This is a genomic window from Flammeovirga sp. SJP92, assembly GCF_001583495.1.
GTDB lineage: Bacteria > Bacteroidota > Bacteroidia > Cytophagales > Flammeovirgaceae > Flammeovirga.
The window spans coordinates 1-230,686 of sequence record NZ_LQAQ01000015.1 but is presented as its reverse complement, the minus strand read 5'-3'; the positions used below and the strand labels follow the sequence as shown (position 1 = coordinate 230,686).

General features: G+C 34.7%; 160 protein-coding genes (1 of these 160 cut by a window edge). 105 read left to right on the top strand and 55 right to left on the bottom strand.

Features of this window, described 5'->3' with window-relative positions; translation table 11 throughout:
* From AVL50_RS02285 to yidC, 3 genes are all read left to right on the top strand, one after another.
* A protein-coding gene (locus AVL50_RS02285; RefSeq protein WP_172826746.1) for a DUF72 domain-containing protein crosses the window boundary here: on the top strand, positions 1 to 68 show its final stretch. The gene continues 844 nt to the left of window position 1, outside the view; 68 of the gene's 912 nt are visible here — the last part of the coding sequence; the start codon falls outside the window, past its left edge; its stop codon occupies positions 66 to 68.
* Between the two features lie 87 nt (positions 69 to 155).
* Positions 156 to 1,802, top strand: coding sequence for a CTP synthase (locus AVL50_RS02280; protein WP_062614857.1), 1,647 nt, complete (start codon positions 156 to 158; stop codon positions 1,800 to 1,802).
* Positions 1,803 to 1,985: 183 nt separating this feature from the next.
* On the top strand, positions 1,986 to 3,794 hold the full coding sequence (gene yidC, locus AVL50_RS02275; protein ID WP_063850512.1) for a membrane protein insertase YidC: 1,809 nt from the start codon (positions 1,986 to 1,988) through the stop codon (positions 3,792 to 3,794).
* A 108-nt stretch (positions 3,795 to 3,902) separates the two neighbouring features.
* Here the strand turns inward: yidC and AVL50_RS02270 are convergent, their stop codons facing one another.
* The 5 genes from AVL50_RS02270 to AVL50_RS02250 all read right to left on the bottom strand — a co-directional run bounded on the left by AVL50_RS02270 (position 3,903) and on the right by AVL50_RS02250 (position 8,725).
* Complete coding sequence (locus AVL50_RS02270) at positions 3,903 to 4,499, bottom strand: hypothetical protein (protein ID WP_062614855.1); 597 nt, start codon at positions 4,497 to 4,499, stop codon at positions 3,903 to 3,905.
* Between the two features lie 70 nt (positions 4,500 to 4,569).
* Positions 4,570 to 6,456, bottom strand: a complete 1,887-nt coding sequence (locus AVL50_RS02265) for an amidophosphoribosyltransferase (RefSeq protein WP_062614854.1) — start codon at positions 6,454 to 6,456, stop codon at positions 4,570 to 4,572.
* A 148-nt stretch (positions 6,457 to 6,604) separates the two neighbouring features.
* On the bottom strand, positions 6,605 to 7,711 hold the full coding sequence (locus AVL50_RS02260) for a leucine-rich repeat domain-containing protein (protein ID WP_062614853.1): 1,107 nt from the start codon (positions 7,709 to 7,711) through the stop codon (positions 6,605 to 6,607).
* A gap of 98 nt (positions 7,712 to 7,809) precedes the next feature.
* Positions 7,810 to 8,220 (bottom strand): thiol-disulfide oxidoreductase DCC family protein, encoded by a 411-nt coding sequence (locus tag AVL50_RS02255; RefSeq protein WP_062614852.1) that lies wholly within the window; start codon positions 8,218 to 8,220, stop codon positions 7,810 to 7,812.
* Between the two features lie 4 nt (positions 8,221 to 8,224).
* Positions 8,225 to 8,725: a hypothetical protein gene (locus AVL50_RS02250; protein WP_157491109.1), complete on the bottom strand. Its 501-nt coding sequence runs from the start codon at positions 8,723 to 8,725 to the stop codon at positions 8,225 to 8,227.
* Between the two features lie 68 nt (positions 8,726 to 8,793).
* Between AVL50_RS02250 and AVL50_RS02245 the strand changes: the two genes are divergently transcribed.
* From AVL50_RS02245 to AVL50_RS02225, 5 genes are all read left to right on the top strand, one after another.
* The gene (locus AVL50_RS02245; protein WP_062614850.1) at positions 8,794 to 9,738 is read left to right on the top strand and encodes a D-2-hydroxyacid dehydrogenase; all 945 of its coding nucleotides are present in this window, start codon (positions 8,794 to 8,796) and stop codon (positions 9,736 to 9,738) included.
* 167 nt (positions 9,739 to 9,905) lie between these two features.
* On the top strand, positions 9,906 to 13,679 hold the full coding sequence (locus tag AVL50_RS02240; RefSeq protein ID WP_062614849.1) for a caspase family protein: 3,774 nt from the start codon (positions 9,906 to 9,908) through the stop codon (positions 13,677 to 13,679).
* 55 nt (positions 13,680 to 13,734) lie between these two features.
* Positions 13,735 to 14,463 (top strand): YgcG family protein, encoded by a 729-nt coding sequence (locus AVL50_RS02235; RefSeq protein ID WP_062614848.1) that lies wholly within the window; start codon positions 13,735 to 13,737, stop codon positions 14,461 to 14,463.
* Between the two features lie 279 nt (positions 14,464 to 14,742).
* Positions 14,743 to 17,370: a valine--tRNA ligase gene (locus AVL50_RS02230; RefSeq protein ID WP_062614847.1), complete on the top strand. Its 2,628-nt coding sequence runs from the start codon at positions 14,743 to 14,745 to the stop codon at positions 17,368 to 17,370.
* Between the two features lie 198 nt (positions 17,371 to 17,568).
* On the top strand, positions 17,569 to 18,348 hold the full coding sequence (locus AVL50_RS02225; protein WP_082795623.1) for a DUF4292 domain-containing protein: 780 nt from the start codon (positions 17,569 to 17,571) through the stop codon (positions 18,346 to 18,348).
* 80 nt (positions 18,349 to 18,428) lie between these two features.
* Here AVL50_RS02225 and lpxB read toward each other — a convergent pair whose 3' ends face one another.
* The 5 genes from lpxB to AVL50_RS02200 form a co-directional block, all read right to left on the bottom strand.
* Positions 18,429 to 19,559 (bottom strand): lipid-A-disaccharide synthase, encoded by a 1,131-nt coding sequence (gene lpxB, locus AVL50_RS02220; RefSeq protein WP_062614845.1) that lies wholly within the window; start codon positions 19,557 to 19,559, stop codon positions 18,429 to 18,431.
* Positions 19,560 to 19,701: 142 nt separating this feature from the next.
* Entirely contained in the window at positions 19,702 to 20,121 is a 420-nt protein-coding gene (locus AVL50_RS02215; protein ID WP_062614844.1) for a 6-carboxytetrahydropterin synthase, read from the bottom strand.
* Between the two features lie 88 nt (positions 20,122 to 20,209).
* On the bottom strand, positions 20,210 to 21,628 hold the full coding sequence (locus AVL50_RS02210; RefSeq protein WP_172826745.1) for a PD40 domain-containing protein: 1,419 nt from the start codon (positions 21,626 to 21,628) through the stop codon (positions 20,210 to 20,212).
* A gap of 110 nt (positions 21,629 to 21,738) precedes the next feature.
* Positions 21,739 to 22,791 (bottom strand): tetratricopeptide repeat protein, encoded by a 1,053-nt coding sequence (locus AVL50_RS02205; protein ID WP_062614842.1) that lies wholly within the window; start codon positions 22,789 to 22,791, stop codon positions 21,739 to 21,741.
* Positions 22,792 to 22,894: 103 nt separating this feature from the next.
* On the bottom strand, positions 22,895 to 24,055 hold the full coding sequence (locus tag AVL50_RS02200) for a PorV/PorQ family protein (protein WP_253764243.1): 1,161 nt from the start codon (positions 24,053 to 24,055) through the stop codon (positions 22,895 to 22,897).
* Positions 24,056 to 24,274: 219 nt separating this feature from the next.
* Between AVL50_RS02200 and AVL50_RS02195 the strand changes: the two genes are divergently transcribed.
* Both AVL50_RS02195 and AVL50_RS02190 read left to right on the top strand, forming a co-directional pair.
* Positions 24,275 to 24,769, top strand: a complete 495-nt coding sequence (locus AVL50_RS02195; protein ID WP_063850511.1) for a histidine phosphatase family protein — start codon at positions 24,275 to 24,277, stop codon at positions 24,767 to 24,769.
* Between the two features lie 168 nt (positions 24,770 to 24,937).
* Positions 24,938 to 25,924: a YhdH/YhfP family quinone oxidoreductase gene (locus AVL50_RS02190; RefSeq protein ID WP_062614840.1), complete on the top strand. Its 987-nt coding sequence runs from the start codon at positions 24,938 to 24,940 to the stop codon at positions 25,922 to 25,924.
* A gap of 45 nt (positions 25,925 to 25,969) precedes the next feature.
* On the opposite strand, the gene AVL50_RS02185 is transcribed toward AVL50_RS02190, so the two are convergent.
* The gene (locus AVL50_RS02185) at positions 25,970 to 26,485 is read right to left on the bottom strand and encodes a GNAT family N-acetyltransferase (protein WP_172826744.1); all 516 of its coding nucleotides are present in this window, start codon (positions 26,483 to 26,485) and stop codon (positions 25,970 to 25,972) included.
* A 100-nt stretch (positions 26,486 to 26,585) separates the two neighbouring features.
* On the opposite strand from AVL50_RS02185, the gene truA reads away from it, so the two are divergent.
* The 3 genes from truA to AVL50_RS02170 all read left to right on the top strand — a co-directional run bounded on the left by truA (position 26,586) and on the right by AVL50_RS02170 (position 29,147).
* A complete protein-coding gene (truA, locus tag AVL50_RS02180; RefSeq protein WP_062614838.1) occupies positions 26,586 to 27,383 on the top strand; it encodes a tRNA pseudouridine(38-40) synthase TruA in 798 nt (265 codons plus the stop codon).
* Positions 27,384 to 27,902: 519 nt separating this feature from the next.
* Entirely contained in the window at positions 27,903 to 28,814 is a 912-nt protein-coding gene (locus AVL50_RS02175; protein ID WP_062614837.1) for a hypothetical protein, read from the top strand.
* A gap of 3 nt (positions 28,815 to 28,817) precedes the next feature.
* A complete protein-coding gene (locus AVL50_RS02170) occupies positions 28,818 to 29,147 on the top strand; it encodes a tRNA-binding protein (RefSeq protein ID WP_062614836.1) in 330 nt (109 codons plus the stop codon).
* A gap of 51 nt (positions 29,148 to 29,198) precedes the next feature.
* On the opposite strand, the gene AVL50_RS02165 is transcribed toward AVL50_RS02170, so the two are convergent.
* The gene (locus AVL50_RS02165) at positions 29,199 to 29,519 is read right to left on the bottom strand and encodes a DUF3467 domain-containing protein (protein WP_062614835.1); all 321 of its coding nucleotides are present in this window, start codon (positions 29,517 to 29,519) and stop codon (positions 29,199 to 29,201) included.
* A 384-nt stretch (positions 29,520 to 29,903) separates the two neighbouring features.
* On the opposite strand from AVL50_RS02165, the gene AVL50_RS02160 reads away from it, so the two are divergent.
* The 8 genes from AVL50_RS02160 to AVL50_RS02125 all read left to right on the top strand — a co-directional run bounded on the left by AVL50_RS02160 (position 29,904) and on the right by AVL50_RS02125 (position 41,170).
* Complete coding sequence (locus tag AVL50_RS02160) at positions 29,904 to 30,986, top strand: nucleoid-associated protein (protein WP_063850510.1); 1,083 nt, start codon at positions 29,904 to 29,906, stop codon at positions 30,984 to 30,986.
* Positions 30,987 to 31,148: 162 nt separating this feature from the next.
* Complete coding sequence (locus tag AVL50_RS02155; protein WP_044201675.1) at positions 31,149 to 31,856, top strand: response regulator transcription factor; 708 nt, start codon at positions 31,149 to 31,151, stop codon at positions 31,854 to 31,856.
* A 128-nt stretch (positions 31,857 to 31,984) separates the two neighbouring features.
* Positions 31,985 to 32,461 (top strand): hypothetical protein, encoded by a 477-nt coding sequence (locus tag AVL50_RS02150; RefSeq protein WP_062614832.1) that lies wholly within the window; start codon positions 31,985 to 31,987, stop codon positions 32,459 to 32,461.
* A gap of 50 nt (positions 32,462 to 32,511) precedes the next feature.
* Entirely contained in the window at positions 32,512 to 32,820 is a 309-nt protein-coding gene (gene nuoK / locus AVL50_RS02145) for an NADH-quinone oxidoreductase subunit NuoK (RefSeq protein ID WP_062614831.1), read from the top strand.
* A 25-nt stretch (positions 32,821 to 32,845) separates the two neighbouring features.
* Positions 32,846 to 34,897, top strand: coding sequence for an NADH-quinone oxidoreductase subunit L (locus AVL50_RS02140; RefSeq protein WP_082795622.1), 2,052 nt, complete (start codon positions 32,846 to 32,848; stop codon positions 34,895 to 34,897).
* 33 nt (positions 34,898 to 34,930) lie between these two features.
* Positions 34,931 to 36,679 carry a NuoM family protein gene (locus AVL50_RS02135; RefSeq protein WP_062614829.1) on the top strand — a complete coding sequence of 583 codons (1,749 nt, stop codon included), beginning with the start codon at positions 34,931 to 34,933 and terminating at the stop codon, positions 36,677 to 36,679.
* A 10-nt stretch (positions 36,680 to 36,689) separates the two neighbouring features.
* The gene (locus tag AVL50_RS02130; protein WP_062614828.1) at positions 36,690 to 38,150 is read left to right on the top strand and encodes an NADH-quinone oxidoreductase subunit N; all 1,461 of its coding nucleotides are present in this window, start codon (positions 36,690 to 36,692) and stop codon (positions 38,148 to 38,150) included.
* A 23-nt stretch (positions 38,151 to 38,173) separates the two neighbouring features.
* The gene (locus tag AVL50_RS02125) at positions 38,174 to 41,170 is read left to right on the top strand and encodes an ATP-binding protein (protein WP_062614827.1); all 2,997 of its coding nucleotides are present in this window, start codon (positions 38,174 to 38,176) and stop codon (positions 41,168 to 41,170) included.
* On the opposite strand, the gene AVL50_RS02120 is transcribed toward AVL50_RS02125, so the two are convergent.
* Together AVL50_RS02120 and AVL50_RS02115 are read right to left on the bottom strand one after the other, a co-directional pair.
* On the bottom strand, positions 41,167 to 42,489 hold the full coding sequence (locus AVL50_RS02120; RefSeq protein WP_062614826.1) for an AarF/ABC1/UbiB kinase family protein: 1,323 nt from the start codon (positions 42,487 to 42,489) through the stop codon (positions 41,167 to 41,169). The two genes, AVL50_RS02125 and AVL50_RS02120, sit on opposite strands and share 4 nt — an antisense overlap.
* A 2-nt stretch (positions 42,490 to 42,491) precedes the next feature.
* Positions 42,492 to 43,130, bottom strand: a complete 639-nt coding sequence (locus AVL50_RS02115; RefSeq protein WP_062614825.1) for a hypothetical protein — start codon at positions 43,128 to 43,130, stop codon at positions 42,492 to 42,494.
* 375 nt (positions 43,131 to 43,505) lie between these two features.
* On the opposite strand from AVL50_RS02115, the gene hemL reads away from it, so the two are divergent.
* Positions 43,506 to 44,798 (top strand): glutamate-1-semialdehyde 2,1-aminomutase, encoded by a 1,293-nt coding sequence (hemL, locus tag AVL50_RS02110; RefSeq protein ID WP_082795638.1) that lies wholly within the window; start codon positions 43,506 to 43,508, stop codon positions 44,796 to 44,798.
* A gap of 373 nt (positions 44,799 to 45,171) precedes the next feature.
* Positions 45,172 to 46,809 carry a S8 family peptidase gene (locus AVL50_RS02100; protein WP_062614823.1) on the top strand — a complete coding sequence of 546 codons (1,638 nt, stop codon included), beginning with the start codon at positions 45,172 to 45,174 and terminating at the stop codon, positions 46,807 to 46,809.
* Positions 46,810 to 46,877: 68 nt separating this feature from the next.
* On the opposite strand, the gene panC is transcribed toward AVL50_RS02100, so the two are convergent.
* Complete coding sequence (gene panC, locus AVL50_RS02095; RefSeq protein WP_062614822.1) at positions 46,878 to 47,735, bottom strand: pantoate--beta-alanine ligase; 858 nt, start codon at positions 47,733 to 47,735, stop codon at positions 46,878 to 46,880.
* A gap of 131 nt (positions 47,736 to 47,866) precedes the next feature.
* Here panC and AVL50_RS02090 point away from each other — a divergent pair, with 131 nt between their 5' ends.
* The 4 genes from AVL50_RS02090 to AVL50_RS02075 all read left to right on the top strand — a co-directional run bounded on the left by AVL50_RS02090 (position 47,867) and on the right by AVL50_RS02075 (position 52,887).
* A complete protein-coding gene (locus tag AVL50_RS02090; RefSeq protein ID WP_062614821.1) occupies positions 47,867 to 48,682 on the top strand; it encodes a glycogen/starch synthase in 816 nt (271 codons plus the stop codon).
* 198 nt (positions 48,683 to 48,880) lie between these two features.
* On the top strand, positions 48,881 to 50,302 hold the full coding sequence (locus AVL50_RS02085; RefSeq protein WP_062614820.1) for a DUF4270 family protein: 1,422 nt from the start codon (positions 48,881 to 48,883) through the stop codon (positions 50,300 to 50,302).
* Between the two features lie 37 nt (positions 50,303 to 50,339).
* On the top strand, positions 50,340 to 52,178 hold the full coding sequence (gene glmS / locus AVL50_RS02080; RefSeq protein WP_062614819.1) for a glutamine--fructose-6-phosphate transaminase (isomerizing): 1,839 nt from the start codon (positions 50,340 to 50,342) through the stop codon (positions 52,176 to 52,178).
* A gap of 49 nt (positions 52,179 to 52,227) precedes the next feature.
* Positions 52,228 to 52,887, top strand: coding sequence for a DUF4290 domain-containing protein (locus AVL50_RS02075; protein WP_062614818.1), 660 nt, complete (start codon positions 52,228 to 52,230; stop codon positions 52,885 to 52,887).
* Between the two features lie 9 nt (positions 52,888 to 52,896).
* Here the strand turns inward: AVL50_RS02075 and AVL50_RS02070 are convergent, their stop codons facing one another.
* The 8 genes from AVL50_RS02070 to AVL50_RS02035 all read right to left on the bottom strand — a co-directional run bounded on the left by AVL50_RS02070 (position 52,897) and on the right by AVL50_RS02035 (position 57,962).
* On the bottom strand, positions 52,897 to 53,883 hold the full coding sequence (locus AVL50_RS02070; RefSeq protein ID WP_062614817.1) for a sodium:calcium antiporter: 987 nt from the start codon (positions 53,881 to 53,883) through the stop codon (positions 52,897 to 52,899).
* A gap of 9 nt (positions 53,884 to 53,892) precedes the next feature.
* Complete coding sequence (locus AVL50_RS02065) at positions 53,893 to 54,684, bottom strand: amidohydrolase (protein WP_063850509.1); 792 nt, start codon at positions 54,682 to 54,684, stop codon at positions 53,893 to 53,895.
* A gap of 1 nt (position 54,685) precedes the next feature.
* Positions 54,686 to 55,171 (bottom strand): hypothetical protein, encoded by a 486-nt coding sequence (locus tag AVL50_RS02060; RefSeq protein ID WP_157491107.1) that lies wholly within the window; start codon positions 55,169 to 55,171, stop codon positions 54,686 to 54,688.
* A gap of 54 nt (positions 55,172 to 55,225) precedes the next feature.
* Positions 55,226 to 55,786 (bottom strand): peptide deformylase, encoded by a 561-nt coding sequence (gene def, locus AVL50_RS02055; RefSeq protein ID WP_062614815.1) that lies wholly within the window; start codon positions 55,784 to 55,786, stop codon positions 55,226 to 55,228.
* Positions 55,787 to 55,803: 17 nt separating this feature from the next.
* On the bottom strand, positions 55,804 to 56,220 hold the full coding sequence (ruvX, locus tag AVL50_RS02050; protein ID WP_062614814.1) for a Holliday junction resolvase RuvX: 417 nt from the start codon (positions 56,218 to 56,220) through the stop codon (positions 55,804 to 55,806).
* On the bottom strand, positions 56,220 to 56,570 hold the full coding sequence (locus tag AVL50_RS02045) for an arsenate reductase family protein (protein ID WP_062614813.1): 351 nt from the start codon (positions 56,568 to 56,570) through the stop codon (positions 56,220 to 56,222). The genes ruvX and AVL50_RS02045 overlap by 1 nt, the downstream gene beginning before the upstream one ends.
* Positions 56,570 to 57,463: a bestrophin family protein gene (locus tag AVL50_RS02040; RefSeq protein WP_062614812.1), complete on the bottom strand. Its 894-nt coding sequence runs from the start codon at positions 57,461 to 57,463 to the stop codon at positions 56,570 to 56,572. Before AVL50_RS02040 ends, AVL50_RS02045 begins: the two co-directional genes overlap by 1 nt.
* Before the next feature lie 91 nt (positions 57,464 to 57,554).
* Positions 57,555 to 57,962, bottom strand: coding sequence for a MaoC family dehydratase (locus AVL50_RS02035; protein WP_062614811.1), 408 nt, complete (start codon positions 57,960 to 57,962; stop codon positions 57,555 to 57,557).
* 390 nt (positions 57,963 to 58,352) lie between these two features.
* On the opposite strand from AVL50_RS02035, the gene sufC reads away from it, so the two are divergent.
* Together sufC and sufD are read left to right on the top strand one after the other, a co-directional pair.
* The gene (gene sufC, locus AVL50_RS02030; protein WP_062614810.1) at positions 58,353 to 59,111 is read left to right on the top strand and encodes a Fe-S cluster assembly ATPase SufC; all 759 of its coding nucleotides are present in this window, start codon (positions 58,353 to 58,355) and stop codon (positions 59,109 to 59,111) included.
* A 14-nt stretch (positions 59,112 to 59,125) separates the two neighbouring features.
* Positions 59,126 to 60,421 carry a Fe-S cluster assembly protein SufD gene (gene sufD, locus AVL50_RS02025; RefSeq protein WP_062614809.1) on the top strand — a complete coding sequence of 432 codons (1,296 nt, stop codon included), beginning with the start codon at positions 59,126 to 59,128 and terminating at the stop codon, positions 60,419 to 60,421.
* Positions 60,422 to 60,495: 74 nt separating this feature from the next.
* Here sufD and AVL50_RS02020 read toward each other — a convergent pair whose 3' ends face one another.
* Positions 60,496 to 62,685: a glutamine synthetase III gene (locus AVL50_RS02020; RefSeq protein ID WP_062614808.1), complete on the bottom strand. Its 2,190-nt coding sequence runs from the start codon at positions 62,683 to 62,685 to the stop codon at positions 60,496 to 60,498.
* A 267-nt stretch (positions 62,686 to 62,952) separates the two neighbouring features.
* Here AVL50_RS02020 and AVL50_RS02015 point away from each other — a divergent pair, with 267 nt between their 5' ends.
* Complete coding sequence (locus AVL50_RS02015) at positions 62,953 to 66,090, top strand: hypothetical protein (RefSeq protein ID WP_062614807.1); 3,138 nt, start codon at positions 62,953 to 62,955, stop codon at positions 66,088 to 66,090.
* Positions 66,091 to 66,397: 307 nt separating this feature from the next.
* Here AVL50_RS02015 and AVL50_RS02010 read toward each other — a convergent pair whose 3' ends face one another.
* From AVL50_RS02010 to AVL50_RS01990, 5 genes are all read right to left on the bottom strand, one after another.
* A complete protein-coding gene (locus tag AVL50_RS02010; protein WP_062614806.1) occupies positions 66,398 to 67,852 on the bottom strand; it encodes a rubredoxin in 1,455 nt (484 codons plus the stop codon).
* A gap of 39 nt (positions 67,853 to 67,891) precedes the next feature.
* Entirely contained in the window at positions 67,892 to 71,401 is a 3,510-nt protein-coding gene (locus AVL50_RS02005) for a nitrate reductase (protein WP_062614805.1), read from the bottom strand.
* Positions 71,402 to 71,760: 359 nt separating this feature from the next.
* Positions 71,761 to 72,447 carry a response regulator transcription factor gene (locus AVL50_RS02000; protein WP_062614804.1) on the bottom strand — a complete coding sequence of 229 codons (687 nt, stop codon included), beginning with the start codon at positions 72,445 to 72,447 and terminating at the stop codon, positions 71,761 to 71,763.
* Between the two features lie 57 nt (positions 72,448 to 72,504).
* Positions 72,505 to 74,298 (bottom strand): ATP-binding protein, encoded by a 1,794-nt coding sequence (locus tag AVL50_RS01995; protein ID WP_062614803.1) that lies wholly within the window; start codon positions 74,296 to 74,298, stop codon positions 72,505 to 72,507.
* 97 nt (positions 74,299 to 74,395) lie between these two features.
* Positions 74,396 to 76,828 (bottom strand): ATP-binding protein, encoded by a 2,433-nt coding sequence (locus tag AVL50_RS01990; protein WP_062614802.1) that lies wholly within the window; start codon positions 76,826 to 76,828, stop codon positions 74,396 to 74,398.
* A gap of 173 nt (positions 76,829 to 77,001) precedes the next feature.
* On the opposite strand from AVL50_RS01990, the gene AVL50_RS01985 reads away from it, so the two are divergent.
* The 9 genes from AVL50_RS01985 to AVL50_RS01945 all read left to right on the top strand — a co-directional run bounded on the left by AVL50_RS01985 (position 77,002) and on the right by AVL50_RS01945 (position 88,262).
* A complete protein-coding gene (locus AVL50_RS01985; protein WP_062614801.1) occupies positions 77,002 to 77,595 on the top strand; it encodes a HupE/UreJ family protein in 594 nt (197 codons plus the stop codon).
* Between the two features lie 4 nt (positions 77,596 to 77,599).
* A complete protein-coding gene (locus tag AVL50_RS01980; RefSeq protein WP_062614800.1) occupies positions 77,600 to 78,082 on the top strand; it encodes a hypothetical protein in 483 nt (160 codons plus the stop codon).
* Between the two features lie 70 nt (positions 78,083 to 78,152).
* Positions 78,153 to 79,763 carry a PAS domain-containing sensor histidine kinase gene (locus tag AVL50_RS01975; protein ID WP_157491106.1) on the top strand — a complete coding sequence of 537 codons (1,611 nt, stop codon included), beginning with the start codon at positions 78,153 to 78,155 and terminating at the stop codon, positions 79,761 to 79,763.
* 13 nt (positions 79,764 to 79,776) lie between these two features.
* Positions 79,777 to 81,147: an MATE family efflux transporter gene (locus AVL50_RS01970; RefSeq protein WP_062614798.1), complete on the top strand. Its 1,371-nt coding sequence runs from the start codon at positions 79,777 to 79,779 to the stop codon at positions 81,145 to 81,147.
* Entirely contained in the window at positions 81,140 to 82,051 is a 912-nt protein-coding gene (locus AVL50_RS01965) for a hypothetical protein (protein WP_062614797.1), read from the top strand. The genes AVL50_RS01970 and AVL50_RS01965 overlap by 8 nt, the downstream gene beginning before the upstream one ends.
* 538 nt (positions 82,052 to 82,589) lie before the next feature.
* The gene (locus tag AVL50_RS01960) at positions 82,590 to 83,483 is read left to right on the top strand and encodes a hypothetical protein (protein ID WP_062614796.1); all 894 of its coding nucleotides are present in this window, start codon (positions 82,590 to 82,592) and stop codon (positions 83,481 to 83,483) included.
* 932 nt (positions 83,484 to 84,415) lie between these two features.
* Positions 84,416 to 86,989 (top strand): T9SS type A sorting domain-containing protein, encoded by a 2,574-nt coding sequence (locus tag AVL50_RS01955; RefSeq protein WP_157491105.1) that lies wholly within the window; start codon positions 84,416 to 84,418, stop codon positions 86,987 to 86,989.
* A 263-nt stretch (positions 86,990 to 87,252) separates the two neighbouring features.
* A complete protein-coding gene (locus tag AVL50_RS01950) occupies positions 87,253 to 87,606 on the top strand; it encodes a hypothetical protein (protein WP_062614794.1) in 354 nt (117 codons plus the stop codon).
* A gap of 278 nt (positions 87,607 to 87,884) precedes the next feature.
* On the top strand, positions 87,885 to 88,262 hold the full coding sequence (locus AVL50_RS01945; RefSeq protein ID WP_062614793.1) for a hypothetical protein: 378 nt from the start codon (positions 87,885 to 87,887) through the stop codon (positions 88,260 to 88,262).
* Positions 88,263 to 88,548: 286 nt separating this feature from the next.
* Here AVL50_RS01945 and AVL50_RS01940 read toward each other — a convergent pair whose 3' ends face one another.
* Positions 88,549 to 89,649: a DUF4476 domain-containing protein gene (locus tag AVL50_RS01940; RefSeq protein ID WP_082795621.1), complete on the bottom strand. Its 1,101-nt coding sequence runs from the start codon at positions 89,647 to 89,649 to the stop codon at positions 88,549 to 88,551.
* A gap of 701 nt (positions 89,650 to 90,350) precedes the next feature.
* Between AVL50_RS01940 and AVL50_RS01935 the strand changes: the two genes are divergently transcribed.
* From AVL50_RS01935 to AVL50_RS01895, 9 genes are all read left to right on the top strand, one after another.
* On the top strand, positions 90,351 to 90,794 hold the full coding sequence (locus AVL50_RS01935; RefSeq protein ID WP_062614791.1) for a DUF3592 domain-containing protein: 444 nt from the start codon (positions 90,351 to 90,353) through the stop codon (positions 90,792 to 90,794).
* A 127-nt stretch (positions 90,795 to 90,921) separates the two neighbouring features.
* Positions 90,922 to 91,524: an ankyrin repeat domain-containing protein gene (locus tag AVL50_RS01930; protein ID WP_062614790.1), complete on the top strand. Its 603-nt coding sequence runs from the start codon at positions 90,922 to 90,924 to the stop codon at positions 91,522 to 91,524.
* A 656-nt stretch (positions 91,525 to 92,180) separates the two neighbouring features.
* On the top strand, positions 92,181 to 92,906 hold the full coding sequence (locus tag AVL50_RS01925; protein WP_062614789.1) for a hypothetical protein: 726 nt from the start codon (positions 92,181 to 92,183) through the stop codon (positions 92,904 to 92,906).
* 16 nt (positions 92,907 to 92,922) lie between these two features.
* Entirely contained in the window at positions 92,923 to 96,276 is a 3,354-nt protein-coding gene (locus tag AVL50_RS01920) for a hypothetical protein (RefSeq protein ID WP_157491104.1), read from the top strand.
* A 25-nt stretch (positions 96,277 to 96,301) separates the two neighbouring features.
* Positions 96,302 to 103,555: an RHS repeat-associated core domain-containing protein gene (locus AVL50_RS01915; RefSeq protein WP_062614787.1), complete on the top strand. Its 7,254-nt coding sequence runs from the start codon at positions 96,302 to 96,304 to the stop codon at positions 103,553 to 103,555.
* The gene (locus AVL50_RS01910; protein ID WP_062614786.1) at positions 103,539 to 104,006 is read left to right on the top strand and encodes a hypothetical protein; all 468 of its coding nucleotides are present in this window, start codon (positions 103,539 to 103,541) and stop codon (positions 104,004 to 104,006) included. Before AVL50_RS01915 ends, AVL50_RS01910 begins: the two co-directional genes overlap by 17 nt.
* 178 nt (positions 104,007 to 104,184) lie before the next feature.
* A complete protein-coding gene (locus AVL50_RS01905; RefSeq protein WP_157491103.1) occupies positions 104,185 to 105,858 on the top strand; it encodes a hypothetical protein in 1,674 nt (557 codons plus the stop codon).
* Between the two features lie 45 nt (positions 105,859 to 105,903).
* Positions 105,904 to 106,356, top strand: coding sequence for a hypothetical protein (locus AVL50_RS01900; protein WP_157491102.1), 453 nt, complete (start codon positions 105,904 to 105,906; stop codon positions 106,354 to 106,356).
* Positions 106,357 to 106,512: 156 nt separating this feature from the next.
* Positions 106,513 to 107,037 carry a hypothetical protein gene (locus AVL50_RS01895; RefSeq protein ID WP_157491101.1) on the top strand — a complete coding sequence of 175 codons (525 nt, stop codon included), beginning with the start codon at positions 106,513 to 106,515 and terminating at the stop codon, positions 107,035 to 107,037.
* Between the two features lie 719 nt (positions 107,038 to 107,756).
* Here AVL50_RS01895 and AVL50_RS01890 read toward each other — a convergent pair.
* From AVL50_RS01890 to AVL50_RS01875, 4 genes are all read right to left on the bottom strand, one after another.
* A complete protein-coding gene (locus AVL50_RS01890; protein ID WP_062614782.1) occupies positions 107,757 to 108,875 on the bottom strand; it encodes an NAD(P)/FAD-dependent oxidoreductase in 1,119 nt (372 codons plus the stop codon).
* 3 nt (positions 108,876 to 108,878) lie between these two features.
* On the bottom strand, positions 108,879 to 109,574 hold the full coding sequence (locus tag AVL50_RS01885) for a methyltransferase domain-containing protein (RefSeq protein ID WP_062614781.1): 696 nt from the start codon (positions 109,572 to 109,574) through the stop codon (positions 108,879 to 108,881).
* 1 nt (position 109,575) lies between these two features.
* A complete protein-coding gene (locus AVL50_RS01880) occupies positions 109,576 to 110,625 on the bottom strand; it encodes a type III polyketide synthase (RefSeq protein ID WP_062614780.1) in 1,050 nt (349 codons plus the stop codon).
* A gap of 109 nt (positions 110,626 to 110,734) precedes the next feature.
* Entirely contained in the window at positions 110,735 to 111,634 is a 900-nt protein-coding gene (locus tag AVL50_RS01875; RefSeq protein WP_062614779.1) for a UbiA family prenyltransferase, read from the bottom strand.
* 140 nt (positions 111,635 to 111,774) lie between these two features.
* Between AVL50_RS01875 and AVL50_RS01870 the strand changes: the two genes are divergently transcribed.
* The 3 genes from AVL50_RS01870 (at position 111,775) to AVL50_RS01860 (ending at position 113,275) form a co-directional block, all read left to right on the top strand.
* On the top strand, positions 111,775 to 112,368 hold the full coding sequence (locus AVL50_RS01870) for a YtfJ family protein (protein ID WP_062614778.1): 594 nt from the start codon (positions 111,775 to 111,777) through the stop codon (positions 112,366 to 112,368).
* A gap of 106 nt (positions 112,369 to 112,474) precedes the next feature.
* Complete coding sequence (locus tag AVL50_RS01865) at positions 112,475 to 113,020, top strand: sigma-70 family RNA polymerase sigma factor (protein WP_062614777.1); 546 nt, start codon at positions 112,475 to 112,477, stop codon at positions 113,018 to 113,020.
* Positions 113,021 to 113,032: 12 nt separating this feature from the next.
* Positions 113,033 to 113,275, top strand: a complete 243-nt coding sequence (locus AVL50_RS01860; protein ID WP_062614776.1) for a hypothetical protein — start codon at positions 113,033 to 113,035, stop codon at positions 113,273 to 113,275.
* Positions 113,276 to 113,440: 165 nt separating this feature from the next.
* On the opposite strand, the gene AVL50_RS01855 is transcribed toward AVL50_RS01860, so the two are convergent.
* The gene (locus tag AVL50_RS01855; protein WP_062614775.1) at positions 113,441 to 113,695 is read right to left on the bottom strand and encodes a hypothetical protein; all 255 of its coding nucleotides are present in this window, start codon (positions 113,693 to 113,695) and stop codon (positions 113,441 to 113,443) included.
* Positions 113,696 to 113,916: 221 nt separating this feature from the next.
* Here AVL50_RS01855 and AVL50_RS01850 point away from each other — a divergent pair, with 221 nt between their 5' ends.
* From AVL50_RS01850 to AVL50_RS01820, 7 genes are all read left to right on the top strand, one after another.
* Entirely contained in the window at positions 113,917 to 118,218 is a 4,302-nt protein-coding gene (locus AVL50_RS01850) for a T9SS type A sorting domain-containing protein (protein ID WP_062614774.1), read from the top strand.
* A gap of 53 nt (positions 118,219 to 118,271) precedes the next feature.
* On the top strand, positions 118,272 to 120,449 hold the full coding sequence (locus tag AVL50_RS01845; RefSeq protein WP_062614773.1) for an IPT/TIG domain-containing protein: 2,178 nt from the start codon (positions 118,272 to 118,274) through the stop codon (positions 120,447 to 120,449).
* A gap of 332 nt (positions 120,450 to 120,781) precedes the next feature.
* Entirely contained in the window at positions 120,782 to 122,398 is a 1,617-nt protein-coding gene (locus AVL50_RS01840; protein WP_062614772.1) for an ABC-F family ATP-binding cassette domain-containing protein, read from the top strand.
* A gap of 166 nt (positions 122,399 to 122,564) precedes the next feature.
* A complete protein-coding gene (locus tag AVL50_RS01835; RefSeq protein WP_157491100.1) occupies positions 122,565 to 123,464 on the top strand; it encodes a hypothetical protein in 900 nt (299 codons plus the stop codon).
* Between the two features lie 153 nt (positions 123,465 to 123,617).
* Positions 123,618 to 124,454 carry a hypothetical protein gene (locus tag AVL50_RS01830; RefSeq protein ID WP_157491099.1) on the top strand — a complete coding sequence of 279 codons (837 nt, stop codon included), beginning with the start codon at positions 123,618 to 123,620 and terminating at the stop codon, positions 124,452 to 124,454.
* 171 nt (positions 124,455 to 124,625) lie between these two features.
* Entirely contained in the window at positions 124,626 to 125,483 is an 858-nt protein-coding gene (locus tag AVL50_RS01825) for a hypothetical protein (RefSeq protein WP_157491098.1), read from the top strand.
* Between the two features lie 53 nt (positions 125,484 to 125,536).
* On the top strand, positions 125,537 to 126,490 hold the full coding sequence (locus tag AVL50_RS01820) for an AraC family transcriptional regulator (protein WP_062614768.1): 954 nt from the start codon (positions 125,537 to 125,539) through the stop codon (positions 126,488 to 126,490).
* Between the two features lie 63 nt (positions 126,491 to 126,553).
* Here the strand turns inward: AVL50_RS01820 and AVL50_RS01815 are convergent, their stop codons facing one another.
* Entirely contained in the window at positions 126,554 to 128,905 is a 2,352-nt protein-coding gene (locus AVL50_RS01815) for an arylsulfatase (protein ID WP_062614767.1), read from the bottom strand.
* Between the two features lie 204 nt (positions 128,906 to 129,109).
* Here AVL50_RS01815 and AVL50_RS01810 point away from each other — a divergent pair, with 204 nt between their 5' ends.
* The gene (locus AVL50_RS01810) at positions 129,110 to 130,108 is read left to right on the top strand and encodes an AraC family transcriptional regulator (RefSeq protein ID WP_062614766.1); all 999 of its coding nucleotides are present in this window, start codon (positions 129,110 to 129,112) and stop codon (positions 130,106 to 130,108) included.
* A gap of 28 nt (positions 130,109 to 130,136) precedes the next feature.
* On the opposite strand, the gene AVL50_RS01805 is transcribed toward AVL50_RS01810, so the two are convergent.
* A complete protein-coding gene (locus AVL50_RS01805) occupies positions 130,137 to 132,500 on the bottom strand; it encodes an arylsulfatase (RefSeq protein ID WP_062614765.1) in 2,364 nt (787 codons plus the stop codon).
* A 186-nt stretch (positions 132,501 to 132,686) separates the two neighbouring features.
* Here AVL50_RS01805 and AVL50_RS01800 point away from each other — a divergent pair, with 186 nt between their 5' ends.
* On the top strand, positions 132,687 to 133,460 hold the full coding sequence (locus AVL50_RS01800; RefSeq protein ID WP_062614764.1) for a hypothetical protein: 774 nt from the start codon (positions 132,687 to 132,689) through the stop codon (positions 133,458 to 133,460).
* Between the two features lie 308 nt (positions 133,461 to 133,768).
* The gene (locus AVL50_RS01795; protein ID WP_062614763.1) at positions 133,769 to 134,752 is read left to right on the top strand and encodes an endonuclease/exonuclease/phosphatase family protein; all 984 of its coding nucleotides are present in this window, start codon (positions 133,769 to 133,771) and stop codon (positions 134,750 to 134,752) included.
* A 117-nt stretch (positions 134,753 to 134,869) separates the two neighbouring features.
* Here AVL50_RS01795 and AVL50_RS01790 read toward each other — a convergent pair whose 3' ends face one another.
* The gene (locus AVL50_RS01790; protein ID WP_062614762.1) at positions 134,870 to 138,181 is read right to left on the bottom strand and encodes a glycoside hydrolase family 38 C-terminal domain-containing protein; all 3,312 of its coding nucleotides are present in this window, start codon (positions 138,179 to 138,181) and stop codon (positions 134,870 to 134,872) included.
* A 405-nt stretch (positions 138,182 to 138,586) separates the two neighbouring features.
* Here AVL50_RS01790 and AVL50_RS01785 point away from each other — a divergent pair, with 405 nt between their 5' ends.
* From AVL50_RS01785 to AVL50_RS01710, 16 genes are all read left to right on the top strand, one after another.
* On the top strand, positions 138,587 to 140,929 hold the full coding sequence (locus AVL50_RS01785; RefSeq protein ID WP_062614761.1) for an amylo-alpha-1,6-glucosidase: 2,343 nt from the start codon (positions 138,587 to 138,589) through the stop codon (positions 140,927 to 140,929).
* 120 nt (positions 140,930 to 141,049) lie between these two features.
* Positions 141,050 to 141,874, top strand: a complete 825-nt coding sequence (locus AVL50_RS01780) for an RDD family protein (protein WP_062614760.1) — start codon at positions 141,050 to 141,052, stop codon at positions 141,872 to 141,874.
* A gap of 165 nt (positions 141,875 to 142,039) precedes the next feature.
* Entirely contained in the window at positions 142,040 to 143,653 is a 1,614-nt protein-coding gene (locus AVL50_RS01775) for a sulfatase-like hydrolase/transferase (protein ID WP_062614759.1), read from the top strand.
* 243 nt (positions 143,654 to 143,896) lie between these two features.
* On the top strand, positions 143,897 to 144,364 hold the full coding sequence (locus AVL50_RS01770; protein WP_062614758.1) for a nuclear transport factor 2 family protein: 468 nt from the start codon (positions 143,897 to 143,899) through the stop codon (positions 144,362 to 144,364).
* A 2-nt stretch (positions 144,365 to 144,366) separates the two neighbouring features.
* On the top strand, positions 144,367 to 145,326 hold the full coding sequence (locus AVL50_RS01765; protein WP_062614757.1) for an SDR family NAD(P)-dependent oxidoreductase: 960 nt from the start codon (positions 144,367 to 144,369) through the stop codon (positions 145,324 to 145,326).
* A gap of 1 nt (position 145,327) precedes the next feature.
* Positions 145,328 to 146,926, top strand: coding sequence for an NAD(P)/FAD-dependent oxidoreductase (locus tag AVL50_RS01760; protein ID WP_062614756.1), 1,599 nt, complete (start codon positions 145,328 to 145,330; stop codon positions 146,924 to 146,926).
* 99 nt (positions 146,927 to 147,025) lie between these two features.
* The gene (locus tag AVL50_RS01755) at positions 147,026 to 147,322 is read left to right on the top strand and encodes a putative quinol monooxygenase (protein WP_062614755.1); all 297 of its coding nucleotides are present in this window, start codon (positions 147,026 to 147,028) and stop codon (positions 147,320 to 147,322) included.
* A gap of 138 nt (positions 147,323 to 147,460) precedes the next feature.
* Positions 147,461 to 148,249, top strand: coding sequence for a DUF3050 domain-containing protein (locus tag AVL50_RS01750; protein WP_062614754.1), 789 nt, complete (start codon positions 147,461 to 147,463; stop codon positions 148,247 to 148,249).
* A gap of 11 nt (positions 148,250 to 148,260) precedes the next feature.
* Entirely contained in the window at positions 148,261 to 148,785 is a 525-nt protein-coding gene (locus AVL50_RS01745; RefSeq protein WP_062614753.1) for a DUF4269 domain-containing protein, read from the top strand.
* 53 nt (positions 148,786 to 148,838) lie between these two features.
* Positions 148,839 to 149,684: a hypothetical protein gene (locus tag AVL50_RS01740; RefSeq protein WP_062614752.1), complete on the top strand. Its 846-nt coding sequence runs from the start codon at positions 148,839 to 148,841 to the stop codon at positions 149,682 to 149,684.
* A gap of 6 nt (positions 149,685 to 149,690) precedes the next feature.
* Entirely contained in the window at positions 149,691 to 150,410 is a 720-nt protein-coding gene (locus AVL50_RS01735) for a class I SAM-dependent methyltransferase (protein WP_172826743.1), read from the top strand.
* A 316-nt stretch (positions 150,411 to 150,726) separates the two neighbouring features.
* Positions 150,727 to 152,076, top strand: coding sequence for a hypothetical protein (locus AVL50_RS01730; RefSeq protein WP_062614750.1), 1,350 nt, complete (start codon positions 150,727 to 150,729; stop codon positions 152,074 to 152,076).
* A gap of 42 nt (positions 152,077 to 152,118) precedes the next feature.
* Positions 152,119 to 155,271, top strand: a complete 3,153-nt coding sequence (locus AVL50_RS01725; protein WP_062614749.1) for a hypothetical protein — start codon at positions 152,119 to 152,121, stop codon at positions 155,269 to 155,271.
* An 11-nt stretch (positions 155,272 to 155,282) separates the two neighbouring features.
* Positions 155,283 to 156,347 carry a porin family protein gene (locus AVL50_RS01720; RefSeq protein ID WP_062614748.1) on the top strand — a complete coding sequence of 355 codons (1,065 nt, stop codon included), beginning with the start codon at positions 155,283 to 155,285 and terminating at the stop codon, positions 156,345 to 156,347.
* Between the two features lie 22 nt (positions 156,348 to 156,369).
* Positions 156,370 to 157,563: a hypothetical protein gene (locus AVL50_RS01715; RefSeq protein ID WP_062614747.1), complete on the top strand. Its 1,194-nt coding sequence runs from the start codon at positions 156,370 to 156,372 to the stop codon at positions 157,561 to 157,563.
* A 214-nt stretch (positions 157,564 to 157,777) separates the two neighbouring features.
* Complete coding sequence (locus AVL50_RS01710) at positions 157,778 to 170,617, top strand: PKD domain-containing protein (protein ID WP_062614746.1); 12,840 nt, start codon at positions 157,778 to 157,780, stop codon at positions 170,615 to 170,617.
* A gap of 54 nt (positions 170,618 to 170,671) precedes the next feature.
* Here the strand turns inward: AVL50_RS01710 and AVL50_RS01705 are convergent, their stop codons facing one another.
* Both AVL50_RS01705 and AVL50_RS01700 read right to left on the bottom strand, forming a co-directional pair.
* On the bottom strand, positions 170,672 to 171,361 hold the full coding sequence (locus AVL50_RS01705) for a pseudouridine synthase (RefSeq protein ID WP_062614745.1): 690 nt from the start codon (positions 171,359 to 171,361) through the stop codon (positions 170,672 to 170,674).
* Between the two features lie 5 nt (positions 171,362 to 171,366).
* A complete protein-coding gene (locus tag AVL50_RS01700) occupies positions 171,367 to 172,527 on the bottom strand; it encodes an acyl-CoA dehydrogenase family protein (RefSeq protein ID WP_062614744.1) in 1,161 nt (386 codons plus the stop codon).
* Between the two features lie 186 nt (positions 172,528 to 172,713).
* On the opposite strand from AVL50_RS01700, the gene AVL50_RS01695 reads away from it, so the two are divergent.
* On the top strand, positions 172,714 to 173,127 hold the full coding sequence (locus AVL50_RS01695; RefSeq protein WP_062614743.1) for a DUF3127 domain-containing protein: 414 nt from the start codon (positions 172,714 to 172,716) through the stop codon (positions 173,125 to 173,127).
* A gap of 428 nt (positions 173,128 to 173,555) precedes the next feature.
* A complete protein-coding gene (locus AVL50_RS01690) occupies positions 173,556 to 175,214 on the top strand; it encodes an AarF/ABC1/UbiB kinase family protein (protein WP_062614742.1) in 1,659 nt (552 codons plus the stop codon).
* A gap of 36 nt (positions 175,215 to 175,250) precedes the next feature.
* Here AVL50_RS01690 and AVL50_RS01685 read toward each other — a convergent pair whose 3' ends face one another.
* Entirely contained in the window at positions 175,251 to 176,147 is an 897-nt protein-coding gene (locus tag AVL50_RS01685; RefSeq protein WP_062614741.1) for a cation diffusion facilitator family transporter, read from the bottom strand.
* A 391-nt stretch (positions 176,148 to 176,538) separates the two neighbouring features.
* Here AVL50_RS01685 and AVL50_RS01680 point away from each other — a divergent pair, with 391 nt between their 5' ends.
* From AVL50_RS01680 to AVL50_RS01665, 4 genes are all read left to right on the top strand, one after another.
* Positions 176,539 to 177,381 carry a formate/nitrite transporter family protein gene (locus AVL50_RS01680; RefSeq protein ID WP_063850507.1) on the top strand — a complete coding sequence of 281 codons (843 nt, stop codon included), beginning with the start codon at positions 176,539 to 176,541 and terminating at the stop codon, positions 177,379 to 177,381.
* A gap of 104 nt (positions 177,382 to 177,485) precedes the next feature.
* On the top strand, positions 177,486 to 179,753 hold the full coding sequence (pflB, locus tag AVL50_RS01675) for a formate C-acetyltransferase (protein WP_062614740.1): 2,268 nt from the start codon (positions 177,486 to 177,488) through the stop codon (positions 179,751 to 179,753).
* A 316-nt stretch (positions 179,754 to 180,069) separates the two neighbouring features.
* Entirely contained in the window at positions 180,070 to 181,122 is a 1,053-nt protein-coding gene (locus AVL50_RS01670; protein ID WP_062614739.1) for an FUSC family protein, read from the top strand.
* 243 nt (positions 181,123 to 181,365) lie between these two features.
* On the top strand, positions 181,366 to 181,992 hold the full coding sequence (locus AVL50_RS01665) for an outer membrane beta-barrel protein (RefSeq protein WP_062614738.1): 627 nt from the start codon (positions 181,366 to 181,368) through the stop codon (positions 181,990 to 181,992).
* A gap of 42 nt (positions 181,993 to 182,034) precedes the next feature.
* Here the strand turns inward: AVL50_RS01665 and AVL50_RS01660 are convergent, their stop codons facing one another.
* A complete protein-coding gene (locus AVL50_RS01660) occupies positions 182,035 to 182,580 on the bottom strand; it encodes a 1-acyl-sn-glycerol-3-phosphate acyltransferase (protein ID WP_062614737.1) in 546 nt (181 codons plus the stop codon).
* 193 nt (positions 182,581 to 182,773) lie between these two features.
* On the opposite strand from AVL50_RS01660, the gene AVL50_RS01655 reads away from it, so the two are divergent.
* The 3 genes from AVL50_RS01655 (at position 182,774) to AVL50_RS01645 (ending at position 186,937) form a co-directional block, all read left to right on the top strand.
* Entirely contained in the window at positions 182,774 to 183,604 is an 831-nt protein-coding gene (locus AVL50_RS01655; protein ID WP_062614736.1) for a phosphate ABC transporter substrate-binding protein, read from the top strand.
* Between the two features lie 19 nt (positions 183,605 to 183,623).
* Positions 183,624 to 186,197: a SpoIIE family protein phosphatase gene (locus AVL50_RS01650; protein WP_062614735.1), complete on the top strand. Its 2,574-nt coding sequence runs from the start codon at positions 183,624 to 183,626 to the stop codon at positions 186,195 to 186,197.
* A gap of 212 nt (positions 186,198 to 186,409) precedes the next feature.
* On the top strand, positions 186,410 to 186,937 hold the full coding sequence (locus AVL50_RS01645; protein WP_157491097.1) for a hypothetical protein: 528 nt from the start codon (positions 186,410 to 186,412) through the stop codon (positions 186,935 to 186,937).
* A gap of 838 nt (positions 186,938 to 187,775) precedes the next feature.
* Here the strand turns inward: AVL50_RS01645 and AVL50_RS01640 are convergent.
* The 3 genes from AVL50_RS01640 to AVL50_RS01630 all read right to left on the bottom strand — a co-directional run bounded on the left by AVL50_RS01640 (position 187,776) and on the right by AVL50_RS01630 (position 192,546).
* The gene (locus AVL50_RS01640; RefSeq protein ID WP_062614733.1) at positions 187,776 to 189,335 is read right to left on the bottom strand and encodes an arylsulfatase; all 1,560 of its coding nucleotides are present in this window, start codon (positions 189,333 to 189,335) and stop codon (positions 187,776 to 187,778) included.
* Positions 189,336 to 189,662: 327 nt separating this feature from the next.
* Complete coding sequence (locus AVL50_RS01635; protein ID WP_062614732.1) at positions 189,663 to 191,753, bottom strand: T9SS type A sorting domain-containing protein; 2,091 nt, start codon at positions 191,751 to 191,753, stop codon at positions 189,663 to 189,665.
* 496 nt (positions 191,754 to 192,249) lie between these two features.
* Positions 192,250 to 192,546 carry a GNAT family N-acetyltransferase gene (locus AVL50_RS01630; RefSeq protein WP_062614731.1) on the bottom strand — a complete coding sequence of 99 codons (297 nt, stop codon included), beginning with the start codon at positions 192,544 to 192,546 and terminating at the stop codon, positions 192,250 to 192,252.
* 295 nt (positions 192,547 to 192,841) lie between these two features.
* Between AVL50_RS01630 and AVL50_RS01625 the strand changes: the two genes are divergently transcribed.
* A complete protein-coding gene (locus tag AVL50_RS01625; protein WP_062614730.1) occupies positions 192,842 to 193,861 on the top strand; it encodes a bestrophin family protein in 1,020 nt (339 codons plus the stop codon).
* Between the two features lie 271 nt (positions 193,862 to 194,132).
* Here the strand turns inward: AVL50_RS01625 and AVL50_RS01620 are convergent, their stop codons facing one another.
* From AVL50_RS01620 to AVL50_RS01585, 8 genes are all read right to left on the bottom strand, one after another.
* A complete protein-coding gene (locus AVL50_RS01620; RefSeq protein ID WP_062614729.1) occupies positions 194,133 to 195,026 on the bottom strand; it encodes a DnaJ C-terminal domain-containing protein in 894 nt (297 codons plus the stop codon).
* An 840-nt stretch (positions 195,027 to 195,866) separates the two neighbouring features.
* The gene (locus AVL50_RS01615; protein WP_062614728.1) at positions 195,867 to 196,805 is read right to left on the bottom strand and encodes a TIGR01212 family radical SAM protein; all 939 of its coding nucleotides are present in this window, start codon (positions 196,803 to 196,805) and stop codon (positions 195,867 to 195,869) included.
* A 21-nt stretch (positions 196,806 to 196,826) separates the two neighbouring features.
* Entirely contained in the window at positions 196,827 to 198,062 is a 1,236-nt protein-coding gene (locus tag AVL50_RS01610; RefSeq protein ID WP_062614727.1) for an MFS transporter, read from the bottom strand.
* A gap of 373 nt (positions 198,063 to 198,435) precedes the next feature.
* Positions 198,436 to 199,479: a class 1 fructose-bisphosphatase gene (fbp, locus tag AVL50_RS01605; RefSeq protein WP_062614726.1), complete on the bottom strand. Its 1,044-nt coding sequence runs from the start codon at positions 199,477 to 199,479 to the stop codon at positions 198,436 to 198,438.
* A gap of 174 nt (positions 199,480 to 199,653) precedes the next feature.
* Positions 199,654 to 200,046, bottom strand: coding sequence for a phasin family protein (locus tag AVL50_RS01600; RefSeq protein WP_063850506.1), 393 nt, complete (start codon positions 200,044 to 200,046; stop codon positions 199,654 to 199,656).
* Positions 200,047 to 200,235: 189 nt separating this feature from the next.
* On the bottom strand, positions 200,236 to 201,138 hold the full coding sequence (locus AVL50_RS01595) for an alpha/beta hydrolase (RefSeq protein WP_082795619.1): 903 nt from the start codon (positions 201,136 to 201,138) through the stop codon (positions 200,236 to 200,238).
* A 15-nt stretch (positions 201,139 to 201,153) separates the two neighbouring features.
* A complete protein-coding gene (locus AVL50_RS01590; protein ID WP_062614724.1) occupies positions 201,154 to 201,579 on the bottom strand; it encodes a thioesterase family protein in 426 nt (141 codons plus the stop codon).
* Between the two features lie 426 nt (positions 201,580 to 202,005).
* On the bottom strand, positions 202,006 to 202,950 hold the full coding sequence (locus tag AVL50_RS01585) for an alpha/beta hydrolase (RefSeq protein WP_082795618.1): 945 nt from the start codon (positions 202,948 to 202,950) through the stop codon (positions 202,006 to 202,008).
* A 159-nt stretch (positions 202,951 to 203,109) separates the two neighbouring features.
* Here AVL50_RS01585 and AVL50_RS01580 point away from each other — a divergent pair, with 159 nt between their 5' ends.
* The 4 genes from AVL50_RS01580 to AVL50_RS01565 all read left to right on the top strand — a co-directional run bounded on the left by AVL50_RS01580 (position 203,110) and on the right by AVL50_RS01565 (position 210,661).
* Positions 203,110 to 204,864, top strand: a complete 1,755-nt coding sequence (locus AVL50_RS01580) for a M14 family metallopeptidase (RefSeq protein WP_253764242.1) — start codon at positions 203,110 to 203,112, stop codon at positions 204,862 to 204,864.
* 12 nt (positions 204,865 to 204,876) lie between these two features.
* Entirely contained in the window at positions 204,877 to 205,305 is a 429-nt protein-coding gene (locus AVL50_RS01575; protein ID WP_062614722.1) for a YkvA family protein, read from the top strand.
* A 604-nt stretch (positions 205,306 to 205,909) separates the two neighbouring features.
* The gene (locus tag AVL50_RS01570; RefSeq protein WP_082795617.1) at positions 205,910 to 209,002 is read left to right on the top strand and encodes a TonB-dependent receptor; all 3,093 of its coding nucleotides are present in this window, start codon (positions 205,910 to 205,912) and stop codon (positions 209,000 to 209,002) included.
* 15 nt (positions 209,003 to 209,017) lie between these two features.
* Complete coding sequence (locus AVL50_RS01565) at positions 209,018 to 210,661, top strand: RagB/SusD family nutrient uptake outer membrane protein (protein WP_082795616.1); 1,644 nt, start codon at positions 209,018 to 209,020, stop codon at positions 210,659 to 210,661.
* 88 nt (positions 210,662 to 210,749) lie between these two features.
* Here AVL50_RS01565 and AVL50_RS01560 read toward each other — a convergent pair whose 3' ends face one another.
* A complete protein-coding gene (locus tag AVL50_RS01560) occupies positions 210,750 to 211,454 on the bottom strand; it encodes a hypothetical protein (protein WP_062614719.1) in 705 nt (234 codons plus the stop codon).
* 63 nt (positions 211,455 to 211,517) lie between these two features.
* Positions 211,518 to 213,131 (bottom strand): aminopeptidase P family protein, encoded by a 1,614-nt coding sequence (locus AVL50_RS01555; RefSeq protein ID WP_062614718.1) that lies wholly within the window; start codon positions 213,129 to 213,131, stop codon positions 211,518 to 211,520.
* Positions 213,132 to 213,528: 397 nt separating this feature from the next.
* Between AVL50_RS01555 and AVL50_RS01550 the strand changes: the two genes are divergently transcribed.
* From AVL50_RS01550 to AVL50_RS01485, 14 genes are all read left to right on the top strand, one after another.
* The gene (locus AVL50_RS01550) at positions 213,529 to 214,233 is read left to right on the top strand and encodes a FadR/GntR family transcriptional regulator (RefSeq protein WP_062614717.1); all 705 of its coding nucleotides are present in this window, start codon (positions 213,529 to 213,531) and stop codon (positions 214,231 to 214,233) included.
* A gap of 307 nt (positions 214,234 to 214,540) precedes the next feature.
* A complete protein-coding gene (locus tag AVL50_RS01545; RefSeq protein ID WP_062614716.1) occupies positions 214,541 to 217,645 on the top strand; it encodes a TonB-dependent receptor in 3,105 nt (1,034 codons plus the stop codon).
* 5 nt (positions 217,646 to 217,650) lie between these two features.
* Positions 217,651 to 219,018: a RagB/SusD family nutrient uptake outer membrane protein gene (locus AVL50_RS01540; RefSeq protein ID WP_062614715.1), complete on the top strand. Its 1,368-nt coding sequence runs from the start codon at positions 217,651 to 217,653 to the stop codon at positions 219,016 to 219,018.
* Positions 219,019 to 219,128: 110 nt separating this feature from the next.
* Positions 219,129 to 219,890, top strand: coding sequence for a PKD domain-containing protein (locus AVL50_RS01535; protein WP_062614714.1), 762 nt, complete (start codon positions 219,129 to 219,131; stop codon positions 219,888 to 219,890).
* Between the two features lie 173 nt (positions 219,891 to 220,063).
* Positions 220,064 to 222,298 (top strand): polysaccharide lyase 6 family protein, encoded by a 2,235-nt coding sequence (locus AVL50_RS01530; RefSeq protein WP_062614713.1) that lies wholly within the window; start codon positions 220,064 to 220,066, stop codon positions 222,296 to 222,298.
* Complete coding sequence (locus AVL50_RS33600) at positions 222,298 to 222,924, top strand: hypothetical protein (RefSeq protein ID WP_062614712.1); 627 nt, start codon at positions 222,298 to 222,300, stop codon at positions 222,922 to 222,924. The genes AVL50_RS01530 and AVL50_RS33600 overlap by 1 nt, the downstream gene beginning before the upstream one ends.
* Positions 222,899 to 224,527, top strand: a complete 1,629-nt coding sequence (locus AVL50_RS01520; protein WP_371258980.1) for an alginate lyase family protein — start codon at positions 222,899 to 222,901, stop codon at positions 224,525 to 224,527. The genes AVL50_RS33600 and AVL50_RS01520 overlap by 26 nt, the downstream gene beginning before the upstream one ends.
* Positions 224,528 to 224,548: 21 nt before the next feature.
* A complete protein-coding gene (locus AVL50_RS01515) occupies positions 224,549 to 224,902 on the top strand; it encodes a cupin domain-containing protein (RefSeq protein ID WP_062614710.1) in 354 nt (117 codons plus the stop codon).
* Positions 224,902 to 226,221, top strand: a complete 1,320-nt coding sequence (locus AVL50_RS01510) for an MFS transporter (protein ID WP_082795614.1) — start codon at positions 224,902 to 224,904, stop codon at positions 226,219 to 226,221. Before AVL50_RS01515 ends, AVL50_RS01510 begins: the two co-directional genes overlap by 1 nt.
* Positions 226,222 to 226,309: 88 nt before the next feature.
* A complete protein-coding gene (locus tag AVL50_RS01505) occupies positions 226,310 to 227,062 on the top strand; it encodes an SDR family NAD(P)-dependent oxidoreductase (protein ID WP_062614709.1) in 753 nt (250 codons plus the stop codon).
* A gap of 1 nt (position 227,063) precedes the next feature.
* Positions 227,064 to 228,098 (top strand): sugar kinase, encoded by a 1,035-nt coding sequence (locus AVL50_RS01500; RefSeq protein ID WP_063850505.1) that lies wholly within the window; start codon positions 227,064 to 227,066, stop codon positions 228,096 to 228,098.
* A 1-nt stretch (position 228,099) separates the two neighbouring features.
* Entirely contained in the window at positions 228,100 to 228,789 is a 690-nt protein-coding gene (locus tag AVL50_RS01495) for a bifunctional 4-hydroxy-2-oxoglutarate aldolase/2-dehydro-3-deoxy-phosphogluconate aldolase (RefSeq protein WP_062614707.1), read from the top strand.
* 13 nt (positions 228,790 to 228,802) lie between these two features.
* On the top strand, positions 228,803 to 229,702 hold the full coding sequence (locus tag AVL50_RS01490; RefSeq protein ID WP_157491095.1) for a polysaccharide lyase family 7 protein: 900 nt from the start codon (positions 228,803 to 228,805) through the stop codon (positions 229,700 to 229,702).
* Between the two features lie 449 nt (positions 229,703 to 230,151).
* Positions 230,152 to 230,686: carbohydrate binding domain-containing protein (locus AVL50_RS01485; RefSeq protein ID WP_172826742.1), on the top strand; the 535-nt coding region annotated here is incomplete at its 3' end.

The following is a 230,686-nucleotide window of genomic DNA, read 5'->3' as shown; positions in this document are numbered from 1 at the left end:
AGTCACTTGATCCCAACATTATTTACCCAATTCTTAGAGAAAAGACAGAACAACGATCACTTTTTTGATCTAGTTACAAGCATTGACATACTTTATTTGCTAATTGAGAAGAACTCCTTTAGCTTTGCACAAACAAAATGTGAAATCTTCGAAGTATGTCTTCTCGTACACAAACAAAATTTATTTTTGTCACAGGTGGTGTGACATCATCCCTTGGAAAAGGAATCATTTCTGCGTCTCTTGGCAAACTATTACAGGCAAGGGGCTATTCCGTAACCATTCAGAAATTTGATCCATATCTAAATGTCGATCCAGGTACTATGAACCCTTATGAGCACGGTGAGTGTTATGTAACGGATGATGGTGCTGAAACTGACTTGGATTTAGGTCACTATGAGCGTTTCTTAAATGTTCCTACTTCTCAGGCGAATAATGTAACAACGGGTAGAATCTATCACAATGTTATCTCAAAAGAGCGTGAAGGGGCATATTTAGGAAAAACAGTTCAAGTAATTCCACACATCACAGATGAAATTAAAAATAATTTCTACAAAGTAGCTGAAAATGGCGAATATGATATCGTTATTACAGAGATCGGTGGTTGTGTTGGTGACATTGAGGCCTTGCCATTTATTGAAGCCGTTCGTCAAGCAAGATTAGAGCTTGGAGCTTCAAGATCTATGGTTATTCACCTTACGTTAGTTCCTTATTTAAGAGCTGCAGGTGAGTTAAAAACAAAGCCTACTCAGCATTCAGTAAAACAATTATTGGAAGCAGGTGTACAGCCAAACATCTTAGTTTGCCGTACTGAGCATCATATTCCAATGGACATGCGTCGTAAGATTGCATCGTTCTGTAACGTTGATCTTAATGCAGTAATTGAATCATGTGATGCATCTACAATCTATGATGTGCCATTATTGATGCAAAAAGAAAAGCTTGATGAAATCGTATTGATGAAATTGAGTTTACCAGCTTTCCAAGACCCAAATATTGATAATTGGTTAAGCTTCCTTCAGAAATTAAAGAATCCAAAGGATACTTTAAGAGTTGGTTTAGTAGGAAAGTATGTGGAATTGCCAGATGCTTATAAATCAATCGTAGAAGGTTTTGTTCATGCTGGTGCTGTGAACGAAGTAAAAGTGAAGTTGGAATACATCAAAGCAGAAGAGCTACTGGATAGAGAAGAAGCTGTGAAGATTTTGACAAGTTTAGACGGTGTTCTGGTAGCTCCAGGATTTGGTGAAAGAGGTATGGAAGGTAAAATCAATGCTTGTAGTATTGCAAGAGAAGAGAAAATTCCTTTCTTCGGTATCTGTCTTGGTATGCAGTCAGCAGTTATTGCATTCGGTAGAGATAAGGTTGGTTTGTCAAGTGCTAATTCATCGGAGATGGATGAGACGACAACTGAGCCGGTAATCGACTTGATGGAAGACCAAAAAAATCTTTCTCAAATGGGAGGTACGATGCGTTTAGGTGCTTATCCTTGTGAATTAAAAGAAGGATCTAGAGCACAAAAGGCGTATAAAACTTCAAAAATCTCTGAGCGTCATAGACACAGGTATGAGTTTAACAACGAGTATTTGGAGCAATATGAAGCAGCTGGTATGATTGCAACAGGTTTTAACCCTAAATCAGGCTTGGTAGAGATTGTAGAGATTCCTGATCATCCTTATTATGTGGGTGCACAATTCCACCCAGAATATAAGTCTACAGTAGAAAATCCACATCCTTTATTCGTTTCTTTCGTGAAAGCGGTGAAGGATTTGAAAGATAGCAAAGAATCAATTGTAAGTGCTTAATTACAATTGATTTAAGAGTAAGCCCATAGATATAATTATCTATGGGCTTTCGCTTTTATAATTCTTTTATTGTCTTTTTTCAAGATTAAGACAATAAAATTCGTAACTTTGCACGCATTTTAAGTACAAAAAGAACGAAATCATCAATAATATTTATTGATGTCGTAAATTAATAAGAGTAAAATGGATAAGAATCAAACGACAGGTTTTCTGTTGTTATCCGCACTATTAGTAGGGTACATGTTTTTCTTTCAGCCGGAAACTCCGCTGGAAGAGCCTACTCAGACGCAAGAAACTACTGCACCTGTAGTAGAAGGACAAACAGAAAATCAAACTTTTCAAACAGCTCAAGTTGAAAGTGACTCAGTATTAATGCAAAAATTTGGTGTGTTCGGCAGTGTAATGAACGGAACATCTAAAGAAGTTGCGATAGAAAATGAAAGTGTAAAGATCACTTTTGATACTAAAGGAGGTCACGTTACTGATGTATTGTTAAAAACTTACCAAACATACGACAAACAACCTTTACATTTAGTTGATCCAGCACATTATAAAGTTGAAGAGAAAATACCTACACAATATGGGGTAATTGATATCAATACATTAAAATATACTGCAAACGTTTCTATTGCTGGTGATAAAGTAGAAATGATTGCAAAAACTGCTGAAGGAAATGTTCTTATTAAGAGAACATACTCTTTAGAAGGTGAAGATTCTTATGTAGTGGATTATGATTTGGACCTTTCAGGTGTTCAGCCATTCATCCAAGGGCAAGATATCTCTTATGTGTGGCATCAAGATATGAAAGCAGTAGAGAAGGACATGAAAACTTCTCGTCAGAAAACTACTGTAAATTACTTCACGAAGAAGGACGACTTTGATTACTTGTCAATGACTTCAACTTCAAAAGAAGAAGAGGCAATTCAAGAACCATTAGCGTGGGTATCTGCAAAGCAAAAATTCTTTAACGTTGCATTGATCACAGATCAACAGTTCAACAGAGCAAATCTTATCTCTGATTACAACGAAGACAATACTGAAATTGTAAAGACTGTTGATATCGCTTTCCAAATTCCTTTAAATACGCTTCAAGCAGCAAACCTTAGATATTACTTCGGACCAAACGATTACCGTGTTTGTGAGGCTGTAACTACAGGTTTTGAAGATAACGTATACTTAGGTTGGGCTTGGACTACTCCACTTTCAAAATACATCTTTATTCCAATCTTCGAATTCTTAGAAGAATTTGAGTTAGGTTACGGATTGATCATCTTTATTATGGTGGTATTGGTGAAGTCAGTACTTTACCCACTTACTTTCAACTCTTACAAGTCAATGGCGAAAATGCGTTTGTTGAAGCCAGAGATGGATGAGTTAAAAGAGAAGTACGGTGATGACCAAATGAAGATTCAGCAAGAAACAATGAGCCTTTACAGAAAGGTAGGAGCTAACCCATTATCAGGTTGTATTCCTATGCTGGCTCAGATGCCTTTCTTCGTAGCACTTTATAACTTCTTCCCTAATGCCTTGCAATTAAGAGGGCAATCGTTCTTATGGGCAGATGATTTATCAACTTATGACTCAATCTTAGATTTACCATTCAGCATTCCTGCATATGGTGATCACGTGTCATTATTTACTTTACTTTGGGCGGTTTCAATGTTAGGTTACACTTACTTCCAAAACCAGTCACAAGTACAGTCAAACCCTCAGATGCAGATGGTATCTTACATCTCACCTGTATTCTTCTTATTCTTCTTCAACAGCTTCGCAGCTGGTTTAACGTACTACTACTTCGTGTCGAACTGTATCACGATCGTTCAGCAAATTGCTTCTAAGAAATTTGTAAACGAAGAGAAGATTCGTGCCGTCATGGAAGAGAATAAAAAGAAAAATGCCAATAAGAAAGCAGGCGGATTTGCTGCACGTTTAGACGAGGCAATGAAAGCACAGCAAAAGGCACAACAAGAAAATAAAAAGAAGAATAAATAATTCTCTTTTAGCGATAAGAAAAGCCCATCAGATTTAGTTTTGATGGGCTTTTTTGATGCTTTAAATTTTATGTTAACAACTTCGATGAAAATGCCTTTCCGGCCAATATTATGAAAAGAACCCTTTAATCTTATCCCAAATCGTTTCTTCGACTTTATTAATCTCCCCAATAGTAACAGGTGGATGATTTCCTTTCTTCCCTTTTGGAGGTAATGGAATGGGGTTATTAGAAAGCCTTTTAAACCATTGTCTTTGTTCTATTTGAAGTAAATACTCTTCCAAAGGCATATCCTGACCCCACATTCTTTTTAGTTTATTGACTCTGCTTTCAACGTCTTCTTTTGAAATATCAGTACGGGCTGCAATGGATTCAATAGAAAGTTTTTGATTGAAATAAAGTTGAAGCAAAAGAAGGTCTTCATCTCTAAATTTAATTTCTACTTCTTCAATAATAAACTCTTCAGTATTTTCTGGAAAATGACTTAATAAAATGTCTTTAAATTCTATTTCCTGATTCAAGCTTCCATAGAGTGTGAGTGTTAAAGCCTTACAAAAGCCTCTCTGGAATAAATATTTATCTTCTATATCCTTTTCCTCTAAAATAGGATAGAAGAAGTCATTGTAGGCTCTCTGAATAATTCTTTCTTCTTTATTCTGAAATCCTAAAATATATCTTGATGAGGGGAGTAGTATTCTTTCTTTCATAGTTTAAAATTAAAAACAAAAAGGCTAAGATCTTTCAATCCTAGCCTTTTGTTGAGAAGAAAAGTTTTGCTTAGTAAGCTCTAACTTCTTTTCCTTCCATATAATTTACAAAAGCTTTGTGTACAACTCTCATACCTCCTTTTGTTGGGAAGTTTCCAGTGAAGTACCAATCACCTAAATGATTAGGACAAGCTTTGTTTAAGTTTTCTACAGATTGGTAGATTACCTCTACGTCTGCCTTAATATGATCTAACTTGATGATGTTTGCAATTTCCTCGCTGATTTCATCATCTGTAAAGTTATTATAAAGCGACTGAACATGGTTTGTTTCAAAATCTTCAGCACGTAAGATTGATTTAGAACGGTAGTAAATCTCGTCCAATAAATCTTCCTTGCCTGTTTTTTTCATCAAGTTCACCATTGCTCTGAAAGCAACGAATTCCTTCATTTTCGACATGTTGATGCCGTAACAGTCAGGGTATCTGATTTGAGGGGCTGAAGAAACAACAATGATACGTTTTGGTTCCAAACGGTCTAACATGTTGATGATAGACTTTTCAAGTGTAGTACCACGTACAATTGAGTCATCCAATACCACAAGAGTATCTACTTTCTTTTTGATTACTTCGTACGTAGTATCGTATACGTGAGCAACCATATCATCTCTCATCGTATCATCAGCAATGAAAGTACGTGCTTTGACGTCTTTGATTACTAATTTCTCTTGACGAGGTCTGAAAGTCATCAATTGTTCTAACTCTTCTCCAGAAACACCTTTTTCTACTGCTTCCAAACGTTTCTTCACTAAGTACTTATCAATACCAGCCATCATTCCAAGGAAAGCAGTTTCTGCAGTATTTGGAATGTATGAGAACACTGTATTTTCAAGATCATAGTTCAACGTTTCAAGCACTTTTGGAACTAATAGCTCACCAAGTTTCTTTCTTTCGCTGTAGATCGCGGGGTCAGTACCTCTTGAGAAGTAGATTCTTTCGAAACTACAAGAAAGCTTTTCTTTTGGAGTTAAGTACTCTACTTCTTTGTAGTTGGCATCCTTGTCGATGATCAAAGCATTACCAGGACCGATCTCTTTGATTTTATCATATTCAGCATTAAATGCCGTCTTGATCGCTGTTTTTTCTGAAGCGACAACAACAATTTCATCATCAGCATAATAGTACGCTGGACGGATACCATTGACGTCTCTTGCAACAAAACCAGCACCATGACCTGTAAGACCCATGATAGCATAACCACCATCAAAATCTTTACATGAACGAGAAAGCACTTTTGAAAGATCAAGTTCTTTTTCAATACGTTCAGAAATGGCAATATTATCTAAGCCTTGTTCTTTGTATTGTTGAAATAAGTCTTGAACTTCAAGGTCAAGGAAATGACCAATTTTTTCCATTACAGTTACCGTATCAACATTTTCCTTAGGGTGTTGTCCTAAAGTCACCAATTTGTCGAATAACTCGTCTACATTGGTCATGTTGAAGTTTCCAGCCATGATTAACTGTCTGCTTCTCCAGTTGTTGTTACGCATGAAAGGGTGGCAATGTCCAATAGTGTTTTTACCATGAGTACCATAGCGGAGGTGTCCCATGTAAACATCGCCCATGTAAGGAATGTTTTCTCTTAAATAATCTGCATCAAGATACTTTGAAGTGTCTTTGCTTATCTTGTTCAGTTTCTTTCCTACCTTTTTAAAGATGTCATTGATAGGATCAGCTTCAATCGACCGAGCTCTGTCAATAAATGGATTGCCTGGCTTCATATTGAGTTTGATACTCGCAATACCGGCACCATCTTGACCACGGTTGCGCTGCTTTTCCATCAATAGGTACATCTTGCTGATAGCATATGTCGGAGTGCCATATTTCTCAATGAAATAAGACAGCGGCTTCCTAAGTCGTAGCATTGCAATGCCACACTCGTGTTTTATGACTTCACTCACTGGAGTATAGAGGTTAAATTAAATCCACTGCAAAAAAAGTCTTATTTCTATCTATTACCAAATTACCATCAATAAAATATTAAGGATATGTGATATAAAGATGAAATAAGACTTTTATTATATCTCTTTTACAAGCGTTTGAAATCCTTTAGAAGAAATCAGTTTCAACTTCAGGTCTAGCCTTTTTGAAAGCTTCTACATTCTCCGGACTCACTTGAGAGTCTCTGAAGTACATTATAGTGAGTGGCTTCACTTGTTCCATTGGCTTTACGTCCGCTACTTGAGATCCTGTAATAATCAAAATACTCAAAGAAGGTAATTCAATCAATGGACTAAGATCTGTGACAGGAGTATTAGAGAATGTAAGCTCATTTAAACCAACTGTTTTAGCCAATACCTCAATGTCAGTCACTTTACTATCAGAGAAGTAGAATGTATGTAGGTTTTTTAATTTTTTCAAAGCCGAAATTTCCTCAATCTCGGTGTTGCTGATATTGAGGTGCTCTAGTTTTTTTAACTTCTTAATAGCGTTTAAGTCAGTTACTTTCGTTTTTTGAATCTGAAGTAACGTTAGACCTTTAATTTTTGATAGGGGGGTTAAGTCCTCAACAGCTGTGTAAGACAATTTTAATTCCTTCAAGTTCTTTAATGAACTGAGGAATGATAAATCATTGACTCTAGTTTCATCCAATGATAAATATGACATAGATTCAAAGGCAGAAAGTGATACCCAATCTTCAAAGGCTTTATTCTGGAAAAGATCCAAAGTTTGAAGTGGAATATTTGCCAATGGTGCTAAACTCTTTACTCTAGTACCTGATAAGAATATCTCATGGATTGTAGTAGAGTGGTCAAGTGGTGAAAGGTCATTTACTCTAGTGTAAGCTAGGTTCAGTCTTTTAAGATGGTGCATATTTTTTAGAGGAGTAAGATCTTTTACTCTTGTGTAAGAAATATCAACATCTTCAAGAAGTGTCAGAGTTGCAATGGGGTCGAGTTTTGTGATAATTCTTTCATCTCCAAAATCATCATAACCAGAAGCGTTAATTGCTGTTAAATTCTGAATCCTTAGAAGCCCTTCTTCATTCATGTCATCTTCTTGCCACATAATTTGCGACATGAAAATTCCCTTCCAGTACTGATCTAATCCGTTCCACCATTCCATTGTCAGTTTTTCTTGTGCGAAGGAATATGTAGAGGAAATAAGTAGTAATCCTAAAAAGAGAAGGTTCTTTTTTAAAGTTATTAATTTCATTTTTTTGAAAAATGTTCAATTTCGTTGTTTTAAGGAAGCGGAAAACTAATAAGCCTTCAATTTTAATACGATCATTTTGGTTTCATATTGTGCTTCACTTATAATTCTGTAGTGGTATATCTTCTTTTTTGATGAATAAGGTCACACTGATCCTCTTTCTTACCAAAAAAAGAGTATCTATACTTTGCTATAAGATCGTACCAAAAATTAGTAAACCACATAGGAAAGTATTTTCCAACTTTAAATAAATACCAAGGAAACGATAATTCAGAAGCAATTTCTAAAGCTGCTTCCGCTTTTTTATAGGCATTATCGCCATCAATTAGGATAATGCTATCGGTGTAGTCTTTTGGAAGATGATGTTTTTTTAAAAGCATAATTCCTTCGGGCGACTGAAGGGAAGCAAAACTGAAAACTTCTTTTTTATCTCTTTTGATGATAAACTGTACACTCTTATCACATAAATTACAAATACCATCAAACAATACTATTTTAGGTGTTTTATTCATTTTGTTAGTCAATAATTTTACAAGAAGGGTTTCTTAATAAAACGGTTTGCAGTTGAGTTTGTTCTATTACACACCCTTTAATACTTAAAATTTTCAATGGTACATCTATTATTTCAGTGATGTCATCTACAAACGTATTATCAATATAAAGTTCTTCTAAACGGGCAGTCAACATCAAAGCGTCTAACGCCATAATTGAAGTGCCCTCTGCATGGATTTTTTTTGTCAGAGGGAAATATATAATGGGGTCAATATCATCAATAGGAAGATAGGCGCAATAAATTTCTTCCAAAGGGGAAAGTCTATTGAAAAAAGTGAAATTAGGCCAGTCTTCTACAGGTAGTTTTTCCTCGAAAAGGAGCTCGTAAACCTTAGAAGCTTCTTTATATTTTTCTAATAATGAAATAACTTTTTCAGTATCAACGCCTTCTTCCTGTATCTTAATACTGAGTACAATGATTTCCTTCCAAATTGCTGGGATTTTTCTCCAGGTAGTTACTTTCATTTTCTTATTTTTATGTGATTTTGAATAATTCTTGTGCTTTTTTCGCAAGGTAGAAAACATATAGTAAAATGGGAAAAATAGTTTTTTTAGACACCGCTTCATTGGGTGATGACATGAATGAAGAGCTTCATAAATTTAATGCTCTAGGAGAGGTAGTTTTTTATGATGCAACTAAACCAGAACAAACTAAAGTTAGGATTCAAGGTGCAGACGTGATAGTGACCAATAAGGTGGTCATCAATGAGGAAATGATGAAAGAGAATCCTCAACTAAAGCTAATCACTATTACTGCTACAGGGATGAACAATGTAGATTTAGTAGCGGCAGAAAAGTTAGGGATCAAAGTGAAAAATGCTGTTAATTACTCCTCAGAGAGTGTAGCACAGCAGACATTCGCAATGTTATTATCTCTTTTAAACCACATTCAAGAGTATGATTGCTTTGTAAAGGAAGGGAATTATTCTAAATCAGCGTCGTTTACATGGATTGGTCAGAGTTTTTATGAATTAAAAGGCAAGACTTATGGTATTTTCGGAATGGGAAATATTGGAAAAAGAGTAGCGGAGATAGCTACTGCTTTTGGAGCACATGTCATTTATTATTCCACTTCAGGTGAAGTAAGAGATGAACGTTTTGAATTGGTAAGTGCTGAAGACTTTTTTAAGAGATCGGATGTGGTATCTATTCATGCTCCACTTAATGAAAAAACTTTAAATGCCATTGCGACTAAAGAATTGGGTATGATGAAAAATAATGCGATCATTGTCAATGTAGGCAGAGGAGGGATTGTAGATGAAAAAGCTTTAGCCGTAGCCATTGATGAAGGCCAAATAGCTGGTGCTGCAGTAGATGTTTTCGTTTCAGAACCGACTCCTTCGGATAGTCCATTGATGAAGGTGCAAAAGAAAGAAAAGTTGATGCTTTCACCTCATATAGCTTGGGCAAGTAAGGAGGCAAGAGCAAAATTGTTATCTATCACATTTGAGAATGTGAAAGGGGTGATTGCTGATTAACTAAATTTGACAGAATATAATTAGAAGCCAGCATTTTTAATTTAAAAAGTGTTGGCTTCTTCTTTTCGTTAGAGTTTGATTATCTTATGATATAAACGCTTTAATACTATCATTTTATTTTACATATTAGTAGAAGGCATTTTTGCACCAATACAAACTACCGAATAGTGAAAACTTATTTCCTTTACTTATTACTCTTTTTACTTCCTTCCTTTTCTTTATTGAGTCAAGATACGAGTTCGAGAGGCCTTGTATTACAAGAGGGGAAGAATAGCCAAAATACAATCAAAGCATTAATTGTTGGGGTTTCTAGATATGAAAATTATCCAGAACAATCACAGTTAAGGTATGCTGATAATGATGCAGAAGCATTTGCTAAGTTTTTAAGGCAACATACTTCTATCAAAGAAGAAAATATCAAGCTATTGACTAATGAGGACGCTTTTTCTGGTAAAGTACAACATACCTTTCTGGATATTCTGAAAAATGCAGAAAAGAATGACCTCGTAATACTGTATTTTGCTGGTCATGGTGATGTAGATAATGATGGATCGGCTTACCTTATAACAAATGATGCTGTAGCACCAGAGGAAGGTGGTCATGAATGGGGAATTGGAGGGGCAATTGAAATTCCTCGTTTGCAAAATAAAATTTTAAAATATACCGCTGATAACGATTTCAAAGTATTACTTGTCACTGATGCCTGTAGGTCTGGTCATATTACAAAAACTGACAATACAAATGCAACGATCAATGCTTTGATGAAGGACTGGAACAATACCTACAAATATGTTTCCTGTGGTCCAAACCAGTTGTCACAGGAAGGTTCTCAATGGGGTGGTGGTCATGGTGCCTTTACCTATTATTTTTTAAGAGGGTTAATGGGAGAAGCGGACCAAAGTGGAGATAAGAAGATATTGCACGGTGAACTAGGGTTGTACATCAGTAGTAAAGTAAGTACAGATACAGAGTTCAAGCAAGTGCCACAGTATAAAGGGAATTCGAGTGATGTGTTGATGCAGGTCGATGAAAAAATGTTGGATCTTGTAAAGCAAGATAATTACAATTTGCTGTCAGGTTCAGTAGCTTCCAGAGGTAATAGTACAGACGGTAAAGAGACATCTACACTGATAAAATCGTTTTATAAAGCCATTGACTCAGACCGGATTTTACATCCAAAGTTTCTTCCTTATAAAGAAAAGGTAGCCATCAAATTTTTTAATGGCGTTCAATTGGGAAAAGTTTCTCATGTTGCGGTTGGTGATCAAAAAGTCCTTGTCGTTAAGAACGGTAAAACCGTAGAACTTTTTGATGATAAACAAAAAAGTATCGAATCATTTTCGATCCAGAATTACCCTAAATTAATTGATTATAAAGGAGATCAATTTGTGTTTTCTGATAAAAGTAATAAGATCCATATTTACGATGGGAAGACGGAATTGAAATCTGAGAATTATCATAAAGCAGAGGTTACAGCATTAGCAATTTCTACTAAGACTAAAGTGTATACTGGGGATATGAAAGGGAATGTATTTACTTTTTCAGCTCATCAAAACCCTAAAAAAGAATATAGAATAAAAGGAGAAGTAAGAGCGATTGCATTAAGTGATGTAGAAGACAGGGTTGCTGTAATGAACGAAAAAGGAGAAGTGTCGATTTTAGATGCTAATTTTTCTTTGATTTCATCTTCAAAATTATCTGCAGGCCAAAAAATGGTTTTTATGAATAATGGAAACCTTCTTCTAGGTATTAATTATACTACCATTCGATCTATTCATACTTCCAATGGGAAAACCATCAAAGATTTTCGTTTACCTAATAAGGAAAAGCCTTACAAACTGACAAAGCTGAATGATAACTATTTACTGGTCTTGAGTGAAAATTCAAACCTATTTTTTATCAATGTCGTGGAAGGAAATATCGAACTGGCAGGGAATCATCCTTTAGGAAAGAATTTTAAGTGGAGTAGTAATCCAGAAGTTGTCGCATCGGTGAGTAATTCTTCTATTGTCAATGCAAAAATTGCAGTTCCTATTCCTTTTGCCTCTGAATGGTATGATAAAATTCAGAAAGATAAGTCACTAAGTGAAAGAGAACGAAATGATGCCAAAAATGCATTAGCGGTTGCATTACAATACAAGGCTCAAAAAATAATTACTCCTTTTGTTTTGGGGAAAAGTATTACGCCTTCTGCTTTAGAAATCAAAGAAGCCATTTATGAATTAAACTATGCTACTAAACTGTACAGAGGTGATGCAGAGTTAGTGGAAATGGTCAATGTAAGAAGGTGGTTTCTTCAAGCGTATTTGATCATTGTAGAAAATAATTTGAAAGATTTTCCTTTAGCTATTTCTTATTTAGAGCGCATATTACAGGTAACCCCTGATGTCGCATACCCTTACAATGGAATAGCTTTGATCAATCAGAAATTAATGAAGCTGGAAAAGACAAAAGAAACTGTAGCAAAAGCCGAAGAAATAAAGCCAACGTGGACTGAACCTAAAAATACCATGGTAAATACTTACCTGAAGGAGGAAAATTATAAGGAAGCGTTAAATAAGAATGAGGAAATTATAAAAATTATTCCCAATGGCATAAAAGGGTACTATGGAAAAGCAAACATCTATGTAAAGATGGGGTATTACCAAAAGGCTTGGGAGTTGGTCAAAAAAATGGAGGAAATTCAACCAAATGACCCTGGCGTTTGGGAAATGAAGTTGGAGGTGTTGTTGGCTTTGGGGCAATTGAAAGACGCCCTAGCTTTAGTAAATCAAAGTAGTAAACTGCCTAAAATATCAGAAAAAGGATATGCAGTACAGTCTAGGTTTTGGACAAAGATTTATGACAGACAAACTCAAACCGAAGACAAGTTGATGTTAGCAGAAAAGACTTTACTAGATGGAATAGATGTTTATCCTACTTCACCGGAATTAAAGGCTCAGCTTGGTAAATTGTATACTGAATATGATTTTGTGTTCAAAAAGTCCAGTAATGAGGTTAATTCATTATTGGATAAAGCGTTGATTTTAGATCCTTTTAATGCCACTGCTTTGAGGTATAAAGCACAGTATGCAATCCAAATCGAAAATAATGTTTCTTCAGCTAAAGGATATACGGTAAAGTATACTCAGAAAAGAGGAAAGTTTTCAGACTTAGATGTCTTTTTAGGATATGTAGCATATGCTCAGCAAGATTTAAAAACATTAGAATCATGTACTAAAGCGTCTTTGTTGAAAAACCCATATAAATTAGAGAATTATAAACTTTTGTGGAATACTTATGTAGAACTCAATAAGGAAGAGGAATTGAAAGAACTTTATTTAATGGGTAAAGATATGTTGCCCGATACCCCTTGGTTTGACTATAAATATGGATTATATTTTACTGGTCGAAAAGATTACAGAAAGTCCGCTTCCTATATCGAAACCGCATTAAGCATATCACCCGATTATAACTATGCTTATGTGATGAAAAATCCAACGGTAGGGATTAAAAAGTTATACAACTATAATGCGATTAAGAAGAAAGGAGCATTTTATTTGGTGTCGAATAATACTGCACAAGGTTTGATAGATTATGCAGGGCGTGCAGTGATCCCTTTGGAGTTTGTAAGTGTTGAGGTATTAAAAGATGGATATACAATTGGTACGACCAAAGAAGGAAAAAAGCAATTTACTTCCCCAAGTGGACAATTATTAGGAGGGCAAAGGTATGACTTAATGGAGCGATTAGAATGTGGTCTGATCAAAGTGCAGTTGAATGGTAAAATGGGTTGTATTGATGCAAAATCAGGGAAGTTAGTCGTGCCATTGAAATATGATAAAATTACAAACGGTAGATGGTCCGGTCGTTCAACAGCTTGTTGTAGATATAACGCAAATGATAGTGATAGATCTGCAGATTTCTTTGATGAGGCAGGGAGGTGTGTTTCTTGTGATTAAGGAATTAATAAAGTCAATCAAAATAATAAAGTAAACTAACAACTATAAACTTTTTATGTTTCAATTAATAATTACATCTCTTAAGGTAAACTTCTTGTTATGTCTTCTTTTATGGTCAATAGCTATAAAAGCTAGTACTGTTGATAATTATGTGAATCAAACGTTTCAAGAAAACTTGGTAGTAAATGATTATGCTAATTTTTTATCAAAAAGCGATCTTGACATTTTAAGAAAGAAAGTTTCATCGATCAATTCAACTTCCAATATAGAATATGCAGTTTGTTTTGTTCAAGATTTGAATGGCTTTGACAAAAAGGATTTAGCTTCAGCTTTAGCAAATTACTGGAATGTTGGTAAAACCCATTATGGTGAAGGTGTATTGATTTTGATTTCCATTGCAAATAGATCTGTTTTTGTAGCGACAAGCAAGGTAACTGAAAGAAGGATTCCAAATGCAAAAGTAAAGGTGTATGTAGATAAGTTTTTGATTCCAAATTTAAAGGTATCCAATTATAAAAAAGGAGTTTTATCTACTATTAGTGAATTTGAGGGCCTAGAAGTGGTTAAGAAAGAAAAAGAGAAAAGTAATCCATTTGATAAGTTTTCAGGGCTTTTAAGTTTCATTGCTGTTTTTGTGGGTGCCTCACTTATTATATTTAAGATTGTAAGAAGGAATAGCATTAATTCTACACATTCAACATTTTTTTCATCTTCAGATGGAGGGGGTAGTGGGGATTCAAATAGTGGCGATTTTGATGGAGGAGGAGCAGGTGGTGATTTCTAATAATGAACTGTTTTTCATTAACTAAATGATAATTATTCTGTCTATTTCGGTGTTTTTTAGCTCTGTTTTATATCAATAAACTTTTATTTAATAATCGTAAAATATTGAAAACTAGCTCTTTATTAACCTTACTTTATAAGCTTCGTTATTTTCTAAATTATTAATACCCAAATCTTAATTTCAATCTGCTTTTTTGTTTAACTTTGCAGATCTGAATTCATGGGTCATTTCATGGATTTACTTTATAATTTTAGTTTTTGTAATTATTAAATCATAGCTATGGAGCTAGCGTCAAAGTACAATCCTCAAAACATAGAGGACAAGTGGTACCAATTCTGGTTAGATAATAAATACTTCCATTCGGAGCCAAATCCTGAAAAGAAGCCGTTTACTGTCGTCATACCACCACCAAACGTCACTGGTGTGTTGCATATGGGCCACATGTTGAATAATACTATTCAAGATGTATTAGTAAGACGTGCTCGTATGAGAGGTTATGAAGCATGTTGGGTACCTGGTACAGACCACGCATCTATTGCAACAGAAGCTAAAGTTGTAAAGATGTTGAAAGAAGAGCATGGTATCAACAAGTCTGATATCTCTCGTGACGAGTTCATGAAATATGCTTTCGAATGGAAAGAAAAATACGGTGGAATCATCTTAAACCAATTACAGAAGTTAGGTGCTTCATGTGACTGGGACCGTACTCGTTTCACAATGGAAGACGAGCTTTCTAAAGCCGTAATCAAAGTTTTCGTAGACCTTTACAAAAAAGGTTGGGTATACAGAGGTGCTCGTATGGTAAACTGGGATCCGCAAGGAAAAACAGCCTTATCAGATGAGGAAGTAATCCACAAAGAGGTCAACTCGAAGCTTTATTATGTGAAATACCCAATCGTAGGTAAAGATGGGGAGTTTGTTACTATCGCTACAACTCGTCCTGAAACAATTCCTGCCGATGCTGGAGTTTGTGTGAACCCTAACGATGAGCGTTTCAAACATTTAATTGGTCAAAAAGTAATCATCCCTACTACAGAAAGAGAAGTTCCTGTATTTGGTGATGACTATGTAGATATTGAATTTGGTACAGGTTGTTTGAAAGTAACTCCTGCTCACGATATCAATGACTACGAGTTAGGCTTAAAGCATAACTTAGAGGTGATTGACATTATCGAAGAGGATGGTACTTTAAATGCAAAAGCAGGTGCTAAATATGACGGTAAAGACCGTTTCGTAGTTCGTAAAGAGATTGTAAAAGACCTTGAAGAACTAGGTAACTTAGTGAAGGTTGAAGAACTTCAAAATAAAGTAGGTACTTCTGAAAGAACAGGTGCTGTTATCGAGCCTCGTATTTCTACGCAATGGTTCGTTTCTATGAAAGAAATTGCAAAGCCTGCTTTAGAAAATGTAATGAATGACAACATTCAATTACACCCTGCGAAGTTCAAAAACACGTACCGTCACTGGATGGAAAATGTGAAAGATTGGTGTATCTCTCGTCAGTTATGGTGGGGACAACAAATTCCAGCTTTCTACCTTCCAAATGGAGAGTATGTAGTAGCAGAAACTACTGAGGAAGCTTTAGCTTTAGCTCAAGAAAAAGACCCTTCAATCACTTTAGAGCAATTGACTCAAGATGAAGATGTATTGGATACTTGGTTCTCTTCTTGGTTATGGCCAATCTCAGTATTTGATGGTATTACTCAACCTGAAAATGAGGAAATCAACTACTACTATCCAACAGATGATTTGGTAACTGGTCCAGATATCTTATTCTTCTGGGTAGCTCGTATGATCATCGCAGGTTATGAGTGGAAAGGTGAATTACCGTTCAAGAACGTTTATTTAACAGGTCTTGTTCGTGACAACCAAGGACGTAAAATGTCGAAGTCATTAGGTAACTCTCCAGATCCAATCGACTTGATGAAAGATTACGGTGCGGATGGTGTACGTGTTGGGTTATTATTATCAGCAGCTGCAGGTAATGACTTATTGTTTGATGAGAAATTATGTGAGCAAGGTCGTAACTTCGCCAACAAAATCTGGAACGCTTTACGTTTAGTAAAAGGTTTAGAAGTAAGCGAAGAAGCACAACCGGAAGCTAATAAAATCGCTATCGATTGGTTTGAGTCTCGTTTCAATCAAGTATTGGAAGACGTAGAAGCAAACTATGAGAAATATAGATTGTCAGATTCATTGATGTCAATTTACAAATTGGTATGGGATGACTTCTGTTCTTGGTACTTAGAGATGGTGAAGCCTGCTTACGGTTCTCCAATCGACAAAGCTACTCTAGAGGCAACAATCAATTTCTTCGAGAAAATCGTAAGATTGTTACATCCATTCATGCCATTCTTAACAGAGGAAATTTGGCATGCTATCAAGGATAGACAAGAAGGTGAGGCTTGTGTAGTAGCAGAATACCCAACAGTACAATCTTTCGATACGGAATTATTAGCACAAGCTTCTGATGCTTTTGAAGTAATCTCTCAAGTGAGAAATGTACGTAACCAAAAGCAAATTGGTCCTAAAGTGGCACTTCCAATGTCAGTATTGGCAAAAGACACAACAGTGTATGATCGCTTCGGTGGTATCATTACGAAGTTGGCGAACCTTGAGTCATTGACAATGGTAGATGCAGAAGTAGAAGGTGCTACTCAGTTTGTATACAAGTCAGACAAATGTTTCATTGACGTGGCGGATCAAATTGATGTAGAAGCTGAAAAAGAAAAGTTAACGAAAGAGTTAGAATACACTAAAGGATTCTTAGCTTCAGTTCAAAAGAAATTGTCGAACGAACGCTTTGTTTCTAACGCTCCTGAAGCAGTTGTTGCGACAGAGAAGAAGAAGCAAGAAGATGCAGAGAGTAAAATCAAAGCATTAGAAGAAGCTTTAGCAAAACTCTAAGAAGATAATGCTTATATTAGAAGGCAATCGTACATGTGCGGTTGCCTTTTTTTGAATAAAGAAAATTTCATCACATCATAAGCCCACGACTTAAATCGTGGGCTTATGATGTGAAGTAAATTACAATGTTTCAAGTGATTCCTTTCGGTTTAACACTTGCGATATTGAAAGTGTCAGTTTAAAGCGGATTAATTTATCATGAAAAAATATTTACTCTTATCGCTAATTGTAGCAATGTTTGGTTGTCAGCCTAAGTATACCTCAACCACTTCAGGTGATAAGAATTCAGAACTAGATGTACGCAATTTAGAGTATACCTATCTTTCTACTAAAGGGAAATTAATTTTCAACAGCAAAGGAAAAGAAACCAAATTGGCTGTAGATACTCGTATTGAAAAAGACAAACAGATGTGGATGTCAATGCGTGTGGCAAAGATTGAAGGACTAAGAGTCTTAGCAACAAAAGATAGTGTTTTTGCTCTTTTGAAAATGGAAAAAGAAGCGTATGCACTAAGCTATGATGATGTAGAATTGTTGTTGGGAACTCGTATTGATTACGATTTATTACAGTCAATTTTTACAGGTGATCTACCTGCTTCTTTTGAAGAATCGAGGGTGAAAATGGAAGAAGAAGATTTTCTTTTAACGAGAAAGGATAAAGGTTTAGAATCAATTGCATCAGTCAATAGAACTTCTCAAAAGTTAGAGAAAATTGCAGTGCTTTTGAAAAAGGAAAAGAAAGTAGCAACGATTGATTATGATACTTTCCAGCCTGTTGTCAATGGAACTGATCAGTCTGCACCTTTTCACTCTCTTGTAAAGGTTGGGGTAGGAAATCAAGATAAAGTAATGCCCGAAACAACTGTAGAATTGAATTTCTCAAAAATAGAAGTGGAGGTAGAGGCTCAGAAGATGCCTTTTAAAATTCCATCAAAATATAAGAAGAAAGGCAGGGGAGATTTGGTTGTGAAACAATAAAATACTTCTTAAATAAAAAACTCATTCTTAATCTTAGTTAGGAATGAGTTTTTTTTGTTTCAGTATAATCAGAGTTGAAATTAAAACTTCTGCTCAGGAATACCTTCCGTTAAGTATTTATACATCAAAGATGCAGCCTTTTTAGAAGTTCCTTCCGTTTTGATCATGGTCTTCATCTCCTTGTAATCTTGAATGATTTTTTCTCTTTTCTCATTTAAAGTATAACCCAATTCTTTCTCAAGGTTTTCAGTAGTAAATTCACCTTGAATAAGTTCTTTTACCACTTCTTTGTCCGCAATTAAATTCACCAAAGAAATAAAACGAACTTTGATTAAAGCTTTGATGATACTGTAAGTAACTGGGCTTGTTCTGTAACAAACCACTTGAGGTACTTCAAATAAAGCCGTTTCAAGTGTTGCAGTTCCCGAAGTAACTACTGCAGAAGTAGCCTTCGTTAGCAAATCATAAGTTTGATTGAAGATCACTTTAACCCCAAGTTTTTTTGCTTCATCATAAAGCTCAGAAGGAAGGTGCTCAACACCAGCTACCACAAACTGGAATTCATTGCTGTCATATTTAGGAATGATAGTCAGCATGGTGTTCATGATAGAGCTGACTTCTTGATATCTACTTCCAGGAAGAATGGCAATGATCTTTTTATTAGGATCAAGATTATTGTCTTCTAAAAAAGTAGGGGAAGGTGTAAATTGATTGATGGCATCAAACAATGGGTTGCCAACATAATCTACATCGTAGTCATATTTTTTATAGAATGCCTTTTCAAAATGCATGATCACAAACATCCTGTCGACTACATTTCTTATTCTTTTAGCTCTGCTTTGATTCCAAGCCCAAACTTTTGGAGAGATATAATAGAATACCTTAGTACCTCTTGGCTTAACGTATTTTGCAATTTTCAAATTAAAGCCAGAGAAATCGACTAAGATCACTACATCAGGTTTCCAACATAAAATATCTTTCTTACAGTAATTCATAAACCTTCTGATGGTCATCAAGTTTTTGGCAACCTCTAAGAATCCCATAAATGAGATTTCAGAATAATGATGAATTAATTCCCCTCCAACTTTTTGCATCTCTTCACCACCCCAAAAACGGAATTCAGCTTCCGGATCATTTTGAAGTATCTCTTTCATTAAGTTGGAAGCATGTAAATCTCCTGATTTCTCTCCTGCTATCAAATAATATTTCATCTGTAAATGGTATGGTGAAAAAATGTTTGTATCGAGTCTGAAAGGTGAAATGCCAATTTTGACTTGGTACTTATATTACAAAAATAAAAAAAGGATGCTTATTTAAAGCATCCTTTCATAAATATCATTGTAGCAAATGTGATTACTCTCCGTAATACTGAACAAAGTTCTTTCTTGTTTCATGTAATTCAATACAATGAAGTGCAGCATTTGGAGCGAAATCTTTTACCTTTGGAGCTAAAATTTTCCAAAATTCCATTGCTAGTGTCTCGCAGCTTGTCATTTTATCTTTTAAGAAGTCTACATCCATATTCAGGTTTTTGTGATCCACTTTATCGATGATTTCTTCTTTCATGATTTTACCTAAATCCTTCATATTCATTACATATCCTGTATCTGGATCAGGCTCACCTTTTACGGTTACAAGCATCTCGAAGTTGTGACCATGCCAATTCTCATTCGCACAAGGTCCAAAAAACGCCTCATTTTGTTCTTTTGTCCACTTAGGGTTGTACAGCTTGTGAGCTGCATTAAAGAACTCTCTTCTATTGATGTAAATCATAATTTTTCAATTTGAAGTGCAAAAATAACAACTTCATGTTTACCCGCCACTTTTTACTTCAAAATAATTCTTTATTCATCACCAAAGACTACTCAATTTTGGAAGTTGAAACTTGGAAAATCGTCTTCAATAGATCAACTGTAGCATTTAATGCCGTTTCTCTTACTTCTTTTAAGTGGTCAATATCTTTTGGTGCAAATGAAGTATTTAAAGAATCTTTATCTAGAAGCAAGAAGTCGATTTCTTTTTTAGCAATCGATAATTCCTTTTTGTGGTCAATAATTGTAATTCTATATATATCTTTCTCGCCATACCCTCCTTTTCTTGATGAAGAATAATAGGCATGTCTTCCATTTGCACGCATCATAAAGTAAACGTCGTCATGAGGGGTATTAATTGGTGCACCTAAGTTGACGGGTTTACTCCAGTTTCCTTGGAAATCTTTGGTTGATTTAAATACATCATAACCGCCCATGGAGTCATGTCCGCGAGAGCTGAAGTAAAGTGTATTGCCATCCCTTGATAGGGCGACACCTTCTTCGTCATATTCGGTGTTAATGATGTGTCCTAGAGATTTTCCTTTTTTCCATCTGCCGTCATCTCCTTTGACCGACATGAAAATATCTAGCCCACCCATAGACAGTTCTTCATTACTGCTGACGTAGTAAAGAGTATCCATGCTGTAGTTCAAACATGCAGAAGTTTCTACATAAACACTATTTATTGTGTTAGGTAACTTTTTTGGTTTGGTCCATAAAGTATCTTCTCTGTAGGATATGTATAGATTTCCTTCTCTGAAAAGTATCATCTCACTTCCATCCATTGAAATTGATACTGTTGCTGTGTGTCCATCATAATTTAATGGATCCTTAAGAGGTTGTGGGTTGCTCCAATTCTTAAAGTCTTGCTTTTGACTGAAATAGATGTTTTCTGAAAGATGAGTTCTTATATCAGGATTATCGGATCTGAATTCATGTCTTCTACTAGTGAAAAAAAGATCCTTTTCTACTGCATCTACCAAAGGACAAAAATCAGAATATTTGGAGTTTACTTGTGGTCCAAGATTTCTGATGATTATATTTTTCTGAATTTCTGAATAGGCTTTCTTGCCATAAGTAACTTCCTCAATTCTCTTATTGATTTTTCGAAGTTCATTCTTGGCCATATTCACTTTTGCCTTATTGTAATAAATCAGTGCATTATCCCATTGCTCGTCAAAATGATAAGCTTGTCCTAAGTAATACAACACATCGGGGGCATGTTTCTCATGATTCAATTCTATAGCTTTCAAAAGGTAAGGTATTGCGTTCGATTTTTCCTCGGTCACAGAAGCCAAGAAGCACTGGCCTATCTTCATATTTAAAGTAGGGTCTTCTGCTAAATAATCGTAACCACCAAGATAATATTTAAATGCCTCGTCAGGTTGATTCAATTCAAAAAATAAACTATCTCCTAATGTGATAAGCCTTTTGACAAAAGTCATATCACTTTCACTTAGCGAGACCATGTTTTGTGTCAAATTAACGCTATCCTTGGTTGTTTCTTGAGCCCATGTGAAGTTTATAGAAAAAATTATAATATAGAGCGAAAAATAAAATTGCTTCATAGTTTAGGTTTTTAATGACATGCCGATTGGGTATATTTTATACCAATCAAGTTGCCTAATTCAGCCGCTTTTTGCCAGTCAGAACAAGCGCCACTATCGTCATGCATGTATTCTTTTATGTCGCCTCTTGTAATGTAGGCTTTGGAGTAAAAAGGGTAATTATCTATTAAATCGTTGATGTCTTCTAAGCTGTCTTCATAATTGCCTAAAATACATCTCGCTAAAGCCCTGTTGTTGAGCGCTTCTTTGGCGGTGTCTTCACTGTGTAAAATCGCTTCAGAAAAATCACTTTCAGCTTGACTGTAATCTTCAAAAAGCATATAAATTAATCCTCTATTATTGTAGGCATCCACGTTAGAACTATCATATTGAATAGCTCTGGTGAAATCATCAAAAGCCATAGAATACTGTTCCTGGTTTTCATAAATAATCCCTCTATGATTGTAGGAGATGGAAAGTCGAGGATTTAGAATCAAGGATTTAGTAAAGCAGTCTTTTGCTTTATCAAGCATATCACTTTTGTAATATAAAGCACCCAAGTCATGCCATGTGATAGGATTGTCAGGGTTGATTACCGTAATGGTATCCAATGTGGCAATAGTTTCAGTAGTAGCACCTAAAAAATAATAGGATTGAGCCTTTTTCCATAATGCATCAATATGATGAGGATGCAAATAGATTACACTATCAAAATCAGAGATGGCATTTAAGAAATCATTTTCCATGTAGTAGGAAAGACCTCTTAAATAGAAAATCTCTTTTCTATGTTTTGTTTTAAAATCTTTTAAAGCTAGAGACAAGTCAGTCTGAGCACCTTTAAAAGCTCCCATTTCAATCTTTATTTTGCCTCTCAAAAATAGGGCATTAGAATTCAATGGATCTTTTTGTAAGGTGTTATTTACCTCATAAAGAGATTTACACTTGTTACTGTTTGAGTTATTATCCTGAGAGATCTGAATTTTTGGTGCATCAAAATTTTGAGCTTTACAGTTTGTTATACTCAGTCCAATAGATAGTACAGTAAATTTGATAGTAATTAGTATAAGTAAGTAAGCAGGTTTCATCAGTAAAATAAAAAATGCAGTAATAACATCGATACTGTAATTTTAATAAATAAACGTAAAATAAACCAATTTTTGATGAGTAATGTGACTGAATATTAACTATTTAGTAGTATTTGTCGCTTTTTGGAGTGTTTTCAGCTCGTTTTATGGAGTGTCCGAAATTTACTTTCAAACTAAAAATATGGGAATACAGCGATGCTGTTGAAATGTCCCCAATATTGGTCAATGCATAATCTACGGTAAAACCTTTGAAGGCTAATCCTGCTCCAAAACTAGGTAAATATTCAAGTGTTTCGGAACCATCAAATTCTTTAATGTACTGAAATTGAGAAATTCCACCTCTTAAAAAGATCATTTTTTGATAGTGGAACTCAATGCCTGCATGAGGATCCAAACTCATAAGGTCTGTTTTTACAACGGTATTTCTCTGTCCATCAAAAGTGAGGTCAGCGCCTATTGAAACTAACATGCCAATTAACTCCTCTGCATCTTCAAGATTACTTCTTTTCCATAAAGGAAAATGCTTTGCTAAACCTATAATTAAGCGAGGAGTAGCGGCTTCAATTGAATTATCTGGAATAGTGTTGCCTGTAGACGCAAAAACATCATAAAAAGTGGCAGGATTATATGTCCAAATATTATATGTACCAGTAATATCTTTTGCAGTGACACCAACCTTCCAATTATTTTTGGACCATTGAAAACCGAAATCCAAACCAAAACCCCAAGCATTGGCAAATTGCCCTGCATTTCTATAAATCACTTTAGCGTTGGCACCAAATCTTACGTTGGGTAATTGAGGGAATTGTCTTGCATATGAAAAAAGGAAAGCATAATCAGAAGCTGAGAAACTTTTGACATTATCCCAATTCAATGATCCATCTTGGTCAAATAAATATCTAGTGTCTGGAATATCATCAACACCAAATCGAATTGCTGAAATACCCAAGGCAGAACGCTGGTCAATTTTTGTAGCAAACCCTATAAAATCATAGTTGGCAATGCCCGCAAAATATTGAGCGTGCATAAGAGAAACCGTGTATTTATCTTCAATATTCAATAAACCAGCAGGATTCCAATAGCCTGATGTGGCATCATCAACTAATTCTGTTTGAGAATTACCCATGGCCAATGCTTTTGCACCGACACCGATAGCAAGGTATTCATTGACATACTTTGGTGTTTCCACTTGAGCATAAAGATCAGAAAAACACAAAGTGATGAATACAACAATTAAACTTAGGTATTTACGAATTTGATTCAACAGAATAGATAGAGTTTTAATAAAATTGAGACGTAAGAACATGTCTTCATCAAAGCCATGTTACCAATAGGCTAATTATTGAATAATAGTATATTGGATTTGAGTAAAATTACTTGCATGAGTACTTAAACTTAGCAAACAATATCAAATATAACGCCTGTCGGGTTTTTTTATACAAAAATCAGAAGTAATTTAGTATAAAATTAAGATTAAGAGAAATTGAAGAGGTTAATATTAATGCGTCATGGAAAGTCAAGTTGGAAAAATCCAATAATTTCTGATTTTGACCGTCCTTTAAATAGCAGAGGGAAAAATGATATAGTTAAAATCTCAGAGATTTTATTTGAGAAGTCGGTAAAACCGGAACTTATTATTAGTTCTCCTGCAAAACGAACGAAAGTAACAGCCGAGAAAGTAGCTGAGACTCTTAGTAAAAAATTACATTTTGAAAAAGATTTCTATGAGGCATTTTATGATGAGATATTAGAAATAATAAAAGATTTTGATGATCATATTCAAGATATTATGCTGGTGATTCATAATCCAGCGATCACGGATCTTAGAAATCATTTTTTACCTGATGATTACCTTGAAAATATTCCTACATCAGGTGTTGTGGCTATCGAATTTGAGAAGGCAGATTCTTGGAAAAACCTTGGACAAGGGAAAGAACTGTTTTACGAATATCCAAAGAAAGATAGTGAAGCAAGCTAGTGAATTTTTATCTGCCTTTATTGAAATGCTTTGGCGTAGTACAATAAGTATTATTAATATAATATATGTAAGAAGTAAAGCAAACACTTACTTTTGTCACCGAATAATAATGTCACCTCAGTTACATTGCGATAAATATTAACCGTAATTATTTATCCATTTATACATATGACATCATTCAAGGCTTTTGTATCAGAGAAAGTTGGTGAAAAAGAATTTTCAACTTCTATTCAAACCAAACAAATTAGTGATCTTCCAGAAGGTGAAGTACTAGTAAAAGTTGCTTATTCTTCTCTAAATTATAAAGATGCACTTTCTGCTTTAGGTAAGCCAGGAGTTACAAAAAATTATCCTCACACACCAGGTATCGACGCTTCAGGTACAGTGGTATCTAGTAAATCATCAGATTTAAATGAAGGAGATGAAGTAATTGTGACTAGTTATGACTTAGGAATGAATACTTGGGGAGGTTTTTCTGAGTACATTCAAGTTCCAGCGTCTTGGGTGATTCCAATGCCAAAAGGACTGGACCTTAAATCAAGTATGATGATGGGTACTGCAGGTTTGACGGCGGCAATGTCAGTGTATAAATTGATTGACAAAGTTTCTCCAAATGATGGAAATGTTCTTGTCACAGGAGCAACTGGCGGTGTAGGTAGTATTGCAGTGAGCATCTTGAACAAATTGGGTTATTCAGTAGTAACTGTTACCGGAAAAGCAGATAAAGCAGAATACTTAAAAAGTATTGGAGCTTCAGAAGTCATTTCTAGAGAAGCTTTCTTGGAAGGAAGTGAGCGTCCGTTGTTAAAACCTCAATTTGCTGGAGTTATTGATACTGTAGGAGGTAACTATTTAGCTACTGCAATTAAAGCTACAAATCCGCTTGGAGTTGTAACTTGTTGTGGAAATGCGGCATCATTTGATTTGCCTCTCAATGTCTTTCCATTTATCCTAAGAGGGGTAAGTTTGATTGGAATTGATTCTCAAAATTTCCCAAGAGAAGAAAGAATTAAAGTTTGGGAAAATGTCGGTAAAGACTGGTTGCCAAATAATTTAGAAGAGATTTCTGAAGAAGTGTCATTAGAAGGGCTTGAGGAGAAAATCAATGCTATTTTTAAAGGACAAGTAAGTGGAAGAGTTTTAGTGAAATTATAATATATAATAAGGTCGTCATTGGTTTTTCAAAGACGACCTTATTTTTTAATAGACTTTTTCGAAAAGTATTTCTTTGGTTTTTTCTAATTTCTCCTTCTCCATTTTTACAGGGTAGGACATAATATTCAATTCCACTTCTTCTTTAATGTCTTCATTGTATTGGGGTTGAATAAAAGATCCTTTATTGTAGAAGAAGCCATTTCTTTTATAAAAGTTCACCCTTCTTTTCTGCATATTAGTCACAGGATGTTCAACTTCAAGAATAATCGTTCTGTCTTTAAACTTTTCAATAAAGAATTCTAAAAACTTACTGCCGGCTCCTGAACCTCTATTTGAAGATTTCATGGCTAAATATTCTATATATACAAATTCTTCAAATACCCAATACCCAACTAAGCCACAATTTTTGTCTTTGAACTGAATACCATTGAAATAGTAGTTGTCCAATTCCATGTTGCCTAACAGATCCTTTCTAGAACGCCTTTCTGCCGGAGAAAAAGCTTCTAAATATATTTCCCATAATGTACCAAAGATCTGATCACCATCTATTAATTTTACCATATTGAAATAATTTGTTTTAGGTATAAAAACGAAAGATTGTAATAATAAGTTAGTGATGTAAATACTTACAGTTCCTAACTTTTGTGAATTTATTGAACTCATGAAAAAACAAAGACATAATTATTTAATTGAGATACAATATATAGGTTATAGGTTTCACGGCTGGATGGTTCAACCGGGTTTGAAGACAGTACAGGGAATGATCAACAAGACCATCAATTTTGTGTTGGGTGGTGAAATAAAATACAAAACACTAGGGACATCTAGAACTGATACTTACGTTTCAGCCAATCATTCTGCTTTTGAACTCTTCGTGTGGGAAGAGTTGAATGAAGAAGAATTCTTCGAGATGTTCAATAATAATTTACCTAATGACATCAGGGCTTTATCCATTCAAAAGGTTGGAGATGAATTTAATATTATTCAAAGCTCTAAATTGAAAGAGTATCAGTATCTCTTTTCATTTGGGGAGAAAAACCATCCTTTTTGCGCTCCTTTCATGACCAATATTACTCATGATTTAGATTTGGAATTAATGAAAGAAGGAGCTAAGCTTTACGTAGGGGAGCATTATTTTGGTCGCTTCTGCAAACAACCAAAAGAAGGAGTATCATTAATCAGAACAATTGACTATTGTGAAATTAAAGAAAATGACGTAATGTCAGCTTCTTTCTTTCCTGAGAAAAGTTATATATTCCATGTTCACGGTAAAGGATTTATGAGGCACCAAGTGAGGCTTATGATTGGTACACTCTTTATGCTCGGAAAAGGAGAATTGACTTTAGATGATATTAAAACCGCATTACAAATTAGTGATAATAAGACTCAATTAGGGTACGTAGCACCTGCATCCGGTTTAAATCTACATGCAATCAGTTACGAAGATGATGTGAAATAAAAAAAAGTCAACGGTAAGACCATTGACTTTTTAATTCCTTTAATAACCCAAAAACTATTTCTTATTGCTGTTTTATAATATAAATATATGAAGTTTTTCTATAATTATCCAAAGCGGTAAGGCTTTTTTCTTTCAAAAATTAACTGTAATCAGTGTTATAAGATTGTTAATTTACTGTGAATACATTTTCGTTTATTGTGATATATTTAATCAAATATTAGATATGTATACTTAGATGTTAAAATGGTTATATTTAATTTTGCATTGTGTTATTTGTGTGAAATTTTATTTTGGCCGTTTTTTTTGATTGACTTGTTCTTTAAAAAGTTTCGACTAATTAGAATGAATATGAATAATTTTTGATTTCAACCTTCAGGAAAGATGAGCCAACCTTTATATTCTGGTAATGTATTATTGGGGTGTTGAATAACACAAACTGACAAAGTTTTTATAATTGAGAATGTTTTTCTTATTTTCATAACATATTTAGAACTTATAATTAAACTAACAGAACTTGCCATGAAAAAGGCTATTTTATATTTTTTAGGTGTTATTATTCTTTTGTTTGTAGGCACAGTTTCTTACTTCTTTTTTGCCGGTGAAATAAAGAATACTTTACAGTTTGATGACAGTCGCTTTGTAAGTATTCAGAAGTTTATCAAACAAGGTAAAGTGGAGAGTTTGTCTCAAGCAAAATTACAATTGAGCCTTATAGCAAATGACTACAAGCCAGATAGTGTATTATTATTAAAGGAAGAGTTGAATGAGGTTGCTCTTGCCAATGCTAAAGTTTGTTTACAAAAAAAATGGCTAGGGTCATGTCAAAAGTATATTGACCTTATAGATAAAGATTACAAAGCAGATCAAGTAGAGGTAATAAAGGAAAAGTTATTTGTTGTTGTGAATGAAGAAAACATCAGTAAAACCAAAAATTACCTCAAAGAGCGAAACATTAGCAAAACCAAAGTATACTTTGCAAAAATCGATACTACTTACAATAGAAAAAAAGTAGATGCACTTGAAAAGAAAGTCATTCAATTGGACAACGAACTTAAGGTTGAAAAAGTGATTGAATTGATGAATGATAAAAAATTTGATGATGCTAAAGATGTACTTTCCAAAGTGGATGAAGATTATGATATAAAAACAACGGAAAGTCTAGCAGAGGAAATCAAATTAAAAGAAGAGTTGGAAGACCTTTTAGATGATGAAGGAGCGGTCGGTGTTTTTGTAGAATATGTGAAGAAAGATATGAATGATCCAGAAAGTTTTGAGCATGTAAGAACTTTAATTACTGAAAAGGGGAAATATCTTAATGTAATGATGAAATACAGAGAGGTGAATTCTTATGGAGCTAAAGTACTTACTACTGTAGAAGCAAAATTAAATAGAGACGGATCAGTGAAAAAAATCATAAACCGTAAAAGCTAAATTATGGCAATAAATTGGGACGATTTTAAAAAGATCGATTTGAGAGTGGGTACGATATCAAAAGCAGAGGTTTTTAAAGAAGCTCGGAATCCAGCTTACAAACTTTTTATCGATTTTGGAGAATTAGGAGTTAAGAAAACTTCAGCCCAAATTACAGAGAAGTATAAACCAGACACCCTTGTGGGAAAACAGGTAATAGCTGTTGTCAACTTTCCTCCTAAACAGATTGCCAATTTTATGTCTGAATGTCTTGTTTTAGGAACATTGGGAAAAGATGGAGTTACATTACTCACCACAGATGAAGAGGTGTTGAATGGACTGAAAGTAGGATAACAAAAAAAGGGATGACTTTGAAAGCATCCCTTCTTTTTTTACATACAAAAATTACTGAGGATCAGTATTTGTCATCCCAAAGTTCATAGGAAATTTTGGAGCTTCATCAGTTTTTCCGATTGGCCCAAATTGAGCCTCATATTTCTTCAGATTATCTTGAAGAGCCATGTACAAGCGCTTAGCATGTTCTGGAGTCAGGATAATTCTAGATTTAACTTTTGCTTTAGGTACACCTGGCATCATTCTGATGAAGTCTACAACAAACTCACTATTAGAGTGGGCAATCATTGCTAAATTGGCATATATTCCCTCAGCTACATCATCAGTCAACTCAATGTTGATTTGATTCTCAGGTTTTTTTTCTTGATCCATTTTATATTGAATTAATAATACTCAAAGTTGAGTTCCAAATTTCAAAAAAATGAGATATAAAACAAAGAAAATCCTGCTGATTACCATTATTGGGAAATATTAATATTTACTATCAACTTCTAGAACAGAGGGGTAACGGTTTGAAATTTTATAACAAAACAGCATTCTAATCTATACTTTTTGAAAAAGATGACGAATTATGAAAAGGATCTGTATGTCTTTTTTGTAAAATTTAATATATTTATAACTGCATGATAGAGAGGTGTAAGACTCTTTTTGTGATTTGGAGATGAAAGAATGTAAGTTCAATTTGTTAATATTGAAAGTTTTTTGGAATTTCAGTGCGGAGAAGAACTCTCCTATAATACCCTTTAATATTTATAAATGAGCAAGATAAAATCATTTGATTTATCCAATGTAAAGTTATCCCAGTTAGTAATACATAAAGTGGGTAATAAGACACAGGAGGAGCCGATAGAGTTGGCAGAGTTTGAAATTGAAATTGAAAACTACAGTCCGTTATATAAATCAGTAATGGACTACTTCTTGAAGTCTTTCAAACCTGGTCCTATGTATCACTTTGCGGCGCCTGAAGGTACAGAGTCATTTACAGACAATGAAGTATACGTTGCTACAGAAGCTATTTTCTCAAATCCTTATGAGCAATTCATGACCCGTTCTAGAGAAATGGCCGAACTTTTATTTGAAGCTTCAACTCATCCAAGGATAAAAGGAGGTGAGCTATTTGTTGCAGTGTTGAGAGATTGCGTGGTTGACGGAGATGTTGTAGATGCTATAGGTTTGTTTAAGGCAGAACATAAAGAAATGTTTTTGACTGTTGGAGATAAAACAGATGTGGGTAATTTCGAATTGGAGCAAAGTGAAGGTGTCAGTGTGAAAAAATTGGATAAAGGATGTCTGATTTTTAAGTGTGAAGAGGAGAAAGGATTCAAAGTAATGTTGAAAGACAGTCCCACAAGGTCTGTTGAGGCATTATATTGGAAAGAGTCTTATCTTCAATTGAGACCTAGAGAGGATAACTTCTTTCATACAAAAAACTATTTAGATATGTGTGTGGGTTTTGTTGAGGAAGTGTTTAATGAAGATCACGCCGTAGAAAAGCCTGCTCAAATCGACTTATTGAATCGATCTTTAAAGTATTTCAACGAAAAAGAGGATTTTAATGTGGTTGATTTCGAAAATAATGTGATTGAAGAGCCTGAAGCAATTGAGGCATTTCAAGAATATAAGGTCGATTTTCAAGAGAAAAAAGAAATACCTGTATTTGATGAGTTCAAGGTTTCCAAGGAGGCCGTTCGTAAGTCTAAGAAAGAATTTAAAAGTATTATCAAATTAGATAAGAAGATAAATATCACCATTAGCGGAAATGAGCAAAATGTGGAAAAAGGGTATGATTCTGAGAGAAATATGAATTATTACATGATATTCTTTAACGAGGAAGAGTGATGAATATCACCAAGAATAAATTGTATTATAACATTTTTTACGCAATTAACATTTGTTTAAACTTGTTATTTAAAACTTCTGAGTAGTTATTGCGTATATCTGTTTTGTACAAAGTAAAACAATATATATATACATCATTACATAAAACTTATTAATAATACTATGGATGCAGTGAAGATTCTTCTAGTAGAGGATGATAGAATTATAGCCTCACTTGTGAAAAAATATTTAGACATCAGAGGTTATGCTGTAAACCATGCCGAAGACGGAGTGGAAGGCATGAAAGAATATGACAAAGCAGACTATGATTTGATAATCATGGATGTTATGATGCCACACAAAGATGGATATACTTTGGCTGAAGAAATTAGAGCAAAAGATCCATACATTCCGATCTTATTTATGTCTTCTAACAATCTACCGAAAGACAAAATTAAAGCGTTCAGAATTGGTGCGGATGACTATGTTACTAAACCAGTAAACGTAGAGGAATTATTGCTTCGTATTGAGGTGATTTTGAAGCGTCAAAAGTCTGAGCCTAAAGTTGAAGTAGGTAACGAAGACGATCCTCACCAAATCAATATTGGTAATTACATCTTAGATTTCCCTTACCAGAAATTGAGCATTGGTGAAGACACAAGAAAACTTACGACTCGTGAAGCAGAATTATTAAGATTCTTGCATCGCCACCGTAACACATTGATCAAACGTGAGTATATCTTACAAGAAGTTTGGGGTGATGATGATTACTATAAAGGTCGTAGTTTGGATGTATTCATGTCTCGTTTGAGAAAATACTTAAAAGATGATCCTACAATCGAGATATTAAACGTTCATGGTATTGGATTTAAATTCTTAGTGCAAGATTAATTTATGAAATCATTCTACTAAAAGGAAAGCCTAATTGCTTAATGCAGTTAGGCTTTTATTTTTTGCAAATTCTTATTGTTAAATCAGTATATTTGCCAAAAATTAGTACAGGGTAAAACATTATTTGAATGCTGATTGCAGAGTTTCTGATTAATGGTGAACAGTATGATTTTTTTCTTTTTAAAGAAGAAGATGCACCCATTGCAACAAAAAGGTTTAGAGACCTAGTAGAAGCGAATGTGTATGATCAATGGATTGTTGAATTTACAGTAGAGGATGGTGTGACGAAAATTGGTCCTCAAAGAGAATTCGTTCCTTTTTCAGACCGTCCATTGACCAGAGTGGATTTTAATACAAAACCTCACAGATATGGTTTTCTTTCATTTGTAGGAGCAGATCCTTATCATGTGTCAGACCGGCTAGTCATTATGTTGGATAGCGAAGAGGCCTCTGATTATGATGGTGTGTGTTCACCGATAGGAATGGTTGCTACCAATCATCATGTGAAAATTCAATCCATAGAAAAAGGGCATATAATTGAAAAAATAACAATTAATGACTACCCTGAAGAAGAAATATTAGCACGAAAACCTGCTTTTATTTGAATTCTGATAATAATAAGAGCATATTTGCTAATTGAAACAAACAAATAGGTATGATACCGTTTTCATATTATATGTTAGGTTCTGCATTTCTTTTCAGCATAGGTTTAGCGATAGCCTTGACAAAACGAAGTGCGATTGTAGCCTTGATGGGTGTAGAATTAATGTTGAATGCGGCTAATGTAAATTTAGTAGCATTTTCACATAGAGATCCAAGCTTTGGAGAAGGGACAGCCTTTTCTATTTTTGTCATTGTTATTGCAGCCGCAGAGGTATGTGTTGCATTGGCATTGATTATCCGACTTTTTCAACACTTTAGATCTGTTGATTTACATAAAGTCAATACATTAAAAGAAGAATAAGAAGTTAATAAATTAAACACGCTTTTTGAACTTTCTAGAAACCATAACTTCGATTACATTACTTTCTCCGTTGATAGGTGCACTAGTCCTATTCTTCAGAAAAGAGAATTTATATTCTGATAAAATTGCAACAACTTTAATTGGGTTAAGTGTCGTTGGAAATTTATGTGTGTTCTACTACACTTGGAGCAATAGCCCTATTGTTCTGCAGGATGAATGGTTCTTGTTGGATCAACATTCTTTTAAAGCAACATTGAAGATCGATCAGTTGAGCAGTATGCTTTTGACCATGGTCTCCATTGTATCACTTTTCGTTCATGTTTTTTCTTCCGCGTACATGCAGGGGGATCCGAAGTATAAAAAGTACTTTACTTTGTTAGGACTTTTTACTTTTTCCATGTTTGGAGTATTGGTAAGTGATAATCTTATTATGCTTTACCTTTTCTGGGAATTAGTGGGCTTCTGTTCTTACATGTTGATTGGTTTTTGGAGAGAAAAGAATGAAGCAGTTAAAGCAGCGAAGAAAGCATTTGTTTTGAATAGAATTGGGGATGCAGGTTTTATGATTGCTATTATTACTCTGTATTCTACATTTGGAACAGTGAGCATTGAGGCACTTTCAGCTGAAATTGATCAGTTGCAAATTCTTCCATTATACATTGTAGGAATTGGTATTACAATGGCGGCGATGGGTAAATCAGCACAGTTGCCTTTGTCAGTCTGGCTTCCAGATGCCATGCAAGGTCCTACACCAGTATCTGCATTGATTCACGCTGCAACTATGGTAGCAGCAGGAATTTACTTATTGGCAAGATGCTTTTTCGTTCTGCCCGCTGAAATACAATTATTAATAGCAATCATAGGTGCGTTGACAGCCTTTTTAGGAGCTTTTTCAGCCTTGTCTCAAAATGATATTAAAAGAATATTAGCCTACTCAACTATTTCGCAGTTAGGCTATATGATGATAGGAATTGGTGTTGGAGATCCAGAAGCATCCATTTTCCATCTTACAACTCACGCCTTTTTTAAAGCAGGTCTTTTCCTTGGTGCAGGATCAATAATTCATAGTATGCATCAAGTGTCTTGTGATATTTGTAAAGGGTTTGATCCACAAGATATCCGATGGATGGGTAATCTTAGACAATATATGCCTAAGACGTTTATAGGTTTTAGTATCTGCCTAGCAGGTTTGATGGGCTTGCCTTTCACTTCCGGTTTTCTTTCTAAAGATGCTATTCTTTCATCATTACTTATAAAAGCTTCCACAGGGAGTTGGGAATGGGTGATACTTGCATTTTTAGGATTCACTGCAGCTTCTTTTACAGCTTTTTATTCTATTCGATTACTTTATCAAGTATTCTTTGGTAAACTTGGTATCGCTAATCACAAAGTGTGTAAAGATTGCTTAGTATTACCAAAAGAGGTAAATGTTAGAATGACAATGCCAGTGATGCTTTTAGGAGTGTTTACGTTGTGGTTTTTCTATACATTATCTCCATTAGATACATCACATACTTGGATTCAGACAGGTTTAAGTTTGGAAACAGTTGACAGGTCAAGTGTCCACACATTAGGATTACTTATGTCTGTTGGAGTAGTATTTTTAGGTGCAGGTGGGGCTTACTTAATTTATTTTAGGGATGCTTTTGCAACAATAAAGAAACAATTGAAGTCTTCTTCATTACATAAATTATCTTACAACTTTGCTTACTTGGATAAGGGATACAAATTAGGAGTGAAAACAACTTTGTTTACTGCTAATAAACTAGAAAATATTCCTCATGCAGATGAGTACTTTGTAGGTATGACAATTCATACTTCAGAATTTGTAAGAGGTTTTGATGATAAAGTCGTAGACTTTTTAGTAAAGCTATTTGGTGTGACCAATGTAGTATTTGGTCATATGCTGGCTTGGTTTGATCGAGTAATCGTAGATGGAATAGTCACTTTACTTACCAAAATCTTGGCACTCTTTGGAGATGTCTTCAGAAAACCTCAAGGAGAAAGAACACAGAGTATGATTGCATGGTCAATCTTCTTGCTCCTGCTTACGGTATTAGTACTCTGGTTTATTTAGTAGTGTAAACTAACAAAAGTATATATATAGATTATGTCGCAGTTATTGCTCACATTATTAGTTTTTACTCCAATCTTTGGAACATTTGTAATTCTTCTTTTACCAAATAGTTTGAAAAATCAGTTTGGTAAAATCACTATTGGTATTAACTCATTTCAGTTGTTGATTGCTTCTTACCTGATGATGGGGTATGAGGGACTATCAGAAAAAATGAATGGAATTTTATCATTAGACACTTTCCAGTATTTAGAGAAATCGGAATGGATCGTTTTAAACTTAGGTACTTTTGGCCGACTTTCCGCTGATTATACATTGGGTGTCGATGGATTAAGTAATTCCATGATTTTGCTTACTGCAATTGTAATGGTTATTGGAGCAATTTCTTCCTTAGAAATAAAACATAAAAGAAGAGGTTTTTATGCCTTGTATTTACTTTTAAGCGGTACTATCATGGGATGTTTCCTTGCTTTGGATTTCTTCCTTTTCTACCTGTTCTTTGAGTTTATGTTACTTCCAATGTACTTCCTGATCGGTATTTGGGGAGGAAAGAACAGTGAGTATGCTTCAATAAAATTCTTTATATATACTTTAGTAGGTTCGATTTTTATTCTGGTAATCATGATTGCTTTAGCAGCGTCAGTGATTGACCCTATTGCAACAGCAGTTCAATTAGGTTTAGCAGAATCATTACAGCAAGTGACTCCTGATATCATTGAAAAGGTACATGTAATGTTAGTGTCAGGAGAAATTGAGCAGTCAAACTTAGTGAGAACATTCTCATTAGTCCATATGATGGACGCTTCCAATTACATTCCTAATGCCATCCTATCGTTGGATTCAGGAGCAATGTTATTTGGAACACACGTAAGATTTATCGCTTTCTTAATGGTGTTTATTGGATTTGCTATCAAATTGCCAGTTGTACCATTGCATACTTGGTTGCCTGATGCACACGTTGAGGCTCCAACATCTATCTCTGTAGTTTTAGCTGGTATTCTATTGAAAATTGGTGGTTACGGGATGTTGAGAATTGCTTATTCAATCTTCCCTGATGGAGCTCATCATTTTGCTTGGTATATCGCATTAGGAGGTGTTATCTCAATTCTTTACGGAGCATTTGTAGCTTTAGGGACACATAACTTAAAGAGAATGATTGCATACTCTTCTGTTTCTCACATGGGGTTTGTGATGCTTGGTATTGCATCTTTAACAGCAGAGGGTATTTCAGGTGCGATCTTCCAAATGTTTTCACACGGTATCATTTCGGCTGCTTTATTCTTGATCGCAGGCGTACTTTATTATAGAACAGGAAACTTAGAAATAGAAAACTATAGTGGTTTATCTTCTAAAATGCCTCGTTATACCATGTTGGCAACTATAGCATTTTTCGCTTCATTAGGTTTGCCTGGTTTCTCAGGGTTTATGGCAGAATTATTTGTTTTCTTAGGGGCATTTAATTCATCCGCTGTAAACAACCTAGTACCAAGATGGATGACAATTGTAGCAACTTTAGGTTTAGTATTAAGTGCCGCTTATTACTTATGGGCTATGCAGAGAATTTTCTTAGGAAAATATTACTTGAAGGATGAGGCAATGGATGAGAAATTGGTAGATCTTTCAACAAGAGAGCTGATCATGTTATCTCCTTTGGCAATCATCACATTAGTATTGGGTGTGTACCCTAAGTTGTTGATTAACCTAATTGAAGGCAGTGTTACTGTTTTTGTGGAGTTTGCGAACTACGTTGGATTAGATTACATCAAAGCAATCATTGGTGCTTAAAAGATAAATTATGGAACAAGACTTATCGTCAAAATTATCAAATATCGTTGAGAGCTTACCTTTTTTGGCTTCAGAAGTAGGGATCACAGCCTTATTGATTGGAATTATTCTTACTGATTTGATCTTTGCCAGAAGAAACAAAAAGTATTTGTATGCTATGGTAGGTATTGGCCTTCTTGGTGATATTTCATACCTAACCTTATTAGCGGAAGAATCAGTGAGTAAATTAATGCTCTTTACGCTTGTACAAGATACTTGGAGTATTAAGCTTCGAATTTTAGCAGATGTATGTACAATTCTATTAACCATTCATCTTTACTTTAATTCAGACGAGGAGAAAAGTTCAAAAACGAAGCTTTCTGGTGAAGGAGAGTGGATGACGATGGCTCTTGGTATATTAATAGGAGCACATGTTCTGACAATGGCTAATGATTTTATTGTTGCCATTTTAGCATTAGAGTTAATGTCCTTGCCTTCATATCTTCTTACAGCATTTAAAGGAGATAAGAGGAGTGTTGAAGCTTCCATTAAATATTTTCTATTTGGTGCAGTAGCAACCGCGATCACAATCTACGGAATGTCGATTTTGTACGGTCTAACTGGAACTATTGATTTACAAGGGATTTCACTTTATTCAAAATCCTTCTCAGTATTATATATCACCGGAGCTATTCTGGTGATGATGGGTTTTGTGTTCAAGCTTGGAGGGTTTCCAATGCATGTGTGGGTTCCAGATGTATATCAATCAGCACCAATTGAGGCTGTTGCTTTTTTCTCTACCTTACCAAAGGTCGGTGCAACAGTTTTTTTATATCGATTTTTAGTAGAGACCCAATTGATTGATAATCCTTATATCAGTTACTTCTTATTGGCTACCGGTGTCATTTCTATGTTTGTTGGTAATTTGGCAGCCCTATTTCAAAATGGTTTAAGAAGACTAATGGGGTATAGTACAATTGCTAATGCAGGTCTGATTATCATTGCCCTTCTGAATAAAGAGGAGATTGCAGCAAATGCTTTATTTTACTTTTTATGGGTATATGTAATCGCTAATTATGCAATGTTCTATTTCATTGGAGAAATTGAAAAAGAAAAAGGTACAGATGATTTAAAGCAGATAGAAGGGTTAGGTTGGTCTAATAGTGCGGTTTTATGGGGGCCAGCAGTAATTCTTGCAGTAGTTTCATTGATTGGTTTGCCACCTTTAGCAGGGTTCACTGCAAAACTTCTAATATTTACATCACTTTGGGAGTTGTACAATGCAAACTCTGATCTTATTTATATCATTGTACTTTTCTTAGGATTATTAAATACTGCAATATCTTTAGTGTATTATTTGAAAATTCCTTTCTTCCTTTATAAAAGAAATGTGAAGGGGCAAGTACAAATTAACATTGCTTTATCTAGATTTATTATTATTTTGGGTGTGTTATTGGTATTAACATTCTTAGTGCCATCACTAATAATATGATGACTAACAGATAAAAAGCCTTTATGTATATTAATTCTTTTGTTTTTGCGATTCTTTTCACCTTCACCATTGGTATTGTGACCATATTGGTTTCGATGTATATTCGTTTAGTTGCAAGACAAAAGAAAACGATAGCCAACGGAATACGAAATTTCAGAATGCTTAATCTCCTGATGGAGCATTCTTCGGATGTGGTATTTTCCGTAGATAAATCCTTTAATTATCTGGCATTTAATAACGCTCATGTTGAAACGATGCAATCTGTTTATGGAAAAAAGATTGAGATCGGCAAAAGTATTTTGGAATACATGAGAGTGAAAAACGATGCGGAAGTAGCTAAAAACGATATCAACCGAGCGCTATGTGGTGAGAAGTATTCGGTGATCCGTTCCTACGGAGATGAACAAAACTTTACAAGAGCTTATTTTGAAGCAACGTACAATCCTATTTACAATGGAAATAAGATTGTAGGTGTTTCTGTTGTTGTTCGAAATGTTACTGAATATATTTTATCTCAGGAGAATTTAAAGAGAAGTGAGAGGAAATATAAACAGCTTTTCCATTACAATTATTTAGGGGCATTGATCATAGAAGATAATACTATTATTGATGCTAACGATACGGCAACCCATCAATTAGGGCTTGAAACTTATGACCTTTTAGGGATGTCCTTTGAAGAGTTATTTGGGATAGAAGATCTTGATTCAACTGAACGAGAAACAATTGTAAAGTACCCTAAACTTGAGAGGGTTTTTAACTTGAGAAAGGAAAGTGTAGGTGATGAGAAAAATCTCCAGGATATTGTTTTTATTGATAACATTACAGAGAAGTACGCAGCAGAACAAGCATTAATAGAAGCTCATAAACAAACAAAAGTACTGATTGAAAGTGCTAAGAGTTATATTTTTTCCATAGATACTAGTTTTCAAATAATATTCTGTAATACAAAATTTAGAGATTTAATTAAGAACTTGTTAAATATTGAAATTAAAGAAGGAGACCGTTTGAATAGTGCTCCTTACTCAAAACTTTTCAAGTACTTTAGCCCTCATCTAAATAGAGCATTTCATCAGAAAGAAATTTTTGAGACAGAATTCCAATTTGATAACAGTGTCTTTATCCAATCTGTATTTTCACCTCTTGTAAATGTCAATGATGAGATCTATGCTATAGCAGTTTACAACTTAGATATTACAGAAAAGTGGAAGCATGAGCTTCAGATCAAACAACTTAATAGTTCATTAGAGCAAAAAGTAAAGGAAAGGACTTTTGAGCTAAATCAACAGCAATTAAAACTTGATTTGGCATTAAATGCAGCCAAAATTGGAGCATGGTCATTTACTCCTGAAGAGAAGTTTACATGGGATCAGAAGATCAGTAAAATTCTTGGTATCAGTGATGCTCCAACAGAAACCCCATTGAAGACATTCCTTGCTACTGTTGTAAGAGAAGAGCGATTGAAGATAGTTTCTTTATTTCACAAGATATTTTTGGGGCAGTTGCACAATGTAAATATCTCAGTGAAAATTAATCATAGTGTTAGAGGGGTTCAATATATACAGATTTATGGCAAGTCTAGAATTCAGAATGGAAACTATGAGATGCATGGAGTTTGTTGGAACTTAACTCAACAGAAAAAAGTCGAGTTTGAATTGAAAGAGGCTCGAAACGCTGCAGAGAAGTCAAACAAAGCAAAAAGTATGTTTTTAGCCAATATTTCACATGAAATAAGATCTCCTTTAAATGCGATTATTGGTTTAAGTAATGTGATGTATAGAAAATCTTTCTCTGAAAACCTTTCAGAGGAATTTATTGAACAGCTTCGATATATTTATTTTAATGGAGAATATCTTTCTGAATTGATCAATAATATATTGGATTATTCAAGAATAGACGCTGGAAAAATGCAGGTCTTTCATGAAAGAATTGATATCAGAAGCTTTATTAATCTAGTGGTCAAAATTCATACTCCTTCAGCACATGAAAAAGAGGTGATGATTCATACTGATATCAGCGAGAATGTTCCAACTCATTTTGTGACGGACTCAACGAAATTCAGGCAGGTTCTCACAAATTTATTGACCAATGCTATCAAATTCACTAAGGAAAATACAGAAATTAAAATTATAGTTTCTGCAAATGATGAATGCCTTCAACTCTCTGTTCATGATCAAGGAATTGGTATTTCAGAAGATAGGATCGATGTTATTTTTGACTCTTTTGAGCAGGCAGATAACTCGGTGACTAGGGAGTATGGCGGTACTGGTTTAGGATTGGCCATTTCTAAGAAATTGGTGGAAATGTTAAAAGGGCAAATCCGAGTATATAGTATTGAAGGGGAGGGAGCAACATTTATTGTTCAGTTGCCAATTATTGAAGCTGATCGAAATGAAATTTTAGAGGAAAACGGAAGGGAAGCAGAAGTCTCTTTTGACCCTAATAAGAAAGTCTTAATTGTAGAAGATAATAAGATGAATCAATTCATGATGAAGGCACTGTTCAAACAGCTTTCATTGAAATGTGAAATTGCAGAAAATGGACAGGAAGCAATTGAATTAATTCGAAAAGCAAACTATGATTTAATTCTGATGGATCTTCACATGCCTATTCTTGGAGGAATTGAAACGACGGAGAAATTGCGACAGGAACTAAATGTGACAATGCCAATTGTTGCATTGAGTGCTGATGCTTATTGGGAAAGAAGGTTTCATGCTTTTGCTGCTGGTATTAATGATTATCTCACAAAACCACTAGACAGAAACGACCTGATAAATACTCTGCGAAAGTATTTAATGAAAGATCAAGTTGTTTCAAAAAAATATTTTGACCCGAATGATCATAAGGAACTGATCATGGAGATTAAAGAATTGACCACTGCTACAAGTTTGAGTGCAGAACATAGATTGTCACGTTTGAAGTCCATTTATATCCTACTCCAAGAGTATGATACTGGCTTCAGTAAGTATATTGATTACCTATCTGAAGCCATAGCAAGTGATTTACCTGTAGATGTTTTTTAAGCAAAGAAATATGATTTAGTTGATATTTCTGCTTTTAGATCATGTAGTATTGAATAAAGACCAAAGTAGGTTCTATTGACATATAGGCCATCTCTCAATCCTCTTGGTTTTTTCGAATTTCTCAACAATTTTTGATTTTCCTTATCATCCGCCAATGAAGCAATTTCATTGAAGTAATTATCATCACTGAAATCAAAAGTTGAATTCTGAAATGGACGAGAAAGAATAGTAATCATCGATGTGAAAAGAGCATCTAATTTTTCTCTATCTTCAAGACTGTCATTTTCATAGATGAAATTCATATTGCTGAAAACCTGCGTTCTTTTTTCTTTGTTTTCCAAGTTTTCAACTTTCATTAAATCAAAATAATTATCATAGAATAAATCAGGGATAACTTTTACACATCCAAAGTCAATAATTCCCATTGTACCATTTTCTTTGAATAAGAAGTTGCCAGGGTGAGGGTCTGCATGAACTTCTTTCATTTTATGTATTTGGAAGTCATAAAAATCCCAAAGCGCTTGGCCTATTTGATTTCTGATTTCTTGGGAAGGGTTTTTAGCAATAAATTCATTTAAATGTTCCCCTTCTAACCAATCCATTGTTAGAATTTTCTTTGAAGAATATTCAGGATAGTAAGTTGGGAAATGAATATTCGAAATAGCTTTACAAGCTTCAGAAATAGAAATAGACCTTTTTAATTCGAGATCATAATCTGTCTCAGAAAGCAACATATTCTCCACCTCTTCCATGTAGTGTTCTACGTCTCTTTCATTGAGACCAACCATTCTAACAGCAATTGGCTTCACCATTTTTAAATCAGACGAAACACTCTCAGCAACGCCTGGATATTGTACTTTTACCGCAAAAGTTTTATCTCCTAAAGTGGCTTGATGTACTTGACCAATTGATGCCGCATTGACGGCTTCTTTAGAGAAAGTATCAAATATTTCTAATGGAGTCTTACCAAATGCTTTTTGAAATGTCTTATTGACAAGTGGTAAGGAAAGTGGTGGAGCAGAATATTGTGACATTTGAAACTGCTCAGTGTATGCTTGAGGAAGCATGTTTTTATCCATGCTCATCATTTGTGCTACTTTAAGTGCACTTCCTTTTAGTTCACTTAATGCCTCATAAACATCATTGGCGTTTTCTTCATCCAATGCTTTTTTTCTGTCATAAGATGAATCAATAACACTTTTAGCGTAATGTTTAAGATAATTTGAACTCACTTTCGCACCTACCTTAACGAATTTACTTACTCGTTGTGTTTTGGTAGAGGGTATACTTTTCTGAACTTTATTTTTTATATCACTCATATTTATTTCTGAAATAGAAATTTAGCAAGAAGAAATGCTGAATCTGTAAAATTAGGTTCAAACAAATCCATGATAAGGTTTATACTTTTTTCAATGATCTCATCTGTATTTTCTTTCTCATTAGATTGATCAGAGAGACAATATCTAATGATCAACAATGCTTGATACCAAATAACATCGCCATAGTAATCTGTGATAAAAAAACGGTCGGCTATTTCACCTGTCTCAATACCACTTTTTATGATACTATTGATGTTATTTAAAAATACATTTTTTAATACAGTTGATCTCTCGTTTAGTATACCTAACTCAAAAATTGAATGAATGTTTGCAGAATATTCATAAAAACCCTCATCCTTTTTTAAGATTTCAGCATAGTTGTAAAAGAAAGACAATAGCTTTTCTCTGACCGAATATTCAGCATAATTAGGGTCATTGGCTGAATGTTGGAATGCAGTCATTATGCCACCCTCCCAAATCTGTGTTTCTATCTTATTTACCTCTTTATATTCGTCAAGTAATTCTGTTTTGTTTTCTTCTAACTCATTTGATATTAGGTTATTAACAGAATTTGGTCTTTTGTTATGTGACAAAATAAAGTTGATATAAGATAATTCTATTTTTTTTGAAATTTCACTCATATTGTTTAGGTATTTTAATAAATGTATGTTAATTTCATAATCGAAGTTTGTTTGTTAGTTTAGTTTATTAAAGTGGAAGGAACCTCTGATTTTCGGGGGTTTCTTTTTTGTTTAAGACTAAAACTAAATTTTTTTGTTTTAAAAATCTTCAATGATGTTGTTGTGTACAACGCTAAAAAGAAATCAATAGTTGTTCTTTTTTAAGTTTTTAAAAGACTATAATCGTAAGTCAATGATACATTTTCAGTCTAGTTAATTTTGCTTTAATTCTAATCAATAAAACTCAACGTAAACATACTAATTAAGGTATTGTTTAGTATTGTCAAAGGTTTAATTAACTTTGTAGAAATACAAAACAATCAAACCTTTTTTATCGTGGACAACAATAAAAGTGTCGCTTTATTTTCAAAAGCACAGCATAGTATTCCAGGTGGTGTAAATTCACCTGTTAGAGCATTTAAATCTGTTGGAGGAACTCCATTATTTATCAAAGGTGCTGAAGGTGCTTACATGATTGACGAAAATGATAATAAATATATCGAATTGATCAATTCATGGGGGCCAATGATCTTGGGACATGCTCACCCAGATATTACAGAAGCAGTACAAAAAGCCATTAATAATTCACTTTCTTTTGGTGCTCCTACGGCAAAAGAAATTGATATAGCAGAGTTAATTTGCGAGATGGTGCCATCTATTGAAAAAGTAAGAATGGTGAACTCTGGTACTGAGGCAACAATGTCAGCGATTAGAGTAGCAAGAGGATATACAGGAAGAGATAAATTCATTAAAATTGAAGGCTGTTATCACGGACATGGAGATTCCTTCCTAATTGCGGCAGGTAGTGGTGCTGTAACAATGGGAGTACCAAACAGCCCAGGGGTTACAGAAGGTACAGCAAAAGATACTTTATTGGCTCCATACAACGATGTTGAGGCTATTGAGAAATTAGTGGCGGAAAACAAAGGTGAAGTAGCGGCGTTGATTATTGAACCTGTTCCAGGTAATATGGGATTAGTGATACCAAATGAAGGTTACTTACAGTCATTGAGAACAATTTGTGACAGAGAAGGTATTGTTCTTATTTTTGATGAGGTGATGACTGGTTTCAGATTAGCGAAAGGCGGAGCACAGGAAGTATTTGGTGTGACTCCAGATATGACAACTTTAGGTAAAATCATTGGCGGAGGTATGCCAGTAGGAGCCTATGGTGGTAAAAAGGAGATTATGGAATACGTTGCCCCAGCAGGACCAGTTTATCAAGCAGGTACTTTGTCTGGCAATCCTGTAGCAATGGCAGCAGGTCTTACAATGTTGAATCACTTGAATAGTCACCCAGAAGTTTACACAGAATTAGCTCAAAAAGGTGAGAAATTAGCAAAAGGTATCCAAGAAATTTTAGATGCTAAAAAGTTGCCATACCAAGTTACTTTATTAGGATCAATGGTTTGTATTTTCTTTACTGATAAAAAAGTGAAGAACTTTGCTGATGCACAGACGACCGATACTGAAAAGTTTGGTAAGTTCTTCCACGCTATGTTGGAGAATGGAGTATACCTACCTCCATCACAATACGAAAGCTGGTTTATGTCAGCAGCATTAACAGAAGAAAACTTAGCATCAATTCTTGAGGCTATTGATAAATCATTAGATGTAGCAATCCAATAGTTTATGAGTCAAAAACGAAAAGGGTTTCATAAATCAAGAAATGTTGTCACTTGTAATAAATACAAGTGGCAACACATTTTTTTATATGGACTTCGACTTGATAAGTCAAAGTGTCCATTGTGTAAGAAAAAGAACCTTCCTGAATTCACTGATAAGCAAAAGATGTTTATTGATTTAGGGTTTGGTTTTATATTCGCAACACTTTTTGTTACATTGCGAAGCCTTTTTGATCTCATAGGGGTTCAATTTGGAGATTTACTCTCTGCTTTGATAGTTATAGGGTTAGTGTTGCTCCTTCGTGAAATATACTCATCTTTATGGCCAAAGAAGAATCATTAAACTTTCATTTTATATTCATTAGTATTTAAATTAAATGAGAAATACTTTAAAAGCAATCCTAATTGCAAGTGCGTTTACAGCACAGTTGGGAGTGACAAATGTCGCATCAGCTCAAGACCCATTAAAAGGAGCACCAGAAAATTGGTTCAATTTAGATTATTCAACTGACAGTGTTTATGGTGTAGGAACAGAAAGAGCTTACAAAGAAGTTCTGAAAGGAAAGAAAAGTAAAAAGGTCGTTGTTGCAGTGATTGATAGTGGTATTGATATTGATCATGAAGATCTTAAGTCTGTTATTTGGGTAAACCCTAAAGAAGTGGCAGGCAACGGTCAAGATGATGATAAAAATGGATATGTTGATGATATCAATGGCTGGAACTTCATTGGTGGTAAAGATGGTTCATTTGTAAATGAGGAAAACCTTGAGGTGGCTAGGCTGTATGGGACTTTAAGTAAAAAGTTTGACGGTAAAGCTGAAGAAGAGATCTCAAAAGCAGATAAAAAAGAATTCAAACTTTGGTTAGAAGTAAAAGAATCTTTTGAAAGTGGTGAAGTTGAGGCAAATGAAAACCTTGAATATTATGAGATGCTATTGCATCAATATAAAAGAGGTAAAGCTTTATTTGTAGCTTATTTCGACCTTGAATCTGAAGAGGAGCTTCTCGGTGCTTTAGAAACTTTGGAAACTGAAGATCAAGTACTTCTTGGGATGAGAGAAGTGGTAACAAAGATGATGAGCAGAGGCGTTACAGAGGGTAGAATTCAAGATGGTATTGATTATTTCAAAAGTCAAGTTGATTATAACTACAATCCAGATTTTAATTCTAGAGAGATTGTAGGTGATAATATTGAGGACAAAAAAGAAAGATACTACGGAAACAATAAGGTAGTAGGTCCTGATGCTTTACATGGAACTCACGTAGCTGGTATTATTGGAGCTGAAAGAGGAAATAATCTTGGTATTGAAGGTGTAGCTGATAATGTTGAGATCATGGTTGTTAGAACAGTTCCTAATGGTGATGAAAGAGATAAGGATGTTGCTAACTCAATTCGCTATGCGGTTGATAATGGTGCTAAAATTATTAATATGAGTTTTGGAAAGCCATTCTCTCCATATAAAGCAGAAGTAGATGCGGCAGTCAAATATGCAGATTCTAAAGGAGTTCTTTTGGTACACGCGGCAGGAAATGATAATAAAAACACTGACGTTGAAAGAAACTTCCCTAAAGATAAATATGATAAAGGTGGTACAGCTCGTAACTGGATTGAAGTAGGAGCATCTACTTGGCATATTGATGAGGAGTTGCCTGCAACTTTCTCTAATTATGCAAAGAAGAATGTTGACTTATTTGCTCCAGGTTACAATATCTATTCTACTGTGCCAGGTTCTGAGTATCAAGCATTAAATGGTACAAGTATGGCATGTCCAGTAGTAGCTGGTTGTGCTGCCGTTTTAATGTCTTACTACCCTAATTTATCGGCTTATCAAGTAAAGAAAATCTTGATGAAAACAGTAACTCCTTTAAAAAATAAGGAAGTGTATAAGCCAGGTTATGGTGACTTAGAAGAAGGTCAAGAGCCTGAAAAAGTGAAGTTTGGTACATTATCAGTAACAGGTGGTGTAGTGAACCTTTATGAGGCTGTGAAATATGCAGAGAAGATCTCAAAATAGTCTTCCTGGAAAATAAAAAAGGCTTGAAATCAATTCTGATTTCAAGCCTTTTTTATTTCCTTATTAATCTATTCAATTAATAAATTGTCAATAAGCCTTACTTTTCCTAAGTGTGCAGCTATTACAATAGCATAAGATCCTGGAATATTGTAAGGATCAACAGGTTTTAAATCAATCGTATTTACAATTTCTAGATATTCCAGATGGAATGAAGTATTCTTCTGGAACTTCTGAATTCCCCAGTCAAGAACTTCTTTAGGGGATTGAGAGTGATCAAGTTTATTTTTCATTTCACTAATCACTTCATAAATAAAAGGTCCTTTTTCTCTTTCTTCAGAGGTTAATCTTAAGTTCCTTGAAGACATGGCTAAACCATCCTCTTCTCTTACCGTTGGAACTCCAATGATTTCTATACCAAAAGAAAGTTCTAGTGTCATTTTTCGTATGATCAGAAACTGTTGTAAGTCTTTTAGTCCGAAGTAAGCTTTATCAGGGTTAACCATATGAAAAAGCTTGCTGACAACAATACCTACACCATTAAAGTGCCCAGGTCTAAAGGCTCCTTCCAATTGTTTCTCGATATCACCGAACTCAAAACCTACCAGGTTTTTATTGTCTAATCCTGAAGGGTACATTTCCTCAACAGCGGGTAAAAACAATATATCACACCCAACACTTTCCAAAAGTGCCTTATCTTCAGTGTGTTTTACAGGATAATGTTTAAGGTCAATGGCATTATTAAACTGCGTAGGGTTTACGAAAATACTGCAGATTGTAATGTCATTTTCTTTTTTTGATTGACGAATTAATGTTAGGTGCCCTTCATGCAATGCACCCATAGTAGGTACAAAACCGATCGTTTTTTTTGAAAATTTGCAATTATTGACAAATTCTTTTAAGGTACTAACTTTGTTAAAAACGTTCATTTTAGGGGTTGATTTTTTGAAAATAAATTACTAAGTAACTGTAACTATTTACCTTAGTTTAATATATTTATGTTGAATTTAAGTAAGTTCTTCCGTACTTTTGCGTAGAAAAGGTGTAAATACGGTAGAATATGTCGAAATTAAAAATTCTTTATGTCTCAAGTGAGATAAATCCATTTTTAAAAACATCAGAGGTTGCGGATTACGTGAGAAAGCTTCCTCAATCGATGCAAGAAAGAGGAATGGAAATCAGAATTATGGTTCCAAGATTTGGATTGATCAATGAGCGTAAGAACAGATTGCATGAGGTAGTGAGACTTTCGGGAATGAACATTGCCGTAGGTGAGGACGAAAAGCCACTTACAATTAAAGTTGCTTCTATACAGAGTGCTAAATTACAAGTATACTTCATAGATAACGAAGATTATTTCCATAGAAAATCAGTATTCAGAGACAAAAAGAGCGATGAGTTCTTCTCTGATAATGATGATAGAGCTGTCTTCTTCTGTAAAGGAGTAATTGAGACAGTAAAGAAGTTAGGCTGGGCTCCAGATGTAGTTCACTGTAATGATTGGTTTACAAGTTTTATTCCTTTATACTTGAAAACATCTTACAAAAATGATCCAATGTTCAAAAATGCGAAGACTGTATTTACAGTTTACAATACGCAATTTGATCACAAGTTTGATCATGAGCAATTGACAAATAAAGTAAAGATGTTAGATATTGATGATTCAATGTTATCAGATCTATCAACTGCAGATTACAATAGCTTTATTAAAATTGGTTCTGAATACGCAGATAAAGTCACTAAAGGTAGTCCTGCTATTGATGATTCAGTTGTAGAGGTGCTTTCTTCATATGGAGAAAAACTGACAGAAACTGAACCAGAAGGTGAAGAATATGCAGAGTCTTATTATGATATTTATACTGGATTAGCTGAATAAAGTAAGCTTTTTAAGTATTTTTATATAAAAAAGGTAGTCGTTTTTACATCGACTACCTTTTTTGTTTGTGTGCTATAAGAATATTTGCAATTTTTGTCCTCACGTATTTTTTATTAGGTTTTCAACCATTTTAAACAATCCATTGTCATGGAAAAAGAGGGATTGTAATTTCCCGCTTTTTAACTGATAATTTTCCAGATGAATATAAGAAATTTATACACTAGAGCAATTTCATTCTTCGTAATCATTTTTTGCTTTGCTTGTGAGCGTACGGATCTACAAACAATTATAATTGGAGGTGACCTAATTGATGATGCAACAGTGATGTGTTATGCTGATACTTTTGATATTGAAATAGAAACACATTATAGAGATTCATTGTTTACTAAAAATGGAGCTTATTTTTTAGTGGGTTATGTAGATGAAGGTGAAGAGATTGGTCAAACTAGAACTACAACCTATACACAATTAAGTATTGGTTCTGAAGAAGCTGTAAATTTTGATGATAGAACGCTTGATTCTATCTCATTGTCACTTGCACTTGAAAAAACATCACTTTACGGAGATACAACACAGGAGTTGACTTTAGAAGTCTATGAATTGATTGAAGATATTCAAGGAGATTCAGCTGATTATTATTCAACAGATGAAGTGAAATATGCAGATACTCCAATTGGTACGAGAACATTCAAAGTGTCAGATATCACTACTGATACTGTTGATATAAAATTGGACAGTCTGTTTGGTGTGAAAATCATTGAAGGAGCTGAATACGCAAATCAAGAGGAGTTTGCAAAGACTATAAAAGGTTTAGCAATAAAAGTGAAAGATTCTCAGTCTCCAGCTTGGGCAGGTAAGTATAGCTTAGAAAACTTCGGTACAGTAGTGACCATGAATATGCACTATTTTGGGGAATCTGAAGAAGATACTTTGAGAGATGTGTATTATTTCGGTTTTAATCAAAGATTCAATAATATCAATTACACACCAGGAACTTTGACAGAGAATATTAAAGTCGGTGATGTAGTTAAGTCTGAAGATTCAAATAACCTAGGTTTTGTTTTTGAAGGAACTGGTATGGTAGCTCGTATTAAGTTTCCATCACTAATAAATTTAATGAAAAAAGAAGATGGAACTTTAAGAGAAGTTCATATCAATAAGGCGGATTTGGCAGTAACTGCTGTCGGACCTACAGATGAAGGCTACAAAATTTACCCTGCATCAAACTTACCGCCCCCATCTGGCTTGTATTTTGGTTTTATGAATGAAGATGGAACACTTCAAACCATTAGTAGTGAGTCATCTCAATACAGATTACTACAAGCACAGTTCCCTTCTTCAGGAGATCATCAAATTTCATATAATTCAAACACACAAACATATACTTGGGCTAAATTAGCTCAATACTTACAAGAAAGAACATTTAGAGAGGCAGAAGGATTGCCACTCGATGATGATGGTCTTGTTTTATTACCTAATCAACAATCATCTTCTATTCGAAAATTGGTTTTTGCTGGAGATAAAAATGATCTTTTGCATCCATTAAATGGACAGCCAATGAAAATGAGGTTGATTGTTTACTATGCTGTATTTAATGACCCTACTTATAACTGTAAATAGGGTGTTAATTATTATTCACTAAATTTATTATTACATCATGTGCGGAATTGTCGGTTATGTAGGACATAGAAATGCACTAGACATTCTAATTAAAGGCTTAGAACGACTTGAATATCGTGGATATGATAGCGCCGGTGTATCTCTTGTTGAAGATTCAAACATAAAAGTTTTTAAGTGTAAAGGTAAAGTTGCTGACTTAAAAAATGAATTGAAGGGACAAGATACTAAAGGTTCAACAGGTATCGGACATACACGTTGGGCAACTCATGGTGCTCCAAATGATGTTAATGCTCATCCTCATTATTCTTCTGATGGAAAATTAGCAATGGTTCATAATGGTATCATTGAAAATTACGAAGTTTTAAAAGCTCAGTTGATAGAAAAGGGTCATGTTTTTCAATCTGAGACTGACACTGAGGTTTTTATACATTTTATTGAGCAGGTACAAAAAGATAACAATTGTGAGCTTGATAGAGCAGTTCGTATTGCTTTAAATGAGGTTGTAGGAGCTTATGCTATTGTAATAACAAGTAAAGATAACCCTGGTCAATTAGTTGCTGCTCGTAAAGGTAGTCCTTTGGTGATTGGAGTTGGAGAAAATGAGTTTTTCTTAGCTTCTGATGCTACGCCAATTGTAGAGTATACTAAAAATGTGGTTTATATAAAAGATGAGGAAGTTGTTCTTCTTAAAGACGGTAATATGACCATTACTGATATTAAGAATGTTGTGCAAACTCCTTACCTTCAAACATTAGAACTTGAACTAGAAGCCATTGAAAAAGGTGGATATGATCACTTTATGATGAAAGAGATCATGGAACAGCCGAAATCAGTTGCAGATTGCTTAAGAGGTAGAGTTATAGCAAAGGAAAATTACGTAAAGTTAGGTGGTATTTTTAATCATTTTGACGATTTACTTAATGCTAACCGAATTGTAATTGTTGCTTGTGGTACATCGTGGCATGCAGGTTTAGTTGCAGAATATATTATAGAAGAATTGGTACGTATTCCTGTAGAGGTAGAGTATGCTTCTGAGTTTAGATATAGAAATCCAATTATTGGGAAAGGTGATGTAATGATTGCTATTTCTCAATCTGGAGAAACGGCAGATACTTTGGCTGCAATGTCTTTAGCAGAGTCAAAAGGAGCGACAGTAATTGGTGTATGTAATGTGGTGGGGTCTTCAATTGCAAGAAACTCACATGAAGGAGCTTATACGCATGCTGGTCCAGAGATTGGAGTGGCAAGTACAAAAGCTTTTACTGCTCAATTGACAGTGCTTACAACAATGGCTTTAATGTTAGCGAAAGAAAAGGGTTCACTAACAGAGGCTCAGTTACATGACTTATTAGTAGAGTTTGAAAGTATCCCATCTAAAATTGAGAAGGTTTTACAGGTGAATGATTCCGTAAAAGAAATGTCTGCATTATACAAAGATGCTAGAAACTTCTTATATTTAGGTAGAGGGTTTAATTTCCCTGTGGCATTAGAAGGAGCTCTTAAGTTAAAAGAGATTTCATATATTCATGCAGAAGGTTATCCAGCAGCAGAAATGAAGCATGGTCCTATTGCATTAATTGACGAAGAAATGCCAGTAGTTGTCATCGCTACTAGAGATAGTTCGTATGATAAAGTTGTTTCTAACTTACAAGAAGTGAAGGCAAGAAGCGGACGTGTAATTGCTGTTGTAACAGAAGGTGATGCATTGATCCCAAGTATGGTTGATCATGTAATTGAAGTGCCTGATACACATGAAGTACTGATGCCTATGATTTCTTGTATTCCATTACAATTGCTTTCTTACCATATTGCGGTAATGAGAGGGTGTAATGTTGATCAACCAAGAAACTTGGCGAAGTCAGTAACTGTAGAATAAATAATAATATACTGAGTGGATGAATAAGCCACTCAGTTGAATAAAGAATATGCGCGACGAACATAGTTATAATACCAGTAGATCAGATATTATTCTGAAAGAGTATGGAAGAAATATTGAAGGTTTGGTTCAATTTATTTCTTCTTTGGAAGATAAGTCTTTAAGGACGCAATATGCATATACTTTGATTGCTTTGATGAAGCAACTTCATCCTATTCAAAAGCAATTGAATGATAGCCAACAAAGAATCTGGGATCACCTTCAAGTGATGTCTGATTTTAAATTAGATATTGATTCTCCCTATCCCGCTCCAAAGGAAAATATGATGTTTAGTAAGCCAAGGAGAGTAGAATATACCCAAAGTAATATTCGCTTTAAGCACTTTGGTAAAAATCTGGAGGCTATGGTTCAGAATGCTTTAGCATTGGAAACTAAGGATGATGTGGAGTTAGCTTTTTCAAAGATTGTGAAATTGATGAAATCTTTCTATTCTGCACAGGTTAATAACCAAATAGAAGATGACGTTATCATAAATACTTTGAATGTTTTGTCAAAAGGTAAAGTCAACATGAGAGAGATAAAGGCGAAATATCCTGATAGCTTTAAGAATGTGAAGTTGCCTTCGAATACAGCGACAACAACAACATCTAATAGTGGTTCTTCTTCTTCATCTAAAAGCAAGAAACGTCGTAAGAAAAGAAGAAAATAGTATTATGATCTATCCTCTTAGGTAGGTTGTAATGTAGTAGAGTATTCCAAGTGTAATTAACGTAATCGAGGTAATTTTATTAAGAATATAATATCTGCTTGATAAAACTAATGTAACGCAAAGAATACAGATTAATATTGAAAATATTAAATCATAGTTAAGGGTGTAGTCGTAAAAGGCTTCACCCTTAATTGTTAATAGGCAAGGGGTAAATAAGAAATTGATGATGTAAGAGCCCATAATATTACCTAATGCAATATCTTGACGTCTTCTTTTCATTGCAACAAGTGTTGTTGTTATTTCGGGTAAAGAGGTGCAAATAGACATTATACTTACACCAATGAATCTTGATGTTAGAACAGTTGTAGAACTCAATAACAAAGCCTCAATGACAACAATATAAGCTCCAACACAGATGATTAATATACCCACTACAATATTCCTTATTATAGCCTGTTTATTTGAATCATGGAAAGAAGAATGCTTCTGTGCATTTAGGAGTGATATTTCTCTTCTTGACTTTTTATTAGTGAAAATAAGTAAATAGTATAGTAAAAAACAGAAAAGAAGAATTAAGGAATCGGTCTTAGTGAGATAATTCGCTCCAATGTTAAAGATCAACTGCTTATTTAAAAGAATAAAAAGTAGAATTCCTCCTAATATTGCAAAGAGCAGATCTCTCCAGATACTCTTTGCAAATACCCTGATATTTATAAAAAAGGTTGTAAGACCTAGGCCAAAAATTATATTAAATGTATTACTTCCGATTAAAGTGCCGAATGCTAGGGTTTCTTCATTTTTGAATGTGGAAATTAATGATACTGCAACTTCAGGTATTGAAGTACCGAGTGCAACAATTGTAAGCCCAACTCGCAGTCCTGAAAATTGAGACTTTGTTGATAGTGCCGTGGCACCTTTTGATAGCATTAATGCACCATTTCTCATCAGTATTACCCCAACGGAACTGATAATTAAATGAAGGAGAATGAAATCCATTCAGTAAGTCTATAAATGTAAATTAAAATGGTCTGCATCCAAATGAGTTGGAAACTTTTCTCTTAGTGACTGTACATTTTGGAAATTTAAAGTGACAATTTGAATGTCATCTTCATCACTGAGTTCATTTGAGAGTTCTCCTTTCGGATTGTAAACCGCAGAATTACCATTGTAGATCACTTCATTTGGGTCAGTGCCAGTTCTATTTACACCAACAGTGTAACTTAGGTTTTCAATAGCTCTTGCCGCTAAAAGTGTGTGCCATGCAGCTATTCTAGGTTTTGGCCAATTCGCTATGCACAACAATATATCATAATCATTATTGGTGTTTCTGCACCACAAAGGGAATCGTAAGTCATAACAAATAATAGGGTTGATTCTCCAACCTTTCCACTCTTCCACAACTTGGAAATTACCTGCTGTGAATGTCATGTGTTCAGAAGCCATTCTGAAAAGGTGCCTTTTGTCATAATGGGAGAAAGTTCCATCCGGCTTTACAAATAAAAGTCGGTTAAAAACTTTACGGTCTTGTCTTACAGGGTAACTGCCTATCATGGCGGCATTCATTCTTTTTGATTGCTGTAAGAGCCATTTTGTAGTAGTAAGACCAATAGGTTCTGCAAGGTCTGCTGCAGTTTGATGGAATCCCGTTGTGAATAGTTCAGGGAAAACCACTAAATCTATATCTTTATCATCAATTTGCCATAACTTCTCCTCTAGTGTAGCAAAATTTGAAGTAGGGTTCATCCAATCTATATTGTGTTGAACCATGGCAATTTTAAAGTTCTCTTGATGCTTCATGCTATATTCTACCAATAAAAGTTACGTAAAAATAATCACCAGTATTGGAATTTTGAAATACAGCCCCACCAATTGTGTTAGCATTTCTACTTTCGATTACATTTTTACATGAATTTCTTATCATTGCTTCCACTACACCAGTAGTAGGGTCAAGATTGATAGCGGCACTAAAGCCAGTACATCCACTCACACTATTGGCTCCTGTTTGAGCTATGATAGCTTTACTATAGTTGCCATTTTGCTCTTCTTCTCTAGTAAGTTGTTCTCTCATATGCGGATTGTCAGCAATTTGAGCAGCAAACCTTTTGGCTTGCTCAAAGAAGATGGGGTTAAATTCTAGTTCAGGTAAATCAACTGACGCTCTATGTTTGTTGATTTGGTTCATAAAATCGTCGTCCAGACTATTTGGAGTAGTCCAATTGATAGCATCGGAGGAACAGCTGAGGAGAAATAAAATTAGGAATGCATTTATTAGTCTTTTCATCATTTAAAAAATCTTTGCGTAAAAAAAGCCACTCATAATTGAGTGGCTGAAAGTTAATTATTTTTTAGGGAATTTCATTCTATAGCTGTGCTGAGCTTTCCCTTTTGATATATTATTTAGCTTATTTTTGATTAACCTTTTTTTGATAGGAGTAAGGTAATCTGTGAATAATATACCTTCAATGTGATCGTATTCATGTTGAATAACTCTTGCTGTCATTCCAGAGAACTCTTCTTCTTTTTCGTTAAGTTCTTCATCAAGGTATTTGATTTTTAAACTAGAAGGTCTAGTAACGTCACCGTTGATACCTGGAATACTTAAACATCCTTCTTCCATAGTGAATTCATCTCCCCATTCCTCAATGATTTCAGCATTGATAAAGGCCCCTCTATAACCTTTTTCTTCTGACTCTTCATCAATCATTAAGTTGGAATCAATCACAAAGATTCTTTTTGCTTTGCCAATTTGAGGACCTGCAAGACCTACGCCATGAGCTCCTTCCATAGTGTCGAACATGTCAGTAACAAGCGTTCCGACTTCTTTTAATTCTTCTTCACTAAAATCCTTAGCAACTTTTCTTAATACAGGGTCGCCAAAAGCGACAACAGGATAAATCATATACTTATCTAAATTTTCTAAATGCTATTTTGTTCTAAATAAGATTGCAAGATAATAGCAGCGCTAATTTTGTCTACGTTTCCTTTGACTCTACGGTCTTTCTTTTTCATACCGCCAGCAATCATTGACGCTTCAGCCATTTTGGAAGTAAAACGTTCGTCTACAAAATGCACCATTTTATCAGGGAAGTTCTTTTTTAGTTTGTTGGCAAAAGATTGAGCAGGCTTAGTATTGTCTGTTTCTTTTCCATCAAGCCCAACAGGCAGTCCCATTACAAAACACTCTACATCTTCTTTATTGATATAATCTTTGATGTATTGCATTGCCACATTGGTTTGAACTGTTTCTAATGAAGATGCGATGATCTTAAGTGGATCAGTGACTGCAAATCCAGTTCTTTTTGTACCATAATCAATTGCCAAAATTCTTCCCATTACACTAAAGCTTCTTTTGCTTTTTCTACTTCTTTTTTACTATTACCTACAAAGATCTTATTATTTGCAATAATAACAGGTCTTTTTAAAAAAGAATACTCTTGAAGTATTAACGATTTATAATCATTCTCAGATAAATCCTTTTCATGCAGTCCCATAGGTCTGAACTGTCTAGATCTTCTACTGAAAAGAGCCTCATATGATCCTGTTAAGGCCTGCATCTCTTCAATTTGCTCTTCAGTGATTTTTTCTGTTTTGATATCTTGATAAACATCAAATTTTTCTTTTCCAATCTCCTCAATAATTCTTTTGCAAGTTGAGCAAGTGGATAGGTGATATATTTTTACCATTATGGATTGTACGTTGAATATTCAGTTGATTTGAATTGAATTTCCTGAATATTATTATAAATATTTTGAGCAATCTTATCTGTTGGTAAGTCATTAGGGTCAGTGCCAAATGGCTCTTCAATTTCCTCCGATATTGTTACAATACTCATTGCAACATAATAAACCATTACTACTGCAAGAATGGTCCACCAACCTAATGTATCTATTAAACCAAATGGAATAATAATAGCATATACCCAAATATAAAGTCTTAATAAAAAAGTATGTGACTCAGGCATTGGAGTGTTTTTAATTCTCTCACATTTACCCATTATGTCAATCAGTTCGTCACTATTTTCAATTAATTTTAAGAATTGAAAATCTGTGATGTCACCTCTATTAAGAGCGATTTTTAGTTTCTCTTGAATATATGAATTCACTGCATTAGGAACATGATCCCATCTCTTTAATTCATTCAATAATTTTTCACCTACAAATTCAATCTCACTAAAAACAACACCGTCTCTCAAATGTTCCTTCAAAACATATGGAAAAGAAGCGATCAATTTCATTAGGTCTTTCTTTTCATCACTATCACTCAACATTGAATGTACTTGAAGTGCATAATTTCTGGATGTATTCACTAATCCGCCAAGTACTTTTCGTGCTTCCCACCATCGGTCATATGCAGTATTATTTCTGAATACTAATAAAATACCTAAGATGGCACCCATTAATCCCGGAAGTGAGAAGTTCATACCAATATCAAAATGTTTGAACTCATGAATGGCACATAATATTGTTGTTGGAATAGTTATCCATATTAAATCCAGTGCTAGTTGCTTTAACAGGTATCCTTTATAATTGAATATCCCATAAAGAGTGGTATTTCTAAATTTGTTAATTTTAGGCATAGTCGAAAAAAATTGAATGAAAAATTTTAATAAAGAGTAATATTTATTCGAAAGTTCTAGTCAAAGGAAAAACAATAAGATAAGGGGTTGGTTATGCAATCAGTTCCTTATGCATGATTTTAGCTTCACCTTTTACTAATACTTTTTTATTTGCAATAGAGGTAATTATAGTTTTTATGATAGCTGTTTTTCTTCTAGTATCAATGTCTGTGATTTCAAAACTTGCTTCATATTCTTCTTCTACGAACATAGGTCTAAGAAAATCCATTTGCTGGGATAAATAAACTGACCCATTGCCAGGGAATTCAGTTCCCAAAACCCTAGAAAAAATACTAGCAGACAGAAAACCGTGCATGATTGGTTTCTTGAAAGGAGTCTTTGAAGCAAACTCTTCATCAATGTGAATAGGGTTGGTGTCTCCTGTTAATTCTGCAAAGGCATTCACTTGCTCCTGAGTAAAACTAAAGTTTGTAACGTAGTTATCTCCAATTGAAAGCATAATTTTATGATTAAATGTCTAAATATAATTGTAAATAAACTTAAAATGATGATAAAAATCTTCAAATTAGACGAAAAATATTAACTTTGTACCGCTGATGAAAACTAAAATGATTCCGATCATTGCAAAAGTTCTCGTCACATTTGGTTTGATTTAAATTTTTTTCATTTTCATATTTACAGGACTAAAGGTAATGTCTGTGGCGTTACCTTTTTTCATGAAAAAATTTATGCAAAAGTAGCAGGATAATTCGTAAATATGTTCCTATTTAAAAAAATTCTAAATAAATTTGCAAGCCGAATTAAGCTACTACTTTTATAAGTAAAAACAATAGTATACTATCGGTAGTTATAGTAAACAAATTTTCGATTAATAAAATCATAAAGAAATATGTTGAAGATCAACGATCTGAAATCTTCGATTGAAGACAAAGAGATTCTTAAAGGGATTAATTTAGAGATTAAACCAGGCGAAGTACATGCGATCATGGGACCTAACGGTTCTGGAAAAAGTACTTTAGCTTCTGTTTTAGCCGGTAGAGAGGATTACGAAGTAGAAGGTGGTGAGGTTGATTTTGATGGTGAGGATTTGTTAGAAATGGCACCTGAAGTAAGAGCACAGAAAGGACTTTTCTTAGCATTTCAATATCCAGTAGAAATCCCTGGTGTTAGTAATACTAACTTCTTGAGAACAGCCGTAAATGAAGTGAGAAAAGCAAGAGGTGAAGAACCTTATAATGCAGCCAACTTCATGAAAGAAATGAAAGAGAAGATGCAAATCGTTTCTATTGATAAATCATTAATGGGTAGATCTTTAAATGAAGGTTTCTCTGGTGGTGAGAAGAAAAGAAACGAGATTTTCCATATGGCAATGCTTGATCCTAAGTTAGCAATCCTTGACGAGACTGATTCAGGTTTGGATATTGACGCGTTAAGAATTGTAGCAAATGGTGTGAATACTTTACGTGATGGCAACCGCTCATTTGTTGTAGTAACTCACTACCAAAGATTACTAGATTATATTGTTCCTGATTTTGTACACGTATTATACAAAGGAAAAATTGTGAAATCAGGTACGAAAGAACTTGCTCTTGAATTAGAAGAGAAAGGTTACGATTGGATCATCCAAGAAGTGGAAGGTCAAAACTAATCCCCTTTAGAAAGATGAGTATAGTAATTGAAAATGCTGCATTAAAAAATAATGCACTGTCATATATTGAAGATACAATTGAAAAAGTTCCTGCTTTGGTTCAACTAAGAACTGAAGCGGCTGAAACTTTTGCATCTTCAGATTTTCCTTCTATTCAACATGAAGAATGGAAGTACACTAACATCAAAAAGTTAGTAAGCAATACTTATTCTTTTTCTAATGACGTAAATGTTACCGCATCAGATATTCAAGAGTATTTGATTGAAGGTACTGATGTAATGGTATTTGTAAACGGTGTTTATAATGCTTCATTGTCATCTTTTACATCAACAGAAAAAGTAATCGTAGCACCTTTAAGTGAAGCAATTGAAAAGCATCAAGACTTAGTGTTAGCCCACTTAGGTAAATATGCCGATAACTCTTTGCCTTTCGTAGGTGTGAATACAGCTTCAGTAGTTGAAGGTGGTTTTGTTTATGCAAAAAGAAATGCATTGTCTGAAACACCTTTAATGTTCTTGAATGTTGTTTCAGGTGATAATATTGTTGTTCAGCCAAGAGTTTTGGCAATTCTTGAAGAAGGTGCTCAAGCAAGTATCATTGAAAGAAATGCTGTAATCAATGGTGATTCAGTGTTGATCAATAGTGTTGCTGAAGTTAATGTTGCAGAAAGAGCTAACTTGAGTCATTTAAAACTTCAGGATGAGGTTGAGAATACTTCTTTAGTGACACTTTCTGAAGCACAACAAGCTGACAATAGTGTTTACCATAATATTACTATCACCACTGGTGGTCATATTGTAAGAAACAACTTGAATATTGCTTTAGGTGAGCACTGTGAAGGTTTAATGACAGGTTTATATCTAGTGAAAGGTAAAACTTTGGTAGATAACCATACAATGGTAGACCATAAAATGCCAAATTCATACAGTAATGAATTATATAAAGGTATTTTGTCAGAAAAATCAAAAGGTGTTTTCAACGGTAAAATCTTTGTAAGAGAGGATGCTCAAAAAACAAACGCATTCCAATCGAACAAAAATATTTTATTATCTCAAGATGCAGTTGTGGATACAAAACCACAGTTAGAAATCTGGGCTGATGATGTTTCTTGCTCTCATGGATGTACAGTAGGTGCTCTTGATGAAGAGCCAATGTTCTATTTAAGAGCTAGGGGTATTCCAGAAGACAAAGCTAGAGGTTTGTTAATCTATGCTTTTGCTGGTGACGTTATCGAAAAGATCTCTAATGATAATGTAAGAGCACTAGTAGAGAAAATTGTAGCAACAGAAATGGGTTATGATTTAATCTAAGCTAGAAAAGTTTATAAGTAAAAAGCGGAATACTTCATTTTGAGGTATTCCGCTTTTTTGTTGTGTAGTTGGTATTATCTTAAAAATAATAACTCCCTGTATTTTGGTAATGGCCACATTTCGTCGTCAATCATTGTTTCCAATTTGTCGACATGCCATCTCAATTCCTCAAAATATTTCTCCTTGATTTCATCACAGTAAGCAATCGCTTTCTCCTCAGTACTTTCAATTGCATTGATTCGCTTACGTTCCTGTGTCATCTCATGACTCAGTTTTTTTACTTGAGTAAGGTGTTTAGATACTTTTCGGATGGAGTTCATGATTTCTTCTGTCTCATCTTCAAGTCCAATATCCCTTAAACCTTTTACATTGTCAATCAACATATTTTGATATCGAATTGCAGTTGGACAAATATGATTCAAAGCAAGATCAGCCATTACTCTAGATTCGATTTGCATCTTTCTAGTATAATTTTCTAAACGAATTTCATGACGGGCAAAAAGCTCAGCTTGAGTCATGATTTTCATTCTCTTAAATAGGCGGGAAGTAGCAGCTTTTTTCAGTACTTGTAAAGCTCTTGGGGTATCTCTAAAGTTAGAAAGACCTCTTCTTTTTGCTTCCTGTACCCATTCTTCACCATAGCCATTACCTTCAAATACAACCTTTTTAAGTGAAGGGATATAAGATCTAAGAATGTCAATAATTGCAACTTCTTTCTTTTCGTCTTGCTCAATCAGCTTGTCAACTTCACGTTTGAAGAGCTCCAATTGATTGGCTACAGCCACATTCAAAACAGTCATTGCTCTAGCATTATTTGCATTAGAACCTACAGCTCTAAATTCAAATTTATTTCCGGTAAAAGCAAAAGGAGAAGTTCTGTTTCGGTCTGTATTATCTAAAAGAATTGGAGGTATTTTATTGATACCTAATTTCATATAGATATTATCTCCTTTCTTTACCTTAATATCACCATTATTTTCTAACTCAGTCAATACATTGTATAACTGTGTACCAATAAATGCAGAAATAATTGGAGGTGGAGCTTCATTAGCACCTAAACGATAATCATTACTAGCGGATGCAATCGAAGCTCTTAAAAGATCTGCATTATCATAAACAGCTTTTAAAATGTTGATAAAGAATGTGATAAAGATTAAATTTTCCTTCGCTTTAGTACTAGGTTGTAATAGGTTTTTACCTTTATCTGTCAGTAATGACCAGTTATTGTGTTTTCCACTTCCATTTAACCCTTCAAATGGCTTTTCATGAAATAATACTCTGAAATTATGACGAGAAGCTACTTTTCTCATCAAATCCATCAATAATTGATTATGGTCATTGGCGACATTCACTTCTTCAAAAATCGGTGCAACCTCAAATTGACTAGGAGCAACCTCATTGTGGCGTGTTTTGATTGGAATACCTAACTTGTAAGCTTCAATTTCTAAGGCCTGAAGAAATCTTGAAACCCTAGAAGGAATTGCACCAAAGTAGTGGTCATCTAATTGCTGTCCTTTTGGAGGAGTTCTACCAAATAAAGTTTTTCCTGTCAATAAAATATCAGGTCTAGCATCAGCTAACGCTTTATCAATCAAGAAAAACTCCTGTTCAGTGCCTAAAGTAGCTTGAACTTTTTCTATACTTCTATCAAAAATCTGACATACAGCAGTAGCAGTTTTGTCAATTTGCTCCAAAGCCTTTAATAGGGGAGCTTTATTGTCAAGTGATTCACCTGTATAAGATACAAAAACAGTAGGGATACATAACGTTTTACCTTTGCCGCTTTCAATGATAAAAGCAGGTGAGGTAGGGTCCCATGCAGTATAGCCTCTTGCTTCAAAAGTTTGTCTCAGTCCTCCACTTGGGAAGGAAGAAGCATCAGGTTCTTGTCTCACCAATGCACTTCCTTTGAAACGTTCGATAGCTGTGCCATCGTTGGTCATTTCAAAAAAGGCATCATGTTTTTCTGCTGTAGATCCCGTAAGAGGTTGGAACCAGTGTGTATAATGGGTTACTCCTTTGGAGATAGCCCATGCTTTTAGTGATGTCGCTACAGCGTCAGCAACATTTTCATCAATTTGTTCTCCTTTATGGATAGCATTTTGTAATCTGGTATAGATGTCAGTCGAAAGTTGTTCTTTCATGACATGTAAACCAAAAGTATTTATACCGAAATAGTCTGAAACTTTTTCGCTTGGTGGGGTAACATTTATAGGTTGTCTTAGTTCAACCACTTTTAAAGCATCAAAACGCTGTTTAGCCATACTTTGATATTTATTATTTTTATTTCACTTCTAAAAGTAAAAATACGTTTTTTTTGTTATATTCTTTTTTTTATAACACATAAAATATATGTTAGATTTAATCACTTTAAAAAACAGTTTGTGATAAAGGTGATTAACATACTTGGTATGTTCTTTGATTAATCATTACCTATTGACGAAATATATTAATTTTATAGTCGTTAATAAGGTATATAGAGAGATTTTTGATGAGTGTCGTAGCACTTACATCCCCATAATAGAGCTTCTATGAAGAGTTTTTTACTAAGTTGTATATTTTTATTTATTACTCAAATTTGTTGGTCGCAGTCTGTCTCTGGATCTATTTCTGTCGATGGTGGTTTAGAGGTGACCAATGATCCTGAAGGAAGAGTTCAGCTAAGAATAAAATCACAAAACGCGACACATATGAAAATAAGTCGCGATGAGAGTTTTAGAGGAGTTGTTTGGGAAAGAGTAAATTGGGAGAAATCAGATTATTCAATAATCAGAAGAGGTGAAGGTGATGGAGTGAAAACTATTTACGCCATTTTTAAAGATGAAGATTCAGGTAATGTATCTGAAGTAGCTTCACTTATTATTGAATTAGATAGAACACCTCCTCAAAATCCAGAAATAGCAATTAATGGAGGTTTGTTGTTTACAAACAACAAAAAACGTACAGTTTCTCTGTTTTTGTCAGCTGAAGATGCTTATCAGATGAGAATTGCTAATAGACCTGATTTTATCGGTAAACAGTGGGGAACATATCAACAAAGAGTAGACAATTATAAACTTCCAGGTCTTGATGGTGAAAAGGAAGTTTTTGTTCAGTATAGAGATGTGGCTGGTAATGAAACTCAAATTATTAGTGCTAAAATAACTATAGATACAACTCCTCCAACTGAAGGGAAGATGAAAATTAATGACGGAGAAAAATTCTTGAAAGACTCTGTTGTAACATTACATTTTTATGCTCAAGGAGCTTCTCATATTCAGATCCGTGGAGGAGATGGATGGATTGATTACGCAGAAGAAGTGCAGTGGACTTTATCTCCTGGAGATGGTGAAAAGGTAGTATATGCCCGTTTTAGAGATGAAGTAGGGAATTATTCCAAAATTGTTTCAGCAAGAGCAATTGTAGATAGAGTACCACCAAGATTTGGTAGAGTGATTATTGACGATGGTCGTAAATTTATCGATAATCACGCAAGACATAAACTACAGTTGATTATTCAGGGAGCCTCAGAAATGAAGGTTTCTAATAAGGAAGATTTCAGTGATGCAGAGTGGATTCCATATTCGTCTATTGTGCCAGTATGGAACTTTCCAATTGGTGACGGAGAAAAAACAGTCTATGTTAAATTCCGTGATAGAGCAAAGAATGAATCTGAAGTTTATACTTCATCGGTAATGCTGGATGCAACACCTCCTCAAAATCCTAAAGTTGATATTTATTCAGAAGGTATTGTTCAAGATACAGCCAATAACGTAAAGCTATTAAAAGATATAAAGCATGTAGTTGATTTGAAAATCAAGGCAGATGATGCACGTTTTATGATGATTTCAAATCAGCAGACTTTCTTTGGATCACGATGGATGGTTTACAAAGAAGATCATAAAAATTGGAAACTTTTAAGCGGAGAAGATGGTATTAGAACGGTTTATGTGAAATTTATGGACCGTGCTAAAAACGTATCTGAAGTCGCTTTTGATAGAATTCTAATAGATACTGAAGCACCTGTTGGTGGTAAAGTAGCTATTGATAATAATAAGGAATACAGTATAGATAAAGAGAAAAATGTGAATTTGAAGCTTTTTGCTAGAAAGGCTGATTTTATGCAGGTAAGTAATGATCCTACATTTTTGGATTCTGAATGGGAACCTTACAATGTGATCAGAAAATGGAAGCTAGATGGAAATGATGGAGTAAAAACTGTTTTTGCTCGATTTAAAGACTTGGCAGGAAATGTTTCAGAGCCTGTTTCAGATAACATTATTCTTGATACAAAGCCTCCATTTAACTGCTCAATTGTAGTGAAAAATCATAAGGAAGGAGTGGTAAACCACCCTGATGCAATTGCATTAGTAAGAGTAAATGCTGAGGATGCAATAAAAATGCAGATCAGTAACCACCCTAATTTCGAGAAAATTAGATGGATCGGTTATTCTGAATATAATATTCCATGGAGACTTCCAGGTGAGGATGGTGTAAAGGAGATTTATACAAGATTTATGGATGAAGCAGGAAATATTTCTGATACATATTCTGTAAATGTCACTTTGGATAGAACACCTCCAGTTGAAGGAAATGTTGAAATTGTAGAGGCACAAGACAAGTTGATTAACTTGGAGGAGGTAACTCTGAATATTTCTGCAAAAGGAGCTAAAACGATGCGTCTTTCTTCAAGATCTGATTTCAAAGGTGCTGAATGGGAAAATTATGCTACTTCTAAAAAGTGGAAATTCCCTCCAGGTGATGGTTTGAAATTCGTTTATGTAATTTTCAAAGATGAAGTTGGAAACATTTCTAGACCGACTTATGTTTCGGTAGGTGTAGATACAGATGCTCCAAGAGAAGGTTCAATCTTGATTGGTCAAGGTGAAAAATACTGTACTGATTATGATGCTAGAGTGAGATTGAAGTTAAATGCGAGAGGTGCTACAAAAATGATGATCTCTAACAATAAGGACTTTGAAGGTGCAGAATGGCAGAAATTTAAGTACTATATCTACGATCATTACTTGGAAGCACAAGAAGATGGAGAGAAAACAGTTTATGCAAAATTCAAGGATGATGCAGAAAACGTAACTTCTCCTGTGTCTGCAAGTATCTTACTGGACCGTCAAGAGCCAGTAAATGAGAAGTTGATTATCAACAATGGAGAAGAATATACTAATGATAAAACAGGTCGAGTGCAGTTAGAAATCTTTGCTGAAGGTGCCACTGAAATGAAAGTGACCAATGATAGATACTTTAAAACAAGAATCGATTGGGAACCTTATGGAACAAGTAAAGATTGGGTAATTAAGCACAGTACTGACGGAGAAAAATATGTATATGTGAAGTTTAGAGATGAAGCAGGTAATGAATCGATGATTACAGAAACCAAAATTATCTTAGATACTACACCTCCAATTCCAATGTTTGTGAAAATTGAAAATGGAAAAACAGCTGTAGATTCTCCAACGGTTAATATCACAACAAAGGCGAGAGAAGCAGTTTATATGATGGTGTCCAATTCGCAAGATTTTAAAGGAGGTATTTGGAGACCATATTCTGAGAAGTTTACTTGGAACTTAGAGCCTGGAGCTGGTATTAAGAGAGTCTTTATTAAGTTTAAAGATAATTCTCAAAATGTTTCAGACTTCAAATTTGCTGAGACAACTTTATATGAAGGAAATTAATATTTAGAATATTTCGATAAGAAAGCCCGCATTAATTGTGGGCTTTTTTAATGCCTAGCTTTTATGACTTTACTGAATTATAGGATGTGCTTTATGATTTCAATTAAACCAAAACTGAATTTGTATATTCATTACATCGTTCTACCTTTAATAGTTTAGGTGGTTAAGCTTGCAGAAGAAATATTACTTCATCGTTTTGTGAGAGACGCAATTAGTAAGAGTATTTTAACAATAAAAAAGCCTACAATTACTGTAGGCTTTTCGTTGCATATATAATTATTCGTATTTAGTTTAGTGCGATTACATTTTATGACTGAGGCATTTCTATCTCGACAAAGTCTTCTTTAGGTCCCTCACAAGTAGGGCAACAGAATGAACTTGGAAGGAATTCAAACCTAGTGTTCTCAGGAATTCCTTCTTCAGGCATTCCCATGCTCTCATCATAGATACTCAAACAGTTTTGACACTGGAATACACTTACAGTGGTCGAGGCCAACTTCTTCTTTGGTTCATCCACATCATAATTACTATTATCTAGGTTCTCATAATAAAGATGACTCAATTCAATTAAAATAGGAGGTATAGCTTCTTTTGGAATTCTTTTCACAAAAGGAATGTACTTCGGTTCATTACAATTGAAATCTTTTGCGTAAAGAACATTATAGGTATTTTCCCTTGTAGAAGAAGGAACACTCTCAATAACAACCGAAGTGAAAAGAATTACAGGCTTTGTCTTGATTGTAAATGTAAGACCGTAAGTACTAATATCTTGCTTATCTAAAGCTCTTACTAAGTACTTTTTAAGCTCTAGGGCTTCTCTATCTAACACAGGTAAATGCCAATTTAACTCTAAAGATGAGTGCCTAACATTAATACCAAACTTTCCTAATAGCTTTTCCCAGATAATGATATGCTTACTATCAATACCTTTTACAATGAACGATTTCCAAGGTGTAATGGTAATTTTACCAATATTGGTTTTAAGACATACTTCGCATAATTCTTTAAGGAATGGAATATCAAAACTATTATTTCTCCAATATAGCCCTAACCAATATTTACCACTCAACATACGATGCATTCCTTCATAATAAGGAAACGGTCCAGTGGGTAAAACTAGGGACTCACTTTTAGCAATAGTATTAATGTCAAGTGTACTGACAATGGTCTTCCAAACTTTTGAACTATTAATTGATTTGCCAGGTGCATGAAGTCCTTCAAAAGCTTTTACAACTTTAGCAATGTCATAATTGTAAATTAAACTAGGACACTCCCAAAGTACCTCTGCATGTTCTTCTTCACGTATAAATAAGTACCAATACCCTTCTTTCTCAGAAGCGATAAAGTTAAGATGACCTGTGAACAATGGCACCATTGTTTGTGCTGGGTCAGTAATGTTAACTTTTAATTTTGGTTGGAAGTCAAATGTATCAAGAATATAATGATACGTATGAGCGGCTAACCAGCGTGTACTTGGAATAACATCCAAAGCCACGTAAGAGGTTACAATATTTTGAAATTGCTCTCCATCACAATCAAAAGTGGTTTTAATAGACTCAAAAGTTTCCTTTAATTTAGGTCTACTGATTTTTGGTGGAGCAAAAAGAATATCTTGTCGAGATCCAAAATGAATATGATCTACTTCTAATTCTTCAGCAACTTGTATTATCTTAAGAAAATCACCAGGAGATGAGATGCCACCCTTTATGAAAATTCTTACTAAATCTTCTTTCTCTAATGTTTGTTCTAATTGTTCGATCATACTATATGGAGTTTTGAAGTAAGCTAAAGTTGTTTACTCCTATAAAGTAACTAATTTTTCAGCGTTGTTTTTCAACATTTCTTGAAGTTCAGTTTTACAACTGCCACAACCAAGTCCTGCACCGGTTTTTTCACAAAGTGTATTTAAAGAAGTACATCCTCCATCAATAGCATTTTGAAGGTTTCCGCTACCCACATTTGCACAAGAACAAACCACTTCACCTATTAAAGGTTCAGCATCACTCTTGCCTCTTAACAACTCACTTCTACGACTACCTAGTTCCGTTTCCATTTCAATGAGCTTCTTATAATCAGCAAATTCAGCCTTATCACCTAATAAGATGGTACCAACTAACTTATCATCTTTAATGATACATTTTTTATAGAACGCTTCTGCTTTATCAAGCAAAATTACTTCTTCATAGCTTCTGTCTTTAGGTGGAATATCAATCACACCAAGAGAACATAAACTGAGGTCAGAGAATTTCAAGATATTCATTGGTAATGTACCGCTGTAGCGACTTAATAAATCGCCAGAAATAAAGCGAGCACATGTATCAGCTTGTTCCTCAGCACCAGCGGTAGTACCATTTAACTGACCATTGAATTCTGCAATTTCACCCATTGCAAAGATATCAGGATCGGAAGTTTGAAGGTATTCATTGATTGTAATACCTCTTGAAGTTTTTAAGCCTGCTTCTTTACCAATTTCTGTATTTGGTCGAGTACCAATAGCATAAACGATGGCATTACTTTCTATTGTTCTACCACCTTTTAGCTTTGCTTTGTATAGCTTTTCTCCTTGTTTCTCTATAGTTTGAACTTGATCATTGAGTAATACTTCAATGCCTTTGTCTTCACAGTGGTGAAGTAATAGTTCTGAAGCAGTAGGGTCAAGCTGGCGGTCCATTAATCTGTTGGCTAATTGGATGATAGTGACATCAATTTCAATTTCTCTTAGAGAGGCCGCCAATTCTAAGCCTAAAAGACCTCCACCTACAATAATTACTCTTCCGCCTTTATTGTCTAAGTATTGCTTAAGGTTGTCCGCATTTTTCTTATTTCTCATGGTGAAAACACCTTCAAAATGAATTGGAACATCAGCAGGAACAAATGGTCTACTACCTGTAGCAATAATTAATTTGTCGTAATTGTATCTGTCTCCAAATTGATCCACGATTTCTTTATTGTCACGGTCAATGCTTTGGATACTTTTATTAATATGTATTTTAACTCCTAATCGATCGAATTCAGATAATTCATCAAATTTCTGTAAGTCTTTCCATAATAATGTTTCATTTACATATTCAGGTAAAAGTACACGGTTGTAGAATGGGGTACTTTCTTTTGAGAATACCTCAATTTCGTCGTCTTTATTAATACCTCTGTAAGTATGAATGAAACGATAAGCGGCCGCACCTGCTCCGATAATTAGAATTTTATCTTTCTTTTTCTGGAACTTAGCCACTTGAGCAGAAGAAAACTTAAAGTCAGGTTCTTTTGAAATAGGGTCAATTGCATTGGCAGTAAGGTTGTTTGTTCTAGCAAAAATATCATTGCTGATTTTGCCCCAGTGCATTGGCATAAAAATGACACCTTCTTTAATGTCTGTTGTCACAGTGACATTGACTCTACATTCACCTCTTTTTGTAGTGATGACTGCTGTGTCTCCATCTTTCAAACCTCTTTCAGTGGCATCTTTTGGATGCATTTCTAAGAAAGGATCAGAAATATGTTGATTTAATTTATTGACTTTGCCAGTTCTAGTTCTTGTATGCCACTGATCTCTAATACGTCCCGTAGTAAGGATCAACGGCATTTCAGGAGTGAGCAAGTCTGAATTATTTTCTACACCCGAAGTTAAGATTTGAGCTTTCTTATTTGGAGTGTAGAACTGTTTGTCTTCGAATAATCTTTCAGTGCTTTTACCATTGACATAAGGCCATTGAACTGATCTTTCTTTCTTTAAGATGTCATATGTCAATTCAGCAATGTCAATATTTGTACCTTTCGTAAGTAGAGCATGTTCTTTGAAAATATCCTCAGTAGATTGATAATCAAATCCATGGTATCCCATTTTTAGAGCAAAACGGCAGAAGATTTCAGTGTCAGGAAGTGCCTCACCTGGAGCAGGTAATACTCTTTCCAAATGACTTATCCTACGTTCAGAGTTAGTCATTGTACCTTCTTTCTCTAACCATCCAGCAGCAGGTAAAATCAAATCTGCATGTTCAATTGAATCCGCTTTGTTTGAAATATCTTGAACGATAACAAACTTTGCTTTTTTCAATGCTTCCTCTACCAATTTTGAGTTTGGTAAACTTACCATAGGGTTGGTACATACAATCCAAACGGCTTTCATTTCGCCTGAATGTAATGCTTCAAACATTTCAGTTGCTGTTTTACCAGGCTTTTCTTGAATGTGATCTACACCCCAGAAATCAGCAACTTTTTGTCGGTGTTCAGGATTTTTTAAATCATGATGAGCTGCTAAAAGTGAAGCCATACCGCCGACTTCTCTACCGCCCATTGCATTTGGCTGACCAGTCAATGAGAAAGGACCAGAACCCAATTTGCCAATTTGACCTGTTATTAAGTTCAGATTTAATAAAGCAAGGTTTTTATTGGTTCCTTGAGCACTTTGGTTTAGCCCCATTGCCCACATATTGATAAAGCCTTTTGCATTACCAATATATCTAGCAGCAAGTTTTATTTTATCTATTGTTACCCCTGTAATCGCACTAGCTTCTTTCAGAGGTCTACTCATTACTTCTTTTCTGTATTCATCAAAACCGTCCGTATGATTCTTAATGAAATCCCAGTCTAAATCACCTTCCTCAATGATGGCTCTACCAATCGCTTGGTAAAGTACAACATCAGTACCTGGCTTTAATTGTAAATGAAGATCAGCAAGAGCACAAGTTTGTGTCTTTCGAGGGTCTACTACAATTAATTTTGTATCAGGATTTGCTTCCTTATGTGCTTCAATTCTTCTAAATAAGATAGGGTGACACCACGCTGGGTTAGCACCTGCAATTAAAAAGGTGTCAGCATGTTCGATATCTTCATAAGTAATAGGTACAGTATCTTCCCCTAGTGTTTTCACATATCCAACCACTGCACTACTCATACAAAGTCTTGAGTTAGTGTCAATGTTGTTGGTTTGGAAGAAACCTTTGGTGAGTTTGTTTGCTAAATAATATTCTTCAGTAAGACACTGACCAGAGACATACATTCCCACTGAATCAGGTCCATATTTTTTTATGATTGATTTAAACACAGCAGCAGCTCTTGTAAAAGCTGTATCCCAGTCTACTCTTTGCAAGTCATGTTGTTTACTCCATCTCATTTGCGGGTAGAGCAAACGGTCTGAAGTATCTTGAACTACATAATTTAAGTTCATGCCTTTTGAACATAACTTCCCTTTGTTGACTGGATAATTAATATCTCCTTCAACAGTTAATTTGCCTTTTGCATCTTTCTTTACATCTATGCCGCAGCCTACTCCGCAGTAGGAACATGTTGATTTGTATGTTGAGATATTTTTCATATTCTAATTTGCTAAGTTAAAAGTTAGGGCAACAAACTTGTTGCCCTATTTTAAGCATGTGTTTGTTTCAGTGATTGTTTAATATTACTCCATCAAATTGCTTTGAGCAGTAATACGTACAACACGAAAGTAAAAGTAAGTAAAAATACGTAATTGTACGTACTTTTAGTGTGATTTTTTTAAGAAAAACACGTAATTTATAATGAATACAAAAAAATCCCTACTCAGAAATGCTATTTCTAAGTAGGGATTTATATTGTTATAGCTACTGAATAAAGAAAATTAAGTAGTTGTTTCTAAGTACTGCTATTTATTTTTCAATTCAAAAAATGAGAACAAATGGCAGTGTATTAATGTCATTATAATAATTCAGCTTTCAATGAAGCTATTTCATTTACCTTTGCAATTAGTTCTACAGCACTTTTTACCTCCATCTTTTTCATAATGTTAAAACGGTGCGTTTCTACTGTTCTAACACTTTTATTTAAGATACCTGCAATCTCTTTACTGCTTTTACCGTGCACTACGTATTTCAAGATCTCTTTTTCTCTTTTAGTAAGGTCTATTACTGTGTTGCTTTCAGTTGGAGTAGTTTCAGTTGAAGGCTCTGTATTGTGTTTCATATTCAAATACCCTTCTACAAGAACTTTAGAAATATCTCCACTAAAATATTTTTTTCCTTCATGTACTGTCTTAATGGCTTTTAAGAATTCATCACTGCTTGAATCCTTCAACAAATAACCACTAGCACCTTTTTCTGCCGCATCTAATATATATTCGGCATCATCGTGCATTGAAAGAATTAGAACTTTGGTATTAGGGCTGTATTCTTTGATTTTTGAGGCCGCAATAATACCATTCATCACTGGCATTCTTATATCAATCACAAGTACATCTGGATTAAGTTGTTTACATAAATCCAATGCTTCTTGACCATTTGCACCTTCTCCAATGACATTTATTTCGTGGCTGTTTTCCAACAGTAGTTTTATACCATTTCTAACAACAACATGATCATCTGTAAGTACTACTGAAATTTGACTCATTAAAAATTTAATTTGTTGATGTGAGTTATTCTAGTGCAATATATAAAAATTACTTAGTTATTCTCTATTTATAGGTACTTCTACTGAAATTGTTGTGCCGACTTCTAGTTTTGAGTTCACTTCAATGGTTCCGCCTACAAAACCGGCTCTTTCTTCCATGTTCAATAACCCATTTCCACCACCTTGGATCTCAAGGTTTTTCATATCAAAACCTTTTCCATTGTCTTGAATACTGATATAAAGTGCTTCTATATCATGCTCTAAGTTGATTTTAACTTCTTCAGCTTCAGAGTATTTGATGGCATTGTTGACGGCTTCTTGAACAATTCTGTAAATGTTGGTTTCGATATGTCTTTCAAATCTCATATTGAAATCTGTCTTATTATAGAATAGAACAGTAACATCAGAAAGCCTACTGGTCTCATGAGCAAATCTTGTCAACACAGCATTTATACCATAATCACCTAACGTATTTGGAGATAAATTGAAGGAAACTCGTCTTACTTCACGAATTATATTTTTAAGTAATTTTCTAGATTCTTTAATCTTATTAGCAGATGATTTAGTAGAACTTCCATCAAAAGACTCTAAACTGAACTTTAAGGCTGTTAATAACTGACCGATGCCATCATGAATATCTTTTGAAATTCTGCCCCTTTCTTCTTCTTGTCCTTTCAAGATCAATAATGACCGCTCTTTTTGTGTTTCAATATGTTTATCAATCTCTTCCTGATTAATTTCTTTCGACCTTTCTTCTGCTTCTTTATCTTCAGTAATATCTCTGCCTATTAATACAACTGTTGGGTTAGGGCCATGTACCATCGTGATAGTAGCTTCTATCCAAATATAGTCACCTTCACTGTCTGTAAGCTGTAATGTTCCCACCCAAGTTTCCTGACTCAAAGCCGTTTCCAATACTTCTTGAATCATTTCTTTCTTATACCCTTCTGATGTCAACCAATGGAAAATATTTTTAGGATGATCACCATGTTCAACTTTTAGGATTTCCAATAAAGCATCTGATACAAATGAAATCTCACCTGTCTCATCTGCTTTGGCTAGAAGTACATTTAGTGTTTCCTCATTATCTTTTGATTCTGAAAGGAACTGATAAGATTGTCCCAAAGATCTGTAAAGCTGATCAATTTCACTTACCTTATCTTGTGTTTCTCTCTTTGCCTTTTCTAATTCATCAAAAGTCTTTCTAATTCTTCTAGCCGTTGGACGGAATACATACCCCAATTCAAAAAAGAGTAGAACAAGTGTGACAATAAATAAAAGGAGTGATGTATTTTGAATGTCGTCAAGCTTCTTATTAGCATCATCAGAATAGACGCCTACTAACAAGTCCATATTGGTAAGGTAAAATGCTTCATTGGAAAGAACATCATCACTGATATCTGAATTTTCAAAGTTTTTATGCTCTAGAACTTCCTCAACATCGGTAACCATTTTTGAATGAAATACATCAACTTTTTCGTATAGTTCTTTGGCTTTTTTGAAAGAAACAGAATTGTCAATTTCATCATTATATTTCCCCAATTCTTTATGGGCGATTTTCCATTCCTTTAAAGCAGTTTTTAACTCACTTAAATAAGGAGTGCTTTTTTTCTGTTCAAGTAATAAAACACACTTTGTGATTTTTTGACTCAACATTCGTTGCTTACCTGCTTTATTAATAAGGTCAGCATCTGCATTTTGCTTATGTGAGAAAGAGTGAAACACAATTTGTGACACACTTAATAGAAAAATAATGGCAGTAATAGCCGTAAAATATAAGGTCCATAGTTTTTTCAGACTAAGTTGTTCAATTTTAGAGGCTAGTGTAAATGTACTTTTTGCTTGTTCCATATTTCAAGTCCAGTTATAGTAGTAAAAGTAGTTTTGCTTTATAATAAGCACAATCGCATCAGACTAAGGTAAAATAATTTAGCCTTAGTATTTATTCTTATAAATAAGGTAGAGAAACAATGAAGGTAGTTCCTTCATTTTGGTTGCTGATGCATTCTACCTTTCCATCCATGCTATCAACATATTTTTTTACAATTGATAGACCAATACCTGTAGATTTTTCACCACCCGTTGGTTTCGGTCCTAATGTTTGAAACTTCTGATATAATTTTTTCTGATCTTCTTCCGAAAGCCCCGGACCTTGATCTGTGATTTTTACTTGTACAAAATCCTTTATTTTCTCCACATCCACTGTGATTGTCGTTTGAGTAGGGGAGAATTTAATCGCATTGGAAATCAAATTCTCATAAACTTGAATGCTATGTTGTCTGTTTGCTTCAATCAAGCCGTCAGAAAGTAAGTTGTAACTTAATTCGATATTTTTACGCTCTGCTACTCCCGTAAAGTCATTGATTACCTGATCCAAAACTTCTGAAACAGAAAAAATGTCTTTTTCCGCTTCTTTATTGACTTTACTCTCGTTGTTTTCTGAAACCCTGGCATCCAATATCTCTTCAATCATTTTGTTCATTCGATGCATTGCATTCAATGATCCTTCAACACAGAGTTTTTCGTCCTCATCCAAGTTGGTGTCATCTGTATTGAGCATACTTAATAGTGTGATAGAACTTGAAAGTGGATTTCTTAAATCGTGAGCAACAATACTTAATAAGTGGTTTTTATCATTATTAGCATCTTCCAATTCATGATTTTTCTCTTCAATCAATTCTTTTTGCTCAATAATATGATTATTGGCATTTTGAAGTTGTTGTTTTTTATTGTTGATGTTTCTATAGGTCTTCTCGTTTTGCAAAGCAATTCTAATATAGATCGCCAAGTTTCTCAGGAGGTTTAATTGATAGCTGTCAAAAGCATTGGCCTTAAAAGATTGAATTGTGAAGACTCCAATTGGTTTTTTGTGTTTTGCTACTAATGGAATATAAATAATAGACTCCGTATTTTTTCCGGCAATAGGTTGCAAGACTTCTTTCACATAATTACGGTGGTCAGTACTGAATTTCTGAATGAAGAATTCCTTCTTTTGATCAAAGCACATCACTCCTAGACGCATTTTATCATTGATATCAAAAGATTGATCTTTGATGACCTCGTCATGTTCATAAATGTAAGGAAAGTCCAATGACTCTGTTTTCTCATTGTAAAGTGCAATACCAAAAACGGGAGCTTTGATCAACCCGCTGATACTTTTATAAGCTGTCTCAATAATTTCTTCAAGAGCAAGTTTTGAAGTGATGTCTCTGCCAATACTACTTAAATGCTCCAAATCCTTGTATGCTTTTCTTAAAGATTTAGCTTGCTCGTCAATTTCTTGATTTTGAGTTTCAAGCTTTTGGTTCGATCTTTTTACTAGATTATTAAAGTGAAATAAAGTCACGACAAGTAACAGAGTAAGTGATAATGTCACTACTAATATGTTCCTGATCGTATTTTGTTGCGATATTTCAAGTTCTTTTTGAGTAAGTCGCAATAGCCTGATTTCAGATTCAATGGTTAGAAGACCAATTTCTCTTTGTTGATTTCTTAAAGTATCAATCAGTCCGTCTTCTTGAATAGATAAGTCCCATATTAAATCGGTGACTTTGTCTCCAAGATATTTTCGAATCAACTTATTTGTTTCTAATCTAAATTCTTGAGCCTCACTCATTTTGGTAAGTGGAGCAAGCCAAGAAGAATTTTGAGGCAAAGTGATTGCCAAGCCTTCATTTTCTACTTGATAGAAAATTTGTCGGTGAAGTTTTAATCCTTTTGAAAGAGCATAGGCGTAATTAGAAAGCTGAGTATAACCCCACGTGTCATTACCTTCTGCAATAGTACCGATAAGGTCTTCAGAGGTAGCAGTATAAGAATATTCAAGAGCCGGCAGGGTAGTGGTTTTCAGTTTTTGTAAATTTCTTTCAAAAGTGGAGTTTTTTATCGTTACAGCTTGTAAAGATTGTAGAGCATTGTTGAAATTTTCTTGTTTCTGAAATAAGGGTACATTTTCAGAAGAAACAATAATTTCAATGTCAGGCATATAACTAGGTAGGTAATCAATATTCTTTTTTCGTTCAGGAGTGATGGTCACACCCGACATACCAAAGTAACCATCAGGGTTAGTGCTCATTTTTTTGTAAAGCTCATCCCATGATTCTAAGGGCACCCACTTGATGTTGATGACTGCTTTCAGTTCCTTTCTTTGTTTACGAATCAGGTTCGAGAACATTTCGTATTCAATGCCAGCCATTCCACCTGTTGGAAGTGAATAGACAAAAGGTTTATTTTGAATATAATAAACAGTGATATCACCCTTCTTGGTTGTCTTGATTTCTTCCCAGGATGACTGTGCTGTGACCGATAATGAAAGCCCTAAAAAAATTAGAATTAAAAAATACTTAGATATACCCATTGCTCTTTTGAATTGATTCTTCAAAATTATTCAATTCGGATTAAAATATCACACTTTTTTTGGCTTACTATTCACATTCCGTTCAAGAACGGTGGGAAACAGAGTTTTTATTTAAATTTATTGAAACAAATATCTCAATACACTCTTAAATCTGCCTTATATTTGCATTTTTGGACGACGTACAACAAATAGACTTTATGGAATCTTTTGGATTATACCTTCAGCTTGGTTTAGAACATATTACTGATGTCAATGGATATGATCATATCCTTTTTATTTTAGCTTTAATGGCTTCCTTTAATTCCAGTTCTTTAAAGCAAGTATTAATTTTAGTTACAGCATTTACATTAGGGCATTCGGTCACTTTAGCGTTATCCACTTTGGATGTTGTATCTATAGATGCTGATTTGATAGAAACTTTAATTCCAGTCACTATTTTGATTGTATGTATCTCCAATCTTTTCAATTTAGGTCAAGCGAAAGGTTCTCCATCTTATATGAAAGCAAAAAGACCGATCAAAAGATATTATTTTGAAGCAACCATTTTTGGTTTGATCCATGGCTTAGGTTTCTCTAATTATTTAAAATCCTTGCTAGGAAGCGAGGAGCAAATCTGGGAACCACTTTTAGCATTTAATCTTGGGTTGGAAATTGGTCAGGTTATTATTGTTTTAATCTGTTTATTGCTCAATGCCATAATGCTCAGGTTTACAATGTGGCATCAAAGAGACTGGAATTTATTCCTTTCTGGAGGTGCGTTTGTTTCGGCGCTTATCATTTTAGTAAATTAATATCATGAAGAAGAATAAAGTAAATAATAAGGCAATTGTATCTTATCCAAAAACACCTGCTTTTTTTGCATTAGGGTTGTTTGTGTTCATTCTGATTACCATTACAATTGGAACAGTAAGATGGATGAATCTTGGTGGTTTTGAATGGTATAAATTATTATTACTTCTATCCACTTCTTTCATTACATTATTCATGTTTGTAAGAATAATGTTTATCTATAAAACGGTGACTTTCAAAGGAAATATTGTCACAGAGAAGTATCCATTAAGAATAGGTTCTTCTTTTGAAACGGACCTAACTCAGTACCTTCTTTTTTGGGAAGTGAAACAAAAGGCCGTCGGGAAGAAGCAATTTGATGTATTGGTACTTCAAACCAAAATTGGGCAACCTATCATTATCTCGAACAGAGAAATGACAAATTTCACAGAAATTGTGAAGTTTATGGACTCAAAGTTTAAAAAATATCATGTTTCTAAAGTGAAATAGGTGAATTGAGGTATTTTATGTAATTTATAAATAAGTACTTACATAAAATACCACCTAATTCCCTTGTTATTTGAATACTAAGACCAAAATACTTTCTATCTCATCGCTGATTTTACTGACCCTTTTACTTATACTTCCCTCCACAAGACTTTTTGGAGGCATTGGATTGAGTGTGGAGGTTATCGCTTTGATACTTCTTTTCCAAGGAAACAATAAATCAAGTCCTACTTATTTTCTTCTTCAAAAGTTATACAATCATGTATTTGTATTTGATAGAAATTGGAAGCTGACCTTTACCAATGATAATAGAGCATTAAAATCTACATTAAACAGTACACTTTATCCTATCTCTAATGAGGTGATATTCAATTTGAAAAATGATACACCTTCACAAGATTCCTATAATTATTACGAATACCAATTAGGCAATGAAGCTTATGAGTTGAAGTGGCTTTATATTGATGAAGATACATTTCTGATTTTGATCAAAAATGTAACAGAGCTCAAGCGCAAAGAGCAAAAGCTGTCCAGCATAAATCTAGAGTTGGAGGAGTTGCTTTATGTCAAGAAAAATGAGTTGAGATTGAAGAAAGAAAAGTTCAAAACCATCTTTGATAAATCTTCTGATGCTTATTTCTTATTGGATCATCAATTCAATATTTCAATTTATAACGAAAAAGTGAAAAGCCTATTTGGTGGTGTAAGCGACATTTCTTTTTACAATTGGCTGAGTAAAAATTCTCCAAAAGAACAGCCGAAAGGTGGACGATCTATTAGTTTATTCAGGTCCATGCAAAAAAGTTGTGATGCTCAAGGTGAATTACGATTCGAATGGCAGTTTTTTACTGTCAATGGGGAAGAGTTTTCTACAGAAATCAGCCTGACATTATTACCTCTTTCTAAGCAGATAGTCTACTTTATCATCATCAGAAATATGATGGACCAAAAGAAGATTGAGACGGAATTGAGGAAAAACCTGGAAAGAGAGAAAGAGTTGAATGAAATGCGTTCAAAGTTTATATCAATGGCTTCTCATGAGTTCAAAACACCATTGGCTACTATCATGACGAATATGGATATTATGGAACTGGCTTTGAAAAAGAAAGCGATGAATTTCAGTGATCTTAAGATTGAAAAATACATTGCAAGAATGAGATCTGAATCGAAGCGGTTAAACTTGCTTTTAAATGAGGTGTTACAGTTAGGTAAAATTGAAGCAGGGAAAACACCTTTTTCTCCCAAAAATGTTTCGATTAATATTTTTATAGACGAATACCTCACAGAGTTCAAGAGTAGAACTCACACGCAGCAAGAAGTGATTCTTCAGAAAGACATCAAACGTGATGCAGTTTGGATCGATACCATTTTAATGGCTCATGTATTGGATAATCTGGTATCCAACGCCATCAAATACTCAGATAAAGAAGTGTACCTCAGATTACATTCTTCATCAGAAGCCTTGAGAATAGAAGTGGAGGACAAAGGGATCGGTATACCACTTTCGGATTTTTCTAATCTTTTTGAGTCATTTTTTAGAGCAAGTAACACAGAACATGTACAGGGGACAGGGTTAGGCCTTGTTATTGCCAAAGAGTTTGTGGAAATGCATGGTGGAGTGATTGTGTGTGAATCAGAAGAAGGGAAAGGATCGGTGTTTAGAATTGCAATTCCATTCAACTAAAGGAATACTAACAATGAGCAAAGAAAACCCTGATTTAGGAAAAGAAGATATTAAAAGCCTATTAGTCAAACTTTCTGTACCCGCCGCCACTGGAATGATGGTGATAGTACTGTATCAGATGGTAGATACATTTTTTATAGGCCGGTGGGTTGGAGCATTGGGTATTGCAGGAATTTCTGTGGTAGCACCACTCGTAATGTTAATCCAAAGTATTGGTATGGCCATTGGCATGGGAGGAGCCTCCTTGATTGCAAGAGCATTGGGTGCTCATGATCCGAAAAGGGCTGTGAAGATTTTGGGGAATCAAACATTATTGACGTTAGGGTTGACGCTTATTGCTGTTGTTGTAGGTTTTCTTTTTGAAGAACGTCTATTATTGTTTTTTGGGGCAAATGGGGATATTTATGCTTATGCTCAAGAATATTATGCCATAGTGATATGGGGTATGCCTTTCCTAACATTGTCGATCATGAGCAATAATGGGATTCGTTCAGAAGGAAAAGCAAAGAAAGCGATGATGGCCATGATTGTCCCCGGTGTGACAAACATTATTTTGGACCCCATTTTTATAGCTGGTTTTGGTTTGGGTATGCAAGGGGCGGCAATTGCTACATTGTTTTCATACATCTTTGGTTTTCTCTACATCACCCATTACTACTTATTTCAAGATACAGTGCTCAAGTTCACTGCCGCTTCATTTGTCTGGGATGCAGGTATTATCAAAGAAACTCTAGCATTAGGAACGGCATCTTTTGCAAGGCAGGGCTCTTCTAGTATTATCGCTATTCTGTTAAATCATATTCTGTTTGATTATGGTGGAGAAATTAGTGTGGCGGTTTATGGTATTATTAGCCGATTATTCATGTTGGCTACTTTCCCAATAATAGGATTAGCACAGGGTTTTCTTACCATATGCAGTTACAATTACGGTTCAAAAGACTTTAAGAGGGTGAGGAAAGTGATTTATGAATCCATTAAATACGGTATGATTATCAATACAATTATTGTGGCTTTTATCTTTTTCTTTGATACAGAACTTACTTCACTTTTTACAAAAAATACAGAACTGATACAGCAGAGCATTCCAGCAATTTATGGTGTTATGCTGGCTTTACCTTTGATCAGTATAGGTGTGATTTCGAGTATGTTTGCCCAAGCTTTAGGAAGAGCAAAAGATGCATTATTACTAACATTGAACCGACAAGTATTATTTAGAATACCCATGGTTTTACTGTTCTCTTACTTTTGGGGGTTAAAAGGAACATGGGCTTCATTTTTTGTGTCAGATATCTGTTCAATTCTTGTTTCAGGGTATTATATGAGAGATAAAATGAGTAGATTAAATAATTATATTCAAAAAAACGAACCAAAAGGAAATGAGTAAACTCAAAGACAAAATTATTCACGAAGTTAAAAAGACATTTTTAGTCACTTCCTACTTCGCTATAGGTTTCAATCTATTGGTATTATTGGTGGGTTTAATGGTCAAAGAAGTAGAATTGAAGGCCGGTTATTTTGGAGCGGCTACTTTTTCAGCGGCGCTTATAGGTAAAATTGTTGTTATTCTTGAAACAGTAGGTATCGATCTGAAATTAGGTAGAACAAAATTATTGAATGTAGTTATTATGAAATCACTGCTTTACACAGTTGTGATTTTTATGGCAATTGTTCTTGAAGATATTATAAAAGGTATGGTTTCGGATGATTTATCCTTCAGAGAAGCCTTGCATCATCTTATTGCCTCGTTTAATTCAAATTTCTTTCTGGCAAGATGGATTTATATGTTTGTTCTTTTTGGTCTCTATCACTTTATTTTTGAAGTGGATAAGTTTATGGGCACTACAGAACTTTTTGATATGGTATTTTCAAGGTTCTACCAACCCAAAGAAAAAGAATATGTGGCCTTATATGTTAGGTGGAATTATGGAGTTCAAGAGATCAATGCACAACTCAATGCCCTTCAAGATTACACGCATCAGGTGAATCAAATCTTACCTAAATACCAAGGAACTATTGCTTCTTATGATTTAGATGGAATGCTTTGCCTTTGGGAAAACACCAAAGAATATAATTTTTACGATCAAGGAGTCGCCTTCTTCAGACAATTAATTCAACTTCCTCATAATTTTAAAATTCAAAATATCAGAGGGGGTATCACAAAAGGCCCGCTCGTGGAAGCTGAAATCGGAGGCTTTTTGAAAAAGGAAATTCTAAGAACAGGAGAAATCATTGATGAAGTGAAGAAAGTCTCCTTACAAGAAACAGGGGTGCCTTTGAAAGAAGTTTGATAGAATATCTCTTATCACATTTCCAAAGTATTAAGTACAAATTCAAAATTATCTCATACTAATTCTATTTATTGTTTTGCGATTACGTCCTTCAAAAAACTTTTAATAGAACCACTATTAATACGTTTTTCAGCGTTGTACTCACAAAAAATAAATTAGAATTAACTATGATTTATTTTTGACTTAGTACTTACTTCCAATTATGATCAAATTATTCAGGCACAAGTGTTCAACCGTTAGGTGTCGCTTGTGCTTTTTAATTGGGATATTCTATAATAACAAAACGTCTTCATAGTTTAATGATTGAATCCTCTGTCAATATAGGATTTCATAAACTATCTTCTTTTTTAAGTTGTATTTATGATTGTACTACAATTTTTAAGTTTTATGTAGTATAGGCATCATTTATGCCGAGAGTTGTATAAGCTTTCAGATTTAAGAACTAACATGCCATTTTAATAGTCTTTGATCTTACAGCTACTTTTTAGCTTACATAGCAACTATTTTTTGACACTAAAACACTATAATAATTCATATCATGGAAGTATTTAACAAAGTATTTTTTGAAAAATGCAAAGAACATGATGAAGAGTTAAAAACAATGATGAAAGAGTATTTAAGAACTTCATTGAATGAAGATTTCAATACTCACCATTCTAGTATACTAATCTTCACTCCTGCTTCTCAGAAAGAATATTTGGATAAAATGTTTAAGAATCATAGATCTTATATTATTAACTATTTTGGGGAATGTGGTGGGAATTACGATTGTATAAAAGAAAGACTAAACCGTGACTTCCTCCAATTTTTAAAAAGGAAGGAGAAGACACCTATTAACTGGGATAATTATTCTTTTAACCCATCCATAGGGGAGGGAGATAGTTTCTTTAAACCTCCAAAAACTGATAAAGAAAAAGAGAATGCATCCAGTGGTCATAGGGTTTATCATGATAAAAATATAAGTAAATTTATCATGAATGTAATGTCAGAAAACTTATCTGAAGGTTTTTTTTATAATCCTAAATTTTCAAAAAAAGGCTTGAAAAGGTTTACGAAAAAAATAAATGATCGTTTTCATATCGCATTTTCCTATAATGCTAAAATAATGAAAGCAGAGTTACAGAAAGCTATGGTAGGTATACCACGTTTTTATATTGAGCTGATTGATACCTCTATACCTAGAGACATTGATTCAGTTATCCTTGATACTAATCAAGAAAATGATGAGTTTGGTATAAAAAATATTTTTTTAAAATACGGATACTTTTTTGACAGTTTGGAGTTATCTGTAAAACACGAGAGGGATACTGAAGAATTAACGAAAAAGAAAATCACTTTTTATATTGAAAACATAATGTTGTTATATAACTTTTATCTAAGTTTTTATGAAAAAGTATTTATTGAATCTTTACAGGTATTAGAGCTTTATTAGATTCTAATACATTTGTAAATTACAGACATCAGTTATGTCTAACAATAATAAAAATTCCAGCCAACCCGACAACAACTCTATCTAACCACAAAATAAATGAACAAGCATATTTGACAAACAACGTTTCTCTGAAAAAAATAGATTTATAGAGGGGTGATTTTTCTTTCAACTTGCTAAACTTTTTTATTTGAATAATCCTTCACTTTTAGAGTCGAAAATGGCTTTTAAGTGTTCAAAAACGTGGTAAATCGCCTATTTTGTGATAATTACACTTCTTGAAGAATAAAAAAATACCCCCTTAAAACTCACAATTTTATCCCTGTGTATTGGAGTTGATCTTTATATGTTTGCACCGTAAATATTTTTCAACAAAAATGAAAAGCTACAGCAAATCGTAAGTTCTGAAATCTTAAATGCATTCTTCTTTTAATTATGACAGCTCTCAAATTAAGAGATAACTAATTATTGAATAAATAAATTAATTAATTAATCGGCTTCTCTGTTAAAGCCAACTTCCATAAACTTTTATTTAAGTCGAATACCTATTGAATACACTGCAGGGTAGGATATGGTTATTCACTGTCTACACTTTTTTTGTGGGTCGTCCACATATTCATAGTACTTGGAATAAAGTAAATGGGTATTCTCCTATTCTTTGCTAGGTTTTGATGACGTAGTGACAGCAATACGTTATAGGTCTGCTTTGATTGGGCTGAAAAATAAAAACTAAAATAGCGTGCACCACGACTGAAGTCATGGGCAAGTGATACAGACTCCACCAACACTGAAGTGTTGCCTACGTTACCAACCCCCCTCAAGACTTCAGTCTTGCTCAGGTTGGATTATCACCTACCCATAGTTTTAACTATGGTGTACGAAACATCCCTTTTCTTCATTTCGGGTACTTCTTCACAGCAAAAATTACAATTAAAATGATTAACTGTTTACTTAGACTTCAATCTATTTTCATGATTGTTTGTTTGGTATTAATGGCCGGAAATGTAAAAGCGGCCACTCCAGAACAAACTACTTTTACATTTAAAGTTCCAAGTTGTGTAGGTACTAAAAGTGCCACAGCGTGGATCGGAAACCGAGTTGTAGTAATGATAGAAGGAGAAACACCTTCGAGTAGATCTGCAACAACAATGAATAGAGTCCTTAATATTTTGGATGCAATGGATGCCAAATTCGTTGAGTTTTCAGGACTTTCCAATCTACCAAAACAATCTAGTTATAGAGGATTGCCTGTCATCGAAATTGTAGTTGACAACTGCGGTTATGGTGGATTAGCATACCATGGTACAAGAGGTATGTCTACTGGAAAAGTATTGTTCGATGAAGTGTACAATGCAGCAAACAGTGGTAGAAATGCTATTCATCAAGTATTCCTTTATGAAACGGCAAGAAACTTTTACTTAAGTCGTTTCAACAACAAGTTCGACTGGGTGATGAACGACAACTCATCCAATTGGGGTTGGTGGACTGTTGGGTTTAACAATGCTCAAGCAGTTATGATTCCCACATCATTAAACTATGAACTTCTTTATTATGGTCAAAGCCTTGCTCAATTTAGAGAAGGGATGGTCAGCAAGTTTGAGTATTACTTAAACAACACTCAGTACAATTTTGACAATACATGGAGAAAAGATCGTTTGCCATGGAGACAGCAATCCAGTGTAAATGACCTTATGACAGGTATGATCATCTATTCTTATGAGAACTTTGGTGGAGATGCTTGGATTAAGCAAGTATACCGTTACCTAGAAAGCAATGTGGTGAGCGACCGTTCAAGTAGAACTTCTTATCAAGAATGTAGAGACAATGTCTATAAGATTTGGAGTTTATCTGCTGACCGTGATTTAGTAAATTTCTTTGAGAGAGATATGCGTTGGGTGATTAGTTCTTCTGCAAAATCTTGGGTCAGCAACCGACTGGGTAACAATGGCGGTGATAACGGAGGAGGAGACAAGGAAGGTATTTCTCCTAAAAGTGGTACAGTGCTTCAGACTTCTCAAGTAAACTTCACTTGGGATTATGATGGAGACTATCATTGGATGTATGTTGGCACGACAGCAGGCGGTACTGAAATCTTAAATAGTCAACAAATCTCTACAAAATCATTGACAGTATCTAACCTTCCAAAATCAGGAACAATCTATGTGCGTCTTTGGAGTCAAAACAGTGGAAACTGGGCTTATCAGGACTTTACTTATACGATGAATGTCGGTGATGTTGTTGTTCCTCCTATTGACGGTATTTTACCAAGAGAAGGAACTGTACTCACATCTAACTCAGTAGAATTCAAATGGGATATTGAAGGTGATGCACATTGGTTATATGTGGGTACTTCAGCAGGAAGTACTGATATTTTGAATTCAGGGGGAGAGTTTACAGCTAAGCAATACACCGTAAGTAACCTGCCAAACAGTGGTTCCATCTACGTTAGACTATGGAACAAGGTCAATAATAATTGGGCTTATAATGATTATACTTACACAATGAGTGTAGATAATGGAGGTGACAATGGAGGTGATAATGGTGGTGATAATGGTGGAGGAACTTGCCGTTGGGTACTTCAAAGCGGAAATGCTTTAGATATCGGCGCTTTCCAAGATATTACATATGTGGTTGGTACTGACAACTATCTCTATCAATCGAATGGTAGTAATGGTTTTACTTTGGTTGACAATACAATGGAACTGAAAAGAGTAGATGTTGGTCAATCAGGGGTGTGGGCTGTAAGTACTGATAATAGAATATACCAATATGTCAATAATGCATGGGTGTATAGAAAAGGAATCGGGGTTGACATTGCCGTTAGCAACAATGTATATACTATTGGGTCAGATGGTAAAGTCTATAAATATTTAGGCGATGGCTGGTCACTAGCTTACGGTACAACTTTAGGTACTGATATTGCGGCAACGGACGACGACCGACCTTGGATCAGAGGTACAGACGGCTATGTTTACCAATGGCTAGGAAACAGATGGGATAAAAAAGGTACGCTTAAAATTAAAGACATAGCGATCAATGCTGCAAAAGATGAATTTGTAGTAGTAGATGAAAACAATTCCATTCAAAAATACATTGGAAGCGGTAGCTATGAGGTGATTTCAGGTGCAGGATCAAGAATATCGATCACATCAGATTCTAAACTTTGGACTGTTACTTCTGCAAATAAAATTACCAACTACACTTGTGATATGTCAAATTTGAGTAGTTCAGCAAGAGTAAGAGAAACAGAAGAAACGTTGTTTGATAAGGTGACATTTTATCCAAACCCGGTTAACAATGGAATATTAAACATCAAAGGATTGCCATTGAACAAGGATGCTGCCATTAGCATATCCAATCTTCAAGGACAAGTTATTTATAATAAAAATACAACAACTTCGGAAATAGTGTCACTTTACTTAAATGAAAACAGTTTTCCACAAGGTATTTACATTCTTAAGGTCGAAATGGTAGAAGATGTAATTACTACAAAACTGAAGGTGAATTAATATTTTACACAATCCACAGCATATACTTGAGGGAGTAATCACTTTTAGTGGTTATTCCCTATTTTTTTATTCAGCAATTTTAAAATGGAAGAATTAAAATAGATGATTATATTTATTGTCACATAGTACAAATCGCAAACTATGATAAAAGAAACTAAACCTAATAATAATATAATGAATAATAAATACTCACTACCTAGGAAGGTGTTAAGTGCCAACGTCACCTTAAGCTTTAGAATTGTATTACACTCTAAAAAATCAATATGAGTGACAAGAAGTTTTTTATAGTATTCGTATTATGTGTAGTTCCTATAGTCACTTATTTATCTTTTTCACCTAAAAGATATACAGTAGGTATTGTAGATTCATTTGTTGGTGCAAACCCTTCAATTAAGTATAAAGTTAATGGTTATATTTACTCTGTTTCATCTTCTACACTAAGAGGTTCTAAACATAGAATTTGGTTAATGGAATTTTCGGGAAATCATCCTTCTTTCTCTAGTGTCATATGTCCTTTAGAAAAAAACATGTATGCACCACCAAAGGGTTGGACTTTAGCAGAAGTTGATTCCTTACAATTATTGAATGCGAGAGCTAGAAGGGATTTGGGGTTGTGATTTAGAAGTACAGATTAATAATAAAAATAACTGTCTGATCTTGGCGGGAACTTTAGAATTGTATTAGTCGCTGACATATAACATCACACCAAAATAATAAAGGCTAAAATCTGAATTCACACTTTCCGTGAAGACCCTAATTAACCAATAGGGTGTTTTTTGAATGTATTGAGTGATAAAGTCTATACAATAAGTAAACTCAAAGTGATAGTATTATTTAACGTTATGAGCAGAGTTAATACTTGAGTTTTAAATGAAATATGAACTAACAAAATTATATGAAAAAGGTCAGTATCATCAATTTTATAATTATAACATCAATTTTTGTTTATCAAGTGATTATCAATAATTACTCCTCAAAATCACATAAAGAAAAAGTTTATGATGTATATCTTGAAAAGTCATTTAATGGTTTGGTAAAGGAGAAGATCGTAAAACGTAATAGAATGTCAAGCAGATATATTCATTTAGATAATGAAAAGAAAGTTGCTGTTTTATATAATAATGAAAGAAAAGCTTTTTATGACTCATTATTAGTTGGAGATTCTATCTTTAAAGAAGAAGGTTCACCTTATGTGACAATTATGAGAGGTGATCAAGAGTTTAAAATGTTTTTTGTAGATTCGACTATTTATAATAAATCTCTACTGGAGTAAAGAAAGTAGCATTCTGGACTAATTTACCGAATAAGGTTTCAACTTAGAACTTAAACCAAAGAGAAGGATAGGTAAAAACATAAAGGTCAGTTTTTGATAACTATACATTCAGAATTGACCTTTATTTATCCACTCATTGCTTTGAGTGTAACAAGTAGTGGATAAATAAACAAAAAATGGAAATACTCTTAATCACCGGAAAAACCTAAAAAATAGAAAAAGAGGCTGATTCATACACTTGTTATGAAACAGCCTCTTGTTCAATTAAAACGCTATTTTGAATAGTTTATTGGTGACCTAAAAACTCTTCCAAAGCTTCTTTATTTTTTACATAAGAAAGTTTTCCAACTGCCATATGATATTTTGACTTGTCAGAAGTGTACTCAAATGCCATTTTAGCAAACGCTAATCTTTTTCCATCCAAGTTGAAAACACCCATCAAATCTACTACTTGAGCAGTGCTGATGCATCCTTTTTCCATCAAAAACTCATTGGCCATTTCTACAGATTTGCCACCTGCATTCATTTCAGCTTTAATATCATTTTTCAATTTAGAAAAGTCTGCAAAGCTCATCTCGCAATCTTTTGCAACTTCTTTTTTCTCTTCCTTAGGTGCTTCCTTAACTTCTTCCTTTTTTTCTACATAAGTTGTGCTTCTGATATCAACATTCTCGATGCTTACCTCTTCTAATTGAAGCACTTGAATTGCGTCAGCCCAATCGATTACAACTGCTTCACCATTAGGAGAAATGTTCATTGAGAAAGTATACGATTTGTTAGGGAAGATGATATCACCTTTCTTCACAATCTTCGGTTCTCCTCCTGAAACATTAATCTTTGTAAGATCTAAATAACCTAATTGTCCCACCTTTCCTTGGAATGAACATTTCACCTGAACATATACTCTATCAGAATAAACATTATGTTCCATCACTTTTACATGGAAATTACCATACGTTTTTTCTGCTTTTTCAGCTACTGTTAAAGCTTCAGTTTTTACAGCTGTCCCTGGTGCTTTTGCATAACGGATACCTTTCATTTGAAGAAAGAATTGGTCCGCATTTGCTTTTACAGGAAGTTTTGCACGGAACTCATTGTAAATCGTTTTGCTATCTCCCGGTTTTAAAACGTATTGCGTTTTAGTAGGTCTAACTTCACCCTGATTCATTGATAAAGCAGTTTCATTACGGTCAATAATAAGGTAACCGTTTCCAGTGTTTTTAGCCTTATAATTAATGTAATAACTAGAAGTAGAAGATTTTACTTTTTCGAATGTGAAGCTTGAATGATCTGTTGTAATAGATTTTGGCATATTATACACTTTTGTTTGTGCATAAGAAGTACCGATCATAAGTAGCAAAAAAATGAAGGAAAATTGTTTTTTCATAAGATTAATATTTAATACCAATTAATTTTAGAGAGAGCACTATTTAGGAATAAAATTTTGCAGCAAAAGAAGCACTAAGATGTAATACATAGTATCAATTGAAGTAGCAAAATAGAAGTCAAAATAGCCTCAAGTAGCTAGGAGTATAATACTCCATATAATAATCGAATAGATTTTATTGTTGAATTTTCTTTAAAGTCTGTTTTATTGAATACATTTAAATCATTTTCATATGACATGAATTGAGCCTCTCTACAATCCTTATATAAATGTTACTTGTTAAAATTGGCAGTTATATCTTGCCAATTTTGTATTTGCCAGCAGAAACGCTAGAGATTAAAAAATTAAAGGTGTTTATGATTAGCATAAAAAATTCATGTCAGTGTTTTACGCCTCCAAAAGCTTCAATAATTGTACCACAAAAGCGGTGAACAACAATAGGGGATCGTATAGTTTTACAATGTTATCAAATATTAATTATTGAGCATTTTCCACACATTACTTTCAAGAATCAAGACCCTTGAGATAAATAAAAGTTATAACCTAATCTTCATGCTTCTAGAATATTCAATAATTTATAGTCTCTTGATTTCTAACTTTACATGCACACTTTATCAATAGAATTATGCTCTGGAACAAAAGTTGAATATCAAAAATCTTTAATATCGTGCTTTATTTACAGTAATTTCCATTAATCAAACATGAAAATAGCAAACTTCTTTTTCGCCTTATTTTTTCTATTACCAGGTATATTATTTCTGCGTGCGAGTTGGGTATCATTAAACGATAATTTGGAATTTAAAAAATATGCAATTGAGACAGAGGGGAAAGTTTTAGAGAAAAATGAATATACAGAATCTACCGATGATGAGGATGTTAGGCGTGTAGAAATAGTGGTGGAATTTGTTGATCAGTACAACGAGAAAATAAAGTTTTATACAAATGGAAGCCTAAATCATGAGGTGGGGCAGAAAGTTGTAGTGATGTATCATAAATATTCTCCTCAAGAGGCAGTAGTAAAGAAGGGGCAATGGACAGGCACAGTTCTATTAGGTTTAGTGGGTTTCGTTTGTACATTTATTGGGGTGTTTGTGGTGTTTGGATACAAAATAAAGGAGAAGCTATATCCGAAAAATAAAAGTTAAATGTTCAACTAGGGCTATTTTTTTTAGCTATAACTATAACAAATGACTAGCTTTTAGTGTAGTTTGCTGATTTAATACAAAGGACAGTGGTAGAGGGTGGTAGATCTAAGAAATTCATCTGGAAAACATGAAAAAAAATAATATTATGATAGAATGGGATGATTTTGATAATTTATTAGAAATAGGGAAAGTAGATTCTGAAATTAATAGTAAAATAAATTCTGTAATTAATAATCTTAAGAAAATAAAAGATATTAAGTCGATAAGATCTGTAATAGGCGAAGACTTATTACATCTAGCAGTTAGTTATAAGAATATTCCCTTTATAGTTGAGTTAATAAACTTGGGTTTTAATATAAATAGCGGAGATGAAAATAATAATACTAGCATGCATTATTATATTCATAATCTTACGAGAGTATCTAATTATTACCCGACTTCAGAAGATATTGAGATATTTAAACTTCTTCTAGAGAATGGAGGAGATCCTAATTATAAAAATAAGTATGGGAATTCTCCTTTTGATGAAGTTACTCTTGCATTCATAAGAGGTTATAGTACATATGAAGTTTTCACTTTATTTGAAAATGTTGCTATTCATAAAGATACTATCAAGGATTCTCTTGATACTCTTAAATCTATTTCGATGGAAAATGTGAAAAAAAACTCGGACAAAGAAGAAATTAAAAAATCGATATCCTTTTTAGAAAGAAAAATGGAGGACTACTAATAGTTTTCTCTCCACTGTTTTGAGTGTTAAACGCAAGTGTTACTCGTAACTTGGCTATTGAATAAGTTTCCAACTTATAACTTCAAACACAAAGAAGGATAGGTAAAACATAAAGGTCAATTTTTGATAACCATACATTCAAGATTGACCTTTTTACTACGCTTATGTAGAAAGTTGTTTTTGGGAGTTCAAGTTATCATGAGATTTTACGCATCTCTATCCAATTGAGGTCGTCACCCTTCTAAAGGTGAGGTGTTCACCCTTATAAGGGAAGGGATCACGACATGTAAAGGGTAAAGAGGTGTACCTACTAAGGGTGAAGAGTGTCACCTTATAATGGACGCAAATCCAGACTTTAGTAAATTGATTTCAGCTAATTTTAAGTTGTTTATATTGTTAATTGTTAGATTTGTTTAAATTGATAATTGTGGTAGCTCTTTTTTTATTTTATATGTAAATATTTAAAAAATATAAAATATATTTGAATCACGTTAAACTTAATATTTCTAGTGATTATCCTATAGTTACTTTTAAATAGTGTTGAAAGACTACAACTCATTGATTTTTTATCACAATTAAATATCACTTTTTATACACAAAAAGTATTCTTGATTTAAGATTTTGCTAGAACTAATTTTTTAATTTTCACTGACATAATGAATACTAAAACCTTTATTACTATCATTCTATTTTTCTTGATATACCTAATTGCCTATCAAGGATATTCTCAAAATGAAATTGAATCAAGTGGAATCTATTACCATTCAGGTAATAAAAATGTTGGTATTGGTACCAATAATGTTGCGTTTGGGCATCTGGGAAAAGTCCATATTGCAACAGGAAAAGTCCCTCTAGTTTTTGAAACTAAAAATTATTCAGGTTTAGCTTCTGTTTGGGCATTTAGAACCGAAGATAGATCTCTAAAAATTTCTATGCTTAATGGTTCTAATTGGTCTGGTGCTTACACAATGCTGACAATGGATAGTGATAAGAACATTGTCTTTGGAGAAGAGAACAGTACAAGTAACCTTAGAGTTTGGGGAGGAATTTATTCTAATCAGATTAAAGTTCATACAGATATTTGGGCAGATTATGTATTTGGACAGAATTATAATTTAATGCCCCTTTCTGAATTAGAAGCTTTTGTAAAAGAACATCATCACCTGCCTAATATCAAACCAGAACAAGAGGTTCTTAATGAAGGCGTTGATTTAGCAGCAATGAATGTCAAGCTTTTGGAAAAAATTGAAGAGCTTACTTTGTATACAATTGATCAAGAAAAGAGAATCATTGAATTGATTGAAATGAATAAAAATTTGAATGATAAGTTTAAAAAATTATCAGCATTAGAAGAAAAAGTAAACTATATATTAAATAAGTAAACTAAACATTTCTAACATGTTAAAATCTCATTTAACGGTAATGGGGTTTCTGTATTTTTTCTTTTTTATAAAGGGAAATGTAGAGGCTCAACAATACCCATTGGATAATATATATCCACTGTCACCAGAATCAACAGGATTATTAAGTATATCTGAACAGAAAATTAGTGCTTCAAATGGCACATCTAACTTTTCAATTCCTCTTGGTACTTTTAAAGAAGGAAATCTCGAAGTTCCTATCACACTATCTTACAATAGTGAAGGTAATAGGGTTAATAATGTGCCTGGTTGGGTAGGGCTTGGATGGACATTACAAGCAGGTGGTTCAATCACTAGACAAGTAAATCATATCCCAGATGAATCAGCTTCTGGAGCTTATTGGGAATCTAGTAATATGGATAAAATACAGCAAATTAAAGAAGTAGCTTGCGATGAGGTTGTTCCTGTGTTTTCAGATGATGCCAAATATTATTTATATAAAGGATTTGTTGATGGTAATTATGATAGTCAGCCTGATATTTTCACTATCAATTTACCCAACATAGTTGCTAAGTTTTCATTCGGGCCAAGTAATGATTTAGCTTTAGAATGTGATAAAAAAATTACGATTGAAAAATTTTATGAGCAAGGAAAGCTGTATAAGTTTATTGTAAAAGATATTGACGGAACATCTTATGTATTTGGTTCTGCTGATTTAGACGGGTTTGTAAGTGAAAAATTTATTGAGAAAACTTCAGGAGTAGCCACAGCATGGCTATTAAGAGAAATCATTAGTAATGATAAAATAGATAAAATTGAATTTACCTATGGCAATACAGTGACGAAAAGAGTATCAATTACAGAATATTTGGATTATACCCATGGTTCAGGAGGTCAAATAACAAATGTTTTTGAAGAAAAATTTAGTAAAAAACCCGATTACCCTTTAGGCTTAACTATTAATCAGAATAAATCTTTTATTAGTGGAAATAGTAGACTAGAAACCATTTCAGGAACTAGAACAAAAAACTATGTGTCATTTAATGCTGTAAGAAATAGAAGAGATGGAGATGATTATTTGGCTGATGCTGAAACAGCTGATATTTATAATGAATATTTTTTAAGTAGTATTGATTTTTATAAGAGTATTAATAGTAGTTATTTGAAATATAACAATTATGAATTTAAATACAATTATACAGGTTTAGATGAAGTTGTTGATGACCACGATAAAGAACAGTTTTCAAGAAACAAAAGGCTTTTTTTAAAAGAACTTCATAATTCAATAAGTGAGGGTGATTCTAGAAAATATGAGTTTTTATATAGAACTTCCTATCCTTACCATATACCTGATTACTTATCTAAAAGCGTTGATTTTTGGGGCTTTAGCAATGGTCAGGGGAATACAACACTTATAAAATATCCAAGAAGTATAGAGCCTTTAGGTTATTTTAATAATAGGAATTCTAGTGAACGTTATATGAAAATGGGCATACTAGAAACGGTAAAATATCCTACAGGCGGAAAGGTGAAATTCAATTATGAGGCAAATAAAACTACAACGTATGTACATAATATTACAGAAGAAGATGTTTTACTTAGAAAGGATTATTCATATGTTATGAACCTTTGTAGTGAAGAAGAATCAGAGAATAAATGTCCAGGTGATTCATTTAAAATCAAGAGTAATAGAAATACTCAAGTTGAATTTAGATTTTTATTACTTGGCCCTCAAAAAAATACTGAGACTTTTTTTGAATTAAAAAGATTAAAACCTAGAGTAGCCATATTTAAGAATGGGGAGCTTCTAGAAAGGAAGGAATTAGAAGAGAATTTAGAGAAGACTGAACAAGTCCATACTGGAGTAGGTTTCCCAAACGATGACGTAATAGCTTATGCGACTCACGAATTAATAGATGAGAATGATGAAATTGAAGTGAAACTATATTATGATAATAAATATAACCCAGAATTTACAGGTAGTTTGGCAATTTATCTTTTATATGAATATACGTATCGTGAAAAAAATGACGATAGTGGGGTAAAAGAAACGACAATTGGAGGGTTAAGAGTAAAAGACATAGAATATTTAGATATTAATGATAAAGTTCTCAAAAAAGTAAGCTATGAATACCCGAATCCAATGATAAATCATAGCTATAATTTCTTGACTAAACATCAATGGTGGCAAAGAGCATCTAATGCAGGGAATACGGTCCAGCTCTTTAATATAAAGTGGGACTTCGAAAGAATTTCATCTTCGAACAATTCAGCAATTTTCGGTAGTAATGTCTTAAGTTATTATGGTGTTGATGAGATTTTAGAAGGTAATGGTTCTACATATAATAGTGTGATCAATCAGCCTTTTCAGAATACCTCAGTTAATCATGAGGGTTTAATCTGGGAGAAAAATTTCTTCCCATTTCCATTAGCATTTCATTCTAATCCGAATAATGGAAAACCATCTTCAACAAGAATTTTTAATGAAGATGGAGAATTGGTGCAAAGTAGTGCAAATGTATATGGGACTGTTATTAATAAAACTCTACCATGTATTACTTTAAAGCAAAGAGTATATTATGGAGGTTTGATCCAAAGAGGTTCAACATCATTAAATGAAATATTTCCTGTTGTATTTGATAATTGGAAATATCAGACAGGCACTCTATTAGAGAGTATTCAAAAAGAGACTAAAAATGGTAATCAATTTGAGGTAAGGACAAAAAACGAATATTATTCAGATAATTATCTTCTTAAGAAGGTCATATCAAGTGATGAAAATACAACGCTAGAAACAGAGTATTTTTATTTGAATAACGATGATTTGGATAGTGATATCAAAACTGACTTATTAAAAAATAATGAAATAGCGAACCCAACAAAAATTATTAACAGAAAAAATGGTGATGTTATTCAAGTTCAAAAGAATGAGTTTTCAAGAGATTTAGCCACTGAATATCCAAAGATTAGTGATTTTTATACAAAGGTAATTGATAAACTTGAATGGAAATTAAATTCAGCAAATACTTGGAGTAATGGGAGGTTACAAAAAAATATTGATGCATCAGGTATTACGACAATGGTTGTATGGGATGCAAATCTCATTCATCCAATCTTCATTATAAAAGGAGAGAATGTTGCAGAAAATATTGATCTTGGAAATATTGTACAAGGTTTAGATTCGTGGAAAGTATTAAGTGAAAATCATCCTGATCATATCATAAAAGGTTTTGTATATGGAGATGACGAACTTTTGATAGAAGAAATTGATGAGAATGGAAGAAGGTTGTACTTCACTTACAATAGCTTCAGAGAATTAGAGTCAATTAAAAATGATAAAGGTGAATATATATCATTATATGAATATAAATATCACACAGAAACTAAATAACTATCTACTTCAAATTATTTGATTCATGCTAAAAACAAAAAATATATTCTTGTTATCATTAATCATTATGATAATAGGAACTACAACATATGCACAAACAGTAAAACTTAGTGTAACAAATACTACTTGTTCTAGTATTTCACTTAAAGCAGAAGGTCCTGAATCCCGTTATTTAAGATTAAAAAGATTTAATGACTATGTTTCAGATTATGTTTTAATAATGGGTGGACAAGCTTCTTTTCAAGCGAGTCAATCAGGTGATTATCAAGTTGATATTTTTGACTGGCCTGGAAATAGAATAGGATCTTCTAATATTGTTAGTGCCTCATTAATTAGTGGACCTACTTGGTCAACACCAATCTTTACTGTTGGAAGTAATAAAGTATGTCCCAATTCTAGTACACCTTTAAGAGTTACAAATGCAAGTTCATTAGTCTCTTATTCTTTACAAAAATTAGAGGGTGAAACATATACAACAAAACAAACGATTTCAAACCAATCAGGTACAATAAGTTTTGCTTATTATGGAACTGGTAAATATAGAATTCGATCTTATGCTAATTGTTCTTCTGATAAATATTCAGCAGTTCAAGAAATAAAAACGTATGAATCGGACAAAGATTTAGTAAGTATTACTGGAAGTAGTTATTGTAAAGACAATGCAGCTCGTTCTGTTATAACCGTTAGTTTTGCTGATTATACTAAAGTTGATAGGACACAGAAAATACAAATTTATAGAGATAATACTTACCTTGCTGAAACCAATTTTTCCACCGCTAGTAATATGTATCAGTTCGACCTTGAGGGAGTTGGTACTTTTCAAGTAAGACTGTATTCTTCATGTGGTACAGAAATTGGCCCAACTGTATCAATAAGTAAACCAGAGAGACCAGATACTAATATTTCTATAAGTGTAGATGGAGGAACTAGTACTTATTTAGGTAATACAAAGACTATTAGATTAAACAACCCTAGTGGTGTAACAATTTCTGGTGAATGGTTTCTGATCAATGAAAAAACAGGGTCATCAACTTCTTTAGGCAGTGGCATAGGAAGTTATACATTTAATGAGGTTGGTAAATTTAAATTCCAATATGCTTATACTATAAGTGGAGGAAGTGGCAGTAATTGTTATTCAACTGAAAGCAAAGTTGTACTCTCACCAACGATTACTGTTTGTGAAGTATTAAAGCCGTTATCTCTAAATTATCAATCAGATCTTTGTGATGGAGAAACTACTTCAATTACTATCAATAATAGCCAAAAATATTGTTCTTATATTTTTAAGAAAGACGGTACTCTTATAAGTCATCTACAAAGTACAAAAGATGGAGTATTGAATATACCAGGTACCTTTTCTAAGGGTAATTATTCAATTGAATATAGTAATGAGTGTAATGATAATGAGGTTTTAGCGTTTAAAATCAATGAACATAAACCTCTAAAACAAGAAGATATAATTGTTAGAAGTGAATCATATTGTCTTAACAATGTATCATTAGGAAATATTTCAGTCACAAATCATTCTCAGTATACACAGACAGTTACAAAAGTAGAGATCTATGAAAAGGAAGGGGTTTATCCAATACAAGTGAGAGATCTTTTGGGATCAAACACCTCTTTTTTAGAGGTCTTCCATGATCTCCCAGTTGGAATTTATTATGCTAAAGTGTATGATAATGTATGTGGTGTTACAGAGTCAGATTTTATAGAAATAGAGGAACCAAATAGGGAAGATGCAGACGTTTCTGTTAATATTTCTGGTTCATCTACCTCTTGTATCAATACAGGTATGAGTTTTAGTTTGCAAGCGTCAGGTAATAGTAGTATTAATGTTACTGAATTAAACCTGATTAATGTAAATACTGGAGCAAGGAAAAGTTTGGACCCTTCTATAAGATATTACGATTTTAATGAAGAAGGAAGGTTCCAGTTTGAAGCGAAATGTTTTATCCAATCAGAGCAGGGGTGTTATAATCAAGATTTATTGACGGGTGTTTCTCCAATGATAACTATTGAGAAGCCAATTGTTATTCATAATATATCTCCCATTTTAACGCAAAATTTTGATGATTATCATATAACATTTTTAACCCAAGAAGGTATTAATTATCAATTAATGAGCAATACAATTGATTCTCCATCAGATGAACATGAAGTCATTAAAGGGGACGGAAATGAAGCTATTTTTGAGGTGAGCTGTCAAAATAGATATTGGGTTAGAAGTTTTGATTCAAATTCATGTGGACTTTTTGAAAAAAAATCGGATGAATTAAACAATATATTAGAGGTCCCAGAAATTGAAGTACTCGAGAGCAATATTGGGTTGTGTAATCATATAAATGGTCGAATTACTGTTAAAAATGCGTTACAAGGTATAACCTATCAGTTATTTAGAGAAGGTGAATTTTTGGATGAAAAAATAATGAATACTTCTAGGGAGGTTATTTTTAAAGACCTTGGAGAAGGGGAGTACTTTGTTAAATCTTATTGGAAAGACGTTTGTGATTTAGGTATTAGTCAAGAATCTCAAAAAGTTAGTATTAAAAGGTATTCTCTTTCTAATACAATAGATATAACAGGAGGCGTGGATGGTAAAATTTATAGAGGCTCTAAAATTACCTTAAGCATACCCGAACTTGATGAGATGCCTACTTTTATTTGGGAGACGTCTTACGATAATCAGAATTTTGAGGTATTCAAGAAAGGGACCTCAAATGAATTGACTTTTACACCAACTTCAGACCTTTATGTAAGGGTGAAAATCGAAGATTGTACAATTGGCGAGCAAGTCAGTAACTCAGTATTTATTGAATTATTGAATGATGATATTTATAGACCTATTTATCTATGGAAACATGGTCAAGATAAAAAGTTATATAAAAACAATTATAATGCTGAGTATGATTATTTTTGGCAAACAGATGATTCGGAACCAGATGATTCGAATGATGCCTTATATATTTTAAACCCATCTCCTGGTAAGTACTTTTTAAGAGCTAGACATACAGAGACTCAACAGTGGGCACCTACCTCTATAAGTTATTTGATTGAAAGCGAAATTTTTGATGTAGACCTTATTGATCAAGATTTAGATAATGATCAATTGAATTATAAGAAATCACATTCATTTAGAAAACCGATTTTAAAGGAGCTGGATGATATTGAAAAGGATATTTCTAAGGGAGTTATTTCTAAGGTAGAGTATTTTGATGGCTTAGGAAGGCCTATACAATCCGTCATAAAACAAGGAGCAAGAAATAAAGAAAATAATTATCTGGATATAATAATACCTAACGGTTTCGATAAATCGGGTTTTAACCCCAAAGAATTTTTACCCTATGTTAGTAATGGCAAAAAAGGTGAATTTATTCCTGATGCCATAGAAAAACAGGAGGAATATTACGGTTCAGAAAAGGTTTCTGAAGTAACAGACTTTCCATATACACTTAAGAAATTTGAAGCTACACCTAGAGGTAAGGCTGATAAATTTGGAGCACAAGGAGAAAACTGGGCAGGAACTTTAGGGGATACAAAAGAAGAAAAGGTCGTAATTGCAGTAGAAAGATCAAACTTGTTAGAAGATAAAATTATTGATTTTAAATCTATAGAGGTAGAATCAACTCCTAATCGAATCGAAATAGATTACCCTATAGAAGGTAATAAAGACGTGGTAGCAAAGGAGGAAATTATACTGTCTGATGGTTTTAGCTTTGATGGTAATACTGGTACCTTTAATGCAAGAATACTATCAAGTAAATTGAAATCTAATTATGACATTCCCTATTTTTCTTCTAATGAGCTAATGCTTTTTGAAACGTATGATGAGCATGGATTTATTACTACTCAGGTTAAAAATAAGTTTGGCCAACTCCTTTTAAAAAGAGTACAAGAGGGGGTAGATGAAAATACATCTTTAGTAACTTATTTTGATACCTATTACATTTATGATGATTATGACAACCTGATTTTGGTTATCCCTCCATTAGCGAGTGAAAATATTGCTTCTACCAATAAACTTTCTGATGAGGTTACTGATAATCTTTGCTATCAATATGAATATGATGATTTGAACCGAATGATTGCTAAAAAACTTCCTGGCAAAGGTTGGGAGTATATGGTATATGATCAGTGGGACCGATTGGTATTGACACAGGATGCAAACTTAAGATTAGAGAGTCAATGGTTATTTACAAAGTATGATGCTTTAAACAGACCAACAACAACAGGACTTAAAACAATAAGTTTAGCACTTTCAGATATTCGTGATAGTGTAGCAATAAATGGAAACCGATATGGCGTGGGGAGCTATCCAACAATAGAGGATGCTACTATTTTATCGGAAACGTTTTATGATAATTATGATTGGTTAGGCGAAGATTATGAATTTAAGGTGCCGGAGTTTGTATTTGACTTGGAAGAAGAAGAGGAGAATGAAGGTAAAGAAGTAATTACCCGGTTTGTTAGAGATGGAAATTATTCTATCAAAGGTAAAATAACAGGTAGTAAAGTTAGAGTATTAGGAACTAATGATTTTTTAACAACAGTTACCTATTACGACGACAAATATAGGGTAATACAGACTCTGACAGAGTCTTTGGCTAAAGGGAAAGAAAAAACAGAAGGACAAAGAAAGAAAAGAGATATTGTAACTACACAATATAATTTTGCCGGGGAAGTAGTTAAAACACATTTACTGCATGAAGGGTACAATGATCTCATGGTAACTATAGTGAAAGAAAATCAATATGATCTTACTGGACGTATTTTGGAGACAAAACAAACCGTTTCCCAAGAAGATGAAGAAGGAAAGGTCGATGTAGTGGAAGACATTACTACCTTTGAGTACAATGAACTTGGGGAGATGATCAAGAAAACGACAGGGACGGAGAATCAGCCTTTGGTGCATCAGTACGATTACAATATACGTGGATGGTCATTGGGTGTCAATAAAGGGGCAAATATCTCAAAAGATCAGCCTTTTGTTCAGGAACTGTATTACATTTCAGATCAAAATGAATCGTTAGGTGTGCCGGCTCAATACAATGGCAATATCGTAAAACAGTCATGGCAATCTTTTAATGACCCTATGAATGGACGTAGCTATGAATATACTTATGACCCGTTGAACCGATTGAAAAAAGCCAATTATATAGGGGCTGAAGGGGAAATGTATTCTGTTGCAGGTAATGATAATGGTATAAAATATGATGCTAATGGCAATATTTTAAATTTGTCAAGAGAAGGATACAGAGCTGCGGATCAGTCTCCGTCTTATGGTACTATTGACTTGCTTACGTATGAGTATTTACCGAACACTAATCAGTTGAAAAATGTCGAAGATGCTTCTAGTTATAGACCTTCTGATTTTAGGAAAGACAATAGTTTCTTTGATGCAGGCACAGGTGCTGCTTTCAGTTATGATGACAATGGCAACTTAGAAAAGGACGCCAATAAAAATATAGAAAGTATTAAGTACAATCATTTGAACTTGCCTGAAGAAATTACTTTTAAGTTAAAAGAGGGACATCAGGATAAAGTCATTTACATTTATGATGCAGCAGGTGTTAAATTGGAAAAGTATGCTTCTATAAAACAAGCAGACGGCTCCATCCAAAATGTGACCACTAAGTATATTGGTGGTTTTGTTTACGAAAGTAAAGGAGAAACAGATGAATTACAATTCCTACATACTGCTGAGGGACGTATTCTGACAGATAAATCAGGTGTGAAAACAAGGCTAGCACAAAAACAATTGTATCAGGAATACCATTATAAAGACCATTTAGGTAACCTTCGTGCTACTGTTCGTTTGGATGAGGTAGTGCTTGAAGATTTTGAAGATAATGTTTCAATTTTTGACTTTAAGGAAGGTGAAATTGTAGGGAATATTGGTGGTAGAGAAGGTTTGGTTCAAGAAGTAGGGAGCGGAAGTCAAGGAGCAACTCTAGAGCAAATAATACCACTTGAAGCAGGTGAAAAGGTATATGTAGGAGTAGATTATTATGTAAGCAATCATCACAAAAGTGTAGTAACACAATCTCAGACAAGCTCATCATATGATAATTCTTCTTTCAGTGATAACGGAGAGTCGACGAGAGAGGCGTCAAACAGAATTCAGATCGCCGCTCCTGTTCTATCTTTTGGAGATGAGCCTATTGAAGATGTAGATGCTTATTTGGAAGTTGAATTTTTTGATTTAAATAGAAATGCAACTCAGAATTCTGAGAAATTAAAGGTGACTACTGCAAATGCATGGAAAACAGTAGGGAAGTCCTTTGTTGCTCCAGAAAATACTGCAAGTATTAAAGTTTCACTTCATAATGCTTCTCCAACACTACCTGTTTACTTTGATGATATTACCATCACTTTTGATGACTATGTTGTTCAAGAAAACCATTACTATCCGTTTGGTATGAATATGGCCGGTATTGAGAAACAAGGTACACCGGATCATAAATTCCAATACAATGGAAAAGAGAAGCAGGAGGAAATTGGTTTTATCGATTATGGGGCGAGGCATTATGATGCAAGTTTGGGGAGATGGTTTGTGGTGGATCCAAAGTCAGAAGTATTATATTCTTTTTCTCCGTATTGTTATACCCTGAACAATTCTACTAACTACATTGACCCAGATGGAAAGTTACCTGTACCAGTTTTAGGTTTTTTACTAGGTGCTGGAACAGAGTATGCTGTTCAAGTGGCTGGAAATGTGATATCCACAGGCCTGTCAGTAGATGCTTTTACTAAAGATGTTGATTTTTCAGATGTATTTATAGAAGGGGCTGTTGGAGCAGTGACTGGTGGTTTAGGAAAAGTTAGAAAATTTAAAAAAATATTAAGTAATGATATTGTAGTTGATGGAATGAAGTCTGCTATAAAAAACGGAATTAACCTTGTACAAGGAGACATTAGTCCAGGAGAAGCGGGAATTCAAATCTTTGCAGATGTAGCATTATCTGTGGGAGGTAAGAAAATTAAAGATGGATTAGATGATATGGTCAATAATGCTTATAAAAAAGCTAGTCATGAACTAAAGTCAGCAAATGGACAAGTAAGTGCTTTACAGAAAAAGCTTTCAAAAAGTACTACTCCGAATCAGGTGCAGAGAAATACAAACAAATTGAATAAGGCTAAAAGTGTAGCTGCTGATAAAGCAAAAACAAATGCAGCAGCTGCAGCTGCCGTTATTGACAACTCTAGTGATAAGGTTAAGTTTGGTTATGGAGTTGCTACAAGTGTAATTAAAAATACCACAACAAATGAAATTAAGAAATAATAATGGGATACTACTTTCACTATTAATATATATATCTTTTATAATATTTTTTTTGACAGTTATAAGCAAAGTGTGTATTCCTTTATATAGGATGACTTTTATGCTAACTAATGAAATTATTATATTAAAGTGTACTAATAAAGAGAAAGTTTCTGGTTATGGTAAGGGTCAAGATTATATGTTGACATTTGAAGATGGTTTTGAAAAAGTAAAAAGCCCTTTTATGAAAGTTAAAAAAGGAACTGTTGTAGAATTTTATGTTAATGAGTTGGGAGAAAGATTTTATAAGGATGTCCATTTGTTTGAAATAGTATCTTCTATAGTAATAATTATATTGCTATCATTCTTACTTTATATATTTATACTTCTAATTATCGAGCTTTTTACATCTTATAGAAGCCCTTTATTAAAGAAATTAAGTAATATTTTATTTAAAGATGGTGAGTGTTAATCTCCCTCATTTGGGCTAGTTAAGTTCTAATGTCACTTAGAACTAACCTATCAAATAAGTTTCCAACTTATTACAATAAACCAAAAGAAGGTAGGTAAAATAACAAGGTCAATTTTTGATATGGTATTTATCAGAAATTGACCATTACAGCACAATAATCAGAAGCAAACACCAAAAAATGAGATACACACTCTTACTGTTTTTATTTTTTTCATTCGAGGTTTTGAATGCACAGACCTTTCCCTCCCTTTCCCAAATCAAACAACAGAAACAGCTTATACAACAACAGCAGTTGGGAGACAGTTTATTGCAGATGGGAAAAGTACCCCAACTGTTACCTTTTGTAGGAGGACGAGTAGGTATGTTATCGTCAGTCCCTGATTTCAACCCTGGGAAAGAAGGTGATAATACATTGCATCCTAATATAGCACCTTACCTTACATCCGGTATTAGTTACCGCTATTTACGTTGGGAAGCAGAAGCAGTGGTGGGGCTAAATGTTATGCTCAATACCGATTCCATAACATTAGGAATTTCAGATCGTTGGCTAGCAGAAGGGAAAGTAAAATACAGATTAGGCGAACAAAGAAAAGGGATGCTCAATGTAGGGCATGGATGGCAACCTAATACCAACTATATCAGTGTAGGAGGTGGTTATGCGTGGAAAAATAAAAAGGATAAAATCATTACACTGTATTCGGATGTTAATTATCACTATCAGCACAATGATTGGGGCGTATTGGCAGGGATTTCTATCGGTTTTGGAAAAAAAGGATTGGATCAAGTGATCAAAAGCAACCTCAATGGTTTTGATCCCAATCAAGAAACCCAAAGCCCAAATCTCAAGATGTTGGATCAATTCAAAGACATGCAAAATATGTCATTCACAGATGGCTTCAACCTTTTGACAAAAGCTTTGAATATAGGAAATACAGTCACTATAGAACAGCAAGATCCACTTAAAGTCACGTATTCTCCCTCCATACAGTTGCCTCTTAGTGATGCATGGAGTGTAGGTGTTGGTCCCAATATTTCCATGCAATATGATTCCTTGCAGACCAATTGGTCTTTTGGAGGTAGAGCGTTTGCTAGAGTACAACCCCATAAATACTTACCTTATTTGCAAGTAGAATATTCTGGGTTGTATGAACCCGATTCTCTTTCCTTTTCCAAAGAAGGCATTTCATCAGAAACAACTTCAAGTTGGAAAAGTGATATCTTGATAGGTGCCGGGTACTCTTTGCAGGTCGGAAAATTCTTCTCCATAGAAGCATCTGCAATGCGGAAAACCGGCTGGGTGGATCCAGTGGATGGAAATCCATGGCAATTTCAAATATCGACCAAAAAAGACTTACCCTTTGCGGACCCTGAATTAGATGAGTTTGAAATCCCTGAAACCACTATTGATTTAGGGAAGTTTCTCAAAGTAGGAGGGGGAATTAATATGACGTTAGGAGAAAACCCTGGCGTGGAGGCTGCTCCACAGTTTTATAAAGCAGTGGGGGCGAAAAAGAAAACCAATATTGGTATTTCACCCTTACTTCGTTATTCAAGAATTGAAGACAAAGATCTTTGGGTATATGGAGGCAGAGTGTTCACTCAATACACTCCTCTTAAAGGTTTGCCACATTTGGATGCAGAAATAGAAAGTATGAATGCTTCAGATCCTATTCAACCAGAGTATAAAAGACATTGGTATCCATCTTTTAGAGCAGGTACAGGTTACACCTTCCAATTTGGAAATTTCTTTGGTGTCAGTTTTCAGCTTCTTTATTCTTTCGTTTACGAAGAGAGATACAACCCTCTCCAAAATGACCCTTGGGTGTTCAGGATTGGATTTACTGGAATATGATTTTAAATTCTAATGTAAGAAGGTACAAACTTAAAAAAGTGAGATTTGAATAAGTTAATTTTTATTATGTTATTCACACTGCTATCGTGTAAATCAAAGGTTGTTAGTACTGAAAACAATAGATTTGAGGAATGTTTTTTTGTTCCTGTTGAGGCAACTACTCATGATAATTTAATAAATAATGGTTTTATTAAAAATGAGGATTACAATATTTATTTAAAGCAAAAAGGTGATACTAAGAATACTTGGCAAATCACAGCTTATCCTTTTTATACAAGTAATGATTCAGTATACATTAAGAAGGAGAGACTAATAAGTCTTTACGGAAATCCAGAACATATAATTGATAGTTTGCTTGATAAGAAATTTTTAAAAGAAAAAGCTAGTGTTAATTACGATAGTATTAGTGGTAAATACTTTATAACCAACTTGAAAAATCAAATTTTTGTTTGTGAATATTTTAATGAAAAAACTGTTCATATTTCATTTAAGTATTAAACCAAAAATAATATGAATTCGTGTTATTTATTTTTGTCTTAGTACTTAAGGAAAAAACAGAGAATAATAAGTAAACCTTCCCCATTATTCAGACTACAAAACCTTAGGCATCACTTGGGGCTTACTTTTTAGACAGCACTATTAAATACAATGGAAATGACACAAAATAGAATTAGAAGGCACCTCCTTTTCTTATTATTAGTGTTACTGATTTTTTTCAACAATACGATTTTAGCTCAAAATATTATAGGAGAAGGTGAATTAACGAAAACATCTAAATCAATACTTGATATGTTTCTTGATGATAAAAATGCAGGTGCCATAAAAAATACTGAGAACGTTATAATATTTCACTTTAAGAATTTAAATGTCAATACCATTGACACATTGTGTATTTATGATGGTCACAAAGAGAGTTATGATCTAAACAAAGAAAATTATGGGAAATACCGTGGATTCTTCATCATCATGAAAGGAAGTCCAGACCAATCCTTTTTTACTCATTTAGAAAAGGCTGAACTTGATTTTGAGAGTAACGTCAAAATTATCCCATATGAATATGAGTCTAGCTTGTATTATTATGTATTATATGACGATATTTCAATTATCAATAGGATTCGTTCTGATATAAGATTACCAGGTGTTTATTATGGTTATCCCCGACGTTTAAGAAAAGAATAAATTTCTTCACTTATAGAAGAATGCTGTTTTTAGAGAGCCTAAATAAATAATCAAGGCATTTTACGTATCTCTATCCAATTGAGATCGTCACCCTTCTAAAGGTGAGGTGTTCACCCTTATAAGGGAAGGGATCACAACATGTAAAGGGTAAAGAGGTGTACCTACTAAGGGTGAAGAGTGTTACCTTATAAGGGAGATGTCTATTCACCTTTACAATGTAGTAGTAATTAATACATTGTAAACTAAATTAAAGTATTTAGAAATCAGGAGATTTCTGATGATCTGAAAGGCACGAATGACGCTTACGCTTAACATTCGCGCCAGTGAGCTTTCTACTCTATTCATTGGGTAGTGCTCCCCTGGCCTTGAAGGGAAAAGCGTTAAGAATTTCATGTATTGAGCCGTTAAAAATGATTTTCTTGTTTGAGCTTTAGCGAGTTTAAAATCATTTAGGCGAGAGTAATGGAATTTAGCTTTTAACTTCTAAGCCTTGACTTTTTTGCTTCGTTTTTGTGTTAAGGCAAAAATGAAGAAGGCGATAGCTTGGAAGTAGAACATAAAAAGCTTGTAGAAAAACCGATTGAAAGTTGACGGTAATTCAGTTTAAAGTGTATTAATAAATGACTTTAATTACAACGCTTTCACTTGTCTAATTCCTTATGTTAGTCCTATTCTTAAAAGTTTACCCCTATCTAGAAACGTACCATCAAAATTCTTATCTAAAACACTTCACCGTGTGTAGCAGAAATAATCTTTTTTGTGGCAGTATCTGAACCTTTCAAGATTTGTAAGACAATATTGGTAATAAAGCTTTTGCCAAAAGACTGTTGAAGGAGCCTGCCTGCTCTGAGCCTTGTTTTGAAATGTACTTTCCATTGTTGGGCGTACGCATTATTCATTTCGCTCCAGCTTATTTTATCATTCAAAAACTGATCTAGGAGAGGAGCGATGATAACGCTGGCGTGCATTGACATACTCATGCCATTTCCGCAAAGTGGTGCAATTAGTCCTGAAGCATCACCAATCATAGGGATATTATTTTCGATGATGTCTTTCTTTGAAAAATCAATTTGAGCAATACTTAGCGGTTTTTTCCAGAGACGAGTATAAGTAAGGTATTTTTTGAGAAATGGATTTTTTTGAAGGATATTCTCCTCTAAAGCTTCAATACTTCCTTCACGATGGAACACTTTACCACTGACCATATAACACATGCAGAGTACATCATTTTCTACTTTTGAAAGACCACAATATCCGCCTTCAAAATTGTGCAACTCAATTTTAGGGTCATCAAAATTACCCTTTAAGTGGTACTTCACGGCTACAAAATGGTTGAGCCTTGATTTGCTGTCACTGAGGTACGATCTGTTGAGTTTGTGGTCAAGGTTGGACCTTTTCCCAAAGGCACCCACTACGCTTTTGGACATGTAGGTATCTTTCTGAGTCGTAATCTCCCAATAATCACTAATTTCATAGACAGCTTGTACTGTAGTTTTTGTCAGTACTGTTACACCTTTTTCGAGTGCTTTTTTGTACAGAGAATCGTCTAGTAAATATCTGCTGATTCCTATTCCTCCAGTTGTCAACTCACTTTCCAAATATTGACCATTGGGTGCACTCACTAGGAGTTGGGTGATTTTTGGGAGTTGAAGGGCTTTATCATCTATTCCTATTCTTCTTAGAAAATCCCAAGATTCTGTAGCTACATATTCCCCGCAAACTCTATGAAACGGATATTCTTTTTTTTCAATCAATAAAACTTTCCAACCGAGTTCAGCCATTTGAATGCTGAGGGAAAGCCCCCCTAATCCGCCACCTATTATAGAAACATCATACATTGTTTAGAAAATTAAAAGCCAACGGAATGCCCATTTCCAATACAATTTGTAATCGGTAATTTGAGCATTTTCCATAATATCTTGAATGTCTTTTTTAGAGAAACTTCTGGCTACCGAAAGGCAGGCGTCGTTCTTTACCAAGTAGGACCTTGAGAATACTTTAGTCAGCCACTTTATACTATAATACGCTAAAAAATGACGGTGTAAATCATTCATGATACAGCCTTTTGCAGCGTATTTTTTGATATTAGAGAAAAGCTCTGATAGTGCTTTTGAAGGCAAATGATGACAAAATAGACTACATACAATGATATCAAATGAAGTACTTTCCGTGAGATAGTCTCTATAATCAGACTGCACAAAGCGAATCGGTAAACCTCTGCAGTTTTCTGTCGCATATTGGATGCAATCTTCTTTCAAATCAACGCCCACCAATTCTAATTTATACTCTCCTCGAAACTCCTCATAAATGGCTTTTAGTGTATCACCTCCACCGCTTCCTATGTCTAGGATTCTTAAAGTCTGTCCCGTTGAGGAATTTTGAAGAATTTTTTGTATCCCCTCAAAAACCACTTGATAACCTCCTAAATGGGTGTTGATAAAATCGAGTTCCTTGAGGTTTTGATATAAATCAGGTGTAGGGATGAAAGGTTGGTCAAGTAGTTCTAGTTCATTGGAACGTGCTTCTAAGTTGATCATTTTAAAGTTTGTTTAGTGTCATGGCTTCCATTGTCAAACCGGGCCCGAAGCCAGCAGAAAAAACAGGTCCTTTTTTATTACTTTTTGCCATTAGTTTTAAGACAAATAAAATAGTAGCGGAAGACATATTTCCATGCTCTGCTAAGATGTCATAAGAAGCTTGCATTGCCTCTTTAGGGAGTTCCAATACATTGCCGATGGCCTTCAGAATCCTTACACCTCCTGGATGAAAAGCCCATTGCAAGGTATCTACTTCAAGTCCGGTTTGATAAACAACATCTGACAGCATATTGGCAATCTCACTTTCAATAAGTTTAGGAATATAATTACTCAATCTCATCTGAAAACCTGTTTTACTTAGTTTCCAAGCCATGTCCTGTTCGCCGCTTAAAAGAAGTTTGGAGAAAAATGAACCCACTTCATACTGTGATTCAATAGTATCATCATTTGACATGTAAACTGCCGCCGCACCGTCAGCAAACAAGGTATTAGCAAGGATATTGTCATCATCTTTTTCATTTTGAAAATGAATAGAGCAGAGCTCCACATCAACAATCAATACCTTTGCGTTTGGGTTGCTCTTGCAGATTTGATCACCGATTCTTAATGCATGAAAGGCAGCATAACAACCCATAAAGTTGACCGTAGTTCGTGTGAGATTGGAAGGTAAATCAAGTTCTTTCATCAAAGCAATTTCAAGGCCTGGTGCTGATAACCCTGTGCAAGAGACTGTCACAATATGTGTAATACTTTGAAGCGTACTATCAGAAATACAGTTTCTGACAGCTTCTACTCCTAATTTCAATGCTTCTTGATCAAAAAGCATCATTCTATTTTCAATGTCAGGCGCTTCGTCTTTCAAAAAGTAATGATATAAATTATTGATGACAGAATGCCTTGTATTAATACCACTATTATTGGCAACTAAGGACATTAATTTCTTCTCTCTATGATCCTCTTCTGATAAAGTGGATTGCATAAATTCCAAAATGTCTTTTTGATTGTATTTGTTATTTGGTACTGCCGTAGCAATTTGATGGATATAGGTCATTTTTATTGTTTAAGAGTTTTGAGAGAAGATATTAACGAGTGTTTTTTTTAAATTCTAAATTAAGTGCTTGCCAAAATTAATTTTGTCTTGGTACTTATCTATTTAGTTGTTAGAACAAAGAAAAGTCAAGATGGTTTTGAATTGCAAAAAATATGTAGCAAAAGTTCATACAAACCGCAGAAATATTATTCATACGCATTAAGTTATGGAAACTTGCTTCTTTTTCATTTTTAAAAGTCTTAATCATCCAAATTTGAAACCAAGCTAAAAGTGGCAACAAGAAGAGGATGTACGTAAGGAATGAGCCGTGTTGTAGGACTTCAAAATAATAGAATAATATTCCTCCTGCTAATCCGAAAAGAACCATACCAAAATAAAAGGTGCCTTTTATGCCCAGCATCATACTAATACTGAGATCACCACTGTCCGCATCTTGTTTGTGCTGGTAGATTTGAGACATTGGATAGGCGCCACCAATCATAAAAGAGGTAGCGATGGCAGGGAATATCAAATCAGACTGCAAAAAGGTATTCATGGATGAACTGATACCTTCACTCACCATCCAAAAAGTTACAAATCCCTGAAAGATGAAAACGGTAAGAAAGCCGGGAATAGGATATTTTTTTAATCGGATCCCTTTGTAACTATAGGCTCTCGACATCAAAATATAGGCAATCATCAAGGTGGTGAATGTATTGTTCAGAAAAAATAATGAAACATTTACCGCAATGAAATCCATGGCCAAAGTACACCAGAAAAGGAGATTACTAGGCAATGGAGGCTTTTCAATACCGCCTATACTTTCAGTGTCTCGGTCCATAAAACTGTTGTATCCGTTGCTTGCCGGATAGACTAAAAGATGTAATACTAAAAAAACTATTAATGCATTGACCCAATCAATTTCCTCTGTTTGGCTTACAGCAAAAAAATAAACAGGCATTAAGTAGATTGAAAAAGGGATTCTTAGAAGAATAATAGTGTTTTTAATTGTTTGTTGGTCAAATTTCATAATAATTTGTATTCTTTAAACGCTCAGAAAACAAGTGTTTTAACTGCGTTTCGACTTTGTTATAAGTTATAACATATAAATGCAATAAAAAACAATTCTGCATTTTGATTGTTTGTTTAACATCGGTTTATTTTTCAAAGATGAAGTATTTTACATTTTTAGTCTTTTTTTTATTGGCAAATTCTCTTCTCGCTCAGGATAATGAAAGCCAACGTTTTTTACAGAGAGGAGATACTATTTTTCCAATAGAACTGAGGGACTTGAAAAATAAACCCTATGTCACTCCTGGTATTGGAGAAAAGGTATTATTGATTTTCTACCCTGATCCAGACAATCCTCATCAAAACGATGAGTTTGTCACTGAGAGTAAGCAGTGGAAATTTCCGCTGGATGAATTTTTGGCCTATGGTATTGTTAATCTGAAAGATACACCTTTACCCAATCCAATCATCAGGTTTATGTTGAGGATGCTTCGGAAAAGGTCCAAACGAGAGGCCAATGCCTTAGTTTTGACAGACCCGAAAGGTACTTTACAAAAAGAATGGAATACCGGAGATTGTAATAATGCCATTACGATCTTATTAGTGGACAAAACAGGGGAAGTGCTCTTTTTTAAAGCAGGCAAACTGACGAAAGAGGAAACGAACTTTGTCATTAAAGAAATTTGTGATCATCTGACAACATGCCACAAAATGACACCCGAAGAAATGAAGGAGTTTGAGTTGGATGATTAAACTTTAGAAAGCAGAATAAAATGATAACTGAAAAGAAATTTTGTATTAAAGGAAAAGAAAGTGCAATATTAGAACTTGAACTTTTTATTACTTAAACCATTTATTTATGAATACTGTTGACAATGTCACTGAATGGGTAAATGAGTATTCAGATGAATTGTACGCTTGGGCACTCAAAAGAACACAAAATGTACATTTGTCGGAAGACTTGGTGCAAGATACTTTTGTGGCCGCTTATCAGTCAATCGAGCGCTACAAGGGAGAGAGTTCTCCAAAGACTTGGCTTCATTCTATTTTGAAACATAAAATGATGGATCATTTCAGAAAGGAGAAAGTGAAGGAGAAATATGAAAACCAATCGGCGTTTTTCCAGAAAAATGAATCGTGGGATAAACACAACAACCCAACACTTTGGTCATCAATGGATGTTACCTTATTGGATAACCCAGGTTTTAATGAGGCTTTTGCATCTTGTTTGGAAAAATTACCTCAGAAATGGAAAACGGCAGTAGTGGGGAAATACCTCACCGATAAAAAAGCAGGTGACATTTGTAAGGAACTTTCTATTACGACGTCAAATTATTGGCAGATCGTTCACCGCGCGAAGTTAAATTTAAGAAATTGTATTGAACACAATTGGTTCCAAGATTAACCCTGAAGAATTATGTTGATATCTTGCAAAAAAGCCACTGAATTAATAGAGAAGAAAGACATCTTCGGCCTTACAAAAAAGGAAAAGTTTTCACTTGATGTACATGTGTTTTTATGTGCAAAGTGTAAAAAATACCAACGTCTTTCAGAAGAGTTGGATCATACTTTAAGGCATTTTTTTGAAGCTAAAACAGATGAAGAATTAAAGCTTTCTGACGAGAAAAAGGGAGAAATCAAAGACGCCCTAAAAAAATAATTATTTTTTTTGTAAGGTTTTTTATTGTCAAACGACTAATAAGTGAAATTTAAAAATGGAAATAATTAATAATAACTCATATACGAAATATACATACCTAATTATCAATCAAAAATAGGCTACACTTTATTAAAGGTAGCCTTATTTTTTTATCGCATATTTCTTTTAGCTTTTGTCTTCTTTTGCTAGAAGGTAAGCGCCCGCATGAAGCATTTCATAAATCACATAATAATAACCTCCTAACGGATGGTCTTCATCATATTTGTCAGCTTCATTAAGCATTTCAAAAGCCGCCTCAATTACTCTTTCCCTATATTTTCCTGAGATATATTCTTTTGCAATCTTTGCGGCTGCTTCGTGTTCTGATTCCTTTGAAAGGTCTTTGTACTTTTTGAGAAGTACGGTGATTTGATCATTCATGGTGCAAAGGTAGAGTTAATATTATTCTTATCAAATTGGTATTTAACTACGAAATACTTTAGATTTGAATTAAAATAATGCTTTTGGGTATTTACAAAATTCTTCAATTTTTAACTTCATCAAGTAGTCTATATTACTGCATTTGAACTTCTTGAAAATTAAGCTATAAAACACTGAATAGTATCACCTTTTATTTAACTAAACAACAACTTTAACTAAATATGCGTAGCAAACTATTACTGTTATTTTACTTTGTAGTATTGTCTTCTTTAGCTCAGGCTGAGGAATTTTCACATGGTGTACCCATTCTACAATACGAGGCACTCATAGAATTTTATGATAGTCTAGGAGGAGATTATTGGAAAAGAAACGAGAATTGGAAATCAGATCTTGACGTATCAGAGTGGTATGGAGTAGAACTGTCAACTTTTATAGGAGAAAATGGTGAATCTTATCAAGCAGTATCCACAATAGCGTTCTATTCTAATAATGTTAGAGGTCATATCCCTTCTTCAATAGCTGATATCAAAACTCTTCATAACTTAACTCTTCAGAGAAATGATATTTTTTCTATTCCAAAATCAATTTATACGATTGAAGGTTTATATTCTTTAAACCTATATGGAAATAGGATCAGCTATCTTCCTGAAATGCAAACAGGGCAATGGGCTTATTTAGAACGGCTAGATTTACAAAATAACCTTTTATCATTTGAAGATTATGATAATATACACCTTTCAAATATTGATGAACGTGAGGATATTAAATTATATTCTATCTATGATGACTTTAATGAAGAAAGGGCTTTGTTTGCTACTTATGACATTGTCAATAAGCAAATAACACTTTCTTCAAAAATTGGAGGAGAAAATTCACAATACAAGTGGTATAAAAATGGTCAGTTAATTGAGTTAGCTACTGAAAGTATCACTTACAACTATGAGGAAAATTTAGGAGTAGATTATTATTGTGAGATATCCAACAGTGATTATGGCGTGGTGCTTACCACCAAGAAGCATAAACAAAGATTGCCTTATAAAATTACTCTCACAACTACAATTGATATTCAAAACTTAATAGACCCATATTTTTATGTATCTGGTCCTTTTGAAGATCCTTTTGTAAGAATGGAAAAAACAGACAATGGTTATGAGTGTTGGGTTGAACCCACTTTTGATAATTTTGATATTGCTTTTATGTATTTCAAGGATAATTATCGAAGAGAAATATCCCAATTTTTAACTGTAAGTACTTCTTCATCATCTTTTTCTTCAGATAATTTTGAATGGAACAATTCTAACGAAAACAAACTAAATGTACCTCCTTTGGAATTGAGAGCATGGGATAAACTTAGAGCTAGCTCATCAGGAGATTTGAACAAAGATTTAGGTAGAGAATATCTTAATGATAATTTTGAGGAAAAAGACATTTATGGTCATGAGTACACAAAAACAGATAACCTTAAACTGCCAATAGGGGGGAAAGTTTCCTATTTGGTATTAGGTGACTATATTAAATACTTGCCACATCTAAAAACAGTTAATTTATCTTCTTTAGCGTTAGGAGACATTGATGGAAATGCTTTTGAGACTTTATCTAAATTAGAATCAATAACATTTACAGATATAACATTTAATGGTAACTGTATTCAGAAATTACCTGCTCTGCCGTCTTTACAGAGTTTAACATTTGACGGTGCTGACGGATCAACATTCCTAAGTAATAAGTTAACTCACCTTGAAAATCTAGAAACACTCAACATCTGGAATTCTAGGATAGGAAGTATTGAGGGTGATTTGCCAAAGTCATTGAAAAACTTGATCATCAATAATTCTACGGTAGAAAACTATAGTTTTTTAGAAAATGCAGTAGAGCTGACAAAATTATCATTGTTGCATCAAAATCTTACGGAAATACCGAAAGAGACTTATAAAATGCCAGAATTGTACTATTTCGATGTATCTTATAATGCCTTGGACTTAAAAGATTATGAAACTTTTGTTGCAAATTCTGAAAAAGATGTCAATAGGATTTTAATTACGATGAGTAATCAGAAAAATCTTTCAGGAGCTATCAGCTATAAGTTTGATTATGACAGTTTACATTTAATTGCTATCGTAGATCCAAAGTTTGCTGACCCGGATAAAACGATGTATTCATGGAGAACAGCTAAAAGTAGTTATTTTAGAGCAACTACAGATACAAACATGGTAAGAATACCTATGAATGTAGTCAACTCAGGCTATGATCTTAGTGTATCTTTACACCATAAATACAGAACGAATATTGTAGTGGCTTCTGAAGATGAGAAAATGAGAATTCCCCAAGTAATTGTGGGTCTTCCTGCTAATGAATTTACGAATGATCTTGGTGAACTTAAGTTAAGCGGAGATTTTGATGCAAGTGTTGTCAAAGGAGAATATGATGAAAAAACGAATCATTATTACTTCCGCTATTCAACTTTAAAACAAACGGATACTTATAGTTTTGTGCTGTACCTTGATCAAAACACAATCAAGGAAGAAGTCAATCAAGAAGGAAATCTTTTTGAAAGATTTCTAATAAAAGAGGGTGTGTCAAATAGTGATACTGTTTTTGTGGGACCTATTCAAGGCTGGTCTGATACACTTACATATGTTGGTGATTTGCATTTATCTTCTTACCGTAGACTAAAACGATTATACTCTCATTTTGGCTTATCAGAATATTCTATTTTTGATAATTGGTTCTCAAAGGAAGACCTGAGTAATTGGACAGCCCTTGAGTTTACAGACTTTGAAGGAGGTGATGGAAGAATTTACAAAGATGTTTATGGAATTGGATTTAATTCTTTGCCAGAAAACTATGACAAATTTCACGGTGATTTGCCTTCATTTATCGCTGATTTTAATCATTTACATCATTTACATATGTCTTATCAATCGATTACTGACATATCTCCAGTTATTACTCATAAATTAAGTTCTTATCAGATAAATTTGTACAGATGTAAGATAAAGCCTTCGACCTATAAACGTATTTATGAAGAGAATCAGGACCTCCCTTTTTTTGACGCTATTAGTTTCAGAGGTCAGAGAGGGGATTGGGAAGAGTATAATATTCGAAAAAATAGTCCAGACTCTACATTTGTTTATTCAGTAAGTGATCAATTAGATATTGATGAGGAATCTTTTGAATATTACTGGGATTACTTCCCTTCATTATCATCTGAGTATAATAAGTCTATTGAAAAGAGTAACGCTAACATTGGGGAGGCTTTTAGTTTTAATGTTAAACATACAAAGTCAGATAGATATTATTACACTCTTCCAAGGGTATTACATAACGGGATTGAAAAAACTATAATTATTCCAAGATCAGTAATGGACCCTGATACCTTGTTTGCTGAAGGAATCATTAATGAAGGAGCCATTCCTTTGGCCTATGATAAAGCACATAACAATTGGTATTTCTCAATACCTGAATATGTAAAACAGTCAGAAATTCTATTTGTGACCAAAAAGGACAACAACGCTTCCTACGAATTAAATGAGAATAATACATACAATATCAGAACAATTGATTTGACTGTTGATAAAGATACGTTGTATTTAGAAAGTCTTAATTCTTTCTCTGAGCCTATTTTTACAGATTATATGCCAGTACTTGAATATGCTTACTGTCAAACATTGATGGAGGAACTTGGGAGCGATAACCTTGAAAATCTATTTAAATATTCAAACACAGCTTTATATGTAAACCGACATGAATATGTTATTAATAACCAGAAGTATCTTTTTACTTTTTCAATTAATGATAACGATGGAAAACTCAAACGAATTCCTGAAGGTATAAAATATTGTGTGAGGTTAGAAACGATTACATCTAGGTATTCTAAATTAAAAGAAATACCACCTCTTCTTGCTACTTACAACAACCTGACAAATATTGATTTTTATAGAAATAAACTCACTTTTTATGAATTAAATAAGTTGAATGCAAGGCATGTAAATAGCTCAATAAAAGAGATGCAGTTGGACGGTGAAGCCTTTCATCTTATTCAAGTGGGTGATACTATAAAAATTGAGGAAGGGTATCAATTCGACCCTAAAACAATTTTCAGATGGAAATACGAAATAGGTTCTTCCACTTTGAGAATAATTGAGACCCAAACGCCTTACGTTGTTCTTGATAAAAATGAAATAACAACAGAGCATTCTCATTATTTATCTCTCAAGTTACTAAATGAGGATAACTTATCCATTCAATTAAAATCTGATCGACTGCGTTTAGAGAAAGATATTGTAAATGATGTCGAAAGGTCTTTATTTTCCACTTTTTCACCTTTTCCAAACCCATTCAAGGATCGCATATCAATCGATCCACATTTTAAGGTGATTGATATCTATACTGTTAATGGACAGCTTGTATATTCTTCTAAAAATTACAGTTCAATTGATCTGAGCCACCTTCAAAGAGGTGTTTATTTCCTTAAAGCAACAAGTGACAACGTGACTAAACAATATAAAATAATAAAAAAATAATGCTGACATTTTTATCAAAACAGTCCACCAGAAGGTTTCTCTTTTTTATACTTATGGTTATTATTTTTTCATGTTCGAGAGATGAAAATGAAATATTAGAAGAAGAGAAAGAAGAAGATAAGGCTGAGGAAGTTATTCCTACAAATTTTAAACATTATGGTATTAATCGTATATCAAAAGATACGGTTCATGTATTATTCGAAATAAATGATGAGTTTCAAAGTGAAGTAAAGGAAGTAGGGGTGCTTTTTTCTCAGGATAAAAATTTTAATATAGAAGAAAGCTTAAAAGTGACACTTGATACCACTTCTGGTTACCCAGTTCAAATGTATATGTTGAGCAAAAAACATGATTTTGTAATGGATAATGAGATCTATTCTTTAGGTTTCGTGAGAACTGATAAACAAGTTTATTATACAGATACAATTGTCAATCCCTATCGAGCTATTTATTTTTCAGAGATAGAGAGTTTAAATAAATCATCTTATAGCTGGGGAGATTCTTTAGAGGTAAATTATAAAGCAGGGTTAGATGAAATAGTATTGATGAGAGGAAATAAGTTTTTCGATCGCGATATAGACCATGAAGGTAAATACCAGGGAATTATGGAGACAGATGAAATAGATCAAACAGGTTCATATTTCTACTTGCTTAATGGAGGTATGTATGAATCGAATAGGGTGTATTTTGATTATAATAAGCCTGAGGTCTTTTCATTTTCCCCAGAGAAAATTTATGGAGGAGAGACGGTAATAATAGAAGGTAAAAATTTCGGAACCAAAAACCGTACGACAAAACTTTTTGCAAATAACAAAGAAATCTCAGATGAGTACAAGATTAAACAAACTAATACTAGGATTGAGTGTATCATACCTGGAAGGATTGATGAAAGGTTTTTACAACTGAAATTAGTAGTACATGGCCATGAATTTTTATTGGGAGAACCGTATGAAATTCCTTATGTGAAAATTGATTCGTTGTCATTATCTACGCTTACAGAACAAGGATATTCGGTTTCTATTTATGGAAAAGGTTTGGTTAATAATAGCGAAAATAAGATACGTCTTTTTGTAAATGACGAGGAAGTACCGGAAAATTTTTATGCTGTGGACTATTCAGTAGAGAGGATTCGTTTTGATTATAAAGATTATCTGATAGGGGATAAAAACCGTTATCTGAATATTCCAGAAAGAGATTTAAAGATAAAGGTGAAGAGAAATGAAACTTATTCTAATGAATTTACAATTCCATTTAGGCATAAAGGATACTTTACTAAAATGAAAGATTTTCCTGGTGAAGCAAGGTGGGGTGGAGTTGCTTTTGCTGTCAATGGGAAAGGTTATTTTGGTTTGGGGGCTACTTCAAAGAAAAGCGGTTTTAAAAAGGATATTTGGGAATATGATCCAACAGCAGATACTTGGACAAAGAAAACAGACTTCCCAGCAGAAGGCAGGACTAGAGCTTCTGAATTTACGATTGGAGATAAAGCTTATTTAGGTTTGGGCACACATGATTTCTATATGTTTAATGATATACCGAATGATAGAGATAAGAACTTTAATGATTTTTACGAATATGATCCTGCATCAAATACATGGAAAGAAATGACCAACTACCCAGGACATCCAGCTTACTCAGTAAGTGCTTATTCAGACGAAAGTAGAAAACTGGGTTTTCTCGCTTATGGTTTAAGAGGTGTAAAAACGAATAGTACTGTTCTCAACGATCATCAGAATAATGAAGCGTGGGTTTATCATCAGTCGACAGATACATGGGAAGTGATGTCACTTTTAAATGATAGAACAGTTGGTAACAGTGGGCCTTCATTAAACTATTTAGGTATGCAAATGGCTGTTATTGATCGAAGACATATTATTCCTCTAAGAGCAGGTGGTGCACTTAGTGAAAAAAACGATGATAACATTTATTTTGGATTAACTGCTCGCTATACAGGTTTTCATGGAGCTTCAGTAGTAATGAATAATAATATGTACGGTTTTTTTGGCAACTCTTCTACTACTTACGAACCCACAAATTCATTTGGGTTGATGTATGATGGTGATACTCATAAATCAGATAAAAAAACGACTGAGATGATAGAACATGGAATGGGAATCACAGCTTTTACTATTGATGGCAAAATATATATTTTGGGTGGATGTGTAATGAGTGAAAATAATGTAGAAGTGACCAACGAGGTCTGGTGTTATGATCCTCATGGATTAGACTAAGAGCATGTTTGATATATATATATTAGAAGTGAAAGTTTTCCTTTTTAGCTTGTGAGGAAATTTATTTCTTAGAGAATGATAATTCTATTTTAGAAAAAATTAATAAACTCACATTCTGAAGGGTAATTTTACTTAAATAGATATTTAAAACATGCTCAAAATACAGATAGCTCCCGTGAATATATTGACTTTCATTGGAGCTATTGTTTTATTTTTATCACTTACTGCAAGAAATTTTCCCCACATTCAGAAGTATTTATACCATCTCTTTGTACTACTTAAAACATTCCCATACTTTTGCACCATAATTTAGAAATACTCATAACAATATAATGATTACAGTTTCAAACTTAGGAGTACAATTTGGTAAGCGTGTGCTCTTCCAAGACGTAAACCTTAAATTCACAGAAGGTAACTGCTACGGCATCATCGGAGCGAACGGCGCAGGTAAATCTACTTTCATGAAAACACTTTATGGTGCACAAGACCCAACAAGAGGTAGTGTGTCTATCGGTAAAGGTGAAAGACTTTCTGTATTAAAGCAGGATCACCACGAGTTCGACGAATGTACTGTGCTTGACACTGTAATGATGGGTCATGATGAATTATGGGCGATCAAAAAAGAGCAAGAAGAACTTTATGCTAAAGAGGACTTCAATGAGCAAGATGGTATCCGTATTTCAGAATTGACTGAGCGTTTTGAGGATCTTGATGGATGGAATGCAGAGTCTGATGCAGCCAACTTATTGAGTGGTTTGTTTATCTCAGAAGATTTGCATTACTCTACAATGGCTAACTTAAGCGGTAAGCAAAAAGTACGTGTTCTTTTGGCACAAGCTTTATTTGGTAAGCCAGATAACTTATTACTTGATGAGCCTACCAACGACTTGGACCAGGAAACAATCTCATGGTTAGAAGATTACTTGGCCAACTTTGACAGAACGGTATTGGTAATTTCCCATGACCGTCACTTCTTGGATTCAATCTGTACACAAATTGTAGATATTGACTTCCAAAAGATTTCATTGTTCTCTGGTAACTACTCATTCTGGTACCAATCATCACAATTAGCATCGCGTCAGCAAGCACAGCAAAACAAGAAAGCTGAAGAGAAAATCAAAGAATTGAAAGAATTCATTGCTCGTTTCTCTGCTAACGCCGCTAAATCTAAGCAAACAACTTCTCGTAAGAAGATGTTGGAGAAATTGAACGTTGAAGAAATTCAGCCTTCATCAAGAAAATACCCTGGTATTATCTTCACTCCAGAAAGACAAGCAGGTAACAACATTTTAGAAGTAGAAGGCTTAACGAAGTCAATTGACGGCGATGTAGTTTTCAAAGATGTTGAATTCAATATGCAGAAAGATGATAAAATCGTTTTCATTTCTAGAGACCCTAGAGCGATGACGGCTTTATTTGAAATCTTAAATGAGAACGACACTGATTACGAAGGTGAATTCAAGTGGGGTGTAACAATCACAACAGCTTATTTACCATTGGAGCACGGTGAATTCTTCCAAAACGACTTGAACCTTGTAGATTGGTTAGGTCAATATTCACACGATACTTCAGAAGCATTTATCAGAGGTTACTTAGGTAAAATGTTATTCTCAGGTGAGGAGATCTTCAAGCAATCATCAGTACTTTCAGGTGGTGAAAAAATGCGTTGTATGATGTCAAAAATGATGTTATCAGATGCAAACTGCTTGATCTTAGATTCACCAACCAACCACTTGGACTTAGAGTCGATTCAAGCATTGAACAACTCATTGATCAAATTCCCTGGTAATATCTTAATGTCATCACATGACCACGAGGTAATCCACACAGTTTGTAACAGAGTAATCGAGTTAACGCCAAACGGTATCATCGACAGACACATGCCGTATGACGAGTACATCAACTCTGATCAAATCAAAGAATTAAGAGAGAAATTATATGCAAAGTAGCATTTAATCATAGATCTTTAAAAAGCATCAAGGAGGCTCGTCCACTTTGATGCTTTTTTATTGTGAAATATCTTTTTCAAAAGGTGAAGATTTTTGCAATATGAAAAAAATGTTTACTACATTTGTCTCACTACCTGCGCATTCTTAAAACTAAATCTTTTTTAAGATGCGAACTTATTGTTTTACTATTGCAATGCTATTCTTTTCAATACCTGCCTTAGCACAGCTTATCGAAATTGAAGAAGGGAAGAAGTATGGCATAATAACTTTTTCAACTACAGCTAATAATTATCCTTCTGATAATTATTTCTGTAATGAAATGTATATTCCTTTTTATAATTATTATCAATCTACTACCTGTTATCGGAATTACCCGGATAATTATTTCACGCTAGAAGAGATAGAGGCTACAACAGTTGCGTCTCCTGTTAAAATTGATTTTTCGCCCAATAAAATACCCTTTGAAGAAGATGGTTATACGACATCAGCTGATCGGCTCATTTATGTATATGGTTATACAAATGATGGAAGTGGTAATAAAGTATATCCAACTGAAGTGAATATTGTATTGAAATATTACAATTGGGTTCTAGGTTATGATGGTGATGGCAACCCTATTGTAGATGGTTCTTCTTTTAAACTATATAATTTTTTCAGTGATGATAAACTTTTAACACAATCCTTCAATTTATTGAGTTTTGAATATCATACATTGATCCCTTATGGTGCAGATCCTTATTATGATACAGGAGGGGTTACTGTAGCTGAAATTACGATAAGTAAGGATATTCAAGAGACAGAAATTAAGATAGATAAACCTCAAAAGGTAGGGGGGCTGATTTTTCCTCCCAACTTCTTTAATGATATCAAGCGAGAATATCATTGGGAATTAGTAGATGAATTTGGATTGGTGACTTGTATTAAAAATAGAAAGGTATTGTTGCTTTCTGAAGTAGAAAAGTACAAAAAGGTAAGAGTTGTGAGTCGTGATTTCGCTTCCAAGTACTATGAGGTCAAATCAAATTCCTTAGATATTTCAGAACTATTTCTGACAAGGTTGTTTTAAAATAGAAATAGGTATTAAAGTGAAGAAGTTATTTTGATACCTATTTTTAGTTTTTTGAGATAAAATACATAATTAATAGGGTAAAATAGTGAATATTTTGGTGGCTTCTTATTGATAATTTTGTTGGACTATTACAACAAAACCAATGATGAAATGAATACGCGAACTATCTATCTATTCAACCTTATATTACTCTTTATTTTGCCTATTTATAATGCAACTTCACAGATTACCATAGACACTAACATGAAGTATGGAAAAGTGAATTTTACAGTAGGACAGAATAACTACCCACCACAAAATGGAGCAAACATATGTCCAGACAAATTTCATTCATTGGGAAGAACAAGTAAAATTTGTTATTACCAGTATATAACTACAGCCTTCTCACTTGAAACAGTAAGAGCTACAGATATTAGGGATAAGGTTTACTTCACCAATCATTCGGTCAGCTTTGATGAAGATGGTTTTAGACCTGTAGGGAATAGTGATTTCCTTTTCCTTTATTATGATGGGCACACCCCTAAAATAAAATTAAATTATTATGAATGGTCAATTCAATCAACTACTGATAATTCGGGATATTTTGATAAATATAAAGTAGGAACCTTAAATAATTATGATTTAGACCTTTTGAGTATTGATGGATACATAATACTACCGAATGCAGCAGATAGAATGCATAATATTAATGAAATAATTTGTTTAAAGGTTTATTCTGGAAATTCAATTACAGAAGATCGTCCTAAGAAAGTGGGTTCATTGTTAAGAGTTCCTCAGTTTTTTATGGACACCAACCAAGAATATTACTGGGAGTTGAAGGACGCAAATGGTTTGGTTGCGATCATTGAAAAGAAAGAATACCTTTCCGAAGAAGAATATGCAAACTTTCATCAAATTAGGATCGTTTCTGAGAGTTTTTCTTCAAAGTTTTATATTCATGAAAATGAAGGAACATCTTATGCATTGAATGAAAAATTGAAGTATTAAGAAGGGAATAGAGTACATATAAAATAGAAACAGAAGCATTAAAGTAAGTATATTTTGATGCTTTTTTAATGGGTAAAATCGAACTGTTATAGGATAATTTTGAGTGATAGATGCAGTTCGTGAAAATGTATGTTTGGGTAAAGACTATCTATACATTTTAAAAAAAATGAAATGAAAACATATTGTATTCTATTACTCCTGCTATTCATAAAATTACATTCCTATGCTCAGTTTACAATAGAAGAAGGAATGCGCTATAATATTATTATTTTTTCTCCTACCAATGGAGGATATTCTCCTGACCCTAATGGTGCCCTTGTTTGTGGAGATAATTATATACCTTTTAATCCATCTGCAACATGTTTTATCGAATATCCCAATTATTATTTCACACTTGTTCGTTTCTCAGGTAAAAATGTAACATCCCCTTCAAAGATTTACTTTTCCCCTGAGGTGATAACTTTCGCAAGTAATGGTCTTGACTCTGACGATTATAGAATGGTCTACATTTATGAAATGAATGATAAAGTCAATAAGACTTATCCTACAGCAATAAACGTCAATATAAACTACTATGAATGGGAAATATTATACCAATCGAATACAAAACCCACAATAAAGAATAATTTTTTTGAGTTGTATAATCCTTCGGGTACAACTTACAATTACACTTATAACTTACTAGCATTGGATGGCTATAATAAAATTCCTGTCAGAGGAAATTATTCTACAGTTGAGGAATTGGTGATAGCAAAACCTTCTTTCCCTGAGGGTACAATTAGAAATGCAAGACCCAGTATAAAAACTGGAAAAATAATGCACCCGCCCAAATTCTTTATAGATACTGATCAAGAGTATTATTGGGAATTAACAGATCAATTTGGAGTTTGTAAAAGGATTAGTAATAGAAAAACTTTGACATTTTTTGAATATGAAAAATATGATAAGGTAAGAATCTTGAATAAGCGTTTTGCTTCCCAGTTCTATTATCTCAATGAGATTAATGCAGTTCCTTTGACACAGAATTGAATATCGATTAAATTAGTCTTTGAATTAAATATAAATTAAAGACCTCTTGAAATATGATAGTCAAAGGAGATGAATCAGATCCGCTTTTGTTTTTTAAACACCTTGCTGAAAAATTTAATGGACAGTGGAATGGAGAAGATTTTTCGTTTGATAACGAATTTGGGAAACTGAAATCGACCACTTTTGGCTATATGAACAGTCTTTACATTGGTATCACAGAATTGGAATTGACTGAGGAAATGACATTTGAGCATGATCCTATTTCAGACCGTCAGTTTGTGAGTATTCGAATTGGCAAGATTGGGGATTTCAAAAGTGAGCAATCACAAATCCAACAAAAAGACAGTATTTATATTTATAATAACCTTCAGAAGTTTAAGATTGTCTATCCGCCTAATACCAAAATGAGTTGGTTTTTTATTCGTTTTCCAAAAGATTTATATGATTTAATAGGAACGGATAAATCTTCTGATTTTTATCAATTAATTTCAAACCCCAAACCTTGGTTTTATTATAGTCCAATGCTTCTAGAGATCGAACTCTTAATCAATGAAGTGTATGATGTGTTGGAGGATTTGACAATTCGAAGAGGATTGTTCTTGGCAAAAGGGATTGAAACGATCACTAAATTGAGAGCACATGGTATTACCAATAAATTGAATAATGTAGTTTATGACATTCATCCAGATGATTTGGAAGTGATGCTTCAATTGAAAGATGAGATTTTGGCAGACTTTACAAAAATGCCGAATGTAATGGCATTAAGTGAAGCCAAAGGAATGAGTAAATCTAAACTTCAAAGGGGGTTTAAAAGCGTTTTTAAGATGCCAATCCTTCAATTTTTCAATCATCAAAGAGTCCTAGAAGGACAAAGAAGGATTAAGTCAACCAATCATGATTTTACACAAATTGCCATAGAACTAGGGTATACAGATCTATCTCATTTTAGTAGGGTTTACAAACAGTTTTTAGGGAAAAGACCTTCTGAAGAAGTGAGATCCACTTAAAGAAAAATAGCCTAAAACATAATGTCATAGGCTATTCAACTAACAATCTATTTAAAAATAATATTACTTCGATAGTGTTTTATACTCATCTACTAACTCTAGTGTCACACTCTTAAGTTGTCCTGTATATTTTGAGCTTTTTACTTTGTAATTATCTGTCACAGAGGTACCAGAATCCTTACCAACATCTAGTGTTTCATCCAGTGAGTAAAGATTGGCTACTGTTTTTTCAACTCTTCCTTTTCCAATTACTTTTCCATCAGCATAAAGTGTGATTGTAGCAGGTGTATATGGTTTTTGCTCATCCATAATCACTGTGGCTTTAATACTCTTTGTTCCGGCAGGAATTTTAGAAGTGGATTTGATCGAATATTTATCTACTGAGTTACAGTACTCATAATAAGCATTGCCACTTTTATCAACTCTAAGAACAAACCCTGCAAAACGTCCACCTTGAGTAATTAATACACCTTGGTCACCTCTTTTATACCCTTCTAGGTTGGCTTCTAATGAATGAGAGTTGAACTTTGTGAAAGGTGTGGCACCTTCCGGAATTCTTAATCCATTTGGATAGGTGAAAGTAGTTAATCCACTTGTAAGTGAAGGTCTGAATGTAGATCTGAAACGCTCGGTTCTTCTATCATCAATAGGTAATGCATTTCCTTTTGCTGCTTCAGCAAAGAACATATATTTCATATATTCTAATTTGGCAGGCATTTCTTTCGCTAAGTTTTTAGACTGAGAAAAATCGTCTTTCAAGTTATATAACTCCCATTCTAAGTCCGTCAATTCTTTTTCTTCAGCCGCTACATGCCATGGAATAGTACGTAAAGCACCAGCCCACCATCCGTCGTGGTAGATACCCATATTACCGAAGATTTCGAAATATTGAGTAGTATGTTCTTCTGGCGCTTTTTCATCATTAAATGAATATACTAATGATTCACCATCTAAATCTTCTTGATGAACACCATCAATTGTTTCAGGCATTTCGATACCGGCTAATTCCAAAATTGTTGGAGCAATATCTGTAACGTGTGAGAATTGTGTTCTTACTTCACCTTCTTCTTTAATCCCTTTAGGGTAAGAAATCGCCATTGCATTACGCACACCACCTAAGTGAGAGGCTACTTGTTTTGTCCATTGGTAAGGAGAATTTACAGCCCAAGCCCATGCAGCAGGCATGTGGTTGAAGTAGTCTTCTGTTCCTAAACGGTTAGATTTTACAGCCTCAACTTTATCTTCCCACTTTTCAGGAATACCGTTGAAGAATGCCATTTCGTTCAATAAACCTTCTTGACCACCTTCAGCAGAAGCACCGTTGTCACCAGCAATGTAGATAAATACTGTATTATCCAATTTACCCATTTCTTCCACTGCATCATAAAGACGCTTGATTTGAACATCGGTGTGCTCAGTAAACCCAGCAAACACTTCCATCATTCTTGCATAAACCATACGTTGTTCATCAGTCAATGAATCCCATGCTGGTAATGACTCAGGGCGTGGTGTCAATTTAGCATCTGCAGGAATAATACCTTTATCTTTCATATTATTGAAAGCTTGCTCACGATATACATCCCAACCTTGATCGAATTTACCTTTGTATTTTTCGATATATTCAGCAGGAGCTTGGTGTGGAGCGTGAACTGCACCAGGAGAGAAGTACACTAAGAAAGGCTTATCAGGAGCAACAGCATTTACAGACTGAATATAGTTGATTGCTTTGTCAGCCATGTCAGTCGTTAAGTGGTACTCAGAACCATCGGCATTAGTTTCAGGAGCAGTAATTCTCTTACGGTCTTCTACTAAGGCAGGGTGGAATTGATCAGTGTCTCCACCAAGGAAACCATAGAAATAATCAAAACCTAAATCATTTGGCCAACGGTCAAAAGGACCTGTAAAAGAAGCCTCCCAGTCTGGAACATTGTGGTTTTTACCATACCATGAAGTAGAATACCCTTTTTCTTGAAGTACTTTAGCGAAAGTACCCGTTTCTTTAGGCATTTTCATAGTATAACCGTCGTTACCAGTACCCAATTCCATGATCGCACCTGTTTCCGCCTTATGGTGGTTTCTACCCGATAATAATGCCGCTCTCGTTGGAGAACAAAGTGCAGTAGTATGGAATCTTGAATACGTCAAACCTTTATCTGCGATTTCATCAAAAGCAGGCGTTTCAATTTGACCACCCATATGACCCATTTGAGCATACCCAACGTCATCCAAAAGGATTAATACAATGTTGGGAGCGTCTTGTAAATTATTTTCTCTAAAGTTGAGTTGAGCAGGAGCTGAATCTTGTGACTCATGCACTGTAAGCCCTTTTACATTTTGTGCTTTTATACTAATTGGTAAAATTGATACCACTAGTAAAGCAGATAGTATTTTGTGTAATTTTCTACTTGTAAACATACTTTTTTGATTTGTTGATGTTACAAATGTAGAGGCCTGTAGGGTTGAAATGATAGCATATAAGATTCATTCATTGGTATAAAAGAGGCAAAATTATACAATGCAATTAGTGGTAAATCTAGATTAATGATTCAATACTATGCTTATTGTACAAGTTCCTCTACCATTTTTAATTATCTTGTAAACCTAATTTTATAATGAATCATGGAAGACAATTTACTTGAAATAAGAACTGATGAGACGAACCCTATTTCATCCTACGAACTCATCAAAAAAGACTTTGGAGCTAGCGTTGATGGCAATCATTTAAGACTTGAAAATGATAAATACGGTAAGCTTGACATGATTTATTATGAGTATTTTCCAAAACTGATTTGCGGAGTTACAAACCTTAAACTCAACGTACCCATTAGAATTTTAAATAGTACTGAAAAGAAGGAAAAGTATGTAAGTATTAGAATTGGGAATTCAGGTGATTTTACTTCTGAAACAAAAAAGAAATCTACTTTTATGAATTCCTTATATGTCTATAACAGTAATCAGGAATTTTATATTGATTACCCTGTAGATCAGTCTATAAGATGGTATTATTTGAGGATTCCAGTCCATTTGATGGATAAGTTTATCTATTTGCCAAACGATGCATTAAATGAGCTTATTCATAAAGACGAAGCATGGTTTTATTATGATTCCTTGACTCCAGATTTAGATAAAATAATCTCAGAATTGGATTTTTTTATACAAGATCCTGTTATGCAAAAAGGAATACTTTTTTCAAAAATGATAGAGGTGCTAAACATTCTACAGAAGCGTTCTCATGAAAATGGGCTTGAAAATGTAGTGTATGGTGTCCATAAAAATGACTTGAATTTGGTGTTTAGGTTGAAAGATGATATCCTCTCAAACTTGAATGAAGTTCCAGATTTAAAAGTTTTGGTGAAAAAATATGGAATGAGTGAATCTAAACTTCAAAAAACTTTCAAAAAGGTCTATAAAAAACCTATTCTACAATTTTTTAATCATCATAGGCTAGAGGAGGCACAGCGACAAGTGATTCAGACAGAGAAGGACTTGAGTCAAATTAGCTTTGAGTTGGGATTTACAGATTTGACACATTTCAGTAAAAGGTATTTTTCAAAGTTTGGTGAAAGACCATCTGTAACAAGAAAAAAGTCAGTAGATAATCCACTGACTTTTAAATAATCTATAAATTTACTAGAATTTCAAACTTCTATTTTAAAGCTTGGGTATTACCGTACTCATTAATTAATTCAAGCGTCACCATCTTGAGTTGACCAGAATAATCTGAGTCTTTAGTTTTGTAACTCTTGCTCACAGGAGTACCTGTATCTTGCCCAATGTCTAATGTCTCATCAAGAGAGAATAAGTTTGGAATTGTTTTCTCCACACGTCCTTCACCTAGTCTCTTACCATCAGCGTAGATTGTAATTGTAGAAGCAGTGTAAGGTTTTTTCTCATCCATAATCACTCTTGCTACAACGTTTTTAGTGCCTACAGGGATTTTTGATGAAGTTTTAATGCTGTAAAAATCAGAAGAATTACTGTATTCATAATGAACATATCCCGCTTTGTCTACTCTTAAAACAAAACCACCAAAACGACCACCTTGAGTAATCAATACTCCTTGATCACCTTTTTTATAACCTCCATCAAGAGAAGCATCCATTGTGTGTGAAATGAACTTGGTAAAAGGAGTAGCCCCTTCAGGTAATCTCAATCCATTCGGATATTTGAAAACAGTCTGTCCAGCAGTTAAAGAAGGACGGAAAGTACTTCTGAAACGTTCAGTTCTACGGTCATCAATAGGAAGAGCATTTGCTTTAGCAGCCTCTGCGAAGAACATATATTTCATGTACTCCAATTTCTCAGGCATTTCTTCTGCTAAATCTTTTGATTGTGAGAAGTCGTCCTTTAGGTTGTAAAGTTCCCATTTCATATCAGTGATTTCAACATGTGCAGTTGACCCTGATATCCATGGAATATTTCTCATGGCACCTGCCCACCATCCATCGTGATAAATACCCATATTACCTCCAATCTCAAAGTATTGAGTAGTATGTGTTTCTTTTGCATCTTTATTGTCAAAAGAGTATACCATTGAAGTACCCTCTAATGGTTTCTGAGTGTAGCCATCAATTTCTTTTGGCATTTCTAATCCAGCCACTTCAAGAATTGTAGGTGCAATATCAGTAATATGCGTAAACTGACTTCTCACTTCACCTCTTGATTGAATTCCATTCGGGTATGAAATTGTCATTGCATTTCTAACACCACCTAAATGTGAAGCAATTTGTTTTGCCCATTGGTAAGGAGAGTTCACCGCCCATGCCCAGGCAGCAGGCATATGGTTGAAATAATCTTCAGTACCTAAACGGTTAGATTTTACAGCAGCTACTTTATCTTCCCATTTCTCAGGCATTCCATTAAAGAATGTCATCTCATTTAACATACCTTCTTGTCCACCTTCAGCAGAACCACCATTATCACCTGCGATATAGATAAAAATAGTATTATCTAATTTGCCCATTTCCTCAATAGCATCATAAAGACGTTTAACTTGAGCATCCGTGTGTTCTGTAAATCCAGCAAACACTTCCATCATGCGAGCATAAACCATTTTTTGCTCTTCATTTAAACTATCCCAAGCCGGTAAAGATTCAGGACGAGGAGTCAATTCAGCATCTGCAGGAATTAATCCTTTTGCTTTCATATTATTGAATGCTTCTTCTCTGTAAACATCCCAACCTGCATCGAATTTTCCTTTGTATTTCTCAATGTACTCTGCTGGAGCTTGGTGAGGAGCATGTGCTGCACCAGGAGCAAAATACACGAAGAAAGGTTTGTCAGGAGCAACTGCATTGACCGACTGAACATAGTTGATCGCTTTGTCTGCCATATCAGTAGTTAAGTGATAAGGAGACCCGTCTTCGTTAGTTTCAGGAGAAATAATTCTTTTTCTATCTTCTACTAAGGCAGGGTGGAATTGATCTGTGTCACCACCAACAAAACCATAGAAATAATCAAATCCTAAATCGTTTGGCCAACGGTCAAAAGGTCCAGTGAAAGAAGCTTCCCAGTTAGGGACATTATGGTTTTTTCCGTACCAAGAAGTAGAGTAGCCTTTTTTCTGGAGTACTTTTGCAAAAGAACCAACTTCACCAGGAATCTCGGTAGTGTAGCCAGAGTTACCAGTACCTACTTCCATGATAATACCAGTTTCTGCAGTATGATGGTTTCTACCTGTTAACAGTGCCGCTCTAGTTGGAGAACACAAGGCAGTAGTATGGAATCTTGAATAAGTCAAACCTTTATCAGCGATTTCATCAAAAGCAGGAGTTTCAATCTGTCCACCCATGTGGCCCATTTGAGCATACCCAACATCATCTAAAAGTACCAATACAATGTTTGGAGCCTCTGTTAAATTATTCGCTCTAAAGTTTAATTCTTTCGTTGGAGAATCCTCAGATTCATGTACTGTCAGCCCTTTCACATTTTGAGCAGAAGCCATAAAAGGTAATGCAGAAGCTATGATAGCTATACTTAATACCGATTTAATTTTTCTATTTATAAACATATTGATTGTTGTTGTTGATGCTCAAAATTAAGAGGAGATGCACTGTTTTTGTTGTTATGTTTCAATATTGAATTGGTACAAAACAGTTTTTCAGAATAATGAAATGAATAAAAGAATGTAAGGTTCAGAGTTTGAAAAGGAGATCATTTTCACTATTTTAAATGATAACCAATACAACAACTATCTATGAAAATTGAAATCAGAAAATGGGTCATAAGAGCATTATTACTCTGTTTTGTCAGTATTATATCCATCTTATTCATGATGTCATATCCTCAAATTCTTTATGCGAAGAGAACTCAAGTGGGGAATTATATCATCTATCATGAAAATGACTTGAACCAATATTTTTATCAGAGACTGCATAATGTTGACTCTGTTTTTAGAGGAAGTGAATTATACAATGATCAACTAAAACTAGAAATATGCCTTAGTGATGGGGTAGCCTATCCAACATTAATGAAAATGATTTGGGGCGATGCATTTGGTTGGGGGATGAACACAATAGCAACAGTAAATGGGAATATCAATTTTCAAGAAAATACCATTGAACTACATGGGTATAAATGGAATTTTGAGCAATTAATACTTCATGAACTGACGCATTGTTCACAATTTAATGCATTAGGTCTGCTGAATTCTAATCCTTTAGCCAAGCATCCGGAATGGAAGTGGGAAGGATATGCGGAATATGTTTCTCGCTTTAAAAAAGGACAACATTCACTGATAAAAAATATAAATCGAATAGAAAGCGCAAGAACTGTAAACCCAGAAGAATGGGGTGTTTTTTTTGAAGATCAGACTGTAGCACCAAGGGGTTATTATGATTATTGGCTATTGGTACAATATGTATTGGAAGTGAAAAAAATGACTTACAAGGAACTGTTACAATCAAATTTAAAGGAAGAGGATGTGAAAAAAGAAATGATGATGTGGTATGATTTGAAAGTAAGGAATTGAGATTTTTTTACTAATATTTATATTTCATTGATACTGGTATTTCTATTTTTTTTTGTACTTAACAGGTACTTAATAATTTCTTATTATGCTGATTAATAATTTAATATGAAATAATTTCTATATTTAGAAAACAACACTTTTTTTAAGCCAACTATTTTTCATTTGTAAGTTTGAAATTATTTCTCTTTCAAATCTATAATATTTTTCTTACTGAATTTTTTATGTAATAAAGAGAATCTGTTGATTTATTTCAATGTTGTTTGATTTTTATACCAGTTAAATAAATTCTTAACTAAACTTTTCCAATTATGAGAATTGCCACTTTTAACATTGAAAACCTTGATTTCTCTGGAGATGACAAAAATCCGTCTTTAGAACTACGAAAACCAGCTTTAAAAAACCAATTCGAAAGAATGGATGCAGATGTGGTATGTTTGCAAGAAGTTCATGGTCAAGAAACACCTGAACACTCTTCGGATAACCCAAGCAGAACCTTATCTGCTTTAGATACTATTCTTGATGGAACAAAATATCAGGAATATCATAAAGTGAGTACTATGACACAAGAGAATACTCCAAGAGATAAGAGGAACCTTGTGATTCTTTCTAAGTATGAAATACTTGAGGTTGCTCAGTATAATAATGATTTCATAAATAATTTGATGTACAGAAAAGTAACTCAAATTCCAGAAACTGATGACATACTAAATGTAAATTGGGAAAGACCAATTTTTTATGTCAAACTTAAAATCTCTGATCATGATGTAATGCATGTTATAAACGTTCATTTTAAGTCAAGATTGGCTTCTAATATAAAAGGGCAACTCTCAGGTTATCAATGGAAAAGTGCATCTGGATGGGCTGAAGGTTATTTTCTTTCTTCGATTAAGAGAGTGGGGCAGGCTTTAGAAACAAGAATTTTGATAGATAATATTTTTGAACAAGAACCTGAAGCAAAAATTGTGGTATGTGGAGATTTTAATGCTGAACCTGGACAAGTACCTGTAGAAGCAATTCAAGGTAAAATGGAGAATACAAACAATCCAAACTTGATTTCGAAAGAACTAATTTCGTGTAGTCGATCAATTGCAGAATCTATCAGGTATTCTCATTTACATCATGGAAAAGGAAATCTTTTGGATCATATGCTGGTCTCAAAGTCATTATTCCAGCATTTCAAAGATGCTAAAATATTTAATGAACAATTACATGATGAAAGCTTACCTTTTGCATTTGATACAAAATATCCTGAATCAGATCATGCAGTCTTTTTAAGTGAATTTAATCTTTAATTGCTTAGAAATTTGTTATTAAACTCAATGGTCTTAAAGAAAGCTAATTAAAAAAGGCCACTCTTATTCCTTAATATACAGGAAATAAGAGTGGCTTTTAGGTTTTTATTTTTCTAATTACTTTGAAGCACTCTCACCATTTACTTTCACCAATAAGAATCTTACACCCCAACCTGGGATATTTTCACCTTGTTGGAAAGCACCTTTATTATCACCGTTGATATTTGAAAGGTAAACCCCTTCAACTTTATCAGAAGCAGTCCATTCTAAAATAGAATCACCAGCATTTGCATTTAATACCGTCAATAATACATGCTCTTTGTCCATTGGTCTTGAAGCAGTAATGATTAGATCATTTGCCGTAGGTTGGATAAATGCAGTGTAGTTATCATTTTCGTTTTCAGAAATTAAGATTGGTTGAGCCACTGCCATACTGAATTTCTTTGCATCAGTAGAAACATAAGCACCGTGTGGTCTTAACATAAAACGGAATGAGTGCCATCCTTCTTGAGAAGCTTTGTAATTGGTTTCCCAATAGTTATTCATCAGGTATGCATAGATGGTTTGCGTTGGTTTTACTTCTTGCACCCAACCATATGATAAAGCATCTGTAGTGATCTCACCTAATTCAATCATTGGAGCATCAGGAGTGACCCAAGTTACACCATGATCAAGGTTTGAAACATCAGCGTAACGTTGTACTGTGAAGTAGTTTTTACAAGAACCTTGTAATTGTTCTTTTTCAGGAATGTACTCACCAAATGGAGCGTCAATTCTTACTGTACCATTTTTCACATTGAATGGGAAAGCAATATGAACACCTTCAGGATCGTAAACGTTTGTTTTGTTGATTTGATTGTCGATAGCTACCACTTCAGAGTAGGCATTGACCTCAAAAGTTCGTTTCCATTCTTCAGTACCAGGAGCAGAAGAACTTACTTCGATAACACTTACCAAGTCACCTTTTTCTAACCATTTAATTTGAATGTCATTGGCAGTTGTAAGAGGTGATTTAGGGCTTCTGCCTGCTACATAATAGTAGTCATTCAATCCCTTTAATTCAGAATTATCAGAAAGTTCTTTCTTTCTTACTTTGTCATAAAGTGAAGCTACGCTACCATTTTCAGCATTGATTTCTAATTTGATGAAGTCGTTCTCAATAGTATTATCAGCTACTTTCAATGCTTTTTGACCATTACACTTCTTACAGTTTTTACAGTCCTTGCATTTCTTACATTCCTTATTGCATTTCATTTCAGCTGTTGAGAATAATTCCAACTGACCGTAAGCCGGTAAGTGATCCACATAAACCGCCAATTCACCATTACTCAAACGCTGAGTAGGGTAGTATTTTCCATCTTGATCTACAATGTAATCACCATTTGAAGTTTTCTCAGCACTTAATCTTACTAATTCAGAACGGTCCCAGTTCAATGTATTCGTCAATAAAATACCTTTTGTTTTTTCGCCAATAGCCAATGCTCTTTCTAATAATTCATCAGCAATTGAATCCGCTTTGATAGCGAAAGATTGTTTTACTGCCCATTGAGAATGAACGAAATCAGCTTCTGGTTCTGAGATAGAATTGTAAGCACCCCATGTATGCTCGTTGTATAATAAAACATATCTCCATGCTTGCTCGAATGTTTCATTTGGAATATCAGCACCGTTCAATGACATAATTGTCATGGCTTGAGAAAGTTTTTCAGAAGCGTTTCTTACTAATGCTGTTTCTGCAGAAGTTGAACCTGCACCGTCTTCCCAATAAGGAGTGAAGTCACCTTTTACTACAGGAAGTTGATCGCCATATTTATCTTCAAAAGCTTTGAATGATTCAGTTGTAGTAGACAACATTACTTTAGGAGTCTCATACGTATCATTCCACTCTTTTACCGTTTCAGAAATACCCGTATCTACTGGACCATTATCTGAACCTACTGTATAACGTAAAGTGGTGATGTCATAAGGATATGTTCTCTCATTCAATTCATTTAAGTAATCAAACACAGATTTTGGTGTCAATAACACTTTCAAATCTGTAAAACCTAAACCTGTATGGAAGTGGCTATACCCTTTTTCGTGTACCCAAACCATTACTTTTTCCTCTCCAGAAGGTGAGGCCCAGTAGAATGGACGGTCGCCCCAAGTGGAGATAGTTCCACCAATTCTATGGAATACGTTTGTACCTGCTGAAAGATATTTTACACCTGAATGTGCTAAAACAGGAACTAATCCCCATGTGTAACCCGGTACGTCAGTGATCATTGCAGATTCCATTGGAGCACCAGTTTCATTCGCCACTTGTAAGGCATCAAAAGTAGATTCTACCAATTCTTGAGGATTCGATAAACCTGTCAACATATTACCATAAAGACCGTTCAGCTCAATAGAACCATCTTTTACAGCCTCTAAAAATGCAACTCTTTTTTCAGGGGAAACATTTTTCAAATAGCTCTCTACGGCCCACATTACTTCCACACTCCATTTGAATTGAGACCCTTCAGGGAAATTAGCTGTCTTTTTGCTCATCATTACAGCATCATCCAGGTTTTTCCATTGCATTTTCTCTACTTCATCTTGCGTATGTGTATATCCGATATCAACATGAGAGTGGTGCAATAAATAAACAGTATAAGGTTTTACAGGTTCTACCTCCAATACTTGTTCATCCAATACTTTTTTACCTACAGTTACTTTAACAGGGATAGAAGTAGTTTCTTCTACTTTTGGAATGTTTACTCTAAAAACATTGGCTCCCACATTAAGCGTTACTTTTTCCTTTGATTTACCAGCTGTAATAGTCGCCAGAGCGGGATCGCCATAGTGTAAAATCGTTGCTCTTAATTGTTGTTTTGGGCCTTTGTCTGATTTGATGACAGCAGGTTCTTGTTTCCAGCTTACATTACCATCAACGCCATACTTGAACATCATAAACCAGCTAGATTTACCAATAGTAGGAGCCACCACTTTCATTTTAACTGGTTTTCCTTTTGGCAAGTCAGCCGTTTTGATTTTCAAGAAGCCATAGCCAAACATATCACTATAGGCATCAATCATTGTCCCTTTGAATGTCAGTTTTGAACCATTAGGACCATCAGCAGTTACATCTTGAAGAATACTTTCTTCTGGGGCTGTAAAAGTGAAATATTTTTTATCATTAATATAGAAATCAAAATCATATTGGGCTCTGTCAATATCAACACCCATGATAACGCCATATTCTGCATATTCGCCATCATAAGAAGTAGGTACTGCTTCAGCTTCCCATTCCATTTCATTTTTTCCTTCAGAACATCTTACCAACATGGCTTGGTTGGCATCTTCTTGAGGTGATTTGTAAGGCATAATATCACCTTTGATATAATCGGTGTAGCCTTTTAAGAATAATTTATCTTGTGCATAGCTAAGTTGTGTTGTGATTATGCACATTAGCACAATCATTAAATGTCTGTAGTTAAGTTGATTCATTTCAGGTAATCATTAAGTTTAAACATATGGACATAAAGATGGTGAATCGTGTGTAGAAAATACATTTATTATATGTTAAGCAAGAATTATTAACAGATTTAAGAACAACCGATTTAAATTTAAAAAGCAGTAAAGAGCGTTTTATTATAAAGGTTTTGTAATATGCTGTTCATTAGAATGTTAGTGTTGTGTTTTTTCGAATTTTATGAAAAATACTGCATATAACAATTTTCAAATTACATTTATTAATAAAATAGAAATCATTTTGAGACCTATGAACAATTGTTAACTTAGAGGAACATAAATAATAGTATTGCGTGATAGCATAATGTTCTATCACAAGGTTTTAAGATTAACAAAATAGAGATGAGGGTTATTAAAAGTGCATTTATACTTCTCGCTTTGGTACTCTTTTATGGGTGTGCTGAAGAAAACAATGAGCATAAATTTACAGCTAAAGAAGCCGTTAAAGATGAAGTTTTACAGACATTGAAAGTGAATGTTGCTGCGGCAGAAAATAGAGTTGTTACTTATACCAATAAAAGAAGTGCTTATTTCCAAACACAGACACATATTTTAAATAGTGAATTGTATAGTTGGTTTAATGGGTGGAATATTGGTCAGAAAAGAATCTTAAGTGATTATGAGTTGACGGTAGACGGAAAACCTTTTGATCGTGCCAACTCAAAAGTGGAAGTTTTCCCTCATTACTTAGAAAGAGCTACAGCTCAAGGTACTGAGCGATTAATTCTTTTTGATGATCAAGATGTTATTTATGTTGATTTCCGTGATGTAAAAGGGAAAGTCACAAATCTAACTGTAACAGGTGATCAGATTAAATTAGAGAGTAGAGACAAAAATGCATCTTATTTTGTGTCTTCAGAATCAGAAGATCACTTTGTGGTGGTGGCTCCTTCACATGATGAAAAAATTGATGAGGAAGGTAATGCAAAAGTGACCGCTTCAGGAAAAGGTGGTTTTTATATTTCATATGCCAAAACAAAAGAAGATGGTCTTGCATTAATCCAACAAGCAAGAATCGAACATGGGGCATGGATGCAAGAGCGTACGGATCGTATGACGCAATTGATCACAGAAAATACAGCAATCAAAACTGAAGACCCTCATTTTGATAAAGCCTTAATGTGGTTGACATTGACTATGGACGAAATGGTGACACATCAAAGAGGTTATGGTATTTATGCTGGTATTCCTTGGTTTAACGAGTATTGGGGTAGAGATACATTTATTTCATTGCCGGGCGGTACTTTAGTATTAGGTGAGACTGAGGTAGCGAAGAAAATCTTACTTTCTTTCGCGGATGTTCAAGACAAAAAATCAACTTCAAAATACTACGGTAGAATTCCAAATATTGTAAAAATGGAATCACTGAACTACCATACAACCGACGGTACACCTCGTTTTATCTTTGAATTATTAGACTATATCCAATACTCTGGAGATAATTCATTGATCAAAGAAATGTATCCTACAGTAAAAAGAAGTGTGGATGGTGCATTGAAAAACTGGGTAAACAAAAAGGGGTACTTAACGCACGAAGATGCTGATACTTGGATGGATGCGAGAAGAGAACCGGATCACGTTCCTTATTCACCAAGAGGCAGCTACGCCAATGATATTCAGGCCTTATGGTTCAAGCAATTAAATGCGGCGATCTACTGTGCAAAAGAAACAAACCATATCAGCGATATGAAACGTTGGCAAAAAATTGCAGATAAAGTACAAGCTAACTTCAATAATGATTTCTTTGATGATTCACATGCTTATATGGCTGACCGTATAGATCATGCTGATCAACCAGATTTCCAATTCCGTCCAAACCAATTATTTGCAATGGACTTTATGACAGATGATGTGAAGAAAATGGAATTGACTCGTGAAATCTGGGAGCATTTAGTATATCCTTGGGGTGTTGCATCATTAAGCCAAGAAGATCCAAATTTCCACCCTTATCACTTAGCATGGGAGCATTATCATAAAGATGCGGCTTACCATAATGGTACAATTTGGCAATGGAACAATGGTTATGCAATGCAACGTATGATTGAAAGTGGTCAGCCGGATATTGCCTTCCAACTGTTTGAAAATATGAACGAACAGTCGTTGGATATGGGAGCTGTGGGTAGTATGAATGAAAATGCAGATGCTTTCCCACATCCAGGTGAGACTTACCCTAAATTAACGGGTACATACATGCAAGCATGGTCAAATGGTGAGCAATTAAGAGTTTGGTATCAACACTTCTTAGGTTTAAGACCAAATGCAATTGAAAATACAATTACATTGGCACCAAGAATGCCACAAAAGCTGAACAACGTTTCTTATAAAGAGAAGCTAATGGGAGGCACATTAGTAGGTCAATTCGAACGTCAAAAAGAAGTAGAGTTGTATACTTACATAATGGAAGGAAAAGATGTTACATTCAGTTTTGAACATGCTTTATTCCAGCCAATCGTAATTGATGTAAAAGAAGGAGAGAAGGTCTTAGTGACAAGAGATCAGAAAGAATTGACACTGACTGTATTTGGTGTTGATGGAAAACAAAGAGAGTTGAAAAAAGAGCATTTGGATGAAAAATTGGCGAGCCGTCAAGAACAATCAAATAAAATCTTTGAAGGAACTCAATTCTGTAAGCCTTCTATGGATAAAGAATATGAAGCAATGAAACAGACGTTTCAACAAAAATAAAAAGTAGTTTTCAAGAAGAAAGGTCACTGATGAGCATTGGTGGCCTTTTTTATTTTGAAAAATAATGGTTAATATTGATGGAATTACCAAAAGCGAATAAATATATAGCTAAACCGTAAAATGAAAACTAAAATAGAAGGTAGAAAACTAGGCTTTACTCAATTAAAACTATTGGTATTAACATTCTGTATTTGTGAAACTGTTTTCTTTATTGAAGTTGGATCAGACCTGAATGAAATACTGATTTTTCTCTTTATTCTAATGCCTCCATTATGTTTTATTCTTTTAGGTAAAAAATGGGCTAAATGGGTTGCTTCAACTTTGTTGGTGCTGAATGGACTTTTTCTGTTTTTCGGAGGGGTAGACATGGGTTTAATTTTACTTGAAGTAATAGGAGTTATTAATCTCGTTATAGCTATTGCTTTTCATACATTGCCTTCAATGAGGTGTGTTTTTGATAAACAATATGTAGAAAGTAGTCAAGAGAAGGAAAAAAGCCAATCAGAAAATGAAGAGTTTGACTACCCATATTTATCTTCTAGAATTAAAGCTTCCGCTATTGATGGCCTTGTAATGGGTGCCGTTTTGATTCTTATTCTTCAATTGTTCTCTAATGGAGAAAATGGATTAGAAATATTTATTTTCTTTTCTATTATTACCTTGGTCTATGAGCCCATCCTTCTAACATTGTACTCAGCTACAATTGGTCAAAGATTAATGGGAATTATTGTTAGAAATAATGCAGATTTTACAAAGAGAGTCAACCTCTTCCGAGCGGTATTAAGGGCCGTCACGAAATACACTTTAGGATGGCTGTCTTTTTTTACAATTAATCTGAATAACAGACATAGAGCCATTCATGATTTTGTTGGAGACTCTATTGTTCTAAATTTAAAATCTGAAGAAGAAGAGAAGCAAAGTGAAAAGGTTATACTTATGGAGTAATTAAATATTAACGAGATTTTATGTACTTTAGTTGATTTACTTTTTTGCTAAAAAAAATAGATAATTCAAGGCTTTCTTAATGGTTAGAAAGCCTTTTTTATTTGAATTCTCTTTCATAAATTCCTAAAATTATGAAATACTTATAATTTTTTGATTGAAAGCAAAATGAAACAACTACTACTTATAATAGTATTATTATCAATCTTTGAAACTGCTAAAGGACAAGACAACCCTAATATTTTATTGCTCATTGCTGATGATATGGGTGCTGATGTAATGCCCGGTTATGGAATTGGAAATAATCTTCCTTCAACACCCAACCTTGATGCTTTAAGAGAATCAGGCGTAATGTTTACAAATGTATGGGCTACTCCAGTTTGTGCGTCTACAAGAGCTACAATCATGACAGGTAAATATGGTATTAATAACGGTGTCCCTACTGTTCCGGGAGAGTTGAGTACAGATCACACAACTATTTTCTCACAGCTAAAAGAACAAACAAACAACGACTATATCACTTGTTTGGTGGGAAAGTGGCATCTTGGAAAGAATAATGATTATGACCATCCCAATGAGCATGGAGTTGACGAGTATATGGGAGTATTAAAGTCAGGAGTATCGGATTATTATAGTTGGGAGAAAGTAGAAAACAAACAACAAGAAACGTGTAATGAATATGTGACGTCCTATTTTACGGACTATGCAATCAATTGGATCAATAAACAGAAACAACCTTGGTTGATGTGGTTGGCACATGTGACCCCGCATTCACCTTATCAATATCCACCAGAAGGAACTTATTCCACAAATCATACAGGTTCAGCCAATATGAAAAAGTACCTTTCTATGATTGAGAATATGGATTATGAAATTGGACGTCTTTTGGAGAATATTCCCGAAAGTGTGTTGGAGAATACTGTAATTATCTTTGTAGGTGATAACGGTACTCCTGTCAACTTAGTTCAAGGATACAGCCATGGCAAAGGATCATTGTACGAAGGAGGAATGCATGTGCCGATGTTGGTTTCAGGTAAGGGTGTAACATTGCAAAATCAATTTATTGATGAACAGATCAATGTATGTGATTTGTTTGCTACGATGGCTCATTTCTCAGATGAATCGATTGGGGAAAAAGGAGGGTTGTACAACAGTTTAAGTTTCAAGCATCTTCTTTCGGGAGAAGATGGTCCAGTAAGAAAATACAATTATATGGAACTGGGTGCCAAAGATGGTTTCCCCGATGATGCTTACACGATTCGTGAGGCCCAGTATAAAATGATTCAATTTTTGGATACTGAAAATACACAAGAGTTGTATGATCTGAAAAATGACCCCTATGAGACCAATAATTTATTGAGTGGAACATTGACAGTAGATCAACAAGAAAAATTAAAAGAACTAGAAACAGAAGCAAATCGAATAAGAACAAGTTGGTCATGTAATGATGGAATTCTGAATGGAGATGAGATTGCTATTGATTGTGGTGGAGATTGTGGGAGCTGTGAAGTGACTAATTTACCTGATTTTCTACATTCAGAAGAGTTTGCTTTATTTCCTAACCCATTTGAAAATCATTTGACGCTGAACTCTTTCAATGGAACTTCTGCTGTTGTTATAGAAGTGTTTAATACCTCTGGAAAAAAAATAGATCAATTAGAAAAATCTAAAACCGACAGTGTCATTATCAAAACAGAAGATTATTTTCCGGGAATCTATCTGATCTCAGTTTTTCATATTGAATCACAGACTCGAAAAGTATATAAATTGATCAAAAGATAACCTTTTAATCGCTCAAAGTTGATCATGAAAAGGTGAGCTTTGAGAAGTTTAGTAATTGCTGTCACTTTAATAAATTATAACCTCCCATTATTTCATTTCTAAAACCAATAACACTAACTTAGAAGAGAATATGAAATGAGCTCAAATTGAGAACCATTTCATCTTTTGACTAAAAACTATACTCTAGAGAAAAGAATTTGATATACAGATTATTTTTCTACTAGCAAAAGCAAATAACTAAATATGAAAGCAGAAAACTTAAACGAAACAGACAACCCTTATCATCTGACCTTGAAGATAGTGAATGAACTATGGACAAAGACTTACAATACAGATGGTAAACCTGATTGGTCCCATATACTGCCTTATTATGATGAGGAAATCTATTTTAGGGATTCCATTCAAGAGATTAAAGGTATGCCCGATTTCAAAGCAATGACGGAAAGGCTCACAAAACGCTCTAAAGATTTGAAAATGAAATTGGTGAAAGTCCTTCAGAAGGAAAAAGATTTTTTTCTTGAATGGGAAATGACTATCAGTTATAAAAAGTACCCGAGTTCTGTGATGTACGGGGCAAGCAGATTGACCATTAATGAAGAAGGGAAGATAATTGAGCAACGGGACTATTACGACCTCTGGGGAGATATTTTTGATAATATTCCACACTTCGGAAAAGCATACAGAAAGTTTATGAAAAGAAAATTTGGGTGATTATGAAGGAGAATGGAATAAGGTTTTGGAAGTATTTCAAAGAGTACGAATGGTCTAATGTGTATGCTATGCTGAAAAATAACCGTAAAGATCCTCAAATATGTTCATCCGATTTTAAAGGAAAATTGGTCGTCATCACTGGTGCAACATCAGGTATTGGTTATTTAGTGGCTAAAAAATATGCTTCAATGGGAGCAAACCTTTTATGTATTAACCGTAATTATGAAAAATCTGAAAATTTAAAAAACGAAATACAAAATAATTATAATGTAGTATGTGAATACTTATTGGCAGATTTGAGCAACTTAAAGGATACGCATTCAGTGGCTGAAAAGTTAAATCAAATGGATGAACCAATTGATGTTATTATTCATAATGCAGGAGTTTTCTTAACCCAAAAAGAGTTGACCAATGAAGGCATAGAAAAAGTATTGATGGTACATCATATTTCACCTTTTATCATCAATTATAAACTTAAAAACAAGCTAAGGAAACAGGAAAAAGCAAGGATTATCTTAGTGAATTCAGAAGGGCACCGATTTGTTCCTTGGGGATTAAGGTTGGATGATTTGAACTTTAAAAAAAGAAGATATTCTGGGTATTCAAGTTATGGCTCTGCTAAACTTGCGCAGCTTTTATGTATGCTGAAGTTTAAATCCTTTTATGAAAATTCAGGAGTGATTATCAACGCTATGCATCCAGGGGCTGTCAAATCAGACTCAGGCAAGGAAAATGGAAAAGTGTATCAATGGTATAAGAAGCATATTTTAGATCGAAACTTAAAGCCAGCAACTGTATCAGCAGAAGCACTTTACCATTTAGGTGTATCAGAAGAAGTAGAGAAGATCAATGGAAAGTTCTTCAACCTTACTACTTTGGAAGAACCAACTCCTCCAGCATTGGATCACGAAATAGCAGAACTCTTATGGAATATAAGTAAAACGATGGGTAGACTGAATTAAAATGGAGACTTCAAAATATGATGCTGTAATTGTAGGCGGAGGTATAGCGGGGCTTACTTCTGCGGTGTATTTAGCACGAGCAGGAAAAAAGATTGTGCTGATTGAAAAAAATAATGAGTTTGGAGGCTTGGTAAGTTCTTTCAAAAGCAATGGGTTTCATTTTGAAGCAGGGGTGAGGGCATTGGAAAGTGCGGGAGTAATATTACCTATGTTGGATGATTTGCGGATTGAAATAGATGTAGTGAGAAGCAAAGTTTCTGTAGGAGTGGAAGACCAAGTGGTGAGTATTGAAGATGAAGGTTCAATAGTTGAATATCAGAAAATGTTGATTCATCTTTTTCCTGAAAGTCAATTGGAAATAGAAGGTTTTATTTTGGAGATGAAAAGGGTGATGAAGCACCTTGATGTGTTGTATGGAATTGAAAACCCTGTCTTTAAGGACTTGAAGAGAGACGTGAAATATATTTTCAAAGAATTGTTGCCCTGGCTTCCAAAGTTTTTGCTGACTGTCAGAAAGATCAATAAGTTAAGCGTGCCTGTTGAAGCCTATCTGGAGCGGTTAATTACCAATCAGTCTTTGAGAGATATTATTTCACAACATTTTTTCAAAGGGACTCCTGCTTTTTTTGCAATGAGCTATTTCTCTTTGTACTTGGATTATTTTTACCCAAAGTTAGGAGTAGACCAATTAGTAGAGAAGTTAGTGGCAAAAATCAAAGAATACAGAGGAGAGTTGATCACTAATACCATGGTGACAGATATAAATGCCTTTGAAAAATATGTGATTGATCATAATGATAAAAAATACTTTTATGATCATCTGATTTGGGCCGGAGACTTGAAAAATCTTTATGATCATATTTCAATTGAGAAATTGAATTCCAAAACACAAAAGAACTTCAAAGCAAAGAAACATGAATTTGATGCAACAAAAGGAAGTGAGTCAGTATTTTCACTCTACCTTGAAGTCGATTTACCTTTGAGTTATTTCCGTAACATTTCAAATGGACATTTCTTTTATACTCCTAAAAGGAAAGGTCTCAATAAAATACATCGGGAAGAATTGAAAGAAATACTTTTGAACTGGGAGGAGATCAGACGTCCAGTTTTATGGGATTGGGTGTATCGCTTTTTGAATTTCAATACTTTTGAGATATCAATTCCAGGTCTAAAGAATAAGGAACTAGTACCGCCACACAAAACGGGATTGATTATTAGTTTTATCATTGAACATGAGCTTTTTGTCAAATTGAAGAAAAAAGGGTGGTATAAAGCCTTTGTTTCAAAAGTGGAAAACACAATCATTCAGTCTTTGACTAACTCCATCTATCCAGAACTTTCAAGAAATATAGAAAATCAATTTTCTTTTACACCTATCAGCTATAAAGAGCGAATTAATAGTTCTGATGGGGCAATTGTGGGCTGGTCATTTGAAAGGAAAATTCCTGTGCCTCATAAAATTCAAGACTCAGGAAAAGCAATTTTATCACCCATTCCAGATATTTTCCTTGCAGGCCAATGGGCTTACAGTCCTGCAGGTGTACCAATGTCAATTCTGACAGGGAAAATGGCTTCCGATAAGGTTTGTTCATTAAGTTGATGCATTGAAAATTCTTCTTAATATGAAATCAAAATCGTATTTTTAGAGAGAAATATATAACCATCAAAAAATAATTTTATAACTATTTTCAACGAAAAAATGTCAAATCAAAAATTAACCATAGTTGCAAAAATATTAGCAAAACAGGGAAAAGGTGAATTTGTGAAGAATGAGTTGCTCAAATTGATTGAAGTTACGAGAGTTGAGAAAGGATGTATCAATTATGATTTGCATCAAGATAATGAAAATGAGAACTTATTCTTGTTTTATGAAAACTGGGAGAGCCGTGATTTATGGCAACAACATATGGAAAATGAACACCTTGCCGAGTACATGAAAGCCACGGAAGATGCTGTGGAAGAATTTACACTCAATGAGATGACACATATTGCCTAGCTTATTTGTCTCACACAACAACAATAGCAACTTATAAATTAAAGTTGCTATTGTTGTTTATAGATAGACATCTACTAACTTTGCACCATCAAAATCAGCAAGGATTCATTATCTAAACTCGTAACAAACAAACTTAGTATGATGTACACTATTGAATACATTGAATCAGAAATTAAATTACTGAGAGATCAACTTTCAAACCACGCCTTATATCAAAACTTAAAAGAGGTAAACGATATTAAAGTGTTTATGGAAAACCATGTGTTTGCCGTTTGGGATTTTATGTCTTTATTGAAAGCATTGCAACAAAAACTCACAAATGTTGAATATCCTTGGACACCAAGTACTAATCCAACAATCGCTAGATTTATCAATGAAATTGTTTGTGGAGAAGAAAGTGATATTAATGAATTGGGAGAACCCAAAAGTCACTATGAGATGTATTTGGATGCAATGGATCAGGTGAACGCTGATGCTTCAAAAATGCATCAATTGGTTGATTTTATTCTAGAAGGAAAATCAGTTGATGTTGGGTTAGAACGAATTGGTTTAGATAAAAGAGTGGCTAGTTTTGTACGTTACACTTTTTCTGTGATTCACTCAAACAAGACTCATTTAATTGCTTCCGCTTTTACCTTTGGAAGAGAGGATGTAATTCCTGATATGTTTTTGGAAATTCTGAAAAATGCAGAAGATCAAAATCAATATAATAAAGTGGTTTATTATTTGAAGAGACACATTGAATTAGATGGTGATGAGCATGGTCCATTATCATTAAGAATGGTGTCTGAGTTATGTGGAGATGATCAGCAGAAATGGGAAGAAACATTAAATACTGCAAAAGAAGCTTTACAAAAACGAATAGAATTGTGGGATGCTATCAATGATCTTATCTTAGCTTACAAGCAAAGTGAAGTTTTAGTATAGTTTATCCATTAATGATCGATTTTAAAAATATTGAATACCTGAAAGAGGGGAATCCAAGACAAAAAGAGGCTTTTAAAGCGTTGAAAAAATATAAAATCTTTGAACGCCTTGCGGACTATAATCCCCTCTTGACAGGAACAATACCAATAGGAATTGATCTTCCTGAAAGTGATTTGGACGTTATCTGTAGTTGCTCTTCATTAAAATCTTTTGAGGATTTTCTTATTCATGAATTTCAAAAAGAAGAACAATTTCAAATTTCAATTTCTCATCAAGAAAAAGTAGGGGCAGTAGTTTGTAGCTTCATGATTGATGCATTTGAAGTTGAGGTATTTGGTCAGGATAAACCAACTGAACACCAAAATGCCTATCGTCATATGTTGAAAGAGCATCAGCTACTGATCAAGTACGGAGAGAAATTCCGTCAAAAAGTCATTGCCTTAAAAGAAGGTGGATTGAAAACCGAACCCGCTTTTGCCAAATTGTTAGGTTTAGAAGGTGATCCATATCAAGCACTTTTAAATGTAAAAGTTTAAAGTATTTTCAGAGCAACATACTAACCATTAACGTAAATTATTTTTTCCAAAATATGCATTACCTTTCTATTAATGAAGTAAAAGATATGTGCTATACAAGCACATATCATATTAAAGACTTTCTATTAGACCAAAAAGAAGTTTTTCCGTATCATATCAATATCCTTTTTGACCAAGTGAAATCAGGTAAAGTTCGTCATGAAGGAATAAATGCTTTTGTACGAAAAAATAGTTCTCGTTTGCATATTGTTGCGAAAGAATGCGACTTACTTTCTAATACCGTTGAAGGTTTTCCAATAAAAGTACCCCAATTTCCACACTTCAGAACAGCAGAACACCTTTTTCAATGTGTTAAATTTGATCCTTTAAAAGGAGATGACATCATCGATAAACAGTTATTGATTATTGATCAAACTTCGGGACTAGGAGCAAAGCAGGTGGGTGATCGAAAAGACGATATGCGAATGTTCTGGCGTTCTTCTTGGATCATGAAAGATTGGGAAATGAGAGACCTTCCTTTTGATCAGTATAAGGAAAAGCATTGGGAAGCTCTTACAGAAATTATCAACGGATTTTGGTATGCTCTCTTAATGAAACTGGCTAATAATCGTAAGGAATTTGGAAAGGTTTTATTAAAAAATGGAGCCGTTAAACAATCTCCTATTGTAGAGATAGAATTGGATCAAAATGCACCGAGTACTTTTTGGGGTACAAGAATAGAAAGTAATGGTATGTTGAGAGGTTTGAATATCGGAGGAAAGTTATTAGCCCGGTTACGGGATCTTTATCGATTGGAATTATTGCAAAAGAAAGGCACCTTTAATTTACTAATGGTTCAGCCTCCATTCAATATTGAAATATTTGGAGGACCAATCCCTGAAGTGAATTACAACGAATAAATGATTATGAATCAAAGAGAAATCAATCAAAGAAACAAAGAGATTTGGGATGCCAATGCGAAGGTTTGGGATGAGAAAATGGGGGAGAAAGGTAATGATTGGCACCTTAACCTGATTGCTCCAATAACTGAAACACTTTTAGATCTTAAGCCGAATGAACATTTGCTTGATATTGGTTGTGGTAATGGAATTTTTGCAAGAAGAATAGCCAATGAGGTAACAAAAGTAACTGCTTTTGATTTCTCTGAAGAAAATATCAAAAAGGCAAAGGCTTATGGGGGAGAGATTGATTATTTTGTGATTGATGCAACCATAATAGAGGAACTTCAAAGCTTAGGGAATTCTTTTGATAAATTTGTAGCTAATATGGTGTTTATGGATGTTCCTGAATTGGAGACTTTATTCCAATACATTTCAAACACCATTTCAGAAAGCGGCTCTTTTGTATTTTCAATTCAACATCCGGCGTTCAACTCTGAATTTACAGAGTTTGAAGAAAATGGCATCTTTGTAAAAAACTATATTCAAAGCAGTACATCTAAAGGAACTGCATTACAAGAACAGCCAGAGGAACAGTTTTACTTTCACCGTCCTATCAGTGAATATTCTAGACTGGCCTCAAAGTACGGTTTTATGATTTCAGCTATCGAGGAACCGGTCTTTAATAGAGGTGATATTTTTTCAAAAATACCTCCTGTTTTAGTTTTCAAATTAGAGAAAAGGTAATTTATTTTAGTGAAAGTTTATTCATCTTTAATATTGAACTTTCAGAAGACATGACAAAGTGAAATAGTCAATTTTGATCGTTTTTGGATGATTCGTATATAACTATTTTTATTTTTTGTATAAAAAAAGCTATTGAATTATTAATTCGGTCGCCTTTTTGTTTCTTAATAAAGGAATGTTAATGTAAGTTAGCATTCATATTGGTAATTTTTTGGATAAAGGTGCTCATTTAAAATTAAATTAGACTATTGAATTTGGTTGATTTGAATACCCGCATCATCATCGCTCAACACATTACAAACTTTAATCGGAATCTATGCATATTCATATCATTTGTGTGAATGCAGGTCAAGACAACCCTGACGACCATTTAGAATTGGGATACATGATTTCAGATGCTTTACAAGTGGCATTGAAAGAAATGAAATCTCAAAATATACAAGTAAATGTTTCCATTGGCAACAAAGCGAATGAAGAAGCAGATATTGCTGTATGGTTTGTTTGTGAAGCATCAAATTATGAATTATCTTTAAATAGTAACCAAAAAAATTACAAACTATTCCTTAACAATATTGCTGAGGAAAATCAGCCCGAATCAATAAAAAATTTACGAACCTATCATCTTTCGAGGTTTGATAATAGAATTGGTAAAGAAGTCACGCTTACCATACCATTATCTGAAGGTTATAGAGTTTTTTATTGGTTAGTGATTTCTGATTTAGCACTTGATATTTATGACGCTTTCAATGGACACAACTATCCTAAACAGGTTTTCTTAGGTGATACCTCAGATGACTTGAGAATGGAAAGACTGCTCCTCAAAAGAGATCTTAAAGCTTTTGGATTTGATATTTTACCCAAAAAAGATTATCCATGCCACACTGATTTCATGTCTCAAATACAATGGGATGACCTTAATGATGTAGAAATTGCCATACATTTAGCAGGAGGAAGAGAAGGTGAGAAAATAAATCATGACTCTTATTCGTTCTTAGAATGGCAAGAAAAAGTTACTGAAACATATGTTCTCCAAAATGAGAACAGAATCAAAAAGTTTGTTTGGGTACCGCCTACAGTTCGTTTTTCAACAGATAAGAGGAAGTTTTACATTGAAAAACTTTTGAAAAATGTTGACGAACATGAGGCAACTTATACTTTTAAAACGGACTTGGAGAAGTTTAAGACTATTCTTCATGGTGAATTAAGCACCTATAATAGACGTGAGGACCCAGCTTTAAATGAAGACTTTGCTGCTAAGAAAGTTTATATCATGTGTGACATCGAAGATGCAGAACACTCACAAATACTTGAAAATAGATTGTCAACTCTTGGGTTTGGCATCTTAAAGCTAGGAATGGGACAAGGTGCCAAGATGATGAGAAGACAACATCAAAGGCATTTACAAGTTTGTAATAGTACAATCATCTTTGTGGATAAAGCTCCGGATGATTGGATTTTTGCAAAGTTACAGGACAATCTACGTGCTTCTGGTTTAGGTCGGAAAGAACCTTTAAATACCAAAGCAATTGTTGCAACTAATTATGGAATTGCATCAAGGTTATCTAAAATTTTAGATGGCAATCCACTTTATAAATCTGTTGGAATCTTCGTTTTTGATGATGTAATGATTTCCGATGATTTACTCAGTTTTTTGTCATCATTTTAATTTTAATGTTGTAATTTAACGTTTTCTATTCGTTTACTTTCTATGAATTCATTCTCATCCACAAATACAGATGCTCAAAGGTTGGTCCTTGGAGGTCAATTTAACCCATTCCCTGGGTTAAGACCGTTCCGTACGGATGAAACTTTCTTGTTCTTTGGTAGAGATGGCCAAACAGAAGAAGTATTATGGCGTTTAGAGAAAAATAGATTTGTAGCGGCACTTGGTGCATCGGGCTCAGGAAAATCATCACTTATTTATTGTGGACTTATTCCCGCTTTGCAAGGCGGATTTATGGAGAAACAAGGTTCTTCATGGAATGTTTCCACATCCAGGCCCGGTACAGATCCTATCAAAAACCTTGCTCTAGCGGTATTACAATCTACGACTACTTACGCTGAAAAATCAAATGAAGATCAGGAATTACTCTTGAATGTGGCTGTGACCATGTTGCTTAGTAGTTCTAAAGGTCTAGTCAACTTAGTAGAACGATTACAAAAAGAAGAGGGAAACAATTTCCTCATATTAATAGATCAGTTTGAAGAACTTTTTAGATTCTCAAGACTAGAGTCAGAAGACTTGTCGATGGGAATGGCTTCTGCATTTGTAAAGTTATTAGTGGAAGCTACCAAGCAAAAGAAAGTTCCAATTTATGTAGTGATGACCATGCGTTCTGACTACATAGGTGACTGTGCAAGATTTCCAGAACTTACCTATCTTATCAATGAAAGCCACTATTTGATCCCTCAAATGACGAGAGATCAAAAGAAAGAGGCTGTTCTTGGTCCAATGTCTGTGGGTGGAGCAAAGATTTCACCTAGATTATTACAGCGATTGCTCAATGATTTAGGAGATACACAAGATCAGCTTCCAATCATGCAACATGCCCTGATGAGAACTTGGGAGTATTGGAATTCACACTCTGATGATAACGATGAGGTAGATGTTTACCATTATGAAGCTATTGGCGGTATGGGGGAAGCCCTGTCACAGCACGCCGATGAAGCTTACCGTGAGTTAACAGAGGAAGAAAAACTGATTTGTGAAAAGCTATTCAAGGCACTGACAGAGAAAGGAGATGATGGTAGAGGTATTCGTCGCCCTACAAAATTAAAGAACTTAGCACACATCGCAGAAACGGACGAAAGCATTGTGATTAATGTCGTAGATCGTTTTAGAAGTTCAGGTAGAACATTACTAATGCCTGATCAGAGTGTAGATGTGATCAGTGATACTGTAGTGGATATTTCTCACGAATCTCTAATGCGTGTATGGATACGTTGTCGAGATTGGGTAGACGAGGAATATGAAGCAGTAAAAATATATAAACGTCTTGCTGAAGCTGCTTCAATGTATCAGCAAGGAAAGGCAAGTTTATGGCGTCCGCCAGATCTTTATATTGCCATTCAGTGGAAAGAAAGATTTAGACCAAACTTAGCTTGGGCCATTCAGTACGAACCTTCTTACGAAAGAGCGGTTACTTTCTTAAAATCTAGTCAAGAGGAGTATGAAGAGGAACAAAGAGTAAAAGAAAGGTTACAGAAAAGAATTGTCAAACGTACCAAAGTGATTGCACTCGTTTTAGCGGCTGCAACTATTGGTGCAATTATGCTTGTGATTTTTGCCCAATTGAAAGCCAGAGATGCAGAAATTGCCGCCATTCAGGCGACTGAGTTTGGTGAAAAAGCGAAGGAAAGTGCTAGAATTGCTGAGGAGCAAAAGAAAAAAGCAGAGGCTCAAACTGTATTGGCCGAGCAAGCTGCGGATGAAGCCCGTAAGCAAACAGAAATTGCTCAAGCAGCAAAAGATTCAGCTGATTATCAGAAGAATGTAGCATTAAGACAATCAGAAAGAGCACGTCTTGCTTTAGTAGAAGCTGAGAAACAAAGACAATTGGCTGATGCTGAAAAAGATAAGGCAACATTAAATGCTAATATTGCGGATCGAAAATCAAAAGAAGCCGAGTTGCAAAAAGAAGCAGCAAACCTTGCGAAAGCAAACGCGGATACACTTCGTTTCCTTTCCATTGCTCAAGCCTTAGCCGTAAAGTCGCTACAGCTAAAAGATCCAGAGCAAAAGGCTTTGTTAGCCTCTCAAGCTTATGGTTTTAATGAGCAGTACAAAGGACTTGATCCAAACCCCGATGTATACCAAGGTTTATATCAGGCACTTAAAGGTTTTAAAGGAGATGATTTTAACTTAATGAAAGGCCACAAAGATTATGTAAGAACATTATTTTTTGATCCTGAGTTAAATTATTTGTATTCAGCAGGTTCAGATGGAACTATTCATAAATGGAAAAATGGTAGTCTTGAATCGGAGTTGATTACTGAGAATCAAGGTGTAATTAGAGGTTTATTAGTTTCTAAAACGAAAGGAAGAGCTGCTATTTATACTGAACAGGGTAAAATGACAATCTTCAGCTATCCTGAATTTGAAGAGTTAAAGAAAGTAGAGGTTTCAAAAGGACAGTTATGGACGGGTTCTTTTGATCAATATGGAGATAGAATATTTGTGGCAGGACAAACTCAAAAGGTTTATGCTGTGGATATTGAAAGTTATGCAGTGGCAAGTTTTGTGAAAACAAGTTCAAGAATTACTAAGCTTCAAGTTTCTAACCTAGATGGTAATATTTGGGGAATGCTTGAGTCAGGAGCTGTGATGAAGTGGTGCCCAGACGGTGGTTGTGATGAAACTTTGGTTTATGCAGATCAAAGAATCACAGGTACAGCTTTAGCTTTTTCAGATGATGGTAAAACAGTAGCATTGGGTTTTGAAGATGGTAAGTTGATCCTTTGGGATAGAATTACAGGAACTGAAATTGACAACCTACAAGGACATGATACCCGTGTAACTTCTTTAAAATTTGATAATGAAAGAAAGAGACTTGTAAGTACAAGTTTGGATGGATCAGCTAGAATCTGGAATATAGAGAAAGGAAGAACCAATGAATCGCCAATTATATTAAATGACTTAGGTGCATGGGCATCAGAAGCTTCCTTTGCTGATCATGGTAAAACATTATTTGTAGGTACTTCAGGACATGATTTAAGAAGATATGAATTGGATATCCCATCATTATCTGACAATGTATGTTCACTAATGCCAAGAAAAGAAATGACTCAAAAAGAATGGGATAGATATGTGGGTGAAGGCATAGATAATAGAAATGTTTGTAATGGGTCAGACATAAACTAAATTTTTAGACTTTGAATTTTTTAAAAGCTTCAATCAGATTTTTTTTACTTCTACTTTTATTTTTTCAGACAATACAAAGTAGTATCGCTCAAAGTTGTGAGGAATTATATGTGCGTGCCAATGCCATGTATTTGGAAGGAAAGCTTCTACAAGTTCCTCTTGAATTAGCAGATTGTATTAGTACAGGTTACGAGACAGAAGCAAAACAGACGGCGGCTAGAAGACTAGTCATCTTATCTTACCTTTACTCTGATAAATTACCAGAGGCAGAGGACGAAATGTTGTACCTTTTGAAAGAGTATCCAGAATACAAACCTGCTAAATCGGATCCTGCCGAGCTGAAAAAACTTTACGAGAAATTTAGAACAAGGCCAATAATGACTTTTGGAATTTTGGCAGGGCTAACGTATAATCAAGCTTTTGTTGATCAGACATATGGTGTAGGAAAAGAAACCTTACACGATGCTGTGCAGTACAATCCCAAAGTGAATTTTAAAGTTGGAGTATCTTTTTCTTATTTAATAAGTAAAAATATTCAGTTCAATATATCACCTACTTTCGAAAATGTTTCTTTTGAAACCGTAGAGAAGCCATTAGATTTCTCAACAACAACAATGACGGAAAGCCAATCTTGGTTACATGTTCCTTTGACGTTGAGGTGGATCATTGCTCCCAATACACAATTGAAACCATTTATTGGAATAGGAGGGGCAATGAGGTATTTACTTTCATCCACCATAGAAGGTACGCAATCTTTTGATGAAAGTGGTATTGCAGATATTGAACCTTCACCAATTGATATTAAAGATCAACGAAAAGAAATGCTTTATGAAGCTACTGCACAGGTAGGTTTTCAAATTAAATCTAGAATGACACATTGGGATATTTTTGCGACTTACACTTATGCTTTATCTTCTTTCAATAAACCTAATAATCGATATGATAACCCTGAACTGATCTTTAGTTATGGATTTATTGATAATGATACACGGCTTAACGTGTTAGCTCTAAATATTGTATTTTCTTATGATTTCTATAAACCAAAAGTTTTAAGGAAATACAGAAACATTGACTAGACAACTTCAAGAAATAATAATAATGCGATACTTACCAATTTTTTTATTGATTAGCTTTTTTCTAGGATGTGAAGAAACAGATTCCTATAAATCTGGAGAGACTTATATAAAATTTTACGGTACCTCAAGTAAAGAACAAGGGATAGATATTATTTCATTAGATGATGGCTATTTACTTTTAGGTAATACGGAGTCATCTTTATCGGGATCGTCCATAATGTTGGTGAAAACGGATAAAAACGGCAACGAAGAGTGGCAGTCAGTTTACAATGGAGACCTGAATGTGGATGAACCTGTAGGAATGATACAGCTTGAAAATGATAATATTGTAATTCTTTCCAACAGAAATGATACCACAGGAATTCTAACTTATACAAAACCTGATGGAAGTGACCTAAATGAAAACGAACCAATTGTATTAAAGCCTGTTACGGAGAATATTCAAGTGAGGTACAATTCAATTGAAACGCTTACAGAAGGAGGTTTTCTTATTGTTGGAGAAATTAAAAACCCTCAAAATGAGTGGGATATGTTGAGTATGAAGTTGGATGATAATGGAGGAATTATCTGGGAAAAGGTAGAAGGTTATAAAGGGGAAAAAGGTTCTGATGATTTAGGAAAATCTTCAACTGAAGATGGTGCTCAATTTTATTACTTATTTGGTTCTGTGGATATTCTTAAAACAAATAGTGATGGTGAAGAGGTTATTGTTTCTGATATGCGAACAGTCAGCGTAAACCGTTTGGGAAATATTGTATGGGATAAGCAAGTTTCTACTTCTGATAACGAATACGGAGTAGCAATAAAAAATTATAATGGAGATTTGTATATTTTAGGCAGAAGAGAATCATCTACTACGAAAAAAGATATTATCTTTTCAAGATTGGATGCAAATGGAAATGCAGGAGCTCTTATCGAATACGGAGGCGATGGAATTGATGTCGGAAATGACATGATTATTACACCTACTGGTATTTTTATTACTGGAAGTTCTAACCAGAATTCAGGAAGTGAAGATATTTTAGTACTGAAGTTAAATCTACAAGGGCAGGTGATTTGGCAAAACACTGTAGGTTATGAAGGTGTAGATTTTGGTTCCAAAGTACTCATCGAAGAAGATAATTCTATTGTGATTCTTGGTACCGGTTTCTTTGGTAATAATGATAAAATTTGTCTTTTAAAGCTGGATGAATCAGGTAATTTATCAAAACTATAACTTTTTTATCTTAACATACGTTTACAAACTAGTTGAAATAATTTAACTTAAAGGGAACTGTTAAGATCTTTCTTTTAATGCTGCTATTTTCAATTTTTTTAATCGCAAATCTAAACTTTTAGAAAGCAAATAGCCCTGATTGGCAGACATATTTAAGCTACATACTATGAATAAATTTAGTCTACGGTTTTTAATCATAACACTATACATTAGTGTGTTTTTTATCACGGCATCAACAATTAATGCACAAACTTTAAGCCATTCCAATAGTGAATATTTTAACACAGTTGGAGACATAGAATGGGTTTTAGCAGAAGAAACATCAACTGATATTACTGTTCCACCCATTGCTAGTGACTTTAACTTAATAGTGAAGTTAGGATCTGATGGGAGTGTAATTTCAGAGGGATCATATATGATTTCAATTACTGAAGTAACACCTTCAGAAGAATATACTATTACAATTGATCTTGACTTGCTGTCTTCAGTTGATTTGAATGATGAGTTTACGCTCTATTATGAAAATGAAATTGGAGAAACTATTATTGCATCAGATATTTATATTTTTGATGATGAGGATCCAGAGAAACCAACTTTGGCTCCACAATCGGCTTCTATCACAGGTATGTTTCTTACTGATACTTATTACACAACAGTAGCGAATTTAGTTTTTGATATTACAGATGTAGAAGCAGTACATACAATTGAGTTGTATGAAGGAGGAAGTAACTTAGAGAGTACAATTAATAGTGCAGCCGGAAGTGGTGATAACCTTTCTGCAACAACACTAACAGCAGACGGTGTTTATGTTTATCATGTAGATGTGATTGACGAAGCTGGAAACACAGTTTCTTCAGACGATATAAATATTGATTATACAGCATCTGCTACTTTAAGTGTATCTTTTAGTGGATTAACGATTGATAATAACTCAGAAAGCTCGGATGCAAGTGTAACGAAAAATGCTGATGTTGATCTTAAATTTGCAGGTCTTACCGTAGAAAGCCCTGAACAGGAGTTAGTAATTTTGAACAGTGCAGATGAAGAAATTACAAGAATTAGCATAGATGAAACTGATGAATATATCACGTTGCCCACATTAGATGATGGTGCTCATACAATTACTTATTATTTTGAGGATATACATGGCAATACATCTACAGAAGTTGATTTCAGTTTTACAATTGATACTGAAGCTCCTTCTATTCTAACTTCAACGATTGCTACTGGTTATGCTACTAACACTCAGCTTGCAGTAACACCAGATGGAGATGCTACTACTGATGATGCTACATTAACTTTTGAAACAAATGAGGATTTAGCGGAAAGCCCAACTGTTAAAATTAATGGTGAAAGTCCATCTGTCAATAATCCTTCAGGAAATAATTACAATGCAACTCAACCTGATTTGACATTGTCATCTTATGCTGCAATACCAATCGAAATCACTTTAAAGGATATAGCAGGTAACACAACAACGATAACTACCACTACAGACGGATCAGTAGTCTATACATTTCCCGACATTGTTAATGTCATACAAACTTCAGATGAACTTCAATATTGTGATGAATCTTCAAAAGTTTATTTTGAAAAAGATGGCAGTATTTCTGGGGGGGATGGAAGCTATACAATTTCTTGGGAGGTAAATATTGATGATGCGGGTTATAATACAATTGGAGTTGTAAGTGAAGAATATACAGAAAATGCAACTTTATCTGCAGGGTCTTATAAATATAGACGAGTGGTTTATTCTCAGGGAATAGCTTTCCCTTCTGATCCATTGGAGATTATTGTAGAGGATAATGCAATAATAAATACCATTACAGCACCTAGTACAGTAAAGTATTTTAGTAACTCAATTGCAATAAATACTATTTCAATTGCAGGTAATACAGATCCGGACTACTCGTATGAATGGGAATATTCAATAGATGGAGTGAACTGGTCTACAATTGGTTCTGCGACGGGCGGATCATTGCTGTATGATCAAGAAATAACAAGTGCTGGTACACATAATTTCCGTAGAAAAGTGACGGATGCACCTTGTGAATCTTACTCTAATGAAGTAACAATTACTTTATATGATCCAATTGTCAATTCTATTCAAAATGATGGTGATAATGTTTATTGTATCGGGAGCCCAGAGGTACAATTGTCTACAAAGACAACTGTATCAGGAGGGGACGGCAATTATGTTTATGATTGGTTAAGAAAAGAAGATACAGGGGCGAATACATATGCTTCATTAGGAATAAATACTGAAGATTTATCGGATAATTCAAGTTTAACTCCGGGTACATATACCTATAAAAGAACAATTACAAGTGATGGAGAGACTTTTGATTCTGATGAAGAGATTGTAATCAATGTTAATAACCCAATAGCAGATAACACATTGACTTCTCCTTCCAAAACGATATACAATGGAGAAATCGCCGCAGGTACTATTCAATTTACTCCCGGGAATGCATCAGGTGGAGATAATAATTTAAAGTATCAATGGCAATATTATTCTGGTTCTTCTTGGACGGACGCAGTTACTACTGCTGATTATACGCACAATGTGATTATCGCAGAAAACACTGAAGTGAAATTCAGAAGAATTGTGACAGACAACTCTGGAGATTGTGAGTCTATATCTGATGAAATCACAATTACATCACTACCCGAGATTCAAAACACGATTTCAGATGGCGGAACCAATAAATATTGTGAGACATTTTCTAGTTTTGAAATCAGCAACAGTACTTTAAGTGGAGGCAATGATAATTATGAAATTAAATGGTATAGAGAAAAAAATAGTGAAGGAGCAGTTGAGCTTACTGGTGAAAATAATCCAAACTATATTGAGACAGGTGCTTTATCAGCAGCTGTTTATACCTATACTCGTGAGGTGACATCAGCAGGAAATAAAGTAACTTCTGCTCCGATAGTTATCACTATTGACGCACTCATTGAAAATGAGATAAGTATACCATCAACTCTTATTTACTATGATGAAATTACTGCAAATACTTTTGAAATTGAGAACCAAAAAGTAGCAGGAGGAAATGCTAGTTATACTTATGATTGGGAAAGATATGATGCGACAAATGGATGGGTTTCTACAGGAATTACGTCTCAGAAATTTGAAAATTATAATGTAAAAATTGACGAAGTTGGAGAGTATAAATTCAGAAGGAAAATTACTTCAGGTGAGTGTGGAGAATTGTATTCTAATGAAGTCGCTATTAATTTATATGAGTCACTTCAGAATGCTGTTGAAGTCGATGGAGGAGTGTTAGCTTACTGCGAAACGTTTTCAAGTTTTGAGCTGAAAAACAAAACGTTGAGTGGTGGAAACGGTAATTATACTTTTAAATGGTTTAGAAAGAAAGGATCAGATGCCGTTGTTGAGCTTACTGGTGAAAACAATCCAAACTATATTGAGACAGATGCTTTAACAGCTGATACATATACTTACACAAGGGAAGTAACATCTTTAGGAGTAAAGTTAAACTCATCAGCTATTATTATAACAGTTGATGCATTAATAGAAAATGAAATCAGCACACCATCTACTATTGTAGTTTATGATGAAATCCCAGCTAATTCTTTGGTGATTGAAAATCAGAAAGTAGCTGGTGGAGGAAGTAGTTATACTTATGATTGGGAAATCTATGATGGTAGTTCATGGAACTCTACGGGGGTTACTTCACAAAGGTTTGAGAATTACAATACCAAAATTGATAAAGCAGGGGAGTATAAGTTTAGAAGAAAAATTACATCAGGAGCTTGTGGTGAACTTTACTCCAATGAAGTAACCATTAACCTTTATCCATCTGTTCAAAACACTATAGCTGTAGTGGGTGGCAACAATATATGCGAAGGATATTCAAGTTTTGAGATTGAAACTTCTACATTGAGTGGTGGAGATGATAGCTATACCTATAAGTGGTATAGAAAGATAGGTTCAGGTACTGAAACATTGCTTTCTGGAGAGGAAAATGAAAACCTTATCGTAACAGAGTCTCTATCGGAAGGTAATTACACTTACTACAGAGAAGTATCTTCAGCAGGTCAAACAGTTAAAACAACTGGCACAGTGGTCAATATTCAAGGAATATTGAAAAATACTATCACGGCACCATCTACAGTAGTTTATTATGATGAAATCCCTGTTAATACCATCGAAATTGAGAATGATAAAGTTGACGGTGGTGACAATTCATATAGTTATGTCTGGGAAAGGTTTGATGTGACTAATGGGTGGCAAAATACAGGAATTACTTCTCAGAAGTTTGAAAATTATAATGTAAAAATTGATAAGGCAGGAATCTACAAGTTTAGAAGAAAAGTAACATCAGGAGCTTGTGGCGAGCTTTATTCCAACGAAGTAGTCATTAATGTATATCTTTCAGTTCAAAATACTATTGCTGTAAATGGTAGCAGTAATTTATGTGAAGGTTACTCAAGTTTTGAAATTGAAACTACAAAATTAAGTGGAGGGGATACTACTTATACTTACAAGTGGTATAGAAAAATAGGTTCAGCTTCTGAAACATTACTTACAGGTGAGACCAATGAAAATCTAATTGTTACAGAATCTTTATCAGAAGAAAGTTATACCTATTATAGAGAAGTATCTTCAGCAGGACAAACTGTAAAGTCTTCAGGAGTAGTAGTTACCATTCAAGGTGAAATCGTAAACACAATTTCAGCTCCTGCTACTGATGTCTATTATACTAACATCCCTAAAAATAGTATTGTAATAACCAATGATGTGGTTGATGGAGGGAATAATAGTTATACTTATGATTGGGAAATTTATGATGGCAGTTCATGGAGCTCTTCTGGAATTACAACGAAAAAATTTGAGAACTATAACGTAAAGATTAATAAAGCTGGAGAATATAAATTTAGAAGAAAAGTTACATCAGGAGCATGTGATGCAATTTACTCTAATGAAGTGGCAATTACTTTATATCCTGCTTTGTCTAATTCGTCTATTACTCTTCAATCTGCTAGTGAAGCTTGTATTGGAGGACAAATTTTTATTTCAGGAACTATTCCAACTGGAGGTACAGGAAGTTACACATACGAATGGTTTAAAAGAGACAATGATGATATTTCACCTTCATTTTCATCCACAGGTATAACAACTTCTATCTACTTTGACGATGAAATTACAACGGGAGAGGAAGGGGATTTCACCTTTAAAAGAGTTGTAACTTCAGGTGATATTAATGATGATGCTTTAAATAATACCGTAGATGTAAAAATATACGGAGAACCTGGAGCGTTGACTTTTATTCCTATTAACGAATCAAGTTACAGTAATGATCCAAGTAATGAGGTCACTTTAGACATTGATGAAGATGGGTATGAGTTCTACTGTTCAGGTAAAGGTGTAGTTAGTAATGGTAACGGTCCAGATAATAACATTTTCTATCCTTCATTAGCAGGAACAGGAAATTCGGTGATTACTTATCATATCAAAGTAGGTGAATGCTATTATACCGAAACCACTACTTTGATTGTTTTTGATGGTACACAGCCATTCTCAGATATTTCTAACACTGTTTGTGAAACAGATGATGGAATTGATATCGATATGGATGGTCCAAAAGTTGCTGTGCCAGATGAACTTAAAACAAAATTTACTTTCCAACAGGCAAAGTTAATCGATGAGAAAGGTAATTTGATTAAAGACTATGGTACCAATCCAAAGTTTACTTTTAAAGCTTCTGATGGTTTAGAAGTTGGAGATGTAGGTACTTCTAAAACAATCAAATTGGTGGCAGTGTATCTAGATAACTTGACTAGTTCCGTAACAAATGAACTTTCACAGGATATTCTTTTAACCTTTGAGCCTTCAGCACCAATTATTGAAGATGGTAATACATTTAATTATTGCTTCGGTCCAGAACCAATCCGTAAACTTAAGGTTATGGATGCAATTGGTTCAATTGAATGGAGAGAAGAAATAAATGGGGTCGTCTTAGAAACAGGTAATGAGTTTGATCCTGCAATTGTGAAGGATGAAAATAATGATGTCACTAAAACTTACTATGTTACTCAGTTAATTAATGGTTGTACAAGTGAACCAACAGTAGTAACCATCAACAGTTATAAGAAAACTTCAGGTCCAACTTTTAAAAATGCAGGCCCATTCAATATTTGTGAAGGCGATCTTATGCCTACTTTTGAAATTGCATCAGGTGATGAAATTCAATGGTATAATTCATCCAATGAATTAGTAGGAAGCGGACTTAGTTTTACCTCAGATATTTCTACAGATGGAATAGATAAAATTGAATCCAAAACGTTCAAAGTAACAGCTTCAGATAATGGTTGTGAGAGTGATAAAGTGGATATTGTAGTGAATATCATACCAAAACCTTCATTACCAGAAGTGGATGGATCGATTAATAACTATTGTGCTGGTGAAACAAACTTAGATGATTTGGAAGTGAAATCAGATGGTAGTGCCACATTCACATGGTATAGCGATAGTGAATTAAAGAATAAAATTGATGGATTTACTTCTACAAACTTAGAAATTCCGGATGCACCTGCAACTGTAGATGGTACTCAAACATTTAGCTATTGGGTAGTTAAAACCATCAACGGATGTGATAGTGATCCACTTCAGATTAGCTATGATGTTTATGAGAATCCTCCAGTTCCAACATTGGTCAATAATAAAGATGTCTTTGAGATTTGTTCAGGAGGAAGCAGAGAAGCAATTGAAACAGAAGGAGCTACTGGTACAATTCATTGGTATAGAGAACAACCGGAACTTCAAGGATATGAAGGAGCAAATAAACTATCAACAGGTGAAGACTACACACCTTCTTATGATACTAACGTAAGTTCTGATGAAAGTCATACGTATTATGTAGCAGAAGAAAGTGCAAATGGTTGTTTTGGTCCGTCCAAAATGATAACTGTAACTATTTATGCTTTGCCAGATGAGCCAGTATTGGTCTCTACAACTGACGATTTGAAAGTTTGTTCTGCAGATAATCTTCCAGAAATGGAAGTGACAGGTGAAAATGTTCAATGGTACACAGCAGAAGATAAAGTAAATGCAGTGCATACTGGAACAACTTTTACTCCAAATGTGAGTTATGCAGTAATAGCAGATTCTACTGTTTCTTATTTTGTGACCTCAACATCTTCAAAAGGATGTGTAAGTACTTTCAAAGAGGTTATTGTAGAGATTAAAGCTTTACCGGAGTTGCCTTCAGTAATAGGTACTATTCCTAGTTACTGTATTGATGAATCAATTGCAGATATCACAGTAAGTGGAGAGTCAAATGCAATCTTTGAATGGTATACAAGCGAAAGTTTAGCAATTGAATCTAGGGTGGAAGACAACAATGCCACTTTGAAAATTGATGATAAAACACCAGAAGTTTCAGAGTTGGATTCAGTACATTATTGGGTGACACAAACAACTCCATTAGGATGTACAAGTTTACCACAAAAAGTAAGTATTCCAGTGTACCCAACACCTAAAGCACCGACTTTGTCAAGTACAGAATTATTTTACTGTAATGACGATGTTGCTGACCCAATAGAAGCTACAGGTGATTTTGATAATATTACATGGTACTTAGATAGTAACCTTAAAAATGAAATTATTTTCAATAAGAAGTTCACACCTATTCTTTCTGCATACAGTTTAAAAAATAAAGACGTAACTGTTACTTTTTATGCTACAGATAAGAATGATATAGGTTGCGAAAGTAGTGCAACTGCTGTAAAAATTACTATTTATCAAGAAACGCCTCTGATTGGAGATAAATTACCAGATGAAATTACATATTGTGCTGGAGAAACTGTACAGCCAATTGTAGTAAGTGAAGGAGAGAATTTGAAGTGGTATTCTGATGAAGACCTTACTGTTAAAGTAGCTGAAGGATTAATTTTCATTCCTAGTATTTCTACAGATGTAACAGAGGACACTTCAGTCGAATATTATGTTACACAGACCATCAATGGATGTGAAGGAGAACCACAAGAAATAGAAATTGAAGTATTTGCTCTTCCTGAAGGACCAACTTTTGATGCTATAGATCCTTTATGTGAAGGAGATGAACTTCAAGAAATGACCGCTTATGGTGAAGATGGAGCGACCTTTACTTGGTATAGTAATGAGTCTTTGACAAAAATGGTAAGTGATCAGCAAACTTTTGATCCAGATAGTTTGGCTCCTGCTTTCGATGAATATTCTACGATTGATTTTTGGGTAATACAAACCTCAGAAGACAAATGTACAAGTGAACCTACAAAGGTAAGTGTTCCTGTATATCCAACTCCAGCTCCTCCAACATTATCGGCAACAGACTATTATTATTGTTATGGAGAGCTGATAGAGGAAATGGAAGCCGAAGGAGACCGAATCACTTGGTATGATGATGAGAGTCTATCAGAAGATTCAAGAGTAAGTAGTATTAGTAAATACAGACCTTCATTTACAGCTGATGAATCTACGGTTGATTATACATTGACTTATTTTGTGACTCAGAAAAATGAAAACTTCTGTGAAAGTGCTCCTCAAAAAATCACAATTACATTATATAAAGAAACATTACTTCCTACTTTAGCAAAAACAACATATTCGTATTGTGCTGGAGATGCTTTGCAACCAATTTCGAGTGAAGGCGAGAATGTTCAATGGTATTCAGATGAGTCATTGACTACTAAAGTGGGGGAAGGTTTGATTTTTATCCCTCAAGATGATACAGATGTTACAGATGATACTTCGATTGATTATTATGTAACTCAGACCGTGAATAACTGTGAAAGCGAAGCACAAAAAGTTGAAATCTTAATCTACAGTACTCCTGAACAGCCTACAACTACTTCTATCTCGCCTTATTGTGAAGGTGATGTAATATTGCCATTAGAAGCGAATGGAGAAGCTGATGCAACTTACACTTGGTATAGTAATTCTTCTTTGACAGATGTAGTAGGAACAACTAGAATTGTTGATTTAGATACTTTGGCTCCATCTTATACAGAGATCACTAATATGGAATATTGGGTAGTTCAAACTTCTAAAGAGGGATGTACTAGTGAAGCAACAAAAGTAAATATTCCAGTCTATCCAACACCATCTGCTCCAACTTTAGCCGCTACAGAATATTTCTATTGTTATGGAGAATTGATAGAAGAAATGGAAGCTGAAGGAGACCGAATTACTTGGTATGATGATGAGAGTTTATCTGAGGATTCAAGAGTAAGTAGTATTAGTAAATACAGACCTTCATTTACTCCGGATGAATCCACAATGGATTATACTCTAACTTACTACGTAACACAGAAAAATGAGAATTTCTGTGAAAGTGCTCCTCAAAAAGTGACAATTACATTATATCAGGAGACCTTAATCCCTACTTTAGCACAAACTACATTTGAATATTGTGCTGGGGATGCACTTCAACCAATTTCAAGTGAAGGCGAAAATGTAATATGGTATTCAGATGAGTCATTGACCACAAAAGTTGCAGAAGGTTTAATATTTATCCCTCAGGATGCAACATCTGTAACTGATGATACTTCGATTGATTACTATGTGACTCAGACTAAAAATGATTGTGAGAGTGCAGCGCAAAAAGTTGAAATTATAATTTATAGTACTCCTGAACAGCCTACAACTACTTCTATCTCGCCTTATTGTTCGGGAGAGCTAATAGCTCCAATTGAAGCAAGTGGAGAGGATGGAGCAACTTATAAGTGGTATAGTAACTCATCTTTGACGGAAGAAGTAGGAACTGAAAAGATATTGAACCTGAATAAAAATGCTGATGAAGTAGAAACTCTAAGTTATGTGGATTATTGGGTTACACAAACTTCTGTAGAGGGTTGTACAAGTGAAGCTACAAAAATCAGCATTCCAGTTTATCCAATACCTTCGTCTCCAACATTAGACCAGACTAATTACGAATATTGTTATGGAGAAACAATTGATGAAATGACAGCAAATGGTGCTCGGGTAACTTGGTATGAAGACGAATCATTGACTCAAATTGTTAAAACAGGAGAGTCATTCAGACCGCAATTTATTCCAGAAAAATCTACTGAAGATTATACATTGACTTATTATGTCACTCAGAAAAATGTGAACTTGTGTGAAAGTGCACCTGAAAAAGTAACCATTACACTTTACAAGGAAACACTTGCACCGACTTTATCACAAAACACTTTTGAATATTGTTCTGGAGCTATTTTACAGCCAATCAAAGTGGAAGATGGTGTAAATATCAAATGGTATAGTGATTCAGATCTAACTAATGAAGTGGGTACAGGTAATACTTATACACCTCAAGATGATACTAATGTAACGGAAGATATCACGGTTAATTACTATTATACAGAAACTCTAAATGGTTGTGAAAGTGATTATCAAACGGTAAATATTATTGTTTATAATACACCAAGTGCACCAAGTATTGTCGGTGATAATGTAATTAATTACTGTTCAGGAGATATTTTCCAACCAATATTAGTATTAGGGCAATCGGATAATCTGAAGTGGTATGCTGATGAAGATTTAAACACTTTACTTTCATCAGAGAGTGAGTTTACACCAACAATGGAAAATGTAACAACTTCTATTCTTTCGGAAGACTATTATGTTACTTATACTAGAAACAACTGTGAAAGTGCCGCAACTAGAATTACTGTTAATGTAAATCCTTTACCAGTGATCAGTTTGTTAGGTATCACAGATGGTGAGGTGTTTTGTAAGACGGATGCAAGCCCAGTTGTACAGGCATTACCTTCAAACGGTACGCTGACTTCATCAACTGGTGTAGTAATTAGAAATAACCAAGAGATACTATTGGCCAATTCACCTTTAGGTAATCATACATTGAATTATACTGTAACAAACGAGAACAATTGTGTTGATTCGTTATTGATCAGTTTTACAATTGTAGACGCACCGAAAGTGAATTTCTCAGAGACAATACTTTGTGATTCAAAAGAGGTGACGTTCTTTGATGAAACAATTATTTCTGAAGATGATAACCTCACAGAAATTCTAGAATGGAGATACAACTTCGGCGATAATGAAGGCGGTATTACGTTATACAGTGCAGAAGAAGCCGCTCAGTATACTCATACTTATTCTGAAACAGGATTTCATGACGTTACACTTACAGTAATCACTAACCAGAACTGTAGTGAAATAAGTTATGAGAAGACCATATTTATCAATTCACCTCCTCAGGTTTCTTTTGATTGGTCGGTTTCAGAGTTTGGTAGTGAAATGATTTTTGAAGAGCATTTGGTGATTGTAGATAAAGATTCAATTGAATATAGGTATTGGGATTTTGGAGATGGTACTTCTTCTACTTCGATTAATCCAAAACACCAATACACTGAAGTGGGATCTTATACTGTTACTTATGAAGTGAAAACGAAGAAAGGTTGTTCAAATATCCTTCAGCAAGAGGTGTATGTATTACCTCACCCCGTACTGCTGACAGAAAATGATTCCTATTTCCAGAATTTTGATTTAGGGGATGGTAATTGGAAGGCAACTTCTCATAATACCAATATCAGTTGGGAATATGGAATACCAGTAACAACCAATTTCAGCTCAACAAATAATGCATGGGTAACCAATTTGGATTCTACTTACTTTGAAAATGAGGAATCATTCCTTAATCTGCCTTCATTTGATATCTCTGGTTTGACAAAACCTATGCTTTCTTTTGATATGAAAATTGATATTGAAAATGGTATTGATGGTGCGATTCTTCAATATTCATTAGATTCTGGACAAACGTGGTATCTATTGGGGGATATGGATGATCCGATTTACTGGTATAACAGCCAGTCTATTCTTGCAGACCCTGGAGATCAAATTTATGGAACCAATACTTTATCTAAAGGTTGGACTGGAACCAACACTACTTTTGGGTCTGAAGACGGTGAATATATCTCTGTAAGGCATCAGTTGGATGATTTTATAGGGGAGCAACACTTGCGCTTGCGTTTTGCTTTCAAATCCAACTCGGCACAAGAATATGAAGGGTTGGTGATTGACAATTTCTTTATAGGAAACAGGCAGAAAGTTGTATTGATAGAGTCTATGACCAATGCGGCACAAGAGGCAAGTAATAGAGCAATGTCATCATTGGGCGATTACCTTGCAACGATGGAGTCGGATGTATTGAGTGTGAATTATCATATTTATCTGGAAGGATTTAGTGATGATCTTAATAAAGACAATCAAGAGGCCTCTAGTGGTAGAAAGTTCTTCTACGGAGTGACAAATGCACCAAGAACAATTGTGGACGGTAATACTTTCCAAGAGCATACAGATGATTTCTTAGCAGATTTTGAAAATCTTGTTTATAAGAGAACGTTACTTGACCCTGAATTCAGTATAGACTTGAATTTAGATGCCATTAGTAGTACTGGTCAAATAGGAGTGACGCTTACATCTCATGGAACCTTTGATGCATCGGATTCTGAAATTCTATTACACATTGTAACCATAGAAAAGTCCATCACAGGTATTGAAATCACAAACGATATCAGTGAACACTTGAATGTGATGAAGTCAATGAGTCCTGCACCAGGTGCAGAGGGAACCAGTTTCTTTGGAAGATCATGGAATGTCGGAAGTTCAGAAACGGTGTTTGTAGACTGGGCCAATACAAGTGTTTATGACACAGAAAATGTTGAATTAGTCGTGTTTGTTCAGGACAACGTTTCAAAAGAGATATTCCAGGCAATGTCTTACCAGATTGATCCTGATTTATTATCATCAGGACCAATCAATAGTACAGACTTAGCCACAGAATTAGAATGGAACGTTTACCCTAATCCGTCAAGTTCAAGAATACAGGTTTCTACTACTGAATTCATAAAAGATGGAAATTGGGAAATTTCAAATATCAACGGACAAAAAGTCAAAGAGGGTACTTTCTCCGGAAATAGATATTCAGTGGATGTTGAAAATCTAGCCTCGGGAGTTTATCTCATCAGAAACATGAAAGATGGTAAATACCTCCCTCAAACTTTAAGGTTTGTTGTTTCTAAATAGATTTCATCTTATAAATAATAAGGCCTCTCAAATTTTCGTTTGAGAGGCCTTTTCTTATTTTTTTCTCCTCATTCCTCCAGTCCTCATTCTTGTTTTATAAGAACTGTTTTTTTGAAATGTTTTTTTCTTTGCAGGAGGAGTTAAATCTTCATTTTTTATTTTCAATAAAGGCAACAACTCACTTCTTTTTAATTCAATGATACCACCTATTGGAAGCTTTTCAATTCTGAGATTTTGAATACTGATTCTTTTTAATCTTAAAGTAGGAAAACCAACAGAAGCTGTCATTTTCCTTACTTGTCTGTTTTTTCCCTCATGAATGGTTAATTCAATAAAAGAGGTTGGGATATTCTTTCTGAAACGAACAGGAGGATCACGCTCTTCAAGGTTTTTAGGTTTTTCAACCTTTTTACATTGTGCTGGCAATGTTTTGTACTGTTGTTTGTTGACATTAATTTCAGTGCCTCTTTTTAATTTCTGAATCGCTTCTTCCGTAATATCTCCATCCACCTGAACTAAATAAGTTTTGTGATGTTCAAACTTAGGGTGAAGCAAACGGTGGTTGAGGGCTTTATCATTAGTGATGATCAATAGACCTTCACTGTCTAAGTCAAGTCGCCCCACTGGGTAAACATCAGAAGGGAAGTTCCCTAAAGATTTCAATGTTTTCCTTCCATCCTGATCAGAAAACTGTGGAAGTACCCCATAGGGTTTATTAATGATAAAGTACCTGTATTGTTGCATATAAATTATTTGAAACTTGGTATACCTGTTATTTCAGCTCCCAAAATTAATAAATGTATGTCATGTGTGCCTTCATAGGTGATCACAGATTCCAAATTCATCATATGTCGCATGATAGGATAATCACCTGTGATGCCCATTCCGCCCAAAATCTGTCTCGCTTCTCTTGCAATTTTTAATGCCATTTCCACATTATTACGTTTAGCCATAGAGATTTGTGCTGTGGTTGCTTTTCCGGCATTTTTGAGCTGTCCAAGCCTCAAAGCTAACAATTGTGCCTTTGTGATTTCTGTTAACATCTCCGAAAGCTTTTTCTGTGTCAATTGAAAACCACCAATCGGCTGATCAAATTGTATTCTTTCCAAAGAATAATTCTTAGCTGTTTCATAACAATCAATGGCCGCACCGATAGCTCCCCAAGCAATACCGTAACGTGCATTATCCAAACATTTTAAAGGAGCTCCCAAGCCATCTTTTAAAGGTAAAATGTTTTCCTTAGGAATGATCACGTTGTCAAAAACGAGTTCTCCTGTTATACTTGCTCTCAATGACCACTTGTTATGAATTTCAGGAGCAGTAAACCCTTTCATCCCTTTTTCTACGATCACACCTTTTACTCTTCCTTCCTCATTTTTAGCCCAAACCACAGCAATATCAGCAACAGGAGAGTTGGTAATCCACATTTTGGCACCATTTAAAATATAATGATCCCCTTCCTTTTTTAAAGTGGTTTCCATACCAGAAGGGTTAGAACCATGATTAGGCTCCGTTAATCCAAAACAGCCTAAATATTCACCCGTGGCAAGTTTGGGTAAAAATTTATTTTTCTGTGCTTCAGAACCAAACTCATAAATAGGAAACATTACTAATGAGCTTTGAACAGAAGCCATAGAGCGAAGACCAGAATCCCCTTTCTCCACCTCCTGCATGATAAGGCCATAAGAAATGTAATCCATTCCACCACCACCATATTCTACAGGAATGGCAGGGCCGAAGAGTCCCATTTCTCCAAATTGTGATACAAGGTGCTGTGGAAATTCAGCTTTTTGAGCGTATTCCTCTATAATAGGTTTAACATTTTTCTGAATGAAGTCTGATGTTGAATTTTGAACAAGAACTTGATCTTCAGATAGCAAGTCCTCAATAGCATAAAAGTCAGTGTTCATGATGTGTTTATGGTTAGATTCTTTCTAGATAATCTAAAGTTACATTATCAAAATCTTATTAAAAGTATAAGGACTCAGATTATTTAGAAAATGTAAGGAATATTTGAAGGAATTGTATAAAAAAGTAAATAACCTTTCGTAGCTTCGTGTTTTATTGGAAACAAGAATAAAGAAAAATTTATAAATATGGCATTTGAAGTAGTAGGCAAGATCGAAAAGATCATGGATACAGCACAAGTGACAGCCACTTTCAAGAAAAGAGATTTCGTTCTTTTGATTCAGGAAGGAAGCTACCCACAATACATTAAGTTCCAAGCAACACAAGACCGTTGTAATTTATTGGATAGCTATAATGAGGGTGATGATATTGCTGTTACATTTGATTTAAAAGGTAGACCTTTTGACAAAGGTGGTGAAACAATTTATTTCACAAACCTTGAAGCATGGAGAATTAACCCAGCATCTCAGGCTCAACCTGCTGCTGCACCACAACAGCAACAACCTACTTACGGTTCACCTGCTCCAGCACAAACAAACACACCTCCACCTCCGCCACCACCAGTAGGAGGAGATGATATTGATGGTGATTTGCCATTCTAGTAAATACATTTTATATCAATGTATTTCAGAGCTACTTCTTATTAATAAGGAGTAGCTTTTTTTGTGCTCTAGATAGGAGGTTTCACTCCATAAAAAAGACGTTTCAGTAAAATAACGTCTATTATGTGTTGGTAAACACCGTTAGATAATACACGAGGATAAAGATTTCAAATAGACAGTTTTTAACATATTAACTACAGAGGTAATAAAGAATTATGTAGTATATAAACTCAGATTAACAATTGATATAACTTATCAATAAGCATTTATTTAGTTTTCATGAACGAATCAATAGGATTTTCTTATTGATTCGTTTTTTATATGCCCTTTTCACAAAATCAATGAATTCTCTAAGAAATAACTTAACTTCATAAAAGGAGTTCAAAAGTCAGATCTTTTTATTTTGCACATCAATTAAAAATGTATAAATGCAAACGAAAACAACCTATTCCAATCGATATATAGAAATTGTACAAGTCATGGTGAAGTATGGTTTTCAGAGTTGGTTGGTCAATTCCAGTATTTCCCATCTTATACCCAATAAGATTTTAGATAAACATCTTGAAATATCAAGAGAACCTATTGAAGTGAGATTTCGATTGGCAATAGAAGAACTGGGACCGACTTTTATTAAGCTGGGACAAATGTTGAGCAACCGTGCAGACTTGCTTCCTATAGAATATATTAAAGAACTCAAAAAGTTGCAAGATGAAGTAAAAGAGGATGATTCTTTTGAAGTTGAAGAGGTGATCAAAGAGGAGTTGGGAGAAGACGAGTTGGCAACTTTTACTAAGATAAATGATAAACCATTAGGAATAGCATCTATCGGTCAAACTTATGCTGTAGAAAGAGATAACAAACCCTTAGTATTAAAAGTAAGAAAACCCTCTGCTAGTGCAACAGTCAGTGAAGACCTGAGAATTATCCGCTCTATTTTGAGAATTGTTACTCGGTCAAGTAAGAATATTGCGAAAATGGATCCCCTTCGTCTATTTGACGAGTTTGAGATTACTTTAAAAAATGAATTAAACTATTCTATAGAGAAAAGAAATCAAGAACAGTTCTATACTTACTTTAAACATTCTAAGACAACCACTGCACCCAAGGTAATCAAAGAACTATGCACGAACAAAATCTTGTGTATGGAGTTTGCCAATGGTAAAAAGATGAATGATTTCATCATGACTGCCACCGAACAGCAAAAAGAGGTGATCAGTAGAAACTTAGTGAAATCATTTTTTCAGCAGATTATTGAATATGGTTTCTATCATGCGGACCCCCACCCAGGAAATATTTTCATAACAAAAGATCTAAAACTATGTTTTATTGACTTTGGTATTGTGGGGCATTTATTAAAAGAAGATACCACAGTAATTGGTGAGTTCTTAGAGGCATTTCTTTCTAAAAATACAGATAGGGTGATTCATTCCATCAAAAGAATAGCTCTAACACATGAGATTACGAAGGAGAATAGAAAAAACCTTCAATACCAATTACATGATCTGTTTCAGTTTTTGGATCAAGATGTCAGCACCATTCCATGGGCAAGTTTTACGGAGAAAGTGATGACAATTATGTTTGGCTATAATATCAAACTTCCTAATTATTTTGTCACTTTAGCTAAAGCCTTGGCACTTGTGCTAGGCACTGCATTGGAAATTAATCCCAAAATGAATCTTCTAAAGGAGATCAAGCCATTTATATTAAAATATCAAATGCACTTTCTCACTTCCAAAGGGCAAAGAGAATTGTTGCTTGATTTGGTGTATGGAATTCGAGACTTTAAAAACTTTCCGGCTGATATAAAAGAAATCATCGCTCTCATTAAAAAAGGGAAGATTGATGTGATGATTACTTTGGAAGAAACCCAACCCATATTGGATTCATTTAGAAATGGAATTAATAAATTGACCATCGGTATTATTATCGGTTGCTTATTAATAGCATCATCATCAATGGCAGTAGCTGAGAATGCCACTTTCATTAATAAATTTGCAATTGCAGGTTACGTGATCGCCGGTATTTTAGGTTTAGCATTGACCATTGATGTATTCAAAGACTTATTTAGAAATAAACCAAGGAAATAACATAAATAGGTATCAACACTAATTACCACCTATCATTTATCCTTCAAGGCATTCTTCTTCCAAACGCTCAATCTCTATGGTAATATGTTTGATCTTATCTTTCTTGATAATTTCTCTCACCTCTTTCTTTATTTCAGCACATCGGCACATATCTGTAGAATTCTCCACTACTAAATGAAGGCTCATGATGTTAAATTCCCCATCCAATGACCATAAATGAAGGTCATGAGCATCTTCAACATTACTGATTTTCTTCAAATCATCGATGATTTCCTCTTGGTTGATATTATGGGGTGCAGCCTGAAGGAAAATAGGGAGAATGCCAATCAGGTTTTTAATGGCATTATATAATATAAAAGAGGCGATGCCGAGTGATAGTAGAGGGTCAATAATAGGAAGGTCATAGAAATTCATCACCAAAGCACCAATCAATACAGCAACCCATCCCATTGTGTCTTCCATCAAGTGAAGCATCATAACTCTTTGATTGGCTGAGTTTTTATTTCCAAACAACTTGAAAACGGCCATGCCATTGACCGCTACACCAATAAAAGCCATCAAAAGCATTCCTTCAGAATGGACTTCTTCAGGTTGAATTAAACGGGGAATTGTATTAACTATAATAAGGATGGAACCTGAAGTCAGAACAATGATATTAATAATAGCTGATAATGTGGAATAACGTCTATAGCCATAAGTATAAGTGGTGTTTTCTTTTTTATTAGAATATTTCTCAAAGAAATAACCCGCACCAATTGCTATAGTGTCACCTAAATCATGTACAGCATCAGAAAGTATGGCAATGGAATTGGTATAAAATCCTCCAATGAATTCAAAAATTGTGAAGGCCAGATTAAGAAAAAATGCCCAGCCGATATTTTTTGTAGAATCATGATGTTGGCCATGAGAGTGATGGTGGTGTTGATGTCCCATATGCTATAGAAGTGGTTAAAAAAGTTAGAATAGAGTAGTTTAAAAGTCCCAATTTTTTAATGGTTTAACCAATTTACAAAATAAATTTAAATCAAATGACGTATATATATGTTCGTTTGCAGGAAAGCGAATTTTCGCGTTTTGATTCTTTACGCTAAGTGAGAAAATTCATTTCTTTTTTTTGATTTACATGTAAAAAGTACAATAAAAAAAGGGCCTTTTTTTGAAAGTTTTTTGCATACAAGTGTTAATTAACTATGTGTAAAATAGCTATTTACGTATAATCATATGTCATCACGAAATTTTAGTGATGACGATCACTGAAATAGATTTCTACTACTTTCATATTTGTATCATCACAAAGAGATAATCTTATAAACTTTCATATTGTATGGGATATTCATCGCCAAAAGAGATTTTAAGTAATATTAGAGGAGGGGCACTTCAGAAAGGAAATATGTCCATTCAACAATTGTTGGTCTTCGGATTTTTAGGAGGCGCGTATGTAGCCTTCGGATTCTTATTAGCCATAATTGTTGGAGGAGGATCACCTGGAATTGCAGCTGAAAACCCTGGTATCACAAAGTTTCTGATGGGTGCAGTTTTCCCAGTAGGACTAGTTTTAGTAATTATTGCAGGAGCAGAATTATTCACATCAAGTACTGCAATGATGACCGTTTCAGTTTTCTCAAAAGATCAATCTTGGGGGAAACTAGGAAAAGTTTGGGGCTTTGGTTACTTAGGTAACTTTATAGGATCTCTTTTTGTGGCTTACTTCATCACAACATTAACAGGAGTGGTTGACGCAGAGGTCTTCCATAACTCATTAATCGGTGTGGCAGAACATAAAGTGGGTAATCCTTTTTATAAGACTTTCTTTAAAGCAGTAGGGGCCAACTGGCTAGTATGTTTGGCCGCTTGGCAAGCATATGCTGCAAAAGATGTGATGGGTAAAGTAATCGGAATCTGGTTCCCGGTAATGACTTTCGTAACATTTGGTTTCGAACACTGTATTGCCAATATGTATGTGATTCCGGCGGCGATGTTTAATGGTGCTGACATTACTTGGTCAGATTTTATCATCACCAACTTAATTCCTGCAACGTTAGGAAACATCGTAGGAGGAGCCTTCTTTGTAGGGACAATTTACTGGTGGATGTTTGTGAAGCCAGACATGGAAAAAGAAAATTCACAGCTTAAAAAAGATTTGAAGGACAGCAAAGTTGCTAGCTAGAGAATTTAAGTTGATTTAATTAATAAAACTAAACATAGACATCTGAACGTTAAAAATACCGTTTAGTGTAAATGTAGATTGTAAAGAAAAACCAAAAGAATAGAATGGAAAACGCTGTATTAAACTCTCAATTAAAAGGAACAAAGTGGCAAAACGAAATCAACGTTTATGACTTTGTAGTAAATAACGTTACACCTTATTATGGAGACGCTTCTTTCTTAGCGGAAGCAACTGAGGCAACTAAAAAGCTTTGGGATATCTGCTTAGCAGGTATGAAAGAAGAAAGAGAAAATAATGGTTGCCGTGACATCGACACGGATACAATCTCTACTGTAACTTCTCATAAAGCAGGTTACATCAACCAAGAATTAGAAACAATCGTTGGTTTACAGACTGATGAGCTTTTAAAGCGTGCTATGAAGCCTTTCGGTGGATATAGAGTTGTTAAAAACGCTGTAGAAGAAAAAGGTAAAACGGTTAACCCAGCTGTAGAAAACGTATTTAACTATGCAAAAGATCACAACAACCAAGTGTTCTCAGCATATGATAAAGAAATCAGAACTTACCGTTCATTAGGTGTTTTAACTGGTCTTCCTGATAACTATGCACGTGGTCGTGTAATTGGTGACTACCGTCGTTTAGCACTTTACGGTACAGATCAATTAATCGCAGCAAAACAAAAAGATTTTGCTAACATTGAGGAAGGTTTAAGCGAAGGTTCAGGAGCGGACATCGCTATGAACATCCAATTACGTGAAGAGATTACTTCTCAAATCTCTGCATTGAAAGACATCGCTGAGATGGCTGCAATGTACGGTTTAGATGTAACTCGTCCTGCTGAAACTGCAAAAGAAGCTGTACAAGCTGTATACTTTGCATACTTAGCGGCTGTAAAAGAGCAAGATGGTGCTGCAATGTCATTAGGTAACGTATCTTCTTTCTTAGATATCTATATCCAAAGAGACTTAGAAGCAGGTACTATCAATGAAGTTGAAGCTCAAGAATATATCGACCACTTCGTAATGAAATTACGTATGGTTCGTCACTTACGTCCAGGTGCTTATGACGAGATCTTCGGTGGTGACCCAACTTGGGTAACTGAAGCAATCGGTGGTCAATTCCACGACGGTCGTACTAAAGTGACTAAGACTTCATTCAGATTCTTACAAACACTTTATAACTTAGGAGCATCTCCAGAGCCAAACTTAACTGTACTTTGGTCAAAAGATCTTCCTGAAGGTTTCAAAGATTTCTGTTCTCAAGTATCAATTGATACTTCATCTATCCAATACGAAAATGACGATTTAATGCGTCCTAACCGTGGATCAGATGACTATGGTATCGCTTGTTGTGTATCTTACCAAGAAATCGGTAAAAGAATCCAATTCTTCGGTGCACGTACAAACTTACCAAAAGCATTATTGATGGCAATCAACGCTGGTCATGACGAAAACAAAAACGTATTGACAGTGAATGGTATCGATTCAATGGCTAACGATGAGTACTTGGATTACGACAAAGTAATGACGCAATTCAAGAAAACAATGAAAGAAGTTGCTCGTGTTTATGTGAAGACTATGAACATCATTCACTACATGCACGACAAGCACTACTACGAAAAAGCACAATTCGCATTCTTGGACACTGATCCAGGTATCGATATGGCTTACGGTGCTGCTGGTATCTCTATCATTGCTGACTCATTATCTGCAATCAAGAATGCTAAAGTGAAGCCAGTTCGTGATGAGAACGGTTTAGCTGTTGACTTCGAAATCGAAGGTGATTACCCTAAATATGGTAACGACATCGACGAAGTAGATAACATCGCTAAAGAAATCTCTCATATCTTCTTCACTGAGTTAGCGAAGCACAAAACGTACCGTAACGCTGTACCTACAATGTCATTATTGACAATTACTTCAAACGTAATGTACGGTAAGAAAACTGGTGCTACTCCTGACGGTCGTAAGGCTGGTGAGCCATTCGCTCCAGGTGCTAACCCAATGCACGGTCGTGATACAAACGGTGCTGTTGCTTCATTGAACTCTGTTGCAAAATTAGACTACAATGATGCTCAAGACGGTATCTCAAATACATTCTCAATCGTTCCTAAGTCATTAGGTTCTGATAGAGGTACTCAAGTGAAAAACCTTGTAACTATGATGGATGGTTACTTCGCTGAAGAAGGCGGTATGGCTCACCACTTAAACGTAAACGTATTGAATAGAGATACTTTAATGGATGCTTACGAAAATCCTGAGAACTATCCACAGTTAACAATCCGTGTATCTGGATACGCTGTGAACTTCATCAGATTATCAAGAGCGCACCAATTAGAGGTGATTCAAAGAACATTCCACGAGTCTATGTAATATTGACTAGGAATTAGAGATAATAAGAGGCTACTTCGAAAGAGGTAGCCTTTTTTATGCTTTTTGGCTATGTATAGAGTTTAAAGCAAGTAGTATTATACAGACTAGCGCAAGTGTTCAGCGAAGCGTCACTTGTGTTTGCAATTGTTGTTATAAGTCTGAAGACTTATAGCTGTAGTAACATTATTTGGTACTAAAAGTCAACAGACTTTTTCATATATAGGTCCAAGTCACGCTTTCAGCTTAAGACTTGAACCAGTTTTAGTTTTATGAGAATGCATTGTATATTAAATAGTAAGAAATGTTATAATAGAGTATGAACAAGAAGATCGAAACATATATCTATCAAAATGTAGAAAGAGTACACCTGATCAGGACCATGGTTTTGGTGGGGTTAAGTTTCATTCTTGTCAATCTATTGGAAATCCCCCATGGCTCATGGGTGAGTATTACGGTGGTTGTATTAATAGGACCGGTGCCAGAGTTTGGAGGAATTATTCACCGTATTTTACAAAGAATATTAGGAACGGTGACAGGAGCTTTATTAGGAGTAGCTACCTTGATATTATTTCAAAATAATGTGATGATTCAAACCGTGATTATCCTTGTTTCTATACCATTGTTTGGATTAGTTGTTTTCAAAAAATATCCCTATGCTTATTTGATAGGAGTGATGACACTTGTAATTCTTCTAGGAGTCAATGAGAGCGAAGGCTTGGATACAGCTTTGTGGAGGTCAGGAAACATTATCTTTGGAGGGATTATTACATTGGTCTTCTCTTTAATATTTCCAATTCGTGGTGTTAGAGAACTAAAATTTGAAATGTCTCATGCTCTATCTTTGATTAATAAAGAATACAAGAGCGTAGTAGAGGGAGATCTGGTAGAAGAATCCTATCTTTTAGAAATCAGTGATATTATTGCATCTATTCGTAAACAACGGAAAATAATTGTTCATGTAAAAAAGGAGAGTAGCTATTACAAAAACAAGTCAAAAGAACTAGAAGAAACAATGGTGATTCTCAGAAGGATGTCTGGAATAATTGAGTTATTAAATACGTCTACTTTCGCTTCTGAAATAGGTAATCAGTATATCTCTCAGCTTTATTCCATCAAGGAAAAGCATGAAATTTTTACATCGCGTATTGATATGATGATTGAACAGTTGTCAAATAATTCTTTCGATACACCAGAAAAGATCAACCTAAGATTAACTTCGTCAAGAGAGGAGTTGGCCTCGTTGAATGATAAATATACAGATGATCATACACCGCTGAGCCCTTATAGTTATGTTTGGCTGAATTATCAGTTTGGACTTCAAGTTTTTTTAATGGAGGATAAAGTGAATGAACTTTTTAATAGAGCTTAACCTTGCTGGTGCATTGTAAACTATAATCTTTAATACCTCTATAAGTGACTTTTATGCAAGTTATATCCATATTTTCTGCCTTTTAATCACAGAACGCTGTTTAGAATTTATCTAAATAATAACATAATTTAACTAATTGTAATTGTCATACATTCAATTTTGCATGTCGTATGAATAAGTGAACTAAAACTCAACTATACCTATTGTATAGTAACTTTCTCAATTTTTTAACTCTTCAATACAATGTGCAAACTTAAATTATTTATTTTTTCATTGATTATTCTTTCATCAACAAGCCTAAAGGCACAAGAAAAAAAGCTAACTCTTGGACTTGGTTTTGAAAACAACCTCACTTATAGTAATGTAAATGAATATAAGATAAGTGGCGGAGGGGCCGGAATTTTTGTCAATAGTTTTTACCATATCAATCCCAAAACTGCAGTAGGTGTAGAAGCTTATCTCAATCTCAATTATATAGGGACAGATGGTGAAGAATCTGATTTTATTTTATCATCAGAAATAACAAGTTATTCATTAAGAGGTAAGTATTATTTAGGCAATAGAAAATTAAAGCCTTTTTTAGGGTTGGGAGCTGGTTATTATAGAATTAATGCTAAAGCAGTCTCTCCATTAGTCCTTGTTCCTTTCTTTGGTTTACTTAGTTCCGATGAGCTTGTTGCAGAATTTCCAACTGTAAATGCTTTTGGAGTATCTCCAGAATTAGGATTAAGTATTGGAATATTTCAGTTTTCAACGGTGTATCACTTCATTCCAAATGTGAAATTAGCAGAAGAGATAGCTGTTATGAATTATAATCAGCTTGTATTTAAATTCTGTTTTAATATCGGGATTTTGAAAGATAAGGAATAAAATAGTTTATAATCCGAAGATGAAAACATCTAGAGCTAGATTTTAAACAAAAATTCCTTTCTCTGGATGTTTCCCTTTAAACTGACTTAAATACGTCTTAATTTTGAGAGTATCTTTCTCAATGTCGCCTGACGGAATTATAGATTCTCCAAATACTACTCTTTTGGTTTTGAAACACATACCTACCATATAAATTGGAACATTTGCTCCTAATGCGATTCTATAAAATCCAGTTTTCCAATTATCATTATAAGACCTTGTCCCTTCAGGGGTTACAGCCATGATTAACTCTTCTCTGTTATTGAATTCCGTTATGACTTGGTCAACTAATCGTGTATTTTTTGTTCTAACGACAGGAATTGCTCCTTGTCTCTTTAAAAAACGTCCTAGAAGACCTTTACAAAGAGTACTTTTAATAAAGAACTTCGCTTTAATACCAACAATATCACGTGCGGGAACACCCACCATAAAGTCCCAGAAACTGGTATGTGGGCCTACAACGACCACCATTTTTTTTACATTTTCAGGGAAAACTCCTTCTACCTTCCAACCGGCCATTTTAAATAGCCAAATCCAAATTGTTCTCATTATGTTAACATTAGAAAAGTGCTAAACTATCACTAAATATTGATAATATCAGTTTAAAAGAGGATTTATTAACGATTTTATATTACTATTAAGTGTATATGTATCACTTAATAGATCAAGATAATGTAAAGATTAAGACTTATTCTTGTAACATTAGATTTCGACTTTTGTGATACAATAAAATGCTGAAACAATGAAGAATCTATCTCAAAAATTCATAACAGTAATACTTTTTTATACTTGCATATTTACTACTAAGACAAACGCACAAACAAACACATTAAGAGGACAAGGAAGTGATACAATGCTCCCTGTCGTTGAAGCTTTAGTTGATACTTACTCATCTTCTGCATCCATAGATGTACAAGGAGGAGGAAGCTCATTGGGTTTCAGAGGGTTGTCTGACTATGCTGTTCAATTTGCACTATCATCAAGAAAAGTAAAATCTGGCGAAAAAGAAAAAATTGAAGATCAATATGATCGTTTAATGGAGAAAGTAATAGCTTTTGATGCTTTATCCATCATTACGCATCCATCTAATCCAGTTAAAAAACTATCAGTTCAAACTATTGCTAAAATTTTCAAAGGCGAAATTACTAATTGGAGTGAAATAGGAGGAGAAGATATTCCAATTTTAGTGGTGACGAGAGATGAAAACTCTGGTAGTTTTGGCTTTTTTAAATCAGAAGTAATGAGAAGTGCCCCATTGCGTGAAGGGAGCGTAGAAGTACAATCTAATTCTGCCGTAGTTGAAAAAGTGAGTAAGGAAGAAGGTGCAATTGGCTACTGCGGTATTGCCTACGTTGATGAAATAGTACAGCCGGTATCTGTAAGCGTTAATAACAAGGATTATATCTATCCTTCGTTTAGAAATGCACTTCAAAAAATCTATCCTTTATCAAGACCACTTTATTTGTACTACAGAGACTCTGAAAAGAATACAGTACTGCGTTTTGTGAAGTTTGCATTGTCAGATAAAGGACAGCAAGTAGTTGCTCATAAAGGATATATTCCAGCATTCTAAATTTCGAACTACTACAATCATGAAATTAACTCCTCAAAAAAGACAAGCAAAAAGTATTAAAACAAGGCTTGTTTGGTCATTTGCTACAAACTTACTGATAATCAGTGTTGTGTTTTTTGTGTATGCTTACATTAGAAATACAACAACCAATGCTGAGAACGTTGTAATTGATCTTGCAACTGTTTCAAATAAGGTCCAAAAAATTAAAGCAGGACAGCAATCTTTTTTACTATCTGAAACGATCAACCCTACTTTCTATGAGACCAAAAAGAACAAATACATAGAAAAGAACAAACAGTTAATTTCAGAAATCAACGAACAGATTGACAAGTTTTATGTCAATGAATATGTAAAGAGAGCCAATGTGATTGTACCTCTTCGTAATCTTGAAAAGTCCATCTCATTATATCATACTACTCTAGATTCATTAGTAGCTGTACAATTAAAACGTGGTTTTAAAAGCTATGGAGTAGAAGGTGACATGAGACGTTCAGTGTACAGTGTCATGAACTCTGGATATGATCTTGATCAAGTGAAGATTTTATCATTGAGAAGACATGAGAAGGATTATATTTTGAGAAAAGACAAAGCTTATGCAAAAAAGCTTTCTACAGTCATTGAGGCACTCAAAGTAGATATTGATAAAACTGTTTCTGATAAATATGGAAGGGTTTATCTTAAAGGAGCTTTGGATAATTATGAACAGTACTTTCAAAAGCTCGTCAATCTAGATGCTGAGTTGGGTTATTTTGGTCATTCTGGAATAAAAGACAATTTGAATGTTTCTTTAAATATTATTGAAAAAGACATTCAGAACATTTCAGAGGTAGTCAAAGAATATGAAAGATATTGGCAGAGTATCAATATCATAATCCTTTTTGTATCAGCTTTTAGTATCATTTTAGTTAATGCTCTATTGTTATATTATTTATTGAATCGTTTAGGTAAACCAATCAATGAGTTATCTAAATCTATTCATAAAATAGTGGAAGATAAGTTTCAAGGGAAAATTTATACAATCAATACCAAAGATGAAATTGGAGCACTCTCAAGAGACTTTAATTATGTTTTAGAAAAGATGAATGACAGGAGCGAGGAAATTCTAAAACAGAAAGAAGAACTTGCCACTACGTATGAGAAAATTGATACAATTAGACAGATTGGTAACAAGATTAGTAACCATACCTCAGTTAGTGAAATTATAGAAGAATTCAACCGTGCATTAAGTAATGTGTTGGACTTTTCGCTCTTTATGGTGGGGATTGTTCATGAGGATGAAATGCACTATCAAGGGTATGATAAGGAAGGGAAATATTATGAATTAAAACGATCTCTTTTGGATAATACTCACTTGGGAGTGACATGTTATAATTCTCAGGAAGCTATAATCTGCGAAGACTTTTTAGGAGGAGCAAGTAATCCTTATAAACACTTGTTGCCTGTGATTACACACAAAAAGGCCGCTTCTCTGATCTACTTGCCACTGACCACACCTACAGGTAAAATAGGTGTTTTAGCCATTCACAATGACAGACCGAATGCCTACTCCGATGTAGAAATTAATATGCTTGGAAGTATTGTTGTGTACGCTGTGAGTGCATTGCAGACGGCTATCAACTATGAGGATATGGAGACGCAAGTGTTGAAGAAAACACAGCAGATCAACAGGCATAGAGATGAGTTAATGAGCAGTAATTTACTATTGCAGGGTACTTTAGAAGAATTAGAGAAGAAAAACTCTCAGCAGACGAGCAGTATTCAGTATGCGAAGAGAATTCAGCAGGCTCTTTTACCTAATATCTCATTAATTCGTTCTCAGTTCGAAGATGCTTTCGTATTCTATAGGCCAAAAGATATTGTAAGTGGTGATTTCTATTGGCTGGAAAGCAAAGGAGATTATACATATCTGGCAGTGGCCGATTGTACTGGACATGGTGTTCCTGGTGCTTTTATGTCGATTTTGGGTAGAGAAATATTATCTAATCTGATCAATTCAAAAGAACATCTTACACCTGCACAGTTATTAGATGAATTGAATGTGAGGATTAGAGTAGTGCTACAACAGGAGAGAATGAATAATAAAGATGGCATGGATATCGGTATTTGTGTGATCAACAAGAAAAAGCGAGAACTGACTTATGCAGGTGCTCATCATCCTCTTTATTTAGTAAAGAAAGATGCTATCGGAAATAGAGAAATTGAGGTGGTTGCCGGAGAAAGACAATCTATTGGCGGTCATGTTTTCAAAAAGAAACAATATCAGTCATTCACTAATCATATGATTCGTTTGGATGATCCTAATGCACAGCTTGATGCCGTTTACATGTGTACAGACGGTTATCAGGATCAGTTTGGAGGAGAGAAAGGACAGAAGTTCTATAAGAAAAATATGAGAAAACTTTTCCTTGATGTAGCTCAGAAGCCAATGTTTGAGCAAAAATCCATCATTGCAATGACAATCAATGAGTGGATGCAAGCATCTGAAAAGCAAACAGATGATATTTTAGTGATTGGCTTCAAACTTCCTCCAGTACATTTTGTTGGGAAAACATTGGAAGACAAGAGTGTTGAAGATATGCTAGGGTTAATGTAAAATTAGACCTTATTAGAATAGAAGCCCGCAACAATCGTTGCGGGCTTTTTAAATATAAAGACATATTACTTTTCTTAATGAAATGTCCGTATTGCCCTATTCTAAGAGTGTGATGATTTTTTATCACTGTTTTTTATTTATTATGATACAATTAACATAATAGTTTTCATCGAATTGTTTACTTTGTTTTAAGTTTAACAATGAAACCTATTATGAAAATTAAACTGACAAATTTCAGATATGTACTGCTATTAATATCTGGATTATTGATTTCGACTTTTAGTTTAGCTCAAGAAAAAAAACAGCAAAGCACTAATTCAAAAAGTGGAGGTTCCTATTCAGGAAATCACGCATGGTTTTTAAATACTGGATTTGGGTTTAGTAACCATGGTGTGCCATTTTATATTGGTGGAGAGTACAATGGCTTTCATCCTGATATTTCGGTAGGAGGTGTTTTCTCTTATCATAATCGTTGGGATAACCACAAAGACCGTTCAGCATGGACATTATCTGCTATTGGTAATTATCATTTTAACCGCTTATTAAATTTATCTTCGGAGTGGGATTTATATGCAGGAGCCAATGTTGGTTTTTATGGATATAGTCATTCTTCTACTGGTTTTGGTGGTGGTATTCAAGTGGGTGGCCGTTGGTTTATAACAGATCTAATAGGGCTGAATCTTCAATTTGGAGGAGGAACAGTTTCTGGGGGACAGTTTGGTGTAACGTTCAGATTATAGTTAAGACCAACTCACAAAGCATTTAGAATAAAAATAAAAAGCGAATCCATAAAGGGTTCGCTTTTTTGTATCAGTCTAAACTTATTTACATTGTAAACTAAGTTTTCGTTATTTATAGTGTTTGGAAATCAGGAGATTTCTAATGATCTGTAAGGCACGAATGACGCTAACGCTTAACATTCGTGCCAGTGGGTTTTCTATCTAACTCGTTTGGTAGTACTCCCCCCTGGCATTGAAGGGAAAAGCGTTAAGAATTTCATGCATTGAGCCGTTAAAAAATGATTTTCTTGTTTGAGCAAAGCGAGTTTAAAATCATTTAGGCGAGTGGAATGAAATTTAGCTTTTGACTTCTAAGCCTAGATTTTTTGCTTCGTTTTTCATCAATGGAAAAATGAAGAAGAAGGACGCTTGGAAGTAGGACATAAAAGCCTGCAGAATAATTGATTGAAAGTTTGCGGTAAACTAAGTTTTCGTTATTTATAGTATTTAGAAATCAGGAGATTTCTGATGATCTGAAGGACACGAATGATGCTAACGCTTAACATTCGCGCCATTGAGCTTTCTACCATTATAGTTTGGCAGTACTCCCTTTGGTCTTGAAAGTAGAACCTTCAAAGCTTGTAGAAATGTTGAGTGAAAGTTGACGATAATTTAGTTTACAGCGTATTCAATAGAACCAATATTAATACGTTTTTTAGCGTTATACTCACAAAAAATAAATTAGAATTAACTATGATTTATTTTTGACTTAGTACTTAATGCGTTTTCTTCAATATAAAAACCCTCTCACAAAATCAATTGTAAGAGGGTAAGGTATATAGGCTAATTCAGAATAGCGCTAGTTGTGTGCCGCCTTTGTCGCTTCAGTTTGTTGCATGATCATCTCAATGATTTGATCCACAGAGAATGACGCTGCTTTTTGTTTTGGAGGGTATTTCACTAATGTATTCATGAAAGCTCCCACTTTATCTTGTGCCATGTATAAGTACGGTACGTGATCAAAATACCAATCCCAATACGCATTTGAATCAATATCTGCTCTTTCATATGGATCACGACGTAAGTTGAAGATTTTTGGTAATCTTAGTGGAACGAAAGGTTCTGACCAAACGGCCATTTGATGTGCTCTTTGCTCCATAAATACTACTTTCCAATCGTCCATACGGATGGCTGTCAATTGTGCGTCATCATTGAAGTACAAGAATTCATGACGAGGTGATTCTTCTTTACCCGCTAAGTGGTCTACTAAATCGTAACCGTCTAAGTGAGCTTTGAACTCTTTACCATTGGCTTTTACGCCACCTTTTAATAAATCTTCTTTGATTGTTTCATTACCTGCATAGTGTAAAATTGTAGGCACCCAGTCTAAGTGAGAAACCATACCGTTTGAAACTTGACCTGCAGGAATATGACCTGGATATTTCACGAAACATGGTACACGGTAAGCACCTTCCCAGTTTGTGTTTTTCTCACCACGGAAAGGAGTCACCGCAGCATCAGGCCATGAATTATAGTGAGGACCGTTGTCCGTTGAGTACATTACGAAAGTATTTTCCTCTATACCTAACTCCTCAATGAAATCCAGCATTTGACCAATTACCTGATCATGAGAAACCATTGCGTCAGCATAAATACCTTGACCGTTGGATAAACCTTTTTCGTCTTCATTAATATGCGTTCTGAAGTGCATACGTGTAGTGTTGAACCATACAAAGAAAGGCTTCTCAGCTTCTACTTGAGATTTGATAAACGTTTGAGCAACGCCCATTACTTCGTTGTCAATTGTTTCCATTCTTTTCTTGGTCAATGGACCTGTATCAGAAACACGGCCATCGGCATAAGAGTGAATGACACCTCTTGGTCCAAATTTTTTCTTGAAGGCTGGATCTTTAGGATAGTCAGGTAATTCTGGTTCTTCTTCTGCATTTAAGTGGTATAAGTTACCAAAAAACTCATCAAAACCGTGATTTGTTGGAAGGTCAACATCTCTATCGCCAAAGTGGTTTTTACCAAATTGACCTGTTGCATAACCTTGTGCTTTCATCAACTCCGCAAGGGTAGGAGTATCATCTGTAAGCCCTTTTTCCGCACCCGGCAGACCTACTTTAGTCATACCTGTACGAATTCCTGATTGTCCTGTGATAAATGATGAACGTCCTGCTGTACATGATTGTTCTGCCATATAATCCGTGAACGCGATACCTTCTTCACCGATTCTGTCGATGTTTGGTGTCTTGTAACCCATCATACCTCTGTTCCAGTACGAAAGGTTGTACATCCCGATATCATCACCCCAAAGGATTAAGAAGTTTGGCTTTTCTAGTGCTTTTTTGGCAAAAGCATTCGATCCTGTTAAGCCGAATAAAACGGCTAACGTTGTTAGTAATATATGTTTCATATCAATTTATAGTTGTTACTGTAATAACACTCTTAAATGTCAATAGAGTTGAGTACTTTGTTATTACATTCCAAATATACGTTGTTGGATATTGAACAAGTTTAGTGTTTTAGGAAATGGTAAGATAACGAAAGTAAAACATTGTTTTATTTAACTTAAATTTAGATTAAAGATATTTTTTAGAGTGTTGATATGACTTTTTTCCTATGTAATAGAACATTTTAAGAGAACCAATTAAGTTTGTGTTGAAACAAAAAATAAAAAAGACTACTAAAATAGTAGTCTTTTTACACTCAACTGAAAAACTAACTTTTAATGATCTTGCGATTAATTTCTAACAATAAATCTCTTCACATCTTTACTTCCTTTGGCAGTTGTAATGCTTAAGAAGTAAACGCCATCCAATAAATTGGCAATATTAATATCTTCTAAATGGTGTGTATCAATTTCTTTTACCATCATTCCATAAGCGTTGTAGATAAATGCTGATGTAATTTCTACTTCTGTGCTTGAAACGATCTTTGTGTGAATCATTCCTTGCGCTGGAATAGGGTATATGTTTAAATCTTGAATAGTAATTTCATTGGTTTGCATTTGGATGATTTCAGAGTACTCATAAGCACCATCAAAATCTACTTGTCTCAATCTGTACCACTTATAATTTGGAGCTTCTTGTATTGATACATCAAATACGTACTCAATTGAAACATTTGAATTTCCATTTCCATCAACTTGTCCTAAGATATCAAAAGTACGTCCATCTCTAGAACCTTGTACTTCAAAGTGACTATTGTTGATTTCTGAAGCCGTTTCCCAGTACAGTGAAACAGTTCCGTCTGTATTTTTTTCTCCTTCAAAGTAAGTCAATTCTACAGGCAAGTCATGGTTGTTTGAACCTCCCAATGTAAATGGAGAGAAACTTGTTGCTAAACCTGACATCAAAGTGCCTTCGTCATCACCGACAGTATGTTGCGATTGGTTTCCTTGATCTTCCCAAACTGACCCATTAAAGTGCATTACTTGTGCATCTAAAATATGAGCATTCTGCAAACCGCTATTTGTGTTGTAAGTAAGGACAACCGCTGCGCCGGCAGATCCAGAAATTCTGTCTACATTCCAGTACTCAAATTCACTTACTAAATCAACCGTAGATGAAGCATCAATATTTCTAAAACTAGGGTGTTTTGTATTGATATACTCTACTCTGAATGTTGTTTTTGTATTTGCTGTTGGAATAGCGATTCCAGCTTCTCTCAACGTGCCATTTTTTCCAACAGGGAACATCAAGAAAAAGTCATTTCCAGAAATTCCTAATGCTGTTTTAGTAGCAGTATTAAAGTCGATTTCTTTTGCTAAAGGACCTTCGATATACGAATTACTTAAGCCACCAGAAGCATGACCTGACCATGAATACACTGCATTGGTTACAAACGAAAACTCATCAAGGGTTAGAATATTGGTTTCAGAGGTAATTAATTTCCCATTTGTAAGTGTTAAAGCAGCTAAGTTATAAGATGAGTTCACAACGTCAACTTTGTATCCCAGCGTAACCCCTACAGTTGATGAAGTATTCATGGTGACAGATCTTACTCTGTTGTTGGTAGGCGCTAACGTCACAGTACCAGATGATGATCCTGCAAACGAAAGGTCTACCGTTGGATTGCCATTTGAAGTCAAATCGGCAAAAATAGTCACATTTTCATTGATGGTATTAGCTATAACTAAGTCGTTCCCTTCAGTATATATATTAACGTCAGAAGAAGAAAGGTCAGCTGTAATAGCCGTATTTCCATTAAGGATAACCGAATTAATATTGGTTCCTACTCCTTCTAAAGTGCCTTGTGCAACAATTTTAGGGTTGTTCCCTGGTAAACTATTGATTTGAGATAATGTAATAAGGTTATTAGATGCGCCACTTGTATTTAAAGTAACGTTGTCTTCTACTGTAATACTTCCTGTCCAATTCAATCCACTGTAATTCCCTGTACCTGTAGATGGTACTGAAAATTCTGCCCCTTCTTCAAGAACAATATCTTGAACATTAACATATAAACGACCTCCTGAGTGATTATCAGCATTAAAATTTCCGGTTCCTGAGACAATTACAGTACCAAAATGAGTAGTGGTTCTATAAGCAGTATTATTAAGCGTGCCATCTAAAAATAAAGTATCAATCACTACATCAGGATCAAAAAGGTTATTGCCAAGGTAAACACTTTTTCCTGATTGTATTCTAATGTTATAATTTCCATTCCATGACGGTAGAGAATTTCCATCTTCATCAACAAAGTCTGATAAATCTCCTCTAGTTCCTATATAAACGTAACCAGATACGTCATCTGAGATCGAGTAAGTTGTGGCGTTAATATTGATTTTTACAATTAAAATTAGGAGTAACAAGAATAATATCTTTTTCATTTTTTCAGTGAGTAATGGTGTAAATTAGGTTTGGTCTCTCTAACGGTTTAACTTTTATTTAGGATATATTTTAGTTAAAGCAGGTGCGTTAGATTTTATAGGTAATGTGATTATTTTCAGATAGTTGAAATGAAGTTTGATTGCATTATTTGAATGTAAATTGATGTATTTGTATTTAAATATTGTACCTATCTAATAATTTCAGTTTTATATAAATTTATTTTAGATGTAATGAATTTGCATTTTATTGCAACTAATTGATGCAAAATGACTTAAATAATCGAAATCTTATTATTGTACTTTCTTTTGGAGGGGTGAAATTTTAAGAGTTTGTCGCAAATGTAGTCTTGTTCAGAAATGTGAACTTTTAGTTTTGGAGTGGAAATGTATTGTTTGCTGGATAAATTGACTTTTTTATAAAATCAGTCAAAAAAAAGAAGAGAACTTACTCTCTTCCTCTGCTCCAATTGTTGAAGCTTATGATAAATGATATGTCTTATTCAATATTTACAAGGTCAGATAAAATGGATTTCCATTCAGTATGCTTTTTTATGTAGGCGGCCACAAAAGGGCAAAGTGGAAAAAGTTTGTACTCTGTATTTTCCTTTATATCTGTCAAAACACTCTTTATTAGTTTTGAGCCAATACCTTGCCCGCCTAATGAAGAGGGGACTTCAGTATGTGTCAAATAAATATTACCCCTCGCCAGCATATAATCGACATGGGCAATTTCTCCATTGATATTAAATTCATATCGTTTCTTCTCTTCATTATTAATCAGCTGATATTCCATAGGTTTTTAGGTTGATGGTGTTTATTATATAAGTTACTACTTTTATTCTGATGCAGTCATAAGAAAGTTAAGAATCTCATTATTAATGATGGATGCTTGAAAGGTAGAACATAGACAACTTGTACTTTCTATATAAATAAGTCAATTGAAAATGGATTATAATTTAGTTTACAATGTATTTTGAATTTGCCTCATTTTTTTTGAAAGCTATGAAATATTCGAAGTACATTTTGCCTAACAACAGGTTTTCCTTAATTTAACTTCCTGAAAACAGTAACCAAACGCTACAAAACAAATGTACATTAACAGAAACATAAACTTCAAAGTCTTTCTTCACAAAGCATTCAAACCAATTTTCTTTCTAGCGTCATACGCGGCTTTTATCGTTGTCCTTTATGAGTACTTTAATATGACCTGGATCAAATTGCCATGGTCTATTCTATCTATTGTGGGTACTGCAGTCGCTTTTTATGTAGGTTTTAAAAACAACTCAGCTTATGCACGAACTTGGGAAGCCCGTAAAATATGGGGTGCCATTATCAATAGCAGTAGAAGTTGGGGAATTTTAGCAAGAGATTATACCTCCAATCTTTTTATAAATGGAGAAAAGTTAAGCGAGCAGGAATTATATGAAATCCATAAGGATTTAATCTTAAGGCATATTGGCTGGACGTATAGATTGCGTAGACAATTATGGAAACCTCAGCCTTGGGAACATTCTCACAAACTTTCTAATGAAATGAGAAAAGAATTGGGAGATACTTTTGCATCTTTATCAGAGGAAGATGAGCTAAAACTATTCATCAAGGATCAAGAGGTGGAAGAGTTGCTTGAAAAGAAAAATATCTGTACGCAGATCATCAGTAATCAATCCCAAAAATTATTAGAACTAAGAGAGAAAGGCTTAATTGATGATTTCAGACATGTTGAACTAGAAAAGTTGCTGAAGGATTTTTATACACAGCAAGGCAAATGTGAGCGTATCAAAAACTTCCCCTTGCCACGTCAATATGCTAACACATCATTTGTGTTGACAATTCTAATTGTTATTTTATTACCTTTTGGTATGGTTTCTCAGTTCAATGCCATGGGAGAGGGCTTAGTCTGGTTGACTATTCCGTTTACTACAATCGTTGGTGGAATTTATTTTATTATGGAATTTGTGGGTGATTTTGCAGAAAATCCTTTTGAAGGGCTAGCATTTGATACACCGATGACAAGCCTTTGTAATACTATTGAGATTGATTTAAAAGAGATGCTTGGGCAAGAAGAATTGCCAGAGAAAGTGAAGCCTCACGGGCATGTTTTAATGTAAAATATAATAATAAAGGCGTTTGAAACATGAAGTTCAAACGCCTTTATTTCTTTAACGCAAAAGACTAAACTTTGTCTTTCTTTAACGTGATAAGAGCATAAGCAATTGCACCTACTAATGGAGGTACCATGAAGCCCATTGCTGCATATTCCAAATACGCTGTTGCTATCATTGTCGTTGGAGTTAAGAGAATGTAATTCGGTTTTTAACGCCACAATTATAAACAATTGTACGTCTTAATCCAACAAAAGAACTGATTTTAGTCATTCTTTTATTCTGATAATTCTCTCACTTTTTCGATCAGTTCTTTTTGTTCATCCGAAAGTGAAGTTGGAACTTTCACATTATAAGTGATATACAAATCACCAAAGACTTCATCCTGCTTGTATTTAGGGAAACCTTTACCTCTCAGTTTTACCGTTGTACCGTTTTGTGTTCCCTCTTTGACTTTCAATTTCACTTTACTGTCAAAGGTGTCTATTGTAATGTCACCTCCCAACAACGCAGTATATAAATCGATATCCACTGTTTTGAAAAGATCATTTAGTTTACGGTCAAAATCAGTGCTGTTCGTGATTTTAAAAGCAATCAATAAATCGCCGTTCTGACCACCATTGATACCTGCTTTACCATGGCCCGGAATCTTAATTACCTGACCATCTGCTATACCTGCAGGCACTGTAACTCTGATATTTTTATTATTGATCTTGTAAGTACGCTTTTCAGTCTTGTAAATATCACGGATATCCAAAGTGACATTGACCTTGTAGTCTCCTCCTTTTTTAGGTCTTTGAGAGAAACCTCCACCACCAAACATAGAGTTGAAGAAATCCGAGAAGTCGCCGCCTCCTTGGCCACCTCCACCGAAGCCGCCAAATCCGCCACCGCCAAAACCACCGAATCCTCCGCCTCCGAAGCCTTGTGATTCAAACTGATCTGCGTGTTCCCAGTCTTTTCCGTACTTATCGTATTTCTTTCTATTCTCCTCGTCACCTAAAACCTCATTTGCTTCATTGATTTCCTGAAACTTCTTTTTGGCCACTTCATCATCAGGATTTTTATCTGGATGATATTGACGAGCTAATTTTCTATATGCTTTTTTAATTTCGCTTTGAGAGGCATTTTTATCTACCCCAAGTACTTTATAATAATCTATATATTCCATTGTTAATTCTTTCTGATCGTTTCTAATTTGACATTTATATAAAGGGTGTTTGTAACTATAGAATGTAATATTACCTTATTGACCCTTTATTGGACCACGAATATAAAGTTATAGTGAGCATTTTTACTAAAAATTTATGGAGAAAGTTTTAATTCATATAGCTTTTAACTGTAACTCTAAACGCACCAATAACTAAGGTACAATTTATCCTACTTAATATAATACGTAAGAATGATATTATGTTTAATAGAAGTTGTGAAATATTTACAAAATAAGTAATCTGTAAACTAAATTATCGTCAACTTTCGCTCAACATTTCTACAAGCTTTGAAGGTTCTACTTTCAAGCTTCCTTCTTCTTCATTTTTCCATGGATGAAAAACGAAGTAAAAAATCTAGGCTTCGAAGTCAAAAGCTAAATTTCATTCCACTAGCCTAAATGATTTTAAACTCGCTTTGCTCAAACAAGAAAATCATTTTTAACGGCTCAATTCATGAAATTCTTAACGCTTTTCCCTTCAATGCCAGGGGGAGTACTATCAAACTATAATGGTAGAAAGCTCAATGGCGCGAATGTTAAGCGTTAGTGTCATTCGTGTCCTTCAGATCATCAGAAATCTCCTGATTTCTTAACACTATCAATAACGAAAACATAGTTTACAATGTGTTGAAAGTTTTTTGAAGGCAGTAATCGCAAAACAATAAATAGAATTAGTATTAGATAATTTTGAATTTGTACTTAACCCTTTTCAAGTGTATTCTAAAGATTAGAAACGCTTCTTCCTTCCTTAAAGATACTATTCTTCTTTGAAAGAGAAGGCTTCAGTGAATCTTGAGTTATTTATACTTCTTGGTATAAAGCCCCTTGATAAGTATCCCTTTCTTTCAATCTCTTCTCAATCATCAATTGAATTTGATTGGGTCTGATCCCCCAGTTAGGAGCGATTCTTAGATTGATAGGAGTGTCACTGCTGAAACGTTGAATAGCGATATCTGGACGAAGTCTTTCTAAGAAATCCACCATAAAATCTACATATTCGTCAGGCTGGAAAAGAGGGAATTGAGAAGGATCTTCTTTGAATTGCTTGGCCATGATGGTTCCTTTTACAATCTGAAGCTGATGGAATTTTAGAGATTCTAAAGGTAATTTATTCAAGATCTCAGCTTGAGCTAAGGTCTCCTCTCTTGTTTCACCCGGCAACCCAAATAACATATGTCCTGCCACTGAAATACCTCTATCTACTACTTTTTGAATGGCTTCTACAGAATCTTCAAAAGAGTGGCCTCTGTTGACCCTATCCAGTGTTTTATTATAACACGATTCTATACCGAATTCAATAAAAATCAAATGTTCTTTTGAAAGTTCTTCCAGATAATCTAATTGCTCATCAGATAAGCAGTCCGGTCTTGTGCCAATCACCAACCCGTCAATTTTGGGATGATTTAATGCTTCAGAATAAATCTCTTTCAAATATTCCAAAGTACCATAAGTATTGGAATACGCTTGGAAATAACCTACAAAAGCTTTTGCACTATGATATCTGCCAGGCAAAAACTCCATTCCATGATCAATCTGCTTTGTAATGCTCATCATTCCATCGTGAAGATAATTAGGAACAAAGCTGTCGTTATTACAAAAAGTACACCCGCCGTACCCAAGAGAACCATCTCTGTTGGGACATGTAAATTCAGCATGAATAGAGACTTTTTGAATTCGTCCTCCATATTTACTTTTTAACTGCTGAGAGTAAGGGAAATACCTTCTAGATTGAAAGTTCATGATTTATGTACGGTTAAAACTTTATTTTGAGACTAAATTTTTCATTCGTTCTTTATGTGCTTTTGTATCACTGATCTGCTTGAACATAAAGACACCTAGCATGGTTGCAATTACGCTACAAATACCCACTATGTTATAATTTTCCAGTTGATGTGTTGCTGGATTATCAATTATTATCAGACCAGCGGTAAAGGAAGCCAATCCTTGAGATAAATTTTGGACAGCGGAACGAATACTCATAAAACTTCCTCTCTGTTTAGGGTCTGCTGTTCCAAGGATCAAGGCGTTTGCAGGGATTGACCTGGCACCGCAAATAAAGAAGAGAGAAGAAAATACAAGTACCACTGGAATACTCATGGATGGAACATTTGTCAAAACCAATGCTGGGATGATGGTGATAAATGATATAATTACAAAAACATAATATTTACCATAGTGATCTGACCATTTCCCTATTTTTGGAGAGAAATACAAAGTCGCAAGTCCTCCACATAAGTAAATCCAAGTCAATTGCTGATCCAAGAAACCTATGTTTTTGACCATATATGGTGAAAAGAAAGGAATCAAAAGGAAATGGCCAAAGAAAACCAAAAACAGAGCAAACAAGCCTTTTAATTGTTTGCCGTTTTTCAATACATTCAACAAAGGAGAAAAGAAAGACCCATTAGTTGGCTTATGCTCCAAGTGGCTTTTCATTTCTTCTAGTCTGTAATAGCAGACAAACCAAAGTATACTGGATAAAATTGCAATGATGATAAAAGGTGCATGCCAATGAATGGTCACTCCAAGATATAGGCCGATAGGTACTCCTACTGCAGAAGAAACTGCAAAGCCAGTCATAAGAATTCCAATACCCGTTCCTCTTTTCTCTTCTGGAAGCATATCACCTACAATTGTAAATAAGGTGGCATTAATCAATCCTCCAAAAATACCGGTGAACAGCCTTGCGAAAAGCAGAAAATTGTAGGAATCAGCAATTCCGCAAAGTACAGTTCCAAAAGTGAAAAATGCATATATGAATAAAAACATTTTCTTTCTTTCGAATTTATCGATAAAGAAAATGGACAGTAAGCCTGATACTGATGCCGCCAATGTGTATGATGATACCACTGCACTCCACTGAATGGGAGTCATGCTGAATGTTTCCTGTAAAGTATGTCCTAAAGGCATCAATACAACGAAATCTAAGATATTCGTAAAGCTAACTGCCGCAAGGATGTATAACGTTACTTTCTCTTTTTTATTTAATGAAATCATACTGTAAAATGTTAGGTAGAAGTTCGCCTTCTATTATTGTCAGTTCAAAGATGAGTACACACACATTTGTAAAGTTAGAGTTAAAACAATGAAAAGTAGCATCACTAAACTTTTATTATGATAAATCTCTGTTAATGCTGATTTTCTTGTTTATCAAGGGCTTATAAATAAAAAATGGCCAGCTAAATTAGTGATTAGCTGACCATTAAAAGTACTAGAATAAAAGTTATTGGGGTTTTTGTATCTGTTTGGTTTTATTCTTTGTTTGATCTTAAAATAAAGTTGTACTTCATTTTTTAAATCTTCCTAGGTAAAGGTGAAAAATAATAACCTAAAAACTTCCGAATTATTCTGTCCTAGTAAGTAAGACTTTTTATTTTACTTCAACACCGTTGACGGGTGGAGCTGTAATTGGTTCATGTTTCTTTCCCTGTAAGTAAGCCATTGCTTCCTCAACCATCTTTGGAGAGCCAACATAAAACGGAGTTCTTTGATGGAACTCTGTTGGTTTAATGTCCAAGATGCGCTGATAACCATCAGTGGCCATAGCGCCAGATTGTTCCGCCAAGAAGGCAAGTGCGTTGCATTCGTACAACAAACGCAGTTTTCCGTGTTTATACTTTGATGTAGAAGGGTAGATGTAAATCCCGCCTTTCAGCAAGTTTCTATGGAAATCTCCAACTAAAGAACCGATGTATCGGCTAGAATACTCTCTGTCTTTGCATTGAGCAATATACTCTTTCAAACCATCAGCAAAAGTGTTGTATCCACCCTCGTTGATAGAGTAGATCGAGCCATCTTCCTTGCATTGCATGTTAGGATGCGAAAGGAAATACTCACCCAATGAAGGTTCGTAAGTAAAGCCGTTGACACCATAGCCTGTACTGTACACAAGCATAGTTGAAGAACCATAAAGTACATATCCTGCCGCCACTTGTTCAGTGCCTTGTTGCAGCATATCTTCCTTGGTAGGCGGTCTTCCAATAGGTGAACGTCTACGGTAAATTGAGAATATTGTACCTACAAGTACATTTACATCAATGTTTGAAGAACCGTCCAGCGGATCTATAGTCACGATGTATTTAGCATGGTGATTTCCTGTGTCAATGATTCCATCAACCTCCTCAGAAATGATTCCACAAGTTTCTCCACCTTTAGAAAGAGCTCTTGTAAAACGAATATCAGCAATCATATCAAGTTTTTGCTGTGCTTCTCCCTGTACATTTTCTGCGCCTGCACCACCTTCAATTCCTGCCAAGCCGGCTCTATTGATTTCTCTATTTATAATTTTAGAGGCCAGGGCAATATCACGGAGAAGTTGAGAAAGCTCTCCAGTAGCATATGGAAATTGTTCCTGCTTTTGAGCAATAAAGCGATCAAGAGCAGTACCTACAGATGCGGTAAGTTTATCCATCATAATTTTTGGTGAATAATTTAGTGTGTTTTTCGTTGTCTCTTATTGGTTGGGTAAAATTAGGTAATTATTTTAGAATTGTTGCAATCGGTTGCATTTTGTGTAAAAAAAAGACCGACAATTCTGTACATCATACAGTACTGTCGGCCCACACACATCACAAAAGTACCAAAAGGCTTACGCTTCTGACGCTTCTGAAGACGTAGTAGTTTTCTTAGCAGGAGCTTTTCTTGGTGTAGAAGCCTTTGCTTGTGCGGCTTCTAAAGCTTCAATACGAGCCTTTAAGATCTCTACCTCTTCAGAATCTCCTCCTTTAAACATTGAAGTGATCTTGTCGAAATCAAAGTTTAAGGACGATGTAAATTTTTCAGCTAATGTTTTGAGTTGGTCTTCAAATTCGTTTTTCTTAGCTTCTGTGCTATCTACAAATTCGTCAACAATTTTCTTCCCTTCTTCTACAGTCAATTTCTCTTCTGCTACTAATTTGTCAACTACTTCTTGTATTTTCTCGATAGTAAATGCTGTGATACCTACTCCGGTATAAACAAGCTTTTTTAATAGTTCTTCCATGGTGCTTATTTTTTATTTTGTGGTTAAACTTGGTTGTTCAATCACCTTGAGTTATTGTTTTTACAAAGGTAGTAAAAATAAATGAATGAACAATCATTATTGAGACTTATCTATAAATTATGAAATATTTAAGTTTATTTATAATCTCTTGATAAAGATAGAGATAAGTGATGGAAATAACTATTACGATTACTTGAATTGTTGATTAATATAAACCGAAACTTTTGTCAATGCTTCATCGGATTCTGGGATAAAACGCCAGAACAGTTGCCACCAATGGATCAGGTCCTCCCATTCTTGATAAGTTACATCGATTTTTTGGTCTTCTAAAGCCTTTTTCAGTCTGACGCTGTCATCATGTAACACCTCATTCTTAGAGGTTTGTATCAGCATAGGGGGGAAATCTGAAAAATCGCCATAAAGTGGAGATACATACGGGTCATCCAGTGGTTTAGACCCTGCATATACCTCCGCCCATCTTTTCATTTCATCAATTTTGACAAAAGGGTCCGTGTATTTATTGTCTTCCACAGTCTCTCCGGTGTGCATTAAGTCAAGCCAAGGTGAAAGACAAATTCCTGCTTTAGGTAATTTTTCACCTTTATCTTTCAGCATAAAAAATAAAGTACAAACTAAACCGCCGCCGGCAGAATCTCCTGCCACAACAATTTGATTTGCTTGATAACCTTCTTTCAAAAGAAACTGATAACCTGCATAAGCATCTTCAATGGGGGCAGGGCAAGCATGATTAGGAATCTTCCTGTAATTGATCAACAATGCTTCTGTAGAAGTGTCTTTTACAATTTTCCCCACCATATGACGGTGTGTTTGATTGGAGCCAATCGCAAATCCGCCTCCATGAAGATAAAGCAATGCCTTTTTCTTTTCTGAAGCATATACAGGCTTGATGATTTCGGCCTCCATTGTTCCAATCTTGAACTTATTGGATTTTACACCCCATGGTAAAAGTGCCACTAGAGATATAAATTCAGTAGTTTCTCTTAATAGGGTAAGGTTAATATCTTTTGTAGGAAAAAGAGTAGAGGATAGATTCAACCCCATTTTCAAAATCCTATGCTGAAATGATGACATTGACGACTAGGTTAATTATTTGAATAACTCATCTTTTATGATGGTTGAAATTTTCTTAGGTTTTTGTGTCTTGATATCAAAAGCAACTAATACTACATCAGCTTCTAATGCCACAAGGTCTGTTCCTTTAATATAAATAATTTGATGGAAAGTAACACTTGAACTTCCCACTTTAACGACTTGAGAGTGTAATTCCAACTCTTGATGCATGGAAGCAGGATACTTGAAGTTGATATTGTAATTCGCAATGACAAAGGTTGTATCTTCTTTGCTTGCCAATAATAAGGTCTCGTTGTTTTCAAAGTGACACCACCTTGCTTCTTCTAGAAACTCCATGTACCTCATATTGTTTACATGCTGGAAACTATCAATGTGATAATTTCTGACTTTTATCGTTGTCTTGCTTACTCTGCCTGTTGTTGTATCTGTTTGTTCTGTCATGAGTTAAGGTGTATTGGTGATGAATGAGTGAATATACATACATCATGGGGTAATTCGCAAATTATTAAAGAATCAGATGGGAGTGGCGTTTATAAAACTAATTTCAACCTTCTTAAAAAACTCAAGAGAAATAAGAGTATGTTTGAATCATCTTTTTTAATAAAAATCCACCCTTTTAGAACGTGAGTTTATTAATTTCATCAACTATAGAGCTACTATTTTCTCTGAAATTAATTGCCTCAAAACTAAAATGGAGAATTTTTACTTCTAAAATATATATTTCAAACATGCTCTAAAGCTTAAACCTAGAATATAGAAAGTTAGTAAAACCGCCAATGAATTTGGTTAGAATTCTCGAATACTTAGTATATAAAAAAGCCCATGATTTCAAATCATGGGCTTCTCAAAAAGTCTTCTTTATAATTTTTACTTCGCTAATTGCGAAAGAATAGTGTTGACATAATTCATAACTGTAATTTCGTACATTACAGGTGCCTTAGTGATAGATTTGGCGTGAGTTGCCTCTGGAACCAACCAAATGTATTTCTCACCAAACTTCTTCGCTTCAAATAAGTCTTTTGTCATTTGCATTGGGATATACTTATCGGCTTTGCCATGAATAAACAAGAAAGGAACTTTGGAGTTTTTGACACTCTGAATTGGAGAAGCATCTCCTAGGTAAAAATCCGCCAGCATTTTTGTCACTACACTAGAGGTATTCATAAAGCCCAAATCCGGCACGTTAAAGTCTTCATAAGCTCTGAAAGCAAGCAATTCCTTTGTATCAGAGAAAGGACAATCTGCAATATAAAAGTCTACTGAGTGTGTCGATTCATTAATTCCTGAGTGAGAGGTGACTGTTGCTCCTCCTAAAGATTCACCGTGTGCAAGAATAAAGTCTTCAGGTTTTCTCTTTTTTGTCCATTGCACAATTTTTTCCAGATCTTGGCTTTCAAAATAACTGAAGCTCACCTGTTCTCCGCCGCTTAAACCATGTTTTCTATGATCGTAAAGTACAACATCAATTCCATGTTTTAAATAAATCTGTGCATAACGCATCATTCTCCATCTATCATGGGTCACACCATGCACCATTACGGCTGTGAGCTTTACAGAGTCTTCAGGTGCTTCAAGGTAAGTGCCGCTCAAAGTATACCCTTGCTCAGAAGTTACTTCAAAATCTTCACGACTTACTTTATCAAGCCATAAAGTATCAAAAGAACCATTTTCCTTTTCGCTCTGCAACATACTTTCTCCTTGATGTGTTGAAATCAAACACGTTTGAGTATAAGTGAAAAAAGAAACAATGGTATATAGAGCTACGACGAAAACTATTATTGTAAGATTTATTTTTTTGAAGGAAGGTTTCATTGTTAATGGTTTACTATAAGAATTTATTTAAAACTATTTGAACAATATAAATAATCTTTGTTGAATCAATTTATTTGTAGATATTCATGTGCTAGTGCAGACATTGCTAAATATTGAATGAACAAAGCACTTCATATTGACCATAAACATATCAAGATAGTGATAAAATTACGCAATACTTTTTTAATTTCAAGTTTATTGGCTTTTATTTTTTCATGTACAGAGAAGCCGGCAGTAGAAGAGTCAGATTGGTTGACACCATTTGAAAAGTCAAAAGGAACTGAGACTTTCACTTATGAGGAAGGAATTGCCTATTTTATGAAGTTGGGTGAGGCATATGAGTCATTTCGAGTAGTAGAGTATGGGAAAACAGACAGTGGTTATCCATTACATGTAGGTATTTATTCCAAAGAAAGCAGTTTTATTCCTTCTGATATTAAAAAGAAAAATGTATTACTGATCAACAATGCAATCCACCCAGGAGAACCGGATGGTGTAGATGCATCCATGATGTTGTTGCGTGATATGTTGCAGGGGAAAGTTAATGTTGAGAATGAAAATACGATTGTTGCAGTGATTCCCTTTTATAATATTGGTGGAGCCTTAAATCGAAATTCTTCAACAAGAGCCAATCAAGAAGGTCCCAATGAATATGGTTTTAGAGGAAATGCAAAAAATCTGGATTTGAATAGGGATTTTATCAAAATGGACTCTGAAAATATGAGGTCATTTGCTGAGATTTTTCATCTCTATGAACCTGAATTATTTATTGATACACATGTGAGCAATGGTGCTGACTATCAACATGTATTGACTTACTTGGCTACACATGAGGAAAAATTGGGAGGAGAGATCGGTACTTTTATGAAGGACAAGATGAATCCTTTTTTAGAAAATGAAATGAAAAAAGAAGGATGGGATATTGTACCCTATGTGAATGTTTGGGGAACAACGCCAGATAAGGGATATGTACAGTTTTTTGATTCTCCTCGTTACTCTTCAGGGTATACGGCATTGTTCAATACCCCAAGTTATGTGATTGAAACGCATATGCTGAAACCCTATCAGCAAAGGACTCAAGCCACTTATGATTTCTTGAAAAAAGCCATTGTATTTTTAGAAAAGCACGGTGATGAACTATCGAAGGCAAAGGAAGCTAAATTTGAAGCAGATCAGAAAGCCAATGCAATAGCCATTAATTGGAGTATTGATTCTTCTAAGGTAGATCAAATTCGTTTTAAAGGCTATGAAGGTAGTTATAAACCAAGTGAAGTGAGTGGTTTATCACGTTTGTATTATGATCGTTCTAAACCTTATGAGAAGGAAATACCTTTTTATTCTGGGTTGAAAGTGACGAAAAGAGAAACAAAACCGGACTTTTTTATTATTCCAAAAGCATGGGGTAATGTGATTGCCGCTTTAGAATATAATCATATAAAAATGACGAAACTGGAAGAAGATCAAACGTTGACAGTAGATGTCAAATACATTGAGAATTATAAAACAGTACAGCATCCTTACGAAGGTCATTATTTACATTATGATATAAGTACCACAGCAAAAGTAGAGGAGGTTCTCTTCAGAAAAGGTGATTACATGGTACCAACAGATCAAAGGAGAGTTCGTTTCTTGATGGAGACACTTACTCCTGAAGGAAAAGACAGTTATTTTGCTTGGAATTACTTTGACCCTATTTTACAGCAAAAAGAGCATTTTTCTTCCTATGTATTTGAAGACAAAGCAGTCACAATTCTCAAGAAAAATCCCGAACTTAAAAAAGCATTAGAGCAAAAGAAAAAAGAGGATGAAGGGTTTAGAAATTCTGCTTATCAGCAATTGGAGTTTATATACGATCACTCTGACCATAAAGAGAGGTCTTACCTAAGGTATCCCATTTATAAATACAATCAATAAAAACCTAAAAATATGGAGTTGAAAAATATAGAAACAGAAAAATACGTCAAGGCTTTCAAGGAGAGTAAGTTTATGAATGCTCTTTTTAAAATGGCAAAAAAAGCAGGGGAGAAAGTGGTTTATGTTGCTCTTCTACTTTTCTTCATGTACATAGATGAAGAGACACCAAGTAAAGCCAAAGTTGCTATTGCAGGAGCGTTGGGTTATTTATTGGTCCCTATGGATCTTATTCCTGATTTTATTCCAGTAGTGGGTTTTGCAGATGATTTCTCTGTTGTTTTTGCCGCTATCGGTTACGTGTCTGTGTGTTTGAAGCAAGAACACAAAGAACTCGCTTTGGAAAAAATGGAAAAATGGTTTGAAGATTTTGATAGAAGTGAGGTAGAGGGGTTAAATGAATTGATTTTCAGTAAAAAAGAAGAAGCAAAGGAGGAGAAATAAATTATTTACCAAATGATAATTTTTGAAAACGGCCTGTAAGATCAATAGTTCTTACAGGCCGTTTTTTATAGAAAAAAAATTAAAAAAGCCATTTTAAAACAACATTGCCTACACGCTCAGCAACATTTTTTCAAACTTAAAGCAACTTGTTATTTACTAATACTACCCCTCAGTAACACCTTAAACACCTACTTTTGATGTATAATTATTTTTCAAACATGCTCTAAAAACAACTAAAACATGAAATGAAATAGGTACATCACAAAAAATGAAATGCTCTTTCCAAAACACTAACGGAAGAAGGTACTTGATAAAGGTAACTTCCTTATCAGGTTGTGATTAAGCAGTAAACAACAACCTTTTTATGAATGAGGTGGTAGGTTATTAAAATTCCTCATTGATAATGGTATAGAGAAAAATACTCAAATCTTGAAACTAAACAATTAGGTAGCGAGTGCAGCACATCGCACTTATACTTTCAGTGTGCTCAGTCTAACTATTGATGCACTAATTATTATGCAATACTTATTTTTTATAAAAATGGAAAGTGTTCTCAATACCAAAAGGTTATGCTCTCTTATGAAATGAATATGAATTAAAAAGTATGATTAAAATTACATTTTCAGAGATATTGACAGTGTGTCTATTATCTCTTCTATCCTTCAATGTATTGGCTCAAGATATCATTAAAGGGGTGGTACTTGATGAGAAAAATGCTCCAATACCCGGAGCTAACATCCTTATTAAAGGGACATTAAAAGGTACAGTGACGAATATGGATGGGGAATTTTCTTTGTCCGTCAACACAACTGACGTATTGGTCTTTTCATATATTGGTTATCAAAAGAAAGAAATGCCTGTGAAAGGGCTGAGTACTTTAAAAGTACAATTAGAGCTGGATGCAAAACAGTTGGATGAAATTGTGGTAGTTGGGTATGGCGTTCAGAAGAAAAGCATTGTGACAGGAGCCATTTCCTCAATTAAATCTGAAGAAGTAGAATCTACTCCAATTGCCAATGCCTCTCAAGCTCTGCAAGGGAGGACATCGGGTGTGATTGTCCAAAGCAACTCAGGTGCTCCAGGAGGAGAGGTAAGCATCAAAATTAGAGGGGTGAGCAGTAATGGAAACTCTTCACCGTTATACATTGTGGATGGATTACAAGTGGGCAACATCAATAATATTTCTCCTAATGATATAGAGTCAATTGAAGTGCTTAAAGATGCCGCTTCAGCCGCAATATTTGGAGCAAGGGGCGCCAATGGTGTGGTACTTGTGACCACCAAACAAGGTGAAAAGGGGAAATATAAAATTACTTATGATGGGTACTATGGTATCCAAGAAGCATCTAACAAAGTGAAAATGTTGAATGCAACGGAGTACATGCGTATTCATAATGCAGCAAGTGAATGGGATAATACAGTGCCTCGCTATTCAGAAGACAGAATTCAACAAAATACAATAGATACGGATTGGCAGGATGAAATGTATCAGCCTGCACCGATTACCAATCATGCATTAAGTTTTTCTGGTGGAGGAAAGAAGTCCAGCTTCAGTAGTTCATTGTCTTATTTCTCTCAAGATGGTATTGTTGGAGGGAGCGATAAATCCAATTTTGATCGTTATACTTTCAGAATTAATTCAACACATGAAATCAATGAAGTGATCACTTTTGGTCAGAATTTATCCTATTCGTATTCCAAGGCAAGGGGTTTTAATGAAAAACAGCAAGTTTCCACCTTATCGAGCATGTATTTACACGACCCATTGACGCCTGTATTTACAGATGATCCCACAGGATATCATAAAGATGCGGTGACAAATAGTGCAGGCCAATATTATGCAATCAGTGAAGAATTGGATGGTTATGCAGGAAACCCAATGGCGATTCTTGAAACTCAAAATAGAGAACAACTGACTGGAACGTTGAGAGGTAATGTTTATTTGGATTTTAATTTGGGAACATTGGTGGAAGGACTAAAATTTAAAACAAGTTTTGGTCTCAACAACTACAACAGTCACAATAGAGTATTCACCCCTGCATTCTATATTTCTGCACAAGGCCCTTTTCAAAACGGCACAAGTACAGCACAGGTGACTACAAATAGCAATACATCTATTCAATTTGAAAATGTATTGAGCTATTCAAGATCTTTTGGAAAACAGAATATTTCGGCAATTCTTGGGCATTCTTTGATCAGTGATCAATACCGTAATACGAACAGTACAAATTCAGATATCTATCCAAGCACTTGGCATTATGGATGGCCTTCTAATGGCGGTCAGGAAAACATGCTGGCAGAAGCGATGCTGAATGAATCAAGACTAGTATCATTTTTTGGCAGGGTGAGCTACAATTATGATGAGAAATACATGCTGAATGCCACCATCAGAAGAGATGGATCAACCCGTTTTGGAGAGAACAATAAGTATGGAATTTTCCCATCATTGTCGGCCGGATGGACAATATCTAATGAAGATTTTTTCCAAGTGGACCACAACAAAATCAGTTTAATCAAACTAAGAGGATCGTGGGGACAAGTGGGAAATGACAGGATAGGTAATTGGGGGCATATGTCGATCATGGAACGTAGTGATCATTATATCATTAATGGAAGTCTTGTACAAGGTTTTGCTCCTTTGAGAGCAGCAAATCCAGATTTGAAATGGGAAACTTCAGAGACATTGAACCTGGGTCTAGACCTTGGCTTCTTGAACAATAAATTGACTTTTACAGTAGAATACTACGATAAATTGACAAAAGATTTATTGTATGAACTTCCAATTCCGGCCTTTACAGGAAGAATGGGACCACTCGCCAATATTGGTACGGTCTCAAATAAAGGGGTAGAGTTTGATATTCGATTTACTGGAGAAATCAGAAAGTTGAAGATTGATATCCTAGGCAATATGTCTTACAATCATAACAATATGACGAAACTGGAAAACGCAGAGGGTTATTTTAACGGTAGAAATCTGGGTACTCTGGATGGAAATATGAGAGTACAGGAAGGTTACCCAATGCCATTTTTCTTTGCCTATAAAACGGATGGAATATTCCAAAACCAAGATGAAGTGAACAATCACACAAGTGCAGAGGGAGAGTTGATACAGCCTAATGCAAAGCCTGGCGATATCCGTTTTGTGGATATCAATGCCGATGGTAAAATTTCTGATGAAGACAGAACAAATATAGGTAATGCTATACCGAAGTTCAATTATGGTTTGACCTTAAATCTCGGTTATAAAAATTGGGATATGAGTATGTTCTTGCAAGCACAAACTCACTATGATATTGCCAATGTTGCTTACGGCCCGAATGAAACGTATCAAAATTTGAATGCGAGACATTTAGGCTACTGGAAAGGGGAGGGCTCAACGAACGAGTGGCCAGCGATGACACATGAAGATGCTAATGGCAACTTCACTAAAATCAATGATATGATTCACATTGAAGATGCAAGCTACTTAAGGCTCAGAAATCTTCAATTAGGTTACACATTCCCAACAAGAATCTCTCAAAAGGCAGGTATGGATCGATTTAGAATTTATGGTTCAGTTCAAAACCTCTTTACCATCACCAATTATTCTGGAGCAGACCCGGAGTTTAGTGACAGCGACCTTCTTCGCTATGGCCTTGACAATGGTTCTTATCCTCAGTCAAGAACATACCTTATGGGCCTTAATGTATCATTCTAAAAGAGTTATTATCAGATGAAAAAAATATATTTAATCCTTCTAGTGCTGTTTATGAGTTGTGATTACTTGGATATACAACCCAATGATAGAATTCCATCTTCACAATATTATAATTCAGTTGATGAAGCTTACCAAGCATTATTAGGTGCTTATGAGCCAATACGTACCATGAAAATGAATTACGTAGATGCCTTTCCTTTATTTTCTATCGCTTTATTCAGTGAATGCATGTCGGATAATGTAAATGGGGGTGCCAATAAAAAACAAACTAATAATCCTTATCAGGAAGCCAATCAATTTGAAATGAGCCCGATCCGTTCAGAAGCTTTTTGGAGAAGGTCTTATAATGGTATTTCAAGAGTGAATTCACTTTTACACAATTGGAACAATATCATTGTGAAACAGGGAGAAGAAGCTAAAGCAGATAACATTTTAGGCGAAGCATATTTTCTTAGAGCACATTATTACTATGAATTGTTGAGAATGTATGAAAATGTAGTGCTAACAACTACACCAATTGATGGAACAAGTTGGAGAAACTACAAGCAAGAAGATCCTCATGTAGTTTATGCACAAGCCACAGATGATTATTTGAAAAGTTTTGAATTGATGGCAGATCAAGAACCTGAAAGGGGAAGAATGTCTGTATTTGCTTCCAAGGCAGAGTTGTTGAAAATGTTTCTTTTTTACACTGGATATTATGGAAAAGATGCTCTTCCAAGAACAGATGGTAGTGAATTCACACTTGACAATGCCATTGCCCTAGCAGATGATATTTACCTGAATAGTGGTAAAAAATTACTTCCTAATTATGCAGATAATTTTGATCCATTGACAAGTAATTGGAATGATGAAGTACTTTTAGAAATTCCACACGTAGACTCTGGTTTGCCGGGTTGGACTGGAATTAAGTCAGGCAATATCATGTGCAGAGCCTCAGGCCCATGGGGTGGAAAAGGAAAAGCATTTGATGCCACTTATGCAGACGGTTGGGCAAATGGAGTACCAAGAAGAAAGTTATTGTCGCTTTGGGATGATCCCAATGACGAACGTAAAAACGCAACAATTCTTACTGCCCAAGAAGTGGAAGAAGGACAAAATGAGGAAGGTTTTGATCCAGAAAATACCACTTACCCTATTAAGATAGGTTGGCAACACACTGGACTTTACAATAAGAAATACAGTACATTTGCGTCTATTCAGCCATCCATAGCTGTCAATTTAAATTACGGCATGAACTATCATGCCCTTCGCTTTGCAGATGTGATATTAATGGCAGGGGAATTATATCTCAAAAAAGGAAACACAGGCAAAGCATTAGAATACGTTAATGAAGTACGTGTAAGAGCAAAGGCATCACCTTTGACCACTCTCAATGAAGATCTATTATTTGCAGAAAGAAATAGAGAATTGGCTTTGGAAGGTGTAAGGTACCATGATTTACTCAGAAGGTATGGACAAGGAAATTTGAATACTGTCAAATCAATTTTAGATGTACAAAACTATACGCCAGAAACTGATGAAATTGATCGTTACGGTGAAGCTGGAAAAAGTGAAGACTATGAAATCGATTTCAAAATAGAACAAAGAGGTTTTCTTCCAATTCCAATTGTTGAATTGGATGTTCATCCTGATTTAAAACAGAATGACGGTTATTAGATCTATTTTCTGATAAAATACAAAAGGCTTAGAGCATTTATTAAAACTCTAAGCCTTTTTTATGTTGAATTATAAGGTGGTTTTTAGACTAAAGCAAATCAATAGATCTTACAAATTTAGAAGTAATGTCTTCAATTTCAGACCATTTAATCAAGACTTCATGCGGACAGTTTTTACCTTTACAACGATTGTAGTCTAACGGAAATAATAACCCCTCTTTATTGATACAGAAGATGGTATAACTTTCCTTTTTCACTTTTCCGGTGTTGCCAACTTTATCTTTGATCAATTGATGAAGACGTGTTTTATAATCAGATTCTGGTAAAAACAGGTCATTCAACTGTATGTTTCTTTTATTGATGTAATCGTAATTATAAGTCAGTTTGATATTTCTGACATCTTCCAGTCCATTATAGTAGGTTTCCTTTGCGAAGGCAATACTCAACACACCGAACTCTTGGTAATGAACTTTGTAATCAAGGTTTAGAAAACTTAAACCAATAGCACCTTTTTCATTTTTTATATGATACATCTTCTTCATAAAATCAGAAATAGCAAACGCCATGATACTTTGTATATCAATGTTGATTTTATGTTCTATATCAAACTTATCTTTATAATGTACGAAAGGGTAGCTTATATTGAGTTCATAGTGTAGAGAAGCGTTCAATTTATTAAACCCTTGCTTCTCAATTTCAAGTGCACTGAGAGGAAGGGTTGTGTTCAGTACATTGGACGGAATTTGAAAGGATGTACTGATTAGAAAAATCAAAAAAATAGAAATAAGCCTCATATACTTTATTATCTACTTTCTAAACCTAGTAAACAATAAGATTATTGTATGGGAAATGAAGAATTATTCAAAGTTAGGGAGAATTATTTTATCAAAGGCACTTTCCTGCTTCATTAACGTTTCAATTTCTGAAATAGTTTTAGGTGCAGAGGCCGATAAATTAACGGGTTCTCCATCTGTAATTAATATATCATCTTCAATTCTAATACCAATTCCCCACCATTTTTTGTCACATTCACTATTTTCTGGAATATAAATTCCCGGTTCCACTGTGACCACCATGTTTGGTAATAAGGTAGTGTAATGCCCTTTATCATGAACATCCAATCCAATATGATGCATTAAACCATGTGGGAAATACCGTGCATAATCTTCAGGGAATTCAATAATTTTCAATTTCGTTAAACCTTTTCCAATAGTATTGGTAGCCACTTCATAAACTTCCTCAAAAGTGCTTCCAGCTTTACAGGCCTCAATAGCTTTGGTTTGAGCTTCAAGAACTAAATTATATAGTATCTTTTGTTCTTTAGAGAAAGTACCATTTACAGGAATAGTTCTCGTGACATCAGCAGTATAACCTCTATATTCGGCACCGCAATCCATCAATATCAATTCACCTGCTACTGTTTTAGGTTTGTTATTGGAAATATAATGTAACATGCAAGCATTTTCTCCAGCACCCACTATACTGGGATAGCCTTCATACTCAGCACCATATTTTTTATATACAAATTCATGAATTCCTTGAATCTCCGTTTCAGACATTCCAGGTTTGATGGCTTTCATGACTTCTTTTTGTCCTACGCAAGAAATAAAGACAGCTTTTTGTAATAATTTGATTTCTTCTTCTTGCTTGATTTGCCTTAAGTCTTTCATCAAACTATCCAATACCATTATTTCAATATTGGTGGTTGCAAGGTTTTGACCGACGGCCACTCTTTGTTCAGGAGTTGAAGCAGTCAAGTAGGAAATAATATTTTGATCTAACCTTAATACTGCCGCGTCTACCAGTTCACTCCCGATGATTTGAGCGACATTGGATTGATTCTGAAGTGTTGTTCCTCTCATCAAATTATAAAGGTGTTCAGTAGCCGGATTTAAATAGGAAGGATATTGGGCTTTTCTTTTAAAAATTTTGATGAGATCACTCAATTCATACGGATCATAGATATTGTCTCGGAGATCTCTAGGAGGGTCAAAAGTAAGTACATGCTCAAAACCCATGAAATCAATTTCAATTTTTCTGAAATCTTCAACGGATCTTACTTTCTGAAGCCCCAATTGCTCACTTACACCTTCTACACCCAAACGGGCACCATTCCATAGTTCTTCATAATCATCTTTGGGCTGAACATAAATGAGTTCGTTACAGACACTACCATCTTCCAGTGTGTAAGGTTCTTTAAATAGAAATAAAACAGCGTTTGGTTCTCTGTAACCTGTGAGGTAAAAAAAATCAGGATCTTGATGATAGATATAATTTACATCATTGGCTCTGTTGCGGATGGGGTTAGCAAAAAACACAGCCACACTCTTATCCGGCATTTTTGCTCTAAGACCATCTCTTCTACTTTGATGAAAGTTTTTAGAGGTATAATCTTTTGGAGCAAATTTGTATTGAGCAAAACTCGTATAACAAAGTATAAAAAAGGGTATAAGTAGTGTGATTTTTTTCATGGTTTAAAACTACCTCATGTGAGCCAATTTTGGAATGTTTTTCATCATCAAAACACTTTTTTGTTAAAAAATAAGTGTGTTTTGGACATTTTTTTAATAAATATTTGGTTTTATAAATTAATCGCCGTAAAATTGGTCAACCAGTTTATGGTAGAGCAGTTGAAGTACTACCAAAACAAGGCATAAAAAGAAATGAATTATTAAAAAAAATTAATTTAGGTAGAAAAACGAACTATTATAGCACTCTTTGATCATTGTCTATAAAAGCCCGCTAAAATATAAGGAATAAGTGTTTTAAGGCTGATTTTGATGATTTTTGACATAAAATTGTCTTTTGATTTGGAAGTGAAAATTAAATGTTTGTAAATTGGTCTACCAGTTTATAAGGAAATAAAAAATGGAGCAGACAGTATTTAACACATTCAAGAAAATTCAAATTGAAAAGCCTGTTGATAAAATCATCAAGCAGATAAAGACATTAATTTCTTCAGGTCAATTGAAGCCAGGTGACAAATTGCCATCTGAAAGAAAATTGAGCGAGCATTTTGGAATTGGGCGTACACATGTTCGTGATGCCATTAGAAAGTTAGAATTTTATGGTATTCTAAAAACGTTGCCACAGAGTGGAACTGTGGTGGCGGGATTTGGAATTACTGCTTTAGAAGGATTAATCACAGATGTTCTTGATCTTGAAGGCAATGATTTTAATTCATTGGTAGAGACAAGGGTTATTTTGGAGCAAAATACAGCTCGTTTTGCAGCAATGCGACGAGATGAAAAAGATATCGTTTCTATTTCAAGTGCATTAGCGGCTTATGAGACGGCCGTAAAAGAAGGTAAAGATACAGTGGAACATGATTTAATGTTTCATTTAAAAATTGCTGAAGCGAGTAAAAACAACGTATTGAAATCTTTGATGTTGATTGTAGCTCCAGATATCATCACTTTCTTTAAAGAAAATGACATCTGTACTGGTACTAAACCTTCAAAAGCTTTGGAAGAACATTATGAAATCCTAGAACATATTTCTAACCGAGAACCTGAAAAGGCGGAATTGGCAATGTATAATCACTTAAAGGAAATTCTTGACACTAAACTTTAGAAAATGCCTATGATATAAACAAGGACACAAAAAAATGGATTAACAATGTGGAAAATGTTAATCCATGCAGGTTAAGATTTTCAAAAGCAGGGTCATCGGCAAAATCATCCGCATTAGAAATATCTTAAGGTTCAAAGATAATATTTCAATTAAGTAAACACAAATTTTTTATCTAACCTACAACACAACCTGCATCCTAACTAATTATTAAAATTTTAAGCTAATAGATGATTAAATACATTTATAACTATCCGTTAGTTGTAATTGTGATATTAAAATCTATCGCTATCTCTCTTAATGAAATAAAATGAATTACTTATCTAGAATATTACTATCTGTAATAAGTCTGATGGCTTTTTTATGCACTTCAGAAACTTATGCACAGGAGGCTTACATGCTCAAAGGTCAGGTTGTTGACCAGGAAGGAATGCCTTTGCCAGGGGTGACAATTGTGATCAATGGTAATGAATCCACTAAAGGTACAATTACGGACTTTGATGGTATGTATAAATTAATGGTCAAAACATCTGACGTAATTACCTATTCTTTTATTGGACACAAACCGCAAAGCGTTACGATTACTTCTCAGACAGAATTGAATATCCGATTAGCAGAGGAGGCAAGTCAACTGGATGAGATTGTGGTAGTGGGTTATGGTGCTGTTCAGAAATCACATTTAACAGGTGCCGTTTCGAAAGTAACAAGTGATAAAATGGATGAAATTCCTGCCGCACGTTTAGATGATGCATTAGCAGGCCAAGTGTCAGGTGTGAATATCCAAATGACTAATCCAACAGCAGGTGAAGCTCCAACAATCCGTGTTCGTGGTGTTGGATCAATTACTTCCTTCCCTAATCCATTGATTGTAGTAGATGGAGTAGTTGTGGATCAGGATTATATGAGTACGTTGGATATGAACGATGTAGAATCGATTGAAATTTTGAAGGATGCATCTTCAGCAGCAATTTATGGTTCAAGAGGTTCAAACGGTGTTATTTTGATTACCAATAAGAAGGGTAAAGAAGGAAGTGCGTCATTCAATTACAATGGTTTCTTCGGTGTGAAGCAAGTACCAGGAAATGATGTATTGAAAACAGTTGGAGAGTGGAATGCTTTTGTGAGAGAGAACAATGAGGGAGAGTTAACGGATAAAATGAGATATATCAATGAGTTGGGAACTGAGACAGATTGGCAAGATGTAATCATGGATGGAGGTACAATCCAAAGTCACTCTCTTTCAGCAAGAGGTGGATCAGAAAAGACAAAATACTCGGCTTCGGGTAACTACTTGAAAGATGAAGGCGTGTTATTGACGGACAGTTATGAAAGAATCAACTTCCGTTTGAGTGTAGACACTAAGGTTAATAAGCGTTTATCATTTGGCTTAATGTTGAATCCTTCTTACAGCAATCAAAGAAGATTCCCAATTGGCGTACATGATGCACTTCGTCAGTCGCCTTGGTTACCACAATATGTGGATGAAAATAATGAGCAGTATATCAACCGTGAGCGTGAAAGCGGACGTTGGGCAGATACTCAAATTGGCGATTACACAATGGAAAGAATGTTTGATGATTATGATTTAGATGCTGGAATGCCAGTTGAATCAGGTGGAACAGACATCAGTACAACATCCAACGCTTCTCCAATTGCAAAGATTTTAGAGAGAGAATATAGAAAGTACCAAACGAAACTTTTCACAAATATCTACTTGAAATATAAAATTACGGATGGATTGAACTTTAGGTCTTCAGTGGGTGGAGATTACAAAAATACAAGAAACCACCGTTTTACAGGAATTAAAGCAAGTAGAAATGAGGCAAATGGTACTTCAGCTTTTGATAATACGGATAATCAATTTCATATCGTAACAGAGCATACATTATCTTACAATAAGAAATTTGGTAATAAGCACTCATTAAATGCAGTTGTTGGTTTTGCTTTCGAATTCTGGGACAGAAATTACAGCTCAATTGAGGCGAATGGTTATAACTTTGATTACATCAAAACTATTCCAGCAAACAATGTAACAGGTGCCTCTACTTACGCTGATCAAAAATCATTAGTATCTTATTTAGGACGTTTGAACTATGCATACGACGACAAATACTTAGTTTCATTAAGTTTCAGAACAGACGGTAGTTCAAAGTTTGGTCAAGATTATAAATATGGTGTGTTCCCAGCCGCTTCTGTAGGTTGGAGAATTTCACAAGAGAACTTCTTGAAAGACAGTGATATTATTAGTAACCTGAAAATAAGAGCAAGTTATGGTGTCACGGGTAATGATGGTGATGATAGAATTATCGGCCGTTATCCTTCAATCGGTTTAGTAGAGCCAGTGGGTGCTGTATTTGATGGAAATATTTATACAGGATTTAATCAGTCTACATTATCAAATCCACAATTAAGATGGGAGAAATCAATTGAGATCAACCCAGGTATTGATGTAGGATTCTTACAAGACCGTTTCGGTTTCAGTATTGATTTCTATAAGAAAAATAGCCAGGATTTATTGTTGAACAGACCAATTCCTTCAGCTACTGGATTTAGTGATGCTATTGTAAACCTAGGAGAAGTGGAGAATAAAGGTATTGAGATTGAGGTAAGAACAACCAATTTAGATAAAGGTGGATTCAAATGGTCAACTACTGGTAACTTATCTTTAAATGAAAATAAGTTGGTGAGCATGGCAGGAGCTGATGGTCTGATCTCAATCGTAGATTCAAAAAGACCTGCAGAGTGGATTGCTAAAGAAGGTCATCCTGTATCCTCTTTCTATGGTTATGTAGTAGAGAAAGAGATTCCATTAAACTACATCAAAAACCCATTCTTCCCTATCAATGGTGAATCACAGGATATCTACGTGAAAGACTTGAATGGTGATGGAATTATTGATCCGGATGATAGAACGATTTTAGGTTCTCCTTATCCAAAAATGATCTGGTCAATTACAAACACCATCAATTATAAGAATTTTGATTTAAGCTTTATGTTCCAAGGATCTCACGGTGCAAAAGTTAGAAATATGGATCCTCAATACGTAAATAATCAGTTCAGTTCAAACCAAGATTATATTACAGATGAAGAAGATCCAAACTTCTTCCCAGATGCGGACAAAGTAGTGCAAAGAATCTTTACAGATGATATTGTAATGGACGCTTCTTACATTTCATTACGTAACCTGAACATTGGTTATACACTTCCAACAAGTGCAATCAACAAAGTTGGTATCAACAAGATGAGAGTTTATGTAGCAGCTCAAAACTTATTGTATATCATGGGTAACGATTACAGAGGTTATAACCCAGAGGGTATCAACCAAGGGCTAGATTCTCCATTGACTTACGGTTACCAAAGAGGTGCGGCACCGATTCATAGAACATTCTCAGCAGGCGTTAACTTATCATTCTAAGAAACATGAAAAAGAAATATCTAAATATTATCTCAGCTTTGATGTTAGGTGCGGCGACATTGACATCTTGTGAGAGCCAATTGGATCTAAAACCTATCTCCGCGATTGGTGATAATGGATTCTACCAAAATACACAGGAAGTTGAAGCAGCAACTTATGCAATGTATGATGGCCTTCAAAATACAGTTTTAAGAGAGTTTGCATTGACAGAAATGCGTTCTGATAATTCAAAATCGAAAAACAGTGAAGGAGAATGGGCACAGTTCGAGCACATGAATGTTTCACCTACCAACGGTACATTATCATCGTATTGGACAGACTGTTACAATGTAGTTTTCAGAGCCAATAAAGTATTAGCTTCTTTGGAAGTGGTGACGGATGAGTCTAAAAAGGAAATTTTTGAAAGTGAAGCCAAATTTGTGAGAGCATTGATGTATTTCAATCTTGCAAGAGGTTTTGGAGATGTGCCTTTGGTGACTAAAGTGGTAGTACCGGGTGATTTGGAGACAACAGAGAGAATTGCAAAAAATACAGTTTACCAACAAATTGTACAGGATTTGACAGAGGCTATTGAAGGCCTTCCTGCAAGAGATGATATTCAGGAGGGTAGAGCCACGAAAGTAGCAGCACAGGCATTATTGGCGAAAGTGAAGTTAACTACTGGGGATTATGCTGGTGCTAAAACACTTTTAGAAACAGTAATAAGTAATGGTAATTACAGCCTTGTGGAGAACTATTCAGATGTATTCTATAGTGAGTTAAACTCTGAAATCATCTTTGCAATACAGTTTATCAATGACAATGCTGAAGAATCTCAAGATTTCTCTTATGAGTTTACAAAATTGGGGAGAAACAGTGGTTTGAATTATGTAACAGATGATTTTAAATCCTATGTACATGCTGATGACACACTAAGAACAGCAGTACTCTACAATCCTGAAGATGTAAAGGAAAACGGTAAGTTTATTACTTCTTCAGCAGACAACAGACTTTGTGGTAATGATTGGATTGTTTTAAGAATGGCAGATGTTTACTTGATGTACTCTGAAGCTATTTTAGCAGGTGCTGAAACTACAACTGATGCAGGTGCTGTGGATGCTTACAATATGGTAAGAGCAAGAGCAGGAATGCCTACATTGGATGCTGGAAGTGCATTGACGAAGCAAGCTTTATTATTGGAAAGAAGAATTGAATTGGGCTTCGAAAACCACAGACTTTATGACTTGGTAAGATTTGGAGTGGCAGAAGAAGTAATGGGTGCTTTTGCATCAGCCAACGGTTTTACATTCAATGGAACCAAATTATTACTTCCTATTCCTCAAAGAGAAATAGATACAAGCTACGGAGTATTAAAACAGAATCCTGGCTATTAATTCCATTAAAAGTAGAGTTGGGAATGATCATTAAATAAGGGAAACGCACGTGAGTTTAACATTCCCAACCTACTCTTAAATTTTTTGAAGAACAATTCAATAAGCAAATCATGAAATTATTTTTAAAATATATAGGATTGGCAGGAGCTTTAAGTGCAGCATTATTTGCTTGTACTGAAGAGTTGCCAGGTGTGGGTTCAATTGAGGATTTAACACCACCATCTGCTGACTTTTCTTACAAATCAAGTACAGAAAGTTTCAAAGAAATTCTATTTACAAACAACTCAATCTCAGCAGGTGTTTTCGAATGGGACTTTGGTGATGGATCTACTTCTGATGATAGAGACCCAATTCACATCTACCCAGGAGAAGGTTCTTATACAGTGAAGTTGGTAGCAAAAGACGGCAATGATCTGACTTCTGATACTACGATCACAGTAGAGATTGTAGATGAGTTAATTCCAGAGTTCCAATGTAAAAGTTTCGAATGTTCAGACAGAAGCGTTTGGGGTAGCTTCTCAGGTTCTGGATCACCAACTCCACCAGATGAGTCTACAGGTGCTAAGCTTGGTAATGATTCTCAGTACCTAGATCAAACCATTGCCGTAACAGGTGGAGTGACTTACAATGTGAGTTTCCATTATGTGAGCAAGACAAGTGGTTCAAGTGCAGGAAAGTTACTGATGGAAGACCCTGACAACGGAATTAAGTTTGTAGATGAATCTATTCCATTGACAAGCAACTCATCAGAGTATGTTTATAAAAGTTACATTGTAGAGACCGCCAATAACACCTCGCAATTACGCTTCAACCTGACTTTTGAAGGAACAGAGGCAAGATTTGATTTGGTAGAAATCAAAAAAGTACAGTAGGGGCAAACCTATGTGTTTGCCCGCAGTACCACGAGTAACCAACGGTTGCTCAAATTACCATAGGAAATCGTGAACACCGGTTTCCAACGGGCAGAACATGAACAGACAACACCATCCAGTATCAACTGGATGGTACCTCTCAAATCATTCAAAGAAGCATAAATGAATTGATAATGAATACTTCAACTAAAATAAAACTACTCTTACCGCTCTTACTTTTTATCTCTTTGGTCTCTCACGGTCAGAAGCTAGTCAACGATGTGACAGCACTAAAAGAAGCGATCAAAACGGCAAAAGCAGGAGATATTATCCTAATGAAAAATGGCGTTTGGAAAAATGCCGAAATCAAATTTAAAGGAGAAGGAACCGAACAACAACCTATTATTTTAAAAGCAGAAACAAACGGAAGTGTATACTTAGAAGGACAGTCTTACATCGGTATTTCAGGAAAATACCTACAAGTAGAAGGACTTACTTTCAGAAATGGCTATACACCTACCAATGCAGTAATTAGCTATAGAACAAGCAGTAAAGAATTGGCTTACCACTGTAGAGTGACGCAGTGTGTAGTAGAAAGCTACAGTAATCCAGAAAGATATGATGCAGACAAGTGGGTGGAGATGTATGGAAAGAACAACACATTTGACCACAATGCATTAGTCGATAAACGTAACAAAGGGGTGACTTTTACAGTACGTTTGAACAGTGAAGAAAGCTTAGAGAACAACCATATCATTGAGTACAATTACTTCGGTAAAAGACAGAACTTAGGTTCAAATGGTGGGGAGACTTTAAGAATCGGAACGAGCCATTACTCTAGAAAAAACTCTAACTCGATTGTTCGTAACAACTACTTTGAAGCATGTGATGGAGAATTGGAAATCATCTCAAACAAATCATGTGGTAACACTTATCAGAACAATGTTTTTGATGAATGCAAAGGAACGTTGACGATGCGTCATGGAGAAAGAACATTAGTGGAGAACAATTATTTCTTGGGAAATAGAAAACACAATACAGGAGGAATTAGAGTCATCAACGAGTATCAAACGGTAAAAAATAACTACCTAAGCGGATTAACGGGATACCGTTTTAGAGGAGCATTAGTCGTGATGAACGGAGTACCTAATTCACCTTTGAACCGCTACAATCAAGTGGTAGGAGCTAATATCACGAACAACATCATTATTGATAGTGATCACATTCAGTTGTGTGCAGGTAGCGATGACGAAAGATCAGCAACTCCAGTGGATTCTCACTTTGATCAAAACGTCTTGATGACAACTACCAACCCGAAGTTATTCACGGTTTACGATGACATTTCAGGCATCAGTTTTAATGGAAACTACATCAACCAAGAAGAAAATACACCAACCGAAGAAGGATTCAAAAAAGTAGAGTATGCTTTGACTGAAAATGAAAACGGTTTGAAAGTTCCATCAAAGAAGATCTTAAAGAAAATTGGTTTTGAAGGAGAGGTGAAATTGCCAGTAACGAAAGCAGAAGTTGGGCCAACTTATTACCAAAAAGATCAAAATAAATTGGGCTTGAATGAAGGAAAGGTAATTGAGGTAACACCTGGAATTAATACAATCATTGAAGCGTACAACAAGTCAAGTGCAGGAGATGTATTACAGTTGAAAGGAGGTCAGGAGTACATAATGACAAAGACCTTATTTGTAAAACATCCAATCACAATCAAGAGTGATGCAAAGGCAATCGTAAAGTCAGAAAAAACAGTCGCTATTCAAGTAGAAAACGGTGGAGATCTAGAATTAAATAACTTATTGATAGATGCTTCAGACGCTCCCGATCAATCAGGAAATGCTATTGTGAGTACAAGTAAATACTCCATGAATGACAACTACATTTTCAAAACGATTGATTGTACTGTAAAGAATTTGAACATCAACCATACCTTCAATTTCTTAAAGATATATCCTTCTACAATGGCGGATACGATCCAGATCCAAAATACAGATTTCGAAGATGTAACGGGTGCAATTTTAGCATTGGACAAGGAAGTGGATGACTTAGGGATGTACAATGCAGAGTACGTCATCATCGATCAATCCAACTTCAAAAACATCGGAAATACAATTGCAGATGTGTACAGAGGCGGAACAGATGAAAGTACATTCGGTCCAAATGTTAGCGTAACGAATTCTACTTTTGAAGAGGTAGGAAAAGATAAAAGAAATAAGGAAATGTCATCTCTGACTTTCCACGGAGTACAGCATTTGGTGGTAGAAGATTGCCTTTGGAAAAAGAGTGCTCCACTGAAATTATTCTTGACAAACGGTGAGCCGATTTCGATCATCAAAGACTGCACATTTGATGAAACAGAAAAGGTGGTAGCGAACTCGGATCAATACAGTTTAGAAAACGTGAAAATGATCAATAAGTAATGTTGGTAAAGAAATTATATACAGTAGTTTGCTTTATAATGTGTGTTTCAACTCTCTTCGCTCAGTCAGTAACGCTGACTGAAGGAGAAGTTGAGAAGATCATAGCAGTAGACAATCAAGGGAATCTATTTGGTGCATCACTCGCTCAAGCAGAAAAGGAATTGGCTCCTTATTTGGAAAGTGGTTTGGATGTTCCGACTCCCAAAGATTTAGCTGGAGGGTACACACATACGCAACATAAAGTCAATTACTTTACGATGCAGAAGGCAGGGTTACTATTCCAAATTACAGGAAAAGAAGCTTACGCTGAACTGATCAAGACGACTTTAGAAAAATACCTCCAACAATACCCGACTTGGGGGAGACACCCTTCAGAGAAGTCGTATGCAAGAGGTAAAATCTTCTGGCAGTGTTTGAATGATGCCAATTGGTTGGTGTATACAAGCCAAGCGTATGGAAGTATATATAATTGGTTAAGTGAAAAGGAAAGAAAGCAATTCAATGAGAAGCTTTTTGTGCCAATGGCCAACTTCTTATCCATTGAAACACCTCACTTTTTTAACACACAACCACAGTACGTGGGCAAATGCAGGTGTAGGGATGATCGGGCTTGTAATGCAAAATGAAGATTTAATTCAAAAAGCATTGTATGGACTGCCATTAGATACCAAAACTGCAACAGACAATGACGGTGGAAGTATTCAGAAAGAAGGACAAACGAAAGCAGGTTTCCTAGCTCAAATCGACCACTCTTTCTCTCCTGACGGTTACTATACAGAAGGTCCTTATTACCAACGTTATGCGATGTATCCTTTCTTGATTTTCGCACTTTCATTGGAACATCAAAAGAAAGATTTAAAAATCTTCGAATATAGAGATGGAGTTTTGCTGAAAGCCATTGATGCGTTATTGCAACAAACTGATGATGACGGAGAGTTTTTCCCATTAAATGATGCTCAAAAAGGGATGTCTTATTATTCTAGAGAATTACAATTGTCATTGGCTTTAGGATACTATTATGGCAATCAGGATGAAGGTTTATTATCCCTGATTCAAAAGCAAAATAGAGTACCACTAACTTATTCTGGATGGAAATCAGCTATTGATTTAGCCAAAGGAAAAGGAAAGAAATTTGATAAGCGATCAATCTATCTAAGCGATGGTCCCAAAGGTGAAAAGGGAGGAATCGGAGTGTTGAGAAGTAAGGAACATGAGTTGATCATGAAGTTTACACAACACGGCATGGGACACGGTCATTTTGATCGACTTTCATACAGCTTGAATTATGACGGTCACGAAATCCTTCAAGATTATGGTGCGGCAAGATATGTCAACATTCATCAAAAAGATGGTGGCGGATATTTAAAGGAAAACAAAACTTGGGCAAAGCAGACAATCGCTCATAACACAGTGGTGATTGATGGCCAATCTCAGTTTGATGGAAAGGTAAAAGTAGCCGATCGAATTGCTCCAGACGAGTTTGTTTTTTCAGCAGAAAATCAAAAAGTCCAGGTGGTAAGTGCCAAAGAAAACAATGCTTATGAAGGTGTTGAACTCTTCAGAACATTGGCTTTGATAACGGATGAAAGTTTTGAAAATCCATTGGTGATTGACCTTTACAATGTGAAGCTTTCTGAAGAAGCAGAAATAGAATTGCCTTATCATTACCACGGTCAGTTTATGTCATCAAGCATTGCTTTGACAAGAAATCAAACTTTAAGCCCACTGGGTAAGGAAGATGGTTACCAGCACTTATGGAAGGTGGCCGAAGGAGAAGCGGATCAGGAATATGAGCAGATCAATTGGTTTGATAAAACACGTTTTTACACATTAAATGTGGCCTCAAACAAAGGAGATCAACTAGTAATGGCAAGATTAGGAGCCAATGATCCCAACTTCAATTTGAGAAATGACCCTTGTTTTATTCTGAAAAGAAAAGGTCAAAAAGGAAATAACCTGATGGCTTCAGTACTGGAAACTCACGGTAGTTATTCTACGGTCACAGAAGCATCAAGAAATTCATACGGAAATATAAATAGTGTAACAATTTCATTTCATACAGACGAATATTCAGCGATAAGCTTTACTAACAAACAAGATGAAGAATGGACCTTCATCATTTCAACGGTTGACAAATCTAGTCAGACAACACATGAGATTACAATCGAGGATAGACAATATAAATGGGGCGGTCCATTCGCCCTATTTCGAAATGATTTAAAACAGTAAAAACATAAAATATTAAGTAAGATGGAAGCATTAAAAGCAAGCAAAGAATTTTTATTTTCAAGTGAACTACCTTGGGAAGAAGTAGGGCCAGGTTTGAAACGTCAGATCATGGGTTACGATGATAAAATTCTGATGGCGAGAGTACTTTTTGAAAAAGGAGCAATCGGTACTGTTCATGAGCATCACCACAGTCAAGCCACTTATGTAGTATCAGGTAAATTTGAATTGCAAGTGGGAGATGAAAAGAAAGTAATCGGTCCCGGAGACGGATTCTACATTCCTCCTCACGTTGATCATGGTGCTGTTTGCTTGGAAGCAGGTGAATTGATCGATGTATTTAGTCCTATTCGTGAAGACTTTTTCGATCAAAAGTAATGGCTACAGGAATAAAATTACCAGAAGAAGACGTAAGGGGGAAAGCCTCCGCTTCTTCCGGAGCCTTTAAGCTGAAAGGTCTCCGTTGGTGGATCATCGGATTGGTATGTTTGGCAACAGTCATCAACTACATTGACCGTTTGGCAATGGCAATGATGTGGCCAGATATCGCCCAAGATCTGAACATGACAAAGAACGATTATGCATTAATCTTGAACGTCTTTATGATTGCTTACGCAATTGGTCAGTCAGTTTCAGGAAAGATGTTTGATAAGATTGGTACGCGACTAGGTTTTGTAGTTTCGATTACCGTTTGGGGTATTGCAACAATGCTTCACGCAGTAGCAAGAGGTGTTACTTCATTTGCAGGGTTTAGAATAATGCTAGGAATGGGCGAAGCAGGTAACTGGCCAGGAGCCGCAAAGAATAATGCAGAGTGGTTCCCAGTTAAAGAAAGAGCTTTAGCACAAGGAATTTTCAATTCAGGCGCGGCATTAGGTTCTGTTATCGCACCACCTTTGATTGCCATTGTTTGGGCGACTTACGGTTGGGAAAAAACCTTCTTATTCCTTGGTGGATTAGGTTTGATTTGGGTCATTCCTTGGTTAATTATCAATAAAGGAATTCCAGCAAAACACCCATGGATTACAAAAGCCGAAAAGGAATTTATCCAAGGTGATCAAGAGGAAAAGAAAGAAGAAAAGCCGGGTTTAAGCATGAAGGCAATACTTTCTCACAAGGCTTCATGGTCAGTATTAATGTCCCGTTTCTTTATTGAACCTATCTGGTGGTTATTTGTAGGCTGGATGCCGTTATATCTTTCAGATACGTATGGATTCAATGTAAAAGAAATTGGTTACTTCGCATGGGTACCTTATGTGGGTGCAGCATTAGGAAGTTTATCAGGAGGTTACTTCTCAGGTAAATTAATGCAAGGAGGAGCATCAGTCGATCAAGCAAGAAAAAGAACCATTTTTATCGGTGGAATCATCATGTTTGTTGGTCTATTGGCAACTATATTTTTGGCGGATAGTGCATTGAAATTTGTACTGATTGTAGCCATGGTATTGTATGGTTTCCAGTTTGTAATCAGCAACATTCAAACTATACCAAGCGATTTATTTACAGGTAAATCAGTAGGGTCATTGGCAGGACTTGGAGGTACGGTAGGCGTATTTTCAGTCATCATTATGAATTTTTTAGTACCAGTTATTTCAAGCTACTCTTACGTGCCCATCTTCGTGATGATCGCAGCGTTCGTACCATTAGGAGTAGGATCGATCTATCTGTTTGCTAAAGAAATCAAATCAATTAATTAAAAATCAACCTCTCACTTATTTATTCGTAGTTATCAAGAGGTAGCTAATTTATTTCATTTCAGAATAAGTGAGAACAAACAAAATCATTATGTTATTAGAAAACAAAGTAGCCATCGTTACTGGCGGAGCAAGAGACATCGGAAAAGCAGTTTCATTAAAATTAGCAAGTGAAGGAGCAAAAGTAGTGATCAACTATTTTGATAACGAAGCACAAGCAACTCAAACTTTAATAGAGATTAAAGCGGCAGGTGGAGATGCTATCATCGTTCAAGGTGATATGACGAAGAAAGAAGACGTAGACAACGTAGTAGCTCAAGCAACTGAGGCTTACGGTGATCAAGTAGACATCTTAGTGAACGTAGCAGGAGGTTTAGTAGCTAGAAAGAAAATCGACGAAATGGATCTTGATTTCTTCAACTTCGTGATCCAATTGAACTTAAATACAGCATTTTTAATGACACAAGCAGTGGTTCCATTAATGCCAAAAGGTAGCTCAATTGTCAACTTCGCTTCACAAGCGGGTAAAGATGGTGGTGGACCAGGTGCAAGCGCTTATGCTACAGCAAAAGGTGCATTGATGACATTCACACGTTCAATGGCAAAAGAATTAGGACCAAAAGGTATCAGAGTGAACTCACTTTGCCCAGGTATGATTGCAACGACTTTCCACGATACATTTACAGCAACAGCAGTGCGTGAAAAAGTAGCAGTTTCTACACCACTTGGTAGAGAAGGTAGAGCAGAAGAAGTAGCCGATTTTGTAGCTTGTTTAGCATCAAATCAATCTTCATTTGTAACGGGTACAAATATCGATATCAACGGAGGATTAATGTTCTCATAGTATGAAGAAGGTCGTAACATTTGGCGAATTACTTTACCGTTTTTCGCCAATGGGCAACCTTCGATTCTCTCAAGCCAACCAATACGAAGCAACTGTAGGAGGTGCTGAAGCCAACATCGCTATTTCTCTGGCACAGTACGGAAGTGAAGTGGAGTACGTGAGTATTGTTCCTGATAATGCATTGGGACAGTTTGCAGTGCGCGAAGTAAAAAAATGGGGCGCAGGAGTAGAAGGAGTCCAATTTGGAGGAGATAAAATGGGCATGTACTTCCTTGAAAAAGGAGGTTCTCTGAGAGGAGGAAATGTCATTTATGATAGAGCAGGAGCGAGTATCACACAAGTAGATGCAAATACATTTGATTGGGATAAAATATTGGAAGATGCAGATTGGTTTCACTGGTCAGGCATCACGCCAGCCTTATCAAAAGGTGCAGCCGCTGCGAATCTTGCTGCTGTAGAAGCCGCTTTTAAAAAAGGTATTCCAGTCTCATGTGATTTGAATTACAGAAGCAAGCTTTGGAAGTACGGTGTGGACCCAAAACACATTATGCCTAAACTATTGGAGAATACGACAATATGTTTAGCGAATGAAGAAGATGTTGCCAAGTACTTAGGAATTGTTCCTCAGGAGTCAGATTATGAAGAAGTAGAAGGTTTTGATAAGCGTTGCTATAAGTTTATCAGCCGAGAAGTGATGAAAGCGTTTCCAAACTTGGATTATGTGATCACTACTTTAAGACAAACCATCAACGCATCTCACAACAGATGGTCAGGCGTAAGTTATGATGGAGAAAACTTTGTCAAAGGTGAAGTACATGAAATTCCTTCCATCATTGATAGAGTAGGAGGAGGAGATTCGTTTATGGCGGCTTATATCCATGGAAAAAGAAAATTTGTGGTAGACAAAGAAGCATTGGATTTCGCATTAGCCGCATCCGCTTACAAGCTTTCGATTCCGGGCGATTATAACATTGCCACAGAGGAAGAAGTATTCCAGATCATGGATAAAAACAGTATCAAAAAAATCAATCGATAAAATGGCAAGATTCAGTAGAATTGAAGTAGCCTTGAGCATGAAAGAAGGTGGGATTGTTCCCGTCTTTTATCATGCCGATGCCACAGTGTGTTGGGAAGTGGTAAAAGCATGTTATAATGCTGGAATCCGAGTTTTCGAATTTACAAACCGAGGAGATAATGCCCACAAAGTTTTTGATGAGGTATTAAAGAAAGTGATCAAAGAAGCCCCTGAAATGAAAATGGGTGTGGGATCGATTGTTGATGACGTGACAGCCGGATTATACATTCAAAATGGAGCTGATTTTATCGTTTCACCACTTTTAAACCCAAGTATCGGAAAGGTTTGTAACCGCAGAAAAGTAGCTTGGATGCCGGGTTGTGGTTCTGTCACAGAGATTTCTTATGCAGAAGAATTAGGAGCTGAAGTCGTGAAGATTTTCCCAGGACTGCAAGTTGGTGGACCTGAGTTTGTAAAAGGAGTCAAAGCACCAATGCCTTGGTCGAGCATTATGCCAACAGGTGGAGTACAACCTCAATTCGATGAATTAAAAAAATGGTTTGATGCAGGAGTACATTGTGTGGGACTAGGCTCACAGTTGATGGATTCAAAAATGATTGCCTCAGGTAACTTCACTGCATTGGAAGAACACATTAAAAATGTCTATCAAATAGCTCAAGAAGCGATGGGCAAAGAAACTGTACTTGTATAATTTTGATAAAGCGATGAACAGACTTTTTACATTAACACTACTTTCTTTCTTTTTTATTAATGCTCAATGCAAGTCGGATGCTGTTGAACCTTCTGAGGAAATAGAGGAAATCAAAGAAGATATCGACAATGACATTAGTGAAAAGGATACCACTAATTTCACAGAAGAGGATACAGTAATTGTTTCTCCAGAGTATAGTCTTCCATTCGTTATCCTTAACTTGAATAATTGGAAATTGAATGCTTTTGAAGGGGAGTTAGATGACTTGAAATATGTAGATCGTATTCCTGATCTTGAAAATTATACTAACAAATATTGGTTTTATTCTTCTTCAGAAAATTGGGTAACATTTAAATGTTATGCTGGTTTTCCTACCTCTTCAGGATCTGGAAATCCACGTACTGAGCTAAGAGAATTGGAGGATGACGGCAAAACGAATAGCTATTGGGATGGTACTAAAGGGTCTCATCAGATGGAATGGGAGGTAAATGTTAAGCATTTGCCAAGTTCTGGAAAATTGTGCTTTGGTCAAATACATGGCCCTTCAGATTCTTATGATGATGTTATCAGAGTACAATTTCAAGGAGATAAAAACCAAAGTGAAGGAGATGTCCGTCTAAAAATTATGGGATGGGTTACTGAAGAAAATGATGATAATGAAGGCGACTTTATTGATGGGGATTGGGCATTGAATGCTATCTATCGTTTCAGGTTGATTTTTGAAAACGAAAACCTCATTTTGTATACAATTCAGGAAGGTAAGGAAAAAGAGATTTATCGTTTTGAAGGGTGCGGTAGTACTGAAAATTACTTCAAAGCGGGCCTTTACATGCAGTCTATGCAGAACAAACCATTCAGTCTTGAAGATTATGGACAAGTAGAAATGTCTTACTTATCCGTATCTCATCAGTAAGGAAACAAATATTTAAATAATAAAAAATTGGTGTAATATAATTAGAAAGATCATTTATATAATTGATAATTTTATGGTATTACACATTACATGGAAATTTCGATTGGATGATAAAAATATACGTTTATGTTGTTAAATCTAAAAGCACTTTACCGAGGTCTTGTGCAATTAATTTTTAACGTATAACAAAATATGTTAGGAGATTTGTGAGGAAGTTTTAACTATTTTTGGATGAAATTTAAGAGTATTTGTAACAGTACTTTACATATAATTTACTATCTAATTAGCTATTTTTTTAACTTAAATAGGATCCAAACTACTAACTTTGTCGACAGTGTGCGATACCTAGTTTAGTATCAAATGCTACCCTAATAAACTAAATAAGCTAAATAAACAGTATAAACACTTTAGACGAATTGCTAAATGCAATACACAAATTAAATTAAATTATGAACAACCAGTTGAAAGGGAAACTATTCTCTAAATCTATCTTAGGAACAATGCTTATTGCAGGTGCAATGGGCTGTACAAACAACCAACAAGAAGTAGCTGTGCCAGCAGAGGCACTTCTTGAGGGGAGCAACGCAAGAACTGCTGTGGCGATAAGCAATAGTGGTTTTGAAAGTAGTTGGAGTGGTTGGACGGATGTCGATCCATCTTCAATTTCAAGCGATGTAAACTCTGGAACACAATCCGCTAAAATTTCAGGAATTGGTGGAGCTTTCTCTCAAGAAGTAAATATCACAGCAAACACTGACTATGAAGTTTCAGCTTATGTAAAAGGCAGTTGGAGAATTTCTGCAACTGTAAATGGTAATAGAGTTTCAAGAAGTGGTAATACTACTGATTGGAAAAAAGAAACTGTTTCCTTTAGTTCAGGTGCAGCAACTGCGGTCACTATTAAAGGAGAATACTATAATGGCGAAGGCCGTTATGATGACTTTGAATTGATTGCATTGGATGGCTCATCAACAACACCTGTGC

What these genes read in the sequence shown, in the direction of transcription:
- AVL50_RS02280 (WP_062614857.1), top strand. Translation starts at nt 156, where the DNA reads ATGTCTTCTCGTACACAAACAAAATTTATTTTTGTCACAGGTGGTGTG.
- yidC (WP_063850512.1), top strand. Translation starts at nt 1,986, where the DNA reads ATGGATAAGAATCAAACGACAGGTTTTCTGTTGTTATCCGCACTATTA.
- AVL50_RS02270 (WP_062614855.1), bottom strand. Translation starts at nt 4,499, where the DNA reads ATGAAAGAAAGAATACTACTCCCCTCATCAAGATATATTTTAGGATTT.
- AVL50_RS02260 (WP_062614853.1), bottom strand. Translation starts at nt 7,711, where the DNA reads ATGAAATTAATAACTTTAAAAAAGAACCTTCTCTTTTTAGGATTACTA.
- AVL50_RS02255 (WP_062614852.1), bottom strand. Translation starts at nt 8,220, where the DNA reads ATGAATAAAACACCTAAAATAGTATTGTTTGATGGTATTTGTAATTTA.
- AVL50_RS02250 (WP_157491109.1), bottom strand. Translation starts at nt 8,725, where the DNA reads ATGAAAGTAACTACCTGGAGAAAAATCCCAGCAATTTGGAAGGAAATC.
- AVL50_RS02245 (WP_062614850.1), top strand. Translation starts at nt 8,794, where the DNA reads ATGGGAAAAATAGTTTTTTTAGACACCGCTTCATTGGGTGATGACATG.
- AVL50_RS02235 (WP_062614848.1), top strand. Translation starts at nt 13,735, where the DNA reads ATGTTTCAATTAATAATTACATCTCTTAAGGTAAACTTCTTGTTATGT.
- AVL50_RS02230 (WP_062614847.1), top strand. Translation starts at nt 14,743, where the DNA reads ATGGAGCTAGCGTCAAAGTACAATCCTCAAAACATAGAGGACAAGTGG.
- AVL50_RS02225 (WP_082795623.1), top strand. Translation starts at nt 17,569, where the DNA reads ATGAAAAAATATTTACTCTTATCGCTAATTGTAGCAATGTTTGGTTGT.
- lpxB (WP_062614845.1), bottom strand. Translation starts at nt 19,559, where the DNA reads ATGAAATATTATTTGATAGCAGGAGAGAAATCAGGAGATTTACATGCT.
- AVL50_RS02215 (WP_062614844.1), bottom strand. Translation starts at nt 20,121, where the DNA reads ATGATTTACATCAATAGAAGAGAGTTCTTTAATGCAGCTCACAAGCTG.
- AVL50_RS02210 (WP_172826745.1), bottom strand. Translation starts at nt 21,628, where the DNA reads ATGGTCTCGCTAAGTGAAAGTGATATGACTTTTGTCAAAAGGCTTATC.
- AVL50_RS02205 (WP_062614842.1), bottom strand. Translation starts at nt 22,791, where the DNA reads ATGAAACCTGCTTACTTACTTATACTAATTACTATCAAATTTACTGTA.
- AVL50_RS02190 (WP_062614840.1), top strand. Translation starts at nt 24,938, where the DNA reads ATGACATCATTCAAGGCTTTTGTATCAGAGAAAGTTGGTGAAAAAGAA.
- AVL50_RS02185 (WP_172826744.1), bottom strand. Translation starts at nt 26,485, where the DNA reads ATGGTAAAATTAATAGATGGTGATCAGATCTTTGGTACATTATGGGAA.
- truA (WP_062614838.1), top strand. Translation starts at nt 26,586, where the DNA reads ATGAAAAAACAAAGACATAATTATTTAATTGAGATACAATATATAGGT.
- AVL50_RS02175 (WP_062614837.1), top strand. Translation starts at nt 27,903, where the DNA reads ATGAAAAAGGCTATTTTATATTTTTTAGGTGTTATTATTCTTTTGTTT.
- AVL50_RS02170 (WP_062614836.1), top strand. Translation starts at nt 28,818, where the DNA reads ATGGCAATAAATTGGGACGATTTTAAAAAGATCGATTTGAGAGTGGGT.
- AVL50_RS02165 (WP_062614835.1), bottom strand. Translation starts at nt 29,519, where the DNA reads ATGGATCAAGAAAAAAAACCTGAGAATCAAATCAACATTGAGTTGACT.
- AVL50_RS02160 (WP_063850510.1), top strand. Translation starts at nt 29,904, where the DNA reads ATGAGCAAGATAAAATCATTTGATTTATCCAATGTAAAGTTATCCCAG.
- AVL50_RS02155 (WP_044201675.1), top strand. Translation starts at nt 31,149, where the DNA reads ATGGATGCAGTGAAGATTCTTCTAGTAGAGGATGATAGAATTATAGCC.
- AVL50_RS02150 (WP_062614832.1), top strand. Translation starts at nt 31,985, where the DNA reads ATGCTGATTGCAGAGTTTCTGATTAATGGTGAACAGTATGATTTTTTT.
- nuoK (WP_062614831.1), top strand. Translation starts at nt 32,512, where the DNA reads ATGATACCGTTTTCATATTATATGTTAGGTTCTGCATTTCTTTTCAGC.
- AVL50_RS02135 (WP_062614829.1), top strand. Translation starts at nt 34,931, where the DNA reads ATGTCGCAGTTATTGCTCACATTATTAGTTTTTACTCCAATCTTTGGA.
- AVL50_RS02130 (WP_062614828.1), top strand. Translation starts at nt 36,690, where the DNA reads ATGGAACAAGACTTATCGTCAAAATTATCAAATATCGTTGAGAGCTTA.
- AVL50_RS02125 (WP_062614827.1), top strand. Translation starts at nt 38,174, where the DNA reads ATGTATATTAATTCTTTTGTTTTTGCGATTCTTTTCACCTTCACCATT.
- AVL50_RS02120 (WP_062614826.1), bottom strand. Translation starts at nt 42,489, where the DNA reads ATGAGTGATATAAAAAATAAAGTTCAGAAAAGTATACCCTCTACCAAA.
- AVL50_RS02115 (WP_062614825.1), bottom strand. Translation starts at nt 43,130, where the DNA reads ATGAGTGAAATTTCAAAAAAAATAGAATTATCTTATATCAACTTTATT.
- AVL50_RS02100 (WP_062614823.1), top strand. Translation starts at nt 45,172, where the DNA reads ATGAGAAATACTTTAAAAGCAATCCTAATTGCAAGTGCGTTTACAGCA.
- panC (WP_062614822.1), bottom strand. Translation starts at nt 47,735, where the DNA reads ATGAACGTTTTTAACAAAGTTAGTACCTTAAAAGAATTTGTCAATAAT.
- AVL50_RS02090 (WP_062614821.1), top strand. Translation starts at nt 47,867, where the DNA reads ATGTCGAAATTAAAAATTCTTTATGTCTCAAGTGAGATAAATCCATTT.
- AVL50_RS02085 (WP_062614820.1), top strand. Translation starts at nt 48,881, where the DNA reads ATGAATATAAGAAATTTATACACTAGAGCAATTTCATTCTTCGTAATC.
- glmS (WP_062614819.1), top strand. Translation starts at nt 50,340, where the DNA reads ATGTGCGGAATTGTCGGTTATGTAGGACATAGAAATGCACTAGACATT.
- AVL50_RS02075 (WP_062614818.1), top strand. Translation starts at nt 52,228, where the DNA reads ATGCGCGACGAACATAGTTATAATACCAGTAGATCAGATATTATTCTG.
- AVL50_RS02070 (WP_062614817.1), bottom strand. Translation starts at nt 53,883, where the DNA reads ATGGATTTCATTCTCCTTCATTTAATTATCAGTTCCGTTGGGGTAATA.
- AVL50_RS02065 (WP_063850509.1), bottom strand. Translation starts at nt 54,684, where the DNA reads ATGAAGCATCAAGAGAACTTTAAAATTGCCATGGTTCAACACAATATA.
- AVL50_RS02060 (WP_157491107.1), bottom strand. Translation starts at nt 55,171, where the DNA reads ATGATGAAAAGACTAATAAATGCATTCCTAATTTTATTTCTCCTCAGC.
- def (WP_062614815.1), bottom strand. Translation starts at nt 55,786, where the DNA reads ATGATTTATCCTGTTGTCGCTTTTGGCGACCCTGTATTAAGAAAAGTT.
- ruvX (WP_062614814.1), bottom strand. Translation starts at nt 56,220, where the DNA reads ATGGGAAGAATTTTGGCAATTGATTATGGTACAAAAAGAACTGGATTT.
- AVL50_RS02045 (WP_062614813.1), bottom strand. Translation starts at nt 56,570, where the DNA reads ATGGTAAAAATATATCACCTATCCACTTGCTCAACTTGCAAAAGAATT.
- AVL50_RS02040 (WP_062614812.1), bottom strand. Translation starts at nt 57,463, where the DNA reads ATGCCTAAAATTAACAAATTTAGAAATACCACTCTTTATGGGATATTC.
- AVL50_RS02035 (WP_062614811.1), bottom strand. Translation starts at nt 57,962, where the DNA reads ATGCTTTCAATTGGAGATAACTACGTTACAAACTTTAGTTTTACTCAG.
- sufC (WP_062614810.1), top strand. Translation starts at nt 58,353, where the DNA reads ATGTTGAAGATCAACGATCTGAAATCTTCGATTGAAGACAAAGAGATT.
- sufD (WP_062614809.1), top strand. Translation starts at nt 59,126, where the DNA reads ATGAGTATAGTAATTGAAAATGCTGCATTAAAAAATAATGCACTGTCA.
- AVL50_RS02020 (WP_062614808.1), bottom strand. Translation starts at nt 62,685, where the DNA reads ATGGCTAAACAGCGTTTTGATGCTTTAAAAGTGGTTGAACTAAGACAA.
- AVL50_RS02015 (WP_062614807.1), top strand. Translation starts at nt 62,953, where the DNA reads ATGAAGAGTTTTTTACTAAGTTGTATATTTTTATTTATTACTCAAATT.
- AVL50_RS02010 (WP_062614806.1), bottom strand. Translation starts at nt 67,852, where the DNA reads ATGATCGAACAATTAGAACAAACATTAGAGAAAGAAGATTTAGTAAGA.
- AVL50_RS02005 (WP_062614805.1), bottom strand. Translation starts at nt 71,401, where the DNA reads ATGAAAAATATCTCAACATACAAATCAACATGTTCCTACTGCGGAGTA.
- AVL50_RS02000 (WP_062614804.1), bottom strand. Translation starts at nt 72,447, where the DNA reads ATGAGTCAAATTTCAGTAGTACTTACAGATGATCATGTTGTTGTTAGA.
- AVL50_RS01995 (WP_062614803.1), bottom strand. Translation starts at nt 74,298, where the DNA reads ATGGAACAAGCAAAAAGTACATTTACACTAGCCTCTAAAATTGAACAA.
- AVL50_RS01985 (WP_062614801.1), top strand. Translation starts at nt 77,002, where the DNA reads ATGGAATCTTTTGGATTATACCTTCAGCTTGGTTTAGAACATATTACT.
- AVL50_RS01980 (WP_062614800.1), top strand. Translation starts at nt 77,600, where the DNA reads ATGAAGAAGAATAAAGTAAATAATAAGGCAATTGTATCTTATCCAAAA.
- AVL50_RS01970 (WP_062614798.1), top strand. Translation starts at nt 79,777, where the DNA reads ATGAGCAAAGAAAACCCTGATTTAGGAAAAGAAGATATTAAAAGCCTA.
- AVL50_RS01965 (WP_062614797.1), top strand. Translation starts at nt 81,140, where the DNA reads ATGAGTAAACTCAAAGACAAAATTATTCACGAAGTTAAAAAGACATTT.
- AVL50_RS01960 (WP_062614796.1), top strand. Translation starts at nt 82,590, where the DNA reads ATGGAAGTATTTAACAAAGTATTTTTTGAAAAATGCAAAGAACATGAT.
- AVL50_RS01955 (WP_157491105.1), top strand. Translation starts at nt 84,416, where the DNA reads ATGATTAACTGTTTACTTAGACTTCAATCTATTTTCATGATTGTTTGT.
- AVL50_RS01950 (WP_062614794.1), top strand. Translation starts at nt 87,253, where the DNA reads ATGAGTGACAAGAAGTTTTTTATAGTATTCGTATTATGTGTAGTTCCT.
- AVL50_RS01945 (WP_062614793.1), top strand. Translation starts at nt 87,885, where the DNA reads ATGAAAAAGGTCAGTATCATCAATTTTATAATTATAACATCAATTTTT.
- AVL50_RS01940 (WP_082795621.1), bottom strand. Translation starts at nt 89,649, where the DNA reads ATGAAAAAACAATTTTCCTTCATTTTTTTGCTACTTATGATCGGTACT.
- AVL50_RS01935 (WP_062614791.1), top strand. Translation starts at nt 90,351, where the DNA reads ATGAAAATAGCAAACTTCTTTTTCGCCTTATTTTTTCTATTACCAGGT.
- AVL50_RS01930 (WP_062614790.1), top strand. Translation starts at nt 90,922, where the DNA reads ATGAAAAAAAATAATATTATGATAGAATGGGATGATTTTGATAATTTA.
- AVL50_RS01925 (WP_062614789.1), top strand. Translation starts at nt 92,181, where the DNA reads ATGAATACTAAAACCTTTATTACTATCATTCTATTTTTCTTGATATAC.
- AVL50_RS01920 (WP_157491104.1), top strand. Translation starts at nt 92,923, where the DNA reads ATGTTAAAATCTCATTTAACGGTAATGGGGTTTCTGTATTTTTTCTTT.
- AVL50_RS01915 (WP_062614787.1), top strand. Translation starts at nt 96,302, where the DNA reads ATGCTAAAAACAAAAAATATATTCTTGTTATCATTAATCATTATGATA.
- AVL50_RS01910 (WP_062614786.1), top strand. Translation starts at nt 103,539, where the DNA reads ATGAAATTAAGAAATAATAATGGGATACTACTTTCACTATTAATATAT.
- AVL50_RS01905 (WP_157491103.1), top strand. Translation starts at nt 104,185, where the DNA reads ATGAGATACACACTCTTACTGTTTTTATTTTTTTCATTCGAGGTTTTG.
- AVL50_RS01895 (WP_157491101.1), top strand. Translation starts at nt 106,513, where the DNA reads ATGACACAAAATAGAATTAGAAGGCACCTCCTTTTCTTATTATTAGTG.
- AVL50_RS01890 (WP_062614782.1), bottom strand. Translation starts at nt 108,875, where the DNA reads ATGTATGATGTTTCTATAATAGGTGGCGGATTAGGGGGGCTTTCCCTC.
- AVL50_RS01885 (WP_062614781.1), bottom strand. Translation starts at nt 109,574, where the DNA reads ATGATCAACTTAGAAGCACGTTCCAATGAACTAGAACTACTTGACCAA.
- AVL50_RS01880 (WP_062614780.1), bottom strand. Translation starts at nt 110,625, where the DNA reads ATGACCTATATCCATCAAATTGCTACGGCAGTACCAAATAACAAATAC.
- AVL50_RS01875 (WP_062614779.1), bottom strand. Translation starts at nt 111,634, where the DNA reads ATGAAATTTGACCAACAAACAATTAAAAACACTATTATTCTTCTAAGA.
- AVL50_RS01870 (WP_062614778.1), top strand. Translation starts at nt 111,775, where the DNA reads ATGAAGTATTTTACATTTTTAGTCTTTTTTTTATTGGCAAATTCTCTT.
- AVL50_RS01865 (WP_062614777.1), top strand. Translation starts at nt 112,475, where the DNA reads ATGAATACTGTTGACAATGTCACTGAATGGGTAAATGAGTATTCAGAT.
- AVL50_RS01860 (WP_062614776.1), top strand. Translation starts at nt 113,033, where the DNA reads ATGTTGATATCTTGCAAAAAAGCCACTGAATTAATAGAGAAGAAAGAC.
- AVL50_RS01855 (WP_062614775.1), bottom strand. Translation starts at nt 113,695, where the DNA reads ATGAATGATCAAATCACCGTACTTCTCAAAAAGTACAAAGACCTTTCA.
- AVL50_RS01850 (WP_062614774.1), top strand. Translation starts at nt 113,917, where the DNA reads ATGCGTAGCAAACTATTACTGTTATTTTACTTTGTAGTATTGTCTTCT.
- AVL50_RS01845 (WP_062614773.1), top strand. Translation starts at nt 118,272, where the DNA reads ATGGTTATTATTTTTTCATGTTCGAGAGATGAAAATGAAATATTAGAA.
- AVL50_RS01840 (WP_062614772.1), top strand. Translation starts at nt 120,782, where the DNA reads ATGATTACAGTTTCAAACTTAGGAGTACAATTTGGTAAGCGTGTGCTC.
- AVL50_RS01835 (WP_157491100.1), top strand. Translation starts at nt 122,565, where the DNA reads ATGCGAACTTATTGTTTTACTATTGCAATGCTATTCTTTTCAATACCT.
- AVL50_RS01830 (WP_157491099.1), top strand. Translation starts at nt 123,618, where the DNA reads ATGAATACGCGAACTATCTATCTATTCAACCTTATATTACTCTTTATT.
- AVL50_RS01825 (WP_157491098.1), top strand. Translation starts at nt 124,626, where the DNA reads ATGAAAACATATTGTATTCTATTACTCCTGCTATTCATAAAATTACAT.
- AVL50_RS01820 (WP_062614768.1), top strand. Translation starts at nt 125,537, where the DNA reads ATGATAGTCAAAGGAGATGAATCAGATCCGCTTTTGTTTTTTAAACAC.
- AVL50_RS01815 (WP_062614767.1), bottom strand. Translation starts at nt 128,905, where the DNA reads ATGTTTACAAGTAGAAAATTACACAAAATACTATCTGCTTTACTAGTG.
- AVL50_RS01810 (WP_062614766.1), top strand. Translation starts at nt 129,110, where the DNA reads ATGGAAGACAATTTACTTGAAATAAGAACTGATGAGACGAACCCTATT.
- AVL50_RS01805 (WP_062614765.1), bottom strand. Translation starts at nt 132,500, where the DNA reads ATGTTTATAAATAGAAAAATTAAATCGGTATTAAGTATAGCTATCATA.
- AVL50_RS01800 (WP_062614764.1), top strand. Translation starts at nt 132,687, where the DNA reads ATGAAAATTGAAATCAGAAAATGGGTCATAAGAGCATTATTACTCTGT.
- AVL50_RS01795 (WP_062614763.1), top strand. Translation starts at nt 133,769, where the DNA reads ATGAGAATTGCCACTTTTAACATTGAAAACCTTGATTTCTCTGGAGAT.
- AVL50_RS01790 (WP_062614762.1), bottom strand. Translation starts at nt 138,181, where the DNA reads ATGTGCATAATCACAACACAACTTAGCTATGCACAAGATAAATTATTC.
- AVL50_RS01785 (WP_062614761.1), top strand. Translation starts at nt 138,587, where the DNA reads ATGAGGGTTATTAAAAGTGCATTTATACTTCTCGCTTTGGTACTCTTT.
- AVL50_RS01780 (WP_062614760.1), top strand. Translation starts at nt 141,050, where the DNA reads ATGAAAACTAAAATAGAAGGTAGAAAACTAGGCTTTACTCAATTAAAA.
- AVL50_RS01775 (WP_062614759.1), top strand. Translation starts at nt 142,040, where the DNA reads ATGAAACAACTACTACTTATAATAGTATTATTATCAATCTTTGAAACT.
- AVL50_RS01770 (WP_062614758.1), top strand. Translation starts at nt 143,897, where the DNA reads ATGAAAGCAGAAAACTTAAACGAAACAGACAACCCTTATCATCTGACC.
- AVL50_RS01765 (WP_062614757.1), top strand. Translation starts at nt 144,367, where the DNA reads ATGAAGGAGAATGGAATAAGGTTTTGGAAGTATTTCAAAGAGTACGAA.
- AVL50_RS01760 (WP_062614756.1), top strand. Translation starts at nt 145,328, where the DNA reads ATGGAGACTTCAAAATATGATGCTGTAATTGTAGGCGGAGGTATAGCG.
- AVL50_RS01755 (WP_062614755.1), top strand. Translation starts at nt 147,026, where the DNA reads ATGTCAAATCAAAAATTAACCATAGTTGCAAAAATATTAGCAAAACAG.
- AVL50_RS01750 (WP_062614754.1), top strand. Translation starts at nt 147,461, where the DNA reads ATGATGTACACTATTGAATACATTGAATCAGAAATTAAATTACTGAGA.
- AVL50_RS01745 (WP_062614753.1), top strand. Translation starts at nt 148,261, where the DNA reads ATGATCGATTTTAAAAATATTGAATACCTGAAAGAGGGGAATCCAAGA.
- AVL50_RS01740 (WP_062614752.1), top strand. Translation starts at nt 148,839, where the DNA reads ATGCATTACCTTTCTATTAATGAAGTAAAAGATATGTGCTATACAAGC.
- AVL50_RS01735 (WP_172826743.1), top strand. Translation starts at nt 149,691, where the DNA reads ATGAATCAAAGAGAAATCAATCAAAGAAACAAAGAGATTTGGGATGCC.
- AVL50_RS01730 (WP_062614750.1), top strand. Translation starts at nt 150,727, where the DNA reads ATGCATATTCATATCATTTGTGTGAATGCAGGTCAAGACAACCCTGAC.
- AVL50_RS01725 (WP_062614749.1), top strand. Translation starts at nt 152,119, where the DNA reads ATGAATTCATTCTCATCCACAAATACAGATGCTCAAAGGTTGGTCCTT.
- AVL50_RS01715 (WP_062614747.1), top strand. Translation starts at nt 156,370, where the DNA reads ATGCGATACTTACCAATTTTTTTATTGATTAGCTTTTTTCTAGGATGT.
- AVL50_RS01705 (WP_062614745.1), bottom strand. Translation starts at nt 171,361, where the DNA reads ATGCAACAATACAGGTACTTTATCATTAATAAACCCTATGGGGTACTT.
- AVL50_RS01700 (WP_062614744.1), bottom strand. Translation starts at nt 172,527, where the DNA reads ATGAACACTGACTTTTATGCTATTGAGGACTTGCTATCTGAAGATCAA.
- AVL50_RS01695 (WP_062614743.1), top strand. Translation starts at nt 172,714, where the DNA reads ATGGCATTTGAAGTAGTAGGCAAGATCGAAAAGATCATGGATACAGCA.
- AVL50_RS01690 (WP_062614742.1), top strand. Translation starts at nt 173,556, where the DNA reads ATGCAAACGAAAACAACCTATTCCAATCGATATATAGAAATTGTACAA.
- AVL50_RS01685 (WP_062614741.1), bottom strand. Translation starts at nt 176,147, where the DNA reads ATGGGACATCAACACCACCATCACTCTCATGGCCAACATCATGATTCT.
- AVL50_RS01680 (WP_063850507.1), top strand. Translation starts at nt 176,539, where the DNA reads ATGGGATATTCATCGCCAAAAGAGATTTTAAGTAATATTAGAGGAGGG.
- pflB (WP_062614740.1), top strand. Translation starts at nt 177,486, where the DNA reads ATGGAAAACGCTGTATTAAACTCTCAATTAAAAGGAACAAAGTGGCAA.
- AVL50_RS01670 (WP_062614739.1), top strand. Translation starts at nt 180,070, where the DNA reads ATGAACAAGAAGATCGAAACATATATCTATCAAAATGTAGAAAGAGTA.
- AVL50_RS01665 (WP_062614738.1), top strand. Translation starts at nt 181,366, where the DNA reads ATGTGCAAACTTAAATTATTTATTTTTTCATTGATTATTCTTTCATCA.
- AVL50_RS01660 (WP_062614737.1), bottom strand. Translation starts at nt 182,580, where the DNA reads ATGAGAACAATTTGGATTTGGCTATTTAAAATGGCCGGTTGGAAGGTA.
- AVL50_RS01655 (WP_062614736.1), top strand. Translation starts at nt 182,774, where the DNA reads ATGAAGAATCTATCTCAAAAATTCATAACAGTAATACTTTTTTATACT.
- AVL50_RS01650 (WP_062614735.1), top strand. Translation starts at nt 183,624, where the DNA reads ATGAAATTAACTCCTCAAAAAAGACAAGCAAAAAGTATTAAAACAAGG.
- AVL50_RS01645 (WP_157491097.1), top strand. Translation starts at nt 186,410, where the DNA reads ATGAAAATTAAACTGACAAATTTCAGATATGTACTGCTATTAATATCT.
- AVL50_RS01640 (WP_062614733.1), bottom strand. Translation starts at nt 189,335, where the DNA reads ATGAAACATATATTACTAACAACGTTAGCCGTTTTATTCGGCTTAACA.
- AVL50_RS01635 (WP_062614732.1), bottom strand. Translation starts at nt 191,753, where the DNA reads ATGAAAAAGATATTATTCTTGTTACTCCTAATTTTAATTGTAAAAATC.
- AVL50_RS01630 (WP_062614731.1), bottom strand. Translation starts at nt 192,546, where the DNA reads ATGGAATATCAGCTGATTAATAATGAAGAGAAGAAACGATATGAATTT.
- AVL50_RS01625 (WP_062614730.1), top strand. Translation starts at nt 192,842, where the DNA reads ATGTACATTAACAGAAACATAAACTTCAAAGTCTTTCTTCACAAAGCA.
- AVL50_RS01620 (WP_062614729.1), bottom strand. Translation starts at nt 195,026, where the DNA reads ATGGAATATATAGATTATTATAAAGTACTTGGGGTAGATAAAAATGCC.
- AVL50_RS01615 (WP_062614728.1), bottom strand. Translation starts at nt 196,805, where the DNA reads ATGAACTTTCAATCTAGAAGGTATTTCCCTTACTCTCAGCAGTTAAAA.
- AVL50_RS01610 (WP_062614727.1), bottom strand. Translation starts at nt 198,062, where the DNA reads ATGATTTCATTAAATAAAAAAGAGAAAGTAACGTTATACATCCTTGCG.
- fbp (WP_062614726.1), bottom strand. Translation starts at nt 199,479, where the DNA reads ATGATGGATAAACTTACCGCATCTGTAGGTACTGCTCTTGATCGCTTT.
- AVL50_RS01600 (WP_063850506.1), bottom strand. Translation starts at nt 200,046, where the DNA reads ATGGAAGAACTATTAAAAAAGCTTGTTTATACCGGAGTAGGTATCACA.
- AVL50_RS01595 (WP_082795619.1), bottom strand. Translation starts at nt 201,138, where the DNA reads ATGTCATCATTTCAGCATAGGATTTTGAAAATGGGGTTGAATCTATCC.
- AVL50_RS01590 (WP_062614724.1), bottom strand. Translation starts at nt 201,579, where the DNA reads ATGACAGAACAAACAGATACAACAACAGGCAGAGTAAGCAAGACAACG.
- AVL50_RS01585 (WP_082795618.1), bottom strand. Translation starts at nt 202,950, where the DNA reads ATGAAACCTTCCTTCAAAAAAATAAATCTTACAATAATAGTTTTCGTC.
- AVL50_RS01575 (WP_062614722.1), top strand. Translation starts at nt 204,877, where the DNA reads ATGGAGTTGAAAAATATAGAAACAGAAAAATACGTCAAGGCTTTCAAG.
- AVL50_RS01570 (WP_082795617.1), top strand. Translation starts at nt 205,910, where the DNA reads ATGATTAAAATTACATTTTCAGAGATATTGACAGTGTGTCTATTATCT.
- AVL50_RS01565 (WP_082795616.1), top strand. Translation starts at nt 209,018, where the DNA reads ATGAAAAAAATATATTTAATCCTTCTAGTGCTGTTTATGAGTTGTGAT.
- AVL50_RS01560 (WP_062614719.1), bottom strand. Translation starts at nt 211,454, where the DNA reads ATGAGGCTTATTTCTATTTTTTTGATTTTTCTAATCAGTACATCCTTT.
- AVL50_RS01555 (WP_062614718.1), bottom strand. Translation starts at nt 213,131, where the DNA reads ATGAAAAAAATCACACTACTTATACCCTTTTTTATACTTTGTTATACG.
- AVL50_RS01550 (WP_062614717.1), top strand. Translation starts at nt 213,529, where the DNA reads ATGGAGCAGACAGTATTTAACACATTCAAGAAAATTCAAATTGAAAAG.
- AVL50_RS01545 (WP_062614716.1), top strand. Translation starts at nt 214,541, where the DNA reads ATGAATTACTTATCTAGAATATTACTATCTGTAATAAGTCTGATGGCT.
- AVL50_RS01540 (WP_062614715.1), top strand. Translation starts at nt 217,651, where the DNA reads ATGAAAAAGAAATATCTAAATATTATCTCAGCTTTGATGTTAGGTGCG.
- AVL50_RS01535 (WP_062614714.1), top strand. Translation starts at nt 219,129, where the DNA reads ATGAAATTATTTTTAAAATATATAGGATTGGCAGGAGCTTTAAGTGCA.
- AVL50_RS01530 (WP_062614713.1), top strand. Translation starts at nt 220,064, where the DNA reads ATGAATACTTCAACTAAAATAAAACTACTCTTACCGCTCTTACTTTTT.
- AVL50_RS33600 (WP_062614712.1), top strand. Translation starts at nt 222,298, where the DNA reads ATGTTGGTAAAGAAATTATATACAGTAGTTTGCTTTATAATGTGTGTT.
- AVL50_RS01520 (WP_371258980.1), top strand. Translation starts at nt 222,899, where the DNA reads ATGATCGGGCTTGTAATGCAAAATGAAGATTTAATTCAAAAAGCATTG.
- AVL50_RS01515 (WP_062614710.1), top strand. Translation starts at nt 224,549, where the DNA reads ATGGAAGCATTAAAAGCAAGCAAAGAATTTTTATTTTCAAGTGAACTA.
- AVL50_RS01510 (WP_082795614.1), top strand. Translation starts at nt 224,902, where the DNA reads ATGGCTACAGGAATAAAATTACCAGAAGAAGACGTAAGGGGGAAAGCC.
- AVL50_RS01505 (WP_062614709.1), top strand. Translation starts at nt 226,310, where the DNA reads ATGTTATTAGAAAACAAAGTAGCCATCGTTACTGGCGGAGCAAGAGAC.
- AVL50_RS01500 (WP_063850505.1), top strand. Translation starts at nt 227,064, where the DNA reads ATGAAGAAGGTCGTAACATTTGGCGAATTACTTTACCGTTTTTCGCCA.
- AVL50_RS01495 (WP_062614707.1), top strand. Translation starts at nt 228,100, where the DNA reads ATGGCAAGATTCAGTAGAATTGAAGTAGCCTTGAGCATGAAAGAAGGT.
- AVL50_RS01490 (WP_157491095.1), top strand. Translation starts at nt 228,803, where the DNA reads ATGAACAGACTTTTTACATTAACACTACTTTCTTTCTTTTTTATTAAT.